The 230,686-nt window shown below is 55.7% G+C and carries 178 protein-coding genes, 1 other RNA gene, 47 pseudogenes and 1 other annotated feature (2 of these 227 running past the window's edge); of the genes and pseudogenes, 153 read left to right on the forward strand and 73 right to left on the reverse strand.

The features are described 5' to 3' along the window. The 3 genes and pseudogenes from JNO11_RS07280 to JNO11_RS07290 form a co-directional block, all read right to left on the reverse strand. Nucleotides 1-137, reverse strand: partial view of a hypothetical protein gene (locus JNO11_RS07280; protein WP_325177116.1) — the beginning only. Its footprint begins 520 nt before the window's first position; only the first 137 of its 657 coding nucleotides appear in the window; the start codon lies at nt 135-137; its stop codon lies beyond the left edge, outside the window. 23 nt (nt 138-160) lie between these two features. Then, a pseudogene (locus tag JNO11_RS07285) lies at nt 161-719 on the reverse strand (hypothetical protein). Between the two features lie 61 nt (nt 720-780). Then, nucleotides 781-1,110, reverse strand: a complete 330-nt coding sequence (locus tag JNO11_RS07290) for a hypothetical protein (protein WP_163798278.1) — start codon at nt 1,108-1,110, stop codon at nt 781-783. 214 nt (nt 1,111-1,324) lie between these two features. Between JNO11_RS07290 and JNO11_RS07295 the strand changes: the two genes are divergently transcribed. The 3 genes from JNO11_RS07295 (at nt 1,325) to JNO11_RS07305 (ending at nt 2,501) form a co-directional block, all read left to right on the forward strand. Continuing rightward, a complete protein-coding gene (locus JNO11_RS07295; RefSeq protein WP_010246220.1) occupies nt 1,325-1,504 on the forward strand; it encodes a hypothetical protein in 180 nt (59 codons plus the stop codon). A gap of 185 nt (nt 1,505-1,689) precedes the next feature. After that, on the forward strand, nt 1,690-2,073 hold the full coding sequence (locus tag JNO11_RS07300; protein ID WP_010246217.1) for a hypothetical protein: 384 nt from the start codon (nt 1,690-1,692) through the stop codon (nt 2,071-2,073). Nucleotides 2,074-2,087: 14 nt separating this feature from the next. Next, on the forward strand, nt 2,088-2,501 hold the full coding sequence (locus JNO11_RS07305) for a GNAT family N-acetyltransferase (RefSeq protein WP_187510874.1): 414 nt from the start codon (nt 2,088-2,090) through the stop codon (nt 2,499-2,501). Here the strand turns inward: JNO11_RS07305 and JNO11_RS07310 are convergent. Beyond that, nucleotides 2,502-3,165 (reverse strand): annotated as a pseudogene (locus JNO11_RS07310) (MBL fold metallo-hydrolase). 22 nt (nt 3,166-3,187) lie between these two features. Continuing rightward, nucleotides 3,188-4,112: pseudogene (gene ldcA / locus JNO11_RS07315) on the reverse strand (muramoyltetrapeptide carboxypeptidase). A gap of 164 nt (nt 4,113-4,276) precedes the next feature. On the opposite strand from ldcA, the gene emtA reads away from it, so the two are divergent. Then, complete coding sequence (gene emtA, locus JNO11_RS07320) at nt 4,277-4,906, forward strand: membrane-bound lytic murein transglycosylase EmtA (protein ID WP_010246204.1); 630 nt, start codon at nt 4,277-4,279, stop codon at nt 4,904-4,906. Here the strand turns inward: emtA and JNO11_RS07325 are convergent. Further along, nucleotides 4,899-5,873, reverse strand: coding sequence for a sugar-binding transcriptional regulator (locus JNO11_RS07325; protein ID WP_010246202.1), 975 nt, complete (start codon nt 5,871-5,873; stop codon nt 4,899-4,901). The genes emtA and JNO11_RS07325 overlap by 8 nt on opposite strands. A gap of 184 nt (nt 5,874-6,057) precedes the next feature. Here JNO11_RS07325 and JNO11_RS07330 point away from each other — a divergent pair, with 184 nt between their 5' ends. From JNO11_RS07330 to JNO11_RS07365, 8 genes and pseudogenes are all read left to right on the forward strand, one after another. After that, nucleotides 6,058-6,999 (forward strand): D-ribose ABC transporter substrate-binding protein, encoded by a 942-nt coding sequence (locus tag JNO11_RS07330; protein ID WP_010246199.1) that lies wholly within the window; start codon nt 6,058-6,060, stop codon nt 6,997-6,999. Nucleotides 7,000-7,001: 2 nt separating this feature from the next. Further along, nucleotides 7,002-7,295: a hypothetical protein gene (locus JNO11_RS07335; RefSeq protein ID WP_325177117.1), complete on the forward strand. Its 294-nt coding sequence runs from the start codon at nt 7,002-7,004 to the stop codon at nt 7,293-7,295. Between the two features lie 34 nt (nt 7,296-7,329). Beyond that, nucleotides 7,330-9,117 (forward strand): ATP-binding cassette domain-containing protein, encoded by a 1,788-nt coding sequence (locus JNO11_RS07340; protein ID WP_325177118.1) that lies wholly within the window; start codon nt 7,330-7,332, stop codon nt 9,115-9,117. 2 nt (nt 9,118-9,119) lie between these two features. Then, on the forward strand, nt 9,120-10,226 hold the full coding sequence (locus JNO11_RS07345) for an ABC transporter permease (protein ID WP_010246189.1): 1,107 nt from the start codon (nt 9,120-9,122) through the stop codon (nt 10,224-10,226). A 200-nt stretch (nt 10,227-10,426) separates the two neighbouring features. Then, nucleotides 10,427-11,258, forward strand: a pseudogene (locus JNO11_RS07350) (transketolase). Then, nucleotides 11,251-12,195: a transketolase C-terminal domain-containing protein gene (locus tag JNO11_RS07355; RefSeq protein WP_010669881.1), complete on the forward strand. Its 945-nt coding sequence runs from the start codon at nt 11,251-11,253 to the stop codon at nt 12,193-12,195. Before JNO11_RS07350 ends, JNO11_RS07355 begins: the two are co-directional and overlap by 8 nt. Nucleotides 12,196-12,197: 2 nt before the next feature. After that, complete coding sequence (locus JNO11_RS07360) at nt 12,198-13,685, forward strand: FGGY-family carbohydrate kinase (protein ID WP_010669882.1); 1,488 nt, start codon at nt 12,198-12,200, stop codon at nt 13,683-13,685. A gap of 20 nt (nt 13,686-13,705) precedes the next feature. After that, nucleotides 13,706-15,126, forward strand: a pseudogene (locus JNO11_RS07365) (L-fucose/L-arabinose isomerase family protein). Nucleotides 15,127-15,237: 111 nt separating this feature from the next. On the opposite strand, the gene JNO11_RS07370 reads toward JNO11_RS07365, so the two are convergent. Both JNO11_RS07370 and JNO11_RS07375 read right to left on the reverse strand, forming a co-directional pair. Further along, nucleotides 15,238-16,368 carry a mechanosensitive ion channel family protein gene (locus JNO11_RS07370; protein WP_031592912.1) on the reverse strand — a complete coding sequence of 377 codons (1,131 nt, stop codon included), beginning with the start codon at nt 16,366-16,368 and terminating at the stop codon, nt 15,238-15,240. A gap of 96 nt (nt 16,369-16,464) precedes the next feature. Further along, nucleotides 16,465-17,199 carry a flagellar brake protein gene (locus JNO11_RS07375; RefSeq protein ID WP_143790609.1) on the reverse strand — a complete coding sequence of 245 codons (735 nt, stop codon included), beginning with the start codon at nt 17,197-17,199 and terminating at the stop codon, nt 16,465-16,467. A 211-nt stretch (nt 17,200-17,410) separates the two neighbouring features. Here JNO11_RS07375 and JNO11_RS07380 point away from each other — a divergent pair, with 211 nt between their 5' ends. Beyond that, on the forward strand, nt 17,411-17,659 hold the full coding sequence (locus tag JNO11_RS07380; protein WP_010246168.1) for a GlsB/YeaQ/YmgE family stress response membrane protein: 249 nt from the start codon (nt 17,411-17,413) through the stop codon (nt 17,657-17,659). A 68-nt stretch (nt 17,660-17,727) separates the two neighbouring features. Here JNO11_RS07380 and JNO11_RS07385 read toward each other — a convergent pair whose 3' ends face one another. Both JNO11_RS07385 and treA read right to left on the reverse strand, forming a co-directional pair. Beyond that, entirely contained in the window at nt 17,728-19,827 is a 2,100-nt protein-coding gene (locus JNO11_RS07385; protein WP_325177119.1) for a TonB-dependent siderophore receptor, read from the reverse strand. A gap of 191 nt (nt 19,828-20,018) precedes the next feature. Continuing rightward, nucleotides 20,019-21,704, reverse strand: coding sequence for an alpha,alpha-trehalase TreA (gene treA, locus JNO11_RS07390; RefSeq protein ID WP_325177120.1), 1,686 nt, complete (start codon nt 21,702-21,704; stop codon nt 20,019-20,021). A 125-nt stretch (nt 21,705-21,829) separates the two neighbouring features. Here treA and JNO11_RS07395 point away from each other — a divergent pair, with 125 nt between their 5' ends. From JNO11_RS07395 to JNO11_RS07410, 4 genes and pseudogenes are all read left to right on the forward strand, one after another. Beyond that, the gene (locus tag JNO11_RS07395; protein ID WP_325177688.1) at nt 21,830-21,964 is read left to right on the forward strand and encodes a hypothetical protein; all 135 of its coding nucleotides are present in this window, start codon (nt 21,830-21,832) and stop codon (nt 21,962-21,964) included. Then, nucleotides 21,915-22,857: pseudogene (gene ghrA / locus JNO11_RS07400) on the forward strand (glyoxylate/hydroxypyruvate reductase GhrA). The gene JNO11_RS07395 and the pseudogene ghrA overlap by 50 nt, the downstream one beginning before the upstream one ends. A gap of 39 nt (nt 22,858-22,896) precedes the next feature. Then, nucleotides 22,897-23,634, forward strand: a complete 738-nt coding sequence (locus JNO11_RS07405; protein ID WP_325177121.1) for a phosphatase — start codon at nt 22,897-22,899, stop codon at nt 23,632-23,634. Between the two features lie 27 nt (nt 23,635-23,661). Beyond that, on the forward strand, nt 23,662-24,228 hold the full coding sequence (locus JNO11_RS07410; protein WP_010246159.1) for a molecular chaperone: 567 nt from the start codon (nt 23,662-23,664) through the stop codon (nt 24,226-24,228). 123 nt (nt 24,229-24,351) lie between these two features. Here the strand turns inward: JNO11_RS07410 and JNO11_RS07415 are convergent, their stop codons facing one another. The 4 genes and pseudogenes from JNO11_RS07415 to JNO11_RS07430 form a co-directional block, all read right to left on the reverse strand. Then, a complete protein-coding gene (locus JNO11_RS07415) occupies nt 24,352-24,717 on the reverse strand; it encodes a helix-turn-helix transcriptional regulator (RefSeq protein ID WP_010246157.1) in 366 nt (121 codons plus the stop codon). A 73-nt stretch (nt 24,718-24,790) separates the two neighbouring features. Beyond that, nucleotides 24,791-25,052, reverse strand: a pseudogene (locus tag JNO11_RS07420) (type II toxin-antitoxin system RelE/ParE family toxin). A 104-nt stretch (nt 25,053-25,156) separates the two neighbouring features. Next, the gene (locus JNO11_RS07425) at nt 25,157-26,533 is read right to left on the reverse strand and encodes a CoA transferase (protein ID WP_325177122.1); all 1,377 of its coding nucleotides are present in this window, start codon (nt 26,531-26,533) and stop codon (nt 25,157-25,159) included. 46 nt (nt 26,534-26,579) lie between these two features. Continuing rightward, complete coding sequence (locus JNO11_RS07430) at nt 26,580-27,464, reverse strand: EamA family transporter (RefSeq protein WP_010669895.1); 885 nt, start codon at nt 27,462-27,464, stop codon at nt 26,580-26,582. Nucleotides 27,465-27,637: 173 nt separating this feature from the next. On the opposite strand from JNO11_RS07430, the gene JNO11_RS07435 reads away from it, so the two are divergent. Continuing rightward, on the forward strand, nt 27,638-28,363 hold the full coding sequence (locus JNO11_RS07435) for a glutamine amidotransferase (protein ID WP_192033586.1): 726 nt from the start codon (nt 27,638-27,640) through the stop codon (nt 28,361-28,363). Here the strand turns inward: JNO11_RS07435 and JNO11_RS07440 are convergent. Continuing rightward, on the reverse strand, nt 28,351-28,914 hold the full coding sequence (locus JNO11_RS07440; protein WP_187491717.1) for a methyltransferase: 564 nt from the start codon (nt 28,912-28,914) through the stop codon (nt 28,351-28,353). The genes JNO11_RS07435 and JNO11_RS07440 overlap by 13 nt on opposite strands. Nucleotides 28,915-29,147: 233 nt before the next feature. On the opposite strand from JNO11_RS07440, the gene JNO11_RS07445 reads away from it, so the two are divergent. The 10 genes and pseudogenes from JNO11_RS07445 to tssC all read left to right on the forward strand — a co-directional run bounded on the left by JNO11_RS07445 (nt 29,148) and on the right by tssC (nt 42,960). Continuing rightward, complete coding sequence (locus tag JNO11_RS07445; RefSeq protein WP_325177123.1) at nt 29,148-30,668, forward strand: aldehyde dehydrogenase; 1,521 nt, start codon at nt 29,148-29,150, stop codon at nt 30,666-30,668. A gap of 1,068 nt (nt 30,669-31,736) precedes the next feature. Beyond that, nucleotides 31,737-32,333 (forward strand): SH3 domain-containing protein, encoded by a 597-nt coding sequence (locus JNO11_RS07450; protein ID WP_122458836.1) that lies wholly within the window; start codon nt 31,737-31,739, stop codon nt 32,331-32,333. A 23-nt stretch (nt 32,334-32,356) separates the two neighbouring features. Beyond that, nucleotides 32,357-32,851: a type VI secretion system lipoprotein TssJ gene (gene tssJ / locus JNO11_RS07455; protein WP_111533695.1), complete on the forward strand. Its 495-nt coding sequence runs from the start codon at nt 32,357-32,359 to the stop codon at nt 32,849-32,851. 5 nt (nt 32,852-32,856) lie between these two features. After that, complete coding sequence (tssK, locus tag JNO11_RS07460) at nt 32,857-34,200, forward strand: type VI secretion system baseplate subunit TssK (protein ID WP_010246132.1); 1,344 nt, start codon at nt 32,857-32,859, stop codon at nt 34,198-34,200. 17 nt (nt 34,201-34,217) lie between these two features. Continuing rightward, nucleotides 34,218-35,453: a DotU family type VI secretion system protein gene (locus JNO11_RS07465; RefSeq protein WP_029519008.1), complete on the forward strand. Its 1,236-nt coding sequence runs from the start codon at nt 34,218-34,220 to the stop codon at nt 35,451-35,453. Between the two features lie 3 nt (nt 35,454-35,456). Further along, on the forward strand, nt 35,457-39,086 hold the full coding sequence (gene tssM, locus JNO11_RS07470; RefSeq protein ID WP_325177124.1) for a type VI secretion system membrane subunit TssM: 3,630 nt from the start codon (nt 35,457-35,459) through the stop codon (nt 39,084-39,086). A gap of 14 nt (nt 39,087-39,100) precedes the next feature. Next, nucleotides 39,101-39,811: a type VI secretion system-associated protein TagF gene (gene tagF, locus JNO11_RS07475; RefSeq protein WP_325177125.1), complete on the forward strand. Its 711-nt coding sequence runs from the start codon at nt 39,101-39,103 to the stop codon at nt 39,809-39,811. 23 nt (nt 39,812-39,834) lie between these two features. After that, nucleotides 39,835-40,848: a type VI secretion system protein TssA gene (gene tssA, locus JNO11_RS07480; protein ID WP_325177651.1), complete on the forward strand. Its 1,014-nt coding sequence runs from the start codon at nt 39,835-39,837 to the stop codon at nt 40,846-40,848. 81 nt (nt 40,849-40,929) lie between these two features. After that, on the forward strand, nt 40,930-41,463 hold the full coding sequence (gene tssB / locus JNO11_RS07485; RefSeq protein ID WP_010246114.1) for a type VI secretion system contractile sheath small subunit: 534 nt from the start codon (nt 40,930-40,932) through the stop codon (nt 41,461-41,463). Beyond that, nucleotides 41,460-42,960 (forward strand): annotated as a pseudogene (tssC, locus tag JNO11_RS07490) (type VI secretion system contractile sheath large subunit). The gene tssB and the pseudogene tssC overlap by 4 nt, the downstream one beginning before the upstream one ends. A gap of 341 nt (nt 42,961-43,301) precedes the next feature. Here the strand turns inward: tssC and JNO11_RS07495 are convergent. Then, nucleotides 43,302-43,520 (reverse strand): hypothetical protein, encoded by a 219-nt coding sequence (locus JNO11_RS07495; RefSeq protein WP_033786069.1) that lies wholly within the window; start codon nt 43,518-43,520, stop codon nt 43,302-43,304. A gap of 322 nt (nt 43,521-43,842) precedes the next feature. Here JNO11_RS07495 and JNO11_RS07500 point away from each other — a divergent pair, with 322 nt between their 5' ends. The 35 genes and pseudogenes from JNO11_RS07500 (at nt 43,843) to JNO11_RS07670 (ending at nt 84,630) form a co-directional block, all read left to right on the forward strand. Beyond that, a complete protein-coding gene (locus tag JNO11_RS07500) occupies nt 43,843-44,325 on the forward strand; it encodes a type VI secretion system tube protein Hcp (protein ID WP_031592956.1) in 483 nt (160 codons plus the stop codon). A 50-nt stretch (nt 44,326-44,375) separates the two neighbouring features. Beyond that, nucleotides 44,376-44,868, forward strand: a pseudogene (locus JNO11_RS07505) (type VI secretion system amidase effector protein Tae4). Nucleotides 44,869-44,985: 117 nt separating this feature from the next. Next, nucleotides 44,986-45,225, forward strand: coding sequence for a T6SS amidase immunity protein Tai4 family protein (locus tag JNO11_RS07510; RefSeq protein ID WP_325177126.1), 240 nt, complete (start codon nt 44,986-44,988; stop codon nt 45,223-45,225). 9 nt (nt 45,226-45,234) lie between these two features. Continuing rightward, nucleotides 45,235-45,630 carry a lysozyme inhibitor LprI family protein gene (locus tag JNO11_RS07515; RefSeq protein WP_223565580.1) on the forward strand — a complete coding sequence of 132 codons (396 nt, stop codon included), beginning with the start codon at nt 45,235-45,237 and terminating at the stop codon, nt 45,628-45,630. Nucleotides 45,631-46,026: 396 nt separating this feature from the next. Next, nucleotides 46,027-47,898: a type VI secretion system-associated FHA domain protein TagH gene (gene tagH, locus JNO11_RS07520; RefSeq protein WP_264366913.1), complete on the forward strand. Its 1,872-nt coding sequence runs from the start codon at nt 46,027-46,029 to the stop codon at nt 47,896-47,898. Beyond that, nucleotides 47,895-48,687 (forward strand): annotated as a pseudogene (locus tag JNO11_RS07525) (protein phosphatase 2C domain-containing protein). The gene tagH (JNO11_RS07520) and the pseudogene JNO11_RS07525 overlap by 4 nt, the downstream one beginning before the upstream one ends. Nucleotides 48,688-48,697: 10 nt before the next feature. Then, complete coding sequence (locus JNO11_RS07530) at nt 48,698-49,672, forward strand: hypothetical protein (protein ID WP_187501386.1); 975 nt, start codon at nt 48,698-48,700, stop codon at nt 49,670-49,672. A gap of 16 nt (nt 49,673-49,688) precedes the next feature. After that, complete coding sequence (locus JNO11_RS07535) at nt 49,689-50,516, forward strand: type VI secretion system accessory protein TagJ (protein WP_325177127.1); 828 nt, start codon at nt 49,689-49,691, stop codon at nt 50,514-50,516. Beyond that, on the forward strand, nt 50,506-51,081 hold the full coding sequence (gene tssE, locus JNO11_RS07540) for a type VI secretion system baseplate subunit TssE (RefSeq protein ID WP_010246069.1): 576 nt from the start codon (nt 50,506-50,508) through the stop codon (nt 51,079-51,081). The genes JNO11_RS07535 and tssE overlap by 11 nt, the downstream gene beginning before the upstream one ends. Before the next feature lie 2 nt (nt 51,082-51,083). Next, nucleotides 51,084-52,955, forward strand: coding sequence for a type VI secretion system baseplate subunit TssF (tssF, locus tag JNO11_RS07545; protein ID WP_010669908.1), 1,872 nt, complete (start codon nt 51,084-51,086; stop codon nt 52,953-52,955). Beyond that, nucleotides 52,952-53,999, forward strand: a pseudogene (gene tssG, locus JNO11_RS07550) (type VI secretion system baseplate subunit TssG). Before tssF ends, tssG begins: the two are co-directional and overlap by 4 nt. A 54-nt stretch (nt 54,000-54,053) precedes the next feature. After that, the gene (gene tssH / locus JNO11_RS07555) at nt 54,054-56,663 is read left to right on the forward strand and encodes a type VI secretion system ATPase TssH (protein ID WP_325177128.1); all 2,610 of its coding nucleotides are present in this window, start codon (nt 54,054-54,056) and stop codon (nt 56,661-56,663) included. Nucleotides 56,664-56,690: 27 nt separating this feature from the next. Then, the gene (locus JNO11_RS07560; RefSeq protein ID WP_111533704.1) at nt 56,691-58,196 is read left to right on the forward strand and encodes a serine/threonine-protein kinase; all 1,506 of its coding nucleotides are present in this window, start codon (nt 56,691-56,693) and stop codon (nt 58,194-58,196) included. Between the two features lie 16 nt (nt 58,197-58,212). Then, nucleotides 58,213-60,360: a type VI secretion system tip protein TssI/VgrG gene (gene tssI / locus JNO11_RS07565; RefSeq protein WP_313925425.1), complete on the forward strand. Its 2,148-nt coding sequence runs from the start codon at nt 58,213-58,215 to the stop codon at nt 60,358-60,360. 1 nt (nt 60,361) lies between these two features. Continuing rightward, a pseudogene (locus JNO11_RS07570) lies at nt 60,362-61,517 on the forward strand (DUF2169 domain-containing protein). Beyond that, complete coding sequence (locus JNO11_RS07575) at nt 61,510-62,808, forward strand: DUF4150 domain-containing protein (protein WP_010669914.1); 1,299 nt, start codon at nt 61,510-61,512, stop codon at nt 62,806-62,808. Before JNO11_RS07570 ends, JNO11_RS07575 begins: the two are co-directional and overlap by 8 nt. A 9-nt stretch (nt 62,809-62,817) precedes the next feature. Then, nucleotides 62,818-63,564 (forward strand): ankyrin repeat domain-containing protein, encoded by a 747-nt coding sequence (locus JNO11_RS07580; protein WP_325177129.1) that lies wholly within the window; start codon nt 62,818-62,820, stop codon nt 63,562-63,564. Nucleotides 63,565-64,264: 700 nt separating this feature from the next. Next, nucleotides 64,265-64,516, forward strand: a complete 252-nt coding sequence (locus tag JNO11_RS07585; protein ID WP_325177130.1) for a hypothetical protein — start codon at nt 64,265-64,267, stop codon at nt 64,514-64,516. Nucleotides 64,517-64,529: 13 nt separating this feature from the next. Continuing rightward, the gene (locus tag JNO11_RS07590; protein ID WP_325177131.1) at nt 64,530-64,988 is read left to right on the forward strand and encodes an ankyrin repeat domain-containing protein; all 459 of its coding nucleotides are present in this window, start codon (nt 64,530-64,532) and stop codon (nt 64,986-64,988) included. A gap of 328 nt (nt 64,989-65,316) precedes the next feature. Next, nucleotides 65,317-69,334: pseudogene (locus tag JNO11_RS07595) on the forward strand (RHS repeat-associated core domain-containing protein). 9 nt (nt 69,335-69,343) lie between these two features. Next, nucleotides 69,344-69,733, forward strand: coding sequence for an Imm50 family immunity protein (locus tag JNO11_RS07600; RefSeq protein WP_099258003.1), 390 nt, complete (start codon nt 69,344-69,346; stop codon nt 69,731-69,733). A 49-nt stretch (nt 69,734-69,782) separates the two neighbouring features. Further along, a pseudogene (locus tag JNO11_RS07605) lies at nt 69,783-70,502 on the forward strand (RHS repeat-associated core domain-containing protein); the annotation flags it as partial. Further along, a complete protein-coding gene (locus JNO11_RS07610; protein WP_010246040.1) occupies nt 70,474-71,079 on the forward strand; it encodes a hypothetical protein in 606 nt (201 codons plus the stop codon). The pseudogene JNO11_RS07605 and the gene JNO11_RS07610, both read left to right, overlap by 29 nt. Nucleotides 71,080-71,219: 140 nt before the next feature. After that, nucleotides 71,220-71,591, forward strand: a complete 372-nt coding sequence (locus JNO11_RS07615) for a type IV secretion protein Rhs (protein WP_325177132.1) — start codon at nt 71,220-71,222, stop codon at nt 71,589-71,591. 209 nt (nt 71,592-71,800) lie between these two features. Next, nucleotides 71,801-72,166, forward strand: a complete 366-nt coding sequence (locus tag JNO11_RS07620; RefSeq protein ID WP_010246035.1) for an immunity protein Tsi6 family protein — start codon at nt 71,801-71,803, stop codon at nt 72,164-72,166. Nucleotides 72,167-72,392: 226 nt separating this feature from the next. Further along, nucleotides 72,393-72,666 (forward strand): annotated as a pseudogene (locus JNO11_RS24780) (hypothetical protein); the annotation flags it as partial. A gap of 108 nt (nt 72,667-72,774) precedes the next feature. Beyond that, on the forward strand, nt 72,775-73,086 hold the full coding sequence (locus tag JNO11_RS07630) for a hypothetical protein (RefSeq protein ID WP_325177133.1): 312 nt from the start codon (nt 72,775-72,777) through the stop codon (nt 73,084-73,086). Nucleotides 73,087-73,754: 668 nt separating this feature from the next. Continuing rightward, nucleotides 73,755-76,298 carry a type VI secretion system tip protein TssI/VgrG gene (tssI, locus tag JNO11_RS07635; protein WP_325177134.1) on the forward strand — a complete coding sequence of 848 codons (2,544 nt, stop codon included), beginning with the start codon at nt 73,755-73,757 and terminating at the stop codon, nt 76,296-76,298. Nucleotides 76,299-76,302: 4 nt separating this feature from the next. Continuing rightward, entirely contained in the window at nt 76,303-77,019 is a 717-nt protein-coding gene (locus JNO11_RS07640; RefSeq protein WP_029519015.1) for a hypothetical protein, read from the forward strand. A 600-nt stretch (nt 77,020-77,619) separates the two neighbouring features. After that, nucleotides 77,620-78,087, forward strand: a complete 468-nt coding sequence (locus tag JNO11_RS07645) for a hypothetical protein (RefSeq protein ID WP_325177135.1) — start codon at nt 77,620-77,622, stop codon at nt 78,085-78,087. 397 nt (nt 78,088-78,484) lie between these two features. Further along, entirely contained in the window at nt 78,485-79,045 is a 561-nt protein-coding gene (locus JNO11_RS07650) for a hypothetical protein (protein WP_235330845.1), read from the forward strand. Between the two features lie 87 nt (nt 79,046-79,132). Beyond that, nucleotides 79,133-79,495 carry a hypothetical protein gene (locus JNO11_RS07655; RefSeq protein WP_010669924.1) on the forward strand — a complete coding sequence of 121 codons (363 nt, stop codon included), beginning with the start codon at nt 79,133-79,135 and terminating at the stop codon, nt 79,493-79,495. A 58-nt stretch (nt 79,496-79,553) separates the two neighbouring features. Then, nucleotides 79,554-79,994 carry a DcrB-related protein gene (locus JNO11_RS07660; RefSeq protein ID WP_010246011.1) on the forward strand — a complete coding sequence of 147 codons (441 nt, stop codon included), beginning with the start codon at nt 79,554-79,556 and terminating at the stop codon, nt 79,992-79,994. Nucleotides 79,995-79,997: 3 nt separating this feature from the next. Next, a pseudogene (locus tag JNO11_RS07665) lies at nt 79,998-84,417 on the forward strand (RHS repeat-associated core domain-containing protein). A gap of 5 nt (nt 84,418-84,422) precedes the next feature. Next, nucleotides 84,423-84,630: pseudogene (locus tag JNO11_RS07670) on the forward strand (hypothetical protein). 454 nt (nt 84,631-85,084) lie between these two features. Here the strand turns inward: JNO11_RS07670 and JNO11_RS24785 are convergent. Beyond that, nucleotides 85,085-85,189, reverse strand: a pseudogene (locus JNO11_RS24785) (transcriptional regulator); the annotation flags it as partial. Nucleotides 85,190-85,212: 23 nt separating this feature from the next. Here JNO11_RS24785 and JNO11_RS07675 point away from each other — a divergent pair. From JNO11_RS07675 to JNO11_RS07685, 3 genes and pseudogenes are all read left to right on the forward strand, one after another. Further along, nucleotides 85,213-87,055 (forward strand): annotated as a pseudogene (locus JNO11_RS07675) (RHS repeat-associated core domain-containing protein); the annotation flags it as partial. Nucleotides 87,056-87,142: 87 nt separating this feature from the next. Continuing rightward, nucleotides 87,143-87,511, forward strand: coding sequence for a hypothetical protein (locus JNO11_RS07680; protein WP_325177137.1), 369 nt, complete (start codon nt 87,143-87,145; stop codon nt 87,509-87,511). A gap of 15 nt (nt 87,512-87,526) precedes the next feature. Then, the gene (locus tag JNO11_RS07685) at nt 87,527-87,733 is read left to right on the forward strand and encodes a hypothetical protein (RefSeq protein ID WP_061901529.1); all 207 of its coding nucleotides are present in this window, start codon (nt 87,527-87,529) and stop codon (nt 87,731-87,733) included. A gap of 721 nt (nt 87,734-88,454) precedes the next feature. On the opposite strand, the pseudogene JNO11_RS07690 reads toward JNO11_RS07685, so the two are convergent. After that, a pseudogene (locus JNO11_RS07690) lies at nt 88,455-88,568 on the reverse strand (SymE family type I addiction module toxin); the annotation flags it as partial. 17 nt (nt 88,569-88,585) lie between these two features. On the opposite strand from JNO11_RS07690, the pseudogene JNO11_RS07695 reads away from it, so the two are divergent. The 16 genes and pseudogenes from JNO11_RS07695 to JNO11_RS07770 form a co-directional block, all read left to right on the forward strand. Then, nucleotides 88,586-89,284, forward strand: a pseudogene (locus tag JNO11_RS07695) (RHS repeat-associated core domain-containing protein); the annotation flags it as partial. Nucleotides 89,285-89,689: 405 nt separating this feature from the next. After that, a complete protein-coding gene (locus JNO11_RS07700) occupies nt 89,690-90,163 on the forward strand; it encodes a hypothetical protein (protein WP_050679903.1) in 474 nt (157 codons plus the stop codon). Nucleotides 90,164-90,617: 454 nt separating this feature from the next. Then, entirely contained in the window at nt 90,618-91,445 is an 828-nt protein-coding gene (locus tag JNO11_RS07705) for a hypothetical protein (protein WP_325177138.1), read from the forward strand. A 135-nt stretch (nt 91,446-91,580) separates the two neighbouring features. Continuing rightward, nucleotides 91,581-92,162 carry a hypothetical protein gene (locus tag JNO11_RS07710; protein WP_325177139.1) on the forward strand — a complete coding sequence of 194 codons (582 nt, stop codon included), beginning with the start codon at nt 91,581-91,583 and terminating at the stop codon, nt 92,160-92,162. 270 nt (nt 92,163-92,432) lie between these two features. Beyond that, nucleotides 92,433-93,442, forward strand: a pseudogene (gene dgcN / locus JNO11_RS07715) (N-acetyltransferase DgcN). A 1-nt stretch (nt 93,443) separates the two neighbouring features. Continuing rightward, nucleotides 93,444-94,408: pseudogene (gene dgcA / locus JNO11_RS07720) on the forward strand (N-acetyl-D-Glu racemase DgcA). A 15-nt stretch (nt 94,409-94,423) separates the two neighbouring features. After that, nucleotides 94,424-96,290 (forward strand): annotated as a pseudogene (locus JNO11_RS07725) (ABC transporter ATP-binding protein). A gap of 22 nt (nt 96,291-96,312) precedes the next feature. Continuing rightward, nucleotides 96,313-97,854, forward strand: a complete 1,542-nt coding sequence (locus JNO11_RS07730; protein ID WP_325177140.1) for a glutathione ABC transporter substrate-binding protein — start codon at nt 96,313-96,315, stop codon at nt 97,852-97,854. A gap of 82 nt (nt 97,855-97,936) precedes the next feature. After that, nucleotides 97,937-98,869, forward strand: coding sequence for an ABC transporter permease subunit (locus tag JNO11_RS07735; protein ID WP_060680040.1), 933 nt, complete (start codon nt 97,937-97,939; stop codon nt 98,867-98,869). Then, nucleotides 98,866-99,750 (forward strand): ABC transporter permease subunit, encoded by an 885-nt coding sequence (locus tag JNO11_RS07740; protein ID WP_010669958.1) that lies wholly within the window; start codon nt 98,866-98,868, stop codon nt 99,748-99,750. The genes JNO11_RS07735 and JNO11_RS07740 overlap by 4 nt, the downstream gene beginning before the upstream one ends. A gap of 2 nt (nt 99,751-99,752) precedes the next feature. Next, nucleotides 99,753-100,796, forward strand: coding sequence for a P1 family peptidase (locus JNO11_RS07745; protein ID WP_325177141.1), 1,044 nt, complete (start codon nt 99,753-99,755; stop codon nt 100,794-100,796). After that, nucleotides 100,793-101,617: pseudogene (locus tag JNO11_RS07750) on the forward strand (M55 family metallopeptidase). Before JNO11_RS07745 ends, JNO11_RS07750 begins: the two are co-directional and overlap by 4 nt. A 401-nt stretch (nt 101,618-102,018) precedes the next feature. Then, entirely contained in the window at nt 102,019-102,927 is a 909-nt protein-coding gene (locus tag JNO11_RS07755) for a LysR family transcriptional regulator (RefSeq protein ID WP_010669961.1), read from the forward strand. A 375-nt stretch (nt 102,928-103,302) separates the two neighbouring features. Further along, nucleotides 103,303-104,076, forward strand: coding sequence for a hypothetical protein (locus JNO11_RS07760; protein WP_325177142.1), 774 nt, complete (start codon nt 103,303-103,305; stop codon nt 104,074-104,076). Beyond that, complete coding sequence (locus tag JNO11_RS07765) at nt 104,012-105,040, forward strand: hypothetical protein (RefSeq protein WP_325177143.1); 1,029 nt, start codon at nt 104,012-104,014, stop codon at nt 105,038-105,040. Before JNO11_RS07760 ends, JNO11_RS07765 begins: the two co-directional genes overlap by 65 nt. A 179-nt stretch (nt 105,041-105,219) precedes the next feature. Continuing rightward, nucleotides 105,220-106,260: a lytic transglycosylase domain-containing protein gene (locus JNO11_RS07770; protein WP_325177144.1), complete on the forward strand. Its 1,041-nt coding sequence runs from the start codon at nt 105,220-105,222 to the stop codon at nt 106,258-106,260. Here JNO11_RS07770 and JNO11_RS07775 read toward each other — a convergent pair. Both JNO11_RS07775 and JNO11_RS07780 read right to left on the reverse strand, forming a co-directional pair. Continuing rightward, nucleotides 106,249-107,157 (reverse strand): hypothetical protein, encoded by a 909-nt coding sequence (locus JNO11_RS07775; RefSeq protein ID WP_325177145.1) that lies wholly within the window; start codon nt 107,155-107,157, stop codon nt 106,249-106,251. The genes JNO11_RS07770 and JNO11_RS07775 overlap by 12 nt on opposite strands. 238 nt (nt 107,158-107,395) lie before the next feature. Beyond that, a complete protein-coding gene (locus JNO11_RS07780) occupies nt 107,396-108,067 on the reverse strand; it encodes a hypothetical protein (protein ID WP_010669965.1) in 672 nt (223 codons plus the stop codon). 461 nt (nt 108,068-108,528) lie between these two features. On the opposite strand from JNO11_RS07780, the gene JNO11_RS07785 reads away from it, so the two are divergent. The 9 genes and pseudogenes from JNO11_RS07785 to hrpT all read left to right on the forward strand — a co-directional run bounded on the left by JNO11_RS07785 (nt 108,529) and on the right by hrpT (nt 114,855). Then, a complete protein-coding gene (locus JNO11_RS07785; protein WP_325177146.1) occupies nt 108,529-109,521 on the forward strand; it encodes a sigma 54-interacting transcriptional regulator in 993 nt (330 codons plus the stop codon). A gap of 141 nt (nt 109,522-109,662) precedes the next feature. Further along, on the forward strand, nt 109,663-109,902 hold the full coding sequence (locus JNO11_RS07790) for a hypothetical protein (RefSeq protein WP_010245940.1): 240 nt from the start codon (nt 109,663-109,665) through the stop codon (nt 109,900-109,902). A gap of 63 nt (nt 109,903-109,965) precedes the next feature. Continuing rightward, on the forward strand, nt 109,966-110,334 hold the full coding sequence (locus tag JNO11_RS07795; RefSeq protein ID WP_010669966.1) for an EscI/YscI/HrpB family type III secretion system inner rod protein: 369 nt from the start codon (nt 109,966-109,968) through the stop codon (nt 110,332-110,334). A 5-nt stretch (nt 110,335-110,339) separates the two neighbouring features. Next, nucleotides 110,340-111,104 (forward strand): type III secretion inner membrane ring lipoprotein SctJ, encoded by a 765-nt coding sequence (gene sctJ, locus JNO11_RS07800; RefSeq protein WP_124889900.1) that lies wholly within the window; start codon nt 110,340-110,342, stop codon nt 111,102-111,104. A 6-nt stretch (nt 111,105-111,110) separates the two neighbouring features. Continuing rightward, entirely contained in the window at nt 111,111-111,692 is a 582-nt protein-coding gene (locus tag JNO11_RS07805; protein ID WP_325177652.1) for a serine kinase, read from the forward strand. Next, entirely contained in the window at nt 111,679-112,275 is a 597-nt protein-coding gene (sctL, locus tag JNO11_RS07810) for a type III secretion system stator protein SctL (RefSeq protein WP_159226354.1), read from the forward strand. The genes JNO11_RS07805 and sctL overlap by 14 nt, the downstream gene beginning before the upstream one ends. A gap of 75 nt (nt 112,276-112,350) precedes the next feature. After that, nucleotides 112,351-112,578 (forward strand): HrpF protein, encoded by a 228-nt coding sequence (locus JNO11_RS07815; protein WP_069026120.1) that lies wholly within the window; start codon nt 112,351-112,353, stop codon nt 112,576-112,578. 84 nt (nt 112,579-112,662) lie between these two features. Next, nucleotides 112,663-114,652, forward strand: a pseudogene (sctC, locus tag JNO11_RS07820) (type III secretion system outer membrane ring subunit SctC). Nucleotides 114,653-114,669: 17 nt separating this feature from the next. After that, the gene (hrpT, locus tag JNO11_RS07825; RefSeq protein WP_010669971.1) at nt 114,670-114,855 is read left to right on the forward strand and encodes an HrpT family type III secretion system protein; all 186 of its coding nucleotides are present in this window, start codon (nt 114,670-114,672) and stop codon (nt 114,853-114,855) included. Between the two features lie 299 nt (nt 114,856-115,154). Here the strand turns inward: hrpT and sctU are convergent. The 13 genes and pseudogenes from sctU to JNO11_RS07890 all read right to left on the reverse strand — a co-directional run bounded on the left by sctU (nt 115,155) and on the right by JNO11_RS07890 (nt 125,511). Next, nucleotides 115,155-116,243: pseudogene (gene sctU, locus JNO11_RS07830) on the reverse strand (type III secretion system export apparatus subunit SctU). Beyond that, nucleotides 116,240-117,055 (reverse strand): type III secretion system export apparatus subunit SctT, encoded by an 816-nt coding sequence (gene sctT, locus JNO11_RS07835; RefSeq protein ID WP_325177147.1) that lies wholly within the window; start codon nt 117,053-117,055, stop codon nt 116,240-116,242. The pseudogene sctU and the gene sctT overlap by 4 nt, the downstream one beginning before the upstream one ends. Further along, nucleotides 117,055-117,315, reverse strand: a complete 261-nt coding sequence (sctS, locus tag JNO11_RS07840) for a type III secretion system export apparatus subunit SctS (RefSeq protein ID WP_163637161.1) — start codon at nt 117,313-117,315, stop codon at nt 117,055-117,057. The genes sctT and sctS overlap by 1 nt, the downstream gene beginning before the upstream one ends. 7 nt (nt 117,316-117,322) lie before the next feature. After that, nucleotides 117,323-117,977, reverse strand: a pseudogene (gene sctR / locus JNO11_RS07845) (type III secretion system export apparatus subunit SctR). A 5-nt stretch (nt 117,978-117,982) separates the two neighbouring features. Further along, entirely contained in the window at nt 117,983-118,240 is a 258-nt protein-coding gene (locus JNO11_RS07850) for a FliM/FliN family flagellar motor switch protein (protein ID WP_325177148.1), read from the reverse strand. 55 nt (nt 118,241-118,295) lie between these two features. After that, nucleotides 118,296-118,958, reverse strand: a complete 663-nt coding sequence (locus JNO11_RS07855; RefSeq protein WP_325177149.1) for a hypothetical protein — start codon at nt 118,956-118,958, stop codon at nt 118,296-118,298. A gap of 66 nt (nt 118,959-119,024) precedes the next feature. Beyond that, nucleotides 119,025-119,315 (reverse strand): type III secretion system HrpP C-terminal domain-containing protein, encoded by a 291-nt coding sequence (locus JNO11_RS07860; protein WP_325177150.1) that lies wholly within the window; start codon nt 119,313-119,315, stop codon nt 119,025-119,027. A 382-nt stretch (nt 119,316-119,697) separates the two neighbouring features. Further along, nucleotides 119,698-120,027, reverse strand: coding sequence for a hypothetical protein (locus tag JNO11_RS07865; RefSeq protein WP_325177151.1), 330 nt, complete (start codon nt 120,025-120,027; stop codon nt 119,698-119,700). Next, nucleotides 120,005-121,364: pseudogene (sctN, locus tag JNO11_RS07870) on the reverse strand (type III secretion system ATPase SctN). The gene JNO11_RS07865 and the pseudogene sctN overlap by 23 nt, the downstream one beginning before the upstream one ends. After that, nucleotides 121,364-122,230 (reverse strand): FHA domain-containing protein, encoded by an 867-nt coding sequence (locus JNO11_RS07875; RefSeq protein WP_010245901.1) that lies wholly within the window; start codon nt 122,228-122,230, stop codon nt 121,364-121,366. Before JNO11_RS07875 ends, sctN begins: the two are co-directional and overlap by 1 nt. Nucleotides 122,231-122,232: 2 nt before the next feature. After that, nucleotides 122,233-124,357: pseudogene (gene sctV / locus JNO11_RS07880) on the reverse strand (type III secretion system export apparatus subunit SctV). Nucleotides 124,358-124,367: 10 nt separating this feature from the next. After that, nucleotides 124,368-124,622, reverse strand: coding sequence for a TyeA family type III secretion system gatekeeper subunit (locus tag JNO11_RS07885; RefSeq protein WP_325177152.1), 255 nt, complete (start codon nt 124,620-124,622; stop codon nt 124,368-124,370). After that, nucleotides 124,603-125,511 (reverse strand): HrpJ domain-containing protein, encoded by a 909-nt coding sequence (locus JNO11_RS07890; RefSeq protein ID WP_325177153.1) that lies wholly within the window; start codon nt 125,509-125,511, stop codon nt 124,603-124,605. The genes JNO11_RS07885 and JNO11_RS07890 overlap by 20 nt, the downstream gene beginning before the upstream one ends. Before the next feature lie 275 nt (nt 125,512-125,786). On the opposite strand from JNO11_RS07890, the gene JNO11_RS07895 reads away from it, so the two are divergent. The 6 genes from JNO11_RS07895 to JNO11_RS07915 all read left to right on the forward strand — a co-directional run bounded on the left by JNO11_RS07895 (nt 125,787) and on the right by JNO11_RS07915 (nt 128,574). After that, nucleotides 125,787-126,332 carry a sigma-70 family RNA polymerase sigma factor gene (locus JNO11_RS07895; RefSeq protein WP_325177653.1) on the forward strand — a complete coding sequence of 182 codons (546 nt, stop codon included), beginning with the start codon at nt 125,787-125,789 and terminating at the stop codon, nt 126,330-126,332. 126 nt (nt 126,333-126,458) lie between these two features. After that, a complete protein-coding gene (locus JNO11_RS07900) occupies nt 126,459-126,935 on the forward strand; it encodes a PAS domain S-box protein (protein ID WP_325177154.1) in 477 nt (158 codons plus the stop codon). Continuing rightward, nucleotides 126,841-127,065 carry a PAS domain-containing protein gene (locus tag JNO11_RS24790; RefSeq protein WP_346267487.1) on the forward strand — a complete coding sequence of 75 codons (225 nt, stop codon included), beginning with the start codon at nt 126,841-126,843 and terminating at the stop codon, nt 127,063-127,065. Before JNO11_RS07900 ends, JNO11_RS24790 begins: the two co-directional genes overlap by 95 nt. 16 nt (nt 127,066-127,081) lie before the next feature. Then, nucleotides 127,082-127,339 (forward strand): PAS domain-containing protein, encoded by a 258-nt coding sequence (locus JNO11_RS07905; RefSeq protein WP_325177155.1) that lies wholly within the window; start codon nt 127,082-127,084, stop codon nt 127,337-127,339. A gap of 5 nt (nt 127,340-127,344) precedes the next feature. Beyond that, nucleotides 127,345-127,893 carry a sensor histidine kinase gene (locus JNO11_RS07910; protein ID WP_325177654.1) on the forward strand — a complete coding sequence of 183 codons (549 nt, stop codon included), beginning with the start codon at nt 127,345-127,347 and terminating at the stop codon, nt 127,891-127,893. 39 nt (nt 127,894-127,932) lie between these two features. Then, nucleotides 127,933-128,574: a response regulator transcription factor gene (locus JNO11_RS07915; RefSeq protein ID WP_010245888.1), complete on the forward strand. Its 642-nt coding sequence runs from the start codon at nt 127,933-127,935 to the stop codon at nt 128,572-128,574. Nucleotides 128,575-128,770: 196 nt separating this feature from the next. Here the strand turns inward: JNO11_RS07915 and ychF are convergent, their stop codons facing one another. Together ychF and pth are read right to left on the reverse strand one after the other, a co-directional pair. Then, the gene (gene ychF / locus JNO11_RS07920; RefSeq protein ID WP_010245885.1) at nt 128,771-129,862 is read right to left on the reverse strand and encodes a redox-regulated ATPase YchF; all 1,092 of its coding nucleotides are present in this window, start codon (nt 129,860-129,862) and stop codon (nt 128,771-128,773) included. Nucleotides 129,863-129,970: 108 nt separating this feature from the next. Further along, on the reverse strand, nt 129,971-130,558 hold the full coding sequence (gene pth, locus JNO11_RS07925; protein ID WP_062757497.1) for an aminoacyl-tRNA hydrolase: 588 nt from the start codon (nt 130,556-130,558) through the stop codon (nt 129,971-129,973). Nucleotides 130,559-130,813: 255 nt separating this feature from the next. Here pth and ychH point away from each other — a divergent pair, with 255 nt between their 5' ends. Further along, a complete protein-coding gene (gene ychH / locus JNO11_RS07930; protein WP_010245880.1) occupies nt 130,814-131,089 on the forward strand; it encodes a stress-induced protein YchH in 276 nt (91 codons plus the stop codon). Here ychH and JNO11_RS07935 read toward each other — a convergent pair. The 4 genes from JNO11_RS07935 to lolB form a co-directional block, all read right to left on the reverse strand. Continuing rightward, the gene (locus JNO11_RS07935) at nt 131,086-132,237 is read right to left on the reverse strand and encodes a GGDEF domain-containing protein (RefSeq protein ID WP_325177156.1); all 1,152 of its coding nucleotides are present in this window, start codon (nt 132,235-132,237) and stop codon (nt 131,086-131,088) included. The genes ychH and JNO11_RS07935 overlap by 4 nt on opposite strands. Before the next feature lie 214 nt (nt 132,238-132,451). Then, nucleotides 132,452-133,399, reverse strand: coding sequence for a ribose-phosphate diphosphokinase (gene prs / locus JNO11_RS07940; RefSeq protein ID WP_010245874.1), 948 nt, complete (start codon nt 133,397-133,399; stop codon nt 132,452-132,454). Nucleotides 133,400-133,535: 136 nt separating this feature from the next. Further along, nucleotides 133,536-134,393: a 4-(cytidine 5'-diphospho)-2-C-methyl-D-erythritol kinase gene (gene ispE, locus JNO11_RS07945; RefSeq protein WP_158149375.1), complete on the reverse strand. Its 858-nt coding sequence runs from the start codon at nt 134,391-134,393 to the stop codon at nt 133,536-133,538. After that, entirely contained in the window at nt 134,390-135,013 is a 624-nt protein-coding gene (gene lolB, locus JNO11_RS07950; protein WP_010669984.1) for a lipoprotein insertase outer membrane protein LolB, read from the reverse strand. The genes ispE and lolB overlap by 4 nt, the downstream gene beginning before the upstream one ends. Nucleotides 135,014-135,229: 216 nt before the next feature. On the opposite strand from lolB, the gene hemA reads away from it, so the two are divergent. The 6 genes and pseudogenes from hemA (at nt 135,230) to kdsA (ending at nt 140,552) form a co-directional block, all read left to right on the forward strand. Beyond that, on the forward strand, nt 135,230-136,486 hold the full coding sequence (gene hemA / locus JNO11_RS07955; RefSeq protein ID WP_010669985.1) for a glutamyl-tRNA reductase: 1,257 nt from the start codon (nt 135,230-135,232) through the stop codon (nt 136,484-136,486). Nucleotides 136,487-136,528: 42 nt separating this feature from the next. After that, nucleotides 136,529-137,611 carry a peptide chain release factor 1 gene (gene prfA / locus JNO11_RS07960; protein WP_010245863.1) on the forward strand — a complete coding sequence of 361 codons (1,083 nt, stop codon included), beginning with the start codon at nt 136,529-136,531 and terminating at the stop codon, nt 137,609-137,611. Further along, nucleotides 137,611-138,445, forward strand: a pseudogene (prmC, locus tag JNO11_RS07965) (peptide chain release factor N(5)-glutamine methyltransferase). Before prfA ends, prmC begins: the two are co-directional and overlap by 1 nt. 23 nt (nt 138,446-138,468) lie before the next feature. Continuing rightward, the gene (locus JNO11_RS07970; protein WP_033757428.1) at nt 138,469-138,861 is read left to right on the forward strand and encodes a SirB2 family protein; all 393 of its coding nucleotides are present in this window, start codon (nt 138,469-138,471) and stop codon (nt 138,859-138,861) included. A gap of 1 nt (nt 138,862) precedes the next feature. After that, nucleotides 138,863-139,672, forward strand: a complete 810-nt coding sequence (sirB1, locus tag JNO11_RS07975) for an invasion regulator SirB1 (protein ID WP_010669988.1) — start codon at nt 138,863-138,865, stop codon at nt 139,670-139,672. A 25-nt stretch (nt 139,673-139,697) separates the two neighbouring features. After that, a complete protein-coding gene (gene kdsA, locus JNO11_RS07980; protein WP_010669989.1) occupies nt 139,698-140,552 on the forward strand; it encodes a 3-deoxy-8-phosphooctulonate synthase in 855 nt (284 codons plus the stop codon). Nucleotides 140,553-140,612: 60 nt separating this feature from the next. Here the strand turns inward: kdsA and chaA are convergent, their stop codons facing one another. After that, the gene (gene chaA, locus JNO11_RS07985) at nt 140,613-141,704 is read right to left on the reverse strand and encodes a sodium-potassium/proton antiporter ChaA (protein ID WP_010669990.1); all 1,092 of its coding nucleotides are present in this window, start codon (nt 141,702-141,704) and stop codon (nt 140,613-140,615) included. Between the two features lie 374 nt (nt 141,705-142,078). On the opposite strand from chaA, the gene chaB reads away from it, so the two are divergent. Beyond that, nucleotides 142,079-142,309 carry a putative cation transport regulator ChaB gene (gene chaB, locus JNO11_RS07990; protein WP_010245846.1) on the forward strand — a complete coding sequence of 77 codons (231 nt, stop codon included), beginning with the start codon at nt 142,079-142,081 and terminating at the stop codon, nt 142,307-142,309. Here chaB and JNO11_RS07995 read toward each other — a convergent pair. Beyond that, nucleotides 142,299-142,487, reverse strand: a complete 189-nt coding sequence (locus tag JNO11_RS07995) for a hypothetical protein (RefSeq protein WP_325177157.1) — start codon at nt 142,485-142,487, stop codon at nt 142,299-142,301. The genes chaB and JNO11_RS07995 overlap by 11 nt on opposite strands. A gap of 48 nt (nt 142,488-142,535) precedes the next feature. Between JNO11_RS07995 and JNO11_RS08000 the strand changes: the two genes are divergently transcribed. After that, the gene (locus JNO11_RS08000) at nt 142,536-143,210 is read left to right on the forward strand and encodes a gamma-glutamylcyclotransferase (RefSeq protein WP_164480396.1); all 675 of its coding nucleotides are present in this window, start codon (nt 142,536-142,538) and stop codon (nt 143,208-143,210) included. Nucleotides 143,211-143,283: 73 nt separating this feature from the next. On the opposite strand, the gene JNO11_RS08005 is transcribed toward JNO11_RS08000, so the two are convergent. The 8 genes and pseudogenes from JNO11_RS08005 to JNO11_RS08040 form a co-directional block, all read right to left on the reverse strand. Continuing rightward, entirely contained in the window at nt 143,284-144,711 is a 1,428-nt protein-coding gene (locus JNO11_RS08005; protein WP_010245841.1) for a serine/threonine-protein kinase, read from the reverse strand. A 44-nt stretch (nt 144,712-144,755) separates the two neighbouring features. Further along, nucleotides 144,756-145,710: pseudogene (locus tag JNO11_RS08010) on the reverse strand (hypothetical protein). A gap of 14 nt (nt 145,711-145,724) precedes the next feature. Next, nucleotides 145,725-146,501: a PP2C family serine/threonine-protein phosphatase gene (locus tag JNO11_RS08015; RefSeq protein WP_010669994.1), complete on the reverse strand. Its 777-nt coding sequence runs from the start codon at nt 146,499-146,501 to the stop codon at nt 145,725-145,727. After that, nucleotides 146,498-147,634 carry a type VI secretion system-associated FHA domain protein TagH gene (tagH, locus tag JNO11_RS08020; protein WP_010245831.1) on the reverse strand — a complete coding sequence of 379 codons (1,137 nt, stop codon included), beginning with the start codon at nt 147,632-147,634 and terminating at the stop codon, nt 146,498-146,500. The genes JNO11_RS08015 and tagH (JNO11_RS08020) overlap by 4 nt, the downstream gene beginning before the upstream one ends. A gap of 36 nt (nt 147,635-147,670) precedes the next feature. Then, a complete protein-coding gene (gene tagF, locus JNO11_RS08025; RefSeq protein WP_010245828.1) occupies nt 147,671-148,369 on the reverse strand; it encodes a type VI secretion system-associated protein TagF in 699 nt (232 codons plus the stop codon). 13 nt (nt 148,370-148,382) lie between these two features. Next, a complete protein-coding gene (tssM, locus tag JNO11_RS08030; RefSeq protein WP_033771588.1) occupies nt 148,383-150,497 on the reverse strand; it encodes a type VI secretion system membrane subunit TssM in 2,115 nt (704 codons plus the stop codon). After that, nucleotides 150,497-151,714 (reverse strand): type IVB secretion system protein IcmH/DotU, encoded by a 1,218-nt coding sequence (gene icmH, locus JNO11_RS08035; RefSeq protein ID WP_010669997.1) that lies wholly within the window; start codon nt 151,712-151,714, stop codon nt 150,497-150,499. The genes tssM (JNO11_RS08030) and icmH overlap by 1 nt, the downstream gene beginning before the upstream one ends. 85 nt (nt 151,715-151,799) lie before the next feature. After that, nucleotides 151,800-152,291, reverse strand: a complete 492-nt coding sequence (locus tag JNO11_RS08040) for an SH3 domain-containing protein (protein ID WP_325177158.1) — start codon at nt 152,289-152,291, stop codon at nt 151,800-151,802. Nucleotides 152,292-152,780: 489 nt separating this feature from the next. Between JNO11_RS08040 and JNO11_RS08045 the strand changes: the two genes are divergently transcribed. The 7 genes and pseudogenes from JNO11_RS08045 to cobA all read left to right on the forward strand — a co-directional run bounded on the left by JNO11_RS08045 (nt 152,781) and on the right by cobA (nt 164,724). Further along, on the forward strand, nt 152,781-153,995 hold the full coding sequence (locus tag JNO11_RS08045; RefSeq protein ID WP_325177159.1) for a nitrate- and nitrite sensing domain-containing protein: 1,215 nt from the start codon (nt 152,781-152,783) through the stop codon (nt 153,993-153,995). Nucleotides 153,996-154,257: 262 nt separating this feature from the next. After that, nucleotides 154,258-155,508, forward strand: coding sequence for a CmpA/NrtA family ABC transporter substrate-binding protein (locus JNO11_RS08050; protein WP_010245814.1), 1,251 nt, complete (start codon nt 154,258-154,260; stop codon nt 155,506-155,508). 11 nt (nt 155,509-155,519) lie between these two features. Continuing rightward, nucleotides 155,520-156,392, forward strand: coding sequence for a nitrate ABC transporter permease (gene ntrB / locus JNO11_RS08055; RefSeq protein ID WP_158149371.1), 873 nt, complete (start codon nt 155,520-155,522; stop codon nt 156,390-156,392). 10 nt (nt 156,393-156,402) lie between these two features. Next, nucleotides 156,403-157,191 carry an ABC transporter ATP-binding protein gene (locus JNO11_RS08060; RefSeq protein ID WP_158149370.1) on the forward strand — a complete coding sequence of 263 codons (789 nt, stop codon included), beginning with the start codon at nt 156,403-156,405 and terminating at the stop codon, nt 157,189-157,191. A gap of 10 nt (nt 157,192-157,201) precedes the next feature. Further along, nucleotides 157,202-161,266, forward strand: coding sequence for a nitrite reductase large subunit NirB (nirB, locus tag JNO11_RS08065; protein ID WP_163762950.1), 4,065 nt, complete (start codon nt 157,202-157,204; stop codon nt 161,264-161,266). Further along, nucleotides 161,263-163,883: pseudogene (locus JNO11_RS08070) on the forward strand (nitrate reductase). Before nirB ends, JNO11_RS08070 begins: the two are co-directional and overlap by 4 nt. Next, nucleotides 163,883-164,724 (forward strand): annotated as a pseudogene (gene cobA, locus JNO11_RS08075) (uroporphyrinogen-III C-methyltransferase). Before JNO11_RS08070 ends, cobA begins: the two co-directional pseudogenes overlap by 1 nt. A gap of 465 nt (nt 164,725-165,189) precedes the next feature. Here cobA and JNO11_RS08080 read toward each other — a convergent pair. Both JNO11_RS08080 and JNO11_RS08085 read right to left on the reverse strand, forming a co-directional pair. After that, nucleotides 165,190-165,543 carry a DUF6404 family protein gene (locus JNO11_RS08080; protein ID WP_031292988.1) on the reverse strand — a complete coding sequence of 118 codons (354 nt, stop codon included), beginning with the start codon at nt 165,541-165,543 and terminating at the stop codon, nt 165,190-165,192. 109 nt (nt 165,544-165,652) lie between these two features. Then, a complete protein-coding gene (locus tag JNO11_RS08085; protein ID WP_010245789.1) occupies nt 165,653-166,465 on the reverse strand; it encodes a DeoR/GlpR family DNA-binding transcription regulator in 813 nt (270 codons plus the stop codon). Nucleotides 166,466-166,817: 352 nt separating this feature from the next. Here JNO11_RS08085 and JNO11_RS08090 point away from each other — a divergent pair. The 7 genes and pseudogenes from JNO11_RS08090 (at nt 166,818) to JNO11_RS08120 (ending at nt 174,519) form a co-directional block, all read left to right on the forward strand. Then, nucleotides 166,818-167,616 (forward strand): annotated as a pseudogene (locus tag JNO11_RS08090) (GolD/DthD family dehydrogenase). A gap of 55 nt (nt 167,617-167,671) precedes the next feature. Then, a pseudogene (locus JNO11_RS08095) lies at nt 167,672-168,608 on the forward strand (D-ribose ABC transporter substrate-binding protein). A gap of 45 nt (nt 168,609-168,653) precedes the next feature. Beyond that, a pseudogene (locus JNO11_RS08100) lies at nt 168,654-169,266 on the forward strand (DUF2291 domain-containing protein). 10 nt (nt 169,267-169,276) lie between these two features. Continuing rightward, the gene (locus tag JNO11_RS08105; RefSeq protein ID WP_325177160.1) at nt 169,277-170,809 is read left to right on the forward strand and encodes a sugar ABC transporter ATP-binding protein; all 1,533 of its coding nucleotides are present in this window, start codon (nt 169,277-169,279) and stop codon (nt 170,807-170,809) included. Between the two features lie 227 nt (nt 170,810-171,036). Further along, nucleotides 171,037-172,103 (forward strand): annotated as a pseudogene (locus tag JNO11_RS08110) (ABC transporter permease). An 11-nt stretch (nt 172,104-172,114) separates the two neighbouring features. Next, nucleotides 172,115-172,912 carry an SDR family oxidoreductase gene (locus JNO11_RS08115; RefSeq protein ID WP_010245769.1) on the forward strand — a complete coding sequence of 266 codons (798 nt, stop codon included), beginning with the start codon at nt 172,115-172,117 and terminating at the stop codon, nt 172,910-172,912. Between the two features lie 173 nt (nt 172,913-173,085). Next, the gene (locus tag JNO11_RS08120) at nt 173,086-174,519 is read left to right on the forward strand and encodes a YchO/YchP family invasin (protein WP_187484108.1); all 1,434 of its coding nucleotides are present in this window, start codon (nt 173,086-173,088) and stop codon (nt 174,517-174,519) included. A 272-nt stretch (nt 174,520-174,791) separates the two neighbouring features. Here the strand turns inward: JNO11_RS08120 and JNO11_RS08125 are convergent, their stop codons facing one another. From JNO11_RS08125 to JNO11_RS08135, 3 genes are all read right to left on the reverse strand, one after another. After that, nucleotides 174,792-174,992 carry a hypothetical protein gene (locus JNO11_RS08125; RefSeq protein WP_194709459.1) on the reverse strand — a complete coding sequence of 67 codons (201 nt, stop codon included), beginning with the start codon at nt 174,990-174,992 and terminating at the stop codon, nt 174,792-174,794. Between the two features lie 102 nt (nt 174,993-175,094). After that, the gene (locus tag JNO11_RS08130) at nt 175,095-175,589 is read right to left on the reverse strand and encodes a MarR family transcriptional regulator (RefSeq protein WP_325177162.1); all 495 of its coding nucleotides are present in this window, start codon (nt 175,587-175,589) and stop codon (nt 175,095-175,097) included. 321 nt (nt 175,590-175,910) lie between these two features. After that, nucleotides 175,911-177,455 carry a methyl-accepting chemotaxis protein gene (locus JNO11_RS08135; protein ID WP_010245756.1) on the reverse strand — a complete coding sequence of 515 codons (1,545 nt, stop codon included), beginning with the start codon at nt 177,453-177,455 and terminating at the stop codon, nt 175,911-175,913. 553 nt (nt 177,456-178,008) lie between these two features. On the opposite strand from JNO11_RS08135, the gene JNO11_RS08140 reads away from it, so the two are divergent. After that, complete coding sequence (locus JNO11_RS08140) at nt 178,009-178,287, forward strand: hypothetical protein (RefSeq protein WP_325177163.1); 279 nt, start codon at nt 178,009-178,011, stop codon at nt 178,285-178,287. A gap of 8 nt (nt 178,288-178,295) precedes the next feature. Beyond that, entirely contained in the window at nt 178,296-179,564 is a 1,269-nt protein-coding gene (locus JNO11_RS08145; protein ID WP_325177164.1) for a bifunctional diguanylate cyclase/phosphodiesterase, read from the forward strand. Nucleotides 179,565-179,640: 76 nt separating this feature from the next. On the opposite strand, the gene JNO11_RS08150 is transcribed toward JNO11_RS08145, so the two are convergent. Further along, complete coding sequence (locus tag JNO11_RS08150) at nt 179,641-180,714, reverse strand: porin (RefSeq protein ID WP_022625766.1); 1,074 nt, start codon at nt 180,712-180,714, stop codon at nt 179,641-179,643. 928 nt (nt 180,715-181,642) lie between these two features. On the opposite strand from JNO11_RS08150, the gene JNO11_RS08155 reads away from it, so the two are divergent. From JNO11_RS08155 to spy, 6 genes and pseudogenes are all read left to right on the forward strand, one after another. Next, complete coding sequence (locus JNO11_RS08155; RefSeq protein WP_060680067.1) at nt 181,643-182,863, forward strand: aspartate aminotransferase family protein; 1,221 nt, start codon at nt 181,643-181,645, stop codon at nt 182,861-182,863. Beyond that, nucleotides 182,860-183,891 (forward strand): arginine N-succinyltransferase, encoded by a 1,032-nt coding sequence (gene astA / locus JNO11_RS08160; protein WP_033757454.1) that lies wholly within the window; start codon nt 182,860-182,862, stop codon nt 183,889-183,891. Before JNO11_RS08155 ends, astA begins: the two co-directional genes overlap by 4 nt. Beyond that, nucleotides 183,888-185,357, forward strand: coding sequence for a succinylglutamate-semialdehyde dehydrogenase (gene astD, locus JNO11_RS08165; RefSeq protein WP_325177165.1), 1,470 nt, complete (start codon nt 183,888-183,890; stop codon nt 185,355-185,357). Before astA ends, astD begins: the two co-directional genes overlap by 4 nt. Further along, nucleotides 185,354-186,683, forward strand: a pseudogene (gene astB / locus JNO11_RS08170) (N-succinylarginine dihydrolase). The gene astD and the pseudogene astB overlap by 4 nt, the downstream one beginning before the upstream one ends. 18 nt (nt 186,684-186,701) lie before the next feature. Then, entirely contained in the window at nt 186,702-187,730 is a 1,029-nt protein-coding gene (gene astE, locus JNO11_RS08175; protein WP_325177656.1) for a succinylglutamate desuccinylase, read from the forward strand. 308 nt (nt 187,731-188,038) lie between these two features. Continuing rightward, the gene (gene spy / locus JNO11_RS08180; protein ID WP_325177166.1) at nt 188,039-188,533 is read left to right on the forward strand and encodes an ATP-independent periplasmic protein-refolding chaperone Spy; all 495 of its coding nucleotides are present in this window, start codon (nt 188,039-188,041) and stop codon (nt 188,531-188,533) included. 73 nt (nt 188,534-188,606) lie between these two features. On the opposite strand, the gene cho is transcribed toward spy, so the two are convergent. The 5 genes from cho to JNO11_RS08205 all read right to left on the reverse strand — a co-directional run bounded on the left by cho (nt 188,607) and on the right by JNO11_RS08205 (nt 192,883). After that, nucleotides 188,607-189,467, reverse strand: a complete 861-nt coding sequence (cho, locus tag JNO11_RS08185; protein WP_325177167.1) for an excinuclease Cho — start codon at nt 189,465-189,467, stop codon at nt 188,607-188,609. A gap of 67 nt (nt 189,468-189,534) precedes the next feature. Continuing rightward, nucleotides 189,535-190,425 carry an aromatic amino acid DMT transporter YddG gene (gene yddG / locus JNO11_RS08190; RefSeq protein ID WP_325177168.1) on the reverse strand — a complete coding sequence of 297 codons (891 nt, stop codon included), beginning with the start codon at nt 190,423-190,425 and terminating at the stop codon, nt 189,535-189,537. 60 nt (nt 190,426-190,485) lie between these two features. Further along, the gene (gene nadE, locus JNO11_RS08195) at nt 190,486-191,310 is read right to left on the reverse strand and encodes an ammonia-dependent NAD(+) synthetase (RefSeq protein WP_010670018.1); all 825 of its coding nucleotides are present in this window, start codon (nt 191,308-191,310) and stop codon (nt 190,486-190,488) included. Between the two features lie 118 nt (nt 191,311-191,428). Beyond that, entirely contained in the window at nt 191,429-192,631 is a 1,203-nt protein-coding gene (locus JNO11_RS08200; protein ID WP_191913841.1) for a multidrug effflux MFS transporter, read from the reverse strand. Between the two features lie 45 nt (nt 192,632-192,676). Further along, the gene (locus tag JNO11_RS08205; protein ID WP_050679946.1) at nt 192,677-192,883 is read right to left on the reverse strand and encodes a hypothetical protein; all 207 of its coding nucleotides are present in this window, start codon (nt 192,881-192,883) and stop codon (nt 192,677-192,679) included. A gap of 49 nt (nt 192,884-192,932) precedes the next feature. On the opposite strand from JNO11_RS08205, the gene osmE reads away from it, so the two are divergent. Beyond that, nucleotides 192,933-193,268 carry an osmotically-inducible lipoprotein OsmE gene (gene osmE, locus JNO11_RS08210; protein ID WP_010245718.1) on the forward strand — a complete coding sequence of 112 codons (336 nt, stop codon included), beginning with the start codon at nt 192,933-192,935 and terminating at the stop codon, nt 193,266-193,268. Between the two features lie 66 nt (nt 193,269-193,334). Here osmE and JNO11_RS08215 read toward each other — a convergent pair whose 3' ends face one another. The 6 genes from JNO11_RS08215 to hxpB form a co-directional block, all read right to left on the reverse strand. Next, on the reverse strand, nt 193,335-193,727 hold the full coding sequence (locus tag JNO11_RS08215) for a DUF6515 family protein (protein WP_010245714.1): 393 nt from the start codon (nt 193,725-193,727) through the stop codon (nt 193,335-193,337). A 189-nt stretch (nt 193,728-193,916) separates the two neighbouring features. Beyond that, the gene (locus tag JNO11_RS08220; RefSeq protein ID WP_010245712.1) at nt 193,917-195,308 is read right to left on the reverse strand and encodes an L-cystine transporter; all 1,392 of its coding nucleotides are present in this window, start codon (nt 195,306-195,308) and stop codon (nt 193,917-193,919) included. 151 nt (nt 195,309-195,459) lie between these two features. Next, entirely contained in the window at nt 195,460-196,050 is a 591-nt protein-coding gene (locus tag JNO11_RS08225; RefSeq protein ID WP_050679947.1) for a metal-dependent hydrolase, read from the reverse strand. Nucleotides 196,051-196,190: 140 nt separating this feature from the next. Continuing rightward, nucleotides 196,191-196,952 carry a 2-dehydro-3-deoxy-D-gluconate 5-dehydrogenase KduD gene (gene kduD / locus JNO11_RS08230; RefSeq protein WP_010245706.1) on the reverse strand — a complete coding sequence of 254 codons (762 nt, stop codon included), beginning with the start codon at nt 196,950-196,952 and terminating at the stop codon, nt 196,191-196,193. 16 nt (nt 196,953-196,968) lie between these two features. Next, on the reverse strand, nt 196,969-197,805 hold the full coding sequence (gene kduI / locus JNO11_RS08235) for a 5-dehydro-4-deoxy-D-glucuronate isomerase (protein ID WP_010670022.1): 837 nt from the start codon (nt 197,803-197,805) through the stop codon (nt 196,969-196,971). A gap of 174 nt (nt 197,806-197,979) precedes the next feature. Continuing rightward, nucleotides 197,980-198,648 (reverse strand): hexitol phosphatase HxpB, encoded by a 669-nt coding sequence (gene hxpB / locus JNO11_RS08240; RefSeq protein WP_010245698.1) that lies wholly within the window; start codon nt 198,646-198,648, stop codon nt 197,980-197,982. 147 nt (nt 198,649-198,795) lie between these two features. On the opposite strand from hxpB, the gene JNO11_RS08245 reads away from it, so the two are divergent. Next, nucleotides 198,796-199,332, forward strand: coding sequence for a YniB family protein (locus JNO11_RS08245; protein WP_010245694.1), 537 nt, complete (start codon nt 198,796-198,798; stop codon nt 199,330-199,332). 12 nt (nt 199,333-199,344) lie between these two features. On the opposite strand, the pseudogene JNO11_RS08250 reads toward JNO11_RS08245, so the two are convergent. Together JNO11_RS08250 and ghoS are read right to left on the reverse strand one after the other, a co-directional pair. After that, nucleotides 199,345-200,238 (reverse strand): annotated as a pseudogene (locus JNO11_RS08250) (fructosamine kinase family protein). A 78-nt stretch (nt 200,239-200,316) separates the two neighbouring features. Then, a complete protein-coding gene (gene ghoS, locus JNO11_RS08255; RefSeq protein ID WP_159226373.1) occupies nt 200,317-200,634 on the reverse strand; it encodes a type V toxin-antitoxin system endoribonuclease antitoxin GhoS in 318 nt (105 codons plus the stop codon). 351 nt (nt 200,635-200,985) lie between these two features. Between ghoS and JNO11_RS08260 the strand changes: the two genes are divergently transcribed. The 15 genes and pseudogenes from JNO11_RS08260 (at nt 200,986) to JNO11_RS08335 (ending at nt 214,796) form a co-directional block, all read left to right on the forward strand. Continuing rightward, nucleotides 200,986-201,747, forward strand: coding sequence for a DUF481 domain-containing protein (locus JNO11_RS08260; protein ID WP_010245689.1), 762 nt, complete (start codon nt 200,986-200,988; stop codon nt 201,745-201,747). A 246-nt stretch (nt 201,748-201,993) separates the two neighbouring features. Next, entirely contained in the window at nt 201,994-203,922 is a 1,929-nt protein-coding gene (gene thrS, locus JNO11_RS08265) for a threonine--tRNA ligase (protein ID WP_010245687.1), read from the forward strand. A 3-nt stretch (nt 203,923-203,925) separates the two neighbouring features. Next, complete coding sequence (infC, locus tag JNO11_RS08270) at nt 203,926-204,477, forward strand: translation initiation factor IF-3 (RefSeq protein WP_029519030.1); 552 nt, start codon at nt 203,926-203,928, stop codon at nt 204,475-204,477. Nucleotides 204,478-204,576: 99 nt separating this feature from the next. Continuing rightward, a complete protein-coding gene (gene rpmI, locus JNO11_RS08275; RefSeq protein WP_010245683.1) occupies nt 204,577-204,774 on the forward strand; it encodes a 50S ribosomal protein L35 in 198 nt (65 codons plus the stop codon). Between the two features lie 42 nt (nt 204,775-204,816). Beyond that, nucleotides 204,817-205,173 (forward strand): 50S ribosomal protein L20, encoded by a 357-nt coding sequence (gene rplT, locus JNO11_RS08280; protein ID WP_003853267.1) that lies wholly within the window; start codon nt 204,817-204,819, stop codon nt 205,171-205,173. A 119-nt stretch (nt 205,174-205,292) separates the two neighbouring features. Continuing rightward, nucleotides 205,293-205,418, forward strand: a sequence feature (Phe leader region). Continuing rightward, entirely contained in the window at nt 205,298-205,342 is a 45-nt protein-coding gene (gene pheM / locus JNO11_RS08285; RefSeq protein WP_106120997.1) for a pheST operon leader peptide PheM, read from the forward strand. Its footprint overlaps the feature before it by 45 nt. Nucleotides 205,419-205,490: 72 nt before the next feature. Beyond that, entirely contained in the window at nt 205,491-206,474 is a 984-nt protein-coding gene (gene pheS / locus JNO11_RS08290) for a phenylalanine--tRNA ligase subunit alpha (RefSeq protein WP_010245680.1), read from the forward strand. A 14-nt stretch (nt 206,475-206,488) separates the two neighbouring features. After that, entirely contained in the window at nt 206,489-208,876 is a 2,388-nt protein-coding gene (gene pheT, locus JNO11_RS08295) for a phenylalanine--tRNA ligase subunit beta (RefSeq protein WP_325177169.1), read from the forward strand. Between the two features lie 4 nt (nt 208,877-208,880). Then, nucleotides 208,881-209,183, forward strand: a complete 303-nt coding sequence (gene ihfA, locus JNO11_RS08300) for an integration host factor subunit alpha (RefSeq protein WP_003853259.1) — start codon at nt 208,881-208,883, stop codon at nt 209,181-209,183. Nucleotides 209,184-209,362: 179 nt separating this feature from the next. After that, complete coding sequence (gene btuC / locus JNO11_RS08305) at nt 209,363-210,346, forward strand: vitamin B12 ABC transporter permease BtuC (protein ID WP_010670028.1); 984 nt, start codon at nt 209,363-209,365, stop codon at nt 210,344-210,346. A gap of 50 nt (nt 210,347-210,396) precedes the next feature. Then, nucleotides 210,397-210,942: a glutathione peroxidase gene (locus JNO11_RS08310; RefSeq protein ID WP_010670029.1), complete on the forward strand. Its 546-nt coding sequence runs from the start codon at nt 210,397-210,399 to the stop codon at nt 210,940-210,942. After that, nucleotides 210,943-211,693 (forward strand): annotated as a pseudogene (gene btuD, locus JNO11_RS08315) (vitamin B12 ABC transporter ATP-binding protein BtuD). It abuts the gene before it with no gap. Between the two features lie 68 nt (nt 211,694-211,761). Beyond that, nucleotides 211,762-212,220: an NlpC/P60 family protein gene (locus JNO11_RS08320; protein WP_033779295.1), complete on the forward strand. Its 459-nt coding sequence runs from the start codon at nt 211,762-211,764 to the stop codon at nt 212,218-212,220. A gap of 295 nt (nt 212,221-212,515) precedes the next feature. Beyond that, nucleotides 212,516-213,263, forward strand: a pseudogene (locus JNO11_RS08330) (EAL domain-containing protein). Between the two features lie 80 nt (nt 213,264-213,343). Next, nucleotides 213,344-214,796, forward strand: a pseudogene (locus tag JNO11_RS08335) (protein adenylyltransferase SelO). Between the two features lie 7 nt (nt 214,797-214,803). On the opposite strand, the gene JNO11_RS08340 reads toward JNO11_RS08335, so the two are convergent. Further along, the gene (locus JNO11_RS08340; RefSeq protein ID WP_325177172.1) at nt 214,804-215,850 is read right to left on the reverse strand and encodes a 3-deoxy-7-phosphoheptulonate synthase; all 1,047 of its coding nucleotides are present in this window, start codon (nt 215,848-215,850) and stop codon (nt 214,804-214,806) included. Between the two features lie 151 nt (nt 215,851-216,001). Then, nucleotides 216,002-216,830: pseudogene (locus JNO11_RS08345) on the reverse strand (pyruvate, water dikinase regulatory protein). Between the two features lie 437 nt (nt 216,831-217,267). Between JNO11_RS08345 and ppsA the strand changes: the two are divergent. After that, nucleotides 217,268-219,653: pseudogene (ppsA, locus tag JNO11_RS08350) on the forward strand (phosphoenolpyruvate synthase). A gap of 69 nt (nt 219,654-219,722) precedes the next feature. On the opposite strand, the gene rprA reads toward ppsA, so the two are convergent. Next, nucleotides 219,723-219,830, reverse strand: an RNA gene (gene rprA, locus JNO11_RS08355) — antisense sRNA RprA. 293 nt (nt 219,831-220,123) lie between these two features. Then, nucleotides 220,124-221,239: an AI-2E family transporter YdiK gene (gene ydiK / locus JNO11_RS08360; RefSeq protein ID WP_325177657.1), complete on the reverse strand. Its 1,116-nt coding sequence runs from the start codon at nt 221,237-221,239 to the stop codon at nt 220,124-220,126. Nucleotides 221,240-221,447: 208 nt separating this feature from the next. Between ydiK and JNO11_RS08365 the strand changes: the two are divergent. Further along, a pseudogene (locus tag JNO11_RS08365) lies at nt 221,448-224,502 on the forward strand (FAD-binding and (Fe-S)-binding domain-containing protein). Nucleotides 224,503-224,535: 33 nt separating this feature from the next. Here the strand turns inward: JNO11_RS08365 and JNO11_RS08370 are convergent. After that, nucleotides 224,536-224,940, reverse strand: a complete 405-nt coding sequence (locus JNO11_RS08370) for a hypothetical protein (protein WP_010670035.1) — start codon at nt 224,938-224,940, stop codon at nt 224,536-224,538. Between the two features lie 390 nt (nt 224,941-225,330). Here JNO11_RS08370 and sufA point away from each other — a divergent pair, with 390 nt between their 5' ends. The 6 genes and pseudogenes from sufA to sufE all read left to right on the forward strand — a co-directional run. After that, complete coding sequence (gene sufA, locus JNO11_RS08375; protein ID WP_010245637.1) at nt 225,331-225,705, forward strand: Fe-S cluster assembly scaffold SufA; 375 nt, start codon at nt 225,331-225,333, stop codon at nt 225,703-225,705. Nucleotides 225,706-225,712: 7 nt separating this feature from the next. Further along, nucleotides 225,713-227,207, forward strand: a pseudogene (gene sufB, locus JNO11_RS08380) (Fe-S cluster assembly protein SufB). A 42-nt stretch (nt 227,208-227,249) separates the two neighbouring features. Next, on the forward strand, nt 227,250-227,996 hold the full coding sequence (gene sufC, locus JNO11_RS08385) for a Fe-S cluster assembly ATPase SufC (RefSeq protein ID WP_010245631.1): 747 nt from the start codon (nt 227,250-227,252) through the stop codon (nt 227,994-227,996). After that, nucleotides 227,971-229,251, forward strand: a complete 1,281-nt coding sequence (gene sufD, locus JNO11_RS08390; RefSeq protein WP_010245628.1) for a Fe-S cluster assembly protein SufD — start codon at nt 227,971-227,973, stop codon at nt 229,249-229,251. The genes sufC and sufD overlap by 26 nt, the downstream gene beginning before the upstream one ends. After that, complete coding sequence (gene sufS / locus JNO11_RS08395; protein ID WP_325177658.1) at nt 229,251-230,474, forward strand: cysteine desulfurase SufS; 1,224 nt, start codon at nt 229,251-229,253, stop codon at nt 230,472-230,474. The genes sufD and sufS overlap by 1 nt, the downstream gene beginning before the upstream one ends. 21 nt (nt 230,475-230,495) lie before the next feature. Next, nucleotides 230,496-230,686, forward strand: partial view of a cysteine desulfuration protein SufE gene (gene sufE, locus JNO11_RS08400; protein ID WP_010245623.1) — the start only. It continues 226 nt past the right edge of the window; the window shows 191 of its 417 coding nt (coding positions 1-191); it begins with the start codon at nt 230,496-230,498; its stop codon lies off the right edge, out of view.

Genomic DNA, 230,686 nt, shown 5'->3' on the forward strand with positions numbered 1-230,686 from the left:
CGGGCTACCGCAATTTTGGTGGTGCCGGAACCGATATCCAGACCGGCGCGAATTTGCTGGCAACGATCGGCCTGGACAGCAGCGGCAAAAAACAGTGAGCAGAACAGCGTGACAGCAGACAGCGCAGCAGAACGCATAGCGACTCCGGGTGCAATGAGGATCAGAGTGAACGGGCGGCGACGCAGGCCGGATAGACGCTCACCAGGAAGTGACGCAGATGATCAAAACACCATTCGGCGTCATCCGCCTGCGGGCAATAGAACTGAATAGTGATCTTTTCATAATCGCGCTGACGCTGGCGCAGCGGCGACCAGCTCCAGTCGAGTACCGAGCGGGCATAATTGACCAGCGTCTCGGCGGGCATCTGGTGTTGCTGCTCCTGCCCGGTCAGGTAGCGATAAAAGTTCGCTTCCAGCTGCAGCGCCTCCTCAAAGCCGTGTTGCGGCAGGTCGGGACGAAAAGCCACATCGATAAAGCCACAGACCGCATCTGCCTGCTGCTGCCAGTCGCAGGCCAGGGTCATAAACAGCCCCTCCTGCAGATTGATCTCCTCGACCAGCCGCCGCAGATTCACTGAATGGTTCAGCACCGCGATCTCCTCAAGGCGACCGGTTTCCAGCGTCAGATCAAAGCCACAGGGATTCACGGAGCCATCCGCATTGCGGGTGGCGGGGGAAGGGGAAGTCGATATAACCGTTGTTATCCAGACGCTTTTCCATCGGGGAGACCTGCTGCTTGACGTTTCCTGACAATAAACCATCTGGCAGCAGGATTCATCCCTTATGGACAGGTCCAGATGATTTGGGTGTCCTGGTAAGGGTTGATCAGGCGGAACTGCTTATCTGACAGGCGCTGCGCGTAATAGCCCTCAGGCGTGACGGCGGAGGGAACATATTTAAAGCGATCCAGCGACTGCAGCGGGCCACTCTTAACGCTGACCTTATCCCGGGTCACGGTGAAGCTATTAACCAGATCAAAAATCACGCCCTGGGTATGCCCCATCGACTGACCATAAATTGTCGAGACCTCACCCGGACATTCCACCCCTTTCGGGCCAGATGAACATCCAGTCACCATCGCGATGAGGATAAAAATGCTGAGACGCATCATGATTTTCTACCTGCTTCAATCCCTGGGAGTTTCGTGGCGCAGAGTCTATCCTGCTGCGTCACTGATTACTTAATCATAGCAGTTTACGCTGCGCTTCCTGTTTGTGATTTGTTTAATCGTTAAGCAACAGGAATGTAAAAGGGTGACTTTGCTTATCAATAAACGTTATTCTTGGCTCCTTTGCGCACCACTTAGGCAAATTCAGGGATAAATGATGAACGAAGAAGAAGCAAGTCTAATGATTATTCGCCATGCGATTGACCAGTTAGAAGCCGATAAGAAGCAACAGGTGATCGCTTGTTCAGCGGATATACGTGCAGCAATGCAGGCTTATGATAGCGAGAATGCCGGGCTGGCACTGATGTTAGTGGCCGCCGAGGTAGCAGCCGAATAATCATATCCGGTCAGTGTGGCAGCCTGTTACGCTGGCCGGATTACTTTATTTTTTCTCAACTTTCAGATTTCTTCGCACGCCGATTCTATCTTTCAATGGTCTTGCTGCGGGTTGCCCCGCGTCCCTTCTCCGTCCTGTGATGTGTTAAGCTAAAAAAATCTCAATAAAATCAGCGGAGAAACAGCATGAAGGCAGCATTAATTGCCCTGGGCCTGCTGGCCTGTCACATCGCACCCGCCTGGAGCGAGACGGAATTTCAGCTTAACTGTCCCGGCCGGACAACCATGACCGTTTCGCGTGCCGAATATGGGTTAACCACGTTAATGTGGCCGCCGGGGCATTTCCAGATTGCTGCCGGTCAGCAGCGTACCCGTTTAGAGGCGGGTGATAAGGTGGCGATTACCCGCTTTCGCAATGGCGATCAGCTGATTGTGAACCAGCGCAGCCAGGCGACCTTTTTTGTCTACCGCGACAGCGATAAACTGCTGCCCTGCAGCCGCAGCGAAAAACGCGATGTTGATGCGTTGAGCCTGGAGCGCTACGACGATCGTCAGCACTCCGACACTTAACCCCCGGAGCCACTATGCAACCCGAGATTACCGATAAGGTCACGACGCAGGATCTGGATGAAGTCAGGCTGGGTCTGACTGCGTTCAACAGCAAATATATTAATACAGATGAGATCAGATCGATCGGCGTGTTTATTCGTGATGACCAGGGCAAAAAGCTGGCCGGACTGACCGGATCAACCGCCGGAAACTGGCTGCGGATTGATATGCTGTGGGTGAGTGAGGCGCTACGCGGGCAGGGGGCGGGCAGCAAGCTGATGCAGGCGGCAGAGCAGGAGGCGCGGGATCGCGGCTGCCGCTTTGCCCAGGTGGATACCGCCAGTTTTCAGGCGCGACCGTTTTATGAAAAGCTCGGCTATACGCTGCGCTTCAGCCTGGATAACTATCCGCGGCATCATCAGCGCCACTATCTGACGAAAGCCCTGTAATCAGAATAATGGTTGCTGACGCAAATCCAGCGGATGCTGTTCTGCTTCATCAATCGCGGCCAGCCAGCTTCTGCAGCGTAACTTTTTTCCAGGAGAGATGCCCGCGCGTGGTACTCATCAGCACCACGTCGGGACGCAGGGAGCGGTAAAACTCCAGCGTCTGGCTCAGCTCAGCCGGATTACTGTCCGGCACCAGCACCGTGATCCAGCGGTCATGCGAACGCGTCACGGTATCGCCAACAAACAGATAGGTCAGCCCCAGCGGCGAGGTGTAGAGATAGCTGCAACTGCCCGGTGTGTGTCCTGGCGTTGGCAGCAGATGGAAATCCCCGAAGTGCGTCTCCTGCTGCGAAAAGGTGTCATCAGGCTCAGCAAAACGGCTGATGGGGCCCAGCGATCGGCTATGGCAGTAAAGTGCGCTGCTGAAGCGCTGCTGGATCAGCGCCGCACCGGGCGCGGATTCATGCCAGTGGGTGAGGTAGTGGCGGATCACGCCGCCAGTATCGGCCATGACTTCATGATCGAGCGGATTTTCTACGCGGCCAATCAACAGATTGCCGCGTGGGTGACGCAGCATAAAGCCATGCATCATCAGGTCATTAACGGCATCTTCCACCGGAAATTCCGGGGTTGAGATCCACAAATCGTCATACAACGGCTTCAATGTCGATCTCCTGAAACAAACGCTATTCCCGCAGGACGGGATGCCCGGTCGCCTGCAAACGGGCGTGGCCCTGGCTGACCGCTAATCGTGCGCTGGCACCCAAAGGCAGTGTTACGGTGTCAGCGGCATGACCAAAATCTAATCCACAAATCAGCGGCAGACCGGTGGTGTCACGCAGTCGCTGCCAGACGGTGCTGAAGTCAAACCCGTTGTCATATTCCGTCAGGGCTGTACTGGTGAAGCTGCCGGTAACGATCGCCCGCTGTCGCGCCAGAATGCCGCTCTGCTGCAGCTGAATCAGCATGCGTTCAATGCGGAACGGATGCTCATTCACATCCTCAATCACCAGAATGCCGTTCTCAAACTGCGGCATCCACGGCGTGCCAATCAGTGAGCAGATCATCGCCAGATTCCCGCCCCACAGTGTACCCTGCCATTCACCCTCGTCAGGCGTTTCGCTTTGCCATGTCACCTCTACTGTAGGTGAAGTCAGTGCCTGCCAGAAGTGGTGAAGGGTAAATTCAGATAAGGTCGCGGCGCCGAAGTTACCGGCCAGCATCGGTGCGCTGAAGGTAATCAGGCCGACCTGCGCCAGCAGGGCCAGCTGAATCGCGGTGAAGTCGCTGTGGCCGCACAGCGCCAGCGGCTGATTCAGCAGACGGCGTTGCAGGCCGATGTAATCGATGGACTCCAGTAACCGGCTGGCACCATAACCGCCACGCACCGCCAGCACCACATCGGGCAGCGTGCTGAGACTGGCAAGCTGGTTGATATCCGCCAGGCGCTCCGCGTCCGTACCGGCGAAGCGCTGAAAACGGCGGGTGATCACCTGCTCGTTCTCTACCTGATGGCCGGCCGCACGCAGTCGTGCAATGCCCTGCAGCGCCGCAGGCTGATTGTGACAGTAACCGGAGGGGGGAGATAAGACGAACTGAACGTGAAATCATCATACTTTCCTGCTGTTAGCGCCTGACTGACGGCGATGATGGCGAAAAGCGCCGCTGAAGTCACGGTACGCGCCGCATTTTCATGCATTTAGGATAAACGGTAATTTTGCTCTCAGGCTGCCTGGGTATGATAGCATTCGCCACAACAGCTACGAGATGAAAAATTGCTGAAAATCCGACACCTTATACTCTCAGCGTTACTCCTGACCGGCTGTGCCAGCGAGCCACCGCACCATGCCGTTAAGCAGCGCAACACGCCATTAACTCAGGCACCGCCGTCCAGCGTCAATGGCACCTGGGCGATGTTTACCGAAGATGCCGCCAGTCATTATGGCGTTGATGAGAAGTTGATCAGCGCCATTATCAGTGTCGAGTCGGGTGGAAATCCGGGCGTGGTGAGCCGTTCAAATGCGGTGGGGCTGATGCAGATTAAAGCTTCGACCGCCGGGCGCGAAGTTTATCGCACGCTGGGCCGTCGTGGACAGCCGTCGAATGCCGAGTTGCGCGATCCGGCCAAAAATATTGATATCGGCACCGCCTATATCCGCATTCTGCAGAACTCCGCGCTGTCGGGCATCCGCGATCCGCTGACCCTGCGCTATGCCACCATCGTCTCTTATGCCAACGGCGCAGGGGCGTTACTGCGGACTTTCTCCAGCGATCGCGATCGGGCCATTGCGATGATCAATGCGATGTCACCGGATGAGTTCTATCAGCATGTGCAGAACAAGCATCCGGCGGCGCAGGCCCCGCGCTATCTGTGGAAAGTCACCACGGCTTACCGCACTATCTGACCGGTTGTGATGAATCCTGCGGCGTGAGCAGTAGCCGCGCCGTGGGATAGTCGATGATCAGCACCTTGATGTAGCCGCCCAGCAGCGCACCGCGAATCGCCTGCGCTTTCTCTCTTCCGCCTGCCAGCCCGACCACCTGTGGACACTGTTTCACCTGCGCCAGCTCCATACCAATCACCGGATCTTCTTCTGCTTTCAGCACCGGCTGTCCGCAGGCGTCGAAATAGTGCAGACAGATATCGCCTACCGCGCCGCGCGCCGCCAGCGTTTGCAGCATCCTGCCATCGTAGTAGTTGCCCGAATTACGTAACAGCGCCGACGGCTCCAGATCGCCAATGCCGACAATCGCCAGGTCGACCTGCTCAAATTTACTCAGCACCTCGGCGACCTCTGCGTTGGCAGAGAGCCGCTGGCGATCGCTGACCGAATGCTCAATCGACTGGGACGGCAGCAGCCAGGCGGGGCAGTTCAGCAGCGCCGCCAGATTTTGCGTCAGAATCGTGGCCTGCACATTGCCGTTAGCCCCGACGCCACCCAGCAGCTGGATCACCCCTTTGCAGGCGCTGTTGAGCGGATGCAGCGCATCCACCATCGCCCGGATCGTGCCGCTCCATGACGAAATACCAATCAGCTCATCGTTTCGCAGTCGGGTCTCCAGATAGTGAGCGGCCGCCGATCCAATCGCCTGCTTAATCTGCAGCGACGACGCCTGGTCCGGCACATCCACCACAATCGCCTGCGGCAGGTTATAGGTCTGCTCAATGGCCTTTTCCAGCTCAGGGTAGACGTTGGCTGGTGGCACCACGCTGATCTTGACCACACCTTCTTTCACGCTGCGATTAAGAATGCGTGAGACAAACGACTGCGATAAGGTCAGCGACTGCGCAATCTCTGACTGCTTCAACCCTTCGACATAGTAAAGGGTGGCAATTTTCACCATCAGTCGCTGTTCATCCTGTTTTGCCATCGGTTTTTCCCTCTCTGATTCTGCCCGGTATTGTTAACCAGGATGATCAAAATCACAACGCAGGCTAATTTGTGATCGTTTTCGCTTTTTTGACGATCGCGCATTGGACGGCACGTCAGCGCGGGCGCATAGTCATTATGCATATAAAATCGCGTGTGAATATATATTCAAGCGGAGAAAAATAATGACTCGTCCTCTGATCAAACTGACCCTGCTCGCATCGATGCTCGCCTTTTCAGCGACCGCGCTGGCGGCAGAGCAAGGCCTGCTGGCGATTATCACCCCATCCCATGACAACCCGTTCTTTAAAGCCGAGGCGGAAGGGGCCTTAGCGAAAGCCAAAGAGCTGGGTTACGCCACGCTGGTGGCGTCGCACGATGATGACGTAAACAAGCAAAACCAGCTGATTGAGACCGCGATTGCGCGCAAAGCCAAAGCGATCATTCTTGATAACGCTGGTGCCGACGCCACCGTCGGGCCGGTGCAGAAAGCCAAAGATGCCGGGATCCCGACCTTCCTGATTGACCGGGAGATCAACAAAACCGGCATCGCGGTAGCGCAGATCGTCTCTAACAACTATCAGGGGGCGCAGCTGGGCGCGGAGAAATTTGCGAAATTGCTGGGCGGCAAAGGGGACTATGTTGAACTGCTGGGCAAAGAGTCTGACACCAACGCGGGCGTGCGGTCGCAGGGCTATCACGATGTGCTGGATGACTACAGCGACATGAAAATGGTGGCTCAGCAGAGCGCCAACTGGAGTCAGACCGAAGCCTTCAGCCGCATGGAAACCCTGCTGCAGAAACACCCCAACATCGTGGGCGTCATCTCCGGTAACGACACCATGGCGCTGGGTGCCGAAGCCGCGCTGAAAGCCGCCGGGAAAACATCGGTGATCGTGGTGGGCTTTGATGGCAGCGACTACACCCGGGATTCGATCCTCAACAAAGGCAATATTAAAGCGACGGTGCTGCAGCCGGGCTGGGATCAGGCGCAGATGGCGGTCACGCAGGCGGATTACTACCTGAAGAACGGCAAAGCGCAGAAACAGGAGAAGCAGCTGATGGACTGCGTGCTGATTGACGACAGCAACGCCGCTAAGCTGAAAAACTTCAACCTGGCGAAATAACCATGAAACGGATGCTGGCGGTATTGACCGGTATGACGCTACTCAGCGCCTGCACCGTGGTGGATCTGGATGCGGACGGTAAGCCGATCCTGCCGAAGGATCCGCACGCGAAACCCAGCTATACCACCCAGACACCGCAGCAGATTGCGGAAGAGACCTGGCAGCCGCGCGTGATGACCACCGCGAACAGCCATGCGCTGAGCTGGGCCGACATGGAGGCGAAAAGTCAGACGGTCAAACCCGGCGGGCGCGAAAGCGTCTTCGTGCGAGCCGGGGGGGACAGCCAGCGCCTTTGATGAGAGTAACCCGCGTGAACGCACGCTGACGCTGATGATTAACGGCAAGCCGGTGGCGGTCAGTGTCGGGCCGGTGCTGCGCAGTAACGCTATCCGGGATGCCGCCGGATTCCGTTTCGAAGAGTTTACCAATCAGGTGCAGTACGCCCAACTGACCCGGGCGCTGAACCGTCACGCGGTGAAGCAACTGCCACCGCTGGATGCCAGCTGGGTCAACCAGCCGGTGCAGGCGCTGCTGGCTGTAACCATCGGGCAGAACAGCGTTGAAGATGTGGTAGCGGTTGAGCTGAAGCGGGGGGACGCCCTGATGGACGATGAGATCATTCTGCGGGCCGAACAGATATCGATGCTGTTCCCCGGCACGCTGGCGCTGGATCGCGTCGACTATCGGGTCTGGCGCGGCAAAGTTAACGTCATCATCGGTGAGAATGGGGCGGGAAAATCGACCCTGATGAAAATTCTGGCCGGGGTACAGCAGCCCACGGCCGGTTCGCTGTTCCTGAATGGCGAGCCGCTGACGCTGAGCAGCACCCGCGACGCCGCCCGGCACGGCATCGGCATGGTGCACCAGGAGCTGAATCTGTTTGAGAACCTGACGGTGGCTGAAAACCTGTTTCTGGGCCGGGAGATCCAGCGCGGCCTGGCCCCGATCAACGAGGCGGAGCAGGCTCGCCGCACCGCCGCGCTGATGGCGCGCCTGGATCAGCCGATTTCACCCCATGAGCGGGTCGGTAATCTCAAGGTGGGTCAGCAGCAGCTGGTCGAGATTGCCAAAGCGCTGGCGGAAGATGCGGACATCCTGATCCTCGACGAGCCGACCTCGGCGCTGAGCAAAACCGAAGTGGAGATCCTGTTCCGGGTGATCCGCGACCTGACGCAGCAGGGCGTTACCGTGATTTACATCTCCCACCGGCTGGAAGAGCTGATGGCAATTGGCGACGTGATCACCATTCTGCGCGACGGGCGCTTTCAGGCCGAAGCGCCGGTCAGCAGCATCGATGTGCCGTGGATCGTGCGTGAGATGCTGGGCAGTGAACCGGTCACCACCTTCCTGCCGGAAGCGCGTGAGTTTGGCGCGCCGGTGCTGGAGGCGCAGCACATTACCTGCGTCAGCCCCAATGGCAATACCCTGGTGAATGACGTCAGTTTTCAGGTGCGGGCCGGGGAAATTGTCGGGATTTACGGGCTGATGGGCGCAGGCCGCACCGAGCTGTTTGAGTGTCTGCTTGGCAGTCAGCGCCACTATCTGGGCAAGCTGTGGCTCGACAGCAAACCGCTGCCGACCCGTCTGCCCACCGCTGACCGTATCCGCATGGGCATGAGTCTGGTGCCGGAAGATCGCAAACGCGCCGGGATTTTCCCGGTCTCATCGGTCGCCAGTAATCTCACCATCGCCAGCCTGTGGCGGCGTCTGTCGCATCGCTTTGCCATTGCCCATCAGGCGGAGCAGCAGGCGGTAAGCCAGACGGTGGGCAACCTGGCGATCAAAATCTCCTCGCCGGACGTGGCCATCAGCGCGCTGAGTGGTGGCAACCAGCAGAAAGTAGTGATTGGCCGCGCGCTGCTGACCAATCCGCGTCTGCTGCTGCTGGATGAGCCGAGTCGCGGCATTGATGTCGGTGCAAAAGCAGAGGTGTTTCGCATGATGGTGGCGCTATCGCAGCAGGGCATTGCAGTACTGTTCTCCACCTCGGACCTGAAAGAGATTATGGCGGTAGCCGATCGCATCCTGGTGATGTCGGGCGGCAAACTTACGGCTGATCTTCCCCGCGACCAGGCGGAAGAGGCAGCGCTGGTGAAAGCAAGTGCGCAGGGGTTCTGAGCATGAAAAGCAATGACAGCGTCGCGCTGACCACACTTCCGGCTAAGGCGTTCAGTTCACGTGAAAGCATTCTGCTGCTGCTTCTGAAGCTGCGCACTTTTATTGCGCTGATTCTGATCGTCGGCTTCTTCGCCATCACCGTGCCGGACTTTCTCGCCACCGGCAGCCTGGTGATCATGGTGAAACACATCGCCATCAACGCCTTTCTGGCGCTGGGCATCACCTTTGTCATTATCACGGCGGGAATTGACCTGTCGATTGGGGCAACGCTGGGACTGTGCGGCATGATCGCCGGCTGGCTGATTACCAAAGGCATTGTGCTGCCGATGTTTGGCATCGCTATTTTTCCCAGCGTCTGGGTGATTGTGCCGGTAGTACTGCTGATCGGCGCGCTGATTGGCGCGGGCAACGGCTGGATCATTACCCGCTACAACGTGGCACCCTTTATCTGCACCCTCGGTACCATGTACATCCTGCGCGGCGCGGCGATGCTCACCTCCGGCGGCGAGACCTTTCCTGGTCTGCAGGGGAACCCGCTGCTGGGCAACACCGGTTTCGATCGGATCGGTGCCGGAACCTTTCTCGGGCTGCCCTACGCCATCTGGATGATGGTGGTGCTGGCGCTGGTGATCGCCTACATCGCCCGTCGCCTGCCGTTTGGCCGTCAGGTCTATGCCATCGGGGATAATGAACGTGCCGCTGAACTGTCAGGTGTGAAAACCCGGCAGGTAAAAATTCTGGTCTACACCCTGTCGGGATTCTGCGCGGCGATTGCTGGCATCGTGGTCTCATCGCAACTGGTCGCCAGCCATCCGGCTAACGGCACCGCGTTTGAGATGAATGCCATTGCCGCCGTGGTGCTGGGTGGCACGTCGCTGGCGGGCGGACGCGGCACCATCCTCGGTACGCTGATTGGTGCGTTCGTCATCGGCTTTCTGGCGGATGGCCTGATCATGATGGGTGTCAGTGAATTCTGGCAGATGGTGATCAAAGGCATCGTGATTATCATCGCGGTGATCATCGATCAGACCCAGAGCCGGATGCAGCAGAAGGCGGCCGTGGTGGCTCAGAAAGCGTTAATCGAGGAGGGGACACCGGCAAAACCCTGACGGGGAAGTGCGTGGAACCAGACAGGGGGGAGCCGCTGTGTGATTTCTGGCAGCGGACGGCCCGGACGGCCTGCCCGGTTTAACGGGCAGAGTAGCGAACAAAGGGCGGTTCAGTTTATTAGCCCCTTTTTTTCAGGCACAAAATTTTTTAACCAACGTGAATATATATTCATAAACGATTTAAAATTCAGAGGTAGTGTATGAATCCTTTCAATCTTCCGGTCGATGACCTTGAGCGTCGGGCGCGGGCAATCCGCCGCCGCATCATCCAGCTTAACGCGGGCAGCCCGGCAGGCGGTCATACCGGCGCTGACCTGTCACAGGTAGAGATCCTCACCGCGCTCTACTTCCGCATTCTGAACTGCGCCCCGGATCGCACAGAGGACGATCAGCGTGACATCTATATCCAGTCCAAAGGGCATGCGGTGGGGGGGCTATTACTGCGTACTGGCGGAAGCGGGCTACTTCCCGACCGACTGGCTGGCAACCTATCAGCATGCCGACTCGCATCTGCCTGGCCATCCGGTACGGCAGAAAACGCCGGGCGTTGAGCTGAACACCGGCGCGCTGGGTCACGGCCTGCCGGTGGCGGTGGGCATCGCTATCGCGGCGAAAAAAGATAACAGCCCGCGCCGCATCTTTGTGGTGACCGGCGATGGTGAACTGGCTGAAGGCAGCAACTGGGAGGCGGCGCTGGTGGCGGCGCATTACGGCCTCGACAACCTGATCATCATCAATGACAAAAACAAGCTGCAACTGGCGGGCGCGACCCGCGACATCATGAACACCGATCCGCTGCCGGAAAAATGGCGCGCCTTCGGGCTGGAGGTCACCGAATGCAACGGCAATGATATGGCGGCGGTGGTCGACACCATTGAAAACCTGCCGAAGAACGGCAAACCGCAGGTGATTGTGGCGCATACCGAGAAGGGATTTGGCGTCTCCTTTATCCAGAGCAAGGCGGAATGGCATCACCGGGTGCCGAAAGGCGAAGAGATCGCACTGGCACTGGAGGAACTGAAAGATGAGTAATGCACAACATTTAGCAAGCGTCATGGTCACGGCCTTTATCGACGCGGTGAATCGCGGTGTGGATCTGGTGCCGGTGGTAGCGGACTCCACGTCGACGGCCAAAATCGCCCCCTTTATCAAGGCGTTTCCCGACCGGCTGATTAACGTCGGCATCGCTGAGCAGACGCTGGTGGGCACGGCGGCCGGTCTGGCGCTGGGCGGCAAAGTCGCAGTGACCTGTAACGCCGCGCCATTTCTGGTGTCACGCGCCAATGAGCAGGTAAAAGTCGACGTCTGCTACAACAACACCAACGTCAAACTGTTCGGGCTGAATGCCGGGACCAGCTATGGCCCGTTAGCCAGCACGCATCACAGCATTGATGACATCGCGGTGATGCGCGGTTTCGGCAACATCGAGATCTATGCGCCTTCCTGCCCGCTGGAGTGCCGTCAGATCATCGATTACGCCCTTGAGCATGTCGGGCCGGTCTATATCCGTCTGGATGGCAAAGATCTGCCGCAGTTGCACGAAGAAAGCTACCAGTTCAGGCCGGGCGCGATCGACCTGTTGCGTGAAGGCAGCGACATCGCACTGGTGGCGATGGGCTCAACGGTTCACGAGGTAGTTCACGCTGCTGAGCAACTGGCTGAGCAGGGCATTTCAGCCGGTGTGATCGCGGTTCCATCGATTCGACCTTGTGATACCCAACAGCTGCGCAACCTGTTAAATCACTACCCAGCGGTGATTACCGTAGAGGAGCATAACGTTAATGGCGGTGTCGGCAGCCTGGTGGCCGAAGTGCTGGCGGAAGGCGGCTGCGGCATCCCGCTGTTGCGGCTCGGCATTGCAGATGGGGAATATGCGATTGCCGGCGATCGCGCCTCGACCCGCGCCCATCATGGCATTGATGCCAGTAGCGTGGTGAACAGTGCAGCGCGCATCTGCGCAGGAGCATAAACATGGTGGGACCCCTGATTCTGGCGATCGACGAAGGCACCACCAATGCTAAAGCGATTGCGGTTGATCGTGATGGCCGCGTGGTGGCGCGCGGCAGCCAGAGCTTAACCCTGCAACACCCGCAACCAGGACTGGCTGAGCAGGACCCTGTGGCGATCTGGCAGGCGGTAAAAGAGGCCATTACCCATTGCCTGGCAGCCTGTGGTGGCGCGCCTGTCGCGGCTGTGGCGATCAGTAATCAGCGCGAGTCGGTGCTGATCTGGCAGCGGCGTGACGGCAAGCCGCTGACGCCGCTGGTGAGCTGGCAGGATCGACGATCCGAGTCACTCTGTCGCGACCTGCATCAGGCGGGCAAAGCACCTCGCATCACCGGTTTGACCGGCCTGGCCGTTGACCCGATGTTTCCGGCCGCCAAGCTGACCGGGATGCTGGCCGCCATTCCTGACGGCGCGGCGCGGGCGGCGGCGGGTGAGCTCTGTATCGGCACGGTCGACAGCTGGCTCAGCTGGCAGCTCAGCGCCGGCGAGGTATTTATTACCGATCATGCTAACGCCTCCCGTACTCAACTCTACAGCCTGCATCTTAATGACTGGGACGACGAGCTGCTGACGCTGTTTCAACTGCCGCGCGCCGCGCTGCCGCGCATCACCGCCTCAGCCAGTGAACAGGGCGTGGTCGCGGTGAGTGATATTCCCGGCTTAGCGCCAGGCACGCCGATTCTGGCGCGCATCGGCGACTCTCATGCCGCCTTACAGGCGCAGCGGCGCGGCGAGTCTGAAGTGGTGAAAGCCACCTACGGCACCGGATCTTCCCTGATGATGTCCATGGCGACGCCGCTGCTGACGGAAAATGGCCTCAGCACCACCGTGGCCTGGCATGACGGCACGCTGCGTTATGCCTTTGAAGGCAACATCACCCACACCGGTTCCGGTGCCGCCTGGCTGGGCAGAATGCTCGGCGTGCAGGAGCCGCGCGAGCTCACCGCGATGGCGCAGCGCTGCGACGACAATCAGGGCATCTATTTTGTCCCGGCGCTCTCTGGCCTGGGCGCGCCCTGGTGGGATCTGCAGGCGCGCGGCATGGTGTGCGGACTTACGGATGCCGCCACACCCGCCGTGCTGGCGCGGGTGGCGCTGGAGTCGATCGTCTGGCAAATCGCCGACGTCTTTTTTGCCATGGAGCAGGCCAGCGGCCAGCAGCTTCCGGCGCTCTGTGTGGATGGCAGCGCCACCGAAAATAGCTGGCTGATGCAGTTACAGGCGGATGTGTTACAGCGGCCGTTGCAGCGGGTGCCTACCGCCGAGGTCTCCGCGCTGGGCGCGGCACTGCTGGCAGGCAAAGTGCTGGGATGGTGGCAGCAGGGCAGTGATATGCAGGCGCTGCAGGGCGGCAGCGTCATCATGCCGCGTGAAGAGCACGCGCAGCGTATGCAGGAAAACTATAAAGGCTGGATTGACGCCGTTGCACGCTGTCGTTATCAGCCACATTAATCCTTATCCGGAGCAGAGCCATGTCAACACTTCCTCAGCAGTTAACCTTCGGCGTCATTATTGGCAACCGGGGTTTTTTTCCCAGCTATCTGGTGGGCGAGGCGCGCCAGCAGGCGGTCGCGCTGTTTGAAAAGATGAATATTAATACGGTGATGCTGGATGAGAACCAGACCAACCTGGGCGGCGTCGAGACGCGTCAGGAGGCGAAAACCTGCGCCGCGCTGTTTCGCCAGCATCGCGAAGCGATTCACGGCATTGTGGTGTTGCTGCCAAACTTTGGTGATGAAAAAGCCATCGCGGAAGCGCTGCGTCTCGCCGGGCTGAACGTGCCGGTACTGGTGCAGGCCGAGGAGGACAATCTGGATAAAATGGGACTGGCGACCCGCCGCGACAGCTTCTGCGGCAAAATTTCACTCTGCAACAACCTGCGGCAATATGGCATCCCGTTTACGCTGACCCGTCAGCACGTCTGCGCCCTGAGCGGCGACGTGTTTATGCAGGATCTGCAGCGGTTCAGCCAGCTCTGTCGGGTGGTGAATGCTATGCGGCGGGTACGCGTCGGGGCGATTGGTGCCCGGCCCGCCGGATTCAACACCGTGCGCTACAGCGAAAAGCTGCTGGAGAAGATGGGTATCGCGGTGGAGACCCTGGATTTATCGGAGATCTTTACCCGCACCAACCGGCTGCGCGATGACGATATCCGCGTGGCAGAGAAGCGTGAAATCCTGGAGGCCAACGCCGATGCGCGGGGGGATTCCGGGTGAAAAACTGGTGACCATGGCCAAACTGTTTGTGGTGATCAGCGAGTGGATCAGCGACAACGATATCGATACCACCGCCATCCAGTGCTGGACGTCGTTGCAGGAGAACCTGGGCATTAACGTCTGCTCAATCATGAGCGTGATGTCGGGCCAGCTGATGCCCAGCGCCTGCGAAGTGGATGTGATGGGGGGCGCTGTCGATGTATGCGCTCGCCAGTTGCTCGCTGAACCCCGCCTCGCTGGCAGACTGGAACAACAACTTTGGCGACGAGCGGGACAAATGTGTGCTGTTTCACTGCGGTAATTTCGCCAGCGCCAGCCTGGAGTCAGCGACCATGGGCACGGCGGATATCATCGGCACCACCGTGGGCAAAGAGAACACCTGTGGCGCAGTGCATGGCCGCATGAAGCAGGGCGATCTGACCTATTTCCGCCTCTCTACCGACGACTTCAGCGGCGAAATCAAAGCCTATGTGGGAGAGGGAATGTCGGTCACCGATCCGCTGGACACGGTAGGTTGCCGTGCGGTGATCCAGGTGCCGCAGCTGGAGACACTGCTGGCGTGGATCTGCAGTAACGGCTTTGAGCATCATGTGGCGATGAACCACTCTGCCACGGCTGGTGTGCTGCAGGAAGCGTTCAGTGAGTATCTCGGCGTGAGCTGCTACCGGCATCAGTAAGCGGTAAGGCGGAACGGCTGAAGGCAAGGGATGAAGCAGCCGGTGCGGTCACGATTCCGCCCGCACCGGCTTGTATGCCCGCCACGCCTGAAAAGGAAGGCAGGCACTGATTTAGCGCGCCATTCTGCGCACCTCGTCATCGTCATTCTGTACCGCAACCAGATCCACCGGTGGCAGATTGCCGCCGCTGAACTCCACCTGACGAATCGGGAAGGCGAAGCGGATATTTCGCTCTTCCAGTGCCGCCATCAGCTGCAGGTTAATCTCCTGCTGTATATCCATGTACTTATTGTAATCCGCATCCAGCACAAAATAGACCACTTCAAAGGTCAGTTTTGAATCCTCAAAGGCCAGGAAGTGGGCGCGGTCAAAACGGGTGGTCTCAACGCCCTGGATAATCTCTTTCACCAGCGGGCTGATCTCCCGGACCTGCTCTGACGGCGTGGCGTAGCTGATACCAAACTTAAAGACGATGCGGCGCTGCTGCATGCGCTTGTAGTTGTGGATCGTCTGCTGCAACAGAATGGTATTTGAGCAGACAATCTGCTCGCCACTCAGGCTGCGCAGTCGGGTGGTTTTCAGGCCGATGTGCTCAATGGAACCGGCAATGTCACCAAAGACAATAAAATCGCCATGCTCAAACGGCTTATCAAAGCCTATCGCCAGCGAAGCAAACACATCGCTCAGTACGGTCTGAATCGCCAGCGCAATCGCGATGCCCCCGACCCCGAGACTGGCGACCAGTGCGGTAATGTTGATGCCCATGTTCGACAGAATGGCCAGGAACATCATAATCCAGACCACTACCCGCAGCAGAATACCGAGGATCACCGTAGTGACCGGGTTGCGCACGTGCAGCGGGTCACGCAGCAGACTTTTCAGCCATAGCCGGATGCCACAGTCGAGCCACAGAGCGAGCTGTACAATCAGCGCCAGGAACCAGCCGTGCGCGATAGTTACACTCCACGACGCGGGCAGATCGACAAACTTCAGGGCAATCAGTAGCGAAAAGATCAGCAGCAGGGTCTGGCTGGTACTGCGCAATATCTCCACCAGAATCGCAGTGGCGCGAACATGACGATGTTCGCTGTAAAGGGCAATCCGGTTGGAGATAAAGCGAATCAGAGTACGTAATATCCAGTAAATCACCAGCGTGGATACCACCACGATGGCGCTGTTTAGCCAGAGTTCCTGATTAAAAAAGAGGGAGTGAAAACGACGTGAAGAGAGCCAGTTTTCCATTGGGGAGGGTCTCCTTGCTGGGTTCCGGTTTAAAAGAAAACAAGCAAGAAGCATAGCCTGGATGCGGCCCACCTGTGTGGCGCATCCGTAAAGCGGTTACTGGAATCGGGTCGATTTATCGCGAGCCAGGCGCTCAAGGGCAAAAATAATCTGCTGAAGCTGCCGCTCCTGCGCCGGGTTCAGCGTGGCAAAACGAAAGCTCAGTCGCGGTGTGATGCGGGTTTCATTTTTGCCGGTTACCACGCTACGCTCGCCAATGCTCAGCAGCTTTACCGGTACGTCAAAATGGCCATACTCGCCCAGCTCGACCCGGAACGGGTTGAAGCTGTCACCATCCTGCAACCCGTCCGGCAGCGCTTCATCGACCAGCACGCCGATACCGCCCAGCGACAGATCCTGCAGACGCAGGCGCGTTTTCCTGCCATCGGGCCACACGGTATAGCACCAGAACTGCGGCTCAAGCGGGGCGCAGACCCGGAAAAACTCACGTCGCTGGATCTGCCACAGCAGGTCTGGCAGCGGCGCGCTGAAAGCGGGTAACCCTTCAAACTCCACGATTTCCAGCGCGGCGAGGCTGAACTCCACCTTAGCGCCGTAGGTTTCCGCAGTGATACTGAGATCGTCGCTGGTCAGGGCATAATCGTTATCCAGATTATTACTGCCGAGGTCAAACAGCAGGCGATCTTCATCGGCAGCCAGCATCCGGCTGATAAACTGCCCACGCGGAAAGCGCACCAGTAATGGCGTCTGCAATCGCAGCAGATCTTTCATAACGCCAAGAACCGCCAGCGTGCCACGTTTTAGATATTGTTCCTGGTCGGCTTCTTTCACGTCCTGCTCCACAAGGGGGGTTACTTTATTGATGCGTTTTTTTTGCCTCGTCTCGGTTATCGGCGCGGCAAAAAAAAGCTTTAGCATGCTATTCATCAATAATAACTGTGAGCAGGCAGGCATTTTTTGAAAAGCTGGTTATACTTATCGCGGTAAACCGCTTGATTAATCAGGCGTTCACGATTTAATCAAAAAAAGGAAGGAGCAACAGATGGGTATTATTTCCTGGGTCGTCTTTGGCTTAATCGCGGGTATTCTGGCGAAGTGGATTATGCCGGGTAAAGACGGTGGCGGTTTCATTCTGACTATCGTTCTGGGTATTATCGGTGCAGTAGTGGGTGGCTGGATCAGTACGCTGTTTGGCTTCGGCCGCGTCGATGGGTTTAACTTCGGAAGTTTTGTGGTCGCTGTTATCGGTGCCATTGTGGTGCTGTTTATCTACCGCAAAGTACGCAGTTGACCGTAAAGGTTTAAACGAAAAAGGGGACGAAGCGATTCGTCCCCTTTTTTTTATCTCTTATTTTGCAATCAGAAGTCGTAACCGACTGTCGCCATTACACTGCGCTCTGCGCCCCAGTAGCAATAGCCCGTGCCGTAACAGCCCGCTACATAGGTACGATCGGTCAGGTTATTGGCATTGACCTGCACCCATGCACCTTTCAGGCTGTTGTTCCAGACGCCGAGATCGGCCCGCACTGACGCATCAAACAGCGTAACAGACGGCACACGCGTGGTGTTTTCATTGTCCGCCCACTGTTTGCCGATGTAACGCACGCCCGCACCCGCACTCAGACCATAATCAAACTGATAGTGACCCCAGAGTGCAGCCATGCTGTTGGGTGTGACATATGGCGTATGTCCGTCATTGCCATCCACCGACTCTTTAAAGCGCAGATGATTCAGCGTATAGCTCGCCACGGTGCTCAGACGCGGGGTTAACTGATTACGCGCTTCCAGCTCGATGCCCTGTGAATGCACTTTGCCTGATGGCGTATAAGTCGCCGTCAGCACGTCGCGGTTCGCCACATCTTTCTGCGTCAGGTCATAGACCGCCACGCTATAGAGATCGCGGGTGCCGACCGGCTGATATTTCACCCCGGCTTCATACTGCTCGGCGGTAGTCGGCTTCAGCAGATTGTCGTTGGGATCGGTGAGCGCGGTCGGAGTAATCGCCTGGCTCCAGCTGACGTAAGGCGAGATACCATTGTCGAAGGCATAGAGCAGTGCTGCGCGGCCGCTGATGTGATCATCCTGACGGCGGTCGCTGCCGCTGTTATTGGCGACAATGCGGTCATAACGACCGGAGAGATCCAGATGCCAGCGATCCAGCTTCATCTCATCCTGCAGATAGAGGCCGGTCTGATAGTAGCGACGGGTTTTATCGGCCCAGGTGTAATCAGGCATGTCGCCAACCTGTTCACCAGTCCGTGCATTAAGCTGGTTGGCCGAGCCGCCAGCGGCAGTGATCTCATTTTTATAACGATGATACTCAGCACCCAGGGTGACGCGGTGCTCCAGCTCGCCGGTATCGAACTCCGCCTGTAAGCGGTTATCGGTGGACCAGGCCGAGAGCGACGAGCGCTCGCCAGAGTAATAGCGGTTCAGCAGATCGGGATTCACGCTGTCCCAGCCAATCTGATAGACCTGATCGAGATCGACATTCGAGTGGCTGTAGCTGCCGGTCGAGGAGAATGACCAGACGTCGTTAAAGCGATGAGCGAAATCGAAGCTGTAGATCTGCTCGCGACGCTTGAACTGATCGAGATCGCTGTTGCCCTCATAAAAGCCGTTGCTCAGCTTGTAGCCGTTGTGTTCGGTGAGGCTGCCGTCACCCGGTACCGAACCGTGATAGCCGCCCGACGGATCCTTCTGCAGATAGGCTTTCAGGATCAGATGCGTATCTTCATCCGGCTGCCACATCAGCTGCGGCATCAGCGCATATTTCTCTTCGCGAGTGTGATCGTACTGGGTATCACTGTTGCGGGTCACGCCGGTCAGGCGAAACGCCCACTGATCGTTGATGGCATTGGTGTAGTCAAACATCGTGCCGGTGGTGGCGTTGCTGCCCGCCTGCAACTGGATGTGACCCTCTTCGCTGAACTGAGGACGCTTGGTGACCATGTTCACCAGTCCGCCCGGCACCGTCTGACCATAGAGCGCAGAAGAGGGGCCTTTGATCACGTCGATGCGCTCAAGGAAGGCGTTATCCACCTGCAGGCCGTTGAAACTGCCGCCGTCGCTCATCAGCCGCATGCCGTCTAGGAAGGTGTTATCGACATCGCCGCCATGGAAGCCACGCAGTGCAATAGTGTCGTAACGGGTTGCGGCACCGCCGAAGTTGGTGAAGACGCCGGAACTATAGCCCAGCGCCTGGTTCAGGGTCAGCGCGCCCTGATCCTGCATCTGCTGACGGGTAACCACGGAAATCGATTGCGGCGTGGTGATGAGCGGACGATCGCTTTTGGTTGCGCCCTGGCTGGTCGTCGCCAGATAGCCCTGGGTCGGCGAGGTCGAATCTTCCTGCGGTTGCGCGGTTACTACCATATCGGCAGCATAACTCAGAGCAGGCGCGGTCAGCGCCAGGGTGCATAGGGGAACATAACCTTTCAGCGACAATGACAGTTTCATCAAAATTCCTTTCTTGGCAAAGGTTCAGGCAGGTGAATAAAAGCTTTGATAGGCAATCTCATTATCATAATGAGAATTATTACCTTTTGTAAATTGGCTGCAATTTTGCCTGTTGATGAAAGAAGGTCAAGTAAAATTCGCGGAAATGAAGTGGGGATACCCCCGGCAAGGCCAGAGGTATCCAGAGTGGATTAAGGTTGTGAGGCAGACGCCTGCGGAATATCGTGGGCGCTGTTACAGGTTTTATCTTTCGGGCAGTACTTATCCAGCAGTTTCAGCGTGACGCCGTTGGTCCAGCCGAAGCCATCCTGCAGCGGATATTCACCGCCACCGCCGCCGCCGAGATTTTTGCCATCAACGACATATTTCTCCACCAGCTTATGCTCACGGTCATAGGTGTTCTGGACGTTTTGCAGGAAGCGTAATCCCACCTCTTTCGCCAGTTTTGGCTGGTTGTAATGCTCCAGACCTTCCACAGCAACCCACTGCAGCGGTGCCCAGCCATTGGGTGCATCCCACTGCTGACCGTTGTTCACGGTGGTGGTCACCAGACCACCAGGTTTCAGCAGCTGTTTTTCCACTGCGCTGGCGGTGCTTTCAGCCTGCTTATCGCTGGCGACCTGCAGATAGAGCGGGAACAGCGCGGCAGCAGTCAGCTGAGGATGGACCTGCTTTTTCTGCCAGTCATAATCGGCGTACCAGTTCTGTTTGCTGTCCCACAGATAGCGGTTGATCGCCGCCTGGCGCTTCTCCGCGCGATCGGCAAACTGCTTCGCCAGATCGCTCTGCTTGTTCATCTGATAGCCTTTCGACAGGGTCTGCTCCAGATGGAACAGCAGGCTGTTGAGGTCAACCGGGGCCAGCTGCGTGGTACGAATTGTCGACAGGTTATGCGCATCGGTAAACCAGCGCGAACTGAAATCCCAGCCCGACGCCGCACCGGAACGCAGCTCACGGTAGAGTTCGGCTTTATTGCGCTGCGGCGCTTTCTGCGCGGTGGCAATGTCATCCATCCAGGATTCTGTACGTGGCACGTCGCGCGCATCCCAGTAGCGGTTGAGCAGGCTGCCGTCCGCCAGCTTAATCACGCGCTTGCTGGCTGCGCCCGCCGCGACTTTATCGCTGTCTGCCATCCAGTAGTCATACTCTTTCTGCAGCTGCGGCAGATAACGGGTATAGGCTTTGCCGTTATCGTGCGTCGCCAGCAGATCGACCATCAGGCTGAAGAACGGCGGCTGTGACCGGCTCAGATAGTAGCTGCGGTTGCCGTTGGGAATGTGGCCATAGCGGTCGAGCAGCGAGGCGAAGTTATCCACCATATCCTGCACTTTATCCCAGTGCCCGCTCTCGGCCAGCCCCAGCATGGTGAAGTAGCTGTCCCAGTAATAGACTTCGCGGAAGCGCCCGCCTGGCACCACATAGGGTTTGGGCAACGGCAGCAGCGAGTCATACTGACCGGCGCTGCTGGTGGTGCGCGTCAGCACCGGCCACAGGCCATCAATGTGGTCACGCAGGTTTTGTCCGGCTGGTGGCACATATTTGTCACCGGCCGCGGGCAGGGTAAAGTTGGCATCCACAAAACGCTTAAGATCGAAATTGCGCTGTTTCTTCTGCATCTGCCAGTCGGCAAGAATTGAGGCGGGATCGAATTTCGGCACCGCGTCCGCAAAGGTCTTTTGATCGGGATAGAACTTCGCCTGTTGCACGGCATTAAACAGCGGTCCTAAACGAACGTCAGGCGGCTGCGGCTGATTATTCAGCATGCGACTGTTGTCGTCGGCCTGGGCAGTGAAGGCGGGTACGCTCAGCAGCAACGTGAGCAGAAAGGGCACATAACGCTGACGCCGTGGAGCGGCGTTTACCTCAATTTTTGTCATCGGTTTTTCTCCTTGTCCGAAACGCGGCCGCGCGTAACGCATTGACCACAGGACCAACTTTAGACCTTATCTGACCACTTCACCCTGAAGCGAGCCGGAAATGTGAAGCCACGGGAATTATTTTTATGGAAAAAACCGCTTTATTACGCTGGTTTTTTCTTGCTCTCACCTCGCTTTTCCCTGACGCTGAAAGAAAAAAAGGAGAGCAGGATGGAGATCATCTGGTATCACCCGTCGCAGTCTGCAGCGGCCTGGATTAACGGTTTACAACAGCGTCTGCCCCAGGCGCGGGTGCGTGCCTGGCAGCCAGGCGATAACGGTCCGGCTGATTATGCGCTGGTCCGTTCGCCCCCCCACAGAAATGCTGCAGGGACGCGCCACCCTGCGCGGCGTCTTTGCGCTGGGAGCAGGTGTGGACGAGATTCTGAAACAGCTGCAGCAGAACCCTGAGATGCTGCCCGACAGCGTGCCACTGTACCGGCTGGAAGATACCGGCATGGCGCGGCAGATGCAGGAGTATGCGGTTCATAGCGTACTGAGCTGGTTCCGTCGTTTTGACGACTACCGTCTCCAGCAGCAGCAACAGTGCTGGCAGCCGCTCCCCGCTTACACGCGTAAAAACTTTACTATCGGCATCCTGGGGGCGGGCGTGCTGGGGCAGAGCGTGGCGGAAAGCCTTAAACCCTGGGGATTCCCGTTACGCGTCTGGAGCCGCTCACCCAAAGAAATTGATGGCGTGACCAGCTTTTCCGGTCGCGATGCATTGCCTGCCTTTCTGCAGGAGACGCGGGTGGTGATCAACCTGCTGCCGAGCACGCAAGAAACCATTAATCTTATCGACCACCACTTTTTACAGCAGCTGCCGCACGGCGCTTTCTTCCTTAACATCGCGCGCGGCGCGCAGGTGGTGGAAGAGGATCTGCTGGCCGCGCTCAATAGCGGGCAGCTGAAAGCGGCGGCGCTGGATGTCTTTCAGGTTGAACCGCTGCCCGAAGCGCATCCGCTCTGGTCACATCCGCGCGTCACGATCACGCCCCATAATGCGGCGGTAACCTTGATCGACGAAGCTATCGACTACATCGCCCGCGCCATCACCCAGGACCAGGCAGGCGAGCCGCCGCAGGGCAGAGTGGATCGTCAGCGCGGCTATTAATGAACCGGCCCCGTCAGGGGCAATCAGCAGGAGAAGAGGATGTATCCGGTAGATCTGCATATGCACACCATCGCCAGCACCCATGCTTACAGCACGCTGCACGACTACGTGACTCAGGCGAAGCAAACCGGCATGAAACTGTTTGCCATTACCGATCACGGCCCCGACATGGCCGACGCGCCCCACTACTGGCACTTCATTAATATGCGCGTCTGGCCGCGCGTGATCGATGGCGTGGGTATTCTGCGCGGTATCGAAGCCAATATTAAAAATCAGCAGGGCGAAATCGACTGTTCCGGCCCGATGCTCGATGCGCTGGATTTGATCGTCGCCGGTTTTCACGAGCCGGTTTATGCGCCGCGCGACCGGAAACATCACACGGATGCGATGATCGCCGCAATGGCGGGCGGGCTGGTCCATATCATCAGTCATCCGGGCAACCCGAAATTCCCGGTCGATATCACGGCTATCGCCGAAGCAGCCGCGCACTACGATGTGGCGCTGGAGCTGAACAACTCCTCCTTTACCCATTCGCGTCCGGGCAGTGAACCGAACTGCCGGGTTATCGCCGCCGCCGTGCGCGATGCCGGTGGACGGCTGGCATTTGGCTCCGATTCCCACACGGCGTTTACGCTCGGAAATTTTGAACATTGCCTGCGCATCGCCCGCGAGGTGGATTTTCCTGAGGATCGGGTGTTAAATGTCACGCCGCGTCGCCTGCTCGACTTTCTGGAGCAGCGCAGCGGCAAACATATTGCTGAACTGGCTGACTTTTAATTTACTTGCCTCAAGGAAATCTGACTCATGAATGAGTTTTCCATTCTGTGCCGCGTGATCGGCTCACTGTTTAATCGTCAGCCGCAGGACCCGCTGCTGGTGCCGCTGTTTACGCTGCTGCGTGAAGGCAAACTGCAGTCGCAGTGGCCGCTGGAGCAGGATGAGCTGCTGACCCGTCTGCAACAGAACAGCGATCCCCAGGCGCTGGCCGCCGATTACAACGCGCTGTTTGTTGGCAGCGATTGCAACGTGCCGCCGTACGCCTCACAGTGGCCGGAAGGCAAAACGGAGCCAGAAGTGCGTGCGTTTTTAACGTCACGCGGAATGCCGCTGAGCGATGCGCCTGCTGATCATTTTGGTGTGCTGATGCTGGCTGCGTCATGGCTGGAAGATCAGTCAGCGGAAGATGAGAGCGCGGCGCAGATGGCGCTGTTTGAAGAGTATCTGCTGCCGTGGTGCGGTGCTTTCCTGGGTAAAGTGGAAGCGCACGCGACCACGGCCTTTTATCGTACTCTTGCCATGCTGAGCCGCGAAGCGATCCAGGCGATGTACAACGAACTGCTGGATAGCAGCGAAGAGACGCCTGACGCCTGATTCACCACGTCGCCGGGTGCGTACCCGGCGCACAGTGCTGAATCATCTTTCTCAATGGGTTCTGGGGGGGATTCTCTGGATACGGCATGCTTTTTTTCGGGTACCTGAACCCTCTTAATCGGCTCACAGGATTAACTGCCCGGGTCGGCAGCCATACAGTTTTGCGAGACGTTCACGCGTCTTTTTCTGCGGCTTACTTTCAATACGCTCCAGTTGAGAGATCGCACTTTGCGTGGTTCCCAACTGCTGAGCCACATCATGCTGGCTGAGCCCCCGCCAGATGCGCCAGGCCGCCTGAAGACTCACTTCCTGCTCAATCATGATCCCTGCAACGTCGTGCGGGATCGTCTCATCGTCGTGCTCGTCAGCCTCCACAGGAATAGTCTCCCATTCGCCATCGCTGGCCGAGAGCAGCCTTTCATATTCCGCCACCGGCAAGACCACAAACTGGGGTTTGCCTGCTTCATCATAGATGTACTGTTTTGACATAGTTTATCCGGGGTAATTGTGTGTCGCAGCAGAGGTCGTGAGTGCGTAAGGCTATGCCGGTATCCAAAAAGCTTTAGTAAGTGACGGATGTTCTTCTTGCTACCTCTGTAATTTCCAGAATCACCGGTTCGCCCCCGGTTAACGTAAAAAAGGACCCGGTAGTTGCCAACCCGCAGCCGGTAGTGATTATCTCTGCCCTGCATTTTTTTAATGTCCAGTGTGACGACCGGGAAACTGACTAACTCACCCACCTTCTGGTAAATGATTTTCTGATAACGTTTGTCGATCTTCATAAGGTGCTTCAATGCCCGCCTGGACCAGTCTACCCTGACCATTCTGCACCCCGTTTCAATGAACTTCGTCCCTGACTCATGTGTAAATAATAAGATAGCAATCTAATGCTATCAACATTATTTTTCTAATTATCTAATGTTTTGCTTCACCACGTCGCCGGGTGCGTACCCGGCGCACAGCCTGACGTCGCACAGAGCTGTGGGGTGCCGGGCAGCCAGGCGGCCGCTCGCAGCCTCACTCCAAACCCCCACGGCGTTAATTCGTAACAGGGCAGGTTATCCTTAACCTGCGGCGCAATGCCGGAGCCTGTGCGCTGATCGGTGGGATGCTGCTGCAACAGCCACGCGGTGCGCGCCAGCGACAGCCGGACCTGGCTGCCGTGGCGCTCAGTAATGCGTCGCCGTAATCCCTCCAGCACCGCCGCCGCCAGCAGATAGCCGCTGGCATGATCCAGCGCCTGCACCGGCAGCGGAACCGGTTTGTCGCTCTGCTGCCACTGCATGCCTCTTTCAGCAATGCCGCATCCCATCTGCACCAGACTGTCAAAACCCCGGCGATTGCGCCACGGACCCTGCCAGCCCCAGGCATTCAGGCCGGCATCAACCAGACCGGGTGAGAGTGACTGAAGGGTCTCCGCGTCAAACCCGAGCCGTTCCAGCGCATCTGCCCGATAGCCATGCACCAGCACGTCTGCTTCACGCAGCAGGTGGATAAACTGCTCGCGATCGGCGGGCTGAGTCAGATCCAGCACCGCTCGTCGCTTGCCGCAGCTCATCTCTTCATCCAGCGTCGGCTCCTGCCAGCCGGGCGGATCGATGCGCAGCACGCTGGCTCCCAGGCTGGCAAGAAAACGGGTAGCGACCGGCCCGGCAATAATCCGCGTCAGATCCAGTACTTTAATGCCCATTAAAGGACGGGCTTCGGCCAGCGGCCATTCCGGCGCCGCTGCCTGTTGTGTGGTCTGCCAGCTAAATAGCGGTTCGCGCTGCATGGCCTGGCCCTGCGGATGCTGCTGCCAGGCGGCGGCACTGCGCATCTCTGCGGCACAGCCACCCGCATCAATAACGGCCTGCTCCAGTTCGCTGGCCTGCCACTGTTGCACCTGCTGCGCCAGTGCTGCGCGATCGGCGTGCGCGCCCAGCACCCGCTCCATCGCCAGCCGGTGATGTGCGGCGTTGGTGTGCAGACGGATCCAGCCATCCTGACTGCGATAGTCACCGGCAAACGCATCCCACATCGCGGGTGCCGCGCGATTCAGCGGATGGAAGCTCTGCTGAAACCAGCGTGACGCCAGCCGGACGTTAACGGTGACGGGCGGAGAGAGTTCAGGGCGGGATGTGGCGATAAGCGCAGCAGCAGCCTGCGTTGCCAGACCGATACTGGTGGCCGCCAGTTCACTGACGGCAAAGGCAGAAGAGAAGGTGGCGCGATCAACGAAGGCGGGGAGAGGCCAGGCGGCGTCGCGACCTCGCAATCCCTGCTGCATCTGCTGCCAGAGAGAGGCGGCAAGCGGTGAGTCCATGTTGTGCTTCCTGAGAGAGGTGATTTCTCAAGCATAGCACGCGGGATTAACGCCGCCGCAGGCGCGGGAAGCGGGCATGCATCCGCAGGCTACGCAGGTTGATTACGGCAATAGCGGTGCCAAGGATCACCAGCGACGCACCGATAATCTTGAAGCTGTTGAGGCTGTCGCCCAGCACCACAATCCCCATCAGCACGGATAATACCGGCGTCAGCAGTGAGTAGGGCATGATCAGGTTAACGTTATATTTCTTCAGCAGCATATACCACAGCGTATAGGCGACAATCGACGAGGCGATAGCGCTGTAAAGAATGGCAAACCAGCCGTGCCAGCCCGCATTTTGCAGGGCGTAGAGCTGATGTGATTCCATCAACAGACTGGATGCGCCGACGACAGGAATGGCCAGAAACGCAATCCAGCCGGTCATGGTCAGCGGTTTAATCGGCGGTGACTTTTTCACAATCAGGTTGCTGACAGCCCAGCCGGTGGCGCTGCACAACAACAGACAAAGCACCCACCACGACGGAATCGTCGGGCTGCCGGACAGCACGACGACGCCGCTCAGCGAGATCATAATGCCCATCAGCTGCACCAGCTTCAGCTTCTCTTTCAGCACCACCATCGCCAGCAGCATGGCAATGGGTGTACCGAGCTGAACCACAATCGCGCCGGTACCGGCATCGGTATAGCGCAGGCCGACAAACAGCAGCGAAAAGTGCATAAAACCGAACGTGAAAGCCAGCAGCAACAGCCAGGGTAACTGCTGACGGTTAATCCGGCAAAACGGTACCAGTACGATGGCGACGACCACAAAGCGCATAAACGTCAGGAAAAGTGGCGGAAGCTCCAGCAGGCCCCATTTCACCGCAACGTTGTTGAAGGCCCAGATTGAAACCACCATCAGAATCAGAAAAAAATGCCGCACAGCCACGATAATATCCTTTCGATGTTTTTTTGCTTAGCCCGCTAATGATGGCACGAACTGCGGCATTGCAGCCAATCGCAGGGAGAAATTTTCTGCGATTGCGGCGCAGCCTGATGAGACTTTCGGGCGCGTTGCTGGCAGACTGATTTGAAACGACTTCTTAAAGGAACTGATTCGGTATGACCTACACGTCCGCCTTACCCCTTGCGTTAATTCAGCTTGAAGTCCCACCTGCAAACGTTGTCTCAGAGATTGGTGAACAGCCGCGCTGGTTCATCGACGCGTTAAACCTGCAACCCGATGAATACCTGATTGTACGGCCCCATCTGGGCGAGGCGCTACCCGCTTTCGACCAGATTTCCGGGGCGATCCTCAGCGGTTCCTGGGCGATGGTCACCGATCACGCTGAATGGAGCGAACGCAGCGCCGTATGGATTCGCGCAGCGATGGATCACGGCTTGCCGCTGCTGGGGGTCTGCTACGGTCACCAGCTGATGGCCTATGCGCTGGGTGGCGAGGTGGCGGACAATCCCAATGGATGGGAACGCGGGCTGTTACCAATCAACTGTATGCCGGAGGCGCAGCGCGATCCGCTACTGAAGAAATTGCCACAGGACTTCAGCGTCTGGCTGTCACATCGCCAGTCGGTGATCAGCGCGCCACAACAGGCGCAGGTGCTGGCTGCCTCTGCGCGCGATGGCTGTCAGATTGTGCGCTATTCGCCGCAGGCGCTATCGGTGCAGTTTCATCCTGAATTTTCACGGCACATCATGAACATTTGCACGCCCGAAGGCTGTACAGAAGATGGGGCAAACGAGATGGAGGGGAAAGACTGGGCGCGTGAGTTGCTGGTGGCGTTCTGGCAACAAACGCGCCCTGCAATGGCGCAAGCTCAGGGTGCGTAGTGACGCGTGCAGCGATAGACCCAGGCGGGTGGCACGTTTTTCATCACCCGCTGGCGCTCCCAGGTGAAGTAGCGCGACAGGTCTGGCTGAGTCAGCGAGGTATACTGGAACTGTACAAAGACGCCGTTGGGCCCGAGGGCGTTATACACCGCACGCAGAATCGCCTCACGCAATTCAGTGGGTAATGAGAGCAGCGGCAGGCCAGAAAAGATCACGTCATATTCTCCGCTCAGGTATTCCGCTGAACAGGTGCGCACCGTCATGCGCGTATCATCCAGCGCATTAAGCTTATCGGCCAGCGTGCTGCTGATCTCAAAGGCATCCAGCGTGGCATCGGGTGACATCTGCGCCAGTATCTGCCGCGTCAGTACACCGTCGCCCGCGCCGAGTTCGGCAATACGTAACTTTTCAGGCCATTCCACCGACGCAATCATGGTGCGGCACAGCGCCTCTGACGAGGGCGTAATGCTGCCCATCTTGCGCGGGTTGCGGATAAACTGATGCACGAAATTGGCTTTAGCGCGCATCAGGGTAAAAGCTGAAGCCAGCATGCTCATCTCCAGAATGAATTCATCCTCACGTTGACCCCTTTGTGCCGCACAAGTTTCTCTCTGACCAGCCTTTTGGGTAAAAGTCGGAATTATCTAAAGACGAAGCGTAAACACCCCATTCCTTCGGGGCGGTCACAGTTTCCGGTTAACAGAACTGACAGGCTCTTGATGATGCTTCATGTTAATAATAAGTTTCATCATTGTTACATCAGTCACCTGTCAGGAGAATGATCATGCGTTATGCCGCCCCCGGAGAACAGGGTTCTCTGATTACCCTACAAAAGAATTATGGCAACTTCATTAATGGTGAATTCGTCGCGCCGGTGAACGGCAACTACTTCACCAATACCTCCCCGGTGAACGGCTCTGCGGCCGGTGAGTTTCCGCGCTCAGACGTTGCCGATGTTGATAACGCTGTGGCTGCTGCGGCGGCGGCGGCGGAAGCCTGGGGCAAGACCTCGCCGCAACAACGCTCGCTGCTGTTACTGAAAATCGCCGATCGGCTGGAACAGCATCTGGAGACGATGGCGGTCTATGAAACCTGGGATAACGGTAAACCGGTTCGCGAAACCCTGGCGGCCGATATGCCGCTGGCCGTCGATCACTTCCGTTACTTTGCCGGTTGTGTCCGGGCGCAGGAGGGCAGTGCCGCCGAGATTGATGAGTTTACCGCCGCCTATCATTTCCATGAGCCGCTGGGCGTGGTAGCGCAGATCATTCCATGGAACTTTCCGCTATTAATGGCGGCGTGGAAACTGGCTCCGGCACTGGGCGCGGGTAACTGTGTGGTGCTGAAACCGGCTGAGCAGACCCCGCTGTCGATCACCGTTTTTGTCGATCTGATTAAAGATCTGCTGCCGCCGGGTGTGCTGAACGTGGTGCATGGGTTCGGCAAAGAGGCGGGTGAAGCGCTCGCCTCCCATCCCGGCATCGCCAAGGTAGCCTTCACCGGCTCTACCGCAACCGGCGGTCATATTCTGGAGCTGGCAGCAAAAAGCCTGATCCCCTCGACCGTCGAGCTGGGCGGTAAATCACCTAACATCTTCTTTGAAGACATCATGCAGGCGGAGGAGAGCTTTATAGAGAAAGCCGCCGAAGGCGTGGTGCTGGGCTTCCTGAATCAGGGCGAAGTCTGTACCTGTCCGTCGCGGGCGCTGGTACAGGAGTCGATCTACGAACCTTTTATGGCAGCCGTGATGAAGCGGGTAAAAACCATCAAACGTGGCGATCCGCTGGATACCGAAACCATGGTGGGCGCGCAGGCGTCGCAGCAGCAGTTTGATAAAATTCTCTCTTATCTTGAGGTTGCCCGACAGGAGGGCGCGGAAGTGCTGGTGGGCGGTGGCGTAGAGAAGCTGGATGACTCACTTAACAGCGGCTACTACATTCAGCCGACACTGCTGAAAGGCAACAACAGCATGCGCGTTTTCCAGGAGGAGATCTTTGGCCCGGTCATTGGTATCACCACCTTTAAAGATGAGGCGGAAGCAATCAGTATCGCCAACGACTCCATCTATGGGTTAGGTGCTGGCGTCTGGACCCGCGATATCAACCGTGCTTACCGTGTGGGCAGGGCGATTAAAGCCGGGCGCGTCTGGACCAACTGTTATCACCTCTATCCGGCGCACGCCGCCTTTGGCGGTTATAAGAAGTCGGGTATCGGGCGTGAGACCCACAAAATGATGCTGGATCACTATCAGCAGACTAAAAACCTGCTGGTCAGCTACAGTATCGAGCCGCTGGGCTTCTTCTAGTTCTGGCCCGCAACCTGCCAGGATAACCCTGCACTCTTCCCTCAGAACCACGCTACGGCGTGGTTTTTTTTGCTCCACATAGCCGGGCATGCTGAGAAGCATCAGAAGCATGGCGATGGCTGCAATGCCGATAAAGAACAATTAATCAGTCCTTTCTTAAAGCGACGCCGGGCCGTTTTGCGCTTCGCTTACCTCGCTTCACGACCACCTCATCCTCAGCCCTTTCTGAACCGTCCCATAATGAAACAACTTACTGATTTGTAATCATTATCTCACTGTTTTTACGCTAAAAACTGCCACGTATTACGGTCACCTCGCCGTTAACCTTCATTACGGTCTGGTGAAACAGCGCCATTTTTTACATGAGTTTTTTTAATGCTGACTACAGAGGGATCTGGTTTCTGTGTAAGAATACTTCATAGTTACTCATATTGTTAGGAATAATCCTAAGCAAGTGATTAAAAGTAACACATATTTGCACTAAGTAAATTACTTAAACTTTACTTAAGTAAAATCTTATGAAAGTGGCCCGTTGAAATTTTGTCAATCTTCTGTAAACTCGCAGCTTATGTTTACAAAGGAATTGTGATTTCATACCTACGGGCAGGATATACCTGGCTCGTGCGGTAGCTATGAGCTTATACACATCTTGTAACTTACTGAATGTGATCGTAAAAACAGGAAAATCAGTCTTTGCGCTGCGCTTTTTTCTTTTGTCAGCGAATAGCGTCACAAGTGTAAATCTGAGTCAATATGTCCGTTTTTCGGCCAGGGATGGCATAAGTAAAGCTTGGGTTTTGCCTGCCTCATCCAATCTGACGGAAAAAAATAGATCATGTTTCTGATCATTTATCGCCAGCTCAGATTTCTCCCTGCGCCCGTCCCGGTCGCCAGAGTTGCTTTTTAATAGTTAACGTTAGTTGATCTGTTAACGTGCCACGCCATGGCACTTTAACGCTATTTGCTTAAGGTTTTTCTTTTAGGCTGGCACTAAGTGGCGCTCTCTCAGCACCACATCCCCGATTTTCATTACTGACAACCGGCCTCTGGCCACTCTCCAGGATATGAATGGAACACAACATGAAAAAAATGGTGAAGCTCCGTATTGCGTTAGGCCTGATGTTTGTTTTTTCTGTCGCGGGTTGTAAAACGCCGCCAAAAATGACGGATGACACGCTGGTCACCAGCACCGTGGATGGCGTGGTGATCAGTCACCGTTATGCGGTTAAACCGCCTGCGCAGTTCAGCCCGGTCAATGAAACCTACCGTGCGCTCTATCCCGCTTCAGTGATGAGCCATCCGAGTTTTGGCGGCAAGGTGGTGGAGACGCTGAAAACCGGCGAAAGCTACACCGTGATTGGTCAGGTAGAGAACAACTGGCTGGCGCTGGGTGAACCCGCTCAGGCGTCAGCAGAACCTGAACCGGGTAAAGCCAGCAGTGCCGTTAAAGAGTCAGCGTCCTCCGCAGCACCGCAGGCAACCGTTCAGCTGACCGGCTATGTGCCGTTTCGCGCCGTGGTGAAAAGCGAGCTTTACGATCAGACGATCAAGGCTGACCAGCCGAAGCGCCGGGTGCGCAGCAGCAAGAAGAAAACCTGTGTTGCGGTAAACGGTGACAGCACCGCCTGCCAGAACAGCACTAACGGAACCTGGATTATTAACTAATCGCACTAAGCAGGGAGGGCGGGATAATGACAACAACGCAATGGCGTGGGGCGCTGATAGTGCTGCTTACGTGGCTGATGACCGCGTGCAGCAGCACTCCACAGCCCGTTGCCTGGTACAACCTGGACGTTCAGGCGCAAAACCAGGTTAACGGCGGTGCGCCGCTGAAAATCCGGGTGGTATTACTGACCTCCGATGCGGAATTTATGTCGGCTGACTTCTACTCCCTGCAAAACCAGTCCGCTACCGCGCTGGGTAATGCGCAACTCAATACGCAACAGTTCTTCCTGACTTCCACTCAGCCCCATAAAACGCTGCGGATTAAGAGTCTGCCCGAGGCGCGCTTCATCGGCATCATGGCGGAATATCAGGCGCTGGATGGCAAGGTCTGGCGACTGTCGCTGCCGGTTCCCGAAGGCGAATCACCCTCATTCTGGGCGTTCTGGAAGCGTGACGATGGTGAGCTGAATGCGCGCATCGTGGCGGGGATTAACGGCCTTCGCGTGGAAAAACAGTGATGTCTATGAACAGAGCCGAAAAGGTGGTCTGGACCGAGGGGATGTTTCTGCGTCCTCACCATTTCCAGCAGTCTGAAAATTATCTTCTCAGCACCCTGCGTGAGTGGGGCCAGTCGCAGCGCGCCTATACCTGGGGCTTTTACGATCTGGAGTTCGATGAAGCGCTGCTGCGCCAGGGGAAACTGGCGCTGAGCGCCGCCAGCGGTTGTCTGCCTGACGGCACGTTTTTTGCTTTCAGCCAGCCACAGCACGGTCCGGCCCCGCTTGATCTGCCTGCCTCCGTTGACCGCAGCAAAGTGGTGCTGGCCATTCCGGCACGCCGCAATGGCCGCGAAGCGGTGGCCTTTCAGGAGTCGCAGGATTCTCTGGCGCGCTACCTCGCCTGGGAAGCGGAAGTGGAAGATGACAATGCCCAGGCCGTGGGCAGCGCCACGGTGCAGTTCGGCAAGCTGCGTCTGCGGCTGATGCTGGAACAGGATCTTACCGCCGAGTGGACCGCCATGGGCGTGGCTCAGGTGATTGAAAAACGCAGCGACAACCACATCCGGCTCGACAGCGACTACATCCCGCCGATGCTGACGCTTAACAGCAGCCGTCCGCTGCAAAACATGTTCAACGATCTGCACGGGCTGATCCAGCAACGCAGCCAGCAGCTGAGTCAGCGTGCGCCGGGCACCGGTCGTTTCAACAGCGCGGATATGGTCGATTTTATGCTGCTGGCGCTGCTCAATCGTCAGCTTGGCCTGCACACTCATCTGCAACATCTGCCGCTGCTGCATCCTGAAACGCTCTACAGCCACTGGCTGCAACTGGCGGCGGAGCTCAGTACCTGGACGCCAGCCCGCGCGCCCGATGGCCTGCCGCTCTACGATCATGACGATCTGCACAGCTGTTTTAGCCGCCTGTCACTGCTGCTGCGTCAGGGGCTGTCCCAGGTGATGGAAGAGAGCGCGATTCAGCTGCCGCTGATTCAGCGCTCGCACGGTCTTAACGTCGCGACCGTGCCGGAGAGCAGTATGGTGCATGAGTTTGGCTTTGTGCTGGCGGTGAAAGCCAGCGTGCCAGCCGACACCCTCAAAACCCACTTCCCGGCGCAGATGAAAGTCGCCCCGGTCAGCAAAATTCGCGATCTGGTGCAGTTGCAATTGCCCGGTCTGGCACTTCGGGCGATGCCCGGCGCGCCGCCGCAGATCCCGTGGCATGCCGGATACAGCTATTTCGAACTGGATAAGAACAGCGAGCTATGGAAAGAGATGGAGCGCTCGGGCGCTTTTGCGCTGCATCTTGCCGGTGAGTTTCCAGGTCTGAACATGGAGTTCTGGGCCATTCGTAGTCAGTCAGAATCATAAACTGAGCACGCAGCATGATGCAGGAACAACAAAAATCACACAGCGATCTTGCGCCGGAGGCCAGCCATCAGAATGTGCTGGTCGCGGCGGCCAACCCCCTGATTAACGCCATTCCTCAGATCCGTCACTCGGTATCACATGAAGACCCGGCGCAGCTGCGTCAGCAGCTGATCGATCAGATTCGGCGCTTCGAGCTGAGCTGCCAGCAGTCAGGCCTGGGCTATGAAGTGATCATCGGCGCGCGATACTGTCTCTGTACCGCGCTGGATGAGGCGGCGGCGCTGACGCCGTGGGGCAGCCGCGGCGTCTGGACCAGCAATGGTCTGCTGGTCACCTTTCACAATGAAACCTGGGGCGGCGAAAAGTTTTTTCAGCTGCTGGCTAAGCTGTCGCAGAACCCAAGACGCCACATTCTGATGCTGGAGTTGATCTACTTCTGCCTGCTGCTGGGGTTCGAAGGACGCTACCGGGTGCTGGACAACGGTCGCTCGCAGCTGGAGACCATCAAACAGCGCCTGCTGCAGATGATCAAAAGCGTGCGTGGCAATTATGCAGCAGCGCTGTCTCCGCATCCCACCGATCAGCCGGTCCTGCGCAAATTGTGGCGGCCAATGATCCCGCTGTGGGCCTGTGCGGCGGTGGCGGGGCTGGCGGCCTGCCTGTTCTATATCGTGCTCAACTGGCGTCTCGGCGATTACACCTCGCCGGTACTGGCCCGTATCTATCAGACGGCGCTGCCGGAAGTGAAGATCGGCAACCCTGCGCCACCACCACCCGCCACGCTGAATCTGCGCGCTTTCCTGAAACCGGAAATTGATGCCGGGCTGGTAGCGGTGCGTGACGAAGCGGACCGCAGCGTGGTGACGCTGAAAGGGGACGGACTGTTTGCCTCGGCGGCCACCGAAGTACGTGGACGTTACACCGACGTAATCCAGCGCATCGCTGCTGCCATGAACAATGTCAGCGGCCAGATTCAGGTGATTGGCTACAGCGATAACGTGCCGATCCGCAGTGCCCGCTTCGCCTCCAACTTTGAGCTTTCGCTGGCGCGTGCCCGGTCAGTACAGACCCTGTTGCAACAGCAGCTGGCGCAGCCGTCACGGGTGAAAGCGGAAGGGCGCGGTGAAAGCAATCCGCTGGTGCCTAATAACAGCGCAGAAAATCGCGCACGTAATCGTCGTGTTGAAATTACCCTGCTGGTGGCACCGGATGCGACGCATGCCGAACTCAACGGCCTGGCGAGAGGGAACTGATCCATGCTGAATATTCTGTTTGCGGTGCTGACCAGCCGCCTCGCGTGGGGCTTTGTCGGCATTACCGCGCTCTCTTTTATCATCTGGGTGATTGGCCCGGTGTTCTCAATCGTCGATTCGCGCCCGCTTGAGCCGGAGCAGAACCGCATTATCAGTATCGCGCTGCTCTATCTGGTGTGGGGCTTAGGCCAGGCGATTCCACGGCTCTATAACATCTGGCTCAATCGCAAGCTGATGTCGAGCCTCGAAACCGGCAAAAGCGATGCGCCGGAAGCCGATCGTCAGCGCCTGACCAGTGAAGAGCAGGTGCTGGCAGGGCGTTTCTCTGAAGCCACTGACATGCTGAAAAAGGCGCACTTCCAGCGCCACAGCAGCAAGGGCACGCCGTTCTGGGCACAGCGCTTTGGCCGTCAGTATCTCTATCAGCTGCCGTGGTACATGATCATTGGCGCGCCCGGTGCCGGTAAAACCACCGCGCTGGTCAACTCGGGGCTGCAGTTTCCGCTGGCAGATAAATTCGGCAAGTCGGCGCTGCGCGGCATTGGCGGCACCCGCAACTGCGACTGGTGGTTCACCAATGACGCGGTGCTGCTCGATACCGCCGGGCGCTACAGTACCCAGGAGAGTCAGCAGGAGCGTGATGCCAGCGAATGGCATCATTTTCTCGACCTGCTGCGTAAATATCGCGGACGTCAGCCGATCAACGGCGTGATCGTCACGCTGAGCGTTTCCGATCTGCTGTCGCAGTCGCCCGAGGCGCTGCGTAATCAGGCGCTGGCCCTGCGTCAGCGGCTGATGGAGTTGCACGATCGCCTTGGCATCCGTTTCCCGGTCTATGTGCTGGTCACCAAAGCGGATCTGCTCAAAGGCTTCCGCAGCTACTTTGCCTCGCTGGATAAAGCGCAGCGTGAACAAATCTGGGGATTCACCTTTCCCTGGGCGAAAGCGTCCGCCGCCGATTTCGAACTTAATAACCAGTTCCAGCAGGAGTACTCCCTGCTGCAACAGCGTCTGGATGCCGGACTGGCCGATCGGCTGCTGACGGAAAGCGACGCGCAGGCGCGGGCAGAGAGCTATCTCTTCCCGCAGGAGTTTGCGGCGCTGCGACCGTTGCTGGCAGACGCGCTCGACACGTTGTTTGCCCGCTCCGATTTTGAAACCCAGTTCGCACCGCGCGGTATCTACTTTGCCAGCGGCACCCGGGAGGGACTGCCGTTTGACCGGGTGATGGGCGAGCTGAACCGCGCACTGAATCTGCCGGGGCAGCAGGCTGGCGAGTCAGGAAGCTGGGATAAGGTCGATAAAGAGTCGCCCATCCCGCAGAACAAAGGGCAGAGCTTCTTCCTGAAAGGGGTGCTGGAAAATGTGATTTTCCAGGAGTCCGGTCTGGCGGGCAGCAACCGCTGGTGGGAGCTGCGCAACCGCGCCGGGCTCTGGTCGGGTTATCTGGCGCTGCTGCTGATATTGCTGGTGGCCGGGGCGCTGTGGCTCACCAGCTACAGTAAAAACAAAGCCTATCTGCAGGAGATGGCCGCTAAAGCGCCGCAGGTTGAACAACTGGGCGATCAGCTTCAGCAGCAGGTCAATGGCGATCTCTTTGCGCTGGTGCCTTATCTCAACACTCTGTTGCACCTGCCGGAGAGCGCCGACTTCTCGCTGGAAGCACCGCCGCTGACGCGCCGCATGGGGCTTTATCGCGGCACCGAGGTCAGCGATGCCACCCGTGCGCTCTACGACAAGGCACTGAAACAGCTGCTGTTACCGCAGGTGGCGCAGAACATCACCCGCTGGCTGCGTAATGACAACGGCAGTGATGCTGACTACAGCTATGAAGCGCTGAAGGCGTATCAGATGCTCTATCAGCCAAAGCACTACGATGGCAAATTCCTGCAGGCGTGGCTGATGCTCAACCTGTCACGCGAACTGCCGCAGAACGTCACTCAGCAGCAGGTGAAACAACTGGCGTGGCACCTGCAACAGTTGCTGGAGACGCAGATTCACTCGTCGCCGTATGCGAAGGATGAAGCGCTGGTAAAGCGCGAGCAGGCGCTGATTAATCAGATGCCGCTGTCACAGCGCGTCTATGGGCGGCTGAAGCGCCTGCTGCAACGTGATGACAGCCTGCAGCCGGTGACGCTGGCGGCGCTGGGTGGCCCCCAGAGCGAGCTGGTGTTTTCCCGCAAAAGCGGTAAATCGGTCAATGACGGTGTGGCGGGTCTCTATACGCCGGATGGCTACTGGCAGCACGTGGATAAGCAGATTGCCCCGGTGACCCAGGCGTTGTATCAGGACGATCTCTGGGTGCTGGGCGGCGCGGCGCCGCAGCAGAAAAGTGAGCAGACGGATCTTGCGGTGCGCCAGCTCTACGTGCAGGACTATATCCGGCAGTGGGAGCAGTTTCTCAGTGACATTCAGCTCAACAGCAGCGCCGATCTCTCTCAACGCATCAACACCGCCCGTTTGCTGTCGGGCAACCATTCGCCGCTGCGCCAGCTGGTGATCAACCTCGGTGGTCTGCTGACGCTGAACCGGGCGCAGCCGGATGAGAAAACTGCGCAGGCAGCAAAGCCGTCGGATAACAGCGCCACCCGCACCCTTGAAGCGCTGTTTACCTCGCCCGAGGCCAGTGCCGCGCGCGGACAGGCCGCTACTCAGGCATCCCCGGAGCAGGCCGTCGCGCTGCACTTTGCGCCGGTTCTGGAGCTGGCCCAGCCGCTGCAGCAGGGCAGTAAGGTGCTGGCGGTGGATGACTTCCTGCATCAGATTGACGATCTCTATCGCTACCTTACCGCCGTGCAGGATGCGGCGAACAGCGGGATGCCGCCACCGGCCAGCGATGCCATCAGTCGTCTGCAGGCCAGTGCCGGCCGTCTGCCGGGTTCATTGCAGAACATGGTTTCCAGCATGGCGGTGGGTGCCAGCAGCGACGCACAGCGCCGCGATATGGATAACGTCCGCAAACGCATCACCATGGAAGTGGGCAGTTTCTGCCGCCAGGCGATCGCCGGTCGCTATCCGCTGGTTCGCTCTGCGCGCAGTGAGGTCACACCAGACGATCTGGCGCGGATGTTTGCACCCGGCAGCGGCATGATGGACAGCTTCTTCCGCGACAACCTGGCCAGCAAAGTCGACACCACCAACGCGGCGTGGCGCTTTACGCCGGGCATTGACGGTAAAACCCTGCCGGGAGGCGAAGCCCTGCTGCGGCCCTTCCAGCAGGCGCAGTCAATCCGCGATGCCTTCTTTGCCAATGGTGCGACCACGCCCGGCTTCCGCGTCACGCTGCGCACGGTAAAAATGGATAACGACATCCTTAACCTGACGCTGGATGTGGATGGGCAGATTTTACGCTACAGCCACGGACCGCAGGCGGTACAGATGGTCAGCTGGCCCGGCCCCGGCGGCACCAGCCAGGTGCGGATGCAGCTGGGTCTGACCAACGGCACCACCTCCACGCTGGTCACCAGCGGTCCCTGGGCGCTCAATCGCTTCTTTGACCGCGCCCGGCTGACAGCGGCAGGCGGCCTGACCCGCGAAGCGAGTTTCAGCGTGGACGGTCATATGGTCACGCTGTCGTTCACCCCTGGCAGCATTCGTAACCCGTTCCAGCTTCCCGGCTTTAGCTGCCCCTGAAACAGGACCCGACAATGACTCATTACGCTGCACCCTGCTGGTACGGCAAAGTGCCCAGCGCGGGTGACTTTGTGAAGCGCCGCTTCCCGGACGTGCTCTATCGCCAATGGTCCAGCTGGTTTCAGGTGGGCCTGCATCACTGGCAGAGCAGTCAGGAGAGTGATAACGCCCCGTCGCGCCCGTTCCTTAACGCGCCGGTCTGGAATTTTGTGGTGCCGCCGATGCTGGGCAGCCAGCTGATTCAGATGGGCTGCCTGATTGCCGCGCGTGACAGCGTGGGCCGTAACTACCCACTCTGCGCACTGCGCCACTTCACGCCCGCCGAGTGGTCGCCAGCCCTGCTGGCGCGCTCCGGCGAGTGGTATCAGCAGGTGGGCAACACGCTGCTGCGGGTGGTGCAGGGCGGCGGGTCACCGGAGCAGCTGGATCAGGCGCTGATCAGCATTCCTCAGCCGCAGCCGCCGCAGGAGTCGGACGAGACGTCAGACATTCTCAACGTCATCGGGCATGGCGATACCCCTTCGACACTGAACTGGACACTGCCGGGCGAGAACTTCGACCCGCAGTTCTACACCAGTTTCTGGTGGACCAATCAAAGCGACGGTTTTCCGCTTTATACCCAGGTTCACAGCGGTAATTTTACCGCCCAGCTCTTTTCATTGCTGTTTGATCCGGCCGGAGGGGCAAAGCCGGGACGAAACGGACTTTATCCCCCCGATGTTTGAATCCTGAGGCGACACGCATGACGATGAATACAGAGGCTCTGCTGGCTCCGGTCAGCGAGGACAATCCCGGCGGCGATAACCTGGAGTACCACGCTGATTTTCAGGCGATGGAGCAGGCCAGCGCTGGTAAAGCGGAGCAGCAGTTCGGTAATACCATCATTCCGGCAGAACCGGCCGACTGGAACAGAGTCGAGAAGCTGGCGATAGCGCTGCTGGCGCGCAGCAAAGATTTGCGGGTAATGCTGGCGCTGACCCACGCCTGGACCGAACTGAAAGGGCTGCCGGGCTATGCCCAGGGCCTGAAGCTGATTGAACAGGCGTTGTTGCTCTACTGGGAGCCGCTGTGGCCCCGGCTGGAGGAGTTCGGCGAGCAGGATCCCTTCTACCGCATTAATGCGCTGGCGTTGCTGGGTGACAAAACTGATCTGAGCGGCGCGGTGCGTCAGTGCTGGCTGCTGCGCTATCCCTCTGACGGCATCACGCTGCGCGATGCGGCCGCCCTGTGCGACGGCAGTAAAACCGAAGTCGCGGACTATCCTGGCGGCCTGCCGCGTCTGATCGACGAACTGGCGCGCGGCGACCAGCCTGGTATTGAGGCGGTGCTGCAGATTCATGAGCGGCTGCAGACCATCTGCGAAACCGTGACCGAACGACTGGGCGAAGCCGCGGTGCCGGAACTCACACAGCTGCGCAGACAGATTGCGTTGATCGCTGAACGTTGCCAGGCCACCGATCTGAATGCGCTGATCCCCACAGCCGCCGTGGAACAGCCCGCAGAAACCACGGCATCGCCTGCACCGGCCAGCCCGCGCGCTGCCGCTGACTGGCGCACGGTGCAGATCAGTTCCCGCGCCGACGCGCAGCTGATGCTGGAGAAAGTGAAGCTCTACTTCACCCAGCATGAGCCGAGTCATCCGGCCCCGCTGATGATCGACCGTGTACAGCGCTTAATCGAGCGCGACTTTCTGGAGATCATCCGCGAACTGGCACCCGACGGCCTACATCAGCTGGAAACCATTTTCGGACGTCGCGATTAAGCAGGCGTGACGCACACACACTCAGCGGGACCTGCGCGCCTGCTGTGACACTTTATCCGCGCATCATGTATGGAGAAAACCATGGCAACAAGCAAATCCAGTGGGCAGAAGTTCATTGCCCGCAATCGCGCGCCTCGCGTTCAGATTGAATATGACGTGGAAATTTATGGCGCGGAACGCAAAATTCAGCTCCCGTTTGTAATGGGCGTGCTGGCGGATCTGGTGGGTAAACCGCTGGAGCCGCAGCCAGGCATTGATGACCGTAAATTCATGGAAATCGACATCGACAACTTCGATGAGCGCATGAAAGCACTGAAGCCGCGCGCCGCGTTCCAGGTAGACAATACCCTGAATGGCGAAGGCAAGCTGAACATCGATCTGACCTTTGACAGCATGGATGACTTTTCGCCGGACGCGGTGGCCCGCAACGTGGAGCCGCTGAGCAAACTGCTGGAAGCGCGTACCCAGCTGGCGAACCTGCTGACCTATATGGATGGCAAAAACGGTGCGGAAGAGCTGATTGGTAAGGTGCTGCAGGATCCTACGCTGTTGCAGGCGCTGACCCATCTGCCAAAGCAGGATGAGGCCACTGAAGGTAAGGAGCCGCAGGCATGACGCAGACTTCACAACAACCGCAGTCGCAGGGCGCAGCCAGTTTCAGTCAGGATGAGTTCAGCGCGCTGCTGAATAAAGAGTTCCGGCCAAAAAAGCGATCAGGCGCGTGCCGCGGTCGAAAGCGCGGTGAAAACCCTGGCACAGCAGGCGCTGGAGAACACCGTTACCGTCTCCAGCGATGCCTATCGCACCATTCAGGCGCTGATCGCGGAGATCGACGAAAAGCTGTCGCAGCAGGTGAACCAGATTATTCACCATCCGGAGTTTCAGTCGCTGGAAAGCGCCTGGCGTGGCCTGAGCTATCTGGTGAACAACACTGAAACTGACGAGATGCTGAAAATCCGCTTTATGAGCATCTCCAAGCAGGAGCTGGGTCGTACTCTGAAGCGTTACAAGGGTGCCGGCTGGGATCAGAGCCCGCTGTTCAAGAAAATTTATGAGCAGGAGTATGGTCAGTTCGGTGGCGAGCCGTTTGGCTGCCTGGTAGGCGACTACTACTTCGACCACAGCCCGCAGGATGTTGAGCTGCTGGGTGAGATGGCGCGTATCGGCTCAGCCGCGCACTGTCCGTTTATCACCGGCACCGCGCCCGAAGTGATGCAGATGGAGTCCTGGCAGGAGCTGGCGAATCCACGCGATCTCACCAAAATCTTCCAGAACACCGAATATGCTGCCTGGCGCAGCCTGCGTGAGTCGGAAGATGCACGCTATCTGGGCCTGGTGATGCCGCGCTTCCTGGCGCGTCTGCCTTACGGCATCCGTACTAATCCGGTCGACAGCTTTGACTTTGAAGAGCAGACCGATGGTTCCGATCATGGCAACTATACGTGGAGCAATGCGGCTTACGCGATGGCCGCCAACATCAACCGCTCCTTCAAAGAGTATGGCTGGTGCACCGCAATCCGCGGCGTGGAGTCGGGTGGGGCAGTGGAAAATCTGCCGTGCCACACCTTCCCGAGCGATGACGGCGGCGTGGATATGAAGTGCCCGACCGAAATCGCCATCAGCGATCGTCGTGAAGCCGAACTGGCGAAAAATGGCTTTATGCCGCTGGTACATCGCAAAAACTCTGACTTCGCTGCCTTTATTGGTGCGCAGTCACTGCAGAAGCCGATGGAATATCACGACGCTGATGCCACCGCCAATGCCCGTCTGGCCGCGCGTCTTCCTTACCTGTTCGCCTGCTGCCGTTTCGCGCACTACCTGAAGTGCATCGTGCGCGACAAGATCGGCTCTTTCCGGGAGCGTGATGAAATGGAACGCTGGCTGAACGACTGGGTGATGAACTATGTCGATGGCGATCCGGCTAACTCCTCGCAGGAGACCAAGTCACGCAAGCCGCTGGCGGCTGCCGAGGTGAATGTGGAAGAGCAGGAGGATAATCCTGGCTACTACTCCGCGAAATTCTTCCTGCGTCCGCACTACCAGCTGGAAGGGCTGACGGTTTCTCTACGTCTGGTCTCTAAGCTGCCGTCGCTGAAAAATGATAATGCGTAAGGGCTGAAAGGGAGGCGTGATGCCGGGGATGACCTGGCATCATTCATCCTCTGAATTACAGGTTTATGAGGCGCGAAAGGTTTTTGCGCCTGATGGCTGACAGAAAGGTTGCTGAGATAAATGTCAGAGAGGATGACAGGATGCTTAAAAAGTCAGCTCTGCACCTGCTGCATTATCTTCTGGTATTTATTTCTTCTCTTATTTTAATAACCTGTGCAGGTTCTTAGCTTTTCTCACTGGAGTATTGTAGTGCGAGGAAAGATTGTTAACGCAGTTCTGGTTAATGTTTCTATGGATGGCGTCAATATCGCTTTATGCCGTAGCAGAAAAGTTGAAGCAAATTAATTAACCGGCTTTCTGCGCGCTATTTTAATTAAAATAAAAACAAAGGCCAGGCAGACAGCGGTAAAGAGAATTTTACCGGCAATGAGACCGGAAGAAGAGAGAGTAAATTCTTCATAGCGAGCAACCAGATATATCGAACCAATAATATCAGCGATGACGTAAAGAGAAAGCAGCGACAACACGACTATCAGGAAAAGTGAGATGATCTTTTTCATGTTCATTCCTTCTGTGAACTTTTTAAGCGCCTGCCTACTATAAACTATCGGCCAGGATTATGTCTATGAAATGACCACCTGAAAGCGCGGGATGCAGCAGGGTATCAGGTTATTGATGTTGGCCTCGCCATGAAAAACGCATACTGATTTTTGCCTGGTTAAATAACTGGCAATACGACGTCTGAAATATGGTTTATGACGATATTTCAGAAGCAAGGCAAAGGTAAAATATGGACTGTTTTATTCAGCCCCATGCTTTTCTTTTTGCCATATCCTTGCTTTTTTGAAAGCAATAATCTCAACCAATAAAGAGTGAAAGATAATGGCTATTGATATGTTTATGAAGGTTGACGGAGTCACCGGCGAGTCTAAAGACTCTAACCACTCTGGCTGGACTGATATCACCTCTTTCTCATGGGGTGCTTCTCAGCCAGGTAATATGTCTGTTGGCGGCGGCGGCGGCGCCGGTAAGGTTAACTTCAACGACCTGCACGTCAATGCACTGATCGACAAATCCACCACGGCGTTGCTGAAGAACTGCGCAAGCGGTAAACACCTCGCTAAAGTTGAACTCTCAATCTGTAAAGCAGGTGGCTCTCAGGTTGAGTATGCACGCATTACCCTGGAAGACGTTCTGGTGACCGCTGTGAATTACAATGGCTCCGACAACGGCGACACCCTGGGAATGACCTACTCCTTCCAGGCTTCTAAAGTGAAGCAGCAGTACTGGGAGCAGAGTTCTTCCGGCGGCAAAGGCGCAGAGAGCAGCGCCGGCTGGGACATCAAAGGCAACAAAGAAGCGTAATGTTTTATAGCCGCCTCCCCTTCGGGGGAGGCTTTAAAAGGAGTTCTGCTATGGCACATTTGAGACCTCAGTTTTCGGCCGCCTGGAATCGCTTCTCTGAAGTCAATGTTGGAGTAGAGAAGGTGGGGGGAAATACTGGGTGGAAAAGTAGAGGCGAATATCACCGCCGGAATTTTCGAGAATGCCTGCCCAATAAGAATGAGCTATGTTCTTAATTACACTGGTGTTCCTGTTCCCGCAAACAGCCGTTATGCGACCGTAACGGGTAAAGACAAAAAGCGTTATATGTTTCGCGTCAACGATATGATGGACTTTTTAGTCGGTGCGTTTGGTCAGCCAGACCTGACTGTGACCTCACCAAAACCCGGCTCATTTAACGGTAAACAGGGGATTATTGTGTTTCAGGGGAGTGGCTGGAGCAATGCCCGTGGGCACGTGACACTCTGGAACGGCAATATCTGCTCTGATACCTGTCACTTCCTGGGTGGCGCAGAAAATGGTAGTTTTGTTCCTGATGTTGCCTCCTTGTGGATACTGAAATGAAAAAATTCCTGATGTTATTTGCTCTGACTTTATCTCCTGCGGCGCTGGCGATAACGCCACCGGCGCCAGACTCCTTTAAGCAACCGGAGATTTTCAGCAACTGGCTTCTGAACCGTTGTGCAGGAAAAAGCTGCGACTGACAAGGCTTTCACCGATGATGCATTTAAAAGCGCGTCAGCCTGGTTAGAGGTAAGTCATCTCCCTGTTGAAGCATTCAGTGATGGTGATAAGTTAATCAATGAGTATCTGAAGATGAACCTGACTGGCTCGGTCACAGGAAACTTCAATATGATGAAATGCACGTTGCTTTCCCAAAGTCAGGATGCAAAAACTCTCTATAATAAGTATAAAAAATAGATATCTCATATGAAAAATTATTTATTTTTAATGCTGTGTGTCTCAGTTATTTACGTTCCCCTCGTCCACGCGATGAGTGATTGCTCAAAGGGAAATAACGTTCAGGAAGTTAATGAATGTGCAGAAAAAAATAAAACAGAGTCAGAGCTGAATTTAAATAAAGAGTACAAGGCTGCGAAGGCTCGAATTGAGAAAATTTATAAGGGCCATGGTGAGGAGTCAAGCCAGTACAGAAGCGCCTTTGTTGATACTCAGCGTAACTGGCTTAAATACCGTGATAGTCAGTGCGGTCTTGAAGCCTATGCCGCTGAACAAGGCAGCGATGCTTATGAGAGTGCCATAAATTTCTGTATTGACCGTCTCGATCAGGAACGCACTGCGATTCTGAAGCAGTTACCTTATTGATTATGCCTCTGGCTCATTTCTTTCCCGGCCTGACACACTCTTTATAGTGGATGGTGAATGTTGTGTTGCAGTGTCAGGCCAAAGCCTTATTGCCACCAGATGATCTTGTTTAAATGAAATTCAAACAGGCCAATCATTTCTGATTTATATAAAATAAATATCTATTCGTTTCCGTATTAACGTTATGCCATTTTAATTCGAAAATTTATAAGCTGTGATGTAATGCATTTAATTTATTAAGCAGTTGCTCTGTTAATTTAATTAATAAATTTATCGCCACTATTATTTAAGATAAAAACAACTCCCAAAATTAAATCCCCCCCGCTTTCTATACCCCGCGCCTTTCCCGAGAGGTGCGCGGTATAGATGCCGAACCGCTAACCGCAGGAATCCGTTATGCGCTTTACGATAATAACGACTAAACCCGGCCAACAGCCGCCGCAGACTCATTGTGATTTCTTTCCGCCCGGCGGCACCATTGGTCGTGGTGTGGATAATAATCTGGTGCTGCCGGATGACGATCGCACACTCTCCCGCCTGCAGGCGATTGTGCACATCACGGCAAATGGCGAATGTCGCCTGACCAACCGTGGCAATGTGACGCGCGTGTTACTCAACGATATTCCGCTGGAACGCGGACGTCAGGTTGAGCTGCAGGATGGAGACATACTGGGCATCGATGATTACCAATTGCTGGTCAGCGATCTCAACAGTGCACAGCAACCGCAGAGTGAAAGAGCTGTTCCGCGTCCTGAGCCGGTGCAGCCCGTAGCACCCGCTCGCGAACCGGCAGCGGAAAAAGCCAGCACCACCGCCGCCATTCCCAGCGAAATCTGGGACAGCCTGGCGAAAGAGTTTTCGATTTCGGACGATCTCTCTAAACGCAAAGCTGCGCCAGAGATGCCTGAGGCCCATCCGCTGACTGCGCCCGCTCGTCCTGATCGTAATCCGGAAGATCCGCTGGCTCAGCTGATTAACGATGCGCCGCTGGATTATGGTCAGCAGCCAAAAAACAGCAGCCTGTTTGATGAAGGCGATGCGCTGTTCGGGCAGCAGAGTATTTTTGACGACCGGACGCCAAGCACGCTGTCTGCTCAGCAAAACACGGCGCCACCGCAGGCTGAAACGCCTGCCGCTGAACTTGATCCGCTGAGCCTGTTTGACGGCGAGAGCAGCACGGATGTGCGCAACCATGATGATCCGCTGGGTCTGATGATGGGCAACGCGGTGCCGCTGGCGCAGCCGGAGCTGACGACGCCGAAACCGGCCACGTTGCATGTGTCACCTCAACCGGTGGCAAAAAATGAGCCGATGGCCGCACATCCATCGGAGCAGGCTCCCGCCAGCCTGACCGACATGGATCATTCACCGCTGTTCAGCTTCGACGAATCACAGCATGAGACTCACAGCCAGCCTCACCCTGAGGCACAGCAGCAGACACCGCTGATTGACGAGGAACTGCCCGGCCAGTCTGACGCGGTAAATCCACAGATCGATTACGGCGGAATTACGCTGCCCACGCCGCAGGCGGTACAGCGTACGCCATCCCCGACGCCGAAAGGGCGGTTGCGCATCGATCCCGTAGCTTCCGGTCGCCACCATGCCGCCGCTGCGCACCCGACGACACCCAGCGAAAGCAGCGGTGATGCTCTCAAGGGCGAACTACTGGATGCGTTGCTGGAGGGAATGGGTCTGCGCGACCTGCAGCCGACGCCGCAATTTGACCGTGAGCAGATGCTGCAATTCGGGCAGATGCTGAGCATGTTTTCGCAGGGCACGGTGGCGCTGCTCTCATCGCGTTCGATCCTCAAGCGCGGTGTGAAGGCTGACATGACGGTGATCCTCGACGACGCCAACAATCCCTTCAAGCTACTGCCTTCGGGCAAAACCGTCTTAATGCAGATGTTTGGCAGCCGGATGCCGGGCTTTATGCCGCCGCGTCAGGCAGTGCGTGATGCGCTGATCGATCTGCAGGCGCACCAGCTAGGCATGATCGCCGGTATCCGCGCCATCATCGCCTCAATGCTGCAATCCTTTAACCCGGAGCAGCTGGAGGAGGAGGCGCGTCAGGCGGGATCGGTATCACGTATCGGCCTGCCGGGCAGCCGTAAAGCGGCGCTCTGGGAGCATTTTGTTGAGCGCTACGGCGAGACGGCGGGCGAGATTGAAGATGATTTCCACACCCTGTTTGGTGAAGCGTTCCTGCACGCCTATGACCTGGAAGTTAATCAGTACAAAGACTCACAAACCCACACGGATGACGCATGAATATCACTATTGCCTCGACGTCGAATCAGGGCGATCGCGCCAGTAACCAGGATCAGATCGGTGATGTCATCGGTAAGCGCTCGGCCTGCTTTGTGGTCTGCGACGGTGTAGCCGGGTTTCCCGGCGGGGATATCGCGGCATCGATTGCCCGTAGCAGCCTGCTGCAGTCGTTTGATGGCGATGCGCATCTCAATGCGCAGTCGATTCGTAACTACGTCAATCAGGCTAATCACGCCATCCGCCAGCAGCAGAAAGCCAGCAGCGAACACAGCCGGATGGGCACTACGCTGGTCAGCCTGTTCATCGACCGCGACTACCATCTGGCCTGCTGGGCCCATGCAGGCGACAGCCGCCTCTATCTGTTCCGTCGCGGCTATCTCTATCTGGTCACCACCGACCACAGCCTGGTGCAGCAGATGAAAGATGCCGGACATCGCACCGAAGGCATCAACAGCAATCTGCTCTATTTTGCGCTGGGTATGGGCGATGAGCAGCGCGACGCCAGCTACAGCGAGGTGGTCGGGATTGAAGATGGCGACGCCTTTTTTACTCTGTACCGATGGTTTCTGGCACGGCGTGACGCTGGAACAGATGCAGCAGTCGCTGCACATGGTGAATACGCCGGAAGAGTGGCTGACGCTGATGCAGCAAATCATCAGGAACGATCAGCCCGATCAGGGGCAGCAGGATAATTTCAGTGCGCTGGCCGTCTGGATTGGATCACCTCAGGACACCACCTTGCTGCACTCGCTCTCTGAAGCGGCGCAGTTCTTCCCTCTGCGAGATTGAGAACGCCAACATGAAATATGGATTACTGGGTCTGGCTGCGCTGCTGCTCAGCACGCAGGCTTATGCTGAAAACTATCGCATCGTACAGTCCCCGGCACAGAAACTGGATGTCTGGATTGATGACGTAAAAAACAATCAGCTGTCGAGCTGGTGTAACAGCACCATTAACCTGCGCATCGTCACCCTTGGCGAAAAAAACGCCACGGTGCTGAAAGATTTTCTGCCGCGCGTTGCCGGACTGATGGCGTCGCAGTGTAAACCGCTGCAACAGTTGCACTGGCAACTGACCGATGCGCAGGGGAGTGAAATTGCTACTGGCAGCGCCGCCCGTGCGCAGCAGTGGAAAACCGTGGTGACGCCGCCCGCGACTCAGCCGGTCCAGCCGACGGCTACAGCGGTCCCCGCAGACGCACTACGCAACGCCGCTCAGGCCGACACGTCGCCGTGGCTGCAATTCAGTCTGCTGGACGGCTGCCATTTCCGTACCTGGTGGCAGCACCCGGCACAGGGCAGCGCGCTGTTTGTTCCGGCAAATCAGGGGCTGATCTGTGGTTCGGATGGCTGGCTAAGCGGACACAGCCGACTGACGCAACAGGGTAACGGCGCACCTGCGGCAGTCGGCGTGACCTTCCTGCAGGGTTTTCCGGTGATGGGATTGAGCAATCAGTCGCCCACCGCTGAACTGCACATCACCACGGTCAACAGTGAACGCATGGTGCTGAGCAACGAAAAATCCCCGGATAGCTGGCTGATTCTGCCGTTCAGCAACCGCTTTAACGGCTGGCAGGCAACGCGTCAGGTGGTGGTGCAGATGCCCGTCAGCGAAGCCGCCGATCAGAGTGCGCTGCAGGCGCGTCTGCAGGAAGTCCGTAAAGTCTGGTCGCCGTGGATCAGTGGCGATGCCGCACTGAGCGTGCAGCTGGTGGAAAAACTCCATCCTGAACTGAAAGATCCCGCCGCTGCGGTCTACCGCACTCTTAACTGACGCAAAAGGAGTTTGCATGGAATCCTTACAACACCGCCTGGCCAGCGCCACCCTCGGCGAGACGCTCGCTGACGTGACCCGCCAGATTCAGGCGAATCCGGCGAATGCTGACCTGCGGGCAGCCTTTGTGCAGCTGCTCTGTCTTTCCGGCAACTGGGCGCGCGCGCAGACGCAGCTGCAATCCTGGCTGGCGTTAAGCCCGCAGGCGCAACCGACAGTTAATCTGCTGCAACAGGCGATCGCCGGTGAGCTGCAGCGTGACGCGGTGCTGCGTGGCGAGGCCCAGCCGGTGCTGCCGGGCAGCGCCTGGCACTGGTGCAACACGCTGCTGGCCGCCTTGCAGGCCGAAACGGCGGGTGATGTCGCGCGCGGCAGCACGCTGCGGGCTGAAGCGCTTGAGCTCGCGGCGGCCAATCCCGGCACCGCGACGCAGCAGGATCAGCCCACCGCATTCAGCTGGCTGATGGATGGCGACAGCCGTTTCGGGCCAGTGTGTGAAGTTATCAGTCAGGGCCGCTATTACTGGATCCCGTTTGCCGCCATTCGTGAGATGCAGTTTCAGGCACCCGCCAGCGTCACCGATCTGGTGTGGCGTCACACGCGTGTGCAGCTGGTTGATGGCAGTGAGCAGGTGTGCCAGATCCCGGCGCGCTATCCGCTGCTGGCGGCATCTGACGAACGTTTTCTGCGCGCCAGCGTCACCGAATGGCAGCCACTGGGCGACGATCCGGACCAGTTCATCGGTCAGGGGCAGAAAATGTGGCTCAGCGACAGCGCGGAATTTTCGCTGCTGAGCCTGCAGCAGGTCGCGTTTGACAGCGTTGAGTCCGCCGATGAGCCATGATTCAGGCGCGCAAAACGACGGCTATGCCCAGCTGCATGGCGGCTTTCGCGCGCGCAAAAAGCGCGATGCGTTAACCGCCCGCGACAAGCTGCAATCCTCGCTACTGGATCGCCTGACCGACAACGCGCCGGATAAACAGCAGGAAGCGGACAACAGCATGCTGATCACTCACAGCACGCTGCGCCGCCACGTACTGCGCGATCTGCAGTGGCTGTTCAACACCATCAACAACGAAGCCCAGCAGGATCTGAGCGGCTTTGATCAGGTGCAGCGCTCTGTCTGGAACTTCGGTGTGGCACCGCTGGCCGGGCAGAACGTCTCCGATATCGAATGGCAGGATATGCAGCGCAAAATGACCAACGCCATTCTGCACTTCGAGCCGCGCATCCTGCCGCAGGGTTTACAGGTGCGCTGCGTCAGCGATCTCGGCTCGCTCAGCCTGCACAACGTGCTGTCGATTGAGATCAAAGGGCGGCTCTGGTGCGTGCCTTATCCGCTGGCGTTTCTGTTCCGCACTCAGGTTGATCTGGAGAGCGGCCATTTCGAACTACAGGATGCAGGGTAATCATGGACAGCAATCTGCTCGACTATTACAACCGTGAACTGGCCTACCTGCGTGAGATGGGGGCCGAGTTCGCTGCGCGCTACCCTAAAGTGGCAGGACGTCTTGGCATGCGCGGCATTGACGTGGCGGACCCCTATGTCGAGCGGCTGATGGAAGGTTTTGCCTTCCTGACGTCGCGCGTGCAACTGAAGATGGATGCGGAGTTTCCGCGCTTCTCGCAGCGTCTGCTGGAGATGATTGCGCCATCCTATCTCTCGCCAACGCCGTCAATGGCGATCGCTCAGCTGACGCCGGACAGCCGCAAAGGCGACATCACCCAGGGCTTTCGCGTGCCGCGCGGCACCATGATGGAGAGCCAGAACCTGAAAAAAACCGGCGTGACCTGCAGCTACACCACCGCGCACGATGTGGTACTGCATCCGCTGCGCATCAGTGAAGCCAGTCTCGGCGGCGTGCCCGGCGATCTGCCCTCTGGCGAGCTGAAACTCGGCGGTCTGGGCGCGGTCAGTGCGCTGCGTATCCGCATCAGCTGCGAAGGGATCTCCTCGCTGAGTCAGCTTAGCGTGGACGATCTGATGCTGTTTCTCAGCGGCCCGGATATCCAGGCACTGAAACTGCTGGAGCTGCTGATGCAGCACCGGGTGGGCATCGTGCTGCAGTCGGTTGAGAAGCGTCCGCAGCGTCAGGTGCTGACAGATGACGCGTTACAGCAGCAGGGCTTTGCGCCGGAGCAGGCGCTGCTGCCGGACGATCTGCGCAACTTTGACGGCTATCGTCTGTTGCAGGAGTATTTCGCCTTTCCGGCGCGCTTCCAGTTTATCAGTCTGAGCCAGCTGGCCCCGTTTCTGCGCCGCTGCGACAATGCCATGGCGTTCGACATCATCATTCTGCTCGACAAAGCGGACAGCGCACTGGAAAGCGTGGTCGATCACAGCCATCTGGCGCTGCACTGCACGCCTGTCATCAATCTGTTTCCGAAAACCGCCGAGCGCCTGAAGGTCAGCGACAGCCAGCATGAATATCATCTGGTGGTAGATAACATCCGTCCGCTGGATTATGAGGTGCACTCGGTGCAGCGGCTGTTCGCTACGGTAGAGGGCAAGCGCGAAGAGCAGGTTTTCCGTCCGTTCTGGAGCACCTTCAGCGGTGACCAGGGCGATTACGGTGCCTATTTTTCACTGCGCCGCGAACAGCGCACGCTGTCCGAGCAGGCGCAGCGCTACGGCACGCGCACGGGCTATATCGGTTCTGAAGTCTTTCTGTCGCTGGTGGATGAGCATCACGCGCCGTGGCACGACGAGGTGCGCTATCTCTCCGCTGACGTGATGTGTACCAGCCGCGATCTGCCGCTGATGCTGCAGCAGGATCAGGGCAACTTTGTGATGCCGGACTCCATTCCGGTATCGGAGCTGAAGCTGTGCAAAGGGCCGACGCCTCCGCGTCCGGCGCTGGCCGAGGGACTTTCCGCGTGGCGGCTGATCAGCCATCTGCAGATGAACTACCTCAGCCTGATGGACAGCAGCGACGGAGAAGGCGCGGCGGCGCTGCGTCAGCTGCTGAGCCTCTACGCCAACCTGGCGGAAGCGCCGGTCGCCCGTCAGATTGACGGCATCCGCCACTGCACGCTCAGCGCGGTCAACCGCCGCGTGCCGGAGCCGGGCCCGGTGGTATTTGCGCGCGGCGTCAGCATCACGCTGGAAGTGGATGAGCAGGCGTTTTCGGGGGCCAGCCCGTGGCTGTTCGGCAGCGTGCTGGAGCGGGTCTGTGGCCGCCTTGTGGCGCTCAACAGTTTCACGGAGTTCACCCTGAACAGCCAGCAGCGCGGAGAAGTGGGCTACTGGCCGCCGCGCATGGGCCGGAAAGCGCTGATATGAGTGGCGAAAAAGTGATTTCGCTGCCCCGGCTCACCCGTCTGCCGGATGATTTCTGGCAGCGGGTGATGGCCGCGCCGTGGCGTTACGATCTGTTCCAGCTGCTGCGACGGCTGGATGCGCAGGGCGGTCAGCGCTATCCGCTGGGCCGTGCGCCGCTGCCGAAGTTCGAATCGGTGCGTATCGGTCAGACACCGTCACTGGCGTTTGCGCCCGCCACCGTCGCCAGCGCCACGCCGCGTGACGAGGCGGGACGTCATGAGCTCTCCATCTACAGCTTCGGGCTGTTTGGCCCCAACGGCCCGCTGCCGACCCATCTGACCGAATATGTGCATGAACGTATCGTGCATCATCAGGATCACAGCCTGTCGGCGTTTGCTGACCTGTTTCACCATCGCGCCACGCTGCTTTTTTATCGTGCCTGGGCCGATGCGCAGCCGACCGTGTCGCTGGATCGCCCCGACGACAGTCGCTTCCTGAACTATCTCGCCTGCCTGGCGGGCATCGGTTTACCGGCCCAGCAGCAGGCCAGCTCGCTCAGCCTCCATGCCCGGCTGATGCTGGTGGGCCATCTCAGCCGCCACGGCCACGATGCTGAAGGGCTGGTGCGCATTCTGCGCCACTACTTTGGCGTGCCGGTCAGGCTGACGCAGAACCTGCCGCACTGGCTGACGCTGGACAGGCGCGATCAGGCCCGACTGGGCGCGGGACGCCATATGCCCCGGCTGGGCGCTTCTGCATTTCTCGGCGTGGCGGTGCGCGATGTGCAGCACCGTTTTCGCCTGCACCTGGGACCGCTCAGCGCCGCGCAATATGCCCGTTTTCTGCCGGATGCCCCCCGGCGCGTGTGAAGTACGCGACTGGGTGCGTCACTACCTCGGCATTGAAATGCAGTGGGATCTCAGCCTGATCCTGGCCGCTGACGAGGTACAGGGTGTGACGCTGGGTGGAACTGCCCGACTCGGCTATACCAGCTGGCTGGGGCTCGCGCCGCAGTCGCAAGATCGTGAAGATTTTATGTTTGAGGTTGAGGCTGCTTCGCGCTAGCCCAGCCGCTTTCCCTGTTACACAGCCTGCGTCTTTCATTGAAGAGAGCCCCCTATGTCAGAAATCAGCCGTGCCGTGCTATTCGGCAAACTGGATACGCTGTTATTTACCTCGCTGGAAAGCGCCACCGCCTTTTGCAAACTGCGCGGCAATCCCTATGTTGAGCTGGTGCACTGGCTGCATCAGCTGATGCAGCAGCAGGATGGTGACTTACAGCAGGTCATCACACATTTTTCACTGGATGAAAAGGCCCTGACTCAGGACATTGTTGCCGCGCTGGATCGTCTGCCGCGCGGTGCCAGTGCGGTCTCCGACCTCTCCGAGCATATCGACAGCGCCGTTGAACGGGCGTGGGTTTACGCCTCGCTGAAATATGGCGCGACCCGCATTCGCGGCGGCCATCTGCTTATCGGCATGCTGAAAACCTTCAACCTGGCCAGCGTGCTGAAAGGCATCTCCGGTCAGTTCGGCCGCGTCAACGCCGATGTGCTGCTGGCGGAGTTCGACACGCTGCTCGGCAACAGCAAAGAAGCGCAGCAGGCGCTGAGCGCACCGGCGGATGCTGGCGGCGCACCGCCCGCCGCCATTGGCAGTACGCTGGCACAATATGCGCAGGACCTGACGGCGCGCGCCCGTGAAGGCCGCATTGATCCGGTAACCGGACGTGACGACGAAATCCGCCAGATGGTCGATATCCTGATGCGTCGCCGCCAGAACAACCCGTTGCTGACCGGCGAAGCGGGCGTCGGGAAAACCGCGGTGGTAGAAGGCCTTGCGCTGCGTATTGCGGCGGGCGATGTGCCTGCGCCGCTGCGCGATGTGCAGCTCTGGCTGCTGGACATCGGCATGCTGCAGGCGGGTGCCGGCATGAAAGGGGAGTTTGAAGCGCGACTGCAGGCGCTGATCAATGAGGTGCAGTCCAGCCCGACGCCGATTGTGCTGTTTGTTGATGAGATCCACACCCTGATCGGGGCAGGCGGTCAGCAGGGCACCGGTGATGCCGCCAACCTGCTTAAACCGGCGCTGGCGCGCGGACAGTTGCGCACCATCGGCGCGACCACCTGGGCTGAATACAAAAAGTACATCGAGAAAGATCCGGCGCTGACCCGTCGCTTCCAGACCGTGCAGGTGCAGGAGCCGGATGAAGCCAAAGCGATTCTGATGCTCCGCAGCACCGTCAGCGCGCTGGAGAAACATCATCGGGTGCTGTTGCTGGATGATGCGGTCAGTGCGGCGGTGAAACTGTCGCATCGCTACATTCCGGCGCGCCAGCTGCCTGACAAAGCGGTGGCGCTGCTGGATACCGCCTGCGCCCGCGTAGCGGTCAGCCAGGGTGCGCAGCCCGCGGCGCTGGAAGATTGTCTGCACCGCCTGGCGGCGCTGGAGATTGAAGCGGAGATCATTGAACGTGAAATCCGGGTGGGCCTGGGCGACGCCACCCGCCAGCAGGCGATTGCAGCACAGCGCACTGCGCTGGAAGCCGAGCGGGATGCGCTGCAACAGCGCTGGCTGCAGGAGCGCGAACTGGTCGAGACGCTGATTGCGTTGCGCGCCCGCTGTGTGACAGAAGAGGATGTGGCGCTGCGTGCACAGCGTGATGCGACGCAGCAGCAGCTTACTGCGCTGCAGGGCGACACGCCGCTGCTGTTTGCCGCCGTCGATGCAGGCGTGGTGGCTGCCGTGGTCTCTGACTGGACCGGTATTCCGCTGGGCAGAATGGTGAAGAATGAGATCGACGCGGTGCTGAATCTGGCCGATACCCTGAACCAGCGGGTCATAGGCCAGCGTCACGGTCTGGATCTGATCGCCAGACGGGTACGCACCTCGCGCGCGCGTCTTGATAATCCCAACAAGCCGGTCGGTGTGTTTATGTTGTGCGGCCCTTCCGGCGTCGGTAAAACCGAGACCGCGCTGGCGCTGGCCGAGTCGCTGTACGGCGGCGAGCAGAACATCATCACCATCAACATGAGTGAGTTTCAGGAGGCGCACACCGTCTCGACGCTGAAAGGGGCACCGCCGGGCTACGTCGGCTACGGCGAGGGCGGCGTGCTGACCGAAGCCGTTCGCCGTCGCCCCTACAGCGTGGTACTGCTGGATGAGATTGAGAAAGCCCATCCGGATGTGCATGAACTCTTCTTCCAGGTGTTTGATAAAGGCTGGATGGAGGATGGCGAAGGCCGGCACATCGATTTCCGCAACACCATCATCATTCTGACCTCCAATGTCGGCACGCAGTTAATCAGCGCGATGTGTGCCGATCCTGAACTGATGCCCGATCCCGATGCTCTGAGCACCGCGCTGCGTAAGCCGCTGCTGGAGGTGTTCCCGCCTGCGCTGTTAGGCCGCCTGCTGGTGGTGCCTTACTACCCGCTCAGCGACGCGATGCTGGCGGAGATTGTGCGGCTGCAGCTGGCGCGCATTGTGCGTCGTCTGGATGATAACCACGGCATTGAAGCGCAGATCGACGAGTCGGTGGTGAGCCAGATCGTGCAGCGCTGCACCGAAGTCGAGTCGGGCGGTCGCATGGTGGATGCCATCCTTACCAACACGCTGTTGCCACAGATGAGCCAGATCCTGCTGAGCGCCCACGCCCGTGATGAACGCTATCGCCGCGTCGATGTGCGTTGTGAGCAGGGTGAATTTGTCTGCCAGTTCGCGGTTTAAAGCCTGGCTATCAGAGAGTAATCGAATATGTCGGAACATGATCAACCCCTGAATGTCCCCAACGCCTTGCCGCTGGGTTACCGCTTCAATGAGTTTGAAATCAAAGAGGTCATCGGCGGTGGCGGCTTTGGCATCGTCTATCGCGCCTGGGATCACCAGCTTGAGCGTGATATCGCGATCAAAGAGTTTATGCCCGCCTCACTGGCAGTGCGCAGCGATGATCTGAATCTGGTGCTGCGCAGCGAACGGTTCAGCAAAACCTTTCACGCCGGACTAAACAGCTTTATTCAGGAGGCGCGTCTGCTGGCGCGCTTTAATCATCCGAACCTGCTGCATGTGCTGCGTTTCTGGGTGCAGAACGACACCGCCTACATGGGCACGGTGTTCTACAGCGGCACCACACTCTCGAACTTCAGCGAACGTAATCCGCAGTCGGTAAATGAGGCCTGGATCCGTCGCATGTTGCCACCGCTGCTGGGCGCGATCAAAACCATCCATGAAGCGGGTTATCTGCATCGCGATATCTCGCTGGATAACGTCCAGATCCAGAGCAGTGGCGAGCCGATCCTGCTGGACTTCGGGTCGGCGCGTAAAACTATCGGCAATCTGTCGGATGAGAGCGAGACCATGCTGCGTCCCGGCTATGCGCCGATTGAGCAGTACAGCGACAACGACGAGAGCGAGCAGGGCGCGTGGACCGATATTTACGCGCTGGGCGCGGTGCTGCATACCCTGATCACCGGTGCGCCACCGCCAGTCAGCGTGGTGCGCAGCATCGAAGATAACTACCAGCCGCTGGTACAGCGTCGTCTGGCGGGCTACTCGACAGCACTACTCAGCGCCGTCGATCGCGCGCTGGCGCTGAAACCGGAAGATCGTCCGCAGAGCATTGATGATTTTGCTGCGCTGATGGCGCTGCCGGAACGCGAACCGGAACCGCTGCTCAGCGCAAAAATGAGCGGACCGGGCACCATGCTGGTGCCGATTGAAGAAGAAGAGGAGGTGATCAAACCCGCCTCTAAACTGAAAACGCTGCTGGGACACCGCTTTGCACTGCCGGGCCTGGTTGCCGCTGGCGTGCTGGTCGGCCTGGGCGCCGGTCTGCTGATGTCACGCGGTAACGAACAGACACCGCCGGCTGAGACCGCGCAAAACAGCGCACCTGCCGCCACCGTCGCGCCGGTTAACCAGCCGGTTGCTGCGCCTCCGACTCAGACTGAGGCCCCGCCGGATACCGTTGCCAGCGCACCGGCTCAGACTGCTGAGCCGGTGCAGACCGCCGCACGTGAACCCGATCCACAACCGGCACCACCACCCGCGCCGGTCGCCCAGGTCTATATCCGTCTGCAGCAGGGTGAACGCGTTCAGGTGAACGGTCAGCCGCAGGCGCTGGTGCCGGCGGTGAATGGCTTCGCCACGCTGCAACTGGCGCCGGGCAACTACACCTTCGCCATCAGCGGCCAGAGTGGCACCCGCGAACAAACGCTGAACATCAGTGAAGAAGGTGTCTGGTTGCTCGATCCACACAGTTAATAGTCAGGGATTACTTATGTTCTCACGCATTACTGCACAGCTGCCGGCGGACGGCCTGCTGTTCCATACGCTTAAGGGGACCGAGACGCTGTCCCGTCCGTTTGTGCTCACCGCTGAACTGCTGGCCACCGACGCGCGCATCGACCGCCACGCCCTGCTGGGGAAGCCGGTGACGTTTACGCTGCCGACCGACGGGCTGATGAACGCGCTGAGCCCGCGCTACCTCAACGGCAAAATCACCCGGGTGGCGGTGCGCAGCCAGGAGCTGAGCGGCACCCGCTACGCGGTCTATGAGCTGACGGTCGAGCCGGACCTGTGGCCGATGAAGCGCGACCGCAACCTGCGCATCTTCCAGAGCCAGACGGTGCCGCAGATTGTGCAGACGCTGCTGAAGGAGTACGGGGTCAACGTGGAGACGCGCCTGGCGGGCAGCTACCGGGTGTGGGAATACTGCGTGCAGTATCAGGAGAGCAGCCTGGACTTTATCAGCCGCCTGATGGAGCTGGAGGGGATTTACTACTTCTTCCGCCACGAGGCGGATAAACATACGCTGGTGCTGTGCGACGCGCCGGACCAGCATCAGGCGTTTCCGGGCTATGAGACCATTGCCTATCACGTCACCCCGTCGGGCGGCGTGGTCACTGAGGAGGGCATCAGCCAGTGGTCGCTGGCGGAAAGCGTGACGCCGGGCATCTACAGTACCGACGACTACGACTTCCGCAAGCCGAACGCCTGGATGCTGCAGGCCCGGCAGAATCCGGCGTCGCCGGTGCCGGGCTCGGTGGACGTTTACGACTGGCCGGGCCATTTTGTCGACCACAGCCACGGTGAGTCCTATGCGCGCATCCGTCAGGAAGTGTGGCAGGCCGAGCACCACAGCGTCAGCGGGTCGGGCACGGCTACCGGCATCGCGCCGGGCTTTACCTTCTCCATCATCAACGCGCCGCACTTCAGCGACAACGGCGAGTATCTGGTGACCTCGGCGACCTATGACTTTGCCGAAAACAGTTACGCCAGCGGCGACACCGGCGACAGCCGTCACAACATCCACTTCACGGTGCTGCCGTCGTCAGTGACCTACCGCACGCCGCCGGAAACGGCGTGGCCGAAAACGCACGGCCCGCAGACCGCGAAGGTGGTGGGCCCGAAAGGCGAGTCGATCTGGACCGACCGCTACGGCCGGGTAAAGGTGAAGTTTCACTGGGACCGGCTGGCGAAGGGCGACGATACCAGCTCCTGCTGGGTGCGCGTCTCCAGCGCCTGGGCGGGCCAGGGATTTGGCGGGGTGCAGATCCCGCGAGTGAACGACGAAGTGGTGGTGGACTTCATCAACGGCGATCCGGATCGTCCGCTGATCATTGGCCGGGTTTACAACGAGGCAAGCATGCCGCCGTGGGCGCTGCCGGCAGCGGCGACGCAGATGGGGTTTTTGAGCCGGTCGAAGGATGGCACGGCGGACACCGCGAACGCGTTAAGGTTTGAGGATAAATCGGGTGAGGAACAGGTCTGGCTGCATGCCGAGAAGAACATGGACACTGAGGTTGAGAACAATGAAACCCACAGCGTCGGCAGCAACCGGACTAAAACCATCGGCGGCAATGAAACCACCGAGGTGAAGAAAAATCGCACAGAAACGGTTGATCAAAATGAAACCATTACCGTTCATCAGAACCGTACTGAAACGGTGGATGGTAATGAAACCATCACCGTACACAGTAACCGCACTGAAACAGTCGATCAGAATGAGAAAGTGCGGATTGGTCAGAATCAGTCGGTAACGATTAATGGCAACCAGACACTGAAAGTGGATAGGGCGAAAGCTGAAACCATTGCACTGGCTTCAATGCTCAATGTCGGTCTGGCGCAGAACACCAATATTGGCGCGGCATACATGCTAAACGTTGGTGGCGGCTGGATGACTAATGTCGGCGGAATGCAGGCACACCATGTCGGCATGAAATATTCGCTCAATACCGGGCGGGATATGGCATTGACTGCCGGGACTACTGCGGAGTTCAGTGCTGAAGACAAAATCACCCTGGTATGTGGCGAATCGATGATTGTGCTTGAGCAGAATGGCACCATCACTATCAGCGCGAACAAGATCAAGCTGGTCGGTGAGAAGGTGATTGATATCGACGGAACACAGATAGACATCAACTGATATGGAAAACTTTGCCAACTATAGCGCCTTTCCGGCGCTGCTTTTTTGAGTCGCTTGACCAGCATAATCATGGCTTTAACGTGCTGGTGGCTCGCGTTAACTACGATCTCGATATCATTACCGGTAAGCTAACCTTGTGTGAAGATCAGGGCGAACTGGTCGAGCAGGATCACTACTACGATGAACCAGGCACGAGCAGTGTGCGTTTTGAAAGCGACTTTGCGCCTTACAAACCCAGGCTGGATGTGGTGATCAATGGCACTGCGTGGGCACCTGAAGATAAGCCTGTTCGGCATTTCACTGCCGGCGCTCGTATCGGTGATTTCACCCGTCTGCTGAATGTTTATGGCCCGCGCGAGTGGCGAAAAATGGTCGCCACCTGGCATCTCACTGACGCAAAGCCTGTTACTCATGTTGATTTACGCTATGAATTTGCTCAGGGAGGATTTTACCGACTGGAAAAAGGTGAAGAACTGGCATCATCTGTTAATAGTGTTGGCAGAGGTTGGTTACCGGCCAAAGCTCAGAATGAGCTCAGGCTGCAGCACCTTCCGGCACCCCAGTTTGAACTGCTGCCCCATCCAGTTAAGAATATTGAAGATGAAAATCTGCCTGCCGGTTTTGGTTTCTATGGTCGAGGCTGGCATCCTCGCATTACGTTTGCCGGTACCTATGATGAAGCGTGGAAACAGTATCGGCATCCGTTTCTGCCCGCTGATTTTCGGTTTGACTACTGGTGTGGAGCGCATCCGTGGATGCAATTCCCCTTACCCAAACCTATGACTCATATTCCCGTCACACTCAAAAACCTGATATCGCATCAGGAAAAGAGTGGGCAGCAGATCGATTTTTCTGTGCCGGTTGAAACTCTGTTTGCCTTTGTTACAACGCAGCAGGGCGCCGGAGTGACGTATGATTTGCAACTCGACACGTTGGTAATCGATTTACCTACGCGCAAAGTCCATTGCAGCTATCGCGCGGTATTTTCTGAACAACTGGAACCTGCAATGACGGAGTTACGCTTTATCGCTATGGATGCGCGAAAAGTAATGATGCAACGTGCGCAGCAACAGCTTAACGACAGTCAGACTGACCGTTTTGTCCCGTTGCCACCTTCGCTATTGGCTCTTATCAACAAGGAGCAACGCCATGGCTGATAACTATGCCGCACGTAAAGACGGTGTATACAAAGTTGTCGGGCTAGCGCCGGATCTTTGTTTCACCCCCGGCATTCAGCCACCGGTACCTTATCCAGTTACTGCTACACTGGCACCTTCTAAAAGCACCATCGACAGCGTGAGATTTAATGGTCATGCGGCGTTTGTTTATAAAATAAGTTACGTACCGACCACTATTGGTGATGCAGCAGGACGCAACAAAGGTGTAGTGAGTGGTACGGTTGAGGGTGACTGCTGGTCAATAGAGCACAGTCCTGATACCTATATTGGCGGGTTTCCGCTAAATCGAGTGCAGGATATGTTTGCCATGAATGGCAAGGCGATTGGCGGGCGTGGTGGCAATCTGACTAAGAAAGAAACGTGGGAAAGGCGTAAAGCGCTGATTGAAAAAGGAAAGAATAGTAAGGATCCTAAAGCGGTGCAGGCAGCGTTACGGCTTGAACAGAATAATACCGGCATGGAGAAAGCGAGGTTAGCGGACTATGTTTATGAGCCCCGCGATCCTACCAGACCTATGCCTGACATACCCGAAGGCTGGAAAGATATCAGTGACGACCCTGAGGCGCTGGCAAAATATAACCTTACGCCAAAATCATTAAGAATCGCTAAAGAACCGGGTTTTCGTGCAAGGGTATATGAACCCGATGAAGCTGTTTTTGGGAAAGATATGTCTGCATCCGTCGTATTCAGAGGGACCCGAATGACGGAAACTGTTGACTGGAAAAACAATCTTCAGCAGGGCATAGGTGTAGACTCAAATTATTACAAGCAGGCTGTTTCAATAGGCACATCGGTTCGACGCTCCTCAGCGCCAATTGATATGACCGGACATTCTCTGGGAGGCGGAATGGCTTCATCAGCTTCGCGGGCAAGCGGAAAAACGGGCTGGACATTCAATTCTGCAGGCTTGAAATCATCAACCGTTAAAAAGTATAGCGGCGAAGCACCTGTCTCTGAAGCGGCAGAAAATATCTCTGCTTATCGTGTCAAAGGTGAAGTTCTTACTATGATACAGGAGCCTGGATTCTGGGCAGGAGCTGCAGTGATCGGTGGGCTTGGGCTTACTGGACTGAAAACTCTGGGACCATGGGGTGCGGTTGCATTTAGTGCGGTCGGAGTGGGGTTAGTAATGTCGCCTTCTGCAGTTGGCAATAAGCATCCTATGGATGGCGGAGAGGGAAGCGCAATTGATATGCATGGGATGGACCAGGTAAAACACTGTATTGAACTGGAGAAAGATAATGACGAGAAGTTATTATCTTCAATTTAAGGAGTAAAAATGGTTAAGTCTCTTTTAAAAAAAGTAGCCCGCTATGGTGGTCTGATATTCTTAATTTCGGTTTCAGGATGTAATGCAATGAGTAAATACCCTCCAGAACAATTTTTCCATGGTACACAATTGAGCCTTGCCCAGGCTATCGTCAGTGAGAATATCGCGGAGGTCAGGAAGCTAACCCCTGATACCTCTCTTAATAAACCAGGCGAGCAGGACATGACATTGCTCTATTTTGCTTTGCAACAAGCGAAGGATAGAAAAAACCAGCAATTAGAAATCATCAGTCAGCTCGTCAAAGCTGGTGCCAATCCTCTTCAGGATGTGCCTGATATGGGCAGTGTGGCAGAAGTAGTCGCTACATCGCCCTACCCGGAGTTTATGGCGGCGTTAATTGACGGTGGTATGGACGTCAATGTGAAAGTTCAGGGGCAACCCTTGCTACATGATGCCGCTTCAGACGATACCTTAAAAACTCTGGCGCTGATGGTAAATCGTGGTGCAAATATTAACGCGACAGATTCGCTCGGGAAATCGACAGTGATGGCTGCTCTGGATGGAATGCAGTTAGACACTGTCGAGTGGTTACTGAACCACGGAGCCAATCCTAATGCGGTTGAAACAAACACCGGTTGGTCATTTATGCGTCAACTTGACGATGTGATCAAACGCAATAACGGTGAGAAAGGTTCTACACAGGATAAGCTAATGGAAATTTATAAGCTTGCTAAACAAAAAGGTGGACGTGCTTAATTTCGATTCTTGCTGATAATGTCATGGCTATTTTGGTCAGTTAAGAGACAGGGATGTCACACTGGTTTTATGAAAAAAACAAGCTTTATTATTATTTTATATCAATAGGCCATGTTTCTTAAAAAAAGAATAAATCAGTTGTAATTGAGAGCAAGGTCATTAATTTTCTTGATTGGAGATGAATATTATAAAATTATTTCATAGGGCAGAAGGGTGAGCTGAAATAAGCGATGCTACAGACAATATAAGAGAATCTGATTTGGTTCTGTTATATGAAAAATTGGATTAGCTTAAAAAGAAGCGTATAGAAATACTTTTCTGCTTTATTGGATTTAGGTTGTGAAAGCAGATGCATAAATTAAGAAATGATTTTTATATTTAGTGCGGGTTCTGAACGCAATTAAAAGTTTTGCAATATTTTGTTGATAACATGATGCTCTAAATAATTGGTCGCCCTTCAGTAAGGGTGTGCTTATCAGGGGTTTGCCTGAATTTTAGTAGGGTAGTTGTATATTGTTGATAAAGCATGCTGCCATTCCACGTATTAAAAATGAAAATGGCTAGGGGTTTAAAACTATGCTAAATAAATTAATCAATCAAGCGCCACTCTAATTAGGGTTTTTCAATGTATGGGTCAGATGATGGGCTTTCTGGAGTTAGAAAAGAGCAGTCATATGCCAGCAATTTCCGGAGGTAATTTTTGATCAGGAAAATAACCTTATTGCTGTTAATGCTTTCTTTGTTAACATTACAGGCTTGTGGTGATATGAAAAAGATCCATCCGGAAGAATATTTCTCAGGAAGCCAGTTACAACTCGCGCAGGCAATTGAAGATGGTAATGTTGATGAGGTGGAGAAATTATCAGCTCAGACTGATCTTAATAAACCTGGTGAGAAGGGATTGACGTTTTTGTATTATGCCCTCAGTGAAGCTTCAAAAAAAGGACGTTAACAGACTCAATGTAATGAGTGTTTTAGTAAAGCATGGCGCTGATCCTCTACAATACGTTGCCGATATGGGATCTGTGGCAACTAATACAGCGGGATATTCAGACCCTATTTTTATCAAGGCATTGATTAAGGGAGGGATGGATAAAAATGCGAGCTTTAAAAGCACGCCAATAATATTTTATGCAACTAATGAAAAAGCCTTCCCGACTCTAAAATATCTTGTAGAGATTGGTACAGACGTCAATGCCAAAGATGGTCTTGGACAAACGGCAATATTTGAAGGGATATATGGCGAGCAATATGATCAGGTTGAATACCTTCTAAATCATGGCGCTGATGCAAATATTACTGATGTTAACAATGTAACTTTTAATCAGTTACTGGATAAAGTAATGAGTAATACAAATAAAGATAATGTAAAAGCTATTGATAAGCTGAAAGAGATAAAAGCGCTGGCACAAGCAAACTCATAGGGTTTTGGGACAGGCTGAGTGGTATGGGTTAGTTGCACTAAAATCGTCTGACGATTTTAGTGCAACTAACCCATACCACTATAGTCAGACTAAAAAACAGCGTCACTGTCACTATTCGGAATAAATTCTTTGATTCTGCATCGGCTAGCCTTTGTGACAAACCCTGGTTACTGCGCTTTTATTCTCACCTCACTCCCGCAATGATCAAGTTCAGACTGGGCTGACTTTTCATATTATTGCGCCGCCTGATGTGATCACTTATTTCCGGGTAAATTCGTTTTATCAATAACTTTATTTTTCATCCTGTAAATGTTCGCACGGAGCTCCAATGGCAACCGGAAATACGATTGGTAAATTACAATATGCGCCTGCGCCACAAGGCCATGTGGCGGCGGGCAGTGCCAACCCGCCGAAAAAGAAAAGCTGGTGGAGCAGTTATGGCGACTGGGTCCATACCGGTCTGGACGTGTTAGGCGCAGTTCCGATTGTCGGCACGGTGGCTGACGGCGCGAACGCGGCCATTTACACCGCAGAAGGCGATTATGGTAACGCAGCACTTTCAGCTGCTTCGGCGGCAGCTAACTTTGTACCCGGTGGTGGGGCGGCATTTAAAGCCGGTAAGCTGGCAGCAAAGGCTGGCAAAGCAGTAGAAGCCGCGAAAGTGGGCAAAGGTATTGCAAAAGAAGGTGCTGAACTGGCAGAAAAAGCAGCCGTCAAGGCTGAAACAACCGCCGCTCAAGCTGAAGCTAAAGCCACCAAAAAAGAAGCTGATGAAGTTATCAGTGCTAAGAAAGCGGGCAGTGAAAAGGGAGGCAGTGACAAAGGACATGCGCAGAAAAAGACTGAGCCATGCAAAATTCCGGCAAGGCCTCTGCCGCAGGTCGATATGGCGATTGGTAGTCCGGTTAACCCTGTACTGGGGATCAAACTGCTGTTCGGCCCTGAAGATAATGATTTCTCTTTTCCAGCCTCGGTCCCCCCTTAACTGGCAACGCTACTATTTTTCCGATGAAATCGGCAATGGCTGGCTGGGACAGGGCTGGTCACTGCCCATTTCACAGGAAGTACGCAGGAAAGCGGGTCTGCTGGTCTTAATGGATGAACAGGGTCGCGAAATTGAGTTCCCCTATCCGGAAGCGGGCCGCCAGCCTCAGCTTCATCGCTATGAGCAACTCTACCTCTCGCAGCCGCAGCCTGAGGAATTTTGTATTTCGGCCGCGGATGAAAGCCAGCACTGGCACTTCAGTCATAAAGTTGAATCTGACCGCTGGTTGTTGTCTGCCATCAGCGATCGTCATGGCAACCGGCTGATGCTCCGTTATGATATCCGGCATCTGCCGGTGCAGATTGAAGATAGCGCTGGCCGTCGATTCAATATCAACTTCTCACGTTTTGAATCGGACGCGGGCATCGCTTTTTTCCGCATCACCAGCGTCAGCGTCTGTTATCCCTCCGATCCTCTGAATGCTGAAACCCTGTGTCGCTACGATTATTCAACTCAGGGTGACCTGATTGCCGTGCGTAACGAGCTCAATGAGGTGCTGCGTGAATTTCGTTACCGTAACCATATTATGGTGGCGCATCGTCGTGCGGGCGAAATGGAGTGTTTTTATCATTACGATAAATATTCCCCTGAAGGAAAAGTTCTGGCACATCGTGACAGCCTCGGCGGGGAATGGCGTTTTGAGTATGGCGGTCAGACCACAACGGTTGTTGACGCTCTGGGACGCGTGACACGTTACGACTTCGACGATAACCAGGAACTTATCGGCTATCGGGATGCGATGGAAGGAACCATTCGTATCAAACGTAATGTCCGCGGTCAGATGACACAACTTACTGATCAGTGTGGCCGGATAACGCGTTACCGCTATGATGAACGCGGCAACTGTACGGCAGTCATTGAGCCGGACGGTCAGACTACACGTTTTGATTATCACGAACGCTGGAACACACCAGTCCGTGTGACCAACATGCTGGGCGGCTCGCGGGAATTTATCTACGACACAGCAGGAAACTTAATCCGCTTTACGGATGAGATCGGACGCATCACGGAATACAACCATGACGACCGTGGCAATCTGGTCAGGGTGCGTGATGCTGCGGCGGGCGTACAAAAGTTTTGCTGGAACCAGTCCAACTTCCTTATCAGTCATACCGACTGCTCTGGGCGCACAGCGACATTTGACTATGACAAATATGGCTGGCTGAAGCAGCAGACGGATGCCGCAGGCAACCAGACGCTGTTCTATAACCGATGGAATGGCATGCCTCAGCGTATTGTGCATGCCGATGGTGGAACGGAAAGCTTTGAGTTTGACCGCTGGAAACGTCTGATTGCCTGGCAGGATCCTCAGGGGCAGGTTACGCGCTGGAGGCTTGCCGCTGATGGCTTGCCGTTATCACGCACTGATGCACTTGGCCACAGCATTGGCTACGAATACGATCGGGCCCGTCGCCTGACCGCACTAATTAATGAGAACGGTGCGCGATATACATTCCGCTACGACGCCCGGGATAACCGGGTGGAGGAGCGCGGGTTTGATGGTTGTAAAACGCGTTATGAATATGATGACAGTGGCTGGCTGCTGGCTCGCATTGAAGAAGGCGATGGCAGCGGGCCAGTAATTCACTCGCACTATCAACGAGATCCCACTGGGCGATTGCTGGAAAAACTGGTGTCGCGCGGCGGAGATGCTACATGGCAACGTACCCGCTATCGTTACGATGAGCTGGGGCGCCTCACGGCCGGTGTCAATCACGGCGGACGCTCTGAACTCGAATGGGATGATGCCGGACAACTGCTCGCAGAGCGGACGCTGGTTCGGGGTCATCGTTATGAACTGCGCCACAGCTATGATGAGGTGGGTAACCGGACGCACACCACTTTACCCGACGGTCGTGAACTGAAGCAGTTCTACTACGGCAGCGGGCATCGGGTGCAGGTCAACTTTGGTAACCGTGTCATCAGCGAAAGCGAACGTGACGTCATGCACCGTGAAGTGCGCCGCACCCAGGGAGCAATCAGCAGTGAATATCTGCACGACGAGATGGGCCGGCTGATAAGCCAGCGGGCGGGTCGTGGGGCGCAGTCAGCGGTGGCACGCGAGTATGTCTGGCGGCGCGATGGCCAGCTGACGCAGATGACGGATAAATACACGGGCGATTATCGTTACGAATATGACGCGCTGGGACGGATGACGCGGGCACGTGATGAGCATTTCGCTTTTGATCCGGCGCACAATCTGCTGAGTGATTCGCAGGCGCAGCCCCTGCAGGATAACCGACTCAGGGTTTATGAAGATAAACGCTGGACCTATGACGGCTTCGGTAATGTGACGCGCAAACAGAGTGGCCGCCACACAGATCAGCTCTTTATCTGGAACGCTGAACATCAGCTGACCGAATCAGTAAGCGCCCGCAACGGGACCGAGCAGCGAACCACCTACGGCTATGATGCGTTTGGCCGCCGAAGCTGGAAACGCGATGCTTTTGGTATCACGCGCTTTATCTGGGAAGGCAATCGCCTGCTGAGTGAGGTGAGAGGCTCGCGACAGCACATCTGGGTTTATGAGGATGACAGCTTTGCTCCGCTGGCGCAGCTAAGTCTGCAGCAGGGTGAAACGGAGCATGAAGCTCAGATCTTCTGGTATCACAACGACGTGTCTGGCCTGCCACGGGAGTTGACTGGTGCTGATGGCAGTGTGGTCTGGCGTGCCGTCTATCGTGCCTGGGGCAATACGCTGCGCACAGAGCAGGCAGCAGTGGAGAATGCAGAACCGTTCTATCAGCCGCTGCGCTATCAGGGTCAGTACTTCGATGCGGAAACAGGTTTGCACTATAACCGCTTTCGCTATTATGATCCGGACGCGGGCAGATTTGTGAGCCATGACCCGATAGGGCTTGCTGGTGGGGTTAACCTTTATCAGTATGCGCCGAATCCGCTGAGTTGGGTGGATCCGCTGGGGTTAACTAAATGTGCACCAAATAAGAAAACAACTTATGAAGGTGTTAGTCGAAGGGATGCATTCAGGCAGGCTAAACGTGATGCAGGAATACCTAAGAATCAGCAGCCTTATGAAGTTAGTAGGACTAAATTAGGTGACGGATATGGTGATTATATGAGAGATAAAAATGGGATCCCTATTGAAACTCGACAATACCATTTCAAAGACGGGAATGGTTCGACTGTGGTAATTCAGGAGCATAGTTTAGGACATGCTAAAGCAACACCTTTACATGGTGCTGAACCACATTTTAACGTAAGGCCAGTCGAACCAGTGACTGGGAAAATTTTAGATACCGGTAGTGTTCCTGGAACTCACGGTCATTATAATTTTCCATAAGGAGTTGATATGTGGTTTGAACGTGCTTTACACAAAGAAAAAATAACTCATATGTTTGGTGATGTTTTTGAATTAAAAGACGCTCAATTAAATGGATTCTACTTTCATGAAACATCATCCATCAGATTCTTGTTCAGCATTAAAGGTATTCCTCAAAAACACCCTCAGAAATGGGATGGTAATGGATATAATGCGATGAACATTGTTCTGGGTTTTGATGGAGTAAAGAACTTTAATGCTAATTGCTGCAAGGTTAACTTTATATGCAATCCGGATATTCATAGCTCTCAAGGTAAATCTACAATTAGCATAAAAAGCGAGATGGGCTCTATCTTTTGTGAATCGGAGTTTCTAACAATCGAAAATATCAGCCCGTATACTGATATAAGATGGGATTGATTTAGCTTTTAATAGGAATGACATAATTTGGTTATTATGTATAAATATAATAATTAGTGAGGTGAGAGGCTCGCGCCAGCAGCTCTGGATTTACGAAGATAACAGCTTTGCACCGCTGGCGCAGCTAAGTCTGCAGCAGGGCGAGACTGAGCATGAAGCTCAGATCTTCTGGTATCACAACGACGTGTCTGGCCTGCCACGGGAGTTGACTGGTGCTGATGGCAGTGTGGTCTGGCGTGCCGTCTATCGTGCCTGGGGCAATACGCTGCGCACAGAGCAGGCAGCTGCGGAGAATGCAGAGCCGGTTTATCAGCCGCTGCGCTATCAGGGTCAGTACTTCGATGCGGAAACAGGTTTGCACTATAACCGCTTTCGCTATTATGATCCGGATGCGGGCAGGTTTGTGAGCCAGGATCCGATAGGGCTTGCTGGTGGGGTTAACCTTTATCAGTATGCGCCGAATCCGTTGAGTTGGGTGGATCCGCTGGGGCTCTCCAAATGCCATCTGGATAACCCTAAGAAAAAAGTAAATAGCGCTGAAATAGGAGATATTGTCAGAACCCCAACATCGCATCCGGAAGACTTTATTAAAGTTAAAGGAGGAGATTATAAGAACAACCACACTAACGAAATTTGGAGTAAAAGTAATACTTCGCATAGTGACAAGCAAGGTGAATGGAAAGTTGGTATAGGTAAGTCAGCACCAAAACCAAGGCATAAAATAACTATAGGTATGAGTGATGGTAAAATTATCAAAGTTGACAAGTAGTTTTTCACTAAGTGATATCAATTTTTCTGGTTTTAGTCAGTCAGAAAATTGGGTTGGTTATTTTGAAAAAAAAGGTGCTTTTTCATATGACTTAATTGATAAGGCAATCAATTTATTTGAGGGGTTTTTCGGGGCTAGTGGTGATGAGGGTATTATTCTGGTTGCACTTTCATTCAATGATGAAAGAGAGGATGACGTTGATACTATAAAAAAATATGGGAAGTTATACGAGGATGTAAAAGATAAAGGGTTAGTATTTCCTATGAATGATGATTTTGAAAGCTATCTATATGGGGACTCCTGTTTACCTGCAAGTTCTTTAAAGTTGAGTTTTGATGCTAATGACTTCAAAGATCTTTCTCGATTGTTAATGTGTCACGCGGGAGTAATTGGCCAGGTCTGTTTTTATATTAATTTATCAAAAAATGTGGCTATTTATCCTCATGATGATGTTGGGTTCGGATGTATTGCTCTCAATTCTGATACGAACACAAGCAAGTCTTTCCTTAGTTATTGTTCGAAAGATATGGATTTTGAAGTTTTCCTTAACGAAGATGATGTGGTGCAGAAGATTTAAAATAAGGATGTCGTGAATCATCAGTGAACAGATTACAGGAATTGTTTAACTTACTATCAAATCCGTGGAGATAAGAATGAATTTAGATCAAGAGTTCTCATTGAATATGGATAAGTTTCATCCCAAGCCAAGAATAATTAATGAATGGGAGCAAATTGCTGATGTGCTCTCTGAGTCATTTAATTGGAAAGGCTAAAAAAATAGACTGGAAGTGTTTGGGATTACATATTGAAAAGCTGATTGATTTCAAATCTACACAAATTGAAAAAGAAGTTGAAGGGTTCATTAAGGAAAGTGGGTTATATGAATTTATAAATGAGGGTGAGATAGTTTATTATGTTAATGATTCGTCGCTTGATTATGCAGTTTCGCTTGATTCGAAAATATTCTTGTCTTTTGTAATTTATGTAATAAATAACACCCCTCAGCATCATTATTTTTTTGATGAGGAAGTGAGTTGGTGTTTTGCTATTACTGCAGAGGGTTATCTTGACTTTGGTATTAAGGGTTAATTTTTTTTGTTGATATTTAAAAAAGTAAAATCTTGAGGTTTTTATTAACTTCGTTGCGACTAATCACCTCTTTAGAGAGTTAATTCTCATGTGTTTTCTATTAAAGTTACTATAGAGTGCGTTTTTGGTTGGTCTCTATATATAAATAAGGTGGGTCCAATAAGTTCTAATTTAGATCTGCCTTTGCTCTCAAACGAGAATGATGCATTTTGGTTATAATAAATAAAGACGAATATAACGCTCTTGACTACATTAATGATGCTATTGATATAACTAATCAAAGAGCCATGGAAAAGCCGGAGTTTACAGTTTTTCAGGTTGCTCTGAAGCAGCTTATTTATGTAAAAAAAATACTAACTGGTGAAGAGAAAGATAAAAGTGTCCTGCATGGCATGAATCTGGGAAGTTTGGCCTCCAAAGAGTTTGATACAACTGACCCAGAACTTGCTAAACATCTTTCAAACGCAAATTATATTGCATCTCAAATAGGTGCGGGGCTCAAGGTTATTCTTCCTCATCAAACCGATCCTGAATATGAAAGGCGTAAAAAAAGATATTTAAAATTTCATAAGTAAATGGGTGTTGGCCTATTTTACTCAGTCTTTATTGGTTGATATCCAGATCACATATTAAATGAAAAAGTTACTCTATTAATTATGTCCATAGATTTTGCTTTTTTTAGGCAGGAGTCTGTGTAGAAAGATAATTTCATCCTGACACCTGTTACTTCTAATCATAAGATACTTTTAGTAAAAATCATTTCCCTTCAACTTTAACTGGCTCGCTTCACTGGCTGTACGGATGAACCATGTTCCCGCGCATTACTTCACCGCAGCAGGCCTGCTGTTCGATACGCTTACGGGCACCGAAATGCTGGTTGTCCGTTTGTGCTCACCGTCGAACTGCTGTTCACCGACGCGCGTATCGACCATCATGCTTTGGTGGGCAAGCAGGTGACTTTTACGCTACCGACCCATGGCCTGATGAACGCGCTTAGTCCGCGCTAACTTAACGGCAAAATCACCCGCTGGCGGGGCGCAGCCAGGAGCTGAGCGGCACACGATATGCGGTCTATTAACTGACGGCCGAGCCTGACCTGTGACCGTTGAAACGTGACCGCTATCATTAGCGCTTCTAAAACGATTCTGGCTGGCAAATGATTTTTAAAAGAGATGACAATAGCGTGGAAATCATAGCATTTTTATTGTTTTTATTAGTGACGGAGTTTTTTATCTGGAGCAGTAAGATTTCCTATGGGAGAAAAACGCTGGCTGGTCTAGGTAAAGCTTTTGTCGGTGTTTTTATCGCCATTATCGCTATCGGGTTCGTGCTTAAAGGACTGGCAGCGATAATGCCAGGTTTTACCAGGGACGCCGCAGGGGGATTTAATGGAGGCGTTAGGTGCGTCATTATTTTTTATATGGGGTATGAGGTTTATACTTGTTGGGTTGTGCAATATATTTGGCAATATTATGGATTTTCACAAGAAATATAATGCTGATAATTACAGGAGGTTTTCACCAGCTATCAATAAACTGGCGCCAGGGCTGTTCGTTTTTTCAAAGGTCATTCTTTCTCTTGGATCTATAGTGATTTATTATGGTATCTGGCTGGCTAATTAAATTAAGAAGGGAAACAGGCTGTAAATTTTGATACGGACTTTGGTTTGCCCCTTAAGCCGGGTTTCTCCAGAGAAACGATCGAACAGCGCTTCTGGACATGCCTCTATACTCCGGCCAGAAAAAAATGCTGCATTACTAAGTTGTGTTATTAAAAACCCCAAGCTAGCGGAACTGATACCGGTTGCCTTTCCAGATATCTGTTTAACCCATATCGGACACTACTTAACCACGTATGATTCATCCTGTCCGGGAGTTTGGGCCGCGTATGAAGGTTGCCAGTGTGAGATAAATGCGTCTGACTGGCTGTTAAAAAAAGCCTGACATGACGGGCTTAAAGTCCCGCACCGCCACAGGAGCTAATACGGGACGGTGCGCTGTCTGTATAGCGGGTTGCAAAAGGTGGGTGAAAGCAGCAGCGCGACACGCATTACCTGTCGACCGCGGGGGGGTGGCTGGAAGCCGCTGGTGCACATCGATACGCTGGATGACAGCGCCATGATGTACTGGTACCCATTCTCTAATATAAGCACGGAATCTGATTATGTTCTCACGCATTACCGCACAGCTGCCGGCGGACGGCCTGCTGTTCCATACGCTTAAGGGCACCGAGACGCTGTCCCGTCCGTTTGTGCTCACCGCTGAACTGCTGGCCACCGACGCGCGCATCGACCGCCACGCCCTGCTGGGGAAGACGGTGACGTTTACGCTGCCGACCGACGGGCTGATGAACGCGCTGAGCCCGCGCTACCTTAACGGCAAAATCACCCGGGTGGCGGTGCGCAGCCAGGAGCTGAGCGGCACCCGCTACGCGGTCTATGAGCTGACGGTCGAGCCGGACCTGTGGCCGATGAAGCGCGACCGCAACCTGCGCATCTTCCAGAGCCAGACGGTGCCGCAGATTGTGCAGACGCTGCTGAAGGAGTACGGGGTCAATGTGGAGACGCGCCTGGCGGGCAGCTACCGGGTGTGGGAGTACTGCGTGCAGTATCAGGAGAGCAGCCTGGACTTTATCAGCCGCCTGATGGAGCTGGAGGGGATTTACTACTTCTTCCGCCATGAGGCGGACAAACATACGCTGGTACTGTGCGACGCGCCGGACCAGCATCAGGCGTTTCCGGGCTATGAGACCATTGCCTATCACGTCACCCCGTCGGGCGGCGTCGTCACTGAGGAGGGCATCAGCCAGTGGTCGCTGGCGGAGAGCGTGACGCCGGGCATCTACAGCACCGACGACTACGACTTCCGCAAGCCGAACGCCTGGATGCTGCAGGCGCGGCAGAACCCGGCGTCGCCGGTGCCGGGCTCGGTGGACGTTTACGACTGGCCGGGCCATTTTGTCGACCACAGCCACGGTGAGTCCTACGCACGCATCCGTCAGGAAGTGTGGCAGGCCGAGCACCATAGCGTCAGCGGGTCGGGCACGGCCACCGGCATCGCGCCGGGCTTTACCTTCTCGATCATCAACGCGCCGCACTTCAGCGACAACGGCGAGTATCTGGTGACCTCGGCGACCTATGACTTCGCCGAGAACGCCTACGCCAGCGGCGACACCGGCGACAGCCGTCACAACATCCACTTCACGGTGCTGCCGTCGTCGGTGACGTACCGCACGCCGCCGGAAACGGTGTGGCCGAAAACGCACGGCCCGCAGACGGCGAAGGTGGTGGGTCCGAAAGGCGAGTCGATCTGGACCGACCGCTACGGCCGGGTGAAGGTGAAGTTTCACTGGGACCGGCTGGCGAAGGGCGACGATACCAGCTCCTGCTGGGTGCGCGTCTCCAGCGCCTGGGCGGGCCAGGGATTTGGCGGGGTGCAGATCCCGCGAGTGAACGACGAAGTGGTGGTGGACTTCATCAACGGCGATCCGGATCGTCCGCTGATCATCGGCCGGGTTTACAACGAGGCGAGTATGCCGCCGTGGGCGCTGCCGGCGGCAGCGACGCAGATGGGCTTTCTGAGCCGGTCGAAGGATGGCACGGCGGACACCGCGAACGCGTTAAGGTTTGAGGATAAGTCGGGTGAGGAACACCTGTGGATTCAGGCGCAGAAGAACATGGATACCCATGTTAAAAATGACGCCAGCCATTCAGTCGCCAACAATCACAGCCATTACGCGGGCGGCAATGAGCTCTACCGTGTCGAAACCAACCGTGTCCACGGTGTAAAAGGGGGCGAAGAGCGGCTGACCGGTAAGAGCAAACTCGATGCGGTGGTCGATACCTATGTAGTGGGTTCGGGGACTAAACTTCGCCTTGAGTGCGGAGAGAGTGCTATCGAACTGAATGCGAACGGCCAGATTAATATTGTGGGCAAGGGGTTCAATATTTTCGTGCAGGGCGATGGCCATATCACCACCTCTGGCGGCAAACTGAACCTGAACACGGATGGCGCGAAGCCGGGCACAAGCGCACCGGGCTCCAGTCATAAACAGAATATCAGCCAGGCCGTAGAGAATCTTTTCCCGCCGAAGCAGAAAGGACAGGCGGCTCCGGCTGCGCCAAAAGCTGCGGCTGCACCGGCGAAAGGGGCGGCTGCACCAAAAAATGGTGACAATTTTTCAACCATTTCGCCAATAATTTTAAGACATGAAGGAGGCTATGCAAATCGTGCATCTGACAAGGGCGGTCCAACAAACCATGGTATTGCCTGGAATACATGGAAAAAATATTCAAAAGAAGATTTAGGGGTTGAGCCGACATTAGAAAATCTGAAAAAAATCACTCCAGAACAGGCTGAGGTTATTTACAAGAAAAGATATTGGGACCCAAGTGGTTTTAATGACATCCAAGATCCTAAATTAGCTTTAATGTCCTATGACTGGAGCATTACATCTGGAGGGGCCGGAAAGCAGATTCAAAAACTCTTAAATAGCCAATATGGAAAAAATTTGAGTGTTGATGGTGTCATTGGACCTGATACAATTTCAGCTATGAATAGTGTCGAAGATTCAGGTAAACTAACCGATAGTATTGCTGAAATCAGAAAGCAATATTATACTAACCTGACTATATCTGATCCTAAAAACTTACCTAATCTTACCGGCTGGATTAATAGGGTCAATGATTGTCTGGATTTTAAAGGTTAATTAAATGAAAAAAGTTAGATTTAGCTTAGCGGTTTTGTTGTCAACATCTTCATTATCCTTGTTTGCTGCTAGCGACTTTACTGGTCAGTGGAGTGGGCAGGAAAAAAATGATAATGGATCATTATATTCAACGTTAACATTAAAGTTAAAACAGAAAAATAATAACATAATGGGTAGCTATTGCTATGTTACCAGAAGCGGTAATAAAATAGATTGTCCTGATAATGAACAAAAAAATCTCAAAGGTGTTGCAAATGGAAATAATGCTTTGATTGATTTTGATTCTGCTTTTGGTGGGGTAAAAGGTAAAGCAAGTTTAGAAATTAAAGATAATAAAGTCATGTGGACGTTAATTAAAGATCCTGAGAATGGTGAGTTCTATGCGCCTAAAAATTACACGCTCGATAAAGAAGTAAATCAGGAGAATTTAAAATCAGATATGAAAGTTTTTTCAACATCTGATTTTACCATTACTTTAGTGAATGGTTGTGGAGGGTTTTATACTGTATGTGATAAAGTTAAATACTTTGGCCTGAGAAATAAAGATGGGAAACAAATCACTCTTGAAGGTAAAACCACGCAGCCTGTTAATTCAAATAAAGCCGACGGAATGATTTTTAAAAATAGCGGTGTAGATTATATTGTGCACTTTAATCCACTTGCGTTAAAGGTAATGCAGGGTAATAAAAAACTTGTAGAGCAAAGTGGTAAGTGGGAGTGATAATTTTTTTCAAAACGCCATTTTTTCTTCAGCTTGAATGATAAGTATAAAGTTAATAAATGTTAGGGTATTTTTTCGGGGTGGTGATGTTTTGCCCCCCCCTCGCACTCATAATTTCATTTTGAATTTATATTAAATTAATTTAATCGCGCTGAATTAGTGAATAAATACAAATGCTCTCTTATTTTTATCACTTACTCCGATAAAATACAGTGATTGTAAAACCTTTTTTCGCCAGTCTTATCTTTGTGCATGTTCTCCTGTTTTTATCCTGCAGTGCAAGGGCCGAATCCAGCACGGGATCGTCCGTTCCAATCCTTAATGAAGGCGATTTTTCCGCTCTGCTGAATTACTATGCTTTCACTACCTGTGAAACCTGAAGCAACTAAAGTTTTGTACGTGCAGGTAAGACCCTGAGTTCAGTTTTGGCCTAAGACGACCTTGTTAGCTCAATGTTGAATTATAACAAGTGAATATATGGTTCAACCACTGCGGTGAAAAATGGTGTTTCATATAACTGGTGGGATCATTATTCAAACGGTTTGACCAAGCGATATACTAATGAAATTGCCGAATTTTTAAAGGTTTCAGGTGAGTGAAATGAATTTATTTATTAAGTTATTTTTTCTGGCTGTTTTTACAAGTGGCTCAATAGGTGTTGCAGCAGCATCCAATACCCAGTCGTTTTTCTCTCAATATAATAGTCTGAACAATGTTTCAAGTATTTTTAAAGACCAGAAAGTCGTTTCCAGTTTAAAGTCTGTGCTAGGTAGTGAGTACAATAACTTCAGCCAGAATTTTGATGTTTTTGGCGAACCTCATAAAACAGAGAGTGGTGGTATATTCGTTGAGGGCTGGCTAAAAGATCTTTACCTTGAGCAGGCTTCAGCATTTGTTATACAGCCTGACGGTAAAGTGTATGCTGCATGGATGCTGCCTGAGGATGATAAAATACATTATGTAAGTAATGATCGTGCAAGTAATAATATGCAGGATGATATTGCATTGTGGGCAAAACGCTTTGATAAAGATAAGTCAACCACTCCCGATAAGAACCAAAAAAGATAGTCAAAAAGATGGCGAGAAAGTTTTTGAGACCGCAAAATTTAAAATCAAAATAACTTCGCTCTGTGCTGCTGGGTCGGAGTGTAATGACGTTAGTTATGAGGGTGTAAGAAAATCAGATGGTGCAGTTGTCAGATTAAAAGGTAAAGCCACGAAAAGTGATTGTGGTCAAGCAACCTGCGCGGTGCTGAGTTATAAATTCCGCAATCATGATGCAACCTATATTATCAACAATGTAATTAGTAACCTTACGGTTGTCGTTAATAATAAAATCGTGCTGTCTGAAGACGGAAAGTGGAAGAATGGTTTCGAGTAATTAAATCATTATTTGATGGTGCGTCATGTATGCGCACCATTAAATACGATGTTTGCAGATTCTATGCAAATGGAGTTTTTTAAAATGGCTCATCTTAAAAGTAAACGTAATTTTCGATTGGGTGTGCTGCTTTCATTTATTTTTTCTTTTCATTCTCACTGTGTAATGGCTGGTAACTCCAGTACTCAACTAAAAAAATCTGACTTTTATGTGATAATAAATCATCATGGTTTAACTTTAGGTGACGATTGGAGCAGTGAAATTCAGAAGCAGGTGGGCGCGCAGATAAGTGAAAACTTCGTTGGCGACGTGCCTGTCGGTGACACCAGCTATAAGTATTACCAGCATAAATATGATGGTTTTGAAATCTACACTGCCAACCTGTTCTGGCAAAAGAAGCAGCGTGATATCGATAGCTACCTCATTGCACAGATCACCATCAACACGCCTGCGATCAAAACAGCCAGAGGCGTAGAAATCGGTGACAGTGAGGATGTGCTGGTCAGCAAGTATGGTCAGGGCACAGTGGATGAAAGTAACAATCAGCACTGGTTATACTATGACGCTGACAGTAAACGTATTTCTTTCCAGCTTGAGAATAAAAAAATCAGTCATATTATGATGTCGATTAATACGGAGTATTGAAAATATTCTGTGTAAAGCGTAACGCAGAATTAAATCATTTTATATTCCTCTGATGTGAATAGCATTATTAAATATGACAGGATTTTTATGGTCAAAGTTTTATCTTTAATAGCATTTTCATTGCCTCTGGCCGTGTTTGCCAATAACGCATGCCAGATTTTGAGTGATGCTGCTAACGCAAAAGGCGTGCGTTTCGACAATACAGATAATGTCTACAGGGTTGGCGGGTCAGGACGGCTGCAATTTTATTCTGCACCTGATGGCCGTTGTGTAGAGAAAGACGTTTTTGTGGTGCCTGGCAATGAATTATATGCTTACGTCGAATATGGAAAATATTACAGCGTAATGTATGTGGCTAATGACGGAAATCAGGCTAATGGCTGGGTAGAAAAAGAAAGATTGATTGAATCACATACGGGTATCGCACCCGATTATGATGCAAATAAATAGTTACTCCCTCTGCTGTTAATAACATTCCATTTTTACTTTCCCCATATGGATATCTATTATGCATTACCAATTCAATGAGGGCGCCTTTGCGCTTTTTCCTGCTGCCTGGCAGGACACCACCATGAATATTCTCCGCGATGAAGCCAGTGGGCTGGCATGGGTTGTGAGCCGTGGCGTTATTTCTGAGGGCAGTGATGCGGAAAAAGAGTTCCAGCGTCAGTGGGACACATTGCGGAGTCAGATGGGCCATATCCAGCAGACTGAATTTGTACGTTTGATGGCAGGTGTAGATAACACATTACACGCGGTAGAAGTTGAAACCGTATTTGACCGTAACGGGCAGGCAGTGTGGCAGAAACAGCTGGCTACACAGGTGCCTGATTCGAACATCTTAATGATTTTTACGCTATCAGCCATGCGTCCATTCAATGAAGAGGATGGACAGCGCTGGAGTGCATTTAAACAAAGCCTGAGTCTGAACAATCCACGGAAAGCATAACCTATGGATAACCCTGCTGCCCGCGTGGGCGACGAGATCATTCACTCCAGCATTTTCGCTGATATCACGAGCATTGTTGCGGAAGGTGCGGCCTATGCCGTCATTGGTGCCGCAGTGGGTGCTGCTATCGTCTCGGCAGCGCCCCTGCTAGGCACAGGGGCGGCAGCGGCGAGTGTGGCAGCCGTGGGTAACAGTTGCCTGCTCAGCGGTATTCTGGGTGGTGTACTGGCCAATGCCGTTGGTCTGTCACAAGAGATCAGCAAAGCGGCCGATGGGCTGGGAAACATGATATTCCCGCCGTCACCTGCCGGAGTAATCGCCACTGGATCAGTGAATGTCTACGTTAATGGTCTTTTAGCCGCACGCGCGGCCGGGATGCTCACGCCCGGCGAGACACCGCCACCGGAACCACAATCGCCGCAGAGCTTCGCCGACTATGGCGGCATGTTGCTCTCTGCGGTCGGCCAGTTTGGCAGTGCAATGTGGCAGCCCACGGTAGCCTCCGCTGATGCGGGCACCTCTCCGCTGGAGCAGGACAAAGTGGCTTGTGAAAAACACAGTGCACCGCAATATCTGGCTCAGGGGTCGAAAAGCGTCTTTATCAATGGCCAGCCTGCGGTGCGCGCAAAGGATAAAACCACCTGTGACGCCACCGTGAGCGACGATGTTTCCCCCAATGTCATCATTGGTGGTGAAACCGTCACGGTCAGAGAGATCAAAAGTGGCAAGGTGCCAGGTCTGGCCGTGATGATGATCGGCCTTTCCCTCATCCGTGGTCGCCCCAGTCAGATCATCAAAAACATGCCCTGCGCGCTGGCCGGTGCCGTGGGCGGTATGGCGGCGGACATGGCTATCAATGCGGCCTTCTCGTCGCTGTTTCCGGTTCATGCGGCGACCGGCGTCAAAGTCCTTAATGATGATGCCGAGCGTGATTTTTCCCTCCCCGGACGTTTCCCGCTCAGTTTTCAGCGCAGCTATAACAGTCTGACCCAGCGCGCTGGCCTGTTTGGTCAGGGCTGGGCCACGGTGTTTGACAGCTACCTGACGCTGGAAGGGAATCGGGCAACCTGGTTTGATGACAACGGGCGCGAGCTGAGCTTTGACGTTCCCGGTGACAAAGAGGTGCTTTACAGCATCAGCGAAGGGCTGATGGTACGGCGCAACGAGTCTGGCGATATCGCCATTGCCGATGACGACGGTGCGGTATGGCGTCTTTACAGGCGCACGGCCGCTGATCCGCAGGTGCTGCGCCTGGCTTCACTGAGCGACGAGTACGGTAATGCGCTGGAGATGGGCTGGGATGAACAGGCCCGCCTGGTGCGTATCCATGACGCGCCGCTGGCGATTGACGTCACGCTGCACTACGACGACAAACAGCACGCGCGGCGTCCGACATCAGCCAGCCATTTTGATGGCGATCAGCACTGGCCATTAGCACGCTGGACCTACAATGATCGGGGCCAGCTTGCCAGCGTTACTGATGCCGCAGGCGTTGTCTCACGACGCTTCCGTTACAACGACGAAGGGTTAATGGTCTGGCACCAACTGCCGGGCGGGCTGGAGAGTGAATATCGCTGGCAGAAGCTGGATCACTGGCGCGTTGTAGAAAACCGCACCAACAGCGGTGATGGCTGCCACATGCATTACGATCTTGAGGCGGGCATCACCCGCGTGTCGACCTATGACGGTCAGCAGCGCGAACACCACTGGAATGCCGCGGGGCTCATCACCTGTTTTATCGACGAGCGCGGCGAGAAGTGGCGTTATGAGTGGGATGAAAACGAACTCCTGACGCGTCGCATCGATCCGCTGGGCAACGCGGTGATCTTCACCTATGACGATCTGGGCAACCGTGTTGAAGAGAAGGATGCTGACGGTGGTGTGCAGGCGGTGCAATGGCTGTCACACCGTTCGCTGCCCACGGTTGTTGCCGGAGCAGACGGTTCCACAACGAAATACTATTACGATCCCCATCACGGCCTTGAGCGCGTTGTTGATGCGCTCGGGCAAAGCACGCTCTATCAGCGGGATGAGTTCGGACTGGTTGTCGAAGAGACTGACGCAGCAGGTAATAGCTACCGCCGTGAGTTTAATGATGCCGGCCAGGTTATCCGTGAAACCGACTGTTCAGGGCTGACCACGCGCTACCGTTATCATCCCCTGGGCTGGCTCAGCTGTGTCATCGCGCCGGATGGTGAAGAAACCCGTTATCACTATGATGCAGCAGGCCGTCCTCTTCAGCTGGAACGCGCAGAAGGATGGGAAGAGCGGTTGCACTGGAGTGAAAACGGACTGCCGCTGGCCTATGAGTCGACTGATGGCAAGCGCAGTGAATTCCGTTACGACAATGTCGGGCGATTGATCGCCAACCGCAATGCGCAGGGTGAGACAGTTCAGCGAAGCTGGGACAGCCGTGGCCGGTTGACGGCGCTGCAAAATGAGAACGGTGAGCAGTATCAGTTCGAGTGGGGCGCAGATTCTCTGTTGCTGGCCCAGGTCGGGCTGGATGGCGTTGCCACACGATATGACTATGATGCGGCGGGCCGCACGGTATCACGCACTTTTGCCGCCGGACATCCTCAGTCCATTACCCATCGCTATCACTGGAGCCGTGCGGGGCAACTGCTGGCGCGGATCACGCCGGAAGGCCAGACGCGCTATCACTACAGTGGCGGCGGCCAGCTGGGTAAAGTGTCGCAGCATCTGCCGCTGTCTGACACCGAGTGGAGCCAGCAGGCCGAGCAGGAGATTAACTTTAAGTACGATGCGCTAGGCCGCATCGTTGCTGAGCAGGGGGGAGCAGGGCGAACTGGCGTGGGAGTATGACGCGCTGGGCAACTGCACTGCCTTAACCCTGCCGGATGGTCGTAATCTCAAGCAGCTTTACTATGGCAGCGGCCATCTGCTGAGCATTGCGTTAGACAACCTGCCGGTCACCGAGTTTACCCGTGACACGCTGCATCGGGAGCTGAGCCGGACGCAGGGCGGCCTGACCATGCGCAGTGAGTACGATCGCTTAGGCAGACTGCGCCGCCGTGACGTGTTTAAGGGTGGCTCACAGCGACCTGCACCGCGCGTCTGGTCCCGGCGTCGCGACTTTGATTACGGCAACAACCTGATCCGCGAAGAGCGCGACGATAATCCGTTCAGCCAGACATTATGGAACTACGATAACGCCGGGCGACTGTTGTCACAGGACGGTGCGCAGCCGGGTAATGAACAGTGGCGCTGGGATAGCGCAGGCAACCCGCTGGATCGCCATAGTGCTGCTCATGTCATGCATAACCGCGTCACTGAACTGAACGGTATCCGCTGGCAGTACGATATTCATGGCCGTACCACTGAGAAAGATGACGGTCACACCCGCTGGCGCTACCGTTACGACGGTGAGCATCGCCTGACAGACGTCATCAGCGAGCCGCGGGACCGTAATAGGCCGCGTACTAAGGTGAGTTTCCGCTACGATCCGCTTGGGCGCCGCATCAGTAAAACCAGCCAGCAGCTGTTGCAGGGAAGACCGTCGGGGAACGCCGTCACGACGCGCTTTGTGTGGGAAGGCTACCGCCTGCTGCAGGAAATCCACGACGGCATTCCGCTGACCTACGTTTACAGCGACAGCCAGAGCTATGAGCCGCTGGCGCGTATTGATGGTGTTGAAAGCCCGGAGATTTACTGGTTCCATAATGCGGCCAACGGAATGCCGGAGCTGCTGACTGACGGTGAAGGGCAAAAAGCCTGGGAAGGGATCAACAGCCCGTGGGGCAAGCTGCTGCGCGAGTCGAGCCAGCGTGTTCCTGTGGTGGAGCAGAACCTGCGTATGCAGGGCCAGTACCTGGACCGGGAAACCGGACTGCACTACAATCTGTTTCGTTATTATGACCCGGACAGCGGACGGTTTACCCAGCAGGACCCGATAGGACTGGCGGGCGGGATCAACCTTTACCAGTATGCGCCGAACGCGCTGGGATGGGTGGATCCGTGGGGGTTAAGTAGGTGTAAACCTGATTTTTATGTGGGCCCAGATGGACCAAGTGCGACCATGCCTTCTACTGCTTATCGTTATATGAACACTAAGTTTGCTAAGCAAACTATGGAAAGTAAGTCAGCTCCATTAAGTTATTTTGGTTATACAAAATATAAAACTGGCAGTGAGGCTAGGGATGCTTATCAAATCTTCTATGAAAAAGGTAATCCTGAATCGTGGAGCGATGCCCGATTATTAGGAGAATTTGATACTTTACAGCTTTACAAGAATGGTGTTCCACAGGTTAAAGTTCCGCTGGCCAATGGCGACAAGGGACCGGGATATGAGCTTTTCACAAGTGCATATCCACAATATGGTAGAGGTGGTGCACTGCAATTATTGCCGACTGAGAAAGGTTACTCAGTACTCTTCGACAAAGTCGATATTATCCCAGAGTAAATCCTATGACAGAGAAAGAGTTAAGAGAAAAACTTGTCTATTTAATAGATAAGTATGTGCCAGAAGGTGAAAGAGAACCTTTTTATGAGCTTATTTCAAGGGAGGATGTGCCTGTTAAAGGCATTTTGGCAGATTTTAATAGAGTAAAAAAAACTTACTGTCGAAGAGCATGATGGTGAATTAATCAGCGATATTTATTTTCACTTTTGCTGATAATATGCTGAAGGTATTTCAATGGTCCTTCTGGCTTTATTATTTTAACCGCTGACTTGAGGCAGCCGCGCCAGCGCCTGCTTTCGGGTCTGTTCTGTCACTCGCCGTGCCTGCTCATAGCGTAGCCTTGTTTCCTCGCGGCTGTCGGGAATCAGCACCATACAGCCGCTCAGCATCTTGAGACTGACGCCGATTTTTCCGCAAATTCCACTTCTGCCAGCTAATTACCCGTAATGTTAAGCTGCGGGGTTCAGCGGTCACTTTTTTTATGACGTTAACCCACAATACAGAGGTACTCCGCTTATGGAATTTTCCCGACTGCAATAGAATCGTGTTCAGCTATGATCAATTCCTGCTAAGTTGCTTGTGGTAAGCGGACTGACGATGCTTCAATCCTTCCGACTCGTGTTAAACATTGTTGTTCTCTCTTATTTTCTGCCTGCCGTGCTGAATCTCAGCGACTGATCTGGTACTTGATAATCAAGCTCTCAAGCACTTTCCGAACCACGTTCAGCTCTTCTTCGGGCAACTGGACTATAGGCTCGAACTGCAATAAAAGCTCCGCTTCCGGTACACGAGTAAAACGGACTGCCGCTGGCCTATGAATCGGCTGATGGCAAGCGCAGTGAATTCCGTTACGACAATGTCGGGCGATTGATCGCCAACCGTAATGCGCAGGGTGAGACAGTTCAGCGAAGCTGAGACAGCCGTGGCCGGTTGACGGCGCTGCAAAACGAGAACGGCGAGCAGTATCAGTTCGAGTGGGGCGCAGATTCTCTGTTGCTGGCCCAGGTCGGGCTGGATGGCATTGCCACACGATACGACTATGATGCGGCGGGCCGCACGGTATCACGCACCTTTGCCGCCGGACATTCTCAGTCCATTACCCATCGCTATCACTGGAGCCGTGCGGGGCAACTGCTGGCGCGAACCACGCCGGAAGGCCAGACGCGCTATCACTACAGCGGTGGGGGTCAGCTGGGTAAAGTGTCGCAGCATCTGCCGCTGTCTGACACCGAGTGGAGCCAGCAGGCCGAGCAGGAGATTACCTTTAAGTATGATGCGCTGGGCCGCATCGTTGCTGAGCAGGGGGGAGCAGGGCGAACTGGCCTGGGAGTATGACGCGCTGGGCAACTGCACTGCCTTAACCCTGCCGGATGGCCGCAACCTGAAGCAGCTTTATTACGGTAGCGGCCATTTACTGAGCATCGCATTAGACAACCTGCCGGTCACTGAATTTACCCGTGACACGCTGCATCGGGAGCTGAGCCGGACGCAGGGCGGCCTGACCATGCGCAGTGAGTATGACCGCTTAGGCAAACTGCGCCGCCGTGACGTGTTTAAGGGTGACTCACAGCGACCTGCACCGCGCGTCTGGTCCCGCCGGCGCGACTTCAATTACGGCAACAACCTGATTCGTGAAGAGCGCGACGATAATCCGTTCAGCCAGATATTATGGAACTACGATAACGCCGGCCGGCTGTTGTCTCAGGACGGTGTGCAGCCGGGTAATGAACAGTGGCGCTGGGATAGCGCAGGCAACCCGCTGGATCGCCATAATGCCGCTCATGTCATGCATAACCGCGTCACCGAACTGAACGGTATCCGCTGGCAGTACGATATCCATGGCCGTACCACTGAGAAAGATGACGGCCATACCCGCTGGCTTTATCGCTACGATGGTGAGCATCGCCTGACGGATGTGATCAGCGAGCCGCGGGACCGCAATAAGCCGCGTACTAAGGTGAGTTTCCGCTACGATCCGCTTGGACGCCGCATCAGTAAACCAGCCAGCAGTTGTTACAGGGCAGGCCGTCTGGCAACGCCGTCACGACGCGTTTTGTGTGGGAAGGCTACCGCCTGCTGCAGGAAATCCACGACGGGATCCCGCTGACCTACGTTTACAGCGACAGCCAGAGCTATGAACCACTTGCGCGTATTGATGGTGTGGAAAGCCCGGAAATTTACTGGTTCCATAATGCGGCCAATGGAATGCCGGAGCTGCTGACTGACGGTGAAGGGCAAAAAGCCTGGGAAGGTATCAACAGCCCGTGGGGCAAGCTGCTGCGTGAATCCAGCCAGCGGATGCCGGTCGTTCAGCAGAACCTGCGTATGCAGGGCCAGTACCTGGACCGGGACAAATTTGCATAAGCAAATTTGAACATCGCTTCAGCGATGGCCCCAGGGGGGGTGAGGCACCGCAGGGGCCGAATCAACCGGACTGCACTACAATCTGTTTCGTTATTATGATCCGGACAGCGGACGGTTTACCCAGCAGGACCCGATAGGGCTGGCGGGCGGGATCAACCTTTACCAGTATGCGCCGAATGCGCTGGGCTGGGTGGATCCTTGGGGGTTGAGTTGTAAGAATGCGTGGAATGCATTCCAGAAAAACACTAAAGGTGTATTCTCAAGTAGAGGGTGAGCGGCAAAAGCTTATAAGGCAGTTCGCGGTAGGGATAAAGTTAACAATCCTTTCCCTAATCCTAAAACTTACCTTGAACCTGCTTATGTGGCTGAGCATTTATCAAAGTTCGAAGGGGGTGTGTCAAAAATCGCGTGGGGAGTAAATCCAAAGTATTCAGAGATTGGACCGCAAGGAGGGCATTTTGTTATGCCTAAATCAGTTGCAGATGATGTAATTAGTCGAGCTGGCGGTCATGTGCCTACAATTGAGAAATTGTTAGGATTGCCGAAAGGAGAATTGGGAAATGCGCCAGTGAGGATCGACATACCCAATCCAACAGGATTACGTATGCCATCTGGCAATGAGTTGGGTGCAAATGATTTTTGGGTGCCTGGTGGGTATACATCAGGAGGGATTCCGGAAGCAGCTATTGATCCTACACCACTCGCGAAGGCAATAATTAGTAAAATATAATTTAAGGGGGAAGTCATGGAAAAGCTTATATTTAGTGGTTATGGTATGTTTATCACTCATGAGGATGGGAGATACTATATAAATTATGATGCAGGTGGAATTGTCAATAAAGATGTTAAATATGAAATAAGTGAAGAAGAATCACATAAAGCACAACAAAGCGGGCAAGATGCATATGATGTTATGTTACTTACGCAAGTAAGAGAAAAAAATCGTAGGTAATGATCTTTTTTGTTTTACATTTCATAACATCATTAATCCTAAAGGATTTTTGTCGGGTTAATAGAGCGCAGAGGAAATAATTATTTGACTCTGTAGAATTTGAAAATTTATCCATGTAAAAGGTTGGAAATAATTAGTTTGGGACGCAGTCCCATGATTATGGAAAGGCAGCCAAAGCTAAGGAGCAATATTTTTTAAACCTTTACTTCGCAGATGAATAGAGCTGGTTTGGCATTGCCTCCAGAATGAAATGGTATGACTGCAATAAAAAATGGCAGATAGCTCCAAGTATAACAATAATCAAAGGTAGAGCAGCTGCGCAATCTGAATATGGCACTCAGTACAATGATAGTGCAGATTAATTTTTTATTCTTCAATCTTGGAAATATGGGAATTTATTGTGAAGTCTACTTCTGAATTATTATTGAATGACGCCCTCAAAAAAGGTAGTTGACGCTATTAGTCGGCATGAACGCAATGAGAAAGCACCTCTCTCTATCCAGGCGTTGACTCAGGTAAAAAAAAGAACTGGAAGAAATGATTAGGGTAATGAATCCAAAGGTTTATATGCCTGCGTATCCACGTTTTATTATCGATTGGCCAGGCGAAGATATACTGATAAAAGAATTAGTTCATATTGCCGCTCTATACGAAAAAATAAGGAAAAACTAAAAAACCGGAAGTGATCCCAGCGATCCTTTCGGCTTTTACTTTAGCAGTCCGCCGCCAGGGTAATACAGCCTGCTCCAACCCTAACTCTGGCCGCCTGCCCCGTCTCAAACCCTGCCTCCCTTAGCCACTTACCGGACAGGACCATCGACGGCGTGTAACTGTCAGTATTATCACCAGCCCCGCTGGCGATATCGCTACGATGGTGAGCATCGCCTGACGGACGTCATCAGCGAGCCACGGGACCGTAATAAGCCGCGCACTAAGGTGAGTTTCCGCTACGATCCGCTTGGGCGCCGCATCAGTAAAACCAGCCAGCAGCTGTTACAGGGCAGGCCATCTGGCAACGCCGTCACGACGCGCTTTGTGTGGGAAGGCTACCGTCTGCTGCAGGAAATCCACGACGGGATCCCGCTGACCTACGTTTACAGCGACAGCCAGAGCTATGAGCCGCTGGCGCGTATTGATGGTGTGGAAAGCCCGGAGATTTACTGGTTCCATAATGCGGCCAACGGAATGCCGGAGCTGCTGACTGACGCTGAAGGGCAAAAAGCCTGGGAAGGTATCAACAGCCCGTGGGGCAAGCTGCTGCGTGAGTCCAGCCAGCGTGTTCCTGTGGTGGAGCAGAACCTGCGTATGCAGGTCCAGTACCTTGACCGGAACAAATTTGCTTAAGCAAATTTGAACATCGCTTCAGCGATGGCCCCAGGGGGGTGAGGCACCGCAGGGGCCGAATCAACCGGACTGCACTACAATCTGTTTCGTTATTATGACCCGGACGGCGGACGTTTTACCCAGCAGGATCCGATAGGGCTGGCGGGCGGGATCAACCTCTACCAGTATGCACCGAATGCGCTGGGGTGGGTGGATCCGTGGGGGGTTGATGAAGTGTAAAAACCCTGCGAAAGAAGCAACGAAGTGGCAGGGACCAGGGAATAAAACTTATCCAGGCATCGATGTTTAAGAGAATACAGTGATAAAAAAAAAGGGACGATTCTTTATGCCCTTTATCCTAATGGAGATCAGTTACCTGCTTATACTGTAAGTCATCCTACAGTCAAACAACATAAAGGTGATCCACTTGGCTACCATGAAGCTTTGCAAGTTGAGTTGAACCCAGCATATCCAATGCGTTCAAAGGTGAGAGCTTATTACGTTACAGAAGATATATTTGTAGCCAGAGGACGTGCTGAAGCCAATCCTAAACATGGGGAAGGGGGGAGGGCTGCAGTTCTTTATACCGGAAGAAGCTCGGCTTAAACTGAAACCTGGAAAAGTAATTGACATATGAAAATAATGAATTTAGACGAGTCAAATGGAGCTTTACATATTGATGGGAGTGAAATAGATCTTTCATCTTACGAGGCTTTTACTAAGTCCTTGTTTTTTAATTCAGTTGATGATCTGACACCAGTTGGAAAATATCGTTTTTTTTCAGAGGACGTCAGTTGGCACGATGAACCATTTACTGTGGAATTCAATCCGGCTGTTTTTTCTTTTAAAGCGCTTGTTTTCCTCACCAGTAAAACAGGTGATTTTTATAAAAGTCTATCTGATTGGGAAAAAAGAGCAAATGTAAAGGCTTTAAAGGAAGAAGAAAAAAGAATGTTTGCATGGATGCTAAATAGATATCCCAATAATTATAAGGGTGAATTAAAGGATCCCCCTTATGGACACGTTTGGGGTTTTGAATGGGGGAAAGTAACGGTACAATCGGAAGAGAGATCATTTAATTGTGGGATATATATTGTGTGGTATTGATTGTAAATCATCAGTTCTATGAAGACGTTATTTTATAATTTTAGCTAAATGGCATTTTAACAAAGCTATAACATTTATATGTTAGTCGTCGATAATGAATGTGGATTTATGATATCAATGTATAATTTATTCCCGTACTGCTGGCAGAAATGATAAAAGATCCGCTGGTGATATTTTCACGATGATGAGGATTTTCTGGTGAATGTTATTTCAGATGGTAATTAATCTGCTAAAGACTTTTTCTTTTTGAATGTGGTTCTGCTATTAATTATCATTATTGATGTGTTGATAAATGGTATGGTTGATATTTTTCGGTTAATCAAAGGATGATGATTTTTTCGTGTATCACCTGCATATTGATATATTGTTCTGATGCGATAATAATGGTTTTTCCATTTCGAATTTCAATGTATTAAAACTCTATTTTATCATTATGAGCCTATAAGGAGATAAAATGAACATGCCAGGAATGAATCCCGAGAATAACTTACCGGGTTATGACATCGCGAGGATGACCGGTTATGGGGCACCTGATTTTGATTTCAAAGCGCTGGGTGCAGCAATGGATTGTACTCGGGAGTTTTATCAGGCTGGCATCATCTATGCGGATGGCGCACAGCGTTATCTTGTTCGGCCTGGCCAGCGTCATCCTAATGGTCAAAGTGGTATCGTTACACATCTGATTGTGACCAAAACGCCTAAGCAAGCCACAGCGTCTAATACGGGCAAGTCACTTAGTGAAGCAGTAAGCGTAACCTCAATGGGAACGGAGATTGCCTCGACCGTGCTTTCTTGTGGTGCAATGATTATCACCGCTGGCGTAGCGGTTATCGGCGCTTCAGCAACGCCTATAACCGCTGGCAGTAGCTGCGTGCTTGTTGCTATTGGTTATGCTGGCGCTGCCGCAACAGGCGTGCAATGTGTCAATGGTATTTACCGGGTTTATGATCTCGTCGAAAACGGTGGTGAAAACGTAGCGTGGCTGGACTCTCAGGATTGGTACGTTGCCACTTCAACGTCTCTTGACCTTATTTCACTAGCCAGTGTGGGCGGTGCGTTAAAAGAAGCCCTGGCAACATGGCGAGCGATGAAATCAGTCTCTTCTTTAAAAGCAACGGAGTGGCTCCGGAACTATCCAAGGCAGGACCGGGCTCGCCTTACTGAATTAATCATTAAGGCACAAAACCCTGGTATAAGTAATAAAGAGCTTAAAGCCGCCATCCGTGCAGGACTTTATCCAAAGCGTTTCCCTGTAGAGTCGGTGCAAAAAAGAACTTGTTAAGCAACTCGCGCAGGTCGTCACGAGCGCAGCGGCTGTGGCAGGCAGTGCTGTCAGTGGTATCATTGCTGCTCCAGGTAATGTGCCGCGCTCCGGGCGCTATATTGTGGGAACAATTCAATCACTGGCGGTATTTTAATGCAATTTCTATCATGGCTTGTCGGGCGAAGTATCACTGAACTACTGCAACAGGGTCGCGAAATAGATCAGTTAATCGCACGGCAGGATAATTCGATACTTGCCCGTTCCACTACAAAGCTTGAACGTTATTTTAAACAGCCTGCTGAGTCGCTTCCCCGGCAAAACGGCTTCCCGGTTGCGATAGTGCTGATGCTGTTGCTGATTGCATTTGCATTTGATTTGCTGACGTTTCTACACGCTTTACCTCCGCTCAGTCCACAGATACATGCGTTGAGTTTTTTTGTTCCCTCAATCGTCGTTATTGGCGCGATACTCACGGCCAGTTACCTGCTTGCGCGAGGCCATACAGCCGGTGTGGCGGCGCTGGCTTACGTCTGTGCGATGTTGCTTATATCGACCGTTTTACTCTTGAGCTACAGCGTAGTTATGGGTAGCCACTCGGGCCTGTGGCTGATTCTGGCACTCGCGGCTTTGGTGGGTGCTCGCTGGATACTTAATGGGCAGGCTTTCATCCTGTTTGCCATTTACTGCCGGACACAACGTCTCGCCAGCGTCGCCCGGCAGCGTCGCATGAAATAACCCATACTGATCTGTAGTACTGTTATCGCGGAATACCCATTCCGCGACTCTCTTCTATTTTTCTCTCAACACGATCTTTTTCCTATGATCCACTCCTTCTTTTACTCCATCCCCTGTCCCAATCCCCCCTGAAAAACCCATCCATCATCACTATTACCTCTGGCTATAACCTGCCGTTATACCCTCCTGCTAAACAAGCATTCGTCACCTTTCAGAACGCATGAAATAGTGGTTTCAGAACCTGATCTTTTGGCTGAAACGAGAGACAACATGCTAATCCCACAACCCTATTTACTCTTTCTTGGCGATGTTACCGATCCCCTTGCGGCAAAAACGGCGCGCGGTATTCATATCTGGCGGCCGGAGCAGTGCGTTGGCGAAATTAAACTGCCGGGCTGCACGGTCAGTCTGGGTCTGGATGAACTGGATATTCCCGGCGCCAAAGCGCGCGGCGCAAAAACGCTGGTGCTTGGCACTGCCAATGCCGGGGGGCTATCTGCCAGAACACTGGCTGGAAACGATCAAAAGTGCCATTAAAGCAGGCATGAATGTGGCCAGTGGTCTGCACCACCGACTGGTGGATGAACCGGAACTGGTGACGCTTGCACAGGCTTCTGGCGTTGAGCTTTTTGACCTGCGTCATATGCGTCCAGCGCTCAGTGTGGGCAGCGGTAAGAAGCGTTCAGGTAAGCGGATACTGACCGTGGGTACAGACTGCTCAGTGGGCAAGATGTACACCTCACTGGCGCTGGAAGCGGCGATGCGCGCGCGTGGCCTGAAAGTCGATTTTCGTGCCACGGGGCAGACCGGCATTCTGGTCGCAGGGGGAGGGCATTGCTGTGGATGCGGTCATCGCTGATTTTATTGCCGGTGCAGCAGAAGCGCTTTCACCGGCGAATGACGAGGACCACTGGGATATCGTTGAAGGCCAGGGCTCACTGTTCCACCCCTCTTATGCGGGCGTCAGTATGGGGCTGATGCACGGTGCGCAACCACACTGGCTGGTCATGTGCCATGAAATGGGACGACCTCACATGCGTCATTTGCCACACCAGCCCATGGTCAGCCTGCAGGCGTGCGTTGAAGCCAATCTGCGTGCCGCGCAGGTGACCAGTGAGTCCGTTCAGCTGGCTGGCTTTGCTATCAATACCTCCAATTACAGCGAAGAAGAGGCGCTCGCTTATTGCGCCGAAATCAGCGCTGAGTTCGGCTTACCGGCAACGGATCCGGTGCGTTTTGGTATTGATGAGATCGCCGCACTGCTTCAGGAGCGTGGCTGAAATGAGAAAGTTGCAGATTGATGTGGTGAGCTGCCGCTGGCGCGACCCTTTGCTATCGCACGCGGTACCCGTACCGCCGTGACGGTCATCCGTGTCACGCTGGAGCAGGAGGGGTTCATCGGGCAGGGCGAATGTACACCAACGGCCCGCTACGATGAGACGCCGGATAGCGTTCAGGCCATGCTCGAAGCGGTACGCACTGACATTGAGTCGGGCCTCAGCCATCATGATCTGCAACACCGCTTACCCGCCGGTTCAGCGCGCAACGTGCTGGACTGTGCGCTATGGCGACTTGATGGCGCACGGGCTAATCAGACGCTTTGGCAAAAGAGCACCTGCTCTCAGCCAGAGTCGGTCATTACGGCAGAAACCCTTAGCCTCGATACGCAGGAATGTATGGCTCTGGCGGCGGCGGATGCCGTATCACGTGGCGCCCTCCTGCTCAAAATTAAGCTCGACCGTAATGCGATTCTGGAAAAAGTAGCAGCGATTCGCGCGGCGGCACCGCATGCCACGCTCATTATCGATGCCAATGAAGCCTGGTCGGGTCTGGAACTGGAAAGCCTGCTGGTGGCACTGAAGGCCTTCAACATCGCGATGGTGGAGCAACCCCTTCCCGCCGGACAGGACCATGACCTGAAACGTTTCAAACATCCCATACCGGTCTGTGCCGATGAGAGTTGCCATACGCGGGCGGATATTGCCGGACTACGCGATCGCTACGAGATGATCAATATCAAGCTGGATAAGTGCGGTGGCCTGACAGAAGCGCTGGCGATGGTGGATGAAGCCCGGACGCTCAATATGCGCATTATGGTCGGTTGCATGCTGGGCTCGTCACTGGCCATGGAGGCCGCATTGCCCGTCGCGGTTAACGCTGAGTTCGTCGATCTGGATGGCCCCATCTGGCTAGCCGCCGACAGTTCTCCTTTCCTGAGCTACTCCCAAGGCCGTATCTGGCTATAACTCTGTGAGGCGACGATGACGGACACACAAAGTACTTCCCCTGCAACCCGCGCTGCCTCTGCCTCTCCCGTGCTGGCGATTCAGGATCTCAGCGTCTCGTTTCATGGACGCAGCGGTGAGAATCAGGCACTCAAAGGCATCAGTTTTGCCATTCATCCAGGTGAAATCGTCGCCGTCGTGGGTGAAAGCGGCTCAGGTAAATCTGTCACGTCGCTGGCTGTGATGGGCTTGCTGGCAAACAACGGCCGTGTCGATGGCGGCAGCATGCAGTTCCGCGAACGCAGCGGAAAAATGCATGCGTTAGAAAAGCTGGATGACGCTCAGCGCCGCACGTTGCGTGGCCGTGAAATGGCGATGATCTTTCAGGAGCCCATGACCTCGCTGAATCCGGTGCTGCGCATTGATGATCAACTTACCGAGGCATTACGCGATCATCAACAGTGCGACAGAAAGCAGGCCCATGCGCGGGTGCGTGAATTGCTGCGACAGGTGCGTATCGCCGATGTGGATCGCGTCATGAAAAGCTATCCTCACTCGCTGTCAGGCGGCATGCGGCAGCGTGTGATGATTGCGCAGGCCCTTGCCTGTGACCCACAACTCCTGATTGCCGACGAGCCTACCACAGCGCTGGATGTCACCGTACAGGCGCGCATTCTCCATATTCTGCGTGAGCTGCAACGTGATAAACAAATGGCGGTTCTGTTTATTACTCATGATATGGGCGTGGTAGCGGAAATCGCCGATCGCGTAGTGGTCATGCTGCGTGGCGAAGTGGTAGAGCAGGGAACCGTGTCTGAGATTTTTGCCGCCCCGCAGCATGCGTATACCAAAGCGTTACTGGCGGCAGTACCAAAACTCGGCGATATGCGGGAACACACGTGGCCGCAACGCTTTCCTCTGCCCGGTGCCCGCGAGGTTGTGCAAGGCGAACAGCATACCGCTCGCTATGACGTGGCGCCGCTGCTGGATGTGCGCGGATTAAAAGTCTATTACCCGATTCGCAGCGGCATCTTATCGAGCCTGACGCATCACGTGCATGCGGTTGAGCAGATTGATTTCAGTCTGTGGCCAGGTGAAACCCTGGCCATCGTGGGTGAAAGCGGCTGCGGCAAATCGACAACCGGACGGGCGCTGATGCGCCTTATCAACAGTGAAGCTGAAAGTATTCACTTTGAAGGAAAGGAAATCTCTGACCTGAAAGAGGCAGAGTTCCAGCCGCTCCGCCGTGAAATTCAGATGGTGTTTCAGGATCCCTATGCGTCACTGAATCCCCGCCTGACGGTGGGTTTCACCATTGCCGAGCCGTTGCTGTTACATGGCATGGTCTCTTCGCTTGAGCAGGCTTCCCCACAGATAGATGCGCTGCTGAAGAGCGTCGGTCTCCTGCCAGAGCACGCGCGTCGTTATCCGCACGAATTTTCTGGCGGTCAGCGTCAGCGTATTGCTATTGCCCGCGCCATGGCGCTGAAACCGAAAGTGATTATTGCTGATGAAGCGGTATCGGCCCTTGATGTCTCGATTCAGGCGCAGGTGGTCAATCTGATGATGGACCTGCAGCAGCAAACGGGCGTGGCATGGATTTTCATCTCTCACGATATGGCGGTCGTCGAGCGTATTGCGAATCGCGTCGCGGTGATGTACCTCGGCCAGATTGTGGAGCTTGGACCGCGTCAGTCGGTATTTAATCAGCCGCAACACCCCTATACCCAACGACTGCTGGCCTCCGTGCCGGTAGCGGATCCTGAAAACCGTCAGCCCCGTATTTTCGATGACAGCGAAATCCCCTCGCCGTTGCGTAAGGTGGGTGAAACGGTCACTAAAACCCGATATCGGCAGGTTGCCCCCCCAGCACTGGGTAGCTGACGGCATTGCATTGCAATAATCCTTAACGACCAGGAGAATTTATGAAAACGCTGTTTCGCCGTACTTCGCTCGCCCTCGCATTGACGACGACGCTGGTCATGACTGCGCAGGCACAGGATCTGCGCATTTCAATGTATGCTGATATCACGGGGCTGGATCCGCACGACACCTCGGATAATGTCAGCTACTCGGTTCAGAGCGGCATCTTTGAGCGCCTTTTCCAGTTTGATTCCCGGATGAAGCTGCAACCCTGGCTGGCGACCGGTTATACCTCTAATGACAGTGCCACCGAATTTACGCTGACGCTGCGCAAAGGCGTTACCTTCCAGGACGGTACCCCTTTTGATGCAGATGCCGTCAAAGCGAACCTTGATCGTCTGGCAGATCAGAAAAAAGGGCTGAAGCGTAACAGCCTCTACAAAATGATTGATAAGGTCACGGTGCTGGCACCCGACCAGGTAAAAATCGATCTGAATCAGTCGTTCGGTGCCTTTATCAACACCCTGGCGCATCCTTCCGCAGTGATGTGGAGCCCGTCAATTCTTAAGCAATATCCGGACGAAGCGCAGTTGCGACTGCATCCGGTGGGAACCGGTCCGTTTACCTTTGTTGACTGGAAACCGGGTAAAGCCGTTACGCTGGCCAGATATGCAGGTTACTGGCAGCAGGGATGGCCTAAAGTCGACCATGTCATCTTCTCTCCAAGTCCCGAAGATGCGACACGGGTGGCAGCGTTGAAATCGGGCCAGGTAGATGCCATCTGGCCATTGCCTTCAGACCTCATCGCAGCCGTTCAGCAGGACAGCCACCTCTCCATTCAGCGCGATCCGAGCATTTATCTTTATTACATGGCGATCAACACGCAGCACAAGCCGCTGGCCGATGTTCGGGTGCGTCAGGCAATCAACTATGCGATTGACCGTAATCTGTGGCTGAAAGTGGCCTTTGCCGGTCTGGGCAAACCTGCCACATCCGCGATCCCGGAGGGCGTACAGTTTTATCAGAAACAGGACGATCCTGATTACGGCTATGCGCCGGATAAGGCCAAAGCCTTGCTGAAAGCGGCGGGTTATCCGGAGGGACTGGATCTTAAGCTCTGGGTGACCAACGCCACGGCCAGCGTCCGTGCCGCTCAGGTGCTGAAAGCGCAACTGGCCACGGCAGGCATTCGTGTCACGGTAACACCGATGGATTCTGGCACGCGCAACGCTAAGTTGTGGGGCGTTCAGGACCCGAAAAAGGCGGAGTTTGACCTCTATTATGGCGGCTGGTCGACCTCTACAGGGGATGCCGACTGGGCGCTGCGTCCGCTGTTTGCCACCGAGTCCTGGGTTCCGACCTCGTATAACGTCTCCTACTTCAGTAACGCTGATGCAGACAAAGCGATTGCTGCCGGGCTGGCGACGGCCGATCCGGCAAAGCGTGGCATCGCCTATGCACAAGCGCAAAAGGTGTTGTGGAAAGAAGCACCAGTGGCGTTCCTTGGCACGCCAGACAATCTGGTCGGCAAACGCAACACGCTGAGCGGCGTTTCGATGCTGCCTGATGGCAATTTACTGTTCACTCAGGCGTCCTTTAAATAAGACGGTCTCTTCTTCCTCGTCCCCTGTCCGGAACGGATGAGGGACGTGAGGAGGCCAGTCGCACCTCATTTCAGGGAATGGCATGTTTGCATACATCATTCGCCGATTGCTGGAGATGATCCCGGTTTTGCTGGTGGTCTCGTTGCTGGTTTTCGGTTTTATCAAGCTCATGCCGGGCGACCCGGCGCGTATTTATGCCGGACCGGATGCGCCGGTTGAGGCGATCGAAGCGGCGCGTCAGCACCTCGGGCTTAACGATCCGCTGCCGCAGCAGTATCTCCACTGGATCGGCAGCCTGCTGCAGGGCGACCTGGGCACCACGTATCGTACACAGCAACCGGTGCTGGAGGTGATCAAAGAGGGCTTTATGCCGACGCTGTGGCTCGCCTTAGCGGGTTTTACCTGGTCCGTCATTCTCGGTTTGTTATTCGGCGTTATGGCTGCACTGAAACGTGGAAGATGGCAGGACTGGACGCTGATGAGCGTGGCGGTCGGCGGCATTTCGATGCCAGCCTTCTGGCTGGGGCTGTTGCTCATCCAGTTCGTCGCGATGCCTTTTGGGCTGTTCTCGGTCAGCGGCTTTAACAGGGCCAGCGATATAGTCCTGCCCGCCATCACGCTGGGTTCGTCGGTTGCGGCGGTAATGGCGCGCTTTACCCGCTCGGCCTTTCTTGAGGTGGCGCAGGAAGATTACGTGCGTACCGCCAAAGCCAAAGGGCTGCGTAACCGCCTGGTGACGTGGAAACATGTGATGCGCAATGCGCTCATACCGGTGATTACCATGCTGGGCTTGCAGTTCGGTTTTCTGCTGGGCGGATCCATCGTGGTGGAGAGTGTTTTCAACTGGCCAGGGTTAGGCTGGTTATTGATTGAGTCGATCAAAGCGCAGGATCAGCCGGTGATTCAGGCGCTGGTGATGCTGTTCGTGTTTGAATTTATTGTGATTAATCTGCTGGTCGATCTGCTTTACGCGGTGGTCAATCCGGCCATTCGTCTGCGACAGGAGCCAAAATGAGTATTCAATCGCTGACTGAAAATCCGCCTCAGATTATTCGTTCGCCGTGGCGCGATTTCCTGCACGCTCTTGTGCGGAATCCTCTGGCGCTGGTCTCAGGCGGGTTTGTGCTGCTGTTGATTGTGGTGGCGATTTTTGCGCCCTGGCTGGCGCCCTGGGATCCCATGGCTCCGGACTGGATGGCGTTATCGTCGCCGCCAACGGCGGCACACTGGATGGGGACCGACGAACTGGGGCGCGACCTGCTCAGCCGCATTATCTATGGCGCGCGTATCTCGCTCTATATCGGCGTGCTGTCGGTGACGATCGGCATGCTGGTCGGGGTCATGCTGGGCTTACTGGCGGGCTATTATGGCGGTTGGGTTGATATGCTGATCATGCGCGGTGCCGACGTATTATTCGCCTTTCCGGGCATGTTGCTCGCCATTGCGGTGGTGGCGCTGCTGGGGACGGGTCTGAACAATGTCATTATCGCAGTCGCGGTATTCAGCGTGCCGGTATTTGCCCGCATCGTGCGGGCTTCGACGCTCTCTCTGAAACAGGCTGCCTATGTTGAAGCCGTGCGCTGTGCTGGTGCACCAGACAGAGTCATTATCCTGCGGCATATTCTGCCCGGCACGCTTTCCAGCGTGATTGTCTATTTCACTATGCGCATTGGCACCAGTATTCTGACCGCCGCGGGCCTGAGTTTTATTGGACTGGGTCCGGAGCCTGACGTACCTGAATGGGGCAATATTCTGGCGATGAGCCGAAGCATGATGATGGCCGGATCGTGGCACATGAGCGTATTTCCGGGGCTGGCGATCTTTATTACCGTGCTGGCTTTTAATCTGCTTGGGGATGCGCTGCGCGACACGCTCGATCCAAAACTCAAGGGCTGACTATGGATTTCCAACAATTGCAGCGTGAACTGCTGCTGAAACACTGGCGTGACCTGCGTCAGCTTGGGCAGCCGCGAAGCGCCTGCGGACCCACCAATCGAATCAGCGATGTTGCGGGCGTGCGTGTCGGACATTGCACGCTGAATGAAGGCGGAAAGCAGACTGGCGTAACCGCTATCGTACCGCCGGGCGACAATCTGTTTCTCACGCCGCTGCCGTGTGGGGTTGAGGTCCTGAACGGCTTTGCGAAACCCATCGGACTGATTCAGATAGAGGAGCTTGGCGTGCTTCAGACGCCGATTCTGCTCGGTAACACGCTGGCGGTCGGCACGCTGTTTACCTCGCTGGTGCGGGATGCCATCAGTCGTAACCCGGAACTGGGACGAACACTGCCCACGGTCAATCCGCTGGTGCTGGAGTGCAACGATGGCTGGCTGAATGATATCCAGGCGCTGGCCATCACTGAAGCGATGGCGCAGGAGGCGCTGCAGACGGCCTCAGCGGACTTCGCGCGCGGCAGCGTCGGCGCGGGGCGCGGGATGAGCTGTTTCAGCCTGAAAGGGGGCATCGGAACCGCCTCGCGGGTTATTCCCTCGCTCAACGCCACGCTTGGCGTGCTGGTGCTGGCCAATTTCGGCGCACTGGAGGCATTAACGCTTGATGGCGTTCGGGCTGGCGAGATGATTGCGCCGCTGCTGGCCGGTGAGTCGCCGCAGCTGGATGCCGGTTCTGTCATCATCATCATGGCGACGGATGCACCGCTGGACGCACGTCAGTTAAAGCGCATCGCGAAGCGAGCCGGTGCCGGCCTGGGACGGCTGGGCAGTTACTGGGGCCACGGCTCGGGCGATATTGCGGTGGCGTTTTCAACGCAACCTCTGCCGCAACCGCCACAGGACGACACGCTGGAGCCGCTGCTTGCTGCAGCGGCAGATGCAACTGAACAGGCTGTACTGGATGCTTTGCTGAGCGCTGAGGCTGTTACCGGCTTTCGCGGTCATCATCGCCCCTCACTGACGCAGATTCTGGATAGATTAACGACATGAAAATTTTTATCTCGGCCGACATTGAAGGCATCGCGGGGGGTCATGCGCCCGGAGCAATGTACACCCGGCCACCCGGAGCATCAGCTGGCCCGTGGTCTGATGGAGCAGGAAGTGAATGCTGCGATTGAGGGGGGCTTTTGCCGGCGGGGCAACGGAAGTGGTGGTGGCAGACAGCCATGCGCAGATGACCAATTTGCGTGCGGAAAATATTGATCCCCGCGCCCGGCTGGTGCAGGGGAAACCCCGTGTCCTGTCGATGGTGGAAGGGATAGAGCAGCAGACGTTCGACGGGCTGTTTCTGGTGGGATTTCACAGCGCAGCAGGTGAACCCGGCGTACTGGCGCATACCATCAACGGCCGGGCATTCTGGCGTATCCATATCAATGGTCTGGTGATGGGCGAAACCGATATTTATGCGGCCGCCGCTGCTGAGCACGGCACGCCATTGCTGCTGGTCACCGGCGACGATCAGTTACAGAGCTGGATTGCGGAACACTACTCAGCAGTCAATTACGTCTGTGTAAAACGCGCCATTTCGCATACCTGCGCGGAATCAATCAGCCCACAAGCGGCACAGCGTGCGATCGCTGCCGCAGCAAGCGCCGCACTGCAACATCCCCCCTCAGGTGAGCACGAGCCGCCTGACGGCACCTTACGCTATGCGCCTTCAGGCCACTAAACCGGTGCTGGCCGATCTGTTCAGCCTGATCCCCGGCGTCACGCGCCTGGATGCCGTTACCGTGGCGTATCAGGCGGAGAATATGGAGACGTTAATCAGTTTACTCAGTGCATTCTCTTATCTGGCGAGCACACAGTCATAGCGAAATTACCCCGGGCTGCATGCAACGTCAGCCCGTTAAGCCCGCCGTTCCGGTTCTGCTGAAACCGCGCTGCCAGGCACACGCCTGTAGTGCGGGCTGAGCATGCGCATCTTCCCTCTGACGAGTCAGAATCGTTGCTGGCTTAAATCCGCGCAACCCACGCTGCTGACCAGGGCTCCTTTAACTGCACCACGGCAGCGCGAACCCCGCTCCCTGCAGAGGCTTCAGTCAGGCCTGCCGGGTACGGATAGGGGCGAGACAGGCAGCTGAGCCTGCACCGGTTTTGCGGTACAGTTTTTGCAACAGGATAATGATTGCTTTCTCACCCTCCGCCTGGACCTGAGCGTACAGCCTGTCGGAGAGGCCTTCGTTTTCGGTATTCCATCCAGGGTAAAATAGTCATGCGGCTCCGCCATATAGAGGTCTTTCAGGCCATCGTACAGACCGGCAGCATCAGCGCTGCGGCGCGCTTGCTCAATGTCTCGCAGCCGAATATCAGCCGTGTTCTGAATCATGCTGAACAGCAATTGGGATTTGCGCTGTTTGAGCGACGTATACAGGGAATGAGTGTGACGGCAGAAGGACGACGTCTGCTGCCTGAAATAGACGATCTCTGCCAGCGCCTGCAATCTATCACCCAGCTTACCGAACAGCTGCGGCGGGGCGAAGGGCAATTAGTTCGCGTCGGCGCGGCTCACGCTTTTGGTCAGATGGTGCTGGCGCCCGCATTGGTCACCTGGCGGCAACAGATGGCCTCGGTCAGTGTCGAACTGGTCACCGAGCACTTTAGTACCTTATGCCAGATGATTCTGGATAATCAGCTCGATTTCGCGCTGGTTTTTGGTCAGCAGGTCGATGCGGATCTTCTGGCTGAACCTCTGTTTCAGTCTTCGATGGTCGCGCTGTTACCGCTCAATCACCCCCGTAATGAACCCGTTACGCTTGCGTGGTTATGCAACAATAATCTACTGATGATGCAGGCTCAGGATCCGCTTGGACGCGTACTTCACCGAGCGCTGCGCGATAAAAAACTGAATCCCGCCGTGTCGTTGTCGATTAAAACCTATTCGGTCATTGCGGATATGGTGCTGGCAGGCGGCGGCACGGGCGTCGTGGATCTCTTCACCGCCTGTCGCTATGCCGAACAGCTAAAGCTGCTACCCATAGCGCAACCCCTGCCGTTTGAAGTGATGCTGATCAGCCGCCGTGACCAGCCACAGTCGCAGTCCACTCTGCAACTTAAGCAGGTCATCCGTAACAGACTGTGGGAGATCGCCCGGCAGTGCGAAGCGCAGTTTATTCGGGGCTGAAGTAAGTGCCGTGCTTCACCGCTACCCATCCGGCTATTTTGTGAGATGCATCACAAAATTTTTAGAATTTCTTCCTGATTTGAAACCAGGCTCGCTCGCGCATCACTCAACCCTGACGCTGCGGGGTGAGTTGCTCATTTCGCAAGTTATCAACTGACCGGTTAGTGATAACCGGCACAACCTGGCGGAGTGAGAATTATGGATGGAATTAGACGCACACCTTCCCCTGTACATCACGAAACGATTGAAATGCCCACGCGCGGTGGGCCATCAACAACTGAAGTCACTGCTACAACCCCTGCTGCGAGGGCTCGTTCTGCAGAGATTAGCCGTATTACAGCTACTCTGCATAACGCGTGTAAAGGCGGAGAAAACGTGCGTGATTACCTGGCAGGAATCGCTGTCACCCTGCACGATGAATTGCACCAGACGGACGATCAGGTAAAAGATGTCATCAAACTGGCTCACAGCTGCGACACGATGATCATGGCCAAGGCAAAGGGGGCGATTGGAATGACCTATGCCCTTTCCGGTGTACCTGGCGATCTGGTCGGCAAGGGGATAGCTAGCGCAATGAAGCTGGAGCCGGGCACGCCCATGCACAACTTTGTCGCTGGCGTAGCGGGGGGGGGGATGACTGCAGTGGCTTTTAAAGCGGTGCTCACTCGGGTTATCGGTAGCAGCATCCAGGATTCGAGATGGATGCAGGCAGATATGGATGCACTGGAGCCTCTTATGAAAGATGAGGCAGAAAAACGCGAGACATTTGGGCATAAATTAAAAATGACGGCGCTGGGCGGGACGGGCTTTAACGTCCGCAACCCGGTGACGGGTGGAATTTCCAGTGCAACCCAGCTATTACCCGAAAATAAGCCGCGGCCAGAGCCATTGGGGATTATACAGGGTGCGCTCAAGCCGGGTTATGCCATCAACCAGATAGCAGGTTTTGGCCTGACTTCCGCTGCCGGTGCATTGAGTGGAGTTGTGGAAAACTACTACGACAACCTGCATGGCGCGGAGTTTTTATTTGGCCGTAACGACTGGAAGGATCGTTATATGTCGCTGTCCAGCGGGCACACGAATAGTGGCGAGGGGGAGCCACTTCGATGCGGTGTGGGAACACGCCAAAGCACCAAAACGTTGGGTTGAAGGCGTTACAACGCTGAGTGCATTAAGTGCGGTAGCCTCTGAGACGATGGAAGCGCTCGGTTTGGGCATCGGAGCGGGGGCGGCACGTGTGACCAAAGGTGGTGCAGAGAAGCTTTTCACCTCCGGCAAGACGAGTGCGGCAGAGACCGCTTTGGATCTGGCGAACAAATCCGGCTTCCGCGTTTCCCGCGAAAGCATTGGCAATGCGGCGGCCCTGGTGCCAAACGCCTATTCTTACCTGCAACAGGGGGTGTTCGGTCTTCTTTATCAGGAGGCTGAGCGAGCAGTGGCAAACAAGCTGCACCCGAAGCCCGCCGACGCGACAGAAGAGGAAGCCCCGGTGAGTTCAGGGGCGAGAACACCTGAAGGCGCGCCAGCACCCAGCGTGGGTACCGAGGCGAGAACCCCGGCCGGCACGCCAGCACCGAGTGTAGGTACTGAGGCGAGAACCCCGGCCGGCACGCCAGCACCGAGTGTCGGTACCGAGGCGAGAACCCCGGAAGGCACGCCAGCACCGAGTGTGGGTACCGAGGCGAGAACGCCTGCCGGTACGCCAGCACCCAGCACCGGTACCCGGGCGAAAGGGCCGTCAGAACAAGGCGAATCGGACAGCGACAGCGTACATTCGCATAACTCCGGGCCATTACGTAATACCCCGCCTGAGCGTTCATCAGAAATGCGCGCTGCGGGTGATACCTCTGCATGGTGGCACTCGTTCCCGGATCTGGCGAATATCAAAAGCCCACAGCCTGAGAAGTTAACCCAGGCTGACTATGAGGCCATCATCGCCGTCCTTGAAGCTGAAGCAGAGAAGATGAGCGAGCGCATTGCCGAGATGATACCGCTGCCGGACTCCTTACCGACATCATCAGCATCATCAGTGACATCCGGGTCATCCGCGTCATCAGAAGCCGCAGGGCCTGCAGGATCGCCAGAACCTGAAGAAACGAAAAAAGCCTCCTGATACCACACCTTAAAAGCCGCAGCGATGCGGCTTTTTTTTTACGCCGAATTTGCGCTGTCTCACGCGCTGCCCGGAACTCCCGCCTCGCGCTTTCCACTCAATCGTACCCCGGTCATAGCGGGAGAAAGGCGCCAGTCTGGCTGGCGCTAACGATGACGCTTTGTTGAGAGGAGAGAAGAATGAATATCTCGTCAGGTTCGGCTTTCGGGCCGATACAGCCGCAACTGCCTGATTTTAGCGCGCTCGATGAAAAAAATTTAGCCTCGTTTACTCCGCCAGATTCTGGCGCCAGTGGTCAGGCGATTAACTTTGGCAATGATGCCATGAGCGGCACGGATTTCAGTAGTCTCACCGCCACGCCCGACAGTGTGAGCAACCGGGATCCGATACAGATGCAGGGGCTGATGCAGCAACTGGGGCCGCAAATAGAGGCATTGCTGCAACTGCTATTAATGCTGCAACAGCTCTTCGCTGGTCAGCAGCAAAATAACAGCGCAGGAGCCGGGCGTGGCGGCGGTGCCGATATGCCGGGCACCTCAGCAGAAGAGGGGGCTTCGCTCACCGCACCGTTTAATGCCGCGATGCAGCAGCCTGTTAACCCGACTGAATCCGCTTCTGCACAGCAACCGCTAACGGCCAGTACAATGCCACAGCCAGGTACGGCTTCTGATGCTGCACTAAATACGCCTGCCCGGCAGACGCCAGCATCCGGCGGCGTCCCGCTGATAAAAGGCGAGTCGGGGTTACATTTACCTGCCCCGTTACTGGATCATGAGCAGGCGATAATGCGTGCCGCCAAAGAGACTAGCCAGGCGCCTGAAGTGCTGGCAGCGCAAATCTGGCAGGAGTCGCGCGGAAAAACAGAGGCGACCACCGTGAACGGCGGTAATGGCCTTTCCGACAGCGGCCTGATGCAGGTTAATTCCAACACCTTCGCCGATCTGCAAAGCAGATACCCGCATCTGCTGGGGCCAGATGCCAGCCCGTCCAGCCCTGAAGACAGCATCATGGCTGGCGCGCTCTATCTGAAAGAGCAGCGGGAGGCTTTTGGGGGCGATCCCGGTGCCGGGTTGCGAGCTTATAACTCAGGCCCAGGGAATGTGAATGTCAACGATCTGACGGATATCTCGAAAACCGGAACCGGCGATCCGACTTATGTTGGAAAAGTGCTCAACTTTGCCGACATTATCTCCAGCGGCAAAGGCACGTTACCTGCATAACGCGCAAAAAAAGTCCCTGTACCGGGTACAGGGACAAACATGAGCAGCCTTCAAAATCAGGCAAACGGCGGCGGTTCGTTCTTGCCTTTCCCCCCCGCTATTTTCCACCGCAATCTGTACGGTATCGGTCGCTGCCGTGATGCCCCAGCCAATCGGCCCACGCGCCGCGCTCATTCCACCCTCGGCCAGTCCTTTCAGGCCACCGGTAAAGACTTCGCCCACATTGCGGGCTTCGCCAATATTGTTAAAGAAAGGCGCGGCAACAGATTTGAGAATCGGGATGTTCGACAATATTTTGCCGAACTCACCCATGCCCCACTGGAAGTTGTCTTTATTGGTACCATCCATACGAACGTGCGAATCATTCGTCTCCGGCAACTGTTTATTCTCCGGCAGCATCTTCAGACCCTGTTCGGCGATATCCTTCAGTACACCCGCCTCGGTACCGTGGCGCGCGTCACCATCTTTGGTGATGCCCTCTATTTTGTCGTTAGCTGAGATCTCCTTCCGCTCGCTGCCATCACGCGCATTCAGGCCTTTTATGCTGTTTAACACGCAGGCCATGTTATACGCCGCATCAGCACGACTCTTCGGATCTTTATTGGCATCCGTCCAGTCGCCGAAGCGCTCTTTTAGCTCTGCCTGCTTGATATCTTTCTGGTTGCCAAGGTTTTTCAGCACCGGGTTTTCATCAATGATCTGTTCGGCGCTGCGGTTATCACCCGGTGGACGACCCTTCAGATTCTCCTCCGTCGGCCTGACGCGGATGTCCTTCTCACTGGTTCGCATGCCATCGCCCGGTGCCTGTGGAATATCTTCACCGGATGTTTCGCTGGCAAATAACGCCGTGGGCACCGTCCCTTCTTCAGCGGCTGACGGATCGACAAGCGCCCCCAATCCAGCCTGCGTTAAAAGCTGATCAAGCTCCCGGATCGGATCGGACAGGCCCGCCAGCGGCGTTCCGCTCCCACCGGAGTAGCTGATGGGGAGATCGCTGCCCGGGACCGGGAACGCGGAGCCGGGCAGGGGAGTGGATAATGGCAGGTTACCCGGCAGTGGCCTGCCGGGTGAAAAAGCGGGGGTTATTCCCCCCCCCCCCGCCAGGTATTGGCATAACCATACAAGCCCCCCTGAGTTAGCTTTGCGGATTTTTCTGGGAAGATTGCCCCTCACCGCCGCCCAAAAGCCCCTGCAACAATGAAGAAAGCCCTAACAGGGACAGCAGGTTTTGCATCATTCCGCCCTGTTGCCCACCATTGTCAGTTGCTCCCTGAGCCGGTGCCTGTGGTGCATTACCGCCAGATTCTCCGCTGTCTGCCCCTTTACCTTTATCTATCCCCATCATCTGCTGGAGCAGTTGCTGAAGCATCTGCATCAGCTGCTCAAGCGGATTGCCGCTGTGATTCGTGCCCTGTGAAGGTGCAGGCGTGCCCGGTTGCTCCGGCTGCTGCGCCTTATTACCGCCGCCCAACAGCTGTTGCAGGCCTGTCAGCATCATAATCTGCTGCAGTAAGCCGCCGCCCGACGGGGCGTCAGGCGAGTTTGCACCGTTTGCCTGGCCGTTTTTCTGACTTCCGCCTGAACCGGTCAGCGAAGCCAGTGTGCTCAGGCCGTCAAAGGCATTACTGGCAAAATTGAGCGGGCCTGTTTTCGCATTATTGAGAAAAGGTAACGACGATTTTCCGGGCTGATCGGGTAAGTCAGGTTTACCTGACGGACTGCCCCCCGTCTTGCCTGGCATATTTGCCGGAGGCATATCGATTTTGTTCGCGTTTGTAGCCCCACCACCAAATCCTGGAATCTTCATGAATTTATTCCTCAGAGTTAATAAGTCAGCGATTGATTGGGCAGCAACAGCGGTAACATTTTGCAATCCTGATTACTGCCGATTGCACAATTTTACCGTTCAGGCTGATGCTACCTCGCACTGTGAGTGGTAGTTGTCCCGTGATGGTTCCACTAAAAATGTTCCCTTTGTGATGCGGGTTCAGATTTATAAAAATCCAGCGGCACCGCCATTAAGAATTTATCATTCTGTTTTTGAAGGTTTTTCTGTGAGTCCTGTAGGGTAATCCTTACCGGTTGAGCGTCTATCCCTACAAGATAATAATCCTGGACTGATAGCGGGGATGACCTGATTGGGTGAGAGTGAGGCCGCGGTAAATTTGTAATTCTTTGCATCAGGCTCTGCTTCCAGAACATCCACAAGTGCTGAACGAGCAGCGCGCCTCATGTAAGGCGCGCTTATGCGAAGCTAATGGAGAATGTATGGTTCGTCTTTACAGGACACAGTCAGGCCACGGGACTGTCGATGAGGAGAGTGAGGATAACGTCTTACGCCAGGTTGATTCCCGCCCGGATGCGGCGGCGGGTTACCCGGAGCCCGTAACCGATATCCATACTCATCTGTATAAGATTTTAAATACGATTGCACCGTTAAACATAGATGTCTTAATCGAGGGAGAAACGGGTACAGGGAAAGATGCACTGGCCCAGCGGCTGTATCAACTTTCCGGCTGTCGTGGCCCGATGGTGCCGGTCAACTGTGCGGCCATCCCGGAGACACTTGCCGAAAGCGAGCTGTTTGGGGTCATGGCCGGGGCGTTCACCGGCGCAAGCAATTCCCGTGCCGGGTATATTGAGAGTGCTAATCACGGCGTGCTGTTTCTGGATGAAATAGACAGTATGCCGCTCACGATGCAGGCTAAGCTGCTGCGTGTACTGGAAAATCGCGCGGTAGAGCGACTGGGCAGCACCAAAAGTATCGGGCTGGATCTGCGGGTGGTTGTCGCCTCACAAATTCCACTGGCGCAGCTGGTGGCTCAGGGCCGTTTTCGTCGGGATCTCTTCTTTCGCCTCGACACAATTAAAATTTCCACGCCAACCGTGCGATCACGACCGGAGCTGATTTTGCCCATGTTTCGCCAGTTTACGCAGGAGGCGGCGCTGCGTCTGAATCAGCCTCTGCCGGCAGGATCGCTCGCGCTTGATGAGACCCTGCTGCTGCATAGCTGGCCGGGAAATATCCGCGAGCTGAAAGCGGCGGCAGAACGCTTTGTGCTGGGCTTACCGCCGCTGTGCTGTGAGATAAAGCAGGAAGGGCGCGTGTTATTAAAAGACAGAATGCGGCGCATTGAGCGCAGCCTGATCCACGACTGCCTGAACCGGCACGACAATCGTATCGATGATGTCATTCTTGAGTTAGGAATTCCCAGGCGCACCCTTTATCACCGCCTGAAGCTGTTAAAACTTACCGCCTGATATATCGCCCACCTCTCTTGCCGTGGGCCAGCAGGCTTAATCTGCATAAATATTTTCTTTGCGATGGAACCGGATAGCTTCATTGATTACTTAATGAATGCAACACCCAACTACAACCTATCATCAACGCGAGGAATGACTATGTCAGGTGCTAGCTTACTTTCCAACGGGATCACCAACGCAGCTTCTGCTTACACTCAGGTTGCCGGTGCTTACAACGGTGCGAAATATATGGTCCGTTCGCAACAGGCGATGGACAAGATGCAGGAAAACCAGGCCGATAAAATGGATCGCGATGTAGAGTTCCAGCGCATTAACGGCATCGCCGAAAGTAATGCGCAGGCCGCGTCAGCCGCAGCCCAGGTCAAAATTCAGTACTAATCGACTCCGGCAGGGAGGTGTTTTTTTGTCTCCCTGCTCTCTAATGCCACAGGAGTTTTACTGATGAAAGTCTCTCAATCTTCCTTGCTCACTTCAGAACCGGTTCCGTCAGTCGAAATGTACCAGGAAGCACCGTCGGCGGAAGATATTCAATGGTTTAATGCAAAGCTTAATGGCCCTGCGCCTGACAGCAGCCAGATGAGCTCTTCAGAGCCTGGCGTGGTCGGCAATATTCTGCAATCGCTGAGCGGCAACCAGCGTGCGCAAAAAGAAGCCTTTAACGATCTCAGAGTCGCTTCGCGGTCATCCAGTGCGGAAGATTTCTCCCGCGCCAATGCGCAGCTCTCTGATTACTATATCGAGAGTCTGATGAACGCCAAAGTGATTGCCAAAACCGTTCAGTCAGTCGATAAACTCAGCAACCTGCAGTGAATCTTATGAATGGCGCTGTCATTAAATGCTTCTGTGCTCTGTGCCTGGCGCTGCTGCTTACCGGCTGCGGTGATCAGACTCAGTTGCACAGCGGACTGTCAGAAAACGATGCCAACGATGTGGTGGCAGAACTGAGCCGCTTTAAGATTGAGGCGGAAAAACAGGTTTCTAAAGAGGGGGTTAGCGTTAGCGTCGCGCGCAGTGACATTGAGCGGGCGGTGAATATCCTCAATGCCGCCGGACTGCCTCATCAGGCGCGAACCAGCCTTGGCGCGGTTTTTCAGAAAAGTGGTGTTATCTCCAGTCCGCTGGAGGAGCGCGCCCGCTATATCTATGCGCTGTCACAGGAGGTAGAAGCGACACTGTCACAAATTGATGGCGTCGTGGTGGCGCGTGTGCATGTCGTATTGCCCGAGCGTATCGCCCCCGGCGAGCCGGTTCAGCCCGCTTCCGCCTCGGTATTTATCAAATATCATGAAAACCTCGATCCGGACAGTATCGAACCGCGCATTCGCCGGCTGGTGGCAACCAGCATTCCGGGGCTGGGCGGGCGCGATGACCGCGATCTGGCGATTGTCTTTGTCCCGGCGAAAGCCTGGCAGGATAAAATTGAAATGGTGCAACTGGGGCCGTTTCAGCTTAGCCCGGAACGTTACGGGATGATTAAGATAGTTACAACATGCTTTGGGGTGCTGCTGCTGTTACTCGTGGCAAATGCGTTCATTCGTCAGGCTCTGAGTCGTAAGCGCCTGGCTGCACAGGCGAAGTGATTGATTATGCTCAACGCTGCGCCTGATGAGGAAATTACCCTGCGCTGGTTACGCTGGTGGCACGCTGACTTTTGGTTACAGGCTGATGAAAGCTGGTGCACCCAGCCACTGGCCCGTTTATCTGCGCCTTTGCAGAGGCACTATCTCCGCCAGCATGCCTCGTGCTGGCACCACACGCTGGGTGTATCAGGCGAACTGGTCGCGCCGGAGCCGATGGTGCTGGCCATCAGCGACTTAAGCTGCGAACAGCGCGCGCAACTGTTGATTTTAGTCGCGGAAATTTGCGCCGGTGCCATGCCGCTACCCCCAGAGCTAAAGATCTGGTTGCGGCGTCTGGCGAAAGGAATGCGCATTGAGTGCTGGCTGCCTGCCGGGCTTTTCACTACTGGCGGCAGCGTCGACAGCCTCTGTCTGCTGCAGGCGCTATTTCCGGCTATCTGGCCGCGCCTGCGGCTACTCTTCCCTGTAAGCGACGCGCCTGTAAACCCGGCATTTTCACTGCCTGGCCATCGTCTGCGTCCTTTATGGGAAACGGCGCTCTGGCAGGTGCAACAACATTCGGGAGAGACGCGCGATGTGGAAACTTAAAAGCCTGCATCTGCAGGGCGGCAGCGCCCCACCGGGTAATGTGCTGCGCCGTGAGGAAATTGCGCTCAGGCTTGAAGCGGCTTCCATTATCGAGCTGGCCCATAAACAGGCGCAAACGATCCGCGAGCAGGCACGCGCCGAGGCACAAGCCGAAAGGGCGGCCAGCCAGCGCGAATGGGAAGCCCGGTTCTGGCAGCAGGCGCAGACGCTCTTTGCGGACTGGCAGGAACAGCGTGCAGCCGAAGAGACGCAGCTGGTGTTGCTCGCTGGAAAGGTTCTGAACGAGGCACTGCAACACCTGCTCGATGAGGTGGATGATGAGCGCCGTTTTCACGCGTTGCTCAGACAGTTGTTGCGTCACTATCCGCGTCAGCAGCAGGCGACGCTGTATTGCGCCAGCGGGCAGGAGCAGGAGATTAACGGCTGGCTGGTCGCGCAGCCGCAGCTTCGCTGGACGCTGTGCGCCGACCCGGCGCTTGAGCCAGATCGCTTGCGGCTTATTACCGACGCAGGCGAGCTGATGGTTAACTGGCGGACGCTGTACCAGCAGCTCGCGCCAGCGCTGGCAGAAGAGAATGCATAAAAAAACCAAAAACAGTGGAACTGCTTCGCTTGTCGCGCCACTTAACAGGGGTGTCCAACAAGAGGAGTCAATATCATGAGTTCCAGCGATCTGTTACAGCGTCAGTTATCCTCCAACTCAAACCGCAAACATCATGAAGCCTATCAGTTTGCCCGCGATGTTTCGGGCGAATCGTTCAGCATTGCGGATATGTATGCTTTCCAGAATCGCCTGCAGGATATGTCCAACGCCAGCTGGGCAAGTTCGCAATATACCCAGTTCAAATTTGGCATCCGTAAAGCGATCATCGACGCTGTTAACTAAGCCCCTGTCATCAAGGAGTCAGGCGTGTTTACGTTTTCTTTTCCGGGCCGCCTGCTGGCGGCCATTACCCTGCTGCTACTGAGTATGGGCATCACAAACGCTCGTGTGCCGGATGAGTGGAAGAATGGTGCGTATGCCTATTCGGCAGATAATACCCCGCTTAATATTATTCTTGACGATTTTGCCAGCAGCTTTGGTGTTGAGGTCAATCTTGGCACGCTGGGCGACAGCAATGTCACCGGTAAACTGCGCGCAGACAGCCCGGAAGCGTTCCTTAATCGCCTGGCGCTTGAGTATCGCTTTCAGTGGTTTGTCTACAACAACACGCTCTACGTCAGCCCACAGGCAGCGCAAACTTCCCAGCGTATTGAGATTTCCCCGGAAGCCGCGCCGGATCTGAAAGAGGCGCTGCGCGGTGTCGGCCTGCTGGAACCCCGCTTCGGCTGGGGCGAACTGCCGGATGAAGGCGTGGTATTGGTGACCGGTCCGCCGGAGTATGTGCGTCAGATAACGGAATTTGCCCGAAAATCGGAAAGCAAACCTGAAGCCGGGGCCAATAAAGATATGATGGCATTCCCGCTGCGTTATGCGGCCGTGGCAGATCGCACCATTCGCTATCGCGATCAGGAGCTGCTGGTGCCGGGGGTGGCCACCATTCTGAATGAACTGCTGGGTCAGTCCAGCAACGCCTCTTCCGGAAAAGTGTCATCAGGCCAGGGAGAGGATGAACAGGTATCACGTGAACAGTCGCAAAGTGTTTTAAACGAGCTGATTAATCGCAATATGCCGGCCTCCGGACGTAAAAAAGGCGCCTGTCAGCAGTCTGGCGGGTAAAGTATCAGCGGATGTGCGTAACAACCTGCTGCTGGTGCGTGACGATCCGAAAACCCGGGACGCTTATCAGGCATTAATTAACGCCATTGATGTTCCGCAAAAGCTGATCGAAATTGATGCAGTGATTGTCGATATCGACCGCAGCGCGCTGAAACGCTTCTCCAGCAACCTGGCCGGTCAGTTTGGCAGTGTCGCCAGCGGCGCCAATATGCTCTCCGGTGCCAGTACACTGTTTGTGACCGATTTCCAGCGATTTTTTGCCAGTATCGAAGCGATGGAGGGGGAAGGGACGGCATCCATTATCGCTAACCCCACTATCCTCACGCTGGAGAATCAGCCCGCGGTGATTGATTTCAGCGATACTGCCTTTATACGCGCCATTGGCGAGAGGGTGGCGGATATTCAGTCTGTCACCGCGGGCACCAGCCTGCGGGTGACGCCACGCGCAATCACCACTTCACAAAAATCGGCTATCCAGCTCATTGTTGATGTGGAAGATGGCAAGCTCAATAAAGATGATGAGGGCGATGCGCAGGGAACCCATAACGCAGCGGTCAGCACCCAGGCGCTGGTGGAGGCGCGACGCTCGCTGGTTCTGGGCGGGTTCCATTCCAAAGAGACGGGCGACCGTGAGCGACGCATCCCGATCCTCGGCAGTATTCCGCTGATCGGCAAGCTCTTTACCTCAACGCGCTATGAGACCTCCCAGCGTGAGCGGCTGTTTATTATTACGCCGCATTTAATTGGTGACCAGGTCGATCCGACCCGATATATCGCTGCCGAGTCGCGCGAACAGCTTAATAGCGCGATGGATGAGGTGACTAATCGTCATAAGTACACCGACGTCAAAGGGATGGTGGAAGGCGCGATGCGCGACCTGGCGCTGAACCGCGTGCCAGCGGGGATGACCAGCGGTGGCACGGGGCAGACGCTTTCCTCCCTGTGCCGCATTTCGGGCGCTTTCGGGAGCGATTTCCGTCGCCATCAGTGGTACGGCAATAGCAGCGTACAAATAACCGTTGGGGTGATCACCAACAACACCCAGCAGACGCAGCGTTTTGATGAGAGTCTGTGCCGCAGCGACCGCACGCTGGCGGTAGCGGTCTGGCCGCGTGGAGAACTGCGTCCGGGTGAATCGGCGGAGGTATTCGTCGCATTTGATAGCAATGCTCCGTCACGTCCTTCTCGCGCTTCGCTGCTCTCTTCAGCAGGCGGTGCACCGGCCAAAAACCTCTACTGAGCTGATAAGGAAAAAGCATGTTAGTGAGAATAATTGTGCTTACCGCCGCCGCGCTGGTGCTGAGCGCCTGCGCGCGGCCGCAGGGCGGATGTAATGACGTGGGCTGTCGCCCCTCTTCAGACCTGCATAACCTGACCATCTGGTGGCAACCACAACTGCGTAATGGCCCGAACGACTACACGCGGATAACGGTAGATAACTAATCACGTTTCGGCAGTCCCAGGCCCCGGCTGATCGCTGGGGCCATATTTTAACGAGAATCGACCATAGCTATTCACCTTCCGTTTCCGGGAAGCCTGTGTGCGGCGCACTCTTTGCCCGCATGCCAGTGCTGGTAATGCTATTCCATTACGTCAGTTTTCCTGCAGCAGACCGCAGGCGGCTCTGTTATCAGCAACCGCTTGCCGGTTTCACCCCGGCGTTTAATACTGGCTTTTATTCAGCAGGCCCGTGAGATGCAGATGTTAATGCCTGATAAGATAGTGCGGAGTTACCCTCCGCACTATTCTTCCCGAATCTCAATCACCTCATCCAGATAGTGATCCTCCAGCTCCCGCAGCAGACGATAGACGTGCGCGACGGCATTTAACGTTTCGCGTGGAACATAAGCGCCTTCCCGCGTGGTGCGCCACAGAGTGCGGGTGAGCCAGATAAAGCGGATAACCGGTCTCTTTTTTACGCTGCGCCTCTTCAATTAATGCCCGCGCCTCTTCATCGCAAGCCTTAAACAGCAGACGCGGCAGCGGCGTTTCATCCGGGCGATAATAGAGACCGACGGCAAAATGGGTGGGATTAACCAGCAACACATCCGCGTCTTCCACGTTAATCTCACGGGCAGGCACCGGCTCTTCATTCAGGATCTCCTGAGCCAGCTGACGGCGGTGGCCTTTCATATGCGGATCGCCTTCGCTCTGCTTAAATTCGTTTTTGATATCTTCATGACTCATACGCTGCTGTTTGAGGAAGAAATAGCGCTGAATACCAAAATCGAACAGGCTGATTATTAGCATCACCATCAGCACCCGACGTGACACCTTCATAAACAGCGCCATCACCCCCCTGCCAGAAACCGTTGAGATCGCCAAGCGCCAGCTGAGCAAGGCCACCGAGGTCCGGCATGATCGCCTGCCATACCACCAGGCCTATCACCACCGCTTTAAAGATGCTGGTCAAAAGCTGGGTAAACTGGCGGGCGGAAAACATATTCTTCAGGTGATTAAACGGGTTAAGCGCATCCGGTTTCGGTGCCAGCGCTTCGGTGGAGAAGAGTGGGCCGAACTGCACCCAGCCGCCCACCACCCGCAGCAGCATGGCAATGGCGCACGCGATGCCCACCAGCACCAGCATTACGGTGACGCTATCACTTATTACTTCCTCCATCGCGTGATCGAATGGGTCGCGCAGACGCGTTAACGGCAGCAGCATCATCGCCTGCAACCGCTGCATCCCGGTATCCACCATAGCAAACAGGGTCTCAAGGATACCGATTGAGATAAGCAGCTTAGGGATATCCTGGCTCTGGCTGACCTGGCCTTTTTTTGCGCGACTCTCTGAGTTTTTGCGGTGTAGCGTCTTCGGTTTTTTCGCTCATGGTGCGCTCCCGGCTGAAGGGGCAAATATCTGCGACAGGACAGGGATAAGATCGCGCAGTTCATACAACCGCGCATTACCCAGATGGTCCAGCAGTGGCAGATAGAGGATAAAAAACAACATGCCGAGCAGGCATTTCAACGGAATTGTCAGGGCAGTCGCCTGTAGCTGTGGGCTATAGAGACTCATCACACCGATGGCAAAATCGAGCAGCAGCATCAGCGCCACCGGCGGCCCGGCATAAAGCACCATATCGCTGAAGATTTTCCCCAAAAGCGTAAGCCAGACGTGAAAACCTGCCTCTGCGGGGAAAGGTATCCACTGGGTGGCGGACCAAAGATGATAGCTGTCCCAGATCACCTGGGTGATGGTCGATAATCCCAGCCCTGTGACCAGCAGCAATATCAGCACCTGCTGCATTAACTTACCCAGAGGCGTCACATCCGGCCCCAGCTGGGGGTTAATTTGCCCACCCATTAAGGCACCCCGCTGGTTATCGAATAACGCACCGACAGACTCATACAGCCAGAAAGGCAACGCCAGCAACAATCCGAGCAGGGTGCCTATCATCAACTCTTTGAGTACCAGCCCTGCCAGCGCCATCATTGTCGGCTCAAGCATATCAATTTGTTCTTTGATGCCGGGCGCTATAAACAGCGCCAGCGCCACAGCAATGGCGGTTCGCAGCAGCCCTTTTATGACGCTAAAAGAGAATATCGGTGTCAGTAACAGACAGGGAAAGATGCGCGCCATGCCAAGTCCCAGCGCGAGGATGGCATGAAACGTATCGGTGAGTGGGTAACCTGTCAGCATCAGGAACTGACCGTTGACATCATCGCAAACGCCGCCTGCGCCAGCTCCATCAGTTCAACACCGATCCAGCGCCCGGTGAGCGCCAGTGTCAGGCCGACCGCGATAAGTTTGATGCAGAACGGCAGGGTCTGATCCTGCAACTGCATCGCGGCCTGCACCAGTGAAATAATTACCCCGGAGATCACTGCCACCAGCAGCGGCGGCGCGGAGAGGATAACCACCAGCAATAACCCCTGGCGAAACAGCGTCAGAATATCCATGATGACCTCATAAATAGCTGTAGAACAGGCCGTCGAGCAGCCGCGTCCAGCCGCTGATGAGCACAAACAGCAGGATCTTCAGTGGCAGCGAAACGGTCATCGGCGACACCATCTGCATCCCGAGCGCCAGCAGGATATTCGAGACGATCAGGTCAACGACAATAAAAGGAATAAAGATCAGAAAGCCGATTTTGAAACCGTTCTGCAGCTCCGATAGCACGAAGGCCGGGATAATGAGCAGCATATTTTCGGGGGGTGACCGAATCTGCCATTTTCTTTGGCCACATACGCTGGGCATTTTCCTGCAGATGGATGACGATGTCCGGATCGGTATTTTTATGCATAAACGTTTTCAGCGGTTCGATACCATTAGCGGCGGTATATTCGAGCCGCTCCATACTGCTGAAATCGACAGGGATCGCTTTCAGCCTGTCGGTCATATCGCTAAATACCGGCGCCATAATAAATAGCGTTGCCGCCAGCGCAATGCCGTTGAGCGCCATCGTTGGCGGCACCTGCTGCACGCCCATCGCGTTGCGCGTCAATTGCAGCACCATCGTAATTTTCAAAAAGCTGGTACAGATAATGAGCATCATCGGCAGCAGTGCCAGTGCGCCGAGAAACAGCGCCAGCATAATCGGGTTGAGTGGCCCCATCTCCATCGGAATCACCTGTTCACATCCCCGACGCTCGCCACGCCCGGCAGCATGTGAGTAATCTGCAACCCCAGACGTCCTTCGACATCGACCAGTTCGCCTTTCGCCAGCGGAAACTCGCCGTGACATAGCAGTGCTTCACCGGGCACGACGTTTTCGACCGTGACCGTCGAGCCAACATCCAGACGATTTAACTCACCCAGGGTAAGTCTGAGATGGCCGCAGCGCACGGTCAGGGCCAGCGGCAGCGCATCAAAAGGTGATGCCACAGGCGCCGTTGTTTCAGTCAGGCCTTCATCCGCTTGAGGTGTATCGGCAGGCAGATTATCTTCGGGGGGTCACATTCATGTAACTATTCTCCAGACGGGTAATAAGAAAACGGGCAGGATGCCCCTCCCCGAACAGCAATTCGCCCTTAAGGTGCAATTGCGCAAGGCGAAGCTCGCCGCGACCGGTCGGGAAAAAATACGAGGTAGCAGGGAAAATCACATCACCGGGGCGAAGTGTGCGTAACTGCGAGGGAGCAAACGACACCGCACCCAGTTCTATCGGTAGCGATAACGGCAGGGCGCTGCAAAGCGGTGCAGGGAGCGGAGCCCAGCCAGGCTGGTTTAACAACGCCGCCAATGTGGCGGGCGCAACATATAACTGACTTTGCGCCTGCGCCTCACCGATCGTGACGCTAATCGCAAGCCACATCCCCTCAACCGGTGCGCAGAGCGCGTCCTGCGGCGTCAGGTCGCCAAATAGCGCGCGCAATGCCGGGCTGAGATGCTGGTTAAAGAGCGGCCAGTACCAGTCAGCGCACGCCCCGGGTTCTGGCAGCAGCGGGCAAGTGGAAAACAGACTCAGCAGCGCTTCGCTCTCCGCCAGAGATAACCCTCCCGCCTTGCATGAGAAGCTCTGCGTCGGTGGCCGCTCGCCGGGGGGGGGCGAGCCGCAGCTGAAGCTTACCCGCTTCGCCTGCAAGGGTAAAAGGATAGCCAAGGCCGTGGCCGATACGCTGGCGCAGGCTGGCTTCTTCGCGCGGCAGAGTGCGCAGGGATAAGGGTTTCATTCCCGGCCTCCGCGCTGCTCAAAACGCAGGCGCACAGCGCAGGCCATCCGGCGGCGCAGGGACTCCCGGCAGCGTTCCTGATGGGCGGCCATCATCGTCATGGCAGGTGGCGCAAAACGCAGGCTGATATCCCAGCCCGCGGCAAAAGGACTCAGGCGGGCATCCACTTCGCCTAAAAGGGGCAGCAGTAGCGTCATCGATATCGGGCCAGCAGGCTGCTTTTCTGCCATGGCGCACAGGGGGGGCTCCAGTTGTTGCCAGGCCCTGGCCGGAGAAGCGGGAGCCACATGCTCATGGGATAACTGTGACCCAAAAGAGGGGGAGCCTTCCCAGGGTATGATAAGCGGTTGCGGCAGTTCGCTGGGGGGTGAGCAACAGCGCGTCGAACAGCGAACCTTCTTCGCGAAACGGCTCGGCGCGGGATTTACGCTCGGATGTCGCGACGTCTGAAGGTCCGGTCTGCGGCGAACGGCGCTGCACCTCCGGCCGTGCAGGCGGCGCTGGATTATTTTGCGGGGGGTGGGGTAAGGCTGTCATCGTAATGCCTCGCTGTGCGCCATCAGATATTCCAGTTTTTCCACATCGCGCAGACGCGCCTGTGTTTGCTGCTGTGTGTGCTGCACCTGTTGTTGTTGCATAACCTGCTGTGCGCGGCACTGTTGCAGCTGATTACGCTGTCCACTCACCGCGTCGCTGGCCTGGCGCTCCCGGGCCAATCCCCCCGACCAGATGCTCCTGTTTTTGCAGCCCCGACTGGTGGTGTCCGGCAAAGCTATCGCGCAGCTGCTGATAATGCTGTAGTGCGGCTTCAAGCTGGTGTTCCGCCTCGGCTGACTGACGTTGCGTTTCGCACAGCGCCTGCTCCGCTTGCCGTTGCAATCGTTCGCAGCGGCGTAAGCGCTGGCGGCGAATTGGCAGCAGCAGAGAGAAGGCCTGCTGCAATTCAGCGCTGCCCTCATCAGTCGTGATGTCGTGATCAGGTAGCGGATGACGGCGCATGCTGGCTTACCTCCGCTAAGTAATGCAGTGTGTCGTCATATCCGCAGGGCGCGTGCATCGCCTGTTGCAGATAGCCATTTATCGCCTCCTGAGCCGATACTGCCGCATCGGTCATGGCATCATGTCCCGGCTGGTATTCTCCCAGGCGGATTAACATTTCTACCTGCTGCCAGGCGGACATCATGCGGCGCAGCTGCGTGGCGTCGCGGCTATGCTCGCGAGTCGCAACGTTGCTCATGGTTCGGCTCAGGCTTGCCAGCACATCAATAGCCGGGTAGTGACCGCGCTCCGCCAGACGACGGGTCAGCACAATGTGGCCATCAATCAGGGATCTCACTTCGTCCGCGACCGGATCGTTCATTGAATCGGCTTCAATCAGCACGGAATAGAGGGCGGTGATGGCCCCCCCGTGAGGTCTGTCCTGCGCGCTCCAGCAGGGTGGGTAATAAGGTATAAACCGAAGGCGGCAGCCCGCCGCGACCCGGTGGCTCGCCCAGCGCAAGGCCGATTTCACGCTGGGCGCGGGCAAAGCGGGTCAGTGAGTCGAGGATTAACAGCACGTTCTTACCCTTATCGCGCCAGGCTTCGGCGATGGCAGTGGCAGTAAAAGCGGCCCTGGCGCGTTCCATACTGCTGCGATCGGAGGTGGCGCAGACGAGCACCGTACGGCTGCGCAGCGCCTCATCCAGTTCGTGGTCAAGAAACTCGCGCAATTCGCGCCCACGCTCGCCAATCAAACCAAAGACAATGACATCGCAGGGCGTATTACGGGCAATCTCCGCCAGCAGGGTGGTTTTCCCGCAGCCCGCGCCGGCGAAGATCCCCACCCGCTGTCCCACGCCCAGGGTCAGCGGGCCATCAATGGCGCGAATGCCGGTCGGTAGCGGCGTATCGATGCGCGGACGATCGGTGGGTGCCGGGGCATCGCCCAGTACGCCCACCGCATCATCCACCGTACCGGGCAGGGCGAACGCGCCAGGCTGGCCTGCATCCAGTGGACGGCCAAAGCCGTCAAGTACGCTGCCGAGCAGGGCGTCGGACACCACAATACTGTGTGGCAGGCGCAGCGGAACCACGCGCGCGCCCCGGGCTATGCCGTCGAGCTGGCCAAGGGCGGAGAGCAGCGTGTGCTGCGGGTTAAAGCCGACCACCTCTGCCAGCACGCTTTGCCCGTCATCCCGGGCGATCTGGCAGAGATCGCCAATCCGCGCCTCGGGCAGGCTGCTTTCGAGCAATATCCCGCTGATCCCGGTAATGCGACCAAAGCTTTCGACCGGCGAAAAGCAGGTCAGCCGCCGCCGCTGCTGCTGATACCACTGCTCCAGTGTCATCGTCATTACCAGCTCACCTTAATGTTATCGCGCCCGTTGAACTCGATCTGGTTACTGGTAATCGCCACCAGCCGCAGGTTGTCGACTTCATCGCCGATAAACAGACGCTGCCCATCATCAGTGACAATATTGGCGCGGCTACCGGTGGTGATTTGCACAATGCGAAACGGCAGTCTGACCTTCAGCAGCCTGACCTGGTTATCCAGCGGGATATCGCTGGTGTACGTTGCGTTAAAGCGCTCCAGCATTCGTTTATAGATTTGCATCTGTGGCTTACTGAGGCGGCCTGTAAGACGCACTCGCTGATTATGCATGTCCACTTTCACGAGGCTTGCCAGATCGCGTTCGCGCAACATTTTCTGTAACGGAGCCTGCAATTCTGCGGGAGTACTCAGTGGCCGGGAGGAGGTGACCTGAGTCTGGGCTACGGTGGGCTGCAAAACCCAGCTCATTACTGTCAGGGTGAGCAGCAACATCAGGCTCCAGACCAGCGTGCGGATGCTGCGGGTGAATATCCCTTTACGGGCAGCGACCGGGGGTATGGCCTCATTCGGCGTTTCAGCAGATTCTTCGGGCACAGAAGGGTTGGCAGGCGGCATACAGGCGGCCCACGGCGTGTCGATACGCGCGACGCAGAGCCAGACGTCAGCGACCTGAAAAGGTTCTTCACTATTAATGGCATAGGCTTCCCCGCCGTGCGGTTGTGCCAGCCACCGGGTCTCTTCCCGGCGCAGCTCGCACTGGCGGGCAGCAACGCGAGCATCGCTAAGCATCAGATCGGCCTCATCGGCGTGGCCAATCAGCCATTTATCACCGAAGAGGGGTAACGCGGCGCCTAAATGCAGGCCAGACAGCACGCGCAGTTCGAACATGGTTAACTCTCCCACGTGGTAAGTGAGTAAGCGGCCGGATCGAGCTCTATACGGCCCAGCACATTTACTGCGAGATTGGGTTGCAGCTCTGCAAACGAGAGCACCGGCACATAGTGGAACTCTTCCTGAATAAGCCCGCGCATCGGGCTGCGCAAATCCTGGGCGACCAGCAGCACCGCGCTTTCCGGGGTGTCAACCGGGAATGCGTTGGCGATGAGCGGGAGAATGGCGCTTATCTGCTCATGGGTTAGCGCAAAGAACAGATCGTTTTGCGTCTGACGAAGCGAGTCACGCAACTGTTCTTCCAGTTCCGGTGTCAGCAGCCAGACATGCAGGCCGTCCGGACGGGCATACTGGTAACAGAGATGATTTTTTAACGAGATGCGCACCTGGTCGGTCAGCAGCCAGATGTCGCGCTCATGCTGCCCATGCTCGATCAGCGCTTCGGCAATTGCCCGAACCGATCGCAGCGGAATGCGTTCTGAAACCAGTTTTTGCAGGACGCTGGAGAAACGTGAGAGGGGCATCACGCGCTGTAACTCCTGCGACAGCTCCGGCTGCTCTGATTCCAGCCAGCTCACCAGCGCGCGGGTTTCCTGCAGACCAATAAAATGCGGGCTGCTGGCGTGAATAGCGTTCTCCATGCGCTTTACCAGGATTTCGCGCGCCGTCCAGCGCTCGACCTCTTCGTTTTGCAGCAGCGGATGATCCGCCGCCAGCCAGATAAGATCGCCTTCCTGACGCTGCTCGTCGCCCTCTGCCACGCTTTCCCTGTCGGTTGACGCGATCTCGTCCAGCCAGCGGCGTTTCACCGCCCGATGCGACACGTTAAATGTCCCTTTTACTTTCGGGATTTCATAAACCGAGAAGCGAAACTCATCTTCCGTCTGCTGGTCGAGAAACTCGATATCGAACGCTGGCAGGGTAAAGCCGAAGTGGTAAACGATACGGTTACGCAGCCGGCGAATATCCTGCACCAGCTCCAGCATCTCCGGATGGCCGCGCCATGAGGACGAGAAATTGATCAGATAAGGTCGTGTTGGGTTGAACTGACGTAAATCCTCCTTGCCGTTCAGCTCAGGGGGGAATGACCTCATTTTCCATTTGCGGCTGCGCAAGGCTCAGGGTCTTTCTGACACGCCAGATCTGAAAACCGCCGCTAATCATCGTCAGCGCGGCCAGCAGCAAAAAAATTGCCGTTGGCATACCTGGCAGCAGGGCAAAGCCCACCATCCCCATTGAGGAGAGCAGCCAGGCTTTCGGCTGGCTGGTTAACTGCTCGGCAATCTCGCGGCCGATATTATTGTCAGCCGTCTGCTCATTGTCGGACGAGACGCGGGTAATCAGCATCCCGGCGGTCAGCGAGATCAGCAGCGCAGGGATCTGTGCAATCAGTCCGTCACCGATGGTCAGAATCGAGTAGATATGCATCGCTTCGCCAGCAGGCATGCCCAGCTGCAGCACGCCAATACTGATGCCGCCAATCAGGTTAATCACGACAATCACCAGCCCGGCGATAGCGTCACCTTTAACAAACTTCATCGCGCCATCCATCGCCCCGAATAACTGACTCTCTTTTGCCAGTTCATTACGCCGGTTTCTGGCCTGTACCCCATCAATCAGTCCGGCGCGCAGATCGCTGTCGATGGACATCTGCTTACCTGGCATTGCATCAAGGGTAAAACGCGCAGCCACTTCGGCTACCCTTTCGGAACCTTTGGTAATGACCAGGAAGTTCACCACAGTCAGGATCAGGAACATCACCATCCCTACCGCAAGGTTGCCGCCCACCACAAAGTTACCGAAAGCCGCCACCACATGGCCCGCATCCTGCTGAATTAAGATCTGGCGGGTGGTGGAGATAGAGAGTGCCAGGCGGAACATGGTGGTGAGCAGCAGCACGGCGGGAAAGGTTGAGAACGCCAGCGGCTTAGGCAGATACATGGCCAGCACGACCAGCAGAGATGACAGGCAGATATTCACAGCTATCAGCGCATCAATTAATGGCAGCGGTAAGGGAATAATAAGCATAAACACCAGCGCCATGGCAAAAGCCGCACCGACCACTTCGGAGCGTTGCATGGCGCTGATCGCGATTCGATTCAATATGTGAAACAGGGTATTCATCTTTGTTGCCTCACGACGCAGCGTTCCGGTTGCGGCGTTGCTGTTGCTGCTCAGTTTTAGTGACGTCCGTAATCATGCCGCGCAGCAGTTTTAACGCGTTGTCACGATTTTCCTGAGCGGGCCACAGCGAGGCTGGCACGCCGTGCAGGAGCGGAAAAAGCGAACTAAAAAAGAGCGGCAGATGTTGCCTGTTCTGGCCAACAATCTCGTCTGCCAGCCCGGTAAAATCACTCTGATAAGCGCCGTTATGGCTGATTTGCAACATCCGGCGTGCCAGAGTCAGGCTGTTCATGGCAACACTGGGCAGTTTGCTGCGCATACGCTGCAAAAAGGCAGTGCTGTCGCTCAGCGTCTGGCTTATCCCGGCAGCATCGCGCAGTCCGCGGTGGATACGTCCGAGGGTAATAACGCTGATTGAGGGGGGCAAGTGCGGCGATATCATCCGCCAGCGCGCGCTGCAGAGTACGCAGCGTCGGGATCAGATTACGCGAGCCGATCAGCTCCAGCAGCATATCCAGCATCCTGGTTGCGGACTGCTGGTGGACGATGCCGTCGTAATAGAGGTTGCGCAACGACTGTTTACGCTGCGGATCGCGGGTATACCCGGCGATGGCTGACGCCGTGTTGTTGCCTGCACGAATGGTCTGGCCGTGGGTCTGCTGTAGCTTATCCAGTTGGGCCCCGGCCAGCCCGGCCAGTTCCCCGTCGCCTTTATCCTGTGCCTGTTCGCCGATCACACGCAGTAGCAGGGCGGTGCGCGCCGGATCGCCGCCGGTCTTTTCCAGAAGTGTGTCGCTATCCGGCGGCGGATTCTGGCGCAGGGCGGCACGTAGCCACGCCATCTGCTCCAGCGTTTGTTGTTCATCGCCGCCGTCGAGTAGGGAAAATAGTGCATTCAACTCTCCGACTTTGCTGAGCGCATGCTTGCCACGCTGCTGGTTCCGTGACGCATTACGGCGGTCCTGCGCCTTTTGCCTGCGTTCCATCTTTTCACTGAACGCGGCGCCCATTTCTTCCATCGCGTCATTCAGTGACGTTTCCCGCGCGCGGACATTATCCGGCACGTCGTTTTTACCTGCTGTCTGTGGCGTGTTTTTATGCAGAGCTTTTAGCGAGTGCGCCAGCGCCGGTATCGCATGTTGTATTTTGAGCATCGCCAGCCATCCTCAATGGTTATTACTCTCTTTCTGTGTCAAATAACGCTTACCGGTTCCGAAAAAAGCGGTAAAAAAAAGTGGAAATAATTTCATCCGGAAATCAGTGCAATTTTTTGCATTATTCATCGATAAGGAAGGGTAAAAACTGTCTCAGATAATTCTGTATGGAGAATTAATTGTTTTCATAAACAGCAGCTTATTTGTTGAGCAGCAGATGGCATATCTCTTGCTATGTAACGAAATCAATTGCTACTAATGAGAGAGATAAGAAAATGATTAATTCAACGCTCGTATCCGCTGTCGCAGAGTCACCCTTAGCAATTAACGTAAACTGGGATGAGATCTTCGTTACGCATAATAAGAAGCTGTTAAATTTCATTCGAAAACGTATTGCCAGCCATGAAGATGCTGATGACATCCTGCAAATGACCTATCTGGAAGTGTTGTGTAATCGCCATAAGTTTCGCGGCGCATCCCGTCCGGAAACGTGGGTATTTGGCATCGCAGTTAATTTGATTCGCAACTACTACAAATCAAAACAGATCCACTATCTGTTTGATAATCTTAATGATGAAGTTATCGCCGATCTGCTGCTGGATAATGATCCCAGCGATCTGACGGAAAACAGGCAATTACTGAGTCATACGCTGGCATCCCTCGAAATTTTACCGAAAGACGTCAGGGTGATGCTGTCTATCCTTGTGGAGGAGGAGGGCAGCTATCAGGATATCGCTCAGCAGTTAGAAATCCCGGTAGGCACCGTGCGCTCTCGGCTCTCACGCGCGCGGGAAACATTAAAGGGGAGAATTTACGCCTGAATATGGGCCTGCGAAAAATGGCAATTTAACTGCTAAGCTTATCAGCTCGTTAATATTTAGCGGGTTATGACTATCATGCCGTCGGAACGTTATTCTCTGCGGCTTGATAAATCCGTGGAGGGAATAATGCTTTTACAGGGTGTATCTGACCAGAATGACAATGACAAAACTACTATCACCGGTTTATCAAATATTGCCTTAAACAAAATTCATGATGCGATATATTTGATAGACAGCCAGCTGCATATCAAATATGTCAATGAAAAGGCCTGCCAGTTGACGGGATATTCCCGCGAGGCATTTTCGCAGCTCAGCTTTGACATCATTGATAAAGAACTGCGCGACAATGATGTTTTTGCCCTGTGGTGGAAACTCAGTACCCGCCCTGAAGGGATACAATTCACTTCACATCATACCGGCCGGCATAACGTTTTTCCTGTAGAAGTGAGTTGTAGCGGATATCACCAGGATGGTGAGCTGCATATCTTATGCATTGTGCGCGATATGCATGAAATTCGCCGGCAAAAAAGAGCAGCAGCAACTTCGGGAAAAACAGCTGCATCAGGTAGTGGAAAATTCTCCCGACCTCATTTTACGGTTTGATTTGCAGACCCGCTGCCTCTATGCCAACCTGGCGGTCCGCAGCTGGTTTACTCTTAGCGAAAACGATATCAGTCGGGTGCCGCTGACTGAAAGCGTGCAGCGCGGGGGGGATTGGACTGAGCCTGTTTAAGCTGGTCTCACGCACGATGGTTGATGAGAAAGTGGCCGAAGATGAGCTGGTGGTAAAGCATCAGGGTGATAAACGTACCCTGCATGTGCGCTGCGTGCCGGAATATGATTTACAGGGCGAGCTGGTTAGCGTGCTGGCGGTTGGGCGCGATATCACCGCAATCCGCAAGACCGAAGAGGAGTTGCGGCAGTTAACTCATAATCTCGAGCGGGCGCGGGAAGCGGAAAAAAACAGCTGGCGCGTGATATTCATGACGAGCTGGGCCAGCATTTAACCGCTCTGCGTACAGGGTTGTCGCTGCTGGCGATGCGTAAAGATCAGCCTGTCGATGCGCAGCAGGCAAAAATTCAGCAGCTGATGGTGCATCTGGACAGCACGATTCAGGTGGTACGGGATGTCTCGACCCGCCTGCGGCCTAACGTTCTCAATCTTGGTTTAATTCCGGCGCTGGAATGGTTGCGCGATCAGTTTATAAAAAACAATGGAATCCGCTGCATTTTACTGGCACCTGATGAACATACCGTGGTGCTGGATGAAGCGACGCTGACGGCGGCGTTTCGCGTGGTACAGGAGTCTCTCACCAATGTCGTCCGCCATGCCAGAGCCAGCAATGTTTATATCTTCGTCAAACTCACGCCGGATGCGCTGCTCATCGAAGTTGTCGATAACGGTAAAGGTTTTCATCTGAATCGAGTGAAGAAAGGGACGTGTGGGCTGCACGGCATCAGGGAGCGAGGACGCATGCTAAATGGAGAAGCGACCATCGATAGTACACCTGGTAAAGGGACCCGGGTTAAACTGAAATTCCCCCCTCTCTGTAAGCGCTAAATCAGTCGCATCCTGTCCGAAAACCGGGAGTATTAACCGATGAGTAAATGCATACGTCTGATGATTGCCGACGATCATGCCATTATGCGCGAGGGCCTGAAGCAAATTTTTGCTCTTGATGACAATATCGACGTGGTATGCGAAGCATCGGATAGCGGCCAGGTGCTGGAGCGCCTGCGTCAGCACGAAGTCGATCTGCTGCTACTCGATATTTCGATGCCTGGCATGAGCGGAGAAGATCTGATTACCCGCCTGATGCCTCTCTATCCCCGGCTGCGCATTCTGGTATTGAGTATGTACAACGAACCGCAAATTACCCGGCGGGTGTTAAATAATGGTGCGCTGGGCTATATCACCAAAGACAAGTCGCCGGATGTTTTACTCAAAGCGATTCGTACCGTGGCGCAGGGATCACGCTATATCGATCACGATCTGGCACAGGAGATTATCTTCTCCGACTACCAGAGCAATAATCGTGCGCCTCATGAGAGCCTGACGATGCGCGAACGGCAAATCATGATCATGCTGGCCCACGGGGAGTCGATTAATGCGATAGCCGATGCGCTCTCCATCAGTAATAAAACCGTCAGCACCTATAAATCACGCATGATGAAGCGAATGAAATTTACCAATAATGCCCATATCGTGAAATATTCCCTGCAGCATAACCTGGTGCAATAACGTCTTAAGGCTCCGCCTGATAAGCCTCGGGCGGGGTCGATCTGAAAGTATTTTGCAGCACGGCTAATGGGAAGGACGTGTCCGCCTGAATTTTACCCCGACCGCATAATAAAAAAATCCACGCCATGGCGTGGATTTTAGGGAGTCTGTCAGACTTCATGGTTTTGATGAAACCCCATGAGACAACAATCTTTAATCAGACGTTAAACAGGAAGTTCATCACATCGCCATCTTTCACGATGTACTCTTTACCTTCTGAACGCATCTTGCCGGCTTCTTTAGCACCTTGCTCGCCTTTATAAGCGATGAAATCTTCAAACGCGATGGTCTGGGCGCGGATAAAGCCTTTCTCGAAGTCGGTATGGATTTTACCGGCTGCCTGCGGAGCCGTCGCGCCAACCGGGATAGTCCATGCACGCACTTCTTTTACGCCAGCGGTGAAGTAGGTCTGCAGGTTCAGCAGGGAGTAACCAGCGCGGATAACGCGGTTCAGGCCTGGCTCTTCCAGTCCCAGCTCTGCCATGAACTCGTCACGGTCTTCATCTTCCAGCTCAGCAATGTCCGACTCAACGGCGGCGCACACTGGCACCACGACTGAACCTTCCGCTTCGGCGATAGCGCGCACCTGATCCAGGTACGGGTTGTTCTCGAAACCATCTTCATTGACGTTAGCTATGTACATGGTAGGTTTCAGAGTCAGGAAGCTCAGATAGCGGATTGCCGCTTTGTCGTCCTCATCCAGATTCAGTGAACGCAGCATGCCCGCTTCAGAAAGATGCGGCAGACACTTCTCCAGCGCAGCCAGCTCAGCCTTAGCATCTTTGTCGCCGCCTTTGGCTTTCTTCTGCACGCGCTGAATCGCACGTTCACAGGTTTCAAGATCGGACAGCGCCAGCTCGGTGTTGATCACATCAATATCTTCAGCCGGGTTCACTTTACCCGCCACGTGGATGATGTTGTCGTTTTCAAAGCAGCGCACCACGTGGCCGATCGCTTCGGTTTCACGGATGTTGGTCAGGAACTGGTTGCCCAGGCCTTCACCTTTTGACGCGCCTTTTACCAGACCGGCGATATCGACGAATTCCATGGTAGTCGGCACCACGCGCTGCGGCTTAACAATCTCAGAAAGCTGGTCGAGACGCAGGTCAGGCATCGGCACCACGCCCGTGTTAGGCTCAATGGTGCAGAAGGGGAAGTTAGCCGCTTCGATGCCCGCTTTAGTCAGCGCGTTAAACAGAGTGGATTTACCGACGTTCGGCAGGCCCACGATACCGCATTTGAATCCCATGGTTTGATACCCTTTATAACTGGATGGACAGTGCGCCAGAAGGCGGACTGTCGGAGACGAATTGAAAAATTTCGCGCATTATACACGGAATCACGACGATTCGGGCGTTTAAGCAGGCTTGAAGGCGTGCAGCCGGTTCATCGCCTTGATACGATCCTCTTTCAGCCACAGTTCGGTGCAGCGCGCCGCCTCATCAATGGCATCATCAATCAGCTTCTGCTCACTGGCGGGCGGCTTGCCCAGCACAAATCCGGTCACCTTGTTGCGATCGCCGGGATGTCCGATACCGATGCGCAGCCGATGGAAATTGTTGTTGTTGCCCATTTTGCTGATGATATCTTTCAGCCCGTTATGGCCGCCATGCCCGCCGCCCTGCTTGAACTTCGCCACGCCGGGTGGCAGATCGAGTTCATCATGCGCCACCAGGATCTCTTCTGGCGCGATGCGATAAAAGGTCGCCATCGCCGCCACGGCTTTCCCGCTCAGGTTCATAAAGGTGGTCGGCACCAGCAGGCGCACATCCTCTCCGGCTATCGCCAGGCGCGCGGTATAGCCATAGAATTTGCCTTCCTCTTTCAGTGACTGATTGTGGCGCTCAGCCAGTAAATCCAGATACCAGGCACCCGCATTGTGGCGCGTGGCGGCATATTCAGCGCCTGGATTGGCAAGGCCCACAATCAGTTTAATGCTGCTCACAATGATTATCCTGCTGTTATCGCGAAAGGGCGTTAGTTTACTTCGCCATGGCCGAGATGACAAAGTACAAGCATCGAAATGGTTCATGACGGTGATTAATCATTTTCTATCGAAATCAACAGGCTGCAATCAGGGCCAGTTAATTATTTATGGCTGATGTGTGATCCAGTCCGCAACGTTATCTTCACCCATTGCCTAAGCTTATGGCACTTAACATTGTGTGCGGTTATTGACTCATATGGATGGAGGTGCAGCATGAAACATCAACACTGCCGCGTAGCGGGTAACAGCTTGATGGTACTGGGATTAGTCACAATGGTGCTGGGCGTGGGTTTCTCAATTATGAACCAGCTTCCCTCGCTTGATCTGCCAGATGCGCTGGCGCAGGGCGCAATCTTAGGCATCTTCGTTGGTGCAATGATGTGGCTGGTCGGGGCGGGTCTGAGTGGTCGTGAAAAGGTTGAAGATCGTTATTACTGGCATCGTCACTATGACAAACGTTGTCGCCGGTCGCACAATTCTCACCATTAACTGATGCCAGCAGTGACCGGATGCTGCGCTATGCGGTTCCGGCCGCTGGCCTTGGCGTGATAGAGCGCTTTATCCGCCAGTGCGAGTAAATCGTCAAAACCCTGCTGCTGATGTGTGACCGTGGCAAACCCAATGCTGACCGAATAGGCAATTGAATTGGGTTGTGACGCACAGACCTCCCGCCGAATCGTCTCGCACCAGACTTCCGCATCTTTTGCCGCCGCCGGAATTATCGCCGCAAACTCCTCTCCGCCCAGTCGCGCAAAACGCCCCTCAGCTGGTATCAGTCCTCTGACAATGTCGCAAAAGTGAATCAATATCTGGTCGCCCTGTTGATGGCCATAACGATCGTTAATGCTCTTAAAATGATCCAGATCGAACAGAATCGCGCTAAACGGCCGGTTCTGACGACGGCATCGCACCACAATCTTCTCTGCTTCATTAAATAAAGCCCGACGATTCCAGACGCTGGTCAGAGGATCGTGCATCGAGGCATGTTTTAAGACTGACTGCATCCGTTCATTCACCATGGCCAGGATAGTAAATGTCAGACCAATGACAAACAGAATCGATTCCAGGATGACGTAAATCGAGAAGTTTGATCCGCCAATGGCGCCAGGCAGCGTGCTGGGAATCGCGCTGTCCAGAAACAGGCGAGCCAGATGAAACAGCAGATGGATCCACAGCAGCAACTGCGCAGGCCAGAAGGTCACCTTTAGCGTGGCACGCGCCAGCCAGACCAGCTGGATCAGCGAGGCGGTATAGACGATGCAGGCGATGCAGAGCACCAGCACCCGTTTGGGTAAGCTGTAATAGAACGCCGGGAAACAGCAGAGGAGTGCCCAGAGCAGGGCGCCCAGCAGCCAGTGAGTGCCGATGGGCTTGCCGCAGAAGCGCCGGAACGCATTTAACAATCCGCCGTAAGCCAGCATCACTAAAACGTTACCCACTGCAACGGGCAGGAAATGCAGGCCACTGCTGCGCAGGCTACTTAAGAATACCGCAATCAGGGTAAAAACCAGCGACAGGCAGGTGAAGCCGAGAACGCGATCATACTGCGATCCGATCCAGGCAAAAAACATGATGATGCTCAGAAAACCCAGCACATAAAGCTCGCAGACAAATAACGTATAGATATCGAGGCTCATGGCGGTCAGGGTTCTTATGAGAAGTGCGCTGCAAATTACCACTTAACGGCACAGGGCAGAAGCGGGGAACGCGGCGTTTTATCAAAAGAGTGGGTGGCGTTGAAAATAGTCGATTTTGGGGAAATTTATCGCGAAAATATCAGAAAAAGAAGCGCGTTAATCGGGCGCCCGGCAGGCATAAAAAAACCGGGCACAGGGCCCGGTTCCGCGAAGATTAATGCTCGAACATTGCCGAGATTGACTCTTCGTTACTGATGCGGCGAATGGCTTCGGCCAGCATGCCAGATAAGGTCAGCGTGCGCACATTCGGCAGTGACTTAATCTCCTGAGAGAGTGGGATGGTATCGCAGACGATTACCTGGTCGAGCACAGATTTACGCAGGTTTTCAACCGCATTGCCGGAGAAGATCGGGTGGGTCGCGTAAGCAAATACGCGTTTAGCACCACGCTCTTTCAGCGCTTCAGCCGCTTTGCACAGCGTGCCGCCGGTGTCGATCATGTCGTCGACCAGCACGCAGTCGCGGCCAGCAACGTCACCAATGATGTGCATCACCTGAGAAACGTTCGCGCGAGGGCGGCGTTTATCGATGATGGCCATATCGGTGTCGTTCAGCAGTTTAGCGATAGCACGGGCACGTACTACGCCACCAATATCGGGAGAAACAACAATCGGGTTTTCCAGACCGATCTGCATCATATCTTCCAGCAGGATCGGACTGCCAAATACGTTATCAACCGGGACGTCGAAGAAGCCCTGGATCTGCTCGGCGTGCAGGTCAACCGTCAGAACACGGTCAACACCGACGCTGGAAAGGAAGTCTGCCACTACTTTAGCGGTGATAGGCACACGCGCGGAACGCACGCGGCGATCCTGACGGGCATAACCAAAGTAGGGGATGACTGCGGTAATACGACCAGCAGAAGCACGACGCAGCGCGTCGACCATCACAACCAGTTCCATCAGATTATCGTTGGTGGGGGCACAGGTGGACTGGATGATGAAAATATCACCACCGCGTACATTTTCGTTGATCTGTACGCTCACTTCACCATCACTGAAACGTCCTACAGCGGCGTCTCCCAGGCTGGTGTAAAGGCGGTTGGCAATACGTTGTGCTAGTTCCGGGGTGGCGTTACCAGCAAATAGCTTCATATCAGGCACGAGAAGAACCTCAGGCTTTGCGTCCAGAGAATGAACGGCATGACTGTAACCGGCGCGTACGGTCATGTGCGTTCACACGGGTGTGTTGATGCGAAACGTGCAGTGTCCGGAACGTGGTGACACTGTCACGCATTCGCTAATCGCCTCGCAGGGTACGCTGTAGCGGCGAGACATTTACGCCCCGGGCTACAAATGCGCGTACCCCATTCGGGGCAAGCTCCAGCACCTGGCGGGCAGCAGACTCGGTGTCGAACTCAGCAAACACACAAGCGCCCGTGCCAGTCAGGCGTGACGGCGCGTATTCTAGCAGCCAGGAAACAAGCTCATCAACCTCACGAAAACGTTTTCTTACCACTGCTTCACAATCATTGGTGAAGGGTGATGCTAAAAGCGTCGATAAACTGCGCGATGGAGTATCTCGCGTCAGTTCGGGGTCGTTGAATACTACTGGGGTGCTGATATTCACGCCGGGATGGGCGACAAGATACCACTTTTCTTCCGGCTCTGCGGGATGAAGTTGTTCACCCACACCCTGGGCGAAGGCCGCGAAGCCCTGGACAAACACCGGCACATCCGCGCCCAGCTTCACGCCCATCGCCGCCAGCTCATCCGGCGTGAAGCCGGTTTGCCACAGATGATTCAGCGCCACCAGCACGGTTGCCGCATCAGAGGAGCCGCCACCGAGACCGCCACCCATGGGCAGATTTTTCTCAACGGCAATCTGCGCGCCCGCGTGAGCGGACAGGCGATGGTTATCCTGCGCCGCCTGTTTCAGCATGTTTGCGGCGCGGACAATCAGGTTATCCGCATCCGCAACGCCTGCCACGGGCGTTAACAGTGTAATCGAGCCGCTTTGATCGACGGTAATCTGCAACTGGTCACCGTAATCAAGAAACTGAAACAGCGTCTGCAGGTTGTGATAGCCGTCGGGACGACGGCCGGTGATGTAGAGAAAAAGATTCAGTTTTGCCGGGGCAGGCCAGTGGGTGATCATTGAACGGTCCAGCCGTCCATACGCAGTTTAATCCGCTGGTCACCCTCTTTCAGCTCCAGGCTCGAAGGCAGCGGCGGGGTGACTTTGCTGTCGTAGCCCGCAATAGAGACCTGCCAGTTCTGACCGTCGCGGCTGTAGTTCAGGCTGCTCAGCTGATAGCTCTCGTTGAGCTGATAGTCGGTGGCATCGCCTGGCAGACCCATCATCCACTGGCGCAGATTCGCCAGCGGAATGTTCATGCCGGTCAGCTGCGAAATCATTTTCTGCGCATCGTTGCTGACGTAACGCTTGCCTTTGTTATCGACGATCTGTACCACCGAGCCCTGCGCATCCAGCTGCAGTTCGGTGCTGCCCAGCGGATTGGTCAGCAGCAGGCGATAGCGATCGGGCGCGGTCTGCTGCCAGTTGAAGCGGGCATAGACTTTCTGCTTGTCAGAAAGATAGGCAAAGGCGCCGCGGGTCTGATAGTGCGTGACCTTTGAGACCGCCTGCTGATGCTGTTGCCACTGTGGCGCGGTAACGCTGGGGCCCGGGCCTTGCGGTTTGTTGACGCTACAGGCTGCCAGCAGCACGCTGGCAAGGGGCAAAAGGCGCAACAGATTGCGTGGTGAATTAAGCATCAAGTGGTCATCTCCTCGGACACATTTATTATTCGTAACGGATAACGCTAACCGTCCCGGTTTTAACCGTCAATGCTGTTATGCAGTAAATTGAGCACGATCGGGTTAATCTTATTACAGTCATAGCCTTTGTATGGCTTTTCTTGATCTGCCGCATCTTGTAGAATGCGCCTCACAAAACCCTGACATTATTGGGACATCCCAACCAAAACCACCATGACGCTGCTCGCTCTCGGAATCAATCACAAGACTGCCCCCATTGCTCTGCGCGAACGCGTCTCGTTCGGGCCGGAGACGCTTGAGCAGGCGTTAAACAGCCTGTTATCACAGCCAATGGTGCAGAGCGGCGTGGTGTTGTCCACCTGTAACCGGACTGAACTCTACCTGAGTGTAGAGCAGCAGGCCGATTTACAGGCGCGTCTGGTGAGCTGGTTATGCAATTATCATCAGCTGGATGAAGAGGATGTGCGAAACAGCCTCTACTGGCATCAGGATAACGAGGCGGTCAGCCATCTGATGCGCGTTGCCAGCGGACTCGACTCACTGGTGCTGGGCGAACCGCAGATCCTCGGTCAGGTGAAAAAAGCCTTTGCCGACTCCTCACGCGGTCAGGCGCTGAGCAGTGAACTGGAACGCATGTTCCAGAAAACCTTCTCGGTTGCCAAACGCGTGCGTACGGAAACCGATATCGGCGCCAACGCGGTGTCGGTGGCGTTTGCCGCCTGTACGCTGGCCCGTCAGATCTTCGAATCGCTCTCCTCCGTCAATGTCTTGCTGGTTGGCGCAGGTGAGACCATTGAGCTGGTGGCGCGTCATCTGCGTGAACATCAGGTCAAAAATCTGATCATCGCCAACCGTACCCGCGAACGCGCCGAAACGCTGGCGTCGGAAGTGGGTGCAGAGGTGATCACCCTGGCGGAGATCGACGCCCGTCTGGCAGAAGCCGACATTATTATCTCGTCAACCTCCAGTCCGCTACCGATTATCGGTAAGGGGATGATGGAGCGCGCGCTGAAAGCGCGACGTAACAAGCCAATGCTGCTGGTCGACATTGCAGTTCCGCGCGACGTAGAGCCGGAAGTGGGCGACCTGCCTAACGCCTATCTCTACAGCGTGGATGACCTGCAGGCGATCATCGAGCAGAACCTGGCGCAGCGCAAAGCGGCCGCGGTTCAGGCCGAAAGCATCGTGGTTCAGGAAAGCAGCGAATTCATGGCGTGGCTGCGCTCACAGGGCGCGGTGAATACGATCCGTGAATATCGTTCTCAGGCGGAAGAGATCCGCGCTGAGCTGGAAGGCCGTGCGCTGCAGGCGCTGCAGCAGGGTGCCGATCCGCAGAAAGTCATGCAGGAACTGGCGCACAAGCTGACCAACCGTTTAATACATGCTCCAACCAAATCACTTCAGCAGGCCGCCCGCGACGGCGATAATGAACGCCTGCAGATTTTACGCGACAGCCTGGGTCTCGATTAGGCACACCGCTGTCGCCACCTGTTACGGGAATCCCACATTTAAATGAAAACCTCTATAGTTGCCAAACTGGAAGCCCTGCAGGAGCGCCACGAAGAAGTGGAAGCGATGCTGGGCGATGCAGGCGTGATCGCCGATCAGGAGCGTTTCCGTGCGCTGTCACGCGAATATGCTCAGCTGACCGATGTGACCCGTTGCTTCCGCGACTGGCAGCAGGTGCAGGAAGATATCGAAACCGCGCAGCAGATGCTCGACGATCCTGAAATGCGTGACATGGCGCAGGAAGAGTTACAGGAAGCGCGTGAGAAGAGTGACGTGCTGGAGCAGCAGTTGCAGGTTCTGTTGCTGCCGAAAGATCCGGATGATGAGCGCGCCTGTTTTATCGAAGTGCGCGCCGGAACCGGCGGCGATGAAGCGGCGATTTTCGCCGGCGATCTCTTCCGCATGTACAGCCGCTATGCCGAAGCGCGTCGCTGGCGCGTGGAGATCATCAGCGCCAACGAAGGCGAGCATGGCGGTTACAAAGAAGTGATTGCCCGCGTCACCGGCGAAGGTGCCTATGGACGCCTGAAGTTTGAGTCAGGCGGCCATCGCGTGCAGCGCGTGCCGGAGACCGAATCCCAGGGCCGCATTCATACCTCAGCCTGTACCGTTGCCGTGATGCCGGAAATCCCGGAAGCGGAACTGCCGGAAATCAATGCGGGCGATCTGAAGATCGATACTTTCCGCTCATCCGGCGCAGGCGGTCAGCACGTTAACACCACCGACTCCGCTATTCGTATTACCCACCTGCCAACCGGTATCGTGGTGGAGTGTCAGGACGAACGTTCACAGCATAAAAACAAAGCCAAAGCGCTGGCGGTGCTGGGCTCGCGTATTCATGCTGCAGAGATGGCCCGCCGTCACGCCGCCGAAGCCAGTACCCGACGCAACCTGCTGGGCAGCGGCGATCGTTCTGACCGTAACCGCACCTACAACTTCCCGCAGGGCCGCGTGACCGATCACCGGATCAACCTGACCATCTACCGTCTGGATGAAGTGATGGAAGGGAAACTCGACAGCCTGATTGAGCCGATTGTTCAGGAGTACCAGGCCGATCAGCTGGCGGCGCTGGCTGGTCAGGATTAATGGATATTCGTCACTGGCTGAAACAGGCGGTCACCACGCTGTGCGGTGGTGACAGTCCGAAGCGTGACGCAGAGATCCTGTTAGGTTTTGTGACCGGCAAATCACGCAGCTGGTTAATCGCCTTTGATGAAACGGTGCTCAGCGATGAGCAGCTGACGCAGCTGGATAGCCTGCTGGCGCGTCGCGCCCGCGGTGAGCCGGTGGCGCATCTGGTGGGCGAACGCGAGTTCTGGTCGCTGCCATTGCGCGTCAATGACGCCACGCTGATCCCGCGCCCGGATACCGAACTGCTGGTTGAACAGGCGCTGGCGCATCTGCCCCCGACACCGGCAACCATTCTGGACATGGGCACCGGCACCGGAGCGATTGCGCTGGCGCTGGCCAGCGAGCGTCCCGATTGTCAGGTCACCGGCGTGGATCGCATTGAAGCCGCCGTTGAGCTGGCGAACAGTAATGCGCAGCAGCTCAGCCTCACCAACACCACCTTTCTGCTCAGTCACTGGTTCCAGGCGCTGACGCCACAGCGCTTTACCCTCATTGTCAGCAACCCACCCTATATAGATGCCAGCGATGTTCATCTGGAGCAGGGTGACGTGCGCTTTGAACCGCGCAGCGCGCTGGTGGCGGATGAAGCGGGACTGGCGGATCTGCGCACGCTGATCGAGCAGGCACCCACGTGGCTGCTGCCGGGTGGCTGGCTGCTGCTGGAACATGGCTGGCAGCAGGGCGAGGCGGTGGCCACGCTGATGCGGCAAAAAAGGCTATCACGCCGTGGAAACCGTCGATGATTACGGCGGCAATCCGCGTGTGACCTTAGGTCAGTTCCCTTCATAAAAGCGCTTTGAAAAGGATTCATGATGTTCGCCTTTTATCCCCTGATTAAAAATCTGCACATCTTAACGGTGGTGCTTACCGTGACGCTGTTCCTGCTGCGGTTTTACTGGCTGCGCCGTGGATCGGCAATGATGACAAAACGCTGGGTGCGCATCCTGCCGCACGCTAACGACACGCTGTTACTGGTGACCGGTATCTCACTGGTGATGATTACCCACTTCTATCCCTTTACACCGCAAGGAAGCTGGCTGACGGAGAAGCTTTTAGCGGTTATCATCTACATCGCCTTAGGATTTGTGGCATTGAGTCGCCGTCCACGCACTGATCGCACCCGCTGGATCGCTTTTCTGGTAGCGTTAATCGCCCTGGTGGCCATCATTAAGCTGGCGCTGACCAAAATGCCGTTATGGGGATAGCATGACCTCGACCGAACAATTAGATTTCAGCCAGACACCGCTGTGTGAAGCGGTGATTGGTGCCACGCTTGCCATCCGCGCCGATTTCCCGGCGTTGTCGGTGGAAGCACAACTTGCGGCGTTAGTCGCCGAAGCACGTGACTATGTCAGCCATACCGAAGATGCTGACATGCAGCTCGAAAAGCTGCTGGAGCTGTTCTATCGTCAGTGGGGATTTTGCGGTGCCAGTGGCGTCTACAATCTTTCTGATGCCCTCTGGATCGATAATGTGCTGAAGACCCGTCGGGGCACGGCGGTGTCACTGGGCGTTATCCTGCTGCACATCGCCGCCGAACTGGAACTGCCGCTGATGCCGGTGATCTTCCCGACGCAGCTGATTCTGCGCGCCGACTGGATTGATGGCGATAAGTGGATGATCAACCCATTTAATGGGGAAACGCTTGACCGGCACACGCTGGAAGTGTGGCTCAAAGGCAATATCAGCCCGACAGCGCGTCTGTATGACGACGATCTTGACGAAGCCAAAACCGTCACCGTGATGCGCAAGATGCTCGACACGCTGAAAGCGGCGTTGATGGAAGAGAAGAAGATGGAGCTGGCGCTGAACGTCAGTCAGGTGCTGTTGCGTATCGATCCTGACGATCCCTACGAAATCCGCGATCGCGGTTTGATCTACGCGCAGCTGGAGTGCGAACATATCGCCCTGAATGATTTAACGTACTTCGTTGAGCAGTGTCCTGAAGACCCGGTCAGCGAAATGATCAAAGTTCAGATTCACGCAATCGAACAAAAACAGGTCACGCTGCACTAAGCGGACCCACTGAAAAGGAAAGGGCATGACACAGAAAGTCGTGAGTATTGGCGATATCAAAGTTGCAAACGATCTGCCATTTGTGCTGTTTGGCGGGATGAACGTACTGGAGTCGCGCGACCTGGCGATGCGCATCTGCGAACACTACGTTACCGTCACCAGTAAGCTTGGTATTCCTTACGTATTCAAAGCGTCATTTGATAAAGCGAACCGCTCCTCTATTCACTCCTATCGTGGCCCTGGCCTGGAAGAGGGGATGAAGATTTTCCAGGAGCTGAAGCAGGCTTTCGGCGTCAAAATTATTACGGATGTGCATGAAGCGTCCCAGGCGCAGCCGGTCTCTGAAGTGGTTGATGTGATCCAGCTGCCCGCGTTCCTGGCGCGTCAGACTGACCTGGTGGAAGCGATGGCGAAAACCGGCGCGGTCATTAACGTCAAGAAACCCCAGTTCGTCAGCCCGGGTCAGATGGGCAACATCGTTGATAAGTTCGCTGAAGGCGGCAACGAGCAGGTCATCCTGTGCGATCGCGGCAGCAATTTCGGCTACGACAATCTGGTTGTCGACATGCTCGGCTTTAACGTGATGAAGAAAGTCACCAAAAACAGCCCGGTGATTTTCGATGTGACCCATGCGCTGCAGACGCGCGATCCGTTTGGCGCAGCATCAGGCGGTCGTCGTGCTCAGGTGGCTGAGCTGGCGCGTGCCGGTATGGCGGTCGGCATTGCCGGTCTGTTTATCGAAGCGCACCCGGATCCTGAACATGCCCTGTGTGACGGCCCATCCGCGTTGCCGCTGGATAAGCTGGAGCCATTCCTGGTGCAGATGAAAGCGATTGACGATCTGGTGAAAAGCTTCCCGGAACTCGATACCAGCAAATAAGTTTGCTGCAAAAAAAAGAGCGATTAATCGCTCTTTTTTTTCGCCTGAAGACGGGTGACGTTACAGCATGATGGTCATCAGATAACCGATAAACAACGCCAGATGCGCGGCTCCATTCAGTACGTTTGTGCGTCCGGTCGAGAAGGAGAGCTGACAGAGAATCAGCGACGCCATCATAATCACCATCTGCGGCGGCTCCAGACCAAATATCAGCTCCTGTCCGGTCAGGGTGGCGATAATGGTTACCGCCGGTACCGTGAGTGAGATGGTCGCCAGTACCGAACCAAAGAAAAGGTTCATGGCGCGCTGCACCTGATTCATCAGCACGGCCCTGATCGCCCCCAGGCCTTCCGGTGAGAGGATCAGCAGGGCCACCAGGAAACCGGTAAACTGTGCCGGTGCATTCAGATCCGTCAGCAGGCTTTCCAGCGTATTAGCATTCATCTTGGTCACGGCAATGACCGCAATCAGATGCACGATCAGCCAGCTGGTATGCCAGAAGCTGCTGTGGGCAGACGGTTTGCCATGATGCGGGTCGCCATCATCGCTCTCATCTTCATGCTCATAGACAAACAGGCTCTGGTGGGTTTTGGTCTGAATCAGCAGGAACACGCCATACATCGCCGCTGAAATCGCCGCGATCAGCAGTGCCTGAGTGACAGAGAAATTACCGCCCGGCAGTGCGTTGGGAAACACCAGCACCAGAATCGCCAGGGGAAAGATAGCGATCAGATATTGCTTCACGCCCGCCAGATTCACGTATTGCGTCGCAAACTTATTACCGCCCAGCAGCAGCGCAAAGCCAACCAGTCCGCCGGTTACAATCATCACGATCGAATAGAGCGTATCGCGCATCAGCCCGGGTGCGGCATCGCCGGTCGCCATCAGCGCCGAGATCAGGCTCACTTCCAGAATCACCACGGAGAGACTCAGGATCAGAGAGCCATAGGGCTCGCCCAGCCGGTGCGCCAGCACGTCGGCATGCCGTACAACGCTAAAGGCGCTGCTCAGAATGGCAACCAGCGCCACTAAGTTGATACCGACTACAATCGGAAATGATGTGGTTGCACCAAAAAAATAGAGTATACCCAGCGTGATAAGGGGCAGTATCAGCGAGAATTCCTTGTGACGTGTTTTTTCATGTGAAGGCATTCACCATCCTCTCTGGTTAATGATTATCCGGACACAGCGAGTGCTGCTGTTAGAAATATAATCAGTTTTAAGGCAGGGCGCAGTTTATCTTTTCACCGGTCCGAACGGGAAAAATTTACTGCTTTTTTACTTAAATGCAATAAATGGTCGAAGCGGCATTAACCTGAAGTTATCTCAAATATTGCAATATTAATCAGGCCACAACAATTTCTCTTTACCCACCTATCTGACCGTCAAATGCCGGAATATCTGTTTATCATTGTAACTTGTGTGGCCTGTTTCTGGTTTTTAATTTGAAGTGAAGATAAGTGGCTGTTTGTATTTTTGTCCTGTTGCGCCAGGCTTAACAGGAATCTATAAACTGAGGAGCCGTTATGCCTTACTCTAAACGAACCGACTTACCTGACAACGTAAAACACGTGCTTCCCGCGCATGCGCAGGATATCTATCAGCAGGCATTTAACAGCGCGTGGGAAGAATATAAAGAAGCTAAGGATCGACGCGGCGATGATTCGCGGGAAGAGGTGGCGCACAAAGTCGCATGGGCAGCCGTAAAGAAAGAGTATGAAAAAGGTGATGACGATAAGTGGCATCCTAAACGTTAATGCCGTCGCTAGCCTGTTCACGCCAAAGGGCCAGGATTATCTGGCCATTTTTTTCATCTTCGCTATAAGGTTTATCTGGTTTTTTTTGACCTGCGACCGGAATCACGCTTGTAACCCCGCGCGGAAATAGATTAATGTCAATTTGATGAACGAAACGCAGCGCCGTTTTGGAGATCATGTTACAGGAGCCATTCTGCAGGACGCCGTTGACGTTGAGGAGGTCGCATTGCTTACCCGGGAATTTCTATTAAAAGCGGATTGTAAAACGTCGTTCGGGGATATCGAAGAGGCGTTGCTCTGGAGTTGCGAGCAGCGCGCGGCCTCGCTGGCAGCCACGCTGGCCTGTCGTCCCGATCACAGCCCGGTATGGATCTTTGGTTACGGCTCGCTGATGTGGAACCCGATTTTTGAGGCGGATGAAGTGGCGTCCGGTTCGCTGGAGGGCTGGCACCGTGCTTTCTGCCTGCGGCTGATTGCCGGACGTGGCACCGCCACGCATCCCGGCCGCATGCTGGCGCTGAAGCAGGGTGGCAGAACCACGGGTCTGGCGTTTCGTCTGCCGGAAGAGCGGCTGCATGAAGAGCTGGCGCTGCTGTGGAAGCGTGAGATGATCACTGGCTGCTATCTTCCAACCTGGTGTGAATTACAGCTGGAGGATGGTCGCAGCGTCACTGCGCTGACCTTTATTATGGATCCGCGTCATCCGCTGTATGAATCGGACTCCTGCCCGGAGGCGATTGCGCCATTAATTGCTGCGGCCAGTGGCCCGCTGGGCTCGAATGCGCAATATCTGTTTGCTCTGGAAGAGGAGCTGACCCGGCGCGGCATGGAGGAGGAAAGTCTGAGCCGGCTGGCCCATCAGGTGCGGACATTGCAGCAAGCCTGCCTGAAGCAGGCCTGAACCGGGGCTTAACCAGAGTAAAAGGGCGCGACACTGTCGCGCCCTTTTACGATCCGGCTGCGGATTACCGGGCTTAGTTACCCGGATTAATCAGCCATGTACCGGGCTTATCGATGGTCAGGGATTGTGTGTGCGTCTCACTGCCATTCTTAACGTCAATTTTGTACTGTCCCGCCGCCAGATTCAGCGCGGCAAATCCGCTGCTGCCCGGTTTTACCTCAACCGGCTGTCCGTTAAGCACCACGCTTTCACCGCTCTCCAGCTTAAGATAGACGGTCGCCAGCGCGGCCGGAACGGCAGCGGCTGACGGAATCGATGCGGGCGCCTGCGTCATGGCTGAGCTATTGTTAACCACTTCCGGTGTGGCACTGTGGCGATTCGCCAGCCAGATGGCGACAACCACTGCCAGAATGGCCACGGCAGCCAGGCCAAGCAATCCAGGCGACAGTTTACGCACCGTGCGCGGCGTCACCGGCTCGGCGGACGCGGCGGCATGATTCATCGCCATTACCACCGGCGCAGCAGCCTCAACCGGCTCCTCGACCGGCAGAGCAGGCGACTCGCCCGGCACCGGGAAGCTGTTTACCACCGCTTCCACATCACTGACCGGCAGATCAATCAACGCGGCAAAGGCATCAATCGTTTGTGGGCGATCGCCTGGCTTCATTGCCAGCGCGCAGTCAATGGCATGCAGCAGCGGCAGTGAGTAGCCTTCGGGCTGGCGTTCCACCAGCGGCTGATAATTATCTTCAATGCAGCGCACCACGCTGACCGGCGGCGGATTACCGGTAATCAGGTTATGCAGCACCGCGCCCAGGGCGTAGATATCGGTCCATGGTCCCTGTTCAACTTCACCCTCTTCGCTGTACTGCTCAATCGGCGCGAAGCCAGGTTTAAGCATGATTTCCGTTTCATCAGAGAGGTTGCCAATCTCTTTACGCGCCGAGCCAAAATCGAGCAGAACCGGCAGCTGGTTCTCCTGAATCTGAATATTGTCGAGCGAGATATCGCGATGCAGATAGCCGGCCTGATGGATGGTGCTGATGGCACCCAGCAGTGGTGGCAGCAGGCGGCGGATCCAGGCTTCAGTGATCGACGCCGGGCTGGTGACCTGCCACTCTTTCAGCGTCATACCGCTGTAGTAGAGCGTGCCCATATAGGCTGTGCCGTTCTGCTCCCAGAAGCGCAGCACGTGCAGCAGTCCCGGATGATTAAAGCGAGCCAGCAGACGCGCTTCCTGAATAAAGCTGGTGAGCCCGGCATTAAACAGCTTCTGGAAACGCTCACCGCGCAGCTCCAGCGTTAAATCGGCGGCACGGACTGCCAGCGACACCGGCATGTACTCTTTGATTGCAATAGTGCGTTCAAGCTGGTGATCCCACGCGCGATAGACGATGCCGAAGCCGCCGCCTCCGATCACTTCCTTGATCTCAAACTCATTGAAACGGTATCCGTCAGGCAGGGCATTCGGAACGGTTTTCGGATTATCATTTGCCGACATAGTGAACTCTCTGTACACGGCCTGCTCGCCAGGCTGCGCGGTAATTAATTGATGTTACGCCAGGCACCAATGGCAGGATCAACCAGATCCGCGTGCAGGGTGTCGATGAGTAACACATTCACTTTTTGCTGTGGCATGAAATAGGGCGCCCAGTGGCTGCGCAACGTATCAACTCGCGATTTCACAGCGTCAGCATCCTGCTGCGCAGCATTCTTATCCATCTTTATCAACAGGGCACCATTGAAGCGCCAGACATGTTGTTTGGCATCAAAGGGCAGCACCAGCCAGCTATCATTCGCATCCGGGCGTGTCACAATCATGCGCTGATTGTTCGCGGCGATAACCTCCAGCTTGCTGTCCGGGATCGTCAGATTGGCGATGGGATAGCCCTGATAAAAGGTGACTGCCACCGGCGTTGGGTGGTCAGGGGTCGCCAGCATCAGCTCACTTTTGCCTTCTGCCCAGCCATCAGGTGAGCACTGCTGCTTGCTGACATCCGGGATAAACAGGGTCTGGGCATTTTCATCCCAGGCGGTGCGAAAATGGCAGCCGCTGGGGAGATCAAAATGTTGCAGCGGCGTGCTGTTGGCGGGCCGAGACAGGTCAAGCGGTGCAGCATTACTCTCACTGGCGCTGGCGGTGGCATCTGCCATCACGATAGGACGCCAGTTCTGCAGCTTACTGGCGCTGCCGCTGGCCAGTACGCCACCCTCTTTACTGGTCATCTGCCAGGGCAGCTCGTCCAGTAATCCGCACTGATTAGCGAGCAGGGTGCCGACGCGCGGTAAAAAGGTGGTCAGCACCGCCGAATCCTTACTTTTGCCTGAGACGATGCGCAGTGGCAGCGTCTCTTTTGCACCAGTCGTCAGGCGCTTTACTCACCACATTATCGATATAGACCTCCAGCGCCAGGCTGGGGGAGTAGACAACCCGATAATTTTCAGCCTGGGCATGAAAGGCAATCAGCAGGGTGATGATGCCGGGCAACCACAGTTTCATAAGGATCCTTGGAATCAAAAACGAGGCGGCAGAAAGCGCGCCGAATCAGCCAGTGAATAGAGCAGCGTTGCCTCCTCCGGCTCACCAATCCAGACCGCCAGTGCGCTGAGATTATCTTTCTTAACGTTGCGGCTCACCGCCTGTTCCATCAGAGCCAGCCACTCTTCGCAGGCATTCACCATGCGCAGCGCCTGTTCCATTTCATGACTGGCCAGATTCAGCCAGAAGCCATCGGTGCAGACCAGAAACGCGTCGCCATCCTCCAGCGCAATCTCCTGCGAAAAGCTTACTAAGCGAGGCGGTTCAGCGCCGAGCGCATTATAGAGTAAATTACTGTTAATGCCGGTATTTTCATAGCCCGCTTCTTTCAGCTGCTGGGCCAGACTATGATCGCGAGTGACCTCATGAAGCACGCCGCGGCGGAAGTGGTAAACCCGGCTGTCACCGGCATGCGCCCACCATGCGCGCTGTTTTTCGCGGTCAATAAACAGGGCCGCCAGCGTGGTGCTCATGCGTGAATATTTCGGATTTTTACCCTGTGCCTCATGCAGCGCTAAGCGGCACTGTTCAATCGCCTGATGGGTTATCTCCGGCGTCAGGTCGGCGTGCGCCTGTAACTGGCTCAGCAGGGTGTCACGCACCAGCTGTGCCGCCATCTCGCCGCCGGGCAGACCGGCCACGCCATCGCAGACCACAAAGCAGGCTTTACGCTCATCCAGCTCTGCGCCGGTGCGATCCTGATTCTCATCGCGTAGCCCCTGCTGGCAGCGGCTGGCAAAAACGATTTTCATGGTTCATCTACCCGCGTCTGAGAGTCCTTGTACTGATTCACCTCCATGTCATAGGCATGGAGAAAGGCCTCGCCAAACAGCGTATGGAAATCATCTTCGATCTCTCCGGCCGTACGCTGATAATTACGGGTGAAGTAGTCCCACAGCGCCGCCTTCTTCATGGCGGAAAAGGGCATTTTTGACACCACGCCATCGGCACGCGCCTGCTCCTCCAGCCGCTGCGGATTAAAGGATTGCAGCATCGCCGCAATAATGGCGCGGATACCGGCAATCATCCCCAGCTGGTGGGCCTGCAAATCGACCAGGGCATCGCGTACCGCCTGTTCCGGCGGCATAAACCCGGGCATCTGGCTCTGGTACATCTGCATCAGCACGGTTTTGCCGGAGGGCAGGATCTTGAACGGATTGTTGGCCTCATTCAGGATCATCGTCATGTCCGCTTTGACACCACGCTTGAGAATGGATCGCGAAGAGAGCAGCGCGACGGTGCCCTGGGAAAAGAGGCTCAGCATCCGGCCAGTAATGCGCATCTGCTCTTCATCCACCGGCGTGGCGTGACCGTTGCTCAGCCCCATCCCCTCCAGCAGTGCGGCGATCAGCCGATCCTGATCCACCGGCTGCGCCGTCAGCGCCCGACGCGGTTCGCTGGCCTGGGGGTCGATAGCCAGTCGCGCATCGTTGTGGCGCTCGTGGCGTGAGGGCGTGACCTCACTGACCAGCAGCCGGTCCTCAACCTCATGATGTTCGTGAATGCCCAGCGGATTCGCGGGCTGAGCGCTGTCGCCAGCAAACAGCGCCAGCGGATCGCTCTGCGTGTCGTGGCAGGCGGGGTCTCGTACTTCCAGCGCATAGTCACCGATGCGCAGCGCATCGCCATGCTTCAGCACGACCTGCATGCCGCGACCCAGGGTAATGCCGTTATGCTCCACCGGGGTCACGCTGCCCTGGTTCGTCAGACGGCACTCTCCGTCATGCGACAGGTGAACCAGCGCCTGCAGACGCGAAATGGCCCGAGTCTCATCTGGCAGCACCAGATCGTTGTCCTGACTGCGGCCAATGGTGCCGCCAGGCGGTTGAAACGCGACGCTTCTGACCGGAACATCCGTAGTGCATTGCACAATGGTAAATTGCATGAGTTATCCCAGATTGAACGGCAAACGCTTCCGGCCTCACTCGAACATTGGAGGATAGAGGCCATTACGTCCCGGCTGTGAACCTGCCGCCGGGTTAAACAGTAACGAAAACAGTTGCGCGGTGAGGTTGCCGCTGTGCTTGTGGGTCGCGTGGGCAAAACCATCACTGCGGTTACTCCACCAGTAGCTCATATGCTGCTGAGGGTCGAAACGTTCAGCCACTTCACGCCAGCTCAGCGTGCAGGGCAGATCCTGAAAACCGATCACATCCATGATTTCAGAGGGCTTCCTGGCCGGGACCAGCAGCGGTGGTAAAGCCTGTATCTGCTGCTCTAACTGCTCGCCGTTCAGCGGTGTCTGAACCGCCCGTAACAGTGTCGCGCCCAGATCCTGAAACCAGTCGCCGGAAATGGTCAGCTGAGCAGGATGCCACTGAGCCAGCGTGAAGCTGTGCAGGGCCAGCAGCGGCCAGGCGCGTCCGACGCGGTCACAGGAGGGCAGCAGACAGCCCATCTGTATCTGCGGCCGGGTCGCGGTAACCGGCAGCACAAAGTTCCACACCGGCGCATGGAGAAAGTCCGCGCTGTAGGAATACGCCTGCTGATGCCAGTGCATTAATCCCTGCTGGAACCAGTGATTCCACGGGCTAATCTGTTGCTCGCTCAGTCGATGGTGCAGAAAGTCACCGGTCGACGGCAGCTTGCCATACCAGCCGGGGGCCGTGTAAGCAGCCATGTTCACCTCACCATTACTCGCTATGCGAGTTTGATTGCGGGGCCGGGTGCCGCGGCGCTACCGCCAGCATGCCGCCCGCCTGGTCCGCAATTTTCAGATTCTCTGCAAGCTTGCGCATCATCAGTGCATTATCACGAGCATAAGGCGACGACTGAATCTGCTGATCCAGCAGCTGGCTCAGGTGCCAGTCAAGCTGCTGCAGGTCGCGGGCGCTTACCGTATCGGGCAGGGATCGCTGTAAATTTTGCAGCAGCCATGCCCGTAAAAACTCGCCATCATAATTACGCGGTTGATAGAGCATCTGATAGGCGCGCAGCGCATTGCGGCTGTAGGCGTTATCATCACCCGGGTCGTTGCGCAGGATATTCGTGATCTGCTGCGCCACACGCGGCAGCAACAAAGACTTAAGCGCATTTTGATAAAGCACCCAGGCGGCATCGCTGATCTGATTACCCCGATATAAGCCCGCCCGCATAGTAAGCGGCGGATTATCGAGAGAAAAGCGCGCCGAGAGCGGCAACTTCACCAGGTTATTAAGAAAGGGTAGCAGATCAAAAATATTATCAGCAGGCTGATGAATCACCTGCTGACTTTGCTCACGGATAAGCGGGACGCGCGCGGCAACCTGCTGCAGATACTGTTGATTCTGGTAGTAACTGATGCCCCACAGGCTGGAGGCGATCAGCAGAGCGCCTGCCAGCACGCCGTAGCCAATCCAGTGGAACAGCTGATTACGGTACTCCCAGCGGCGATTACTGCCGGCCAGGCCGCTCTCTTTGAATATCAGATCGCTGAGCAGGTCACGAATAAAGAAGCTCTGGCCTTTGTTGCCGGGAATCGGACTGTTGCGATTAACGCTGTCCCAGGCCGCGATCGAGTGATCGCCCGCCTGACGCAACTGCAGTTTGCGGCTCAGTTCACCCATTACGCGATCAAACGGCAGGCCTTCCTGGGTTCCGCTGGTGAAGAAGAGGCCGCGCGGGCTCCAGGCGACCGCATCCTGATGGTCAGAAAAAACGATATCCAGATATTCGTTCAGCAGTGGACGCAGCGAGGCGAACTCCTGCGGGAAGAGGAAGCACTCAGCGCGCTCGTTCAGGTCGCGCTCATGGGTCATCTGCTCCGCCAGTTGTTGCTGGAGCTGCTGTTCCAGCCGCTGAAACTGCTGGCCAAAATGGCGATGCCAGTCATCTTTGTGCGGCTTGCCCAGCTCCCAGTTAAACGTGAAGCCCCAGATAGCGTCACGCCGCGCTTTATCAATCGAGCCGAAGTAACTCATAAAGCCTTTCAGCAGATCGGTTTTGGTGACCATCACATAAACCGGGAAGTGAATACCGGTCTGCTGATGCAGTTCTGCCATGCGCTCTCGCAGCGCGCTGGCCTGGGCGAAACGCGCTTCGGCTGAATCACTCAGCAGATCGGCGACGCTGATGGTCATGATCACACCGTTAATCGGCTGGCGGGTGCGATAGCGTTTCAGCAGGTTGATAAAACTGTGCCATTCCGCGGCATCTCGCACGCGCTGGCTCTCCTGCAACGCATAACGACCGGCGGTATCAATCAGCACCGCGCTGTCAGTAAACCACCAGTCACAGTTGCGGGTGCCCCCGACGCCGCGGACCGCATTTTTGCCCAGCGTATCTGTCAGCGGGAAATCGAGGCCGGCATTAAACAGCGCGGTGGTTTTACCGGCGCCGGGCGCACCCATGACCAGGTACCAGGGCAGCTGATAGAGATAATTAGCGTTAAAGCGTGAGAGCAGGTTCCCGCTGTGACGACGGCCAAACTGGGTGCGTTTCAGCTGCATCGCAGCTTCGCTGAAGCGCTGGTTGAGCCGCTCTTCGGTCATCTGACGTTCCGCCGGGTCGTCGTTGCCCGACAGCTGAAGCTGGGTCAGTAAACGGCTGTTGAACCAGGCACGATAGAGCGACGGGATCAGCTGGAACAGGATCCAGAGAAAATAGAGGGCGCTCACGGTGAGCTGGCGAGGCAGCACGGGTTCCAGTGGGCGCGATTCGCCCCATGACCAGAACGGTCCCAGCATCCAGACCAGACAGCTCAGCGCCGTGACGCCAATAAAACTCCACAGCAGGCGATGCGTTAGCAGCAGGCGAAGGGAGGCGCGCATTATTGTGCTCCTTGATGATTACTGAGCGTTTCAGGCGCGGCAAACAGGGTGATTTCAACGCGGCGGTTGCGGGTCCGGTTTTCGCTGCTGTCGTTGGGCAGCAGCGGGTCGCTGTCGCCGCGGCCTTCGGAGCGAACCGTATGACCATCAGCCAGTTGCAGTTGTAACAACTGGGTGATGGCGCGGGCGCGGGCAAATGAGAACTCATAGCTGGAGGCAAAGCGGCTGTTATCCACCGGATGATCATCGGTAAACACCGACACCAGAATGGTCCCTTTGACATCTTTCATCGCGGTTGAGACGCGGGCCAGCAGGGCGCGCCCCACCGGATTGATCACCGTGCCCTGTTCGGCGAACAGTTTGTCTGCGGGGATGATCACTTTGCTGCCAAAGGCACCATCGCTGACCTCAAGCTGCCCGGCTGCAATCACATCATTCAGGCGCTGACGCAGATCGAGCAACGCCTGCGGGGAAGAGGGACGACGGCCCGCGGTAATCTGCGGCAGCGGCGTCTGATAGATGGTACGCAGCAGCGGTTCGGCGGCATTGCCGAGACGCCAGTTCAGGCCGCTGTAGATCAGGCAGCCGATCAGTGCGACCAGCATGGCACAGGCCCAGAGCGGCACCATCGGGCGGGCGAGGGTGCTCACCAGCGGATGCACTTCCACCAGTGGCGGTTGCGCTGTCTGGCGCTGGGCACGCGTTTCGTCAATCAGGGTTTTCAGGCGTTTACGGATACCGTCGCACTGGGCGCGACCATTTTCACTGCCGCGATAGCGGCCTTCATAGCCCAGCAGCAGACAGTATTGCACCACTTCCAGCAGCCAGAGGTGTTGTTGCGGGCTTTGTGAAATGCGCGACAGCAGTTGAAAGAATTTTTCGCCGCCCCAGCTTTCATTATGGAAGGTCACCAGCATGCCGTTGCCAGACCAGACGCCGCGCGTGCCCCATGGGGTTTGCGCCGCCGCTTCATCGAGCGCGCTGCAGATGCAGTAACGCGCGCCGATAATCATCTCAAACGGCAGCCCTGCCTGTTTACAGCGTTGTTCAAACTGGCGGATTTCATCGATCAGAGACTGGCGCAGACCCGCAGGGTCATCATGGGTGGCTGCCTGACGAATTTGCACCACCGCGTTCAGCAGTGGCGCCGCAGCCTGAAGTAAGAGATTCTCATTGCCTGAGGGGGTCGCCTCACGCGCAGGGGATTCCACAGTCATTAATTCGTGATCTTCCAGCCAATGGCAAATCCCTGTACCCGCAGCCCGGGACGGTTCTGCGGGCAATATGCGCCGGATTTCATATTCAGTCTAAGATCCAGGTCGCGGTATCGTTAGTCCGGCAGGCTTTGCTGGCGCCGCCGACGGCCACACAGACCTGTTTCGTTTTGCGGGGACGGGGACGATCGCTCTGTACGGTGGTATCGTAACGGCTGCTCTCTACACCCGCTTTTAACGGCACATAACCGATCAGCGGGCCGTCAGCCTGGTCAGCAATCGCCAGCCAGCTGTGTTCCACATTGCCTAATACTTCGAACGGTTTACCCGTTTCGAGATAGCGAACCACTTTGCCGCCGTAATCAGGCGAGGTCATGACGGATGCGCCATAAAGCGCCCGCCAGGTCTGATTGACCGGCTCAAATTCAGTCGGTGCCGCGACAGCGTGTCGATGGACCAGTTTGACGCCGTTAATTTCGCTGGTAACCAGCGTATCGTCAGTGACGGGCGGCGGCGGGGCCTTACAGCCTGCCAGGGTAAGAACCGCCAGCAGCGTTAACGCAAGACTCTTTTTCACCATGTTCCTCGTGATCTCATCAAAGTATCTGCATATTGCCAGGCCCGATGCCATGGGGCGATCTTTATCGCGCCGCATCGTGCCGAAATTCTGTTTTTAAAAAAAGGGTCAGATTACATCGGGATAGTAACGCATTCAGTTTACCTAAGACTTTTGAGAATTCAAACCATTGCACCCGCGGCTGATGCGTGATAGCAGGCGCTTTTCAGGCAGGCTGCGATGTAAGAAAAGCACCAGGCAATGTGATAGTTAAATCGAACTGAATTATCGCAGAGACAAACTGGTTGAGAACAGTGCCGCGCATTCTGACATGCAATGAATCCGATTGGAAACTATTAAGATTTACTAATAACTTGTTGCCGAAAAAATTTATCAGTTTGCGTTAAGAAACTTATCAAAATCAGATTTTACGCCCCTGCTCAGACCCTCTTTTTTTCAGGAAAGCGGCACGCCTTTTGCTTCTGAAAGGTTTTAACCGCACTGAGGTGAGCAATGAGGGACGCCCTTACCTGGCTGCAGGCATCACGCGCGAGCGATATCGCCAGCCTGCAACGTCTTCTGGAAACCGGCGAGCTGATGGCTGCCGTCAGTGAACTGGTCCATCGGTTGCAGCGGGAACGTGGCGCAAACAATCTCTGGATCTGCTCTGACGGAGCGCTGTTCAGCGCCGAACGTCATGCCCGCCAGCAGGAGGTCAGCGCCGGCCTGGAGCATTTTTATCAGGCGCTGCCGGCCGCCATAGCGCAGCCCGGCTACAGCCGCTTCTGCAACCTGATTGCCGCTGCCCTGCAGGCGCTGGCCGGACTGCCTGCGCTGCGCCAGCAAATCAGCCAGCGTGAGCTTGATCAGGCCGCGGCGATGGCCGCCTTTAACCAGGTTATCCGTACTTTACTCAATCTGGTGTTTGAGGCGGCCGACACCGCCAGCTATCCCGGCATCTCCCGTGCACTGATCGCCCTGTTCAGTTTTATGCAGGGCAAAGAACTGGCCGGGCAGGAGCGGGCCATCGGCTCAGCCGGCTTTGCGGCGCGTCAGTTCACCCCCGACCAGCGCAGCCAGATGGTCGCCCTGATTGCGGCACAGGAGCAGAGCTTTATCACCTTCCGGGAGTTTGCTGACAGCGCCGCGTGTGAATCCTGGCAGCCGCTGGCTCAGGCCAGCCGCGACATCGAACGCCTTCGTCGCATCGCCTGCACCGGCGGCCGTTGTGATGAGACCGGCGCGCTGCACTGGTTTTCCCTGCTCTCTGAGCGGCTGGATCAGATGAAAATGCTGGAGGATGCCCTGACGGCGACATTGATGCAGCGCTGCCGGGCTGCCATTGATCAGGCACAACAGCAGGCGGCAGTAACAGTGGTGCAGGGCGACAGCAATTTTTCGCTTTACGTCTCCGGGGCGGACTGGCTGCCTGGCGCGGCGGCGCTCGACAGCGACGGTCTGGCCCCGCAGCTGGGGCGCTCGGTGCTATCGCTGATTGGCGAACAGTCGCAGCGTTTGCAGCAGCAGGCGGATGAACTGGCGGCGATGCGCGCCTCACTGGACGAGCGGCGGGTGATCGATCAGGCCAAACACTGGCTGATGCAGCAGCAGGGTTTCACAGAAGAGGCCGCCTGGCAGGCATTACGCAAAAGTGCGATGAATCAGAATAAGCGGGTACTGGAGATCGCGCAGGCGGTACTGGCGGTAGCGAAGACCCTGAGCAACTAACCCGGATGAGGTAGCTGCACAACCTTTGTGCGTGATCTGCGTCAGAAACGTGCAAAAACGGTTAATTTTTCAACAGTGCGTCACCGCAGATCGGCATTAAGGCTGTTTCGGCGATCTGGCACATCCTTTGCTTAATCCCTATAGAGAGTACGCATTGCTCCCGCCAATGGCGGTGGGGTCAGTGCTTTGGATAAAGGCGTCCATCCGCAGGCTTCGGCTTGTCGGAGGACGCCTTTTTTTATTTCTGTTCAGGGGCAACAAGATGAGCAAAACGCCATTTTCACTGACACGACGTCAGGCGCTGATCTCCGGCGCCGCGCTGGGTGCGGCCTGGATCGTTCCGGGATTACGAAATGCGGTCTGGGCAGCGGGATCAGATGCGCCAGAAAAAGCGCAGGTGCGGGTCGGCTTTATCCCGCTCACTGACTGCGCGCCGGTGGTGATGGCCTCTGTGAAAGGCTTCGACAAAAAGTATGGTCTCACATTGCAGGTCAGCAAAGAGGCGAGCTGGGCGGCGGTGCGCGACAAACTGACCTCCGGTGAGCTGGATGCGGCGCATGTGCTCTACGGCATGATCTACGCCCTGCAACTGGGCGTAGCGGGTCCGCAGCACGACATGGCGAACCTGATGACGCTCAACCATAACGGCCAGGCGATCACCCTGTCGAACCAGCTGAAAGCCAGTGGGGTCACCGATGCGGCCAGCCTGAAAAAGGCCATTGATGGCAGCGCCAAAGGCAGCTTTACCTTCGCCCATACCTTTCCGACCAGCACCCATGCCATGTGGCTCTATTACTGGCTCGCCAATGCGGGCATCCACCCGTTTGATGACGTGCGCACCGTGGTCGTGCCGCCGCCGCAGATGGTGATGAACATGAAAATTGGCAACATGAGCGGCTTCTGCGTTGGTGAGCCGTGGAACCAGCGCGCCATCAGCGACAACATCGGTTTTACCGCCGCCACCAGCCAGCAGATCTGGCCGGAGCATCCGGAAAAAGTGCTCGGCACCCGCGCAGAGTGGGTGAAAGAGAACCCCAACACGGCCCGTGCACTCACCGCCGCTGTGCTGGAGGCCGCGCGCTGGATTGATGCCTCGGACGACAACCGCCGCGAAACCGCGCAGGTGTTAGCCGGCCGCGCCTGGATCAATACCAAAGTGGAGACGTTACAGGGTCGGATGCTCGGTCAGTATCAGAACGGCCTGGGGCAGTCGTGGCAGGACGCTCACCCGATGCGCTTCTTTGACAACGGCAACGTCAGTTTTCCCTGGCTCTCAGACGGCATGTGGTTCCTGACCCAGATGAAACGCTGGGGCCTGCTTGCCAGCGATCCCGACTACCTCGCGGTGGCGCGCCAGATCAACCGCATCGACATCTACAAACAGGCCGCCAGCGCAGTCGGACAGGTTGCACTGCCCGCCAGTGAAATGCGCAGCAGTACCTTCATCGACGGCAAGGTCTGGGATGGCAGCGATCCTGCCGCCTATGCCGCCAGTTTCGCTATCAAACGTTAAGAGAGGTTGCTATGAAAACTGACGCGCGCGCCCTGGCGCAGCCGGTGCAGAGTCACAACAGTGCCACCGTTATTCCGTTACAGGTCACCCCGAAAGCCGCAGCCCGTCCGGCGCGTCTGCGTCCGCTGTTGCAGCGCGCCATTCCCGCCACCGGTGGCCTGTTATTAATGCTGCTGGTGTGGCAGATCGCGGCGCTGTCGCAACCGGGTTTCCCTTCGCCTTACGCCACCTGGCAGGCCGCTCAGGTCCTGTTCGCTGACCCGTTCTACAGCAACGGCCCCAACGATCAGGGCATCGGCTGGAACGTGCTGGCGTCGCTGCAACGCGTCGGCATTGGATTCGGCCTGGCCGCGCTGGTCGGCATTCCGGCGGGCTTTTTAATCGGTCGCTTTAGCTTTATGGCGCAGATGTTCAATCCCGTCATCGCCCTGCTGCGGCCGGTGAGTCCGCTGGCCTGGCTGCCGATTGGCCTGCTGCTGTTTCAGCGCGCCGAGCCTGCCGCCAGCTGGACCATTTTTATCTGTTCGATCTGGCCAATGATCATTAACACCGCCGAAGGGGTACAGCGTATTCCGCAGGATTACCTCAACGTGGCGCGGGTGTTACAGCTTTCTGAGTGGACGGTGATGCGCCGGATCCTGCTGCCCGCCGTGCTGCCCGCGGTGCTGACCGGGGTCCGTCTCTCTATCGGCATCGCCTGGCTGGTGATCGTCGCCGCCGAAATGCTGACCGGCGGACTGGGCATCGGCTTCTGGATCTGGAATGAGTGGAACAACCTCAACGTGGAAAATATTCTGGTCGCCATTCTGGTCATCGGCGTAATCGGGCTGCTGCTGGAACAGGGGCTGATGCTGCTGGTCCTTCGTTTTAGCTGGGATAAATAAGGAGAGCACGATGCAACAGATCATTCGCGTCCAGCAGGTCAGCCAGCGTTTTGCCACCGCCAGCGGCGAGTTTCTGGCGCTGGACAATGTCAGTTTTGATATTCACGAAGGGGAAACCCTGAGCCTGATCGGCCACTCCGGCTGCGGCAAATCGACGCTGCTGAACCTGATTGCCGGTTTAACCCGGCCCAGCAGCGGCGTGCTGCTGTGTGATAACCGCGAAATCACTGGCCCCGGTCCGGAGCGCGCGGTGGTGTTTCAGAACCATTCGCTGCTGCCGTGGCTGACGGCATTTCAGAATGTCGAGCTGGCGGTGCAACAGGTGTTTAAAGGGCGCTTCAGCAAAGCGGAGATGCGTGACTGGATCGAGCACAACCTTTACCGGGTGCAGATGAGCCATGCCATGCACAAGCGGCCCGGCGAAATATCCGGCGGTATGAAGCAACGCGTCGGTATTGCGCGGGCGCTGGCGATGAAGCCACGCGTGCTGCTGCTGGATGAGCCGTTTGGCGCGCTGGACGCCTTAACCCGCGCTCATCTGCAGGACAGCGTGATGCGCATTCAGCAGGAGCTGAACACCACCATCGTGCTGATTACCCATGACGTGGATGAAGCCGTGCTGCTGTCAGACCGGGTGCTGATGATGACTAACGGCCCGGCGGCGCAGGTTGGCGAGATCCTCACTGTCGATCTGCCACGTCCGCGTTCACGGGTGGCGCTGGCGGATGAGCCGCGCTACCACCAGTTGCGACAGAAAGTGCTGCATTTCCTCTATGAAAAACAGACCACTGCGGCGTAAGGAACAGACCATGAAGCAACGGTTGCTGGTGATAGGTAATGGCATGGCGGGAATGCAGATGGTGGAGAGCCTGCTGCAACGTGCGCCGCAGCGCTACGCCATCACGGTCATTGGCCGCGAGCCGCACGGCAACTATAACCGTGTGCTGCTGTCGCCGGTGCTGGCAGGTGAAACGCCGTTCAGTGAAACGCTGATCCACGATCGCGACTGGTATGAGCGGCACGGCGTCACGCTGCTATCCGGCGAAACCGTGCTGCAGGTCGATCTGGCGGCACGTACAGTGCAGACCGATTATCGCCAGCTGGGCTGGGATCGGCTGGTGTTTGCCACCGGTTCACAGCCCCGTTTGCCCGCCATTCCCGGCATCAACGCGGATTGCGTACTGGGTTTTCGCAGTATCGCCGACGTCCGGCAACTCCTGGCGTGCCAGGGACCGGTGGTGGTGTTGGGCGGTGGTTTTCTCGGCATTGAAGCGGCGGCGGCACTCTGTGCCCGTGGGCGTGAGGTTACGCTGGTTCATCACAAACCCTGGCTGCTGGATCGCCAGCTGGATGCAAAGGCGGGCGAGCTGTTGCTGACGGCACTCCAGCAGCGCGGTATCCGCTGCGTGCTGAACAGCGGACTCACGGCGATTGACGAGGCGGGTGTGACGCTGACCAGCGGTCGTCACTGCGCCGCCACGCAGGTGGTGATTGCCATCGGCGTTCAGCCGGAGATAACGCTGGCGCAGGCAGCGGGTCTGCCGTGTCAGCGCGGCATTCTGGTCGATGGGCAGTTACGCACAGCGGTCCCGTCGGTGTACGCCGTAGGCGAGTGCTGCGAAATTGCCGGCGAAACCTTTGGCCTGGTCGCACCCTGCCTGACGCAGGCGCAGATTCTGGCCGCACAGCTGGCGGGGTCGCCACTGGCGGATTTTGTCAGCCAGCCGCAGGCGACGCGGCTCAAAGTCAGTGGCATTTCGCTGTTCAGCGCCGGGGATGTCAGTGAGGCACCCTCCATCAGCAGTTTTGATCCGATCTCCGGCGACTACCGCCGTCTGTTTCTTCGTCAGGGCCGCCTCTGTGGCGTATTGCTCTCTGGCGACACCCGGCAGGGTCCCGCGCTGCTGGCGCGTCTGCTGCACACCGAAGCTGTCACGCTCGAAGCCCTGTTCGATTCCCGTCAACCTGAACCGCAGCCGCAGGCTGCAGAGAGTCCTGAGATGAGTAAACCGGTATTAGCCGTGGTGGGTCACGGCATGGTCAGTCACCACTTTCTTGAACAGCTGGTTGCCCGCGAACTGCATCAGCACTACCACATCGTGGTTTACGGCGAGGAGCGTCAGCAGGCTTACGATCGGGTGCATCTGTCGGACTATTTCAACGGCAAAACGGCCGACGATCTGTCGCTGGTCAGCGCGGACTTTTTTACCCTGCACGGCATCGAACTGCGCAGCGGCTGCGCAGTCGTAGCGATCGATCGTCAGCAGCGCAGTCTGCGTGACAGCGCGGGCAATGAGCTGGCGTGGGATAAGCTGGTGCTGGCTACCGGCTCGCGTGCTTTTGTACCGCCGGTACCGGGCCACGACGACGAACGCTGCTTTGTCTACCGCACGCTGGATGACCTTGATGCCATTGCTGCCTGCGCCCGCAATAGCCAGCGCGGCATCGTGATTGGCGGCGGCCTGCTGGGTCTGGAGGCGGCGAATGCGCTGCAGCAGCTCGGGCTGGAAACGCATGTGGTGGAGTTTGCGCCACGCCTGATGGCAGTGCAGCTCGATGAGGGCGGGGCGCTGATGCTGCGCCAGAAGATCGATGCGCTGGGCGTCACGGTTCACACCTCAAAACAGACCGAACTGATTGAGCGTCAGACCGACGGTAGCGTGGTGCTGCGCTTTGCTGACGGCAGCAGTTTACCCGGCGATCTGGTGCTGTTCTCCGCCGGTATCCGGCCGCGCGATGAGCTGGCACGTGAAGCGGGCCTGACGCTGGGACCGCGCGGCGGCATTGAGATCAACGATCGCTGCCAGACCAGCGATGAAGAGGTGTTTGCCATTGGTGAATGCGCACTGTGGAACGGTCAGATCTTTGGTCTGGTCGCGCCAGGCTATCAGATGGCACGCGTGCTGGCCGGGCATCTGGCGGCTGAATCCACCGCCTTCAGCGGCGCGGACATGAGTACCAGACTGAAACTGCTGGGGGTGGAGGTGGCGTCGTTTGGTGACGCGCATGGCCGCACGCCGGGCAGTCAGCACTATCACTGGACCGACGGGCCAAAAGGCATCTACAAGAAAATCGTGGTTTCTGCCGACAGCACCCGGCTGCTGGGCGGCGTGCTGGTCGGTGACAGCAGCGACTACGCCACGCTGCTGCAGATGATGCTCAATGAGTTACCGCTGCCTGCCGCGCCAGAAAGCCTTATCCTGCCTGCGCTGTCGGGGGCGCCGAAAGCGCCAGGCGTCGCGGCGTTGCCTGACAGCGCCCAGGTCTGCTCCTGTCACAACGTCAGCAAGGGCGAAATCTGCGCGGCGGTGAAAGGCGGATGCGGTGAGATGAGCAGCATCAAAAGCTGCACCAAAGCGGCTACGGGCTGCGGCGGCTGTGCGGCACTGGTAAAACAGGTGATGGAGTTTGAGCTGGAAAACCTCGGTGTCGAGGTAAAAAAAGATATCTGTGAACATTTCAGCTATTCGCGCCAGGAACTTTATCACCTGGTGCGGGCCGGTGAGTTCAGAACCTTTGATGCGCTGCTGACGTCACATGGTCGGGGGCAGGGTTGTGAAGTGTGCAAACCGCTGGTGGCGTCACTGCTCGCCTCATGCTGGAACGACTATCTGCTAAAACCGGCGCATCTGCCGTTGCAGGACACCAACGACCGCTATTTCGCCAATATCCAGAAAGATGGCACCTATTCGGTGGTGCCGCGCGTCCCGGCGGGCGAAATCACGCCGCAGGGGTTGATCGCGATTGGCGAGGTGGCGGCGCGTTACGATCTTTACACCAAAATCACCGGCGGTCAGCGTATCGACCTGTTTGGCGCGCGGCTCGATCAACTGCCTGATATCTGGCAGACGCTACTGGCGGCGGGTTTTGAAACCGGTCACGCCTACGGCAAGTCGCTGCGCACTGTGAAGTCCTGTGTGGGGTCGACCTGGTGCCGCTACGGCGTGCAGGATTCAACCGCTTTCGCCATTGCGCTGGAGAACCGCTACAAGGGGCTGCGCGCCCCACACAAGATCAAGATGGCGGTATCGGGCTGTACCCGCGAATGTGCGGAAGCGCAGAGCAAAGATATCGGGGTGATCGCCACGGAAAAGGGCTGGAATCTCTATGTGTGTGGCAATGGCGGCATGAAGCCGCGCCACGCCGACCTGTTCGCCAGCGATCTCGATGATGCCACGCTGCTGCGTTATGTCGACCGCCTGCTGATGTTCTATATCCGCACCGCAGACAGGCTGCAGCGCACCAGCGTCTGGATGGACAATCTGGAAGGCGGCCTGGACTATCTGCGTCAGGTGGTGATTGAGGATAGCCTCGGTCTGGGCGAGACGCTGGAGCAGGAGATGCAGCGGGTGGTGGACGCGTATCAGTGCGAGTGGCAGACCACGCTGGCGGATCCTTCACGACTTGCGCTGTTTACCCCTACGGTCAACAGCGATCGCCCGGATGAGACGCTGCACTACAGCCGGGTGCGCGGTCAGCGTCAGCCGGAGGCCGTTACCGATCGTCCGCTGTTACCGCCGCCAGCCGAGCCGTGGAGCGCGGTGTGTACACTGGAGGCGATTCCTCAGCAGGCGGGGATCGGGGCGCGACTGGGTAGCGAACGTGTTGCGCTGTTCCGCTTTGGCGATGCGCTTTTTGCGCTGGAAGACCGCGAACCCGGCAGCGACGCCAGCGTGCTCTCACGTGGGATCCTTGGCGATGTGGGCGGCGAGCCGGTGGTGATCTCCCCGCTCTATAAGCAGCGGATACGGTTGCGTGACGGACAGAGCCTGGATAACCCGCAGCATCAGCTGCGCTGCTGGCCGGTGAAGTTGGAAGCGGGTCAGATCTGGCTGGCAAATCGTCCGCTGGATCAGCTGGCGCAGGCATCATGAACAGTACCTGTCCCTATTGCGGCGTCGGCTGTGGCGTCTGCGTCACCCCGCAGGGGGGCGCATCAGGCAACCGTGATCGGCGATCCGCACCATCCCGCGAATGCAGGTCGGTTGTGCGTAAAAGGCGCAGCGCTGGGCCAGACCCTGACGCCGCAAGGGCGTTTGCTGAACGCCGAGGTTAACGGGCAGCGCGTCAGCCTGGACGCTGCGCTGGATGCGGCGGCGGCGGGATTGCGGGCGGTTATCGATCAGTATGGCCCGCAGGCGGTGGCGTTTTACGGCTCCGGCCAGCTGTTGACCGAGGATTACTACGTCGCCAATAAGCTGATGAAGGGCTACATCGGTGCAGCCAACATCGATACGAATTCGCGGCTCTGCATGGCGTCGGCGGTGGTCGGTTATAAGCGGGCGCTGGGGGCCGATGCGGTGCCCTGCTGCTATGAGGATCTGGAGCAGGCCGACCTGGTGCTGCTGGTGGGGTCTAATGCTGCCTGGGCGCATCCGGTGGTGTGGCAGCGGCTGATGCAGGCGAAGCTGCAACGTCCGGCGATGTGTATTGTCGTTATCGATCCGCGGCGTACGGCGAGTTGCGATCAGGCCGATCTCCACCTGCCGTTGCGGCCCGGCAGTGATACGGCGTTGTTTTCCGGTCTGCTGCACTGGCTGGCGCAGCAGGATGGCATTGATGCCAGCATGTTGCCGCACCTGAATGGTGTGGACGAGACGCTGACCGCCGCAGCGCAGTGGGGTGTGGCGCGAGTGGCAGAGGCATGTGACTTAACCGTGCAGCAGGTCGCGCACTTTTTCCAGCTTTTCAGCCAGCACGATCGGGTGCTGACGCTATGGTGCATGGGGATTAATCAGTCCGCCACCGGCAGCGACAATAACCAGGCGATTCTTAATCTGCATCTGCTGACGGGCAAAATAGGCCGCGCGGGCTGTGGTCCTTTTTCGCTGACCGGACAGCCAAATGCCATGGGAGGACGGGAGGTGGGTGGCCTGGCGAATCAGCTGGCGGCGCATATGAATTTTACTGAAGCGGATTGCGAACGGGTGCAGCGTTTCTGGCGCAGTCCGGCCATTGCCCGGGAACCGGGACTGACTGCACTGGATCTTTTCCGGGCACTGGCGGATGGCACGGTGAAAGCAGTGTGGATTATGGGCACCAATCCGGCGGTGTCGATGCCTGAGGGCAACCGCGTCGCGCAGGCGCTGGCGGCCTGTCCGCTGGTGATTGTATCAGATGTGATGGCGCAGACCGATACCAGCGCCTTTGCCAATATTCTGCTGCCCGCCCAGGGGTGGGGCGAGAAGAACGGCACGGTGACCAATTCCGAGCGGCGTATTTCACGTCAGCGCGCTTTTGCCGCCGCACCCGGTGACGCCCGGCCTGACTGGTGGTTGCTGTCGCAGGTGGCCAGGCGTTTAGGGTTTGATGAAGGCTTTAACTGGCAGCATCCGGCAGAGATTTTCCGTGAGCATGCGGCGTTGTCAGGTTTCGAGAACCGGGGCGCCAGGGCGTTTGATATCAGCGGCCTGGCGCAATTGAGTAATGCTGACTGGGATGCGCTGCGTCCGGTGCAGTGGCCGGTTAACGCGGCCTGTCCGCAGGGCTGCGCCCGGCTGTTTGGCAATCGTCGGTTTTTTCATCCGGATGGTAAGGCCCGGTTGCGGGTGCCGGCCACGCCGGTTGTCGCCCCGCGCGAACCGGCGTATCCGTTGTTGATGAATACCGGACGGGTGCGCGATCAGTGGCACACCATGACGCGTACCGGGCTGGTGCCGCGTCTGATGCAGCATTGCGATGAACCGTTTGTCGCGCTGCATCCGGCGGATGCGGCAACGTATGGCGTGACGGCGGGCGGACTGGCGCGGGTGCAGTCTGTTCAGGGCTGGATTAGCGTGCGGGTGCGTGTCGATGCCGGGATGCGGCGCGGCGAGCTGTTTGTGCCGATGCACTGGAACCGGCAGTTCAGTCAGCAGAGTCACGTCGATTTACTGGTGGCCGCCCGCGCCTGTCCGTTTTCGGGGCAGCCCGCGCTGAAGCAGACGTCGGTGCGGATTCTGCCGTTGAGGGTGAGCTGGCAGGGCTGGCTATGGCAGCGCGAGATAGCGCAGCCCACAGGGTTGCGTTACTGGGCGCGTACCCCCCTATCCGGCGGTGCAGCGTTATGCGGTGGCGGGCGAGGGCTCGCCGCAGGTCTGGCTGGACGGGCAGGTTGTTCTTTCAGGCTGTCACAGGCAGTTTGCGACCGGCAGCGGCAATGATTACCGGTTGCTGGCATGGCGTGACGGCGAGTTGCAGCTGGCGTTTTATGCCGGCTCCGTGTTGCCGTCGATTGATAGTGCGTGGGTCGCCGAGGCCTTTAGTCATGCGCCGCAGGATGCGGCAGGGCGGCACAGTGTACTGGCAGGACAGCCCGCGCAGGGCGCGGCCACGGGACGGATTATTTGCAGTTGTATGGCGGTGGGTGAGCAGACGATTTTACAGGCGGTGGCGCAGGGGTGTCGTACAACTCAGGCGTTGGGCGAAAAGCTAAAGTGCGGCACGCAGTGCGGCTCCTGTATTCCGGAGCTGAAGCAGTTGTTGCTGTCCGAAGTGATGTCGGAGGAATGATGACACGAGCAATTGATTCTCTGGATAAGTTACTGGCCCCGGTGGATGCCGTGTCGCAACAGGGCGCGGTGTGGCTGGTGGGTGCGGGCCCTGGCGATGTGGAACTGCTGACCGTTAAGGCGTTGCGGTTGCTGCAGCGTGCTGAGGTGGTGGTATATGACCGGCTGGTGAGTGACGCGGTGATGGCGGAGGTGCCGGAGCAGGCGTTGTGTATTGATGTGGGTAAGCAGCCGGGGCAGCATGGTCTGAAGCAGGCGCAGATTAATCAGTTGCTGGTGGAACTGGCGCGCAGTGGACGCAATGTAATCCGGCTGAAGGGGGGGCGATCCGTTTGTTTTTGGTCGCGGAGGCGAGGAGATGGTGAGCGTGCAGCAGGCCGGGATTCGCTGTGAGGTCGTGCCAGGGATTACGGCGGCTGTGGGCTGTGCGGCAGCCAGCGGAATTCCGTTGACGCATCGGGATTGCGCGCAGTCTTTGCGGTTGATTACCGGGCATGGGCGGAACGGCGAGCCGCAGCTGGAGGCGGCTGCGCTGACGGCGGTGAATCAGACGCTGGTGTTTTATATGGGGTTGAGCTGGAGTGCGTCGATCAGTGCGCAGTTGCAGGCGCAGGGACGTGATGCGGAGACGCCGGTGGCGATTATTGAGAATGGGACCCGGCCCGATCAGCGGGTGTTGATTACCACGCTGGGGGGGATTAGCGGAGACGGTGGCGCGGGATAAGCCGGTGTCTCCGTCGTTGCTGATGGTGGGTGAAGTGGTGCGGTTTTATCGGGCGGATTTGCAGGTGCGGGGTGGGGAGACGGTGAGCCGGTGCGTCGTGCAGGAAAGACCTGCCTGATCGCAAAGGGATCCCGCATCCCTGCGGACTGAGCTCGCCATCCCTGGCTCGCACACTTTGCTCTTCAGGCAGGGCTTACCTGCACTGTTGGCATTGGTGCGGGGTTTTGCGGGATCAGGTCTGGATTGAATGGGCGTATGTCTTGGTGGTAAGGCCGGAACGGTGCGGCAAGACGGTGCGGCGTGCAGGAAAGGCCTGCCTGATCGCAAAGGGATCACGCATCCCTGCAGACTGGGCTCGCCATCCCTGGCTCGCACACTTTGCTCTTCAGGCAGGCCCTTCCTGCCCGGCTGGCGGCGGTGCGGTTTTTTTTGGGATCAGATCTGGATTGAGTGCGGTTGATGAGAGTGGAAGTGCCCGAGCAGGACGAAAAGAGCAGTCCAGTGTGGGAAGGCAGGTGAGGGTTGGTAAGACGGTGCGTCGTGCAGGTGCACTGTATAAAAGACGATGGAGCTTTAGCTGGCTTTAAAGCTCCTCCCACACAGGCAGGTTGTGAACCTTTTTTCGATATGCGTGAAACAGTGCCATTGTCGTACCGAAGAACAGACCTGCGATCAGATTGGGTATCAGCGAATAGTTGTCGTCAGACACGCCCGGAAGAGAAGGCAATAAGAGCAGCAGTGGCATCATAAGCGTGTACATGCTGGCAAACACCACAAGATTGAGCCAGAAAGGAGTGAAACTCGGGGGTGGAAGATGGATATTCATTTTCCATAACAAACGATGTAATGGCGGAGCAGAGTTACTCGGCCATATTTTCTTCGCTGCCATCAGGGCTAAAGCCCGCGCTTTCCTGCGCTCGAAAATCTCGTTTTTCATCGTTTTATCATCCGTTACATCCCTGCTTAGCATTCGCTCTGGAGCGTAACTTAATCCTGTGGCTGTCTGATGACAGCGAGTGGCTGAATCGATGTTGTTTCAACAAGCATTACATCGCCCGCTTCAGCGGCAGCGGGGCCACCAGCACTTTCACGCCTAGTGCTTCAAACGCTTTTACCTGCGCAGTGCTGATGCCGCTGTCGGTGATCAGGTAGTGAATATTGCTCCAGTCACAGGGCAGCGCGAACATCGAAACCTTGTCGATTTTGCTGGAGTCAGCGACCACGTAAACCGTGCTGGCAGATTTGATCATCGCCAGCTTTACCTTGATGTCGGTTTCACTGGGGAAGCTCAGACCCAGACGCGGTGAGATGCAGGCGGTCGCCAGGAAGAGTTTACCGGCCAGCACGTTTTCGAAGAAGCTGGCCGCCTTTTCACCGGAGGTAGAGAGCGTCGGAAATTTAAAGGTGCCGCCGGTCAGCAGGATGTTGATCCCCGGCTCGCCGCCCAGTTTCAGGGCGATATTGACCGCGGTCGTCACGACTGACAGGCGGCGGATGTGGCTGATGGCATCGGTGATCGCGGTGGTCGTGGTGCCGGAATCGAAAATCACCGTGTCGCCATTTTCGATATGCTGCGCCGCCAGCCGGCCAATCGCCTCTTTCTCTTCCAGATGCGTCTGCCGCTCCAGCAACATCGCCCCGGTATTCTGTTTGCCCGTCATCAGCGTCGCGCCACCATGATAGCGCTGTACAAAGCCCTGTTTTTGCAGCATGCGCAGGTCGCTGCGTAAGGTGGCTTCGGTCAGTCCAAAGGTCTCCGTCAAAGCTTTCACCGTGACCGTGCCATCCTCACGGATCATCTCCAGAATTTTCTCGCGGCGTTGCTGCATGTCAGCGAACTGCTCACTTTTGCTTTTCAATCGAAATGCTCCCTTTTCCAATAACCTGAGAAGTCGGGCGAACAAGGTCTTTGTGGCTGAGTTTAACGCGCCATTTTTATGAATGCGAGATAGCCTGATCTGTCTTTGATTTTCGAATGAAAATGTAAAATGTGCAGGCTATTGAATCTCTCACGCTTTCCGGATTGCAGCCAGCTGCCTTTATTTCGGGACTGGAAGCCAGATCACGTCTTTTCAATCAGATAAGCCGCTTTGCAGGGCAGATGATCGAAATTTGATCTGCTCCACACAACATTTCTTTTCGATAGCTTATATTTTTGTTCGAAAATGAATGAGTCAACGGCATCGGCAAAAATCTGAGGGGAAGAGTGAGATGAGTGGTGAATATGACGTAAACCTGCGCTACGGCGTGGATACCGCAATGAATCTGGCCGGCAAAGTGGCCGTCGTGACCGGCGGGCTGGGTGGTATCGCGATGGCGACCAATGGCATGTTGCTGGAGAAGGGCGCGAGTCTGGCACTACTCTATCCGCCGTTTGAAGCAGAGAAGGTGGCCAGCCTGAGGGCAGATTTCCCCGTCGAGCGGGTGCAGTTTGTCTGCTGTGACGTTACCGATCCCGCGTGGGTTGAACAGGCTTTTGACGATGTGGTTTCCCACTATGGCCGGATCGATATCCTGGTGAACTGCGCAGGCTACGTGATGCTGCAGCCGGTGATCGAAACCGATTTTGACGAGTGGCAGAAGCAGATTGCGGTGAATCTCACCGGGCCTTTTCTCTGCTCACAGGCCGCCGCACGGCTGATGATCCGTGCCGGTGCGGGCGGCAAAATTATTAATATCGCCTCCCAGGCGGCATCCATCGCTATCGACAACCATGTCGCCTACACCTCAGCCAAAGCGGGCCTGCTGGGCATGACCAAAGTGATGGCCAAAGAGTTTGCCCCGCATCGCATTAACGTTAACACCCTGTCGCCCACCGTGGTGCTGACGCCGATGGGCGAAAAGGCCTGGCGCGGCGAGAAGGGCGAGCAGATGAAGAAGCTGATTCCGCTCGGACGCTTTGCCTATACCGATGAGATCGCCGCTGCGGTGCTGTTTTTCGCCAGCAACGGCAGCGACATGATCACCGGCGCCGATTTGATGATCGATGGGGGGCTTTACCATCTGGTAAGGCCAATCCAGCACCCGGGAATTCATACCCTGCCATAACGATAAGAGAGAACATCATGAAAAACCGTACCTTGCTGTGCACTGCCGTGGCTGCCTGTCTGGTTTCGCAGGCGGCGTTTGCCGCCGAAAAGGGCACCATTATGATTCTGGTTAACTCACTCGATAATCCCTACTACGCCTCCGAAGCCAAAGGCGCCAATCTCAAAGCGCAGGAGCTGGGTTACAAAACAACGGTGCTGTCGCACGGCGAAGATGTGAAAAAGCAGAGCGAACTGATCGACGCCGCTATCGGTAAAAAAGTACAGGGTATCGTGCTGGATAACGCCGACTCCACCGCCAGCGTGGCGGCGATTAAAAAAAGCCAAAGATGCCGGGATCCCGGTGGTGCTGATCAACCGCGAAATCCCGGTGGATGACGTGGCGCTGGCGCAGATCACCCACAACAACTTCCAGGCGGGTTCAGACGTTGCCAACGTCTTTGTTGAAAAGATGGGCGAAAAGGGCAAATACGCCGAGCTCGCCTGTAACCTGGCGGATAACAACTGCGTGACACGCTCGAAATCGTTCCATCAGGTGCTGGATCAGTATCCTGATATGCAGAGCGTGGCACGTCAGGATGCCAAAGGCACGCTGATCGACGGCAAGCGCATTATGGACAGCATCCTGCAGGCGCATCCGGATGTGAAAGGGGTGATCTGCGGTAACGGCCCGGTGGCGCTGGGCGCCATTGCTGCGCTGAAGGCAGCCGGTCGCAACGATGTCATCGTGGTGGGGATTGATGGCAGCAACGACGAACGCGATGCAGTGAAAGCGGGCACGCTGAAAGCCACTGTCATGTTGCAGGCGCAGGCGATTGCCGCTGAAGGGGTGACCGATCTCGATAACTTCATTCAGAAGGGCGTGAAGCCGGAAAAACAGCGGGTGATGTTCCGCGGCATTCTGATTACCCCGGAAAACGCTAAAGGTGTACAGGACTTTAACTACAAGTCGTAATTAAACGCTGTCGCGCCTGCGAAAGCGGGCGCCAGGGAGAAGATGATGTCCCGAAGAGTCTGGCTGACGCTGGTGGTCTTGCTGTTAAGCGGCTGCAAAATTGTGTCGCAGCAGGAGCTGGCTGCCCTGAAAAATCCCCCCCAATCCGAAAATGGCGAACATCGACCAGCTCTGGCAGCAGAAACTGGTGCCACAGGTTCAGGCAGAGGCTAAACCGCTGGCGACGCTGATGAAGTCGCTGCAGTCTGCTAAAGACTTCGACAGTGCCTGTCAGAGCTATGGCTATCGCAGTCAGGCTGAGAATCCCTGTGTCTTCAGCGTCTCGGTTAGCGGCGAGGTGACCGCCGTAAATACCACGTCACGCAGTGGAAAGATGACCGTGAAAGATGAATCAGGTGACAGTGTCACAATTCAGGTAGGGCCAATCATTCGTGGCACCGCTTTGCGGGATGTCTACAAAGGCGTGAGCTATCAGGACTTCAATGACCAGGTGCTGTTTGGTGATTACGGCAAGGCGATTAACCAGCACGCCTCCACTCTGATGCAGCAGTTTGCGCCGAAGGTGGGCGATAAAGTGAGGGTTTCCGGCGTGTTCAGCAGCTGGGACATTCCGCAGCAGCTGCCGGATATCACTCCGGCTGCGATCAACCGGCAATAAGGAGCGGCAGATGCAAAATCCTCAACCGCAACAGTCCGGCGACGTGATTATCGAAACGCGCAACGTGTCGCGTCTTTATCCCGGCGTGACCGCGCTCGATCAGGTCAGTTATCGGGTCTACCGCAATAAAGTTAACGTGCTAATCGGTGAGAACGGCGCCGGTAAGTCCACCATGATGAAGATGCTGGCGGGTGTAGAGACGCCGTCGTCGGGCGAGATTCTGCTGGATGGCAAGGTGGTGTCGCTGAACTCCACGCATCAGGCGGAGAAGCAGGGGATCAGCATCATTTTTCAGGAGCTGAATCTGTTTCCCAACATGAACGTGATGGACAACATCTTTATCGCCAATGAGTATTTCCAGCGCGGGGTGATCAATGAAAAGTATCAGTACGCGCTGGCAAAGTCGCTGCTTGAGCGGCTGCAGCTGGATGTCGATCCTTACGCGCCGCTGGGTGAGCTGGGTATTGGCCATCAGCAGCTGGTGGAGATCGCCCGGGCGCTGTCGAAGGATACCCGGGTGCTGATCATGGATGAACCGACCAGCGCCCTGAGCCAGTCTGAAGTGAAAGTGCTGTTTAACGTCATCGATCAGCTTAAGCGGCGCGGTGTCACCATTATCTACATCTCTCACCGGCTGGAAGAGCTGATGGAGATTGGCGATCACATCACCATTTTCCGCGATGGCCGTTTTATTAGTGAGCGCGAGGTATGGGACGCCAGCGTGCCGTGGATTATCGCCCAGATGGTGGGTGACAAGAAAAAGCAGTTCGACTATCAGCCTGCGCCACAGGGGGAAACGGTGCTGGAGGTAGAGGGCCTGACTGCGCTGCATCAGAACGGCGGTTACAAGCTGAATGAGGTCAGTTTTACGCTGCGCAAAGGCGAGGTGATCGGCATTTATGGTCTGCTGGGTGCCGGACGCACCGAGCTGTTCAAGGGGCTGATTGGCCTGATGCCCTGTCAGTCGGGCCGGGTACGTTTAGCGGGCAGGGATCTGGCGAAACGCAGCTTCCAGCAGCGGCTGAAAAGTGGCATAGCGCTGGTGCCCGAAGATCGCAAAGGCGAAGGGGTGATTGAACTGATGTCGGTCACCGCCAACATGACGCTCTCTGACTTCAGCCTGCGCGGTTTTCGACGTGCGCTGGGGCTGTTGAATCCTGCCAGGGAGCAGCAGCGGGTCAGTGAGATGATCGGCCATCTGGCGATTAAAGTCAGCGATCCCGACCTGCCGGTTACGGCGCTGAGCGGCGGTAATCAGCAGAAGGTGGTGCTGGGTAAAGCGCTGATGACCGGGCCGCAGGTGGTGCTGCTGGATGAGCCAACGCGCGGTATCGACGTGGGTGCCAAAACCGACGTCTATCACCTGATTGGCAGTCTGGCACAGCAGGGGCTGGCAGTGATGTTCTCCTCGTCTGAACTGGATGAGGTGATGGCGCTGGCGGACCGCATTTTAGTGATGGCCGATGGCCGGATTACTGCTGATCTGCCGCGCGCAGAGGCGACGCGAGAACATCTGATTGCGGCATCAACCCCGCAGGATTAAGAGCCTGACCCATCAGGCTATTTTATTTGTCCGTCTGAACCTGGGCAGTGGTCACACAGGCTGCTTTAGCAACCTGAACGCCCGTCAGGGCGGCCCTGAAGGGGCGAGCACAGCGAGTAATCCTCACGTACTGCGTGTACGTGCCGGTTGTTCCGCGCTGTCCGTGTCCAGACTGCCTGAAACCATTACGCCTGGCGGGCCAGGCTCTAAGCTGGCCGGAGAATTTCATGAACCAAAAATATCTGCTCTATATGTACCTGCTCAAGGCCCGCACCTTTATTGCGTTGCTGATTGTGGTCGGCTTTTTCAGCGTGATGGTGCCGAACTTTCTCACCCCCTCTAACCTGCTGATCATGACGCAGCACGTGGCGATTACCGGCCTGCTGGCCATTGGTATGACGCTGGTGATCCTGACCGGCGGTATCGATCTCTCGGTGGGTGCGGTCGCCGGGATCTGCGGCATGGTGGCGGGCGCACTGCTCACCAATGGCATCCCGTTGTGGGGCGGCAATACGCTGTTTCTCAACGTGCCTGAAGTGATTCTGGTGGTGGCCATCTTTGGCGTGCTGGTGGGGCTGATTAACGGCACGGTGATCACCCGACTGGGCGTCGCACCCTTTATCTGCACCCTGGGCATGATGTATGTGGCGCGCGGTGCGGCGTTGCTGTTCAACGACGGCGGCACCTACGCTAACCTGGTGGGAGTGCCCGCGCTGGGCAACACCGGCTTTTCGCTGCTCGGCTCCGGCACCGTACTGGGCGTTTATCTGCCAATCTGGCTGATGCTCGGCTTTTTACTGCTCGGCCTCTACCTGACACGCAAAACCCCGCTGGGTCGTTACATCTACGCCATTGGCGGCAATGAGTCCGCCGCGCGACTGGCGGGTGTGCCGATTATCAAGGTGAAAGTCTTTGTCTACGCCTTTTCCGGCCTATGCGCGGGGCTTGTCGGGCTGGTGGTGGCCTCTCAGTTGCAGACCGCGCACCCGATGACCGGCAACATGTTTGAGATGGATGCCATTGGTGCCACCGTGCTGGGCGGCACGGCGCTGGCGGGTGGACGTGGCCGGGTTTCCGGCTCGATTATTGGCGCTTTCGTTATCGTCTTCCTGGCGGATGGCATGGTGATGATGGGCGTCAGCGATTTCTGGCAGATGGTGATCAAAGGTCTGGTGATTGTGACTGCGGTAGTCATCGACCAGTTCCAGCAACGTCTGCAAAGCAAAGTGGTGCTGCTGCGTCGCCATGAAAAAAGCAGCAGGCAGCCCCCCTTACTGATGTTCGTCACAGTTAACAGGAGCGATTATGAGCCGCGAACAACGTGGAAAAACAGTGGTGATAACCGGTGCCTGTCGTGGCATCGGGGCCGGGATCGCGGCGCGTTTCGCCCGCGACGGGGCCAGGCTGGTGATGGTGTCGAATGCTGACCGGGTGTTCGCTACAGCCGACCAGCTTCAGCAGCAGTATGGCAGTGAGATTCTGGCGCTGCAGGTCGATATCACGGATGAAGCTGCGGTGCAGCAGCTCTATCAGCAGGCCTTTGAACGCTTTGGTCAGATCGACGTATCGATACAGAATGCGGGCGTGATCACCATCGACCGCTTCGACACCATGCCGAAAAGCGACTTTGAGCGGATTCTGGCGGTTAACACCACCGGCGTCTGGCTTTGCTGCCGTGAAGCGGCGAAATATATGGTGCAGCAGCGCAGCGGCAGCCTGATCAACACCTCATCGGGGCAGGGACGACAGGGCTTTATCTACACGCCGCACTACGCCGCCAGTAAAATGGGGGTGATAGGCATTACCCAGAGTCTGGCGCTGGAGCTGGCGCCGTGGAACATTACGGTCAACGCTTTTTGCCCTGGCATCATTGAGAGTGAGATGTGGGATTACAACGATCGCGTCTGGGGCGAGATCCTCAGCAGCGAGGAGAAAACCTACGGTAAAGGGGAGCTGATGGCGGAGTGGGTGAAAAATATTCCGCTGAAGCGTGCCGGTCAGCCGGAAGATGTCGCCGGACTGGTGGCGTTTCTGGCATCAGAGGATGCGCGCTACATCACCGGGCAGACCATCAATGTGGATGGCGGGTTGATCTTCTCCTGATGCGGTGAGAGATCGCAGGCCTGCTGTAAACGCAGGCCTTTTTCTGACCCGGACTTTTCTGTTATATGCACAATTCGCCGCTGCTGTCCTGCATCGCCGTCACAATATGTTAAGGTAATAGCTGATGATTTTTGTTTAATTGCAGCTACGAACTAATCAATGTGCCGGGTGACATGATACGGAAAACAGGGGTTCTCTCTTTGATTGCGCTGTCGCTGACTGCCACGCAGAGCGCCCGCGCCTTCCAGACTGAAACAGCGGTGTCAGAGACGCCATTCGACGATCCTGCGCGCTACAGTCAGTCGCTGCCGACGCTCGGCGGTGCCAGCGATCAGGATGAAGAGTGGAGCAAAAAGCTGGCGGCCGTGGCCAAAAGTATCGGTGAAGCGAGTAACAACAGCGACAGCAATGTCACGTTTGGTCAGCAGGCGGGCGTCTGGGCGTTCAATCATCTGCGCGATGAAGTGGCCGATCGGGTTGAGAGCGAAGGGCAGTCACTGCTTTCCCCTTACGGCACCGCGCAGCTGGATCTGAAAGTCGACATGAACGGAAACTTTACCGGCACCGGCGGCGATCTCTTCAGCGCACTGGCCGACGAAAACAGCCGGCTCACCTTCAGCCAGCTTGGTCTGCACGATACCGGCGATGGCCTGGTTGGCAATGCAGGACTGGGGCAACGCTGGGATGCCGGTGACTGGCTGCTGGGTTACAACGGCTTTGTTGACCGCGTGTTCAGCAGCGGCCTGCAACGCGCCTCTGTGGGCACGGAAGCGTGGAGCGATTCAATGCGCTTCTCGGCCAACTACTATCAGCCGCTTTCCGGCTGGAAAAATCTGGGCGATTCGCAGCAGCAGCGCATGGCGCGCGGCTACGATATTACCAGCCAGAGCTATCTGCCCTTTTATCGTCAGCTGGGCGTTTCGGTGAGCTATCAGCAATATCTGGGTGAGAATGTCGATCTGTTTAACAGCGGCAACCGCTATCACAATCCCTCCGCCATGTCGTTTGGCCTCTCTTACACTCCCGTGCCGCTGGTGACGCTGTCCGCTACCCATAAAACCAGCAGCGCCGGTGAGAGTCAGGATCAGCTGGGGCTGAAACTCAACTATCGCTTTGGCGTGGCGCTGCGACGTCAGCTCGATGCCGGAAACGTCGCGGAGGCGCACTCCCTGCGCGGCAGCCGTTACGATACCGTCACCCGCAGTGATACGCCGGTGCTCACCTTCCGTCAGCGCAAAACGCTGTCCGTGTTTCTGGCAACCCCGCCCTGGCAGTTAAGCAGTGGCGAGAGTCTGCCGCTGAAGCTGCAGGTGCGCGCCAGCAATGCTATCAAGGCGGTAAGCTGGCAGGGTGATACGCAGGCGCTGAGCCTGACACCTCCGGCCAATAACGCCGATCCGCAGGGCTGGAGTGTGATCTTACCGCAGTGGGATCCGTCGCCAGACGCCAGCAACGAATATCGCCTGTCGGTAACACTGGAGGATAGCAAGCAGCAGCGTGTGACCTCTAACTGGATCACCCTGAAAATTCAGCCACCGATGACCGTGGACGAGGCCCCGCAGAACGATCGTTATGATTTGATGGCACCCGGTGGCACCACACTTTAGCAGGAATGCTTTACTGCACAGAAAGGATAGGGGGGGAGTTAATAGCGGCGGTGGTGTGCAGACGGCGTTGTTAACGTCTGCAGGCCCGACAGCGGTTACTGGCAGAGATAAGTTGTCGGGATGACGAAGGCGCGGCAGAGTGACATCACTATTGATCCTGAAATGAGAGCGGGAACCACTGGGTGAAAGCAGGAACGACGCTGCGCTGCGGGAATGGTATTGATATTAAGAAGGCGCGGGCAGCGCCGCCGTTTAGCACAGCGGCCCGGTTATCAGTTAACCATGCTCATCACAATACGCACCGCTCTGGCGTAGACCTCTCGCTGACCGTTTACCGATCGTGCCTGCTGATGCTGCAGGAATGCAATTATGTCCTGTAAGCCTGCCGTCTTGCCTGACTTCAGCAGGCTCGACACGGCCTGCCCTACAACGGCATGGACGTCAGCCATATCTGCCGGTTTATCGGTACTCAATAGAAACTCCAGCGCAACCGTTCTGTTGAATAGCACCTGAAGAGGTAACACTCAGGCGATTCAGCTTTATCAGCCTGGTCACAGGTTTTTTATAAGCCAGCATCATGGCAGGGCCTTAAGCAGCTTTTCACGCAGCGTTGCCACCTGGGTCGTCAGCTCACCGAGTTCACTACAGGCGGTATCCATCACCGAGATCATATCAGCCGGGACGCCAGCCGCCGCGACTTTAAGCTGGTGGCCCTGTTCTGTCAGGGAGATCAGCACCCGGCGCTCATCATTTCCCGTGTCACGCTGGCGGCAGATAATGCCCGCGCTTTCAAGCCGCTTCAGAAGCTGGCTGAGCGTGCCGGAATCAAGCCGGACGCGTGCACCAATATCAGAGACGGTCAGGAGATCTTTCTCCCACAGCACCAGCAGCACCAGATATTGCGGATAGGTCACTCCCAGCGGTTTTAACCGCGACTGATAGAGCTTTGTCATGGCAAGTGAGGCGGAATAGAGCGCAAAGCAGAGAAACTGGTCGATGGTTTCAGGCGCTGCACTGGCGGGAGGCGTATCGGAGATCCCCGCGGGTTCGTCATTCATATCTTTACTCATTCTGAGTCCGGGGTGGGACAGCCAGACCCCAGGCTGTTGGTCAGCCGTGAAATCTCGCGAATAGTATCTCGGGGAGATGTTGATTTCGGCAGCATCTCTTTCTGGTGTAAGACACCAGACTTTTAAGCGCTATCGCAGCGGGAGAAAAAGCCTTTAGCTGCGCCGCCGATTGAAAGTCGGCACAGTATTGAGTCAAATTAAATTGAAGTCAACATAACCGGTCGCAACCCTTGCGCACAACGTGCGCCGGGTGCAACGCAGCTAAGATCGGCAGGACAATTTCAGCATTTAACCCAGGCTGAAGACGCCCGCCGATACGGCTTATACGGTGAAGGTCTCTACCATGCCGCGCAGGTCGCGCGCCTGGGCCAGCAGTGACTGCGATGCAGAAGAGGACTCTTCCACCAGCGCGGCGTTATTCTGCGTGACGCCATCCATCTGACTCACCGCAATACTGACCTGGGAGATGCCCTGCATCTGTTCACCGGAGGAGAGGGAGAGGTTGTCCATAGCATCGGCCAGTTCACCGACGCGGCTGACAATCTTCAGGATGCGCTCACCCGTTCCGGCCGCTACGGTTACGCCATCCTCGACCTGCGTCACGGCCTGCTCAATCAGCTGCTTAATGTCGCGTGCTGCGGTGGCGCTGCGCTGGGCCAGCGAGCGGACTTCACCCGCGACCACGGCAAATCCGCGGCCCTCTTCACCAGCGCGCGCGGCTTCTACGGCGGCGTTGAGCGCCAGAATATTGGTCTGGAAAGCGATGCCTTCAATCACCGACGTAATATCGCGTACCCGAACGGCACTCAGCGAAATGTCATGCATGGTTTCTGACAGGCGCTGGACATCTGCTTCGCCCGCCTGGGCCAGGGTGGCGGCCTCGCGCGCTGAACCGGCAGTCTGCTGCGCGCCCGCGGCGTTGCTTTTTACCGTGGCGGTGAGCTGCTCCATGCTGGCGGCCGTTTCCTGCAACGCAGCAGCCTGCTGCTCGGTACGGGATGAAAGCTCGGTATTGCCCTGCGAAATCTCATCGGCCGCCAGCGCCACCGAGGCGGATGCCCCTTTGATCTGCGTAACCAGTTCGCGCAGGTTGGTCTGCATGCCGCTGAGCGACGCAAGCAGGCTGGTGCTGTCGCCACGGCGCAGCGTGACCGGCGAGGTGAGATCACCGGCGGCAATCGCAGCAGCCAGCGTCTGAGCCTGCACCGGTTCGCCGCCCAGCTGGCGCATCAGTATCCGCACAATAAACGCGCAGGTGACGACGGCAGCCAGCACGGAGAGCACCGCCAGGATGATCAGTATCCAGGTGGTGCGGGCGATAGCGATGCCGTTATCCACTACCGCATCCCGGCTGCTGCGCATCTCAAGCTCGGTCAGATCGTTTATCGCCTTCAGCAGGCTCTGCTGAGCCGGACGCGCCACCTTTAACAGATAGTCGGTGACCTCCTGCTGACGATTTTCCATCCCCAGTTTCCCGGCGGTCATCAGCGTGGAGAGAGCGGCCTCTTCAGTGGACTCGATTCTGCTCATCGCCTCCCGTCCTGCCTGTCCGGGGTCGGTCTGCATCATGCCTGAGAGTGCTTCGCGGTTGCTGATGTAGAGTGCGCGCTGTTTTTGCAGACGTTCCCATTCTGGCTTCATGGCAACGGGATCGGTCAGCAGAGCAAGGTTACGCACCGCGATTGCCATATCCCGCACGCCACCGCGCATATCCAGCACCGTCTGGTACTTTTTCAAACGGACATTAACCACCTCGTCCATACCATCGCGAGCGCTATCCAGCGCGTGAATCGCGGTGCCGGTACAGATAATAAACAGCAGAATAAGCAAGCCAAAACCTGCGCTAAGGCGCGTTGAAATTTTCATCTCTCGTTCCGAAAGAGTTCATTGGGTAAACCGGTATCGGCAGGAGAGAGAACTTCTGGAGAGTTACGTTTAACTAAATTGTTCGCTATTTAATTTAACGAAATTAAAAACTGCACGTATACCCACCCCGTTATGCCACAAAAATCGTAACGGGAGTGATAACGAAATTCCGGCCAATATCCTGATAAATCGCTTTTTTATCGCCTGACGAATGTGCGCCTTTTCGCGCTTTGTAGCCGCGCGATACGCCAGCGTCATAACCCGTTAAAAACACCGGAATGCACAAATTTAACCGGACGGGCCTGTTAATCTGGCTGCTGCTGCCGATAGAACACTATTCGCCATTGATGACGTAACCGACACGCATCGGGCTTCGCAGAACGTCTGCCTCACTGCCGTAAGGCGGGTGAGAACGTGCGAATGCGATGAGTAAAAATAGCGGAGGGGTGATAATTGTCGGCAGCTTAGCAGACATTGAATGAGAAGTACGCCCCGGTTTTTTACTGAAAATTAAAACAAAACTCTGACACTTTCCATCACCGGGAACTAACGCATGCGCCTGAAACTTTTCTGGCTCGCAATGCTGAATATTGCGACCATCATTTTACTCTCCACGCTGTGGGAATTCGGGCTAGAGGCGTGGATCTCCAGCCTGCTGGGCCTGAGCTATGATCCCGATTTTGAAACCAGTGAGCGGCTGCGGTTTATCCTGACCTCCACCTCGTTTGCCGGACTGGCAATGATTATTCCGGCGCTGCTTATTGCGGGTCTGATCCGCAACACGCTGCGTGCGGAAAAAACGCGCTCAGGCTGGCCGGAACTGATGCGCTGACGGGAGTCATGAACCGCCGATCGTTCACTGCACACATTGCTGCGCTTGATGCCGACGGGACCCCTTACACACTGACGCTGCTCGACATCAATGACTTTAAGAATATCAATGACCTGAACGGTCATCGTCAGGGCGACGCCACGCTGGTCGCGCTGGCCAATCTGCTGATCGCTTCGGCGGGTACCGGGAGTCAGGTGTTTCGCATCGGTGGGGATGAATTTGCCATTGTTGCCCAGGCTTCACAGGCAGAGCAGGCACTGGCCGCCGCCGAAAGCTTCTGCCAGCATGCGGCATCCATCCGGACCGGTCCGCACACCTTCCTGAGCCTTTCAGCAGGCATTGCCAGCTCATCCTGCACGGGTCAGGCTGATGTCGTGCGGGCGGCGGATCTGGCGTTGTACGAGGCCAAGCAGGATAAGTGCGCCTGTCTGGCACGATTCTCCCCGGACATGGAGCTGCGCTTTCGCCAGCGGGAAAGGCTGGAGCAGGAGGTTGTTGCCGCTGTAAGCGGTCACGCCATCGTTCCCTTTCTGCAGCCGCTGGTTTCACTGCGCACCGGTAACATTACCGGCTTTGAGATACTGGCGCGCTGGATCACTGCGTCCGGTCAGACGGTTTCACCTGCAGAGTTTCTGCCAGTGGTGGAGCGGCTGGGGTTGATGGACAGCATGACCGTGGCGCTGCTGCAGGATGCTGTCAGTGCAACCCGGGCATGGCCAGCCGGGCTCTGCCTGTCGCTGAACATTACCCCGGAGCAGTTGCTGAGACCGTCGCTGACCAGCTGTTTGTCCAGCATTATGCAGCATGCCGGGCCGGTAATGCTGGAACTTGAAATCACCGAACAGAATGTCATGGCCATTTCTGACGATGCCCGCCAGGCGATCCGTCTGCTGAAAGAGGCCGGTATCGGAGTGGTGCTGGATGATTTTGGCACCGGTTACTCCAACCTGTCGGTTTTGCTGGGACTGGGTATTACCAAAATCAAAATTGACCAGACGTTTATCGCTGGAATCGTGACCGGATCTGAGCAGCGAAAAGTGGTGGAAACGCTGCTGGCACTCTGTCAGGGGCTTAATGTGATCATTACTGCAGAGGGCATTGAGGATGTCGCCACGCTGAGGTGGCTGAGAAAGCGCGGCTGTGATTACGGTCAGGGATATCTCTTCAGCCGTCCGGTTCCTGCCGGGCAGGCCACCACGTTGCTGGCGTCCGCTAACGTGGAGGAATTGATGCAGGAAGAGGCGATGGCCGTTAGCTTAGTCAGGTCGCTGGGCTGAAAGCGCGTAACACTCTCTGTGGCCGGGATTAAAACAATAAACGGGCCCGGCGGTCAGAGCCGGGCCCGCTGTCACATCAGAACTGGTAAATCAGACCCAGGGCTGTGATGTCGTCGGTCGCCAGGCGAAGCGGATTGTTATCTTTCAACAGGTTGATGCGGTATTCACCATAGACCGACATGTTCTTGTTGAAGTAGTAAGTGGCACCCACGGCGGTGTATTTAATGATGTCGGCATCGCCGATATTCTCAATTTCCTTGCCTTTGGACGAGACGTAACCCACGGACGGACGGAAGCCGTTCAGGAACTGATACTGCGCCACGGCTTCAAAGTTCTGCGCTTTGTTAGCGAAACCGCCAGTAATTGGCGTGGCGTTCAGCGTTTCACCGTACATGGCAGCCAGATAGACCTGGTTTGCATCATATTTCACCGAGGTCGCCCAGTGCTGGGCTTTTTCGCCTTCTCCGCGTGCGGCAGCGTTCTGCGCCGTGGTGCGATCCAGGCTGGCAAACGCGCCGGCAAAACTCAGGCCGAAATCGAAGTCATAGGAAGCGGAGAGGGCAAAGCCGTCGCCGTTGGAACGACGCACGCCGTCAATGTTACTGCTGCGATCGTTTTTGCCCTGATACTGCGCGGCAAGGTTTAAGCCGTCGACCAGACCAAAGAAATTGCTGTTACGCCAGGTCAGCACACCGGTTGAGCGGCCAGAGAGAAAGGCGTCGGTATAACCGGAGTCGCCGCCGAAGAACGGCAGCATATCGGTATAACTCAGCACGTCATAGACCAGGCCGTAGTTACGTCCGTAATCCAGCGAACCCGCCTCGCCAAACTTCAGGCCAGCATAGCCCAGACGGGTACGGTTGGTGGCCTGGGCGTCACTGCCCTCGGAGTTATGCAGACTGTACTGATACTGCCAGAAACCGTAGCCGGTAAGCTGGTCAGTAATCTTTGTCTCGCCTTTAAAGCCAAAGCGGGCATAAGAGGAGGTATCACCATCGTTGTTGTTATCGTCAGAAAAGAGGTGTGACACGTTAATCTTGCCGACCAGATCCAGCTTATTGCCATCCTTGTTATAAACTTCTGCGGCCTGCGCGGAGGAGAGACCGATCAGTAACGGCATGACAGCCGCCAGTAAAGTGCGCTTCATCATTTAATTATTACCCTGTATTCATTAATTATTATTCCCCTGATATGGGGTGAAAAGAAAATGACACAAAAAGGTAAAACTACAAAGTGCAATAAAAGTAACAAAATGTGATGTCTATATTCAGCTGATGGATAACAGCGAGGAACATAAGATTAAATTATAAAGTAATAAGATTTTCTTCTAATAAGTAATCATGAGTTATCTTATTTTATATCTCTATTTATCAATGGTTTATGTTTATATTTAGTGGTCTTGAATGGTTTTTTTTGTACATTTTTAAATCAATATAACCCCTGATTTAATTATGGCTGATTATCCGCTAAGAATAGCCTTATAAGGCTTTTATCCTAACCATTAGTCTGCGTATTAATATTTGTTCATCTTTATAGAATATTCTTTCTGGCCCGATAATCACCTCCGGAATAATAGTCAGAGTTGCTGATTAAATATTGATCAGCCTGTTTATAAAATAGCTTGGAAAAGATACGCGGATTAATGTGTCTGCAGGGGAAATGAAAAAAATTTTGTTAAATAAAGCCAGGGTGTTCTGACATTTTCGGGCGAGTTCCCCGCGTAATCGCTGCACCAGCGCGAGGCAAACTGCGCTAAAACAGGGCAGTGGAGGGGCTTTTCTGGAGAGATAATTTATCAGCGATCACAAAAGCGATATTTCATCCCGTGAATGCATAATTCTGCTGTTTAAAACCCGGTTCTGGCGCTGCAATCAGACAACTATTCACTATATATGCAAATTAAGTGAATATTGTCAGCATCTAACTCATTGATATTACGTCGTGAAGACCATTTTATGCATTAATTCTCTGGCTGGCACGTTAACTGCACTCTACAGTAGGGCTGCACTACAACATCTTTTAACAATTTTAAAACATAAGCTTTACCCGGCCGGTAAAGTAAAGCAGGAGAGTGGGTTATGGCACTGCACGTTTCACGTCACGATTTCGATCAATGGATGATGCCGGTTTATGCGCCTGCGACTTTTATACCGGTTCGCGCGGAAGGCTCCACCGTCTGGGATCAAAACGGCAAAGATTATATCGACTTCGCCGGTGGCATCGCCGTCAATGCGTTAGGGCATGCGCATCCGGCATTACAACAGGCGCTGCAGGAACAGGCCGCACGTTTATGGCATACCGGTAATGGCTACACCAACGAACCGATCCTGCGGCTGGCGAAGCAGTTGATCGATGCCACCTTCGCTGACCGGGTGTTCTTCTGTAACTCCGGGGCGGAGGCGAACGAAGCGGCGCTGAAACTGGCGCGCAAGGTGGCACATGATCGTGTTGGTCCGCATAAAAGTGGCATCGTGGCGTTTAAGAATGCATTTCATGGCCGCACCCTGTTTACGGTAACAGCCGGTGGTCAGCCCGCTTACTCAAAAGATTTTGCGCCGCTGCCGCCAGAGATCCAGCATGCCTCGTTTAACGATCTGGCGGCGGCGGCTGAACTGATTAATGACCATACCTGTGCAGTTATTGTTGAACCGATTCAGGGTGAAGGCGGCGTACTGCCTGCCGATCCGGCCTTTCTGCGTGGATTGCGTGAGCTCTGTGATAAGCATCAGGCTTTGCTGATTTTTGATGAAGTGCAGAGCGGCGTTGGCCGTACCGGTTCGCTTTATGCCTACATGCATTATGGCGTCACGCCAGATGTGCTCACCAGCGCCAAAGCGCTGGGCGGCGGCTTCCCGATTGGTGCGATGCTGACGCGCGAAGATCTGGCGCTGGTGATGGGCGTTGGCACCCACGGCACCACCTATGGCGGCAATCCGCTGGCGGGCGCAGTGGCAGGTAAAGTCATGGAGCTGATCAATCAGCCTGAACTGATGGCGGGTGTAACAGAACGTCACCAGTGGATTGTGGCGGCACTGGATGAGATCAACCAGCGTCTGCATCTGTTCAAAGAAGTGCGCGGTCTTGGCCTGCTGATTGGCGCGGTGCTCAGCGACGATTTTGCCGGTAAAGCCAAAGCGATCAACCTTGCCGCCGCGGAAATGGGCGTCATGGTGCTGATTGCGGGTGCCAATGTGGTGCGTTTTGCCCCGGCGCTGAATATCAGTGAGCAGGAAGTGAAGCTGGGAATGGCCCGCTTTGCCGAAGTGTGTGAAAGCCTGGTGCGAGGGTCAACATCATGATGGTAATCCGTCCGGTTGAACGCGATGACTTAAGCCAGCTGATGGCGCTGGCGGGCAAAACCGGTGGCGGGCTGACCTCGTTGCCGGTTGATAGCGCGACGCTTCAGGCGCGTATCGATCGATCGCTGCAGACCTGGGAGGATTCTCTGCCACGTGCCGAGCAGGGCTATGTCTTTGTGCTGGCCGATAGCGAAGATAACCGCGCCGTCGGCATCTGCGCCATTGAGGTGGCGGTGGGGCTGCAGGATCCCTGGTACAATTTTCGCGTCGGTACCCAGGTGCACGCCTCAAAAGAGCTGAATGTTTATGCCGCGCTGCCTACCCTGTCGCTGAGTAACGACCATACCGGCAGCAGTGAGCTCTGCACGCTGTTTCTCGATCCCGATTACCGTGATGGCAAAAACGGCTATCTGCTGTCGAAGTCACGCTTCCTGTTTATGGCCAGTTTCCGTGAACGTTTCACCAACCGGGTGGTGGCCGAGATGCGTGGCGTCAGCGATGAGCAGGGCCATTCGCCGTTCTGGGAGAGCGTCGGCAGCCGCTTCTTCTCTATGGAATTCAGCAAAGCGGATTTCCTTAGTGGCACCGGACAGAAATCGTTTATCGCTGAACTGATGCCGAAACATCCGCTCTACATCGACTACCTGACACCGGAAGCGCAGGCGGTGATTGGACAGGTCCATCCGCAAACCGCGCCTGCGCGTGCTGTACTGGAAGCAGAGGGCTTCCGCTACCTCAATTATGTCGACATTTTTGATGGCGGCCCGACGCTGGAGTGCGATATCGATCATATCCGTGCAGTGCGTAAAAGCCGTCTGCGCAGCGCAGAACGGGGCGAAAACCCGGCTGATGGCCCGCTCTGTCTGGTTGCCAATAGCGATTATCGCCAGTTCCGTGTAGCGCTGATTCCGGCAAAGGCTGACAGCGACAGCGTGCAACTCACGGATGAACAGATGCAGGCGCTCCATTGCCAGCCGGGCGACAGCCTGCGCGTGGTGACGCTCTGCAAAGAGGAGAAAACAGCATGACACATCTGATAAATGGACAATGGCTGGACGGTGACGCTGAGATTCTGACGAAAGCGGATCCGGTCAGCGGCGAGACGTTATGGCAGGGCCAAGCGGCCTCAGCCGCTCAGGTCACCGCAGCCTGTGAGGCGGCGCGCGACGCATTTCCAGCCTGGGCCAGACGCCCGCTGGCGGAACGGCAGGCGATCGTTGAGAAATTTGCCGCCGGGCTTGAGGCGCATAAAACGGCGCTGGCGGAAACCATCGCCCGTGAAACCGGCAAGCCACGCTGGGAAGCGCTGACCGAAGTGGGCGCGATGATCAACAAAATCGGCTTTTCGGTGAAGGCATACCATAGCCGCACCGGTGAGCAGCATGAAGGCGAAAGCTCCCTGCGCCACCGCCCGCACGGGGTGCTGGCGGTGTTTGGTCCCTATAACTTCCCGGGTCATCTGCCAAACGGCCATATCGTTCCGGCGCTGCTGGCGGGCAACTGTGTGGTATTTAAACCCAGCGAACTGACGCCGCTGACCGCCGAAAAAACCGTTGAGCTCTGGCTGGCTGCGGGCCTGCCTGCCGGCGTGCTGGCACTGTTACAGGGCGGACGTGAGACCGGTCAGGCGCTGGCCAATTGCCATCAGATTGATGGCCTGCTGTTTACCGGCAGCGCCCATACCGGCTATCAGCTGCATCGCCAGTTTGCCGGTCAGCCTGAAAAGATGCTGGCGCTGGAGATGGGCGGTAACAATGCCCTGATTGTTGAAGATCCGGCGGACACTGATGCGGCTGTCAACATCACGTTGCAGTCAGCCTTTATAACCGCCGGTCAGCGCTGCACCTGCGCGCGGCGTCTGCTGGTCAGACGCGGCGATGCAGGGGATGCGTTTCTGCAGAGGCTGGTGGAGGTGGCGGGGCGACTGCAACCCGCCGCCTGGAATACTGAACCGCAGCCGTTTATGGGCAGCGTAATCTCCACCGGCGCAGCAGAGAAGATTATGGGTGAGTGGCAACGGCGGGTTGAGGCGGGCGGCGAGGTGCTGCTGGAAATGCGCTGGCCGGATCGCCACAGTGCCATCCTGACGCCAGGTATTATCGATTTAACCGGCGTGCAGTGCATTCCGGATGAAGAGGTCTTTGGTCCGCTGTTAGGCATAGTCCGCTATGAGACATTTGAAGAGGCGATAGCGCTGGCGAACCAGACCCGTTATGGCCTGTCGTGTGGATTGATCTCGCCTTCACGCCAGCAGTTTGATCAGCTGCTGCTTGAAGCGCGTGCCGGTATCGTCAACTGGAACAAACCGCTGACCGGCGCAGCCAGTACCGCACCGTTTGGCGGCATTGGTGCCTCGGGCAACCATCGCGCCAGCGCCTGGTATGCGGCGGACTACTGTGCCTGGCCGATGGCCTCGCTGGAAACGCCTGACCTGACGCTGCCCGCCACGCTGTCGCCGGGCCTCGATTTCTCCACCCAGGAGACGACGTCATGAAGGCAACCGAGGCCAACTTTGATGGGCTGGTGGGGTTAACACACCACTATGCCGGGCTGTCGTTTGGCAACGAAGCCTCGACCCGCAATCAGCTGCAGCCGTCGAATCCCCGTCAGGCGGCAAAGCAGGGGTTGCTCAAGATGAAAGCGCTGGCCGATATGGGCTACGTTCAGGGGGGTGATCCCGCCGCATGAGCGGCCCAATATTGCGGCGCTGCGCCAGCTCGGCTTTGGTGGCAGCGATGAGCAGGTGCTGGCTGCGGCCGGCAAAACTGCGCCGGGATTACTCTCCGCCGTCAGTTCAGCCTCGGCGATGTGGGTCGCCAATGCTGCCACGGTCTCGCCGTCAGCGGACAGCCTTGATGGCCGGGTTCACCTGACGGTGGCGAACCTTAACAACAAATTCCACCGTGCGATAGAAGCGCCGGAAACGGCCTGGCTGCTGCGTTCCATCTTCCGCGATGATCGCCATTTTGCGGTGCATGATGCTTTGCCGCAGGTGGCGATGTTTGGCGATGAAGGGGCGGCGAACCATAACCGGCTGGGCGGCGCTTATGGTGAGCGCGGCGTGCAGCTGTTTGTCTATGGCCGCGACAGCAGCCATGAGGGCAAAGCCCCGCAGCGCTATCCGGCACGTCAGACCCGGGAAGCCAGCGAGGCGGTCGCCCGTCTGCATCAGCTCTCACCGGAAAGCGTGCTGTATGCGCAGCAGAATCCTGCGGTGATCGATCAGGGCGTGTTCCATAACGATGTGATTGCGGTAAGTAACCAGCAGATGCTCTTCTGTCACCAGCACGCCTTTGTTAATCAGCCTGAACTGCTGGCGCAGCTTCGGTCGCGCGTCCCAGGTTTTGTTGCGCTGGAAGTGCCGGAAAATCGGGTGTCAGTGAAAGATGCGGTAGAGACCTATCTGTTTAACAGTCAGTTGCTGAGCCGTCCCGACGGCACCATGATGCTGGTGCTGCCGGAGGAGTCACGTCAGCATCCGGGTGTCTGGCGCTACTTGTGTGAACAGGTTGAGGCTGACACGCCACTCAAAGCCCTGAAGGTGTTTGATCTGCGCGAAAGCATGTATAACGGGGGTGGTCCAGCCTGCCTGCGTTTGCGGGTGGTGCTGACACCACAGGAGCAGCAGGCAGTGAATCCGGCGGTGCTGATGAATGATCGGCTCTTCAGCACGCTGAATAACTGGGTTGACCGTCATTACCGCGATCGCCTGACCCAGGCCGATCTGGTCGACCCACAATTGCTGCGTGAGGGCCGCGACGCGCTGGATGAACTGACGAAGCTGCTAGACTTAGGAAATGTATATGCATTTCAGCAGTGAAGGAGGGGGCAGCACAGGCTGCCGCCTGCTCAGGGCGAAAAGGAGGAACGATGCAGGACTTTTTTACAGCAAACGCTCTCCGGCGAGGTGCCGCGTAAGCGTAGTGGTGAAACGGCGCATCTTCGCTGGCAATGGTTGTATCACGGCATACTGTTGATGGAGCCGACGGTGCCGGTTAAACAGGCGCTGGTGCTCTCTGCCGGGATCCACGGCAATGAAACGGCCCCGGTAGAAATGGTGAACCAACTGGTTAATCCGCTGCTGCGGGGCGAAAAGCCGTTACAGCAGCGCATGCTGGTGATTCTGGGTAATCCCTCAGCGCTACGCACCGGTAAGCGCTATGTGCGTTATGACATTAACCGGCTGTTTGGCGGACGCTGGCAGCAGATTGATGATGGTGATGAGGCCCGCCGCGTGCTGCGGCTGGAGCAGGCGCTGGAGACCTTCTGGCAGCTGGGCGAGTGCGATGAAACGCGCTGGCATCTCGACATGCACACGGCTATTCGTGGCTCTTATCATCCTCAGTTCGGCGTAATGCCGCACAATGAACGCCCCTGGCCGCCCGCGTTTCTTGACTGGCTGGCCGCTGCCGGGCTGGAAGCGCTGGTGTTCCATCGCTCGCCGGGCGGCACCTTTACCCACTTCAGCTGCGAGCACTTCGGTGCGGCCAGCTGTACCCTGGAGCTGGGCAAAGCGCTGCCGTTTGGCGAAAACGATCTCAGTCAGTTCAGTGCGGCACAGCAGGCGCTGGCGTCTTTACTCTATGGCGAAGCGCTGCCTGCGGCGGCGGTTAGACCGCGTCACTATCGGGTCGCGCAGCAGATCACCCGACTGAGTGAGCACTTTACGCTGCATATGTCGCCGGAAACGCTGAACTTTACCGCGTTTCCACAGGGGACGTTGCTGGCGGAAGATGGTAGCACCCGCTATTACGTGCAGCAGGCGCGGGAGTATGTGCTGTTCCCTAACCCTAACGTGGCCGCCGGGCTGCGTGCCGGACTGATGCTGATTGAAGAGAGCGAACAGACTCAGGCGCTGCCGGTCTGATAGCGGTTGTTAACAGCGCAGACCCTCGGCGCTAAAAAACCGACAGGAAAAGTGGAAGATCGGCTTCCGCTTTCCTGTCGTAACCCTTACACTCCTCCATGATTTCTGCCAAATTCGCTTTAAATTCATAAACATTTTCAATTCCTCACGCCTTTCTTCTTATTCTCTTCATGATTGCCCGATTTTTATCTTTTATGCTTTCACGGCTTTACTCAGGCTCTGAGTAGTTGACGTTCAGCGTCGTATGCTTGTTTCCGAAGACGCGACAGAGTGCTGTCGTCATTATCATGAATTATAAGGACACTATTATGCGCAAACTGACTTCCCTTTTACTGGCTTCCTCGCTGGCGTTTGGTGCAGCCAGCGCCGTCCATGCAGCCACTGACAACCTGACTCCACCGCCAGCAGGCAGCGAAAAAGCGATGCACAAGCCACCAATGCGCCACGGCATGGAGATGATGTTTAAAGGTCTGAACCTGACCGACGCGCAGAAAACTCAGATGCGCGACATCATGAAAGAGAGCCACAAAGATATGAAACGCCCGTCACTGGACGAGCGTCGTGCGGCCCACAGCATTATTGCCTCTGACAGCTTCGACCAGAGCAAAGCAGAAGCACAGGCAGAGAAGATGTCCGCCAATGCCAAAGAGCATGCGCTGAAGATGCTGGAAACCCAGAACAAGCTCTATAACGTGCTGACGCCGGAGCAGAAAAAACAGTACAACGCTAACTTTGAAAAGCGTCTGACTGAGAAAGGCCCGCACGAAGGCAAAATGGCACCGCCAGCAGAACCGGCTGAATAACACTCGTTAAGCGAACGGTCTGAGACCGCCGGCGCTGTCCACTGAAGGTGAGTGGGCAGCGTCGGCGGTTTTTTTATAGCGGCAGAATAGGGTAGGCACCTGACAGAATCGGGCGGCAGAGGATTTTGTAGCCGTCGTGATCAAAACCGCCTTTGGGCCGCTGCAGTTTTCTGGCCTCATCCATGCTGCTGACCGAACCGAGATAGAACCAGTGGTCGATAACGTGGATCTGCGTCATCTCTTTGCCTTCCTCCACCAGCCCCACGGCACCCTGCCATGGCCAGCAGAACACCCGCACGCTTTCCAGCGCCTCCAGCAGTCGATCCTGATGATCGCTGACCGGCTCTTTTCCACAGCAGGCCCCGGCGCAACGGCGCAGTGCCGAGCGGAAGCAGCCTCGCCCCGCACTCAGCGCTTCCAGACCCAGCAGGCCATGACAGAGCTGATACTCATCCGCGAGCTGCTTGAGCCGTTCCAGCGCGGCGAAGCGACTGCGATAGAGCCCAAACAGGTTGGGGGACTGGCTGAAATCGAGGTCTTTTGCATAGACCACATTCGGTTTGCCGTCGGTAATCTGCAATGAACAGAGCTGCCGGTTTTTGCGCAATCGCTTATTGAACAGCGGCTGCTGGGTTTTGATCATCTGCGCTTCCAGCAGCAGCGCGCCGAGGTCGCCCGCGGTAGGGATCCAGCTTACACGCCGCGACTGGCGCAGCATTTTCGCCTCATCCGGGGTCCGGAAATGGGACATCACCCGCGAACGCAGATTCACACTTTTACCGATATAGAGCGGCAGCGACTCACTTTCGCCATGAAAGGTATAGACGCCAGGATGATTTGGCAGGCCTTCCAGCCATTCACGCAGGTGTTCGGGATATTGATAAATTGCATTCGCGTCGGGTTCGGGGCGAAGTATGGCAGAACGTCTGACCAAGATGGACTCCATTTACTGGTTGTCCATACAGCATAACAGGCAGGTGAAATGATCGCCAGCCGTCTGGTTACAGAGACCGTGTTGCCCGCCAGCAGATCAGCGAGCCGAGCGTGATCATCGCCACGCCCTGCCAGAAGGCCAGCGGTGGCGTCAGGCCGAGCCACAGCGATCCCATCAGGGCCGACAGCACCGGCGTAAAGTAGGAGGCGGTGGCCAGCAGCGTCAGATTGCCCTGCTGAATCCCGTGATTCCAGGCGGAATAGGCGATGGCGGTGGAGAGCCCGACAAACAGCACCTCCAGCAGCGGCACCAGCGTAAAGGTCATCGGTGCAGTGTGATCGCTGAAGGCATATTTCAGCCACAGCGCCAGTGCAGTCAGGATAAAAAACAGCGTGACGCCATTAGAACCACGGGCAAAGCGGCGGGTGAGATTATTGTAGAGCGCCCAGGTCAGGGCGGCGATAAAGGCCAGTGCATAGGCGACCGGGTTGCGCAGCATATTCTGCCACAACAGCGTCGGCGATCCGCTGCCGCTGCCTTTCATTACCCAGACGATCCCCAGCAGCGACAGCAGCAGTCCTGGCCACAGCCAGACACGGAAACGCTGCTGATTAAATGGGATCGCCAGCACGATGGTCAGACAGGGCCAGAGATAGTTAATCATCCCCAGTTCCAGCGACTGGCTGCGATCGCTGGCCAGCCCGATGGCCAGCGCCAGACAGATTTCATAGCCGACAAAGAGTGCGCCCCCCAGCCACAGGTAGATGGCGGGCATCGCGCCGGGTCTGGGCAGGCGCCGGGTCAGGCAAAGGAGACACGCCGTAGTGGTGTAGATCAGCGCCGCGCCACCGGTGGCGCCAAAGGCTTCACTGACGCTGCGCAGCAGGCCAACGGTCGTACTCCAGAGCAGAATGGCGACAAGCCCGATGAGGGTCGCGCGCGAAACGGTGGCAGGCATGCAGCGATCAACAAAGTCAGTGAGAGAAGCCTCCCTTGCCGCGGCAAGGGAGGGGCAGGATTACTTCCAGAAGTCGTCGAATACCGTGATCGGCGGGCGACGTTTGTGCTCGGTTTTCTGATACCAGCCTTCGATGATACGGGCGCTGTCAGGATTGATGCTTTTGCCTTCCAGGTAGTCATCAATCATCTCATAGGTGACGCCCAGCGCCACTTCATCCTGCAGGCCTGGACGATCATCTTCCAGATCGGCAGTCGGTTTTTTCAGATAGAGATGCTCCGGGCAGCCAAGGTGTTTCAGCAACTGCTTGCCCTGACGCTTGTTCAGGCGGAACAGGGGATTGATGTCCGTGCCGCCATCGCCATACTTGGTGAAGAAACCGGTCACGGCTTCAGCCGCGTGATCGGTGCCGACCACTACGCCTTTGGTCATGCCGGCGATGCTGTATTGCGCTTTCATCCGCTCACGGGCTTTTTCATTGCCGCGGACAAAATCGGAAAGCGTAATACCCGCCTCTTTCAGCGCGCGCTCACTGGCCAGCACCGACTCTTTGATGTTTACCACCAGCGAACGGTCGGGTTTGATAAAGGCCAGCGCGTCCTGACAATCCTGCTCATCCGCCTGCACACCATAGGGCAGACGCACGGCAATAAAGGTGTAGTCGTTATCACCGCTCTCCTGACGCAGCTCGGTGATCGCCCGCTGCGCCAGCGCGCCCGCCAGGGTTGAATCCTGACCGCCGCTGATCCCCAGCACCAGCGTTTTCAATCCGCTGTGGCGTTTCAGGTAGGCTTTAAGAAAATCGATGCTGACGCGCACTTCCTGGTCGGCGTCGATAGTGGGCTTCACACCCAGGGCCTCAATAATTTCCTGCTGCAGTGACATGAACTTCTCCTCAGGTCAGTGGCCTGTCGGCTCGATGCGAACGTTTTATTAAAGCTAACGTGCCTTTGCGAAAACAACAAGCCAAAGCGGTAACTCATTACCATGAAACGTTGCGAAATCAGTGAGTTTTTACCTGCGGCAGCGGTTTTTTCGCCAGCACGCTAAACATCAGAATCGCCGTCATAAAGCAGCCAAAAATGGTGGCGCACATGCTCAGCACCGAGGTACCACCGATGCCGGTAATCGGCACGGTAATCGCACCCAGCGTAAACATCGTGACGCCAATCACCGCGGAGGCGCTACCAGCGCGATGGCCCTGACTCTGCATCGCCAGGGACGAGGCGGTGGTAGCGATAACGCCGTTGCTGGCAATGGTAAAGAACAGTGCCACCAGCAGCAGCGCTAGGGGAGCATGCAGCAGCGCGGCCAGCAGCAGCAGGCTGGAGGCGACAAAGGCCAGCGTCAGTCCGCCTTTCAGCACCCGATATTCGCCCCACAATGGACAGAGGCGGGCGCTGGTCTGTGAAGCAATCACCAGGCCAAACCCGTTGGCCGCAAAGCAGAAGCTAAAGGCCTGGGGCGAAAGACCATAGAGTTGCTGCAGCACGAACGGCGAGGCACCGATGTAGGCGAACATGCCGGACATCATAAATCCCTGGGTCAGGCAGAAGCCCATGAAGGGGCGATGGGTAATCACCTGACCTAATGCCGCGTAGGCGGAGAATATTGATCCTTTACTGCGGCGTGCGTCAGGCAGGGTTTCATGCAGCTTCCAGCGCGCCAGCAGGATCAGCAGAATGGCAATGCCGCCCAGCACCATGAAGATGCCGCGCCAGTTTAAAATCGTCATCAGCACGCCGCCTAATACCGGTGCACCGATCGGTGCCAGACCGTTGACCAGCATCAGCAGAGCGAAGAATCGCGTCAGCTCATGGCCGCTGTACATATCGCGTGCAATTGCCCGTGACAGCACCGCACCGCCCGCACCTGCTAACCCTTCGAACAGCCGCGCCAGCAGCAGCTGGTTAATATCCTGCGCCAGCGCACAGCCCATCGAGGCGATAAACAGCAACACCAGTGACAGGGTCAGCGGGCGCAGGCGGCCGAACTTATCACTCATCGGGCCAAAGAGCAGCTGGCCAAAGCCGAGACCTAACAGGCCAGCGGTCAGACTCAGCTGCGCGGTAGCGGTTTCGGTGTGCAGGTCCTGGGCCATTTGTGGTAGTGCAGGCAGATAGAGGTCGATGCAGAGCGGGCCCAGTGCGGCCAGCAGGCCCAGCGTAATGGCATAAACCAGGCGATTGGAGTGTACAGGGGTCATTTATCCTCGGGATTGTCAGCGATGGGGTAAACAGAAGCGGGTAAGTCAGTGAAAAACAGCGTCCGGTAACGTGACATTCACGCCGATCTGCGACTGCGCGGATGACGGTGCGGTCTCTGAAAACGGGGCGCTATCGGGTACCTGTTTTGCCGGGCAGTATACGTCTGCGTTGACAGCAAAACAGCCTTCTTTACGAAATCCTGACATTTGGCAGGCCACTAATTGTTCGTCATAAACTTGATAAATCAGCATTTATGTTCCAGGCTTGTTTCCACATGGACAATAAATGAGGAACAACAAGATGAATAAAGTGATGGGATGTATCGCTGCGGCGCTGACGCTGGCTGCACTGTCTGGTTGTACGACTTACGATCGTGCGGAAAGCTACGTGACTAAGCCAGTGGTAAAGGACGTTAAAAAGGGTATGACCCGTGATCAGGTTCGTCAGATCGCCGGTACGCCTTCTACTGAAATCACCATGGTTCACGCGCGCGGCACCTGCCAGACTTATGTACTGGGTCAGCGCGACGGTAAAGCTCAGACTTACTTCGTGAGCTATAACGACACCGGCCGTGTCATGAACTACGGCTTCCAGAGCTGTGCGGAATATGACACCGATCCGCAGGTTCAGCAGTAACTCATAGCACCCCTGAATAGCAAACGGCCCGTCATTATGACGGGCCGTTTTTCGTTGTGGCACTGACTACAAACCTGCCGGACGCGGCACCTCAACATAATCGCCATCTATCTGCCGCTGGTAGAAGTGGCCAGCCTGCACATAGAAGCGTTTGCCGTTAAAGTCGAGTACCCGCATTTCACTGCTGACCCGCGACTCTGCAGGCGGCTCTGTCACCACATACTCATCGCCGTGACGCTGATAATAATTGCCATTGAGCAGATAGTAGGTCAGTCCGCCTATCAGCACCGCGGTTGCGGCTTCAGGCAAAAAGCGCACCGGCCCGGGTCCGCCCCAGTGTGGCCCGTGGCCGCCATGGCGATCCCATCCACCCGGCGGGCCCCAGTCGCCAGGATGAGCGAAAGCCAGAGCGGGTGTCAAAAGCGTCAGCGTCAGAAGCGAGGCGATTATCTTTTTCATCAGGTGTTCTCCTCATAAGACTGGATGCAGAATTCGCTTTTTACCCGGCAAAGACAAGCACTAAAGCGGCGATTTTTCGCCTGTTTACCATGCTTAACGCTTTATTAACGGCGTTGCCATTAATGGGGGGAGATTATGGAGAAGAAGGGCGGGAATAACCTGGCGCGTGCGCGCCAGGTTCAAAGCAGATTAGCGGTGCGCCAGTTCGGCGTTGTCGTCGCTTTCCAGGACGCGCTTATCGGTCATACCTAACCAGCGACTGGTGAGAGAACCGGCGGTCATGGAACCGTTGACGTTCAGGGCTGTACGACCCATATCGATCAGCGGCTCAATGGAGATCAGCAGCGCCACCAGGGTGACCGGCAGGCCCATCGCAGGCAGGACAATCAGTGCCGCGAAGGTTGCACCACCGCCGACACCGGCAACGCCTGCTGAGCTCAGCGTTACGATCCCGACCAGTGTCGCAATCCACAGTGGGTCAAACGGGTTGATCCCGACGGTTGGCGCAACCATCACTGCCAGCATAGTTGGATAGAGACCGGCACAGCCGTTCTGGCCGATAGTGGCACCAAAAGAGGCCGCGAAGCTGGCAATCGACTCAGGCACGCCAAGACGACGGGTCTGGGTTTCCACGCTCAGCGGAATGCTGGCTGCGCTGGAGCGGCTGGTAAAGGCGAAGGTAATAACCGGCCACACTTTACGGAAGAAGCGCATCGGGTTGATACCATTTACCGACAGCAGCAGGGCGTGGACACCAAACATGATGGCCAGACCGAGGTAAGAGGCGACCACAAAGCTGCCCAGCTTGATGATGTCCTGCAGGTTAGAACCGGCAACCACTTTGGTCATCAGCGCCAGCACACCATAAGGCGTCAGCTTCATCACTAAACGCACCAGCTTCATGACCCAGGACTGCAGCGTATCGATCGCGACCAGCACGCGCTGACCTTTAACTTCATCATCTTTCAGCAACTGCAGTGCAGCCACGCCCAGGAAGGCGGCGAAGATGACGACGCTGATAATCGAGGTCGGACTGGCTCCGGTCAAATCGGCAAACGGGTTTTTCGGGATAAAGGAGAGCACCAGTTGCGGCACGGTCAGGTCAGCCACTTTGCCGACATAGTTGCTCTGAATCGCACTGAGACGCGCAGTCTCCTGCACGCCCTGAACCAGACCTTCTGCGCTCAGGCCAAACAGGCCGGTCACGAAGACGCCGACCAGCGCCGAGATCGCGGTGGTAAACAGCAGTACGCCAATCGTCAGTACGCTGATTTTTCCCAGCGACGAGGCGTTATGCAGACGGGCGACCGCACTCAGAATGGAAACGAACACCAGCGGCATTACGACCATCTGCAGCAACTGGACATAGCCATTACCGACGATGTTAAACCAGCTGATAGACTCTTTGACCACTGCGCTGTTTTCGCCGTAGATCAACTGCAAAACCAGGCCGAACAGTACGCCGATTACCAGACCGGTCAGCACTTTTTTCGACAGGCTCCAGTTCTGACGGCTGAAGCGAGAAAGCAATACCAGCAGCACCACAAAGGCTACGATATTAAGCGTAAGAGGAAGGTCCATACTGAAACTCCAGAGTAATGCGGCCTTTCGCTCTGGAAAGGCCGCATAATGTTAATCACGAATTAAGACAGCAGGAATGGTAACAGCAGGCGAAGAGGGTGCCTTATATCCAAATGGCATGGTTTATAACTTAAAAGCGTTTTGTGCTGATTTATTGCGCACTATGACTGGAAATCAACCGTCCGACGCCATTTTGTAGCGTATCGAACAGCTGTGACGGCCAGCCGTTTGCACCAAAAGATGGCATGCCCACCGGAAACCAGAGCGCATATCCCACCAGTCCCAGGCACAATGCCCGCTCAAGCTGGTTGCCTTTCTGGCTGCGCAGAATCGGCAGCCGGAAGCGCCAGCGGCAGGGCCACAGCAGCGGAACCCCGGCAGGCGTCAGCATATCGGCCACAATATGGCTAAGGTAGCCCAGCGTCAGACCCTGCAGGACATCAGGCGGTATCGGCGACGACTGGGGCAGGTTTATCTGAAAAAGCCATAAACCGGCGGCTATCGCCAGCAAACTGTGGGTAAAGCCGCGATGGCCGAACGCGCGCGCAATAGGATGAGAGAGCCAGCGCAGTCGCTGTCCCAGCAGAGATTTAGGGTGATCGATATCGGGCAACAGACATGTCAGCAGGGCTGAGGGAACAAGATGCCACCAGTCGGCCTGCGCCAGCACCGGTGTCAGCTCAGCACGCTTCGCAAAGATAGCGCTGGCAATGGCAAAAATGATGTGGCCTTCGCCCGTCATGATAGAACCTGGTTGCAAAGAAAACTGTCGATGCATCCAGTATAGGGATTTATCCAGTAAATGAGAACATGTGACGCTGTAACGAAGCATGAATATTATTAACAAGGCGGACAGCGATGAAACACTGTCCGCCAGTAAGATTAACGCGCCAGCCAGCCGCCATCCACCGCCAGGGTGTAGCCATTCACGTAGTCAGACGCGGAAGAGGCCAGGAAGACTACCGGGCCCATCATGTCATCCGGCACGCCCCAGCGGCCTGCCGGAATACGTCCCAGAATCTCTTCACTGCGCGACTCATCATTACGAAGCTGTTCCGTATTGTTGGTGGCCATGTAACCGGGAGCGATGGCATTGACGTTAATGCCATGTTTTGCCCACTCGTTCGCCATCAGACGGGTCAGTCCCATCACGGCACTTTTCGACGCCGTATAAGAGGGCACCCGGATACCGCCCTGGAAGGAGAGCATGGAGGCGATATTGATGATCTTGCCGCCATTACCCTGCGCGATAAACTGACGGGCAACCTGCTGCGACAGGAAAAACAGGCTCTTGCTGTTAAGATTCATCACGTCATCCCAATCCTGCTCACTGAAATTCAGTGCGTCCTCACGGCGGATAATGCCGGCATTGTTGACCAGAATGTCAATTTTACCGGCAGCGGCCAGCGCCTGTTCAACCACTGAGGCCACCACGCTGGTCTGCATCAGATCGGCCTGTACCGGCCAGAACCGGCGACCCAGCGCCTCCACTTTACTTTGGGTATCATCCGGGCCATCACGGTTAACGCCGACGATATCACAACCCGCCTGGGCCAGACCCAGCGCCATACCTTGCCCTAAACCGGTATTACAGCCGGTCACCAGCGCGACTTTACCTTCCAGGTTAAACGTACTCAGTACCATGGTATTTCTCCTCTGCTCAGCGCAGTTCACTGATTTTGACGTGGTCCATGTCATCAAAGACCTGATTCTCACCCACCATGCCCCAGATAAAGGTGTAACGCTGGGTGCCGACACCGGCGTGAATTGACCAGCTGGGTGAGATCACCGCCTGCTCGTTGTGTACCAGCAGATGGCGGGTTTGCTGCGGTTGCCCCATCATGTGGAAGACGGCGCACTCTTCGCTCATATCGAAGTAGAAATAGACTTCCATGCGGCGTTCGTGGGTGTGGCAGGGCATGGTGTTCCACAGGCTGCCTTCATCCAGTTTGGTTAAGCCCATGGTGAGCTGACAGGTGGGCAACACATCCGGCACGATAAATTTGTTAATGGTGCGGCGATTGGATGTCGCGGCATCACCCAGCGTCGCGGTGGCGGCTTCCTGCAGCGTGATTTTCTTGTCCGGGAAGGTGCTGTGTGCTGGCGCACTGTTGTAATAGAATTTGGCCGGCTGCGCAGGGTTCAGGCTGCGGAACTGCAGGTTGCGCGCACCTTTGCCGATGTAAAGTGCCTCTTCGTGACCGATTTCCCACGCTTTACCGTCAACTTCTACCAGACCCGGGCCGCCAATATTGATCATACCCAGCTCGCGGCGTTCAAGAAAATAAGCGACGCCCAGCTGTTTTCCCATCTCATCACCGATAGTGACCGGATTATTCACCGGCATGACGCCGCCAATAATGATGCGGTCGATATGGCTGTAGGTCAGGGTGTAATCATCGGCAGTAAATATCTTCTCAATCAGGAACTCGCGGCGCAGTGCTTCAGTATCGAGTTGCTTAGCGTGATCGCTGTGAATGCTTTGACGAACGTCCATCTCAGGCCTCTCTGCAGGTCAGGTTATTCATGCCCCAAACGGGGACGCTTTTGGCATCTTAGGCAGAGCGGGATGGGAATTCAATAAAAATGAAACGTTGTTTTATTTTTTGCGGGTCAGATCAAGTGGCAGGTGCAACAGGCAATAAAAAAGCCCGCCATAAGCGGGCTGTTATTATCCCTGCAGATGCTGCAGGCTAAGCTGGGTCAGATTGTCCAGCCGGACATCCGCCAGCGCCCAGCGGGGATCGTCACGGTGTTCAGCGGCGGGCACCACAATCGATCGCATACGCGCTGCTTTGGTGGCGATCATGCCGTTAAACGAATCTTCCAGCGTGACGCAGTTGAGCGGATCGATCGCAAGGCTGGCGGCGGCATTGAGATAGACCTGCGGATGGGGCTTGCTGTAGGGCAGCGCTTCTGCTGAAGCCAGCACATCGAAATAAGGGCGCAGATTGAAGATCTCCAGCACCTGTTCCAGCATCTTTAGCGGTGATGCTGAGGCAAGGCCGATTTTCAGCCCCTGTTCCCGGCACAGTTGCAGCGCCGTTTCCACGCCCGGCAGCAGTGGCCGCGTCTGATCCACCAGCGTCATGGCGCGCGTAATAATCCGCTCAGTGACCTCCTGCTGAGAGGGGCCATGCCACGGCAGCGTTTCGTACCACATCCGTACAGTCTGATCGATGCGCAGACCCAGGGTATCGGGCATTTCACTGCGACGTGACAGGTCAACATCCAGCGTTGAAAAGATATCCAGCTCAGCCTGATCCCACAGAGGCTCAGAATCGATCAGTAAGCCATCCATATCAAACAGGGCGGCAAGGACAGGGCGGTGATAAGGCATCAGGGGGGTCTCCTTTTAAAGTCAGCTTTACCTTAACATCATTCTTTGCTGGTGCACGCTCTGCCCGACAGGCCACGCTTTATTTGGGAAATTTCACCGTTGGCAGGTAAACTGACGGCAAATTGGATTCCGGGTTCAGGAGATATTATGACCTATCAACAGGCTGGCCGTATCGCCATCCTCAAGCGAGTGGCAGGCTGGGTGCTCTTTTTAGTGGCGCTGCTGTCGACCATTATTTCTGTATTGAGCTTTATGTTTAAGCATAGCGAAAAGCAGCCAGGCATTGATGCCGTCATGCTCGATTTCGTCCACGTCATCGTCGATATGCTGCGCTTTAACACGCCATTCCTGAATGTCTTCTGGCATAACTCGCCGGTACCGGAATTTAACGGTCAGATGAACCTGGGTTTCTGGCTGATCTACATTCTGATTTTTGTCGGGCTGGCGCTGGAGTCGTCAGGCGCGCGGATGGGACGTCAGGCGCGTCACGTCAAAGAAGGCATTGAGGATCAGATGATTCTGGAGCAGGCAAAAGGCAGTGAAGGGCGTAGCCGTCAGCAACTGGAAGAGAAGGTGCGCGTGCCTCGCCACACCATCTTCCTGCAGATCTTCCCGCTCTATGTCCTGCCGGTGGTGATTGCGATAGCCGGTTATTTTGCGCTGTCGCTGCTGGGCTTTATCTGACCGCGAGCTTTGTCAGGCCGGCCTGGCCTGACTGGCGCCCAGCGCATCCTCATCCAGCAACTGGCCAATGGCGAACTGTGCATCGCCTGGCCAGTGCCCGCCAAAGACGTTAGCCCGGTTGAGCAGATAGTAGAGCTGGTAGACCGGCAGACGCTGCGAAAAACCATCCGGTAGCGGCCACACCGATTGATAACCGTCGTAAATCTGGCGAGGCAAGTCAGGGTACCAGCTCAGCATGGCTAAATCGCACTCACGGTCGCCCCAGTAGCAGGCAGGATCGAACAGCCAGGGCCCACTCTCACTGCTGGCGCAGTTAGCCGGCCAGAGATCGCCATGCAGCAGCGACGGCTGCGGATGATGTGACGCGAGCACCCGCTGCACGCAGGCAACGATCAGCTCTGTATCCCCGTACTGAATTCCCTTTTCTGCCGCCAGTTGCAGCTGCCAGCCAATGCGCTGTTCAGCAAAAAAACCGACCAGCGGCGCAGCCAGCTGTTGGGTTGGGGCGTCGTGGTGATGTTATTGTCGAAATCGAGGCCGAACTGCGTCTGCTCGCTCCACTGATGCAGATGCGCCAGTTGCTGACCGAGCTGATATGCACTCTGCTCATCAAGCGGCTGTGGCCTGATATATTCCAGCAGCAAAAAGCTCTCCTCGCGATGATGACCCACACCATAGACTTTAGGCACCCGAACCGTGCCGGTGCGCGCCAGCAAATCCAGCTGGTCTGCTTCCCAGGTAAAGAGCGACAGCATATCGCGGCTGTTACTTTTGACGAAGACGTCGTGATCACCGTAGCGGATCTGCCAGGTGGGATGGATATCACCCCCCCGCGAGGGCGTGACGTTGAGTGATTTCGGCGTTGCCTAACTGCTCGCTTAACAGACGACTAATGGCTGACCACATTGGGCTATCCTCGTTATTCGCTGCGTAAGTTCGATTGTATTGCGTAAATATTCACCAAAAACCGCGCAATTGCACCCTTTATTCTGGCGCTGAGGTGGCAGGGCGATGATCGGCAGCATCGCGCAGATACTCTTCGAAGGTCGTGACGGTCACCTCGGGTTCCTGACCCAGCGCGCTTTCACCGGCCGCAGTGACCTGCTGCCGCAGCTCCTCAGCCTCCAGCGTGCTGACGATGCCATAGCTGTTCGTACCGAGTTCATGTGGATGGCCGTCGTCATCTGTCATCGTGGTCGTGAAACCTGCGGCGGTCATTGCGCTGGTCAGTTCCAGGATGTCACTTAAGCCCGACTCCTGATAGTGAAAGGTCACGATATAGCGGGTTAAGGTGTTGCTCATGAGGCACCTCCGGGGAAGGGAAACTGAACTGAGCGTAGACCATGGTGAAAAATCAGGCGAATTATGAAGGAGATGCTGCGTGTGTGACGTGATGCATAGCGTAAATTCGTGTCAGGAGCCAGCAGCATAACGTAAAAATCTTCTGCCGTTGCGTCTGGCTTTTCATTTGGGCAGCACTATAATGCGCCACGTTAATAAGATGAGTCCCAATTAACAGGGGTTGTCAGGGCGATTCCAGGCATTTTGTGTAAGTTAATAATTTTTTTACAAAACTTACCGTAAATTGCATTGAATGCCCGGCAAAACGCTTCAGACTCTCCGTTTTTTAAACAGTCGCACGGATCACATTTAATGAAAGCCTATAACAAGCTGTCTGCTGTTCTTTTGCTCTCCGCCGGAGCTTTTTGTCACCAGGCAATGGCCGATAACGCCGTATTTACGTCAATGGATGACCCTTCAACAGCTAAAAAGCCGTTTGAAGGTTCTGCTGCTGCGGGATATCTGGCGCAAACCGGTAACACCACCAGTTCATCAATGACGGCTCAGACCAATATGACCTGGTATCAGTCATCTATGGCTTACAGCTTGTGGGGTAACGCAGCCAACACCTCGTCAAACGATGAGCGCTCTTCTGAAACTTACAACATCGGTGGTCGTTCACGTTACAACCTCAACTCGTATGACTACCTGTTTGGACAGGCGAGCTGGTTAAGCGATCGTTTCAATGGCTACGATTCACGCGACGTGCTGACAGCCGGTTACGGTCGTCAGATTCTGAATGGACCGGTGCACTCGCTGCGTGCGGAATTGGGTCCGGGTGTACGTTATGACGATTATCACGCGGGTGGTCATCAGACCAAAGCGCTGGGCTATGGCGCAGTCAGCTATCAGTGGCAGCTGACCGACACCACTAAATTTATTCAGGGCGTGTCAGTGCTGAGCAGCTTCGGAGAAGACACCACGGTGAACTCCGAAACCGGTCTGCAGGTGGCTATCAACAGCCACTTCGCGCTGAAGCTGGCTTACAACGTCAGCTGGAACAACAATCCGGCGGAATCTGCGCCTGATCGCACCGATACCAAAACCTCAATCATGCTCTCTTACGCTATGTAAGCGCATTTTTGCAGCAGCATTCACAGCGGCCTGACAGTGTGTCAGGCCGCTTTTTTTTGATTTCTCCAGGGCTTAGCGAAAAAGGCATGGGTTTTTCTCGCCGGGGAAAACTGCTATCATCGGGCCCGCACTGAAATCCTGGCGACATTCCGACAATGTGGGTCTGATATCACGCCGGGTCACTAATTTTACATTACGTTGCATGTAGGCTTTCGTGTGGCTTACCACTGCAGATAAGGATATGAAATGCCTGTAATTACGCTTCCTGATGGCAGCCAGCGCGTGTTTGACCGCCCTGTCAGTGTGATGGATATTGCGCTGGACATCGGTCCTGGTCTGGCGAAAGCCTGTATCGCTGGCCGTGTTAACGGTGAACTGGTTGATGCTGTTGATCCCATCACTGAAGATGCCGCCGTAGCGATCATTACCGCTAAAGATGAAGCGGGTCTGGAAATCATCCGTCACTCCTGTGCGCACCTGTTAGGGCATGCGATTAAACAGCTGTGGCCGGATACCAAAATGGCGATTGGCCCGGTCATTGATAACGGCTTCTATTATGATGTCGACATCGATCGTACCCTGACCCAGGAAGATATCGACCTGCTGGAAAAACGCATGCATCAGTTGGCTGAAACCAACTACGATGTGGTGAAGAAGAAGGTCAGCTGGCAGGAAGCTCGCGACGTCTTTGCGGCGCGCGGCGAAATTTACAAGACCACCATTCTTGATGAAAACATCAGCCATGACGATAAGCCTGGCCTGTATCATCACGAAGAATATGTCGACATGTGCCGCGGTCCGCACGTGCCGAACATGCGGTTCTGCCATCATTTTAAACTGCAGAAGATCTCCGGTGCCTACTGGCGCGGCGACAGCAACAACAAAATGCTGCAGCGTATTTATGGCACCGCATGGGCAGACAAAAAGCAGCTGGCAGCCTATCTGCAGCGTCTGGAAGAGGCGGCGAAGCGTGACCATCGTAAGATTGGTAAGCAGCTGGATCTCTATCACATGCAGGAAGAAGCACCAGGCATGGTCTTCTGGCATAATGACGGCTGGACCATCTTCCGTGAGCTGGAAGTGTTTGTCCGCAGCAAGTTAAAAGAGTACCAGTACCAGGAAGTTAAAGGTCCATTCATGATGGATCGCGTCCTGTGGGAAAAAACCGGGCACTGGGAAAACTATAAAGAAGCGATGTTCACCACCTCATCTGAGAACCGTGAATATTGCATCAAACCGATGAACTGTCCTGGGCATGTTCAGATCTTTAATCAGGGTCTGAAATCCTACCGTGACCTGCCGCTGCGTATGGCAGAGTTCGGCAGCTGTCACCGTAATGAACCCTCAGGCGCGCTACACGGCCTGATGCGTGTTCGTGGCTTTACCCAGGATGATGCACACGTCTTCTGTACTGAAGAGCAGGTGCGTGACGAAGTGAACAGCTGTATCCGCATGGTTTATGACATGTACAGCACCTTCGGCTTTGAAAAGATTGTGGTGAAGTTATCCACCCGTCCTGAGAAGCGCATCGGTACGGATGAGATGTGGGATCGTGCCGAGGAAGATCTGGCTGCGGCGCTGAACGAAAACAATATTGAGTTTGAGTTCCAGCCAGGCGAAGGCGCGTTCTACGGTCCTAAAATTGAGTTTACTTTGTACGATTGTCTTGATCGCGCCTGGCAGTGCGGAACAGTTCAGCTAGACTTCTCCCTGCCAAAACGCCTTGAAGCAACCTACGTGGGTGAAAACAATGATCGTCAGACGCCAGTGATGATTCACCGTGCGATTCTGGGATCAATGGAGCGTTTCATCGGTATTCTTACCGAAGAATTCGCCGGTTTCTTCCCAACCTGGCTGGCACCGCTGCAAGTCGTGGTAATGAATATTACCGACGGACAAGCAGAATATGTTGAGTCTTTGACGCGTAAGCTGCAGAATGCTGGCATTCGTGTGAAGGCAGACTTGAGAAATGAGAAGATAGGCTTTAAAATCCGCGAGCACACATTACGTCGCGTCCCTTATATGTTGGTCTGCGGTGATAAAGAGGTGGAATCTGGCAAAGTTGCCGTTCGCACCCGCCGTGGTAAAGACCTTGGGTCGATGGATGTCGATGTGTTTGTTGAGAAACTTCAACAAGAGATTCGCAGCCGAAATCTTCAACAATTGGAGGAATAAAGTATTAAAGGCGGAAAACGAGTACTACCGACGCGTCCGAACAAAATCAACAGTGAAATCCGCGCAACTGAAGTGCGCTTAACAGGCATGGATGGCGAGCCGATTGGCATTGTCACATTACGCGAAGCTTTGGAAAAAGCCGAGGAAGCGGGCGGCGACTTAGTCGAAATCAGCCCGAATGCCGAACCGCCGGTCTGCCGCATCATGGATTACGGCAAGTTCCTCTATGAAAAAAGCAAATCTTCTAAGGAACAGAAGAAGAAGCAAAAAGTTATTCAGGTTAAGGAAATCAAATTCCGTCCTGGAACCGATGATGGCGACTATCAGGTCAAACTACGCAACCTGATTCGCTTTCTGGAAGAAGGCGATAAAGCCAAAATCACGCTGCGTTTCCGCGGTCGTGAGATGGCGCACCAGCAGATCGGTATGGAAGTGCTTAACCGCGTCCGTAAAGACCTGTGTGAAGATCTGGATTTGGCCATTGTCGAATCCTTCCCTTCGAAGATCGAAGGCCGCCAGATGATCATGGTGCTCGCTCCTAAGAAGAAACAGTAGGCTTTCAAGTAACACTAACCGCGCAGCGTTCGCGCTGTGCGGTTAACTGTTCGCCTGTCTGGGTCATGTTATTAACAATGCGAAGTGGATATTTTTAAAATGCCAAAGATTAAAACTGTACGTGGTGCGGCTAAGCGCTTCCGCAAGACCGCTTCTGGCGGCTTCAAGCGTAAACACGCAAACCTGCGTCATATTCTGACCAAAAAATCTACTAAGCGTAAACGTCACCTGCGCCCTAAAGGCATGGTGTCAAAAGGCGATCTGGGTCTGGTAATTGCCTGCCTGCCGTACGCATAAGTAATTTTTTCATTAAATCAGAATATTAAACAGGAGAGCTAAATGGCTCGTGTAAAACGTGGTGTAGTTGCTCGCGCACGTCACAAAAAAATCTTAAAACAAGCTAAAGGCTATTACGGTGCACGTTCACGTGTCTACCGCGTTGCCTTCCAGGCTGTTATCAAAGCTGGTCAGTATGCTTACCGTGACCGTCGTCAACGTAAGCGTCAGTTCCGTCAGCTGTGGATCGCGCGTATCAACGCAGCGGCTCGTCAGAACGGCATGTCTTACAGCCGTTTCATCAATGGTCTGAAAAAAGCAGCCATTGAGATTGACCGTAAGATCCTGGCCGACATCGCGGTATTCGATAAAGTGGCATTCTCTGCACTGGTCGAAAAAGCGAAATCAGCCCTGGCGTAAGTCAGATGGAAAAGGGAGCTTGCTCCCTTTTTTTATTGCCTGTAACTTACGCAAAAGATTGACATTTTCGTCGCTGAGCATTTCAATAGACCCCCCTGTATCGCATGACAAGGTAACCGCAAGCATGAACGCTGCTATTTTCCGTTTCTTTTTTTACTTTAGCGCCTGACATCCAGGGGCTTTTGCGCATAAGAAAAGAAACGAAAAATCGCGCTAAAAGCCTCCCTCGTGGAGGCTTTTTTTGTTTCTGGCGCTAGCATATTGGACCGGCAGGTCCCAACGAGAACTGACCAGCCTGACTGGAAAAAGAGGAAACTATGTCCCAACTCGCAGAACTGGTGGCCAGCGCCACGGCGGCCATCGACGGGGCGACGGATATCGCCGCCCTTGACGCGGTGCGCGTCGAATACCTGGGTAAGAAAGGACATCTGACACTGCAGATGACTACGTTACGCGAGCTGCCAGCCGAAGAGCGCCCGGCAGCGGGTGCGGTAATCAATGAAGCGAAGCAGCAGGTCACCGAGCGTCTGAATGCGCGCAAAGATGCCCTGGAAGCTGCGGTGCTGAATGCCCGTCTGGCTGAAGAGACCATTGATGTCTCTCTGCCTGGTCGTCGCATTGAGAATGGCGGCCTGCATCCGGTAACCCGCACCATGGATCGCATTGAGACCTTCTTTGGTGAGTTAGGCTTTGGCGTCGTAACCGGTCCAGAAATTGAAGATGATTACCATAACTTCGATGCGCTGAATATTCCTGCCCATCACCCGGCCCGTGCCGATCACGACACCTTCTGGTTTGACGCCACGCGCCTGCTGCGTACCCAGACGTCCGGCGTGCAGATCCGTACCATGAAGGCTCAGCAGCCGCCGATTCGCATTATTGCGCCGGGCCGCGTCTACCGTAACGATTACGATCAGACCCATACCCCGATGTTCCATCAGATGGAAGGGCTGATTGTGGATAAAAACATCAGCTTTACCAACCTGAAAGGCACGCTGCACGATTTCCTGAACAACTTCTTCGAAGAAGATCTGCAGATTCGTTTCCGTCCTTCCTATTTCCCGTTTACTGAGCCATCAGCAGAAGTAGACGTCATGGGTAAAAACGGCAAGTGGCTGGAAGTGCTAGGTTGCGGCATGGTTCACCCTAACGTGCTGCGTAATGTCGGCATCGATCCGGAAGTCTACTCCGGTTTCGCCTTTGGTATGGGCATGGAGCGTCTGACCATGTTGCGCTACGGCGTGACCGATCTGCGTGCCTTCTTTGAAAATGATTTACGCTTCCTCAAACAATTTAAGTAAGGGCAGGATATCCAATGAAATTCAGTGAACTCTGGTTACGCGAATGGGTAAATCCAGCCCTGGACAGCGCTGCGCTGTCTGAACAAATCACTATGGCCGGTCTGGAAGTTGACGGCGTTGATCCGGTTGCCGGTGCGTTCCACGGCGTCGTGGTCGGGGAAGTGGTGGAGTGCGGCCAGCACCCGAATGCAGACAAGCTGCGTGTGACCAAAATCAATGTGGGCGGCGATCGCCTGCTGGATATCGTCTGTGGCGCGCCGAACTGCCGTCAGGGACTGAAAGTCGCGGTCGCCACCGTCGGCGCCGTGCTGCCAGGTGATTTCAAAATCAAAGCGGCTAAACTGCGTGGCGAGCCGTCTGAAGGCATGCTCTGCTCTTTCTCCGAGCTGGGGATTTCCGACGACCACAACGGCATCATCGAACTGCCAGCCGATGCGCCGATTGGCACCGACATCCGCACCTACCTGCAGCTTGATGACAACACCATCGAAATCAGCGTCACGCCTAACCGCGCTGACTGTCTGGGTCTGATCGGTATCGCTCGTGATGTCGCCGTCCTCAACGGTTTGCCACTGAACGTGCCGGAGATGCAGCCGGTCGCTGCGACGCTGAACGACACTTTCCCGATTCAGGTTGACGCGACAGAAGCCTGTCCACGCTATCTGGGCCGTGTAGTAAAAGGGATTAACGTAAAGGCGTCAACGCCATTGTGGATGAAAGAGAAGCTGCGTCGTTGTGGTATTCGTTCTATCGATCCGGTGGTGGATATCACTAACTACGTTCTGCTGGAGCTGGGTCAGCCGATGCACGCTTTCGATCTCGACCGCATCGACGGTGGTATCGTGGTGCGTATGGCGAAAGAGGGCGAAAAGCTGACGCTGCTGGATGGCACTGAAGCCAGCCTGCAGAGTGATACCTTAGTGATCGCCGATCATCAGAAAGCGCTGGCGATGGCCGGTATCTTTGGTGGCGAACATTCGGGCGTGAACGGCGAAACGCAGAACATCCTGTTCGAGTGCGCTTACTTTGATCCGCTCTCTATTACCGGCCGCGCCCGTCGTCATGGTCTGCATACCGACGCGTCACATCGCTACGAGCGTGGTGTTGATCCGGCGCTGCAACATACCGCACTGGAGCGTGCTACCCAACTGCTGCTGTCAATCTGCGGCGGTGAAGCGGGCCCGATCATCGATCAGACCCATCAGGCAGCCCTGCCTGTGCCAGCGACGATCACGCTGCGTCGTGAAAAGCTGGACCGTCTGATTGGCCACGTGATCGCAGATGAGCAGGTGACTGACATTCTGACGCGCCTCGGCTGTGAAGTGACCGTGGGAGAAGGGCAGTGGCAGGCCGTCGCCCCGAGCTGGCGCTTCGATATGGCGATTGAAGAAGATCTGGTTGAAGAAGTGGCTCGTATTTACGGCTACAACAACATTCCGGATGTGCCGGTACAGGCAGGTCTGGTGATGACTCAGCATCGCGAAGCGAATCTGTCGCTGAAGCGCGCGAAAAACCTGCTGGTGGACAAGGGCTATCAGGAAGCGATTACCTACAGCTTCGTCGATCCGAAAATTCAGCAGTTGCTGCACCCGGGTGAAGAGGCGCTGTTGCTGCCGAGCCCAATCTCCAGCGATATGTCGACCATGCGTCTCTCACTCTGGACCGGCCTGCTCAGCGCGGTAGTCTACAACCAGAACCGTCAGCAGAGCCGCGTGCGCCTGTTTGAGAGCGGCTTACGCTTTGTGCCGGATACCCAGGCAGATTTGGGCATCCGTCAGGATCTTATGCTGGCTGGCGTCATCAGCGGTAACCGCGTTGAAGAGCACTGGGATCTGGCGCGCCAGACAGTTGACTTCTATGATTTGAAAGGCGATTTAGAATCGCTGCTCGATTTAACCGGCAAACTGGATGACATCAGCTTCCGTACTGAAGCGAATCCGGCGTTGCATCCAGGACAGAGCGCGGCGATTTATTTGCATGATGAACATATCGGATTTATCGGCGTGGTTCATCCTGAGCTGGAACGTAAGCTTGATCTCAATGGCCGCACCTTAGTCTTTGAACTGCTTTGGAATAAGGTCGCAGACCGCGTCCTGCCTGACGCGCGCGAGATTTCTCGCTTCCCGGCGAACCGTCGTGATATTGCCGTTGTGGTGGCTGAAAACGTCCCCGCAGCAGATATCATCGCGGAGTGTAAGAAAGTTGGCGTAAATCAGGTAGTTGGCGTAAACTTGTTTGACGTGTACCGCGGTAAGGGCGTTTCTGAGGGCTACAAGAGCCTCGCAATCAGCCTGATTTTGCAGGATACCAGCCGGACACTCGAAGAAGAGGAGATTGCCGCGACCGTTGGCAAATGCGTTGCGGCATTAAAAGAGCGATTCCAGGCAACCTTGAGGGATTGAACCTATGGCGCTTACAAAAGCTGAGATGTCAGAGTACCTGTTTGAGAAACTCGGGCTGAGCAAACGCGATGCCAAAGAGTTAGTAGAGCTGTTTTTCGAAGAGGTACGTCGCGCTTTGGAGAATGGAGAACAGGTAAAACTGTCTGGGTTTGGTAATTTTGACCTGCGTGACAAAAACCAGCGTCCTGGCAGAAACCCGAAAACGGGTGAAGATATTCCGATTACTGCGCGTCGCGTAGTAACGTTCCGCCCAGGACAGAAGCTGAAAAGCCGCGTAGAGAACGCTACACCCAAAGAGACTGACTGAATTTCAGCGTTTCAAAAAGGCCGCGCAAGCGGCCTTTTTTCATGGTTTCAGTAAGCAGCAATCCCGCTTCCCGCGCCCGTTAATCTCCCTGACAGCAAAATGCAAACCGCCTCATCTGCCTTTCTTTTTTCTGCAATCCCTCTACAATCAAATCTCTGTTTTCTCAGCTAATCCCGCTTATGTCTCTGCTCGACCAGCTCGCGCGCCAGGCCGACCAGCGCGGCCAGAAATGGCTTATTGTGTTAGCACTTATGCTCTCTGCTCTGCTCTGTCTCAGCCTGTGTGCCGGTGACAGCTGGATCGCGCCCTCAGACTGGTTCACGGAAAGCGGCAGGCTCTTTGTCTGGCAGTTGCGGCTGCCCCGCAGTCTGGCGGTGGTGCTGGTCGGGGCATCGCTGGCGGTATGCGGTGTCGTGATGCAGGCGCTGTTTACAAATCCGCTGGCGGAGCCCGGCCTGCTCGGCGTCTCAAATGGTGCCGGTATTGGCTTGGTGCTCGGCGTGCTGCTGGGCAGCGGCTCGCTGTGGAGCCTTGGGCTGGCGGCGATGGCCGGTGCGCTGATTATTACGCTCATCCTGCTGCATTTTGCCCATCGTCAGCTCTCGGTCACCCGACTGTTGCTTACCGGCGTGGCGCTGGGGATTATCTGTAGTGCCATCATGACCTGGGCGGTCTACTTCAGCACCAGCCTCGATCTGCGTCAGTTGATGTACTGGATGATGGGCGGATTCAGCGGGATTGACTGGCGCTATGGCTGGATGATGCTGGCGCTGCTGCCGGTGATGCTGGCCCTGGGGGCGACCGGGCAGATTCTTAATCTGCTGGCGCTGGGCGAGACATCTGCCCGCCAGCTCGGACTGTCTCTCTTCTACTGGCGTAACCTGCTGGTGCTCGCCATGGGCTGGCTGGTCGGCATCAGCGTCGCGATGGCCGGTGCTATTGGCTTTGTCGGACTGGTGATCCCGCATCTGCTGCGTATGAGCGGCATCAGCGATCACCGTTATCTGCTGCCGGCATCGGCGCTGGCTGGCGCCGGTGTATTACTGGCAGCCGATATTGTGGCTCGTCTGGCGCTGACGTCGGCGGAATTACCGATAGGCGTCGTGACGGCGACACTGGGCGCGCCGCTGTTTATTATTTTACTGGTGAAATCTTCACGCTAGCTTCGGCTGGCGACTCTGTATCCACAACAGCATCCACAACAGGAAACAGCATGAACATTTATCAAACTGAACTGGTTACGCTCGATGGGGAAAAAACCACGCTGTCACAATGGCAGGGCAAGGTACTGCTGGTGGTCAATGTTGCCTCGAAATGTGGTCTGACGCCGCAATATGAAGAGCTGGAGAACCTGCAGAAAGCCTGGCAGGATCAGGGCTTCAGCGTACTCGGTTTTCCCTGCAACCAGTTTCTGGAGCAGGAGCCGGGCAGCAGTGAGGAGATTAAAACCTTCTGCAGCACCACGTATGGCGTCACGTTCCCGATGTTTGCCAAAACCGAGGTGAATGGCGCAGGCCGTCATCCGCTCTATGCTCAGCTGATTGCGGCCCGACCTGACGCGGTGCGCCCGGAAGGCAGCGGCTTTTACGAGCGCATGGAGAGCAAAGGACGCGCGCCGAAAGAGCAGGGCGACATTCTGTGGAACTTCGAAAAATTCCTTATTGGCCGTGACGGCAGCGTGATCCAGCGTTTTGCACCTGACATGACGCCGGAAGATCCGATCATTCTGGAAACCATTAAGCAGGCGCTGGCAAAATAGATGCTGTTGCGCCTGCAACAGGCCGCCGTCCCCGGACGGCTGCTGCCACTGACCGGTGAGCTTGCCGCCGGTCAACTGCTGCACGTGGCAGGCCCGAACAGTGCAGGCAAAAGCACCTTACTCAGTGTGATTGCGGGACTGCAACCCGCCTCCGGCACGGTGCTGCTGGACGAACAGCCGCTGAGTGACTGGAATGGCGCAGCGATGGCCCGGGTTCGCGGCTGGCTGCCTCAGCAGCAGGCACCGCTGAGTCAGATGCCGGTCTGGCACTATTTGCGTCTGCATCTGAAACAGGCGGGGGGGGCAGACAGACGATCGCCTCAGCACGCTGCTGAAACGGCTTCAGCTGCAGGATAAGTTATCGCGTTCACTGACCCGGCTCTCCGGTGGTGAATGGCAGCGCGTCAGGCTGGCGGCGGTTTGTGTGCAGATTGATCCCCACATCAATCCACACGGGCGGCTGCTGATCCTTGATGAGCCCATGACCGCGCTGGATATCGCCCAGCAAAAAGCGGTGGACGATCTGATTGCCGACCTGTGCGCGGCGGGCATCAGCGTTATCGCCAGCAGTCACGACCTCAACCACAGCCTGCAACAGGCGGATCGGGTCTGGCTGATGGATAAGGGAGCGTTGATTGCGCAGGGTGAACCGGCTGAGGTTCTGACGCCGCAGCGCCTGACACCGATCTACCAGATTGCTTTCCGGCAGCTTGAACTTGAAGGACGCACGCTGCTGACCGTATTGCCCTGACACTTGCTACCCGGCGGGCTTTACCGCTACATTAAGCCGGTTGCAACTTCTGATAAGGACATTTGGCGATGCGCCTGAGTTTGCTGATTTTAGTTCTGCTGCTGACGGGATGCAGTCATCACGCTCCGCCGATTAATGGCCGTCTTTCCGATTCGATCACCGTGATTGCGGAACTGAACGATCAGCTCGGTAACTGGCGTGGGACGCCTTATCGCTATGGCGGCATGAGTCGTAACGGGGTTGACTGCTCCGGCTTTGTCTATCTGACTTTCCGCGATAAATTTGCGCTGCAACTGCCGCGCACCACCTCAGCTCAAAGCGATATCGGCACCCGAATCAGCAAAGATGAACTGCTACCAGGCGATCTGGTCTTCTTCAAAACCGGTCGCGGGGAGAATGGCCTGCATGTGGGCATTTATGACACCGATAATGCTTTTATTCATGCCTCAACCAGCCAGGGCGTCATCCGCTCCTCGCTCGACAATGTCTACTGGCGAAAAGTGTTCTGGCAGGCGCGTCGTATTTAAACGCAGGTCCGGGGAATCAGACTTAAGTCCAATTTTAAATAGAGTTAAAACAGAGAGTAAAAGGTTTATTTTAAATGACAGTTATTGAGCGTGGGTTTTAATAAACATAATAAACGCTTATTTAATTCCAATAATAACCGCTGTTTTATCGCTACTATTTGGCTTAAGGGTGATCGCCTGCTGCCAAACGGCAATGGAAGAGTAAAGAAGTTCGTCTCTTCAATGATTTGGCACTATTGCCTGCGCCTGACCATTACTATACGATATCCCCATCGCCGCATATTCTGGCATTAAAATGAAAATTCATCTTTCGGCCGACTATCAGTCGGAAATCTGGTTTTATCCTGTCTGTGATGTTAATGGGCGACTGACCGCTGTCGAGCTGGTCACGCAGTTTGTGCATGAAAGTGCCCCCATCACCCTGCCGCAGGATCTGTTGCTGCCGCAGCTCGATGAGTCGCAGCAGCTGCGCCTGCTGCAAAGTCAGATTAGATTGCTGGAGCAGAATCGCGGCTTTTTTTGAAGCGCATTCCGTGTCAGCATTTATACGTATTGATGAAGGCATGGCCCGGACGCTGCTGGCCAGCGAATTAGTGATGCGCAAAATAAAGCAGTTGCCATTCATTCTGTTGAATATCACTGAAACGTTTCCGCAACTAAAACTGGGAAAAAATAATCCCCTGCTGGCAAGCCTGCATGCTGAGTTTAATTTAGCGATTTCTCATTTCGGCGCGGGTAAGACCCCCTCTAATGCGGTCTACGATAATTTATTCAGCTGCATCTGCCTGGACAAAGAGTTTATTCATTCGCTGGCAAAGCGCGCTTCATTCGTGCCATTTATTCAGAGCATTATCGATAATTTCCGCGCCCATTGTGACCGGCTCATTATTTGTGGCATTGATGACGACGTGCTGCTGGATAAAGTCAGCCAGCTGAGCGGTGCCGAGTTTCAGGGTGCGCTCTTCCCGGTGGTAAAATCTGACGCGCTGCATTCACTGATCTGCGCCGACGATCGTGTGCCATCCGCGCAGCATCCCGGCTGATACTTCCTGTTAATCCCCGCTATCAGCGTTACACTAGAGGACTAACCTTAAGTAACGCTGAGCATCGCATGGGAGAAACAATGTCCTCAGGCAAGGCCTCTTTCGACAACACCTGGTTCCGTGAACTTACCGGGTGTTACACCGCGCTGAACCCCACGCCACTGGCAGGCGGACGCCTGCTGTATCATAACGCACCGCTTGCAGCCTCAATGGGGCTGGATAGCGCGCTCTTTGCCGATAAGGGTCATGCCGTCTGGCACGGTGCCGCACTGCTGCCCGGCATGCAGCCGCTGGCGCAGGTCTACAGCGGCCATCAGTTTGGCGTCTGGGCGGGCCAGCTTGGCGACGGGCGCGGCATTCTGCTGGGTGAGCAGCGTCTGGAGGATGGCAGCAAGCTGGACTGGCATCTCAAGGGCGCAGGCCTGACGCCTTATTCCCGCATGGGGGGATGGTCGTGCCGTGATCCGTTCCAGCGTGCGTGAGTTTCTCGCCTCGGAAGCGCTGCATCATCTGGGCATTCCCACTACGCGTGCGCTGACGCTGTCGATAGGTGATGAGCCGGTCTACCGCGAAACAACAGAGCGTGGCGCGATGCTGATGCGCATTTCCCCAAGTCATCTGCGTTTCGGTCATTTCGAGCATTTCTTTTACAGCCAGCAGCAGGAGAAAGTGCAGCAACTGGCCGACTACGCCATTCGCCATCACTGGCCGCATCTGGACGCTGAAGCAGACCGCTATCAACAGTGGTTTACCGACATTGTGTTACGCACTGCGCGTCTGATTGCGCTGTGGCAGAGCGTGGGCTTTGCTCATGGAGTGATGAACACGGACAACATGTCGATTCTGGGTCTGACCATCGACTATGGCCCCTTTGGTTTTCTGGATGATTATCAGCCTGACTTCATCTGTAATCACAGCGACTATCAGGGGCGCTACAGCTTTGAAAATCAGCCAATGATCGGTATGTGGAATCTTAACCGGCTGGCACATGCGCTGTCGGGTCTGCTGACCACCGAGCAGTTGCGGACGGCACTGAGCGCCTACGAACCTGAACTGATGCGGGTCTGGGGCGAACGGATGCGGGCGAAACTCGGTCTGCTGACGCAGCAGAGCAGCGATAATGAGATTCTGACCGATCTGCTGGCACTGATGACGCAGGAGCATAGCGATTACACCCTGACGTTCCGCCTGCTTAGTGAGACGCAACAGGCTGACAGCCGTTCACCGCTGCGGGATGAGTTTATCGATCGTGAGGCGTTTGATAGCTGGTATCAGCGCTACCGCAGCCGTCTGATGGATGAGCAGGTCAGCGATGCAGAACGTCAGGCCGTGATGAAGGCGGCCAATCCGGCGGTGATTCTGCGCAACTATCTGGCGCAGCAGGCGATTGAAGAGGCGGAGCGGGGAGAGCAGGGGGCGCTGGCACGTCTGCATCAGGCGTTACAGCAACCCTTTAGCGATCAGACAGCCGCTGAATATCGTCAGCGGCCGCCAGACTGGGGCAAAACCCTGGAAGTGAGCTGCTCCAGCTGATGCAGACTCAGAGGCGGTGAGAAACCGCCTCGGCCAGCAGGGCGAGCACCTTTTCGCTCTCCTGCCAGCCGAGGCAGGGATCGGTAATCGACTTGCCATAGACCAGCGGTTTGCCGCTGACGACTTTCTGATTGCCCTCTTCCAGGAAGCTTTCAATCATCACACCGGCAACGGCCTGCGATCCCGCTTTAATCTGTTCTGCCACCTCTGCCGCGACATCCATCTGACGACGATGCTGCTTCAGGCAGTTACCGTGACTGAAGTCGATCACCAGCTGCTGTGGCAGATTAAACGCCGACAGACTTTCGGCTGCGGCGGCGACATCACTGGCATGATAGTTAGGCTGTTTGCCGCCACGCAGGATCACATGACCATGCGGGTTGCCGCTGGTCTGATAGATAGTCATCTGGCCCAGCTTATCGGGCGAAAGGAACATGTGGCTGGCGCGCGCGGCGCGAATCGCATCCACGGCAATCTGTACGTTACCATCGGTACCGTTTTTAAAGCCGACCGGGCAGGAGAGGGCCGATGCCATTTCGCGGTGGATCTGGCTTTCGGTGGTGCGTGCGCCAATCGCGCCCCAGCTAATCAGATCGGCAATAAACTGGCCGATCACCATATCCAGGAATTCCGTGGCGGTAGGCAGGCCCAGCGAGTTGATATCAATCAGCAGCTGGCGGGCGATGCCTATGCCGCGGTTCACATCGTAGCTCCCATCCAGATCCGGATCGGAGATTAAGCCTTTCCAGCCCACTACGGTGCGCGGCTTTTCAAAGTAGGCACGCATCACAATCTCCAGCCGATCTTCATAGCGGCTGCGTAACGCGTTCAGACGCTCAGCATATTCCAGTGCCGCTTTCGGGTCGTGCAGCGAGCAGGGGCCAATCACCACCAGCAGGCGGGGATCTTCACCCGTCAGAATACGGGCAATACGTTTACGGGCAGCGGTGACATTGTCGGCAATTGCCGGAGAGACAGGATGCTCAGCCGCCAGGCTGGCGGGGGTAATCAGACTACCAATGCGTGCGGTACGCAGTTCGTCGGTTTTGTTCATGGGTTTCTCGAAAACGGTTCTTCGCAGCGGTGAAATACCGGGAAGTGATGGTGGTCACAATAAACCATTAGTCTGCGAATTCAACCCGGAATTTAATAATGAAATCAAAAGCGACGGCAGCGCCGCTTTACAGTTCAGCGCCGGTTACCCATCAGTACATGCGGCGAGTCAGGCCCATAATGTCGAGAATTTTGGTCGCAATCTCCTCCACGGAGTAGTTGGTGCTGTTGAGATAGCGGATCTGATGAGTGCGAAACAGCGCTTCCACTTCGCCCACCTCCAGCCGGCACTGACGCATCGAGGCGTAACGGGTATTTTCCGCCCGCTCCTGACGTATCGCAGCCAGCCGTTCCGGGTCGATGGTCAGCCCGAACAGTTTATTCTGATGCGCGCGCAGCGCGGGCGGGAGTTTAAGGTTATCCATATCGTCGGCAATGAATGGATAGTTGGCGGCGCGAATACCAAACTGCATTGCCAGATAGAGGCTGGTGGGGGGTTTTGCCACAGCGCGAGACGCCTAACAGAATCACCTGCGCATCTTCCAGCCCGCGCAGCGAGATGCCGTCATCATGCGCCAGGGTGTAATCGATGGCCGCGATACGTGCGTCATATTTACCCAGGTTACTGGCATCCAGTCCATGGGTACGGTGTGCCACCGGCGCGGGCGATAAACCCAGCTCCTGCTGAAGCGGGGCGACCAGCGCCTGGACGATATCCTGACAAAAGCCGTCACTCTGTACGATGATGTCGCGCACTTCCGGCGTCACGATGGAGAAAAAGACCAGCGGCCGGACACCGCTCTGCTGATAGAGCGCGTTAATCTGGGCTTTAACCGCCAGCGCCCGCTGAACATTTTCCACAAACGGCAGCGTCAGGCTGGTGATATTGACCGGAAACTGCGACAGCACCGCATGACCCAGCACCTCAGCCGTAATGGCCGTACCATCGGAGATATAAAAAACGCTTCTGTCAGTTGTCATAACAAAATAAGCCTCAGACAAGAGTGAGCATTCAGCATGGGCCATGCGATTAAATAAATCATCTCTGATTTTAATTTCTGGAATGTCTGTCCGGATTATTTGTCTGTCGTTTCATCACGATACTAAAAATGAAAGGGTGGCTCGTTGAGCCAGCATTCTTTTTAATCCGTCGTTAAGCCGCAAATAGCCACGCAGTTGTTGCGCAACAAAACTGAATGCTTAAGTGGCTGAAAATCTGCCATTTCCTGTGGCATCAATCATTTAGAGAAAAAAGGCGACTTTGCGCAACAGCAAAATAATGCGCTCACAATTCCGAAACTGTGGCTGAAATTCTGCTTTAACGATTCAACAGATCGTTATTGAGAGGGTGATATGCCAGGCTGAAGACAGATTACTCCCTGTGTCCATTCATTGATAATTGATAAAGGATAAGCTCAATGTCCAGTAAAGGCGAACAGCCACTCGTGCTCTGGTATAACCAGCTTGGCATGCATGATGTTGACCGGGTGGGGGGGCAAAAATGCCTCTCTGGGTGAAATGATTACTAATCTGTCGTCGCTGGGCGTTTCCGTGCCCAACGGTTTCGCGACCACATCCTACGCCTTTAACCTGTTCCTCGATCAAAGCGGGCTGAATCAGCGCATTTATGCGCTGCTGGATGAGACCGATATTGATGACGTTGATGCACTGGCAAAAGCGGGTAAGCAGATTCGTCAGTGGGTCGTGGAGACACCGTTCCTGCCCGAGCTGGAGTCCGCCATTCTGGACGCCTATAAGCAGCTTTCTGCTGATGATGATGCCGCGTCGTTTGCCGTGCGCTCCTCTGCAACCGCAGAAGATATGCCTGATGCCTCTTTTGCCGGCCAGCAGGAAACCTTCCTGAATGTACAGGGCATCGACGCCGTCATGGTGGCGGTAAAGCATGTCTTCGCCTCGCTGTTTAATGACCGCGCTATCTCCTACCGTGTGCATCAGGGCTATGACCATCGTGGTGTTGCGCTCTCAGCGGGAATACAGCGCATGGTGCGTTCAGACCTGGCCGCCTCGGGTGTGATGTTCACCATTGATACCGAGTCCGGCTTTGATCAGGTGGTCTTTATCACCGCCGCACTGGGGCTGGGGGAAATGGTGGTGCAGGGTGCCGTTAACCCGGATGAGTTCTATGTGCACAAGCCAACCCTGGCAGCCGATCGTCCGTCGATTGTGCGCCGCAATATGGGCTCGAAAAAGGTTCGCATGGTCTATGCCGATTCCCAGGCGCATGGCGAGCAGGTGCGGATCGAAGATGTGCCTGAGGCCGAACGCGACCGTTTCTGCCTGAGCGATGAGGAAGTGCAGGCGCTGGCGAAGCAGGCGGTGCTGATTGAACAGCACTATCAGCGCCCGATGGATATTGAGTGGGCCAAAGATGGGCACACCGGCAAACTGTTTATTGTTCAGGCGCGCCCTGAAACCGTACGTTCAAATGGTCAGGTAATGGAGCGTTATACGCTGCAGGGGCAGGGCAGCGTTGTCGTGGAAGGTCGTGCTATCGGTCATCGTATTGGCGCAGGCGTTGTGAAGGTCATCCACGATATCAGCGAAATGAACCGCATAGAAAAAGGCGATGTGCTGGTGACCGACATGACCGACCCGGACTGGGAACCGATCATGAAAAAGGCGTCAGCGATTGTAACTAACCGCGGCGGACGGACCTGTCATGCTGCGATCATCGCGCGTGAGCTGGGCATTCCGGCAGTGGTGGGCTGTGGCGATGCCACTGACCGGCTGAAAGAGGGGCATAACGTCACGGTCTCATGTGCCGAAGGTGATACCGGCTACGTTTATGATCAACTGCTCGACTTCGACGTCACCAGTTCGCAGGTCGATTCACTGCCTGAACTGCCGCTGAAGATCATGATGAACGTGGGCAACCCCGATCGCGCCTTTGATTTCGCCTGTCTGCCTAACGAAGGCGTGGGTCTGGCGCGGCTGGAATTTATCATTAACCGTATGATCGGCGTCCACCCTAAAGCGCTGCTGGAGTTTGACCAACAGACGCCGGAGCTGCAGCAGCAGATCCGTAAAATGATGAAAGGATTTGATGATCCGGTGGAGTTTTACATCGCTCGCCTGACTGAAGGAATTGCCACGCTTGGCGCCGCTTTTGCGCCGAAACGCGTAATTGTCCGACTTTCTGACTTTAAAACCAATGAATATGCCAACCTGGTGGGTGGAGAACGCTACGAGCCGGAAGAGGAAAACCCGATGCTGGGATTCCGGGGTGCGGGTCGCTATGTCGCTGACAGCTTCCGGGACTGCTTTGCACTGGAGTGCGAAGCGGTGAAACGTGTTCGCAACGAGATGGGCCTGACAAACGTCGAGATTATGGTTCCGTTTGTGCGCACCGTTGAGCAGGCGAAGGCTGTGGTGGAAGAGCTGGGGCGTCAGGGACTGAAGCGCGGCGAGAACGGGCTGAAGATCATTATGATGTGCGAGATCCCGTCCAATGCCCTGCTGGCGGATCAATTCCTGGAGCACTTCGATGGCTTCTCTATTGGCTCAAACGACATGACTCAGCTGACGCTGGGGCTGGACCGCGACTCTGGCGTCGTCTCCGCACTGTTTGACGAGCGTAACGAAGCCGTGAAGATGCTGCTCTCAATGGCCATAAGGGCGGCGAAGCAGAAAGGGAAATATGTCGGAATCTGTGGGCAGGGACCGTCAGACCATCAGGATTTCGCCGCATGGCTGATGGAAGAGGGCATCGACAGTCTGTCACTGAACCCGGACACGGTGGTGGAGACCTGGGTGAGTCTGGCGCAGTTAAATAAAACAGCCTGATACGGGTTGTTAGCACTCTTCAGGGCCCGCTATGCGGGCCTTTTCTGTTTATATCTGGTCAGATTCAGGCAAAAAAAAAGCCCATCACAGGGGATGGGCAAAGACTACACACAGCAATTCTTTACTCTACTCAGGGGAATGAGATTGTCTGAAAATCATCAGGTTGATTTCGAACATAGGAAACATGTTATTCATACGGCTGGCTGTCGTCTTTAAGAATCCTCTTATTAGTTTAAAGCCAATAATCTTTTGTGACCTTTACTTCGCCATTTGGCTTAAGAAACAGTGCAGAAAGTAATCTTTTTTTGGCCCGAAAAGGTCACTTTCAGGCCAAAGGTGGCTTTTTTCTTAAAAATCGCTAATGGAAAACAGAATTTATCTGATCTGAGAGAAGGGGTACGGTTAATCATCATTAACCGCACTAATCAATGCTTATGGGGGCTAGCGGCGCAGCGGGTTATTGCATCTCATCATACAGTAGGCGGGGTATCATCGTGATCCGCCAGGGCATCAGCCACGGCCAGTTGGTCACTATCCGGGGCAGGCGCTTCATGAACCCAGACGGAAACCAGACGGTAGGAGACCGCCAGAACCACCGGCCCGATAAACAGACCAATCATCCCGAACGCAAACAGTCCACCAATAACACCAGAAAGAATCAGGATCATCGGCAGATCGGCACCCATACGGATCAGCATCGGGCGCAGCACGTTATCCATCGTGCCGACCACACAGCTCCAGACCAGCAGCACCGTTCCCCATGTCGTATCTCCGCTCCAGTAGAGGTAGATAATGGCGGGGACCAGCACCAGTAGCGGGCCGAGCTGTACCAGACAGCAGAGGATCATCAGTACCGTCAACAGCGTGGCGTAAGGAATGCCGGAGATCGCCAGACCGATACCGCCCAGCACGCCCTGCACCAGCGCCGTCACCACTACGCCAAGCGCCACGGCACGAATGGACTGCGCCGCCAGCAGTACGGCGGCATCACCGCGCCGTCCCGCCATGCGGAAAGCAAAGTGACGAATGCCCTGGGCAGCCTGTTCGCCACGCCAGTAGAGCAGCACGCTGAACAGTAACATCACGCCCAGATGGATCATAAAGCGTCCGAAATGGCCGGCCTGCGCGACAAAAAAGCCGGTGGTACGGCCGATATAGGGCTGTATTTTCGCCATGACGCCGGCACCGCCGCTCGCCACCAGCGTGTCATAACTGACATAAAGCTTCTTGCCGACCATCGGTACATCGTTGAGCCATAACAGTCGCGGCATCATATGCCCCTGGGTAACCCAGGCAATCACCGGCGCGCTGTTATCAATCAGGCTGCTGACCAGCAGGGCGATAGGGATAATAAACAGCAGCAGCAGCAGCAGTGTCATCACGATCACCGCCAGGGAACGGCGTCCCCATAACAGTCGCTGGAATTTCAGCATCAATGGCCAGGTGGCAATCACCACCATACTGGCCCAGGCAAAGCCCAGAATAAACGGCTGCACGACCCATAAACAGGCGACAATCAGCAGCAGAATGAACATCAGGGTAAAGAGTATTTGCGGTAAATCCATATCCCGGTACTGGCTTTTCATCATTGACTTATAACCTCGTCTTAATCCTTCATTTTCAGGCATTCGGATGCCCGTTTTTATCATGATCTATTTGCTGAGGTTTAAACAGAGTTGCGGAGAAAGGTTTTTGCCTTTTCTGAAAAAAGGGCAGGCGCAGGAAAAATATGATAAAACGAGAAATCGCTAATCTATAAACGCAAACGTTTACAACACCTTCGGTCAGACAATCATGATCCCACAGATTTCGCAGGCACCGGGCCTCGTTCAACTGGTGCTGACGTTCCTTGAGTCGTTGAAAGAGCAGGGTTTTACCGGTGACATGGCAACCAGCTATGCCGATCGTCTCTCACTCTCCACCGATAACAGCATCTATCAATTGCTGCCCGACGCGGCGCTCTTTCCGCGTTCGACTGCGGATGTTGCGCTGCTCGCCCGCGTGGCCGGAGAAGCGCGCTTTGCCAGTCTGGTATTTACCCCGCGCGGCGGCGGTACCGGCACCAACGGTCAGTCGCTGAATCAGGGGATTGTGGTGGATATGTCGCGCTACATGAACCGTATCCTGGAGATCAATACCGATGAGGGCTGGGTGCGGGTTGAAGCGGGGGTGATCAAAGATCAGCTTAACGCCTGGCTGAAGCCATTCGGCTTTTTCTTCTCGCCGGAGTTATCCACCAGTAACCGTGCCACGCTGGGCGGCATGATTAATACCGATGCGTCCGGCCAGGGCTCGCTGGTCTATGGCAAAACCTCGGACCATGTGCTGGGCCTGCGCGCCGTGCTGCTGGGCGGCGATATCCTTGATACGCGGCCAATGGCCACCGCGCTGGCTGAAACCCTGGCGCAGACGGCGACGCCCGAAGGCCGGCTCTATCAGCAGGTGCTGACGCGCTGCCGCGAGCATCGTGCGCTGATTCTGGAAAAGTTTCCAAAGCTGAATCGGTTCCTGACCGGATATGACCTGCGCCATGTCTTCAGCGACGATATGCAAACCTTTGACCTGACGCGCCTGCTGTGCGGCGCAGAGGGCACGCTGGCCTTCGTCACGGAAGCGCGGCTTGATATCACGCCGCTGCCTAAAGTGCGCCGACTGGTGAATATCAAATATGACTCCTTTGACTCCGCCCTGCGCAATGCGCCTTTTATGGTGGAAGCGCAGGCGCTCTCGGTAGAGACCGTTGACTCTAAGGTGCTGAACCTGGCGCGCGAAGATATTGTCTGGCACTCGGTGCGCGAATTGGTCGCCGATGTACCCGACAAAGAGATGCTGGGTCTGAATATTGTTGAGTTTGCCGGTGACAACGCCGCGCTGATCGATCAGCAGATTGAACAGCTTTGTGGCCGCCTTGACGCACTGATGGCGCAGCAGCAGGGCGGCGTGATTGGCTATCAGTTCTGTAACGACCTGGATGGCATTGAACGCATCTATAACATGCGTAAAAAAAGCGGTGGGTCTGTTGGGAAATGCCAAAGGCCGGGCTAAACCGATTCCCTTTGTGGAAGATACCGCGGTCCCGCCGGAAAAACTGGCGGACTACATCGTCGAATTTCGCGCGCTGCTCGACAGCCACGGGCTGAGCTACGGCATGTTTGGTCACGTCGATGCAGGCGTCCTGCATGTGCGTCCGGCGCTGGATATGTGCGATCCGCAGCAGGAGATGATGATGAAACAGATCTCCGACGAAGTCGTAGCGCTGACAGCGCGCTACGGTGGCCTGCTGTGGGGTGAACATGGCAAAGGGTTCCGTGCCCAGTACAGTCCGGCATTCTTCGGTGAGACGCTGTTTAACGAATTGCGCCGCATCAAAGCGGCCTTTGATCCGCTCAATCGCCTGAACCCGGGCAAGATCTGTACGCCATACAACAGTAATGATGAAATGATGCAGGTCGATGCGGTGAAGCGCGGAACCTATGATCGTCAGATCCCGTTAACGGTCCGGGATGAATGGCGAGGCGCGATGGAGTGTAACGGCAACGGGTTGTGTTTTAACTTTGATGCCCGCAGCCCGATGTGTCCCTCCATGAAGATCACCCGCAACCGCATTCACTCGCCCAAAGGGCGGGCAACACTGACGCGGGAGTGGCTGCGGCTGCTGGCCGGGCAGGGCGTCGATCCGCTCACCCTGGAAAAGCAGCTGCCTGAAAATCGGCTGTCGCTTCGCACCCTGATTGCCCGTACCCGCAATAGCTGGCACGCCAGCAAAGGGGAGTATGACTTCTCGCACGAGGTGAAAGAGGCGATGTCGGGCTGTCTGGCCTGCAAAGCCTGCTCTACCCAATGTCCGATTAAAATTGACGTGCCCGCTTTCCGCTCGCGCTTCTTACAGCTCTACCACACCCGTTATCTGCGTCCGGTCAGCGATCACCTGGTGGCAGCAGTAGAGGGCTATGCGCCGCTGATGGCAAAAGCACCGAAAGTGTTTAACTTCTTCCTGCGCCAGCCGTGGCTGAAAGAGATAAGTAAAACCCATATCGGTATGGTCGATCTGCCTCTGCTTTCGGCCCCAAATCTGAAACAGCAGCTCAGTGGTCATCCCGCCATGAACATGACGCTGGAGCAGCTGGAAGGGCTGTCAGCCGCTGAACGCGCAAACTGTGTGCTGGTGGTGCAGGATCCTTTTACCAGCTTCTATGAGGCGCAGCTGGTTAACGATTTTGTCAGGCTGATTGAGAAACTGGGCTACCGGCCCGTGCTCCTGCCATTCTCGCCAAATGGCAAAGCGCAACATGTGAAAGGTTTCCTGCAACGTTTCGCCCGCACGGCGTCCCGCACCGCCGATTTCCTGAATCGGGTGGCAAAACTGGGGTTGCCCATGGTCGGTGTCGATCCGGCCACGGTGCTCTGCTATCGCGATGAGTATCGTCAGACGCTGGGCGAATCACGCGGCGACTTTAACGTCCTGCTGGTACATGAGTGGTTAGAGCGTGCACTGGCAGAGCGTGACGTGCAGGCCACGGGCGGAGAATCCTGGTATCTGTTTGCACACTGCACCGAGGTGACCGCGCTGCCCTCCACCCCGAATCAGTGGCAGGCGATCTTCTCCCGTTTTGGCGCGAAGCTGGAGAACATCAATGTTGGCTGCTGCGGTATGGCAGGCACCTACGGTCACGAAAGTAAAAACCTCGAAAACTCGCTGGGGATCTACGCGCTCTCCTGGCATCCCCAGCTTCAGCGCCTGCCACGCCAGCGCTGCCTGGCCACTGGCTATTCGTGCCGCAGTCAGGTCAAGCGTGTCGAGGGCAACGGAATGCGTCATCCGCTTCAGGCATTGTTAGAGCTAATGTAAAAAAATTGTGCGCGACGTCACGCCCTGGCTGGATTAGAATATCCAGCCTGCGTGACGCATGAAGTCACTTTGCAGCGCAGTGGCCTGGTTCCACTCCCCGACCATTGCCAGTTGATGGCAGAGGCGGGTCAGGGACAATCGCGCCAGTTGATAAGCCTGAAGGCGAAACAGGCGATCGCGATCGCTGTTTCCCATCTCCTGCACCAGTCGGTGATGCAGTTTACCCATGGCATGCAGGTAACTCTGGTCGTCACCGTTCAACTGGCAGATTTCTGCCATATCCTGACAGGCATCGTTAAACTGTCGTAGCTGATGAATCGTGCAGTCGGCCCGGTCGAGCTTTGCCTGCGCCATATAAAAGTCGACGGTGATATCACGCACCGCAAACTGATATTCGTCGATTTTGTGCTGCAGCCAGGCTGAGACAGAAAGCGTCATAACGCCACCCTGAATGTGAATGATAATAATTATCATATTCAATTGAGCTGTGATTGCAATTGGCGGACAGAAAAATTTATCGATTTATCCTGCCTGTCGGTATAATCGGAAATAACAATCTGTTTACATCGCAGAAAGGCGTAACCTATCAATAAGCATTTTTATCAAAAATGGTTATTTAAAAAAAGAGTGATTTATTAATAGGTTAACACTGGCTTATTTATGCTGACGCGCTCACCACAAGGTGAGCTGAAGAGGCTATGCTTAATAATTAAGCAAATAAAACCGCACAAGATGATTATCCCTGCAAAACAAGAGGTTGAAGTGATTGGTCAGATCACTACCATAGGGGGGATAGCCTGAAAAGGTCCGGACTCAAGAGGTATCAACATGGCATCCGTTAATACAGACTCTTTCTCACCCGACGATTTTGTCTGGAAAGGGCTGACGCTGACTGAAACCGCAGCGCAACAAATTCTCAATCTGGCGGCTCAGGACCCCGATGTCAAGGGTCTGCGGCTCGGCGTAAAACAATCCGGCTGCGCCGGTTTTGGTTACGTCATGGATCTGGTGAAAGAGCCAGTCGAGGATGATTTGCAGTTCTCATTCCATGGCGCAACGCTGTTTGTGCCGCTACAGGCGATGCCATTCGTTGATGGCACCGAACTGGACTACGTTCGTGAAGGCCTGAATCAGATTTTTAAATTCAATAACCCTAAAGCTCAGCACGCCTGCGGGTGCGGTGAGAGCTTTGGCGTCGAGTAAGTGAAATATGTCACGACACAGCGAAACATCTGACGATGTACAAATCTGGGAAGGCAAGCTCAACTACAAAGAGGGCTTCTTTACCCAACTGCAAACCGAAGAATTTGCCAACGGCATCAATGAAGATGTGGTGCGGGCGATCTCGGCCAAGCGTAACGAGCCAGAGTGGATGCTGGAGTTTCGTCTTAAAGCGTTTCGTGCCTGGCTTGAAATGGAAGAGCCACACTGGCTGAAAGCGCACTACGAAAAACTCGACTACCAGGATTACAGCTACTACTCCGCGCCTTCCTGCGGCAACTGTGATGACAGCTGCGCATCAGAACCCGGTGCACTGCAGGCTTCAGGCAGCGCGCCAGCCAGCGATTATCTGACACAGGAAGTGGAAAACGCCTTTAATCAGCTGGGTGTCCCGGTGCGTGAAGGCCGTGAAGTGGCGGTTGACGCCATTTTTGACTCCGTTTCGGTGGCGACCACCTATCGCGGCAAGCTGGCGGAGCAGGGGATTATCTTCTGTTCCTTTGGCGAAGCGATTCAGGAGCACCCGGAGCTGGTGAAGCAGTATCTCGGCACGGTTGTTCCGGCGAACGATAACTTCTTTGCGGCGCTGAACTCGGCAGTCGCCTCTGACGGCACCTTCGTTTATATCCCGAAAGGGGTGCGTTGCCCGATGGAGTTGTCGACCTATTTCCGCATCAACGCAGCGAAAACCGGTCAGTTCGAACGCACCATCCTGATTGCCGATGAAGACAGCTACGTCAGCTACATCGAAGGCTGTTCAGCGCCAGTGCGTGACACCTATCAGCTGCACGCGGCCGTGGTGGAAGTCATCATCCACAAAAATGCCGAAGTGAAATATTCGACGGTTCAGAACTGGTTCCCGGGCGGCGAAGGTGAGGGGGGGTATCCTGAACTTCGTAACCAAGCGCGCGCTGTGTGAAGGCGACCACAGCAAGATGTCCTGGACACAGTCTGAAACCGGCTCTGCTATCACCTGGAAATACCCAAGCTGCATTCTGCGCGGGGACTATTCAGTGGGTGAATTCTACTCAGTGGCACTGACCAGCGGTCGTCAGCAGGCCGATACCGGCACCAAGATGATCCACATTGGTAAAAACACCAAGTCGACCATCATCTCTAAAGGGATTTCGGCCGGTAAAAGTCAGAACACCTATCGCGGGCTGGTGAAAATCATGCCAACCGCGACCAATGCCCGTAACTTTACGCAGTGTGACTCGATGCTGATCGGTCCTGATTGCGGCGCACATACCTTCCCGTATGTGGAGACCCGCAACAATACCGCTCAGCTTGAGCATGAAGCCACGACATCACGTATCGGCGAAGATCAGATGTTCTACTGTCTGCAACGCGGTATCAGTGAAGAAGACGCCATCTCGATGATCGTGAACGGCTTCTGTAAAGACGTATTCTCGGAGTTGCCACTGGAATTTGCTGTGGAAGCCCAGAAATTGTTAGCCATCAGCCTTGAGCACAGTGTGGGCTGATGCCGTCACACGCGTTGCCGGAAGCAATGTGAAGGAATAAGTATGTTAAGCATTAAAGATTTGCAGGTCAGTGTTGAAGATAAAGCCATTCTGCGTGGCCTGAATCTCGAAATTAAACCCGGCGAAGTGCATGCCATCATGGGCCCGAACGGCTCAGGTAAAAGCACCCTGTCAGCGACGCTGGCAGGCCGTGAAGATTATGAAGTAACCGGCGGTTCGGTCAGCTTCAAAGGTAAAGATCTGCTGGAACTGGCCCCTGAAGAGCGCGCCGGTGAAGGCATCTTTATGGCATTCCAGTATCCGGTAGAAATTCCGGGCGTCAGCAACCAGTTCTTTTTGCAGACCTCGGTCAATGCGGTACGCAAATATCGTCAGCAGGAAGAGCTGGATCGCTTCGATTTCCAGGACTTCATTGAAGAGAAAATTGAGCTGCTGAAGATGCCGGCAGATCTGCTGACCCGCTCAGTCAACGTTGGCTTCTCCGGCGGTGAGAAGAAGCGTAACGACATCCTGCAGATGGCGGCACTGGAGCCAGAACTCTGCATCCTGGATGAGACCGACTCAGGCCTGGATATCGATGCGCTGAAAATCGTGGCGAATGGCGTAAACAGCCTGCGCGACGAGAAGCGTGCCTTTATCATCGTGACCCACTACCAGCGTATTCTGGATTACATCAAGCCAGACTTCGTTCATGTTCTGTATCAGGGCAAAATCGTGAAATCTGGCGACTTCTCGCTGGTGAAACAGCTGGAGGAGCAAGGTTATGGCTGGCTTACCGACGAAGAGTGATTCTGCGCTGCAACAGTGGCATCACCTGTTTGAGTCGCGTGGCGACGTGCGTTCTCTGCAGGCACAGCAGCACTGGCAGCAACTGATGCGCGTTGGCCTGCCAACCCGCAAGCACGAAAACTGGAAGTACACGCCGCTGGACACCTTACTGTCACAGCAGTTTGTACTGCCTGACGCGCCGCAGACCCTGAGCGCTGAACAGGTTGATGCACTGGCGCTGCCGCTGGATGCGATCCGTCTGGTCTATGTTGACGGTCAGTTCCAGCCAGCCTTCAGCAGTCGCGACTGCGAACTGTTTGAGGTGCAGCACAGCGTGGCCGCCGAGCGCCGTCCGCTGCCTGCTGCGGTTCAGCCTGAAGTCTTCCTGCATCTGACAGAAAGTCTGGCAGAAGAGGTGACGACCCTGCGTCTGGCACGCGGTAAATCCGCTGCGCGTCCGGTCTATCTGCTGCATATCACCAGCGGTCAGCAGACGGGTATGAACACGGTTCACTATCGTCATCACCTGCAGCTGGAAGAGAGTGCCGAAGCGGAAGTGATTGAGCACTACGTTTCACTGGATGAGCGCGCCCATTTCACCGGCACGCGCTTTACCTTTGCGGTAGGCGACAATGCAAAACTGACGCACACGAAGCTGGCCTTTGAAAGCAGCGCCAGCTATCACTTTGCGCATAACGATCTGGTCATTGGCAATGATGGCCAGGTCAGCAGCACCAGCTTCCTGCTGGGTGCCGGGCTGTCGCGTCACAACACCAGTACCCAGCTGAACGGCGAAAACACCACGCTGGCGATCAACAGCCTGGTGCTGCCGGTGAAACAGGAAGTGGCGGATACCCGTACTTACCTGGAGCACAACAAGGGCTACTGCGTCAGCCGCCAGATGCATAAAACCATCGTGCGTGACAAAGGCCGTGCGGTGTTTAACGGCCACATTAAAGTGGCACAGCATGCGCTGAAGACCGACGGGCAGATGACCAACAACAACCTGTTGCTGGGCAAGCTTTCAGAAGTCGATACCAAACCGCAGCTGGAAATTTATGCGGATGACGTCAAGTGCAGCCACGGTGCCACCATCGGTCGTATTGATGATGAGCAGATGTTCTACCTGCGTTCGCGCGGTATTGAGCAGGATGCTGCACAGACCATGATTATTCATGCGTTTGCCGCAGAACTGACCGAAACACTGGAAAATGAGGTGATGCGTCAGGCCGTGCTGCAGCGTATCGCGCAACGTTTTCCCGGAGGCGACATATGATGAACTTCGATCTCGAACGCGTCAGGGCTGATTTTCCTATCCTGAAGCGTGAGGTCAACGGTCATCCGCTGGCCTATCTTGACAGTGCGGCCAGCGCACAGCGTCCACTCTCGGTGATTAACGCCGAGAGTCATTTCTATCAGCACGGCTATGCGGCCGTGCATCGTGGTATCCATACGCTGAGCCAGCAGGCGACCAGCGACATGGAGAACGTGCGCGATCAGGCTGCCCGTTTTATCAATGCGCAGTCACAGGAAGAGATTGTCTTCGTCAAAGGCACCACCGAAGGCATCAATCTGGTGGCGAACACCTGGGGCAGCAGTAACCTCCAGGCTGGCGATAACCTGATCATCACTGAGATGGAGCATCACGCCAATATCGTTCCATGGCAGATGCTGGCCCAGCGCACCGGCGCAGAAGTGCGGGTCCTGCCATTAAATGACAACGGTGAGCTGGCGCTGGAGCAACTGGCGGGGCTGATCGACAGCCGTACGCGGTTGCTGGCGGTGACGCATGTTTCAAATGTGCTCGGCACGGTTAACCCGGTTAAAGCGATCGTTGCTCAGGCAAAAGCGGCTGGCGTCATCACGCTGGTGGATGGTGCCCAGGCGGTGATGCATGACAAGGTTGATGTGCAGGATATCGGCTGCGACTTCTACGCCTTCTCCAGCCATAAACTCTATGGCCCGAACGGCGTGGGTATCCTCTACGGCCGCAAAGCGCTGCTGGATGAGATGCCACCATGGGAAGGGGGCGGTTCAATGATTGAGCGCGTCATACTGCCCACCGGCACCACCTGGAACAGTGCGCCGTGGCGCTTTGAAGCGGGTACGCCGAATACCGGCGGTATTATCGGCTTTGGTGCGGCGATGGCCTATGTGCAGGCGCTGGGACTGGATATGATTCATCAGCGCGAGACGGCACTGATGAACTATGCGCTCGATAAACTGGGCACCGTTCCGGATATCCAGATCTACGGTCCGCAGTCACGAGCTGGCGTTATCGCCTTCAATCTCGGTAAACATCACGCCTACGATGTCGGCAGCTTCCTGGATCAATATGGCATTGCCATCCGCACCGGACATCACTGCGCGATGCCGCTGATGCAGCATTACAATGTACCGGCGATGTGCCGTGCCTCCTTCACGTTCTATAACAGTGAAGAGGAAGTGGATCGTCTGGCTGCCGGTTTGACACGCATTCATCGTCTGCTGGGCGGCTGAACAGTTTTAACGGAGTCACTGATGGCGAATTTGCCTGAAAAAGAGAAACTGGTTCGCAACTTCAACCGTTGCGCTAACTGGGAAGAGAAGTACCTCTACATTATTGAGCTGGGTTCAAAGCTTCCGGAATCTTCTGAAACCTTGCACCAGCCGGAGAACGTGATTTCGGGTTGTCAGAGTCAGGTGTGGATCAGAATGACCCCGCAGGCGGA

The organism is Pantoea sp. 1B4, assembly GCF_016925765.1.
Taxonomy (GTDB): domain Bacteria; phylum Pseudomonadota; class Gammaproteobacteria; order Enterobacterales; family Enterobacteriaceae; genus Pantoea; species Pantoea agglomerans.

Coding starts and splice junctions, on each gene's coding strand:
- tssM (WP_033771588.1), bottom strand. CDS start 150,497: ATGCGCGCCTCCCTTCGCCTGCTGCTAACGCATCGCCTGCTGTGGAGT.
- astA (WP_033757454.1), top strand. CDS start 182,860: ATGATGGTAATCCGTCCGGTTGAACGCGATGACTTAAGCCAGCTGATG.
- prfA (WP_010245863.1), top strand. CDS start 136,529: ATGAAAACCTCTATAGTTGCCAAACTGGAAGCCCTGCAGGAGCGCCAC.
- chaA (WP_010669990.1), bottom strand. CDS start 141,704: ATGCCTTCACATGAAAAAACACGTCACAAGGAATTCTCGCTGATACTG.
- ychH (WP_010245880.1), top strand. CDS start 130,814: ATGAAACATCAACACTGCCGCGTAGCGGGTAACAGCTTGATGGTACTG.
- JNO11_RS07740 (WP_010669958.1), top strand. CDS start 98,866: ATGAGTATTCAATCGCTGACTGAAAATCCGCCTCAGATTATTCGTTCG.
- ychF (WP_010245885.1), bottom strand. CDS start 129,862: ATGGGATTCAAATGCGGTATCGTGGGCCTGCCGAACGTCGGTAAATCC.
- JNO11_RS07290 (WP_163798278.1), bottom strand. CDS start 1,110: ATGATGCGTCTCAGCATTTTTATCCTCATCGCGATGGTGACTGGATGT.
- ydiK (WP_325177657.1), bottom strand. CDS start 221,239: ATGAAAAGCCAGTACCGGGATATGGATTTACCGCAAATACTCTTTACC.
- JNO11_RS07385 (WP_325177119.1), bottom strand. CDS start 19,827: ATGAAACTGTCATTGTCGCTGAAAGGTTATGTTCCCCTATGCACCCTG.
- JNO11_RS07590 (WP_325177131.1), top strand. CDS start 64,530: ATGAGTGTTTTAGTAAAGCATGGCGCTGATCCTCTACAATACGTTGCC.
- ispE (WP_158149375.1), bottom strand. CDS start 134,393: ATGATCACCCACTGGCCTGCCCCGGCAAAACTGAATCTTTTTCTCTAC.
- JNO11_RS08200 (WP_191913841.1), bottom strand. CDS start 192,631: ATGACCCCTGTACACTCCAATCGCCTGGTTTATGCCATTACGCTGGGC.
- sctS (WP_163637161.1), bottom strand. CDS start 117,315: ATGGATATTCTGACGCTGTTTCGCCAGGGGTTATTGCTGGTGGTTATC.
- nirB (WP_163762950.1), top strand. CDS start 157,202: ATGAAGCAACGGTTGCTGGTGATAGGTAATGGCATGGCGGGAATGCAG.
- JNO11_RS07345 (WP_010246189.1), top strand. CDS start 9,120: ATGAAAAGCAATGACAGCGTCGCGCTGACCACACTTCCGGCTAAGGCG.
- JNO11_RS07410 (WP_010246159.1), top strand. CDS start 23,662: ATGAATGAGTTTTCCATTCTGTGCCGCGTGATCGGCTCACTGTTTAAT.
- JNO11_RS08320 (WP_033779295.1), top strand. CDS start 211,762: ATGCGCCTGAGTTTGCTGATTTTAGTTCTGCTGCTGACGGGATGCAGT.
- sirB1 (WP_010669988.1), top strand. CDS start 138,863: ATGACCTCGACCGAACAATTAGATTTCAGCCAGACACCGCTGTGTGAA.
- JNO11_RS08105 (WP_325177160.1), top strand. CDS start 169,277: ATGCAAAATCCTCAACCGCAACAGTCCGGCGACGTGATTATCGAAACG.
- JNO11_RS07560 (WP_111533704.1), top strand. CDS start 56,691: ATGTCGGAACATGATCAACCCCTGAATGTCCCCAACGCCTTGCCGCTG.
- JNO11_RS08130 (WP_325177162.1), bottom strand. CDS start 175,589: ATGAGTAAAGATATGAATGACGAACCCGCGGGGATCTCCGATACGCCT.
- sctT (WP_325177147.1), bottom strand. CDS start 117,055: ATGCTGACAGGTTACCCACTCACCGATACGTTTCATGCCATCCTCGCG.
- JNO11_RS08015 (WP_010669994.1), bottom strand. CDS start 146,501: ATGAAAATCGTTTTTGCCAGCCGCTGCCAGCAGGGGCTACGCGATGAG.
- JNO11_RS08155 (WP_060680067.1), top strand. CDS start 181,643: ATGGCACTGCACGTTTCACGTCACGATTTCGATCAATGGATGATGCCG.
- JNO11_RS07730 (WP_325177140.1), top strand. CDS start 96,313: ATGAAAACGCTGTTTCGCCGTACTTCGCTCGCCCTCGCATTGACGACG.
- tagF (WP_325177125.1), top strand. CDS start 39,101: ATGACTCATTACGCTGCACCCTGCTGGTACGGCAAAGTGCCCAGCGCG.
- JNO11_RS07655 (WP_010669924.1), top strand. CDS start 79,133: ATGGTCAAAGTTTTATCTTTAATAGCATTTTCATTGCCTCTGGCCGTG.
- JNO11_RS07685 (WP_061901529.1), top strand. CDS start 87,527: ATGGAAAAGCTTATATTTAGTGGTTATGGTATGTTTATCACTCATGAG.
- JNO11_RS07325 (WP_010246202.1), bottom strand. CDS start 5,873: ATGGCAAAACAGGATGAACAGCGACTGATGGTGAAAATTGCCACCCTT.
- tagH (WP_264366913.1), top strand. CDS start 46,027: ATGCGCTTTACGATAATAACGACTAAACCCGGCCAACAGCCGCCGCAG.
- JNO11_RS08060 (WP_158149370.1), top strand. CDS start 156,403: ATGCAACAGATCATTCGCGTCCAGCAGGTCAGCCAGCGTTTTGCCACC.
- JNO11_RS08340 (WP_325177172.1), bottom strand. CDS start 215,850: ATGAACAAAACCGACGAACTGCGTACCGCACGCATTGGTAGTCTGATT.
- sufA (WP_010245637.1), top strand. CDS start 225,331: ATGGCATCCGTTAATACAGACTCTTTCTCACCCGACGATTTTGTCTGG.
- spy (WP_325177166.1), top strand. CDS start 188,039: ATGCGCAAACTGACTTCCCTTTTACTGGCTTCCTCGCTGGCGTTTGGT.
- JNO11_RS07805 (WP_325177652.1), top strand. CDS start 111,111: ATGCTCAACGCTGCGCCTGATGAGGAAATTACCCTGCGCTGGTTACGC.
- JNO11_RS07905 (WP_325177155.1), top strand. CDS start 127,082: ATGGTTGATGAGAAAGTGGCCGAAGATGAGCTGGTGGTAAAGCATCAG.
- JNO11_RS07995 (WP_325177157.1), bottom strand. CDS start 142,487: ATGATCTCCAAAACGGCGCTGCGTTTCGTTCATCAAATTGACATTAAT.
- JNO11_RS07915 (WP_010245888.1), top strand. CDS start 127,933: ATGAGTAAATGCATACGTCTGATGATTGCCGACGATCATGCCATTATG.
- sufD (WP_010245628.1), top strand. CDS start 227,971: ATGGCTGGCTTACCGACGAAGAGTGATTCTGCGCTGCAACAGTGGCAT.
- JNO11_RS07935 (WP_325177156.1), bottom strand. CDS start 132,237: ATGAGCCTCGATATCTATACGTTATTTGTCTGCGAGCTTTATGTGCTG.
- tssI (WP_313925425.1), top strand. CDS start 58,213: ATGTTCTCACGCATTACTGCACAGCTGCCGGCGGACGGCCTGCTGTTC.
- hxpB (WP_010245698.1), bottom strand. CDS start 198,648: ATGCCTTATCACCGCCCTGTCCTTGCCGCCCTGTTTGATATGGATGGC.
- kduD (WP_010245706.1), bottom strand. CDS start 196,952: ATGGTACTGAGTACGTTTAACCTGGAAGGTAAAGTCGCGCTGGTGACC.
- JNO11_RS07745 (WP_325177141.1), top strand. CDS start 99,753: ATGGATTTCCAACAATTGCAGCGTGAACTGCTGCTGAAACACTGGCGT.
- JNO11_RS07340 (WP_325177118.1), top strand. CDS start 7,330: ATGATTAACGGCAAGCCGGTGGCGGTCAGTGTCGGGCCGGTGCTGCGC.
- JNO11_RS07755 (WP_010669961.1), top strand. CDS start 102,019: ATGCGGCTCCGCCATATAGAGGTCTTTCAGGCCATCGTACAGACCGGC.
- tssE (WP_010246069.1), top strand. CDS start 50,506: ATGAGCCATGATTCAGGCGCGCAAAACGACGGCTATGCCCAGCTGCAT.
- JNO11_RS08145 (WP_325177164.1), top strand. CDS start 178,296: ATGAACCGCCGATCGTTCACTGCACACATTGCTGCGCTTGATGCCGAC.
- icmH (WP_010669997.1), bottom strand. CDS start 151,714: ATGACTGTGGAATCCCCTGCGCGTGAGGCGACCCCCTCAGGCAATGAG.
- JNO11_RS08260 (WP_010245689.1), top strand. CDS start 200,986: ATGAAAGCCTATAACAAGCTGTCTGCTGTTCTTTTGCTCTCCGCCGGA.
- JNO11_RS07970 (WP_033757428.1), top strand. CDS start 138,469: ATGTTCGCCTTTTATCCCCTGATTAAAAATCTGCACATCTTAACGGTG.
- JNO11_RS07465 (WP_029519008.1), top strand. CDS start 34,218: ATGCAGGAACAACAAAAATCACACAGCGATCTTGCGCCGGAGGCCAGC.
- JNO11_RS07395 (WP_325177688.1), top strand. CDS start 21,830: ATGGAAAAAACCGCTTTATTACGCTGGTTTTTTCTTGCTCTCACCTCG.
- JNO11_RS07615 (WP_325177132.1), top strand. CDS start 71,220: ATGAATGGGAGCAAATTGCTGATGTGCTCTCTGAGTCATTTAATTGGA.
- tssM (WP_325177124.1), top strand. CDS start 35,457: ATGCTGAATATTCTGTTTGCGGTGCTGACCAGCCGCCTCGCGTGGGGC.
- pheT (WP_325177169.1), top strand. CDS start 206,489: ATGAAATTCAGTGAACTCTGGTTACGCGAATGGGTAAATCCAGCCCTG.
- rpmI (WP_010245683.1), top strand. CDS start 204,577: ATGCCAAAGATTAAAACTGTACGTGGTGCGGCTAAGCGCTTCCGCAAG.
- JNO11_RS07495 (WP_033786069.1), bottom strand. CDS start 43,520: ATGAAAAAGATCATCTCACTTTTCCTGATAGTCGTGTTGTCGCTGCTT.
- sufS (WP_325177658.1), top strand. CDS start 229,251: ATGAACTTCGATCTCGAACGCGTCAGGGCTGATTTTCCTATCCTGAAG.
- JNO11_RS07295 (WP_010246220.1), top strand. CDS start 1,325: ATGAACGAAGAAGAAGCAAGTCTAATGATTATTCGCCATGCGATTGAC.
- JNO11_RS07770 (WP_325177144.1), top strand. CDS start 105,220: ATGAATATCTCGTCAGGTTCGGCTTTCGGGCCGATACAGCCGCAACTG.
- sctL (WP_159226354.1), top strand. CDS start 111,679: ATGTGGAAACTTAAAAGCCTGCATCTGCAGGGCGGCAGCGCCCCACCG.
- JNO11_RS08140 (WP_325177163.1), top strand. CDS start 178,009: ATGCGCCTGAAACTTTTCTGGCTCGCAATGCTGAATATTGCGACCATC.
- JNO11_RS07450 (WP_122458836.1), top strand. CDS start 31,737: ATGGAACACAACATGAAAAAAATGGTGAAGCTCCGTATTGCGTTAGGC.
- tssA (WP_325177651.1), top strand. CDS start 39,835: ATGAATACAGAGGCTCTGCTGGCTCCGGTCAGCGAGGACAATCCCGGC.
- astD (WP_325177165.1), top strand. CDS start 183,888: ATGACACATCTGATAAATGGACAATGGCTGGACGGTGACGCTGAGATT.
- JNO11_RS07405 (WP_325177121.1), top strand. CDS start 22,897: ATGTATCCGGTAGATCTGCATATGCACACCATCGCCAGCACCCATGCT.
- JNO11_RS07360 (WP_010669882.1), top strand. CDS start 12,198: ATGGTGGGACCCCTGATTCTGGCGATCGACGAAGGCACCACCAATGCT.
- JNO11_RS07500 (WP_031592956.1), top strand. CDS start 43,843: ATGGCTATTGATATGTTTATGAAGGTTGACGGAGTCACCGGCGAGTCT.
- JNO11_RS07535 (WP_325177127.1), top strand. CDS start 49,689: ATGGAATCCTTACAACACCGCCTGGCCAGCGCCACCCTCGGCGAGACG.
- thrS (WP_010245687.1), top strand. CDS start 201,994: ATGCCTGTAATTACGCTTCCTGATGGCAGCCAGCGCGTGTTTGACCGC.
- ihfA (WP_003853259.1), top strand. CDS start 208,881: ATGGCGCTTACAAAAGCTGAGATGTCAGAGTACCTGTTTGAGAAACTC.
- JNO11_RS07515 (WP_223565580.1), top strand. CDS start 45,235: ATGAAAAATTATTTATTTTTAATGCTGTGTGTCTCAGTTATTTACGTT.
- JNO11_RS07415 (WP_010246157.1), bottom strand. CDS start 24,717: ATGTCAAAACAGTACATCTATGATGAAGCAGGCAAACCCCAGTTTGTG.
- JNO11_RS08150 (WP_022625766.1), bottom strand. CDS start 180,714: ATGATGAAGCGCACTTTACTGGCGGCTGTCATGCCGTTACTGATCGGT.
- JNO11_RS07305 (WP_187510874.1), top strand. CDS start 2,088: ATGCAACCCGAGATTACCGATAAGGTCACGACGCAGGATCTGGATGAA.
- tssB (WP_010246114.1), top strand. CDS start 40,930: ATGGCAACAAGCAAATCCAGTGGGCAGAAGTTCATTGCCCGCAATCGC.
- tagF (WP_010245828.1), bottom strand. CDS start 148,369: ATGGCTGCTTACACGGCCCCCGGCTGGTATGGCAAGCTGCCGTCGACC.
- JNO11_RS07435 (WP_192033586.1), top strand. CDS start 27,638: ATGACCTACACGTCCGCCTTACCCCTTGCGTTAATTCAGCTTGAAGTC.
- JNO11_RS07580 (WP_325177129.1), top strand. CDS start 62,818: ATGGTTAAGTCTCTTTTAAAAAAAGTAGCCCGCTATGGTGGTCTGATA.
- JNO11_RS07895 (WP_325177653.1), top strand. CDS start 125,787: ATGATTAATTCAACGCTCGTATCCGCTGTCGCAGAGTCACCCTTAGCA.
- rplT (WP_003853267.1), top strand. CDS start 204,817: ATGGCTCGTGTAAAACGTGGTGTAGTTGCTCGCGCACGTCACAAAAAA.
- tssK (WP_010246132.1), top strand. CDS start 32,857: ATGAACAGAGCCGAAAAGGTGGTCTGGACCGAGGGGATGTTTCTGCGT.
- JNO11_RS07865 (WP_325177151.1), bottom strand. CDS start 120,027: ATGCGCCGTCATCCGCTACCTGATCACGACATCACGACTGATGAGGGC.
- JNO11_RS07445 (WP_325177123.1), top strand. CDS start 29,148: ATGCGTTATGCCGCCCCCGGAGAACAGGGTTCTCTGATTACCCTACAA.
- btuC (WP_010670028.1), top strand. CDS start 209,363: ATGTCTCTGCTCGACCAGCTCGCGCGCCAGGCCGACCAGCGCGGCCAG.
- JNO11_RS07885 (WP_325177152.1), bottom strand. CDS start 124,622: ATGTTGCAAATCAGCCATAACGGCGCTTATCAGAGTGATTTTACCGGG.
- chaB (WP_010245846.1), top strand. CDS start 142,079: ATGCCTTACTCTAAACGAACCGACTTACCTGACAACGTAAAACACGTG.
- osmE (WP_010245718.1), top strand. CDS start 192,933: ATGAATAAAGTGATGGGATGTATCGCTGCGGCGCTGACGCTGGCTGCA.
- tssF (WP_010669908.1), top strand. CDS start 51,084: ATGGACAGCAATCTGCTCGACTATTACAACCGTGAACTGGCCTACCTG.
- JNO11_RS07640 (WP_029519015.1), top strand. CDS start 76,303: ATGAAAAAAGTTAGATTTAGCTTAGCGGTTTTGTTGTCAACATCTTCA.
- JNO11_RS07900 (WP_325177154.1), top strand. CDS start 126,459: ATGCTTTTACAGGGTGTATCTGACCAGAATGACAATGACAAAACTACT.
- JNO11_RS08245 (WP_010245694.1), top strand. CDS start 198,796: ATGACCTATCAACAGGCTGGCCGTATCGCCATCCTCAAGCGAGTGGCA.
- JNO11_RS07425 (WP_325177122.1), bottom strand. CDS start 26,533: ATGGACTCACCGCTTGCCGCCTCTCTCTGGCAGCAGATGCAGCAGGGA.
- JNO11_RS07890 (WP_325177153.1), bottom strand. CDS start 125,511: ATGCTCAAAATACAACATGCGATACCGGCGCTGGCGCACTCGCTAAAA.
- JNO11_RS07780 (WP_010669965.1), bottom strand. CDS start 108,067: ATGAAGATTCCAGGATTTGGTGGTGGGGCTACAAACGCGAACAAAATC.
- JNO11_RS07875 (WP_010245901.1), bottom strand. CDS start 122,230: ATGTTCGAACTGCGCGTGCTGTCTGGCCTGCATTTAGGCGCCGCGTTA.
- JNO11_RS07785 (WP_325177146.1), top strand. CDS start 108,529: ATGGTTCGTCTTTACAGGACACAGTCAGGCCACGGGACTGTCGATGAG.
- JNO11_RS07355 (WP_010669881.1), top strand. CDS start 11,251: ATGAGTAATGCACAACATTTAGCAAGCGTCATGGTCACGGCCTTTATC.
- JNO11_RS08040 (WP_325177158.1), bottom strand. CDS start 152,291: ATGGTGAAAAAGAGTCTTGCGTTAACGCTGCTGGCGGTTCTTACCCTG.
- JNO11_RS07650 (WP_235330845.1), top strand. CDS start 78,485: ATGGCTCATCTTAAAAGTAAACGTAATTTTCGATTGGGTGTGCTGCTT.
- JNO11_RS07790 (WP_010245940.1), top strand. CDS start 109,663: ATGTCAGGTGCTAGCTTACTTTCCAACGGGATCACCAACGCAGCTTCT.
- JNO11_RS07795 (WP_010669966.1), top strand. CDS start 109,966: ATGAAAGTCTCTCAATCTTCCTTGCTCACTTCAGAACCGGTTCCGTCA.
- tssI (WP_325177134.1), top strand. CDS start 73,755: ATGTTCTCACGCATTACCGCACAGCTGCCGGCGGACGGCCTGCTGTTC.
- ghoS (WP_159226373.1), bottom strand. CDS start 200,634: ATGAGCAACACCTTAACCCGCTATATCGTGACCTTTCACTATCAGGAG.
- treA (WP_325177120.1), bottom strand. CDS start 21,704: ATGACAAAAATTGAGGTAAACGCCGCTCCACGGCGTCAGCGTTATGTG.
- JNO11_RS08115 (WP_010245769.1), top strand. CDS start 172,115: ATGAGCCGCGAACAACGTGGAAAAACAGTGGTGATAACCGGTGCCTGT.
- JNO11_RS08310 (WP_010670029.1), top strand. CDS start 210,397: ATGAACATTTATCAAACTGAACTGGTTACGCTCGATGGGGAAAAAACC.
- kduI (WP_010670022.1), bottom strand. CDS start 197,805: ATGGACGTTCGTCAAAGCATTCACAGCGATCACGCTAAGCAACTCGAT.
- pheS (WP_010245680.1), top strand. CDS start 205,491: ATGTCCCAACTCGCAGAACTGGTGGCCAGCGCCACGGCGGCCATCGAC.
- ntrB (WP_158149371.1), top strand. CDS start 155,520: ATGAAAACTGACGCGCGCGCCCTGGCGCAGCCGGTGCAGAGTCACAAC.
- JNO11_RS08005 (WP_010245841.1), bottom strand. CDS start 144,711: ATGTCGGCAAATGATAATCCGAAAACCGTTCCGAATGCCCTGCCTGAC.
- hemA (WP_010669985.1), top strand. CDS start 135,230: ATGACGCTGCTCGCTCTCGGAATCAATCACAAGACTGCCCCCATTGCT.
- JNO11_RS08050 (WP_010245814.1), top strand. CDS start 154,258: ATGAGCAAAACGCCATTTTCACTGACACGACGTCAGGCGCTGATCTCC.
- JNO11_RS08120 (WP_187484108.1), top strand. CDS start 173,086: ATGATACGGAAAACAGGGGTTCTCTCTTTGATTGCGCTGTCGCTGACT.
- JNO11_RS07705 (WP_325177138.1), top strand. CDS start 90,618: ATGAACATGCCAGGAATGAATCCCGAGAATAACTTACCGGGTTATGAC.
- JNO11_RS07530 (WP_187501386.1), top strand. CDS start 48,698: ATGAAATATGGATTACTGGGTCTGGCTGCGCTGCTGCTCAGCACGCAG.
- sufC (WP_010245631.1), top strand. CDS start 227,250: ATGTTAAGCATTAAAGATTTGCAGGTCAGTGTTGAAGATAAAGCCATT.
- JNO11_RS08370 (WP_010670035.1), bottom strand. CDS start 224,940: ATGACGCTTTCTGTCTCAGCCTGGCTGCAGCACAAAATCGACGAATAT.
- JNO11_RS07575 (WP_010669914.1), top strand. CDS start 61,510: ATGGCTGATAACTATGCCGCACGTAAAGACGGTGTATACAAAGTTGTC.
- sctJ (WP_124889900.1), top strand. CDS start 110,340: ATGAATGGCGCTGTCATTAAATGCTTCTGTGCTCTGTGCCTGGCGCTG.
- JNO11_RS07300 (WP_010246217.1), top strand. CDS start 1,690: ATGAAGGCAGCATTAATTGCCCTGGGCCTGCTGGCCTGTCACATCGCA.
- JNO11_RS07735 (WP_060680040.1), top strand. CDS start 97,937: ATGTTTGCATACATCATTCGCCGATTGCTGGAGATGATCCCGGTTTTG.
- nadE (WP_010670018.1), bottom strand. CDS start 191,310: ATGTCACTGCAGCAGGAAATTATTGAGGCCCTGGGTGTGAAGCCCACT.
- JNO11_RS07370 (WP_031592912.1), bottom strand. CDS start 16,368: ATGGAAAACTGGCTCTCTTCACGTCGTTTTCACTCCCTCTTTTTTAAT.
- JNO11_RS07440 (WP_187491717.1), bottom strand. CDS start 28,914: ATGCTGGCTTCAGCTTTTACCCTGATGCGCGCTAAAGCCAATTTCGTG.
- JNO11_RS07700 (WP_050679903.1), top strand. CDS start 89,690: ATGAAAATAATGAATTTAGACGAGTCAAATGGAGCTTTACATATTGAT.
- JNO11_RS07380 (WP_010246168.1), top strand. CDS start 17,411: ATGGGTATTATTTCCTGGGTCGTCTTTGGCTTAATCGCGGGTATTCTG.
- JNO11_RS08205 (WP_050679946.1), bottom strand. CDS start 192,883: ATGCTGATTTATCAAGTTTATGACGAACAATTAGTGGCCTGCCAAATG.
- JNO11_RS07710 (WP_325177139.1), top strand. CDS start 91,581: ATGCAATTTCTATCATGGCTTGTCGGGCGAAGTATCACTGAACTACTG.
- yddG (WP_325177168.1), bottom strand. CDS start 190,425: ATGCCTGCCACCGTTTCGCGCGCGACCCTCATCGGGCTTGTCGCCATT.
- JNO11_RS08135 (WP_010245756.1), bottom strand. CDS start 177,455: ATGAAAATTTCAACGCGCCTTAGCGCAGGTTTTGGCTTGCTTATTCTG.
- JNO11_RS07645 (WP_325177135.1), top strand. CDS start 77,620: ATGAATTTATTTATTAAGTTATTTTTTCTGGCTGTTTTTACAAGTGGC.
- JNO11_RS07330 (WP_010246199.1), top strand. CDS start 6,058: ATGACTCGTCCTCTGATCAAACTGACCCTGCTCGCATCGATGCTCGCC.
- hrpT (WP_010669971.1), top strand. CDS start 114,670: ATGTTAGTGAGAATAATTGTGCTTACCGCCGCCGCGCTGGTGCTGAGC.
- JNO11_RS07600 (WP_099258003.1), top strand. CDS start 69,344: ATGTGGTTTGAACGTGCTTTACACAAAGAAAAAATAACTCATATGTTT.
- kdsA (WP_010669989.1), top strand. CDS start 139,698: ATGACACAGAAAGTCGTGAGTATTGGCGATATCAAAGTTGCAAACGAT.
- JNO11_RS07815 (WP_069026120.1), top strand. CDS start 112,351: ATGAGTTCCAGCGATCTGTTACAGCGTCAGTTATCCTCCAACTCAAAC.
- tssH (WP_325177128.1), top strand. CDS start 54,054: ATGTCAGAAATCAGCCGTGCCGTGCTATTCGGCAAACTGGATACGCTG.
- JNO11_RS08220 (WP_010245712.1), bottom strand. CDS start 195,308: ATGGACCTTCCTCTTACGCTTAATATCGTAGCCTTTGTGGTGCTGCTG.
- lolB (WP_010669984.1), bottom strand. CDS start 135,013: ATGCTTAATTCACCACGCAATCTGTTGCGCCTTTTGCCCCTTGCCAGC.
- JNO11_RS07660 (WP_010246011.1), top strand. CDS start 79,554: ATGCATTACCAATTCAATGAGGGCGCCTTTGCGCTTTTTCCTGCTGCC.
- JNO11_RS08225 (WP_050679947.1), bottom strand. CDS start 196,050: ATGACGGGCGAAGGCCACATCATTTTTGCCATTGCCAGCGCTATCTTT.
- JNO11_RS08045 (WP_325177159.1), top strand. CDS start 152,781: ATGAGGGACGCCCTTACCTGGCTGCAGGCATCACGCGCGAGCGATATC.
- JNO11_RS08215 (WP_010245714.1), bottom strand. CDS start 193,727: ATGAAAAAGATAATCGCCTCGCTTCTGACGCTGACGCTTTTGACACCC.
- JNO11_RS07335 (WP_325177117.1), top strand. CDS start 7,002: ATGAAACGGATGCTGGCGGTATTGACCGGTATGACGCTACTCAGCGCC.
- tagH (WP_010245831.1), bottom strand. CDS start 147,634: ATGCAATTTACCATTGTGCAATGCACTACGGATGTTCCGGTCAGAAGC.
- JNO11_RS08080 (WP_031292988.1), bottom strand. CDS start 165,543: ATGAAAAACGAGATTTTCGAGCGCAGGAAAGCGCGGGCTTTAGCCCTG.
- JNO11_RS24790 (WP_346267487.1), top strand. CDS start 126,841: ATGAAATTCGCCGGCAAAAAAGAGCAGCAGCAACTTCGGGAAAAACAG.
- JNO11_RS07610 (WP_010246040.1), top strand. CDS start 70,474: ATGGTAAAATTATCAAAGTTGACAAGTAGTTTTTCACTAAGTGATATC.